Raw genomic sequence first — 230,686 nt, 5'->3', positions numbered from 1 at the left:
AATCGAATGAAGTTTTCGCTGATCAGTTCTGGGATCAAATTTTTGCTCTCAATATATCGAAACATCGCCCAGAGTTGCTCCCGGGAGTCGGATTGGAACGCGAAAAACATCTCTTCTGGCGAATCATAACCGATTCGATCGAAGTTCGCGCCCATGATTTGCGGGCTGCCCATGCTGATGGATTGGAACGCTGCGAGGCGATCCAATTGTTTGGCAAATTCAAAGGCATCCCATTCGCTGCGCTGATCATCAGTATGGACGTCAAGCCATTTGGCTGATTGAGAGCGTCGATACTGATGTCCCTGCCAAGGGTGTACAGAGTGGAATCGGAAATGGCGATGAAACAGCTCTTCGTTAGCCTTGCCCCAGAATTGGTAAAAATAATGATTTTCAAATCGGATCAACAAACGGCCGTCGAGACCAAAACCTTTTCCTCGAGATTCCACGCTCAATACCGCCAGCACGACCACAGGATCGATCGAAAATTTGCTACTGATTTGCTGAATTAGCCCGCCATAATCATTCCAATTGGCTGCCATGATCTGCTGCTCTGTTGAGAAGGCGTCTTGTATCGGAATAATTAAATGATTTGGTGGTTTGAGCGGGTCTCCATGGCCTGTGGGAATTGATAGAATTTCAGCAGCGACAGGGGCTAAATAGGTTTGAGCCACAAAGGCTTGTCCCATGATTGGTCGAACGCGAACCCAGTCATTGGCAAGGTCCATCAGTTCGAGCAGATTTCCCGCTGGCAAATAAGCAAGGGTCGCGAATGGTTCGCCCGGGCCTTTTCGCAACCGAAGCCAATCTGCCTTGACCGTGACAAGCGGGTTCGAAGTTGGCGTGCGCAATGCGGCGTATTCTAGGGCACCGACTCTAATCAGATCGGCGCGGAGATAGCCAGCAATGGGGATGGTTTCAATTTCTGCCCAGCCATTTGTGCTGCGCTTCACAATAATTTCCGTATCCTTCGCAAGCTGGCCAATGATTGCAAATTGCTCTCCTGGACCGGAACGAAGGTTAACCACTATTTCCTTGATCGCCGCACGATATGGCCCTTCAGTTATAGCCTCGGCCGGGGTCGCTGGCACAAGGAGCTGGCTCATCACAAATCCATTGATCGGCCGAGTGCGAACCTGATGCCAATCACTCCCCGAAACCTCAATCACAACCATGTCCCCTTTATTGAGCATTGCCACTGGTTCGAAGGACGTGCCAGGACCAGAGCGAATATTAACCTTATCCGCATCGATAACACCAACTTGCTCGATTTGGGTGGCGACAGAGCTGGAATCATGAAATGCGATATTTGCTCTCGCGACATATCCCTCCAACAGGCTTAAATCCAATTCAGCCCAATCCCCTTGTATTCGTCTCACGTGCACCACCAGCCCTTTCGCGAGCTGCCCCACAATCGGGAACTCCATCCCAGGACCAGCGCGGATATTCAGTTTCTCAACATTGACGATGGCCTTTTGGACTGCCATATCGTTGACCCTAATTTTATTAGAAGAGGCAAAAAGATGCCTATCACAGTTGATAAATCGGAGTGGTGATCAAGCTGGTGAAATGTAGCAATTATGCGATACAAAGTCAAGCGATTTGTTCAGTGAATCGCCAGCCCGACGATCTGAAAAGTGGTTCAGTTCTTATCAACCATGCAAATGCCATTGGATTTGATTCTGCTCTTATTCCAATTTTCCACTATTCATCAAGTTCGATTGCTAAGGCCGTTTTATTGAATAAACTGATATCCAAATTCAACGCCGTCCCTTCAGTTTCAATCCGATCATCTTATAGATCATTTTTGCAGCCCAAAAATCAGAGTGGACATTGATTCCATCAGGCTTCAATTCCACCACGTCAAACCCGACCACATTTTTATAAGCGAAAACAGCTTCGAACAGATCGGCCACCTGATACCAGTTTAAGCCGCCAGGTTCTGGGGTGCCAACTGACGGCAGTTCCGCGGGACTGATGGCATCGAGATCAAACGTGATGAACACATTCTCGCTCAATGCCGAGAGAATTTGTTCGATCGGCAACGGAGCTGTTCGGATTTGGTGGTCATAAAAGATGATCGGTCGTTCCTGTTTGATGTAATCGACCTCTTCTGGTGAGACACTTCGAATCCCAATGGAAACGATATTTTTTGTATACTCTCGGATTCGTCGCATAACGCAAGCATGGCTGAACGGATCATCCAGATACTGATCGCGCAGGTCGGTGTGAGCGTCCAAATGCAACACGCTCAAATTGGGATGGTATTTATTCAATGCGCAAAAGACAGAATATGACAGGGTATGTTCTCCTCCCAAAACTACTGGAAATTTATTATCCTGTAATATCGCTGTTGTGGCCTGTTCAATTTGGTTGATTGCACCATCTATCGGAAGGTCATCAGAGAACTGTAAAGACGGAAGCGTGTGGATGCCATAGCGATAAGGGGCATCATCCAATTGCAAATCGTAAAGCTCAACATTATACGATGCTGCGATAATTGCTGCAGGACCTGCTGCCGTGCCTCGCATATAAGAAGTCGATCGCTCAAAAGGAACTGGCAATACAACAACTTTAGCGCTCCCATAATCGCAAAATTCGCCCATGAAATATTTGTAATCGTAGGCCATAGCCCGCTCCAGAATAATTTTGAAATGCTCTGCAATTCACTCAATAGCGTGATGCATCAGTTTTCTGCTTCTTCATCCATTTTAAAAATGCGAGGCGATCCCCTTCATCTTCACCAAATATTTATTCATCAACATCATTTTTAACAAAAATTGATTAGCTCACCATTCACGAATTGAGGACAGACCAAGTCAAAGCAGATCACCTCGTATGAAGCAGCGGTTGTTTCAAAAATCAACCTCATCTGCTTGAAAATGGGGCAAAAATACCTCGTGGATTTCTAATCCTTTGCTAATGTGATCCCAGCAAAAATGCGAATCGCCACTGGCTCGAGCCAAATAGCTGCTCTCAACTGAATTGACCGTTCAAACTGCTGAATAGCCGTTTGCCACTAAATCGGTCTCGATCATTAGCCGATTAGAATAGCCGCTGCCAGGCAGGTAGTCCAATAATTATTCTGCTTGCCCGTGGTAGCCACTGCAATATTCTGTGTCTTGACTAACTTGTCATTCATTTTCCAGATATCTTTGGTGCTATCCCAATCGATCACTTCTTTGGATCCTGCTAAAATTGTGGCTAACATATAGGCAGCGATGTCCTCGGCATATTCACCTGCTTCTTTCTCGGGCTTGCCAAAATCATGGTATTCGCTTAAATAGCCATGAAGCGAGCTATCCATGGGAATGGCAGCACCAATTGCAGCAGCAATTAATCGACCGTATTCATTTGTGGAGATGTCCGATAGAACCGTAAACAGAATTTGGCCGTCCTTTAATTTTTTCAATCCTTCTTCTTTTGAAATGATTTTGCAATGAGGAGGGAAAATTGAAGAGACCCGTACAATGTTAAACTGTGCGATACCCGCATCACGCAGCGCTAATTCGAAAGAAGTCAATTTGTCTTTGTGATGCCCGATACCGGTAGTAAAAAACATTTCTTTGGGTAGGTACATTCTTTTACTCCTTATAAATGACGGTTTAAAATTATGTCAGACCATAAAAGGTAACCTCTCTGTTTTTTTATTGGCTTGTTTTTTTAAAAAAACGTGGCAAATATATAAAACTATTTTAAAAAATGCAAGCAAAATAATCTTGCCCAACATACCATGCGGCTCAATTTTGTCGTTGCTCAGACTATGGCATTTTTTATTCTTCTTACCCCAGCCCATTCAGATATTCTTGAAAAAAATATTTTTTTGCTGGATGACAGAAATTTTTTTGTGTATATTTAGGTGAAAATCATCGATTGCGAGCGAAGGTTGGGAAGAACTATCATTGATGAAAATTCTTCAAGGTCTTATTTTCAATTAAGAACACAATCAATCAGTTTTTCACACCGATGGTGGAAATTATTTCAAAGAGAAATAGGAGGAAACATCAAAGATGTCAGGCTTGAATTTGAGTATAGTATTGCTACTGAACTCTCTATTTTTTTTCCCAGGCCAAACTCAGGATGACCCGATGATACGGAAAGCAGCTCAGATTCATGCTCGGGTGGTCACAATAGATTCGCATGTCGATACGCCTTTGCGGCTGCTTCGTTCTGACTTTGATCTCAGCCAAGATCACGAACCCAACCGGCGGTCTGGTAAACTGGATTTACCCCGGATGAAGCGGGGAGGGCTAGATGCCGTCTTTTTCGCTGTCTTCGTTGGCCAGGGTGAACGCAATGAATCTGGCAACACGCGCGCTCAAGCGGCCGCTCTGAAAGTTTTCGATGTGATTCATGACAATCTCAAAAAACATCACGAACTGGCAGAACTTGCGCTCACTCCGAAGGATGTCTATCGACTCGAAAAACGCGGGAAACGTGCCATTCTTATCGGGATGGAAAATGGCTATCCTATCGGCAATGATCTATCTCTGATCAGAAAATATTATGATCTTGGTGCCCGCTACATCACTCTGTGCCACACCAAGAACAACGATATCTGTGATTCTTCAACCGATACCACTGAACATCACGGTCTCAGCCAATTTGGAAAACAGGTGATCGCTGAAATGAATCGCATTGGCATGATGATCGATATCTCACACGTGTCAGATGAAACCTTTTACGATGTCATCGCCTTATCCAAGGCGCCGATCATCGCTTCGCATTCTTGTGCTCGAGCTTTGTGCGATCATCCCCGCAATCTGAGTGATGACATGCTGAAACGTCTGGCAGAAAATGGCGGAGTCATCCAAATGTGTCTCATGAGCGATTATGTCAAAAAAGCGGAGCCCAATCCAGAACGAGAAGCAGCCTTTCGAATGCTGGAAGAAAAATATCGAAACTTCGATCAACTCTCCGAAGAGGAACAACGTAAAGCGCGCCAGGAATGGTACGAGCTCAATGAAAAATATCCTCGCGAGTTGGCAACCGTATCAGACCTCGTTGACCACATCGATCACATCGTGAAGGTTGCTGGTATTGATCATGTCGGTATTGGGACCGATTTCGATGGTGGGGGCGGCGTCGAGGGCTGCAACGATGTGAGTGAGATGGGTAACATCACGTTAGAACTGGTGAAACGCGGTTATAATAAAGAACAGATTCGAAAAATTTGGGGCGGAAATCTCCTGCGGGTGATGACCGAAGTGGAGCGCATTGCTCGGCAACTTCAACGCACCAAATAACTGGGCAGTTTGAAAACGAAGAGAGAATTCTTGGCATCGCAATAATTTTGGAAAGCGATGTCCTCATAATTCATTAGATCACTTCGAAAATGGCCTTGGATTCTGTCGCCATCGAATTGATTTTCGGGGCAGTTCAGAAGGGTGTTAGCGATTTAATTCATAATAGGACAACGAAAATGAGAGAAACTCGAGTAATCTTTCTGTTAGTAATTTTCATCGCGTTATCAAAAATTCATTTTTGCTTGGGACAACCGCAGGTTCAATTTGCTGATTTGGTTTTATTGAACGGCAAAATCATCACGCTTGAAGAAGCCATGCCAGAGGCGCAAGCCCTTGCGGCGCGGGGAGACATCATTGTGGCGGTTGGCAGCAATGAGCAAATGAAACGATTCGTTTCATCTGAAACCCGAGTAATTGACCTGCGTGGCCAATTAGCCATTCCGGGCTTGATCGAGAGTCACGGGCATTTCATGAGCATGGGCCAAGCGAAAATGCGGCTCGATCTAACAATGGCGAAAAACTGGGATGAAATCGTTGCAATGGTGGCAGAGGCGGTCAAGAATGCAACCCCCGGGGAATGGATTTTGGGTCGTGGCTGGCATCAGGAAAAGTGGGATAAAATTCCGCAGCCAAATGTCGAAGGTCTTCCGTATCATTTTGATCTGAGTAAAGTATCACCAGACAATCCAGTATTTCTCACCCATGCCAGTGGTCATGCAGGCTATGCCAACGCAAAAGCGATGGAATTAGCTGGGATTACCAAATCGACACCTGATCCAGACGGCGGCGAAATTGTGCGGGATGAATATGGCAATCCAATAGGTGCGTTCCGCGAGGAGGCGCAAGGGCTTATCGCTATGGCCATGCGGGATTACCAGCACGCTCGAACAGCAGAACAACGCTTCGCCGATCAAGTGAAGACATTCGATCTGGCAGTACAGGAGTGCCTCTCGCATGGTATTACCAGCTTTCATGACGCTGGTTCTTCTTTCGAGACAATCGATTTTTTCAAGCAAATGGTCGATCAGGGCAGAATGGGGGTACGGCTCTACGTGATGATTAGCGAGAACAATCAGCGATTGGCACAAAAGTTGACCCAATATCGCCTGATCAATTATGGGGATAAGCGACTCACGGTGCGTGCAATTAAACGATTAATCGATGGGGCATTAGGTGCTCATGGCGCATGGCTGTTGGAGCCGTACAATAGCCTTCCAACCAGTGTCGGATTGAATACAGAGCCACTCGACCAGATGGAACAAACCGCCCGAATTGCAATTGAGAATGAGTTTCAGCTTTGTACCCATGCCATCGGCGATAGAGGAAACCGCGAGACATTAAACATATATGAGGCAGCCTTTCGATCCCATCCAGACAAAAAGGATCTGCGTTGGCGTATCGAGCACGCCCAACATTTACATCCTGATGACATCCCGAGATTTGGCCAACTGGGAATTATCGCTGCTATGCAGGGGATTCACTGCACCTCGGATGGCCCGTGGGTAATCAAGCGATTGGGCGAACAACGCGCCAGGGAAGGCGCCTACGTCTGGCAGACGCTAATTCAATCCGGCGCCATCATCGCTAACGGGACCGATGTCCCCGTTGAGCCGATTGATCCAATTGCCAACTTCTATGCCCTGGTCACTCGAAAAATGAAAAATGGCGAGGCATTTTTTCCAGAACAAAAAATGACGCGCCTTCAGGCACTGCGCAGCTATACGATCAACGGCGCCTATGCCGCTTTCGAAGAAAACATCAAAGGCACGTTAGCCCCAGGGAAATTAGCCGATATCACCGTGCTATCAAAAGACATCCTGACCATCCCTGAAGATGAAATCTTACAGACCGAAGTCACTTATACAATCGTCGGTGGCAAAGTAAGGTATCAAAAATAGCATACTCAAATAGTCTTTTTGGATGAAAGATGCATAGTGACCCTCCACTTGCCAGCAATTCTTGCTGTTCAGCGCGACGTAAGGTGATTTGCCTAAGGTCCACTGATCGACCCAATAAAGAAAAAGCGCTTGATATTTTGCTTAAAAATTGATATAATAAAAATAGAAGATTTGATGATAAGTTCATGATGGGATGGTTGATAACAATTTTGCTTTATGCCGGCTTAATGATTGTTTAAGGTAGCTTTCATGAAACGCATGTTTATTCACTTGATCATCCTTGCAGCTTTTTTGCTTCCTCAGCTTTCCACAGGACAGATCCCATCCCCAAAAGACCACCTCGGTTTTGAAGTTGGTGATGCCAAGAAGCTGGCAAATATGCATCAAATTCTCGATTATTTTCATCGGCTCGATGCAGCAAGCGATCGAATCGTTGTAGAACGTTTGGGCGAAACCACAGAGGGCAACCCTTTTATTGTAGCCTGTATTACGGCAATCAACAACCATGAAAATTTGAAAACTTATCAGACCTATCAACAACGTCTGGCGGATCCCCGGAGCATCGATGATGATGAAGCCGAAAAAATAATAGCCAAAGGCAAAACCGTGGTCATGATCAATTGCTCGATCCATGCCACTGAAATCGGTGCTTCGCAGATGGCGCTGAAATTGGCTTATGACCTTGCAGCAAAGGATGATCCGAACACACAGGAAATTCTGGATAACGTGATCTTGCTGTTCATCCCCATGCATAATCCCGATGGGATCCAGAAAGTGGTCGATTGGTATTATCGCCATCTCGGCACGAAATATGAAGGCTGTGGCTTGCCCTGGCTTTATCATAAATACGCTGGACATGACATCAATCGCGATTGGTACATGTTCACTCAGATCGAATCGCAATTAACACTGAAAATATTCCACGCTTGGCATCCCCAAATCGTGGTCGATTTGCATCAGATGGAAAGTCACGGGGCTCGGATGTTTGTTCCGCCGTACACCGATCCATTTGAGCCGAATGTGGATCCGATCATTCAGCAGCAGGTGGCGATGCTCGGCAGCTTTATTGCCTCTGAACTGACGGCCGAGGGCAAACCGGGTGTGATTCACAGCCAATATTTCGATGCCTGGACTCCGGGCCGTGCCTATCCACATTATCATGGCGGCGTCAGGATCCTCACCGAAACAGCCAGCGCCCGTATCGCCTCTCCAATTTCGATAAAATTTGAACAGCTTTCAAGCGTCGTGAGAACATCCTCAGTGAACATGCCATTTCCCTGGCATGGTGGGGACTGGACTTTGAAAGATATTGTCGAATACGATTATTCTGCTGCCAAAGCGGTACTGATCAATGCCGCGAGATTGCGGGAAAATTGGCTGAGAAATTTTTATCGCATTCATAAAAAAGCCGTAAACAGAACCGATCCGCCATTTGCGTTCATCGTCCCTTTATCCCAGCGCGACTTAGCAGCGACCATCAAAATGTTGCAAACGCTTCGCCTAGGCCAAGTGGAGATTCATCAGGCCAGTGCTGAATTTATTGCCGATGGCCAAAAGTTCCCGGCTGGCAGCTTTATCATCTATCTAGCTCAACCTTATGGCGGGTATGCGAAGGCCTTGCTTGAGCAACAATTTTACCCTGAAATCAAATACCCAACAACCGGCCAAATGGAATTCCCTTATGATGTGGTCGCTCATAATTTACCGCTTCTGATGGGCGTTGATGTCGTGCCTATCCTTAAGCCATTTCAAGTCATCTGTAAAAAACTTGATCCCATCCCAAAACCAAACGGATTGATTGATCTGCCAGAGGACCTGTTCGGTTATATATGGAGCTACCAGAGCAACGACGACGTCATCTTGGTGAACCGATTGATGAAACAGGATTATCAGGTCTATTGGACTGCGGTGCCGCTAACAACCGTTGATGGCGAATATCCACCAGGCACGTTGGTTGTAACTGGCACTAAAGCGCAGCTTGCAGCGATCCCGCGGTTTATCGGGGATCTTGCGGTTCACTTGACGGCATTAGAAAAAAGGCCAAGGATCCAGCTTTACCGGTTAAAGCCGGCTCGGCTCGGAATTTATCAGAGCTGGACTGCCAACATCGATGAGGGGTGGACTCGCTGGGTACTAGAGCAATTTGAATTCTCTTTCCAGCAAGTCAAAGATCAGAATGTGCGAAATGGCCATTTAAATCGTTGGTTGGATGTCATCATTATTCCCAGCTTATCGGACCGGTCGATTGTCCAAGGCAACTCGGTGGAAACCATGCCCATCGAGTTTTGCGGCGGGATCGGTGAACAGGGCGTGAACCATCTGCGCGCTTTTGTGCAACAAGGTGGAACACTCATCGCTATGAATCGAGCGGCGGATTTTGCCATCAGGCAATTCAACCTTGCGATAAGAAACTCGGTTCAGGACCTCGATCGCAGCGATTTTTTCGTTCCTGGATCCATTTTAAGGGTACAGGTTAACAATCACCATCCCATCGGATATGGATTTGAGCGGCAATCTGCCATTTTCTTCTGGAATAGCCCAGTATTCGAGGGAAAACAAGGGATCAGTGTGATCAATTACGCCTCTGATAAACTGTTGCTTAGCGGCTGGCTCACTGGGATGCAGTATCTCGCTAATCGCAGCGCGCTGATTGATGTTCCAATTGGCCGAGGAAAGATTGTACTTATCGGTTTTCCGGCTCTGTTTCGGGGTCAGGCCTATCGCACTTTTCGATTTTTATTCAATGCAATTTTTTATGCAACTGCTGAACCATCAGATTTTGCTCAAAAGGAGGATTTAACTGAATAAGCCAAATTCAATGTAAGATCTGCCGATAGAAAATTGGGCGCAAAATGAACTGCAAAGTAAGCAAATAACGATGGATCAAATGCTGTTCATTGAGTGATCGAGCCCTCGAGGGGTAGTTACTCGTTAGCAGAGGAAATAGGATTCTATTTTCGAGAGAAATAAGTTTGGATCATAAAAAATCGAATGGGTCTCAATAAGTAATATGGCGTTTCATGTGGACTGAACAACTAACAGCAAAAGCGGGAGGAGCAAAATGAAGGACGTTACAGCGGTCATACTCGGCGGTGGGCGCGGCAGTCGACTTTTTCCACTTACTTTGGAACGCGCCAAGCCGGCTGTTGGTTTTGCTGGTAAATATCGATTGATCGATATACCGATTTCCAATTGCATTAATTCAGGCATCAAACGGATGTTTGTTCTGACGCAGTTTCTATCTGCCAGTTTGCATCGCCATATCATGCAGACCTATCAGTTTGATGTTTTTTCAAATGGCTTTATCGATATTTTAGCGGCGGAGCAGACGCCAAAGGCTGAGAAATGGTTTCAGGGCACGGCGGATGCGGTCCGCGCTACCTGGCGCCACATCATGTACTATGACACCTCATTTATCCTCATCCTTTCGGGCGATCATCTCTATCGGATGAATTATTCAGATTTGCTGAAATATCATCAGGAAAAGGAGGCAGATATTACGGTGTGTGTCTATCCTGTCCCCCGCGCTGAAGCTCCAGAATTAGGGTTGCTCAAGGTCGACCGCGACGGGTTCATCAAAGATTTTCATGAGAAGCCCAAGGATCCTAAAATTATTGACAGGTTTAAAGCCCCTCCAGCATTGTTCAAGGCAATGAACCTCAAAGTTGATCCTGATCGTTATCTGGCCTCAATGGGAATTTATGTTTTTGACCCCAATATTCTAAGCAAGCTTTTAGCAGACTATTCACGGACCGATTTTGGGAGGGATATTATCCCATATGCCATTACTAAATACAAGGTTCTGGCCTATCCTTTTGCCGATTATTGGAAGGACATTGGAACAATCAGGACGTTTTTCGAAGCAAACATTTCGCTCGCCCAGCCAGATCCACCGTTCAAATTATATTATCCTGGCTGGCCGTTTTACACGCGTGCCCGATCGTTGCCCCCCAGCCGCATCATTCAATCAGAGATTCGTGACAGTATCGTAGGGGATGGCTCGGATATTACAGGAGCAAAAATCATCAATTCTGTCATCGGCGTTCGCAGCAACATTCATGAGGGCACTGTACTCAAAGAAGTGGTGATGATGGGCGCCGATTTCTTCGAAGGGGAGGATATTCTAACCAATTGGGAAGCCCCTAAAAATCACCGTCCTCCTCTGGGTATTGGCCGCAATTGCTACATCGAGCGCACCATCATCGATAAAAATGCCCGAATCGGCGACGGGGTCATTATTCGCCCCAAACCCAATGTCGATTACGAGGAGGGGGAAAATTTTTGGATCAAAGACGGGATCGTCGTGATTCCGAAAGGGGCAGTTTGGATGCCCGGCTCAAAATTAGGAGCGATGCCTGACAAGGATTAATCGCATCCGTTTTTTTCACAATTGAATTGCATTCGTAACTGAAAAACGAGGCCATGAAGACACTCAAGATATCACCCTTCAGGTCAGGAGGGATGATTTTATCTTACAAATGCAGCAGTTCCTGTCGGCATTGCATTTACGCCAGTTGTCCCCGATGGCGCGATTGGATGACCGAGGCAGACCTGGCACATTATTACGACCAAATGCGACACTACACCCCGAATCAGGTGGGCATCCATTTGGGCGGTGGGGAGCCGTTTCTCAATTTGGAACTGACGCTGCGCGCGGTGGAGCTTGCGATCGAACATGATGTGCCCCTTCAATATGTTGAAACCAATGCGTTTTGGTGCGAGGACGATGATCTCACCGCCTACCAATTCACGCTCCTGCGCGATTCTGGGCTACCAGCAGTGCTGATTAGCGTCTCACCGTTTCATAATGAGTTCATCCCTTTCGAGCGAACCCATCGCGCCATCACCATCGCCCGAGAAATCTACGGACCTTATAATGTGCTTGTCTATACGAGCTTTTTCTATAATCAACTTCAGGATTACAATCCGCAGATTCAGATCCCGTTCAATCGCTACCTCAACACGGTTGGATATGAACAAGCCGCCCGCTCTTTCATTGAAAATTTCGGCTTAATCCCGATCGGCCGTGCCGCATCCCGATTGAATTTTCTCTATCAAAAACGACCTGCCGAGGTGTTTTTTCATCAAAACTGCCTCGCTGAGCTGACCAACCCAGAACATATTCATATCGATCCTTATGGCAATTACATCGCCAGCTTCTGCGCCGGGATATCCCTCGGCGACGCACACCAACTCGGCAAATTATTTGAAGGGATCAATCTCGATGAGCGCCCAATTATCGATATTCTGGTTCACTCTGGGGTGGAAGGCCTGCTCAAATTGGCTGAAGATCAGTTCAATTTTCAGCCCGATCCCCAAGGCTACATCGCAAAATGCCATCTCTGTCAGGAGATCAGATCTCATATCGTCCGTTGCACCGATCAATTCATTGAATTGAAACCAGTGGAATACTATCAATACCTCTAATTCTGACACCCCGGATAAAATGCTATAATTTTAATTGAAGCCCTCTATTCGTTTATGCAAACAGGCTATCATTGGCAAAGTGGATGTCAAGCATGTCAAGTCAGCCAATCCTCAACAGGTTATTTCATGAGATAAAAGAGATTCCTGCATCCGCAGGAAAGATATTTTCATATTCACAGTTCGCACATTATGTAGAGCTAGAATTTATAAGCAAAGTTGATAGCTAATTTCCTCTAATAAAAAAAAGGGCAGTGGCCCCACCGTCATTACCACTGCCCATTGAGGAATTTTCCTCCTGCTGGTACCCCCGACAACTTTGTAGGTAGCTTATTTGATCCTCACCATTTCGATCCGTCGGTTCTGGGCTCGACCTTCAGGTGTATCATTCGAGGCCACTGGATCTTTTTCACCATATCCGACAGCTCGCAGTCGCGAAGCATCGATGCCATGATCGATCAAATATTGCATCACCGCTTTGGCTCGGCGTTCCGATAATTTCTGATTTGCTGAAACTGAACCTTGACTATCAGTATAACCCCGAATTTCGACCATCACCTCAGGGTTATCTTTCAGTCCTTGGATCACCTCATCCAAGATCGCAATCGATTCTGGTGTCAATTCCGCACTGCCGATTTCAAAATTCACTCCTTTGAGCACCAATTTGGCGCCTTTTTTCTCCATTACTGGCATCGGCTTGGTATCTGGACAACCATCCTCATCTTGATAGCCATTAATGGTTTCTTTTGTGTTCTCACCGCGGGCAACAGTGGCGTCGCTCCCTGGGCACTGGTCAGCGCTATCGAGGATGCCGTCCCCATCATTATCAGGATCAGGTATACCGTCCTCATCTTGGAATTTGTCAAAATCTTCTGGTTCATTGGGCGCTTTATCCCGAACATCTGGAATCCCATCTCCATCATTATCAGGATCAGGGGCACCATCCTCATCTTGAAATCCGTCCTTATCTTCAGCCTGATTGGGCGCCATGTCCCGTTCATCTGGGATCCCATCGCCATCATTATCCAAATCTGGCGCTCCGTCTTCGTCCTGAAAGCCGTCAAAATCTTCTGGCCGCTTCGGATCCGCATCCCGCTTATCTTCGATGCCATCTTTATCCGTGTCTTTGGAATATCCGAAATAGAGCGATAACGTTGCACGGCCATACGGTGCATAACCATTTTCGTCGGCATAGCCAACGTTATCCTTCCGATCAGTGTAGGCTAACGCCACAATGCCGGCTTGTAAATCTAACGCCAGACCAGACATGATAAACGTTTCAATGCCCGCCCCGATATTGAACAATGGATTTATTTGCGTCTCTCCATATACGCTTTGGCCCCATACTAAAGCCTGGTCTTTGAACACGTTTTTCTTTTCGCCGCTTTCATCACGCAAATCCCACACATATACCCCAGCGCCAAAGAAGCCGTAGGGCTTAATGGCAGCATTAGGTGCTGGCGTGACCTTCAATTCAAGAGCTGCAGGAAAGGTGAACGTTCGATAGGGTGCATTCTCATCAGCGGCAAAGCGCTTTCCAAGTTGTGTAGGTTTGAAACTCCCGTAATTCAGATTAAAATCGAACATGAGATTTGGCGATAAACCGTACCGCAGCGATAAACCGCCACCCGTTCCCAGTGCAGCGCGATCAACTTGACCGCCGACAAATTTAAAAAGATTGCCGGTCACTCCAATTCCTTTGCTGTGATCCCAGCTCTGAGCCCCCACTGTGGTTGTTGCTAAAGTTAGCCAAATCAGGACAATCATTGCCCGTTTCAAGCCCATTTTTGCTCTCCTTATTTTGAATTTTTGAGATGGTGATGGCGTGACTGGAATATTTTTTTAGCCTGCTCTAAAATTATATTTCGTTCAAGTCTTAATCTGTTACATAAAAAATAGGTGCAGGCAATCAAGCTTCGCGAGTTGCGAAGCAAAGCGGGGATGAAGCCTGACCGCCTGCATGCTTTTCCCCAGGGTTGCTATTATTAAATCATCGAAATACTCTGATTTCCTTCAAAAACAAAAGAGCCCCGCAGGTTTAGCTGATCCTGCCCCGTTGTGAGTAGCCAGGTTGAAATTTCCGTAAGTCGCCCCTCTTAAACCTGCGGGATGCTATCCCATGGAAACAGGCGCACGGCAATGGATCTCGAGTGGATACAACTTTAGCGCCTGCATCAGCAATCGATCTCTGAATTTACAAGACGCGTGCCAAAAATTTAACAATGCTAATTTGCTTGAAATAATAGTGGGTTACTCAAATTTTTGAGGCCATCTGCGATTTTTAGAAATAGAATATTTTGGTCAAATGACCAGATCATTTGGCCTTTTCCCCATTTTTTTAGCGAAAAATTTACCAGAACCTTTGGTTCACTCATCCGTCTATATTGTTGAAAGATGAATGGACGTGGAGAAGATAAATGGCGGCCACTGACGACCAATTAATTCAGCGTATTTACAACCAGGATGTCAGCGCCTTTGACGAGCTATATGAAAAATATCAGACCGCAGTCTATCGTTTTGCCTGTTACCTGACGCAGAATCGAATGGAGGCTGACGATCTATTTCAGGAGACGTGGCTACGGGCCGTGCGCTTTCTGCCAAATAATCCATCGGTTCGCGATTTTAAAGCTTGGATTTTAACTATTGCCATTAATCTGCACCGCGATCAACTGCGGAAGAAGAGAATCAGGCGGTTTTTTGGGTTCGAGCGATCTATCACCATAGAAAAAATCCAAGGGATACAATTTAAGCTTGAACTATGAGCAATTTTCGAACATCACCAATAGATAGGAGGTCATACATGGCTACTACAGATCGAAAAAATTTTTCAAAAATTCTGCTGATCATTTTTATCTGTATCATTTTAATGTTAATCTTGATTGGCATCCTTTCAAAATTAGGGTGGATCCCCTGGTTTCATCGTGTAGCTTTACTCGAAGGCCTCGCGGCGATCCCGTTCATGCTCATACTTCTGATTCCCATTTTCGGCTTAATCATTGTAGTTTGGGTTTATTACGATGCGAAACGTCACGGGATGAATGGTATCTTATGGGCGCTATTGGTCTTAGTAGGCCATCTTGCAGCGTTTATTATTTATTTAATCGTCCGAAATGGACAGTTCCCTGTGATTGCAGCCGGAAGTGCAACACAGCCATGTCCAAGTTGCGGCAATATGGTGGCCCAAACCCATAGCTATTGCCCTCAGTGCGGTGCTCAAGTTCGTCCATTCTGCCCCAATTGTCAGAAAACTATTGCCAATAACTGGTCGGTTTGCCCGTATTGTGGACAGAAATTGAAAAATTCACAAGAACCAGCACAGTGAGCGTGTTTATGCAATCCAAACTTCTTTCAGAACATATTCCATAAAACATTCTTTCTGAGATCACTTTCTCATTATCCAGTTTTATAGTTCGCACATCAAAATCTGGAGAATTGAATATAGCAATCCCTAAATCCAAGTGATATTTTCTCCTTGATTTCCAACCGATTTCTCGCTATATTTTCTGGCAGCGGTAATGAGCATTATTTGGATCTCCATTGACTAAATAAGCAATCGCCCAAAAAATTTCCCAGAAATGAAAACTCATTGGATCATCCAACTGGTCATTTGGCTGCTGGCACCACTTTCGACGCTTTCCTTGGCGCAAATGATCGATCTAAAGCCTCCCGCAATGGGCTACCTATCTTTGGTTCTCGATAGCGAGACCACTGGCCTCAACCTCTACGATTTCGGGTCGAATCCAGCATGGCTGATCAATGATCAATCCAGAGGCTGGTTCTCAGTTTCAAGTCTTGCCAAATCGGAAGCAGGTAAGTTTAGACGCCGCTATGATCCAGAAAAATTTTTTGACTTTTCTGCCGGTTTCGAAGGCGTAAAAATATTGGATCAGAATCAGGCCTTTTGGGGAGCGGCCAACTATCACGCGTTCAGTTTGACGCGAGTGAGTCATGCGATCAACCGCACTCCGTACGATGAACACCCGTTTCGGGCGACCGATGAAACCGAGGGCAATTTCGATTATTGGGGGCCATCCGTAATTGCTCAGTATAGCCGACAATTGGTAATGGGCAAACTTTATTGGGGCGCTTCATTGGGCTATCGCATCGAAACTGGCCTGAAGGACCAATTTCCCCAACCGCGCATCATCGATCGAGAAGTAATAACCAGCACTGGGTTTGCTTGGCGCATCTTTGACCCGCTGATCGTTGGCATTTTACTCCAATATGATGACGCTCAGGAATTTATCGAAGCGCAAAGCAGCAGCCAGCTTGAGCAAAGGACCATCGTCATCACGCTGTTTCGAGGAGAGACGATCGGTGTCAAACGGCTTGGGATGTTCGAGCAATTCACCAATCGACGTAACTTCGGTTCTCAACTACAGCTCCACTTTCGGCGTACTGAACTGGGGGAGTCAATAATGTCACTCGGTTGTCGGCTGCAGCGATTGGAGATTTTCGAAAGCAGCGTGAGACCAGTCCTTAATGCAAAATGGAATAATCATAGTCTTGAGCTCCACTGGAAAAATCGCATGAATTTGTTCACCATGCCGCTGCAATTGGGTTGGTCATTTGATTACGATTATAGCAATGATTGGGCAGTTCACCCCGATTTTGATCTGCTCTGGGGCGATGATTACTCGAATCAGTATCAAGTAGGGGTCGGTCTTGCGTTTTCTTCTCCCTCGTCCCCCCTGTTTTTCGGCATCGAATATCAGATTGACCAGATCCATCATGAAAAAAATGATTATATCAGTCGACTATTCGCTGCTGGCAAAATCAAATCTCGGGAACTCCGCTGCGGTACTGAATTCACCTTCTTTAACCGTTGGAAAATTCGAGCTGGCTATACTTATCAACTAAACCTCATGCCTGGATCGCTTCTATCGTTCAGCGAATTTCTGCCAGAACACCACCGTTATCGCATGACCTTTGGGTTGGCCAACCATTTTAAACAAGTGGCGATCGAATTGGCCGCCTTTTACGGCTGTCTCCAAGCCGAGCACCAGAACCGTCACTCATTTTTCACTCTCATCAATGCGAAGATCTATCGAGGTCAATAATTCTATCAATCGATTTCGTGAGTAAGCTCAAAATAAATGAGAAACTTTGGATCGTTGATAGGAATTCGATCAACTGATTGATCGTCTCTGACATCTTATACTGCAACGAGAGATTTTCTGCTTGATTTTTAAAATGAAAATATCTAATTTAGCCAACGGCCAAATCAGATTTAAGCTAAAGAATAAAGAACTCATTTCGCATGAGCTATAAGATCCCTGAAGAAAAAATTGCCCAGGTCCGCGATGCGACCGATATTGTGGCCCTTATTTCTAATTATCTCACCCTAAAAAAATCGGGTAAAGGCTATCAGGGATTATGCCCGTTTCATGCCGACAATTCCCCCTCGTTCTATGTGAACCCGAATACGCAGCTTTATTATTGCTTCGGTTGCCAAAAGGGTGGCAATGTGTTCAATTTCTTGATGGAAATGGAGAAGATGTCGTTCATCGAAGCGGTGGAATTTTTAGCGGAAAAGGCTGGAATAACGTTGCCGCGCTCCCAGGTTGATGAGCGTCGCGAGAAGGAACGCGAGGCGCTCTGTTTCGTCAATCGCTGGGCTGCTAATCTTTTCTATAAAAATTTATTCTCGCCAAATGGGAAGGCCGCGCTGGACTATCTGCAGGGCAGGGGCATCAGCCATGAAATGATCAAAACCTTTGGTTTAGGATATTCGCTTCCAGAATGGGATGGCTTAATCCGGCAAGCTCAGAAAGACTCCGTTTCCACGGAAATTTTGCTCAAAGCTGGGCTCATTATCAAACGAGATGCTGGGGGCTATTACGATCGCTTTCGTGGCAGAATCATGGTGCCAATTATCGACCTTTATAAGAAGGTCCTGGGATTCGGAGCCAGAAGGCTCATCGAAGACGACTCGCCGAAATATATCAATTCCCCAGAGACGCCGATCTACCAAAAAGGCCAGATCCTGTTTGGGCTCTATCAGAGCCGCGATGCGATCAAGCAACAGGACCAGGCGATTCTGGTTGAGGGCTATTTCGATCTGATCAGCCTCTATCAGGCTGGCATCCGAAACGTGGTCGCCACTTCGGGCACGGCACTAACATCGGCACAAGCGCGGTTGATCAAACGTTTTACTGAAAATGTGATCTTGCTCTATGATGCCGATACAGCCGGCTCGTTAGCAGCCATGCGTGGAGCTGATATCTTTCTCGATGAAGGTTTGGAAGTGAAAATTGTAACCCTTCCCGCTGGGCACGATCCCGACAGCTATGTCCGCCAGCGCGGGGTCGATTATTTCAAACAAGTGCTCTCGTTCGCAAAGCCAATTATCAAATTTAAAATAGAAACCATGTCGCGGACGCTGGACCTTTCCACCAGCCAGGGCAAATCGAAATTGATCGATTCGCTATTGGAAACGATCATCCGCATCAAAGATAGCATCAAGCAGAATTTGGCTCTCAAGGAAGTGGCCGAGCACTTTGGGCTGGACGAGCGCTCGCTAATGGACCGACTGCTCTACAAAAAGCGCAATAACCTCTATCGGCCGGAAATCGCGGTCCCTGATCAGACCATTGGACAGAGGTCAAAACCGCGACCCAAATCGAAATACGAGCTAGCCGAGGAAGATCTGGTCCGCCTTGCGCTCCAAGATGGCCAGCTCTTAAAATTTATCGCAAAACATCTCTCCGATGAGGAGCTATCCGATCCAGAAATCAAATCCATCTTCGCGATCATTCGGCAATTAAATCAGGAGAAGGATCGAGTGACGCCCCAGCAAGTCATCGAATCATCGACAGATCCAAAAATCGCCGCGCGCTTGGCCAATATCATTAGCACGAGTTATAACGATGATATCGATCTTCAAAAATTGGCTGAGGATTGCTTGGTGCTCTTAAAACGGCGTCGCCTCGAAAATATCTTGGTTAACTTAGAAAAAGAAATCAAAATCGGCCAGGAAAAAGGTTTAGATGTCACCCATTATGCGAAGCAATATCTGGAATACCGAGAACAGATCAAAAGGATCACTGCTAAGACGCTTCTGAATTCACCAATATAATAAAATGCCTCTCTTATTCATCTTTAGTGCATCAAAAAGATTTCACATTAACCAAAACGGTGAAGAATTTCCCTTCGCGGATCCTTAACATCGGGCTGTTCAATTAAGTAGATCTTCTCTTTGTTTCAATCAAATCCTCAAACGGATTAATTTACCCTATATTGTCTTTTCATTTCCGTTTGGGCAATGGCATAATGTTTGCAATTTTACGGCGAATGAAATTCTTTAAGCTGGGGATATTCTACTTACATCAAGTGGACATTCGGTTTTCAAATCCAGCAACAGTTGCAACGAATCGGGTTAGGGCTTTCCTCAATAATGCTGTTGTTGGAAGGTTCGATTGCCCAAAATACTCACGGTGTCTCAGCTCAAGTCAATTCCGCACCATGATTTTGCACCTTTGCGAAACGATTGACCACGCCTGAGCCACAAAAACGGTCAGGGATTCCAGTATGAACATCATTATTGAGACGATAATTCTGGTGGTCTGTTTTGTCGTGATGTGCCAGGGGGCTGGTTGGTTGGTGGATTCTTCTGCCAGGATCGCTCGGAAGCTCGGGGTCTCCAATTTGGTCATCGGTCTGACGATTGTTGCATTTGGGACTTCAGCGCCTGAGTTGTGCGTTTCAATTTCAGCCGCGATTCGGGGAGCGGGCGACATTTCGATCGGAAACATTATCGGTTCCAATATCTTCAATATTGGAATTATTCTGGGGGGAGTAGCGATCATTCGCAATCTCAAAACGGATGACCAGATGATCCACCGCGACGGCTTTTTCCTGATGGTCGTCACCCTGGTAGCAGTTGCCATGCTGTGGGACCTTCGATTGAGTCGATTCGAAGGAATGGTGTTATTCCTTCTGTTGCTGTTCTACTTGGGCAATTTATATAGCAGCAGAGCTGTCAGCCCAGAGATAGACCTCGAGGCTGATAATTTTCGCTTCCGCGATATTTTTTTGCTAACCTTGAGCACAGCAATGCTCATCGGAAGCTCTCATTTTTTGGTGAATTCCGCCTGCAATTTGGCCAGAACGTTCGGCTGCTCGGAATGGCTCATCGGAGCTACCATTGTCGCGGCTGGGACGTCATTGCCAGAAATGGTGACTTCTATTGTCGCCGCAATTCGTGGTAACTCAGGCATCTCCATCGGGAATCTCATTGGTAGCGATATTTTCAACGTGCTGGGCGTTTTGGGATTGGCCGGCATCATCCGCGAAATGCCCATTGAAACCTCGGCTCGCATTAGTCTTTTGATCTATCCCTTCATGGTCGGTATCGCTTTGGTTTTCCTCCGAACCGAATGGAAGCTTACGCGCCGCGAAGGCATTGTACTGGTTCTCTTCGGTATCGCTCGCTGGGTCTATAGCATTATCGCTCAATAATCTCCTGGGAACTTTCCTCTCTCTGATTCAGTAGCCAATTCAAATGCCAATTATCTCTCGCTCAGGAGCTGATCATGATCAAGCAAAATATTTTCTCTCAGATCCCCAATCGAATTGACGATGAAATTTTCGAGACCATTGTTCATACCGGTGATCTGACCATTGAGCGGATCATATCGAAAGGCCAAGCATCACCTCCAGAATTCTGGTACGACCAAGATCGCAACGAATGGGTGATAGTCGTTCAAGGCCAAGCGCGTTTGCGGTTTGAAAACGGGAGCGAAATCTTGGAACTGAGATCAGGGGATTATATCAATATTCCCGCCCATTGCAAACATCGGGTGGAATGGACCGATCCAGATCAGGTGACCATTTGGCTGGCGGTTCATTATTGATCCGAAGCGATTGGACGATCCCGTTCTCTATTTTTCTCGATCTTTGGCTCTTAGACTTTCGCTTTTGGCTTCCAGCTTTCCGCTATCTGATTCCATTAGCCAGACAATTGAATTCGACCAGCAGATCCTTTACTGCCATCTCGATAAGAAAACCTTAATAGGCTCACAAATTGATTGATTTGGATCAGTTTATTTTGTATATTTTAAAACGCTGAATGGTTGAAACGTGCCCTGAATCGATGGTCGCCCGATCTATTTTTCCTATGACCCATATTCATCTCTACACGAGCAATCGATTGGAAATGCTGGCCGAAAAATTGGCCGAAGTCTTACGGGTTCCGCTTGCCTCACCGCTGACGCCAGAAATCGTCGTGGTACAAAGCAAGGGCATGGAACGTTGGCTGGCGATGCAATTGGCGCAACGCTTTGGGATTTGCGCCAATGTGAAGTTCCCGTTCCCCAATGCTTTCGTCCACGAGATGCTCAGCAAAATCATTCCAAATATTCCAGATCCAACACCGTTTGATCCACAATTGCTGATCTGGAAAATCATGAAACTTTTGCCCGACTTCATCGATCGGCCAGAATTCCTCAGCATTAAAAATTACCTTGGTGGTTCTCAATTCGACCTCAAGGCATTTCAGTTGGCGGAGCGTATCGCCGATCGATTTGATCAATATCTGCTTTATCGGCCCGACTGGATCTTTCGATGGGAGCGCGGCGAGGATCATCATTGGCAAGCAATGCTCTGGCGAAGGCTGGTTCAGGAAAACGGTCCCCTTCACCGCGCGACGCTGGGAAAGCAGTTTCTCGAGCAGGTGCAATCATTGACCGCCCCGCCAAAAAGCTTCCCAGAACGGGTCAGCGTGTTTGGAATCTCAGCATTACCCCCGTTTCATCTTCATATCCTTAAGGCAATCTCTAAATTCACACCAGTCCATCTGTTCGTAATGAATCCCTGCCGCGAATTCTGGTTCGATATTCCATCACTGGGTGGGGACGAACGGTATAGCATCAACCATCCCGATCGAACAGGTGAGGCCGAAGATTTTGATCTTGAAAGCGGAAATTCGTTGCTGGCCTCGATGGGAGCTCTGGGCAGGGAATTTTTGGGGATGATCTACGATTTCGACTTTCAAGAGCACGCTGAATTTATCGAACCAGGCGAAAAGACTTTGCTTTCCCATATTCAGTCCGATATTTTAAACCTTAAGCAACGAGGTATCGACCAGCCCAAAGTCCAACTTGCAGCGAATGATGATTCCATCCAGATTCATTCTTGCCACAGCCCAATGCGTGAGGTCGAAGTGCTCCAGGACCAATTGTTGCGGATGTTCGAGCAAGATGCGGAGCTTTTGCCGAAAGATATATTGGTGATGACTCCAGAGATTGAGAGCTACGCACCCTATATTCACGCTGTGTTTGATCTCCCGATGGATGATCCCCGGCGCATTCCATTTAGCATTAGCGACCGAACCGTTCGACAGGAGAGTGAGTTGATCAATACGTTCCTGTCTTTGCTCGATCTCTCCCACAGCCGCTGTACCTCTAATGAAGTAATGACGGTGCTCGAATCTCCTGCTGTCCAGCGCAGATTCAACTTATCAGAAACCGAGCTGGATCGGATTCGCCACTGGATCAGCGAGACGCACATCCGCTGGGGAATTGACGCGGAGCATCGCCAAGAATTAGGCTTGCCGAACACCTTGGAACACACCTGGCGAGCTGGGCTGGATCGGCTTTTATTAGGATATGCGCTCCCGGGACAGGGAAAGCGCATGTTCGCCAACATTTTGCCCTATGATGCCATAGAAGGCGATGACGCCGAATTGCTGGGAAATTTCCTTGACTTCCTCGAACAACTCTTTTTAACGATCAAAAGCTTGCATCATCCCCGCAGTTTGAAAGAATGGAGCGAACAGTTGCAACGCATATTAGAAAATCTCTTTGCACCCGATCCTGAAACCGAAAACGATTATTTGCTGATCTGGCGCAGTGCAACTGAATTAGGAAAATTACAACAGCAAACCGACTTCAGATATCCAATTCATGTGGAAGTGATCAAAAATTACTTAAAAGGACAATTTGAGCGGACCAGCTATGGGTTTGGCTTTATGACGGGTGGGGTCACTTTTTGTGCGATGTTGCCTATGCGGAGCATTCCCTTTAAAATTATTTGCCTCCTCGGCATGAACGACGACGTTTATCCTCGTCAGGAACAAAAGTTGGGATTCGACCTTATGGCCCATCAGCCGCGCCCAGGCGACCGTTCACGTCGAAAAGATGATCGCTACCTCTTTCTTGAGGCGATTCTCTCCGCACGCAAAAAATTATACATCAGTTTTGTCGGGCAAAGTCTTCAAGACAATAGCCCCATTCCGCCATCGGTGCTGGTAAATGAATTGCTTGACTATATCGATGCCAATTATGAAATTCCTGAGAAAAACATTTCTGACCATCTGATAACAAAACATCGTTTGCAAGCATTCAGCCCTGCGTATTTCCAAAATGATCAAAAGCTGTTTAGTTTTTCAGCCCAACATTTTCAGACAGCAAAAAAAATGCTTGAGCCGCGGAGCGCCCCAAGCCCCTTTATCACCCAAGGACTTTCTATTCCTGATGAAAGTTGGAGAATCATCAACTTGATCGATCTGGTCCGTTTTTTTGAGAACCCAGCAAAATTTTTTGTGACCCGTCGATTGGGCATGATTCTTGAAGAGGTCAGTCCCATTTTTGAGGAAGATGAGCCGTTCCAATTGGAAAAGTTGGATCAATACCATTGGGCACAGCAACTACTAACAGAATTTTTGGCGGGGAAAGATCTCAGCGATTCGTTTGAACTCCTTCGCGCCCAGGGTGCACTGCCCCATGGATCAGTTGGCCAGATTGAGTTCGACCGATTGCGTCGCACAGTTCATGCATTTGCTCATAAACTACAACCCTATTTGTTCACTGGACCATTGCCGGCTCTGACGGTGGATTTAAACTTGGGTCAATTTAAACTCGTCGGCAAGATAGAGGGGGTTTTTCCAGAGCGCTTGTTGACCTATCGATTGGCCAAAATCCGGGCTAGGGATCGCCTGCGCGCCTGGATCTACCATCTGGTGCTCAATCTGGTTCAACCCAAAGACTATCCGCGAATCAGTTGGCTGATCGGTTGGGAGGCTGAAAACGGAACGGAAAATTGGGAAGCTTGGCAATTTAACCAAATTGAGAACAGCCATCAGCTCTTAGCTGATTTGCTTGACATCTATTGGCAGGGCCTGAGCAAACCGATCCATTTCTTCCCAGAGACAAGCTGGGAATTCGCAACGCGATTGATTGAAAAAAACAAACCTGAACCAGCAGCCTTAAAATCTGCACGAAGGAAATGGCGCTCCGATGACATGAGTCGCGGTTGGTTCGAGTCACAAGACCCGTATTATCAGCTATGCTTCGAAAAATTCGAGCCTGACCCGCTCGATGTCGACTTTCAAAATTTGGCCATCGATATTTTTCGTCCAGTAATTGAATATCAAACGGAGCTGAAGGATCGTTAGGCACTGCATAAAAAGAATGCTTTTAATTGAATGATTAGACTCCAGATGAACGAGCTGAAGAGCCATTTCTTATGCCGCTGCATCATCAAACCTGGGACAATTATCATAAATTTGCTGAACAGCGAGCCGAGCTGGTGGTCGACCTTTTGCGACAGTTCATCCCTCTGGCTGGAATTCGGGCATTGGATTACGGCTGCGGGCAGGGTAGCCTGGCTCGGCTGCTGGCCCAACTCGGTGCTCTTGTCACTGCAGTGGATATCGATCCAAATCTTCAACCGTTGTTCAAACAGACTGAGATCCAATTTTGTCTTGCAAACGATGATAAATGGCTTAAGGCCACCTATGACCTGATCGTGCTGCAGGATGTTCTGGAACATGTGCCTGATGCAGATTCGCTTTTTGCAAAGCTGAGCCAAATTCTTTCTCGCAAAGGATTGCTCTATGTTTCAACGCCGAATCGATGTTCGCCATTGAATTTTTTCTTAGACCCTCATTGGTCGTTGCCTGGAGTGGCGCTATTGTCTCGACCTCTGGTGGCGTTTTTCGTTCAACGTGTATTTCACAGGGACCTAAGACCGCGAAACGATTGGCCAGCTTTGCTTTCCATTGGGCAGCTAAAAAATCTTTTTGAACAGCACGGGTTCGAATTGAGTTTCGTTAACACATTTGTTGCTCAACGACTCTTTCAATCGCCAGATTCGGTGGTGTCTCATCCACTCCACTTGGCCATCATTGGCTGGTTGAAACAGCACCATTTGGAGTTATGGATTTTCCGCATGGTGAATGATCGATACGGGTTGTTCAATCGGCTGATAAATCCCACGTGGTATATCATTGGAAGGAAAAAATGAATGAGATTTGGTGGGGACAAGTTTTTCGGAGCGCATCTCCACCCCGGATCGCGAATTTTTTGAAGCTTTTGATGGGCCTTGGTATTTCCTCGATCATGCGGAAAAGCCGCGTCTGGGGGATCCCTGCGGTGCTGGTGGTCGAACCTACCGCGCTGTGCAATTTGCGTTGCCCCCAGTGCCTGGTTGGCTTGAGCAGAATCACTCGCCAGCGCAAGGTGTTGGACATCAATCTGTATAAAAAAGTGCTGGATCAGATTGGCGATCGGCTGTGGTATCTGTTGCTATATAATCAGGGCGAGCCGTTTTTTCATCCCCAGTTCCTGGAGCTGATTCGACTCGCTAAGCAGCGCGGCATCTATGTATCCACCAGCACCAACGGCCACTTTCTATCCGATGAGGCGACGCTGATAGAACTGGTTCAGAGCGGTTTGGATGTCATCATCGTCTCAGTGGATGGCAGTGATCCCGCTTCTTATTCCGCTTATCGTCAAAACGGCGATTTTCAGCGGGTCATCGCCGGGATCACCCAACTGATTCATGTCAGGACCCAGCTTCATCGCAAGGCGCCCAAGGTGCTACTACAATGTCTGGTGACAAAGCACAATGAGCATCAAATGCCAGCGATGCGCCGATTGGCCGCTAAATTGAAAGTGGATCGCTTGCTGTTCAAGACGCTTCAGATCGAAGAGCACGAGTCCGCAGAACAATTTTTGCCAGAAGAGCCAGCCTTTCGCCGGTATCAGGGGCAAGCGGGAACAAATGGTGCGAAAAAATCATTGAATGGGAAATGTTTTCGGCTATGGTATAGCGCCGTCCTGTTGTCTGATGGTCGGCTGGTCCCTTGCTGTTTCGATAAAAATGCTCACCATGATTACGGACAGGTTCGTTTGGACAATGAATTCGAATCAATCTGGAAATCCAATGCATCACACCAATTCCGAGCCGCCATTCTTCAGCGACAGTCCTCTCTCGATATCTGCGAGAACTGCACCGCGCATCAAAAAATCTATCTCTAAACGGGTCGTTATTTACCTGGCTAAAATTAGCATTGCAGTGCTGGTCATGATCATGCTGCTGAAACGGGTATCGGTGCAGGATATATCAACAGCTTTTCGATCAGCCCGGTTGTTCTGCATCTTTGCGGCGCTAATTTTGCTGTTGCCCAACATCTATTTTCAATTTCTCAAATGGCGTTACCTTGTCCGGTTGCTGAAACCGCCGGTCTCCAATCGCGAGATATTCCAATCATTGTTGGCAGGGTTTACATTCGGTTTTGTCACTCCGGGACGTGTGGGCGAGTTCGGTCGCGCTTTCTTTATCAAAGATTGCTCCTGGGTTAGCCTGCTCGGCATCACTTTCATCGATAAAATGTTCTCATTGGGCGTGGTATTCTTTTGGGGCGCGCTGGGATTATTGCTTTTCGTGAGCCATCAACTTTATTTGTATACATTAGCACCAATTGTTGTGTTCACTCTCATCACATTGATCGTCATCTATTATGTCATGTTCCATCCAGAAGTCATTCGGGGTTTTCTTTATAGTCTCAACATCATTCTCCCTTTTCGGGACAAAATGAAACTACTTATGGGCAGTCTGGATAATTTCCACCGACGCCAGGCTTTTCATTTACTATTGATGACCGTTGCATTCTACTTCATCTTTTTCTTACAATTCTATATTCTCGTTTGCTCTTTTGAACGCGCCCCGTTGTTGCCAACATTTTGGGCCATTGCAGCAACAATGCTCGTCAAATCGCTGCTCCCCATTTCATTGGGCGATCTTGGCATCCGGGAAAGCGCCGCCATCTTTTTCTTGGGCAAAGTGGGTGTCCACGATTTTGCCGCTTTCAATGCTTCAATCCTTTTATTCATGATCAATTTGCTCATCCCCAGCTTGTTGGGCTTGATCCTAGTGCTGAAATACCGTTTGATGTTTCGGAACAATAATCACAACCCAGTTCCCACGTCCAATTAGATTTTTGAGATGATTGAAATGATCCTAAAACAGAATGATGGAATGATGGAGTGATGTTGTCTTTTTTCGCCTTTTTATTTTTGATCTTTTTGCTACTGATTTATTCCAGCAAAATCCTCAGTTGTTATTGGGGATTATCTCAGTTGGCGTCACGGAGGAATCCCAAACGTTATTCTGTCAGCATCATTATTCCAGCACGAAATGAGGAACGAACCATTGGGGTGTGTTTAGCGTCATTGCTCGCTCAGGACTATCCACAAGACCTCATAGAGATCATCGTGATCGATGATGATTCATCGGATCGAACTGACCAAGTAGTCGAATCCTTCAGCAATTTGTACCCGTCTATTCGAATGATCAAAATGGGGCCTTCTCCAGTGGGCATATCGCCGAAGAAACGGGCTTTACAAGTGGGGATTGAGGCTTCAACTGGCGAGCTAATTCTTACTACAGATGCCGATTGCTGGGCAGAGCCGCAATGGGTCTCCCAAATGATTAGCCATTTTAACGAAGATGTCGGTATGGTCATCGGCTATGTGGGCATTGCGAAACGCTCGGAGCAAAATCTGTTTCATAAGCTTCAGTCGCTCGAATTGGTCGGATTAACCATGGCAGGGCTTGGCAGCCTCGGCGCAGGCGATCCCATCATCGCCAATGGTGCCAGCTTAGCGATGCGTCGCGTCACATTTGAGCAGGTCGGGGGCTATGATGGGCAAATCCACATCCTCAGCGGCGATGACGATCTATTGCTTCAAAAAATTGACCGAATGACCCATTGGACCATCAGGGCTTGTCTATCTTATGGCTCGTTCGTTTTTACATGGCCAATAAACTCTCTCAGCGAGTTTATTCAACAGCGCACCCGATGGGCGTCCAAAAGCCTTGTCTATCAGAAACCCTCGCTGATCCTATTCCTCATTGCCACCTATTTGCTATATCTGTGGCTTTTTATCTCAATTCCCGTGGCATTCGCCATTTCGTCCTTCTTCCCGATCGTCCCCTTGATCGTAAAACTGGGAGTCGATCTGATTTTGATCATGAAAAGCACAGAATTTGTGGGAAGAAAGGACCTGAGAAAATATTTTCTCTTAGCTGAAGTGGCTCAGATCCCTTACATCCTTTATGTTGGGGTGGCTGGCTTGTTTAACAAATTCGAATGGAAGGGCCGATGAGGTTTTTTAGACAACCAATGCTGTTTTTCAAATTGTTTCCTCAGATCATCTGGAGAGGGGCTGAACTGCAACATCAGGTTTACCTCAGTTTCGATGATGGACCGCATCCGATTCACACGCCTGCTATTTTGGATATTCTGAATCAGGAGCAAGTACCTGCCATATTTTTTGTTCTGGGATATAAAACCATTCAACATCCCGATTTGGTGAAGCAGATCCATCAGCAAGGCCATCAAATTGGGATCCATGGTTTTCAGCACGAGCGGTTATTTCATCAATCGATCGACTATTTGTCTCAACAATTAGGACGCAGCAAATCAGCAGTCGAGGCAGTGATCGGTGAACAAGTCCAATTTTTCCGACCTCCTTTCGGCATATTTTCTCCCCGATTGCTGAATATGTGCACTAAGCTGAGACTCAAGATGGTACTCTGGAGTTTGATGCTCTATGATTTTGATATCAAATTATCAGATCGCTTTATAATTAGCCTCGCGCATCAAAAAGTGACCGAAGGTGATATTATCCTGCTTCATGATGGTCACCTAAATAGTTATCGTACCGTTCGGATATTGAGTTCAATGATCCAACATGTCAAAAAGAAGGGCCTAAAATTTGGCTTGATTACTAAATAAAATTACTAAATAAAGCTGTTGACATTTATCTTTTTTTTGCATATTTTAATCATCAGAAGATGAATAGCGGGCGCTGGGATCTTCAGAACATAAGAAGTAAAGATACGGCAGCGAATGGGCGGCTCACATTCGCGCTGCAGAAGCAAGATATATCCGTAACGGAATTTATAGAGAAACCTGGTGGACCCAAGAGCTCTTTCTTCGATTAAAACGATTGTCGATGCTAAAATAGCGCATTAAAAATACTCGATTGATACCCCTCTCATCACAGACTCGCAGCTAAGATCATCCATGCTAATCGCTTTATCTACTTTAACAATTTTACTGACATTGGGGTACTGTTTCTTGTTATGGCAGCTCTCTCGGGGGTTGTTCTTTCTCAAAACTGGGCAAAATGAACAAAAATTTCAGGTATCGGTCGTCGTGGCTGCTCGAAATGAACAAGCCACGATTGGTGCCTGTCTCTCCAGCTTGGTGAATCAATCTTATTCATCGGATTGTTACGAGATCATTGTCATCAATGATCGATCGAATGACCGGACGGCGGAGATTGTGAGAGAATTTATGCAAGAGAACAGCCAGATAAAATTGATCGAGGTGAGGGAACTGCCGACGGGCATTTCACCTAAAAAACATGCCTTGGAATTGGGAATTCGCGCCGCACGAGGGGAAATCATCCTGACGACTGACGCCGACTGCGCCCCTCATTCTGGCTGGATCGAGGGGATGGTCCGCTATTTTGAGCCAGAGGTCGGCTTGGTGGCTGGCTTTTCGCCCATCGAGCCTCGCGATCGCAATACGCTCTTTTCGCAGTTGCTCAAATTGGATTCATTATCGCTGGCTGCAGTCGCTGCGGGGAGCTTTGGCCTCAACAAACCGCTCACCTGCAATGGGCGCAACCTGGGATATCGAAAAGAAACCTTCAATTCCGTTGCGGGGTTTAAGCAAATTCAACATTTGGTCTCGGGGGACGACGACCTGTTTTTGCATCTGGTGACGCGGCAGACCAACTGGTCCGTACGATACTCCATCGACAGGACGACCACCGTGATCACGCGACCACCCCAGGGATGGCGTCAGTTCGCCAATCAACGCATTCGCCATGCATCAAAAGGCCGTCATTACTCGCTGCAATTGAAAGCGCTGCTCATTTCGATTTATCTATTGAATCTCTGCCTGCTTGCGTGGCTGCCGGTGAGCTGCTTCTATTCCAACTTTCTCTGGCTGCCGTTCGTCTGCTGGTTAGCCAAAAGCCTGGCAGAATTCCAATTAATATATCGATTCGCTGCCATTTTGGATGATCGACGGGCATTGACTATTTTCCCCCTGGCGATGATACTTCACATCCCTTATGTGGTCATTTTCGGGCTTTGGGGACAGCTCGGCAAATTTAGCTGGAAAGAGGAGCGTTTCAAGGCCACAACTGACCGATCTTTCAATTGTTCAGGATCAGATGATAAAGATCAATGAAAAGAAAATATCTCTGGCCTGGTCTCAATTCTGAAGTCGTAGGCAAATTAAGACATCTGTTGCGATCATCAGATCAATTCGAGGAAAAAGGTTGTCTGATTTTTAACATCCTTGAATAGCTCCGCTGCGTTGAGAAACAATTTTTATGATCTACGTCACATTGTAAGGAGAGCGTGTTGTTTAATTTTTTGTTCATTCTAATAACCATCGCTTATGTTTTCATCCTCTCAGTGTTTTTGATTGGATTATTTTTTCCAAATCGGCAACGGACTTCTCATCAGCCTTCTGTATCTGTTGTCGTTGCCGCTCGCAACGAGGAGAAAAATATTGGAAACTTGCTATCGGAGCTGGTTCAACAAACATATCCAAAGGAATTATTGGAGATCATCATCGTCAATGATGGGTCGGAAGATCGAACTGGGGAAATTATTGATCAATTTGCTCGAACGCATTGCCATATTAAACACGTTAAAGCAACACTTGATAGTAAGACTGGACTTATCGCAAAAAAAAATGCGCTCAATCAAGGGATTCGCCAGAGCAGTGGTGAGATCATTCTGTCGACCGATGCCGATTGTCACGTTCAATCGACGTGGGTGGAGACCATGGTCTCATATTTTGTGGCGCCGGTGGGAATGGTTGTGGGATTTTCTCAGTTGGGGACAGCCGACCATGGCTATTCGTTGTTTGAGAAGCTGCAGGCATTGGATTTTCTATCGCTCATGGCCGCAGCTCAGGGATCGTTAAATCTGGGCTGCCCTTTGGCGGCTTCGGGACAGAATATCGCCTATCGCAAAGCCGCGTTTGACGCAGTTGGTGGCTTTGAGAAGATCAAAAATCGCATTTCTGGGGATGATGTGTTATTGCTTCAATTGATCAGAAAATACACAAATTGGGAGATACGGTTTGCACCCGATCCCAAAGCATTTAACTGGACTGAAGCGGAAAGGACGCTCCGATCGTTTCTGAATCAGCGCAAACGCTGGGCGTCCAATGGATCGTATCAATTGAAATTGAACCCAGTTTTTTTCTCATTTATTCTGACGGTCTTTCTCATGAACGCGATCTTGATGATGGGCACACCGATTTATGCCTTAACTTATCATTCGATTGTCGTTCCCTCGATCTGCCTGGTAGCTAAATTTGCGATCGAATTTTTGATTAGTTTAAGAGGAGCGAAGGTCTTTCACCGATTGGATCTGGTGAAATATTTCCCAATTTGGGTGATCTTGCAGATGCCATACATTATTTTCACTGGCATTTTCGGGACTCTGGGACATTTTATCTGGAAAGATCGAAGATACTTTCAAGAAGTGACCACGTTTAGGGTGGCACCATGAATTGGATTGATTCAATCATGAAAGGAATGCGCAGCGCCCTATATCGCCGGCCGCTCAATTCCAGCACCGAGATTCGCTTAACACGTCTCTGCACCCAGCGCTGTCGCCAATGCAGTGTTTATGAGCGAATGACAACGCCGCCGAGCATGACTTTGGAGCAATTTCAAATCATTGCGCAGCGGCTGCGAGATTACGGCGCTTATATTGGCTTTATTTCCGGAGGAGAGGCCACCCTGGTTCCCCATTTGGCTGAGATTTTGTTGATCGCCAAGAAGACCTTCTCGATCGCGACCACCTTGGTGACCGGACTTTACAATAAGAGCGAGATCATTTATAAAATTGGTCGCTTAGCCTTGGACCATCGCATCAATATCCAGACTTCATTGGATGGACTTGGGGCCTTAGGGGATTCGTTACGGGGTGTGAAAGACCACGCGGCGACGGTATTGAAGCACATGAAATGGCTGGCTGAGCATCGCAATGGATCGGGTCCGCTGCTTTATGCCAATATCGTGCTCAATAATTTAAATCTGGAACAGGTGCCTGAGCTAATTTGCCGCATTCGCGAATTGGATTGGAAGGTCACCATTGGCCTCTATCATACCCTGACGGCCACCACCCGAAAGGATGACGCATTACAGCTTCAGCCAGGAAAACGGTTGGAAAAGCTGCTGAAATTCTTAGAAGGCAATCCAGATATCATGAATTTGGACGCATTCATCCGAGGGATCGGTCCGTTTGTGGAGGGACGGCACCGGAAGCTTTGCGCTTTTGTGGATTCGCCCATCCTTTCCACGCGCACCACTATCATGGAAAATGGCGATGTGCATCTTTGCCATGGCGCGCCAATTGGAAATATCTTTGTGTCAAGCTTACAGAAAATTTTTTCGGAACGACCTTATCGAAAGCGACTGCAGGAATATCGACATTGCTCGGGCTGTTGGACCACTTGTTATACGCAGCGGTATCTTTTGGTTCATCCGCGTTCTTGGCGGGAAGTGAAAGATCATTGGAAAAAGGTCAATGCGACAAGAGGAGGAAAATCGTAGCCGTGGAATTAACCACAAGCTGGACAGAACGCCGCAAGCATGCGAGATATTACCCAGATCGCGAAAGCACCCCAAAGGTCAATTTTGCCATCAACGGAGATGAAAAATTCGCAGTCGATGTGATTAATATCAGTCGCGGAGGCTTGCTGGGCTACACGATCGATTATGACCTGACCAATAATAACCATCACCAGCGTATCAGGGAAATCGAAATTGCCTTTCCCGGACGAGCACCTTTTTATTGCTCAGGCAAATTGCTCCGTGTATCGCCCAGTCGAATGTCACTAAAATGCTTCTGCGCAGTTCAATTTGACCCCATTGGCTTTGACCAACATCACAATCAACTTGATGTGGGCGATCAAATCGAAGCTTCGTTACGTCCCAGTAAAATCATCGTCATCCCAGATCAAATGCTGATCAATCGCTTACAACAATGTCCGAATTACATGAAGATCTCAGACCATAGCTTAGCTGATTCCGTTCGGAAGGCCGTTTATGATTCTTTCGACGACATTATCAGCTATCTTTCGCTGGAAGAAAAATGGTATTTCCTCCAAATGATCGATGAATTGAAACGGCATGAGCCAGATTATCCAGAAGATTTAAAAAAAGCTTTCATCACAATATGTCGAATCGGATTAGAATTGGCCCAAAAAAAAGGCAATTCTATTGAGCCGATCGTTATGAAATGAAAGCCTTACGGCTTAACTCCAACTATCGGACCGATCACTATCTGAATTTAGCTTTTTTTCTCTTTTTTCATGCCCTGTTTTTCTTCAATGACTTTCTGCTGAATAAGCACCGCTCAAATGAGCAACCCGCTGAATATCTACGAGCTTTCAAGATGATTAGATAGCAAGAGGGGGTTGCCTTCGCCGCTATGTTTTTTTCCTTCGCAATTTGCAAATCATGGTTTCTTAATATACAATCGAAACGTTTCGCCGCATACTGAACCGAACACCCCGACCCCTCCTTCCACTCCGCTTTGCAATTCAGGATATTCTTTTCGATTGAGAAATTGATAGTAATTCTCATCGATAGCCAACACCTGAAGGATATAAGAACCATAAAATCCGATCATGGAGCTATACCAATCGATCACATATAGGCCAGGAAAATTGGGAGAGGAAAGATCGCGGTATTTTGCCGATGCCAGGATGTGGCGAGGCTCACTATTACCATCCTGCCCCCCATACTCTGCGGCATCGCTTGGTTTGCTTTTGCCCCAAAATGGGTTGATATATTCAGCGTTCTGCCATGGTTCGAGGCAATAGACATCGATAATGATGATCTGACGCTCATTTTCGCAGCTCACAAAAATCGGCTTTTCCACCGAAAGACCCTCATGATAAACAGAATCGATTCCTCCCCTTTTCAAATCGGTCTGAATATCGAGCTCGAATGGCACGGTTGTCTCGGCAGCCACCACTCGATCATCCACTTCAACTTTCAATCGATATGCTCTTCTGGGAATGGCAATAAGACTTTCGTTAAAGTAGTAGCCAGGTCGATCGCCTTCTTGCAACACATAGCTTTTGCCTGAGCTTACCTCGGTAATGCTCACATGAGCATTCCGAATAGCCGCACGATCGGCATCGTACTCCTGGTCAATCGGTTGGGTGTAGCTGATCATGATGGCATGGTCAGCAGTCATGGCCTTGTTTCCCCAGAGAAAGCCGAATACAACAATTTCTTTTTGATACTGGGGGCTGGAAGGATACTGGTCACATGACCAAAGAATTAGCGGCATCAATAGCCAGAATCGCAAACGGATTGAACATTTCATATCTTTCTCATGGTTTAGAACATCACCGAAATTCCCAGCGTAGGGATCCTGGGCAACATGTAGAACTCTTTTCGAGTAGCTGGATTCGTTTTGAAATCATAATAACGAAACCAGACGTTTTTAAAATTGAATATATTGACTGCCTGGAGATCGAGCTCGGTTTTCAAGCCGAATATGGTCCTGAGATGGGTGAGCCCGATGTCGATACGCAAATAGGGTGGCAAACGCGAATTGTTTTTTTCCGCTTCAAGTGTACGATCGTAAACGGTACCGTTGGGATTTAGCGCTTGATAGCGGCCAGAAGCTTCGGTATAAGGCTGTCCTGTGCCAAACTTCAATGCGAAATTGATCCGCCACTTCTGACCAAAATGATATTGCTCGGTAGCTGTGATCGTATGGCGTCGGTCATACGGAGGGAAATAGGGTTGATCAAAGTTATAACTTTGGACTTGCTTCTTTACCCAATTGAACGAGTAGCCGAGCCATCCAGAAAATCCCCAAATCTGATTGCGGAGGTAAATATCAATCCCGTATGCTGAAGCATTGCCAGCGAGAAAAATATCTGATATGGTCAAACGATCGTAATCGCGATCGATCCCCTGGGACTCAGCCGCTCGGAACCGATATTCTGATATGTTCTTGTACCACTTGTAATAGCCCTCGACATTGATGGAGAGTGTGCGGTAATTATCATAATTGAATCCCAAAATGAAATGATCAGCACGTCCAGGCGGAAAGGTCTCATCAACAGGAAACCACATGTCAGCGAAACTTAATCCCTCTTGATAGACCAGATTGAGAAATTGAGCATAGCGACCGTAGCTAAGGGTCACACCAACTTGATCATTGAACCGATGCTGATATGAAACCTGGGGCGAGAGCAAGGAATAATTCCCATCGCTGTAGAAATCGAGCCTGATCCCCGATTGAATGATATTCGCCTGGGTCACTTTGTAATTGTGCTGGGCATAAAATGCGAGCGCAGTTCCAGCAAATGATTTTTTATACGCCAGGTCCGCGATCTTATTGTTCAGTTCGAAATGGAGTCTCTTTGTTTGGAGGCCGAAATCGATGGTATGAAAAATGGAAGGGGAGTAGGTCACCCACGATTTGATCGCCAGATCAGCTATTCGATTTGAAATGCCAAAGGAGATATCGTCGAATTGTACCTCAGAATCACTATCGAAGCGGCTGCCCGCGAAGACGAAATGAAAGAACAATTTACTAGATATCAGGCGCATCCATTGGGCGCTGAAAGTCCGATTCCCCCAGTCCAGTAATATATCGGTCTCGTTTTGAGAGAGATCTAATTTATCATTTCCGGCATAAAAGCTAAGGCTAGCTTGATTTTTTCGATCGATATCAAAATTGATCTTGGCATGGCCGTCGTAAAAATAATAGGGCAGGTTAAAATCAACTAATTTGGCCGCCAGGTCGAGATAAGTCCGCCGGCCGGAGACCATCCACGAGCCGTATTTCCATGGACCCTCCAGCGTTGCATTCGTGCTCAACAAGCTCAGCCGCGCCACGCCCTGAAATTTTTCACGATTGCCCTCCTTGTTGATGACATTAAGGACCGATGATAACCGGCCGCCATACATCACGGGGAAGCCACCCTTGAGCAGCTCGACCGATTTAATTGCATCGGTGTTAAAACTGGAGAAAAATCCGAATAAATGGTTGGGATTATAAACATCGATATGGTCCAACAAGATTAGATTTTGGTCTGGGCTGCCGCCGCGAACATATAACCCGGCTGAAAAGTCGGACAATGTCGCCACTCCCGGCAACATCTGGATGGTTCGAAAAAGATCTGGCTCTGCGAGCTGGGGCGCTGCGCGCAGTTGTTGCGCTGGAACGACAATTTGGCTCGGCTTAATATCCAACTCGTTCCGATCCCGATCCGCCACTACTGTGGCTCCAGGCAATGAGATTGGCTCCGGCTCAAGATATACATCCAGCTCAAGGTCTGTTTCATGAGCAATAATGATCTTTTCGACATGCGTTTTATAACCGATGTAGCGGAAAAGAATCTCATAATTTCCTGCGGGCAGAGATCCCAATACATAATAGCCCTTTGTATTGGTTGTCGTGCCGTAGTGGCTATCTTTGATCCAAACATTGCCCAATACAATTGGCTCTCGCGTGGCCTTCTCCCGAACAAAGCCGTGAATCGTTGCTGCCAAGCTCAGACTTGAGCATAAATCAATAGCAACAACTAAAAGCAAGCTCAGCAAGCTGACACAGGCTCCTCGATCCATTCTCAACTTTTCTCTCCATTTATTCAAAACCAATTAAGACGGACTCAATTCTTCATTGTTGTTACTTCTCGAAATTTGTTTGGTTTCTATTTTTCTTGATTCGAAATTGGTCCCAACAGCCTCTGATGGTTTTATCATGAAAATCCGAGCAATCAATTTGAAAAAATATGAATCAAAGCGGGAGTTATTAATCAGTTCAACCAGAAAAGATTGGATTATGAATTTATCAATTCTATTTTGAGGTGCGATGAATAGATAAAAAAACCCTTGCCACAAGATAGCCATGGCAAGGGTTATAATCGTCTATTGATTGAATTGAGGGTCGCTCTAGTTCTATCGGATTTTTACCATCTTTCGATAGGCGCGAAACTCCCCAGCTTCTATTTTAATCAAATAGATTCCCGAGGGCATCTCCTGGCCGCTATCGTTTTTGCCGTCCCAGGAAATCTGATGATAGCCAGCTTGCTTCTTTTCATTCAGCAGAGTCCGAATTTCATCACCCAATAGGTTGAATACTTTTAGGGTCACGGTTCTAGCTTCAGGCAATTGGAATGAGATTAGAGTCGCTGGATTAAATGGGTTCGGATAATTTTGATTCAGCACAAATTGCTCAGGAAGCGAAGTTGAAGCCGCAGAGGCGGCGATCGATGCGCGATCCAGCCGCAGTACACCAGCGTTGTCAGATCCAGCGTCGCTCAACACCACGAAAGTGGTCCCCACATAACTGCCGCTTTTCTCACGAATGGCAATTTGCAGCGTATCACCCACTGCCCAAGCTGGGGAGATGCTGCTCACACTCACCCACCAAAATTCACCATCGCAACCGCTGCCTGCAGGATTTGCTGCTTCGACCTCACCCTCATGTCCCGCCAACCAGGCACACAGCTCCAGATCCTCGGACCGGATCGTTTTATCCTGAGGATAAATTAAGCGGCCATAAACTGTGTGAGGAACTGCTCGTCCAGATTTGCTGACCTCTTTTGCAACCGCCTTGCTCGACTTGCCAGAGGCAGATAGGAGGAGAGATGTTGCAGCAGTTTTTTCAGGTGCTGGCCAAACTGTATCAGCAGTTACGTTCACATAATAACTATGTCCGACTGATACATCAAAATTGGCAAATGGTAATCCGACCACGTGACCGATCAGGCCCTGATTCACTGCATCCCATGCGTAAACATCTGTACAATTGGGGATGTCCTGACCCAGCTGTTCTGCATTCGTTAAATAGTTTTTGCTCAGCGGTACTGCGATATGATTAATATCGGTCTTGCTGGTGGTAATTAAATGAAAACTGGTATCGGCATAACTCCCGGCAACTGTCCAAACCGTGTCTTTCGTTACGTTGATCATATAGGGATAGCCAGGGACAACATTAAAGTTGTTAAATGGCAAACCTTTCACATGCCCGACAATGCCCTGAACCGCTGCGTCCCAGTAATAGACGTCAGTGCAATATGGGATTGCTTGGGCAAGCTCCTCAGCATTTCGAATTGGCTGGCGTCCTTTTAGGGTGTTCATAATGACTGCAATTTCATTGATATCTGTCCTGGCCGTAGTGACCAACTGATAATCAAACTCGCTGGCAAGATTGGATGGCTCGGATTCAACACTGGATACTGCGGTGACCCGATAAAAATAATTCCGATTCACATCGCCGACGATCTGCGCGCCATGCCCGGTGTCGGTCCATTGAACTCCTTCAGTACCAGGGTCTTCATCGGTTATCCCAGTTGCAATCCGATTGCTGCCATGGTCACGATCTGGAATAAAATTATAACTCGTATCGCGATAGACATGGTAACTCGTGGCCCCATCGACAGAAGACCATTCCAACAAAATGTGACTGCCTTGGACCGAGGCCCGCAGATCGGCGATAGCAGCAGGTACAGCGGCAAAATGAGCAGTGACTATCTTATCAGCATTCATGGTCACTGTGGTTGTATCATTATTCGGATCTGCGACATCGCCTGTCCAATTGAGAAAAACATAACCAGATGCCGGGAACGCGATCACGCGAACGATTGAGCCATCACTGAAGCTATGATCGCCAACGGCTGGTTCGGTCGCGCCACCTTCAGGGGGATCGGCAACCATTTTCAACTGAAAGGATTGCGGCGAAATGGAGAAAACTGCATTGCTGACATCGACTGGATCGCCATCCACATCGCTCACTCGCACCAAACATTTGCTCGAAATGCTGTTCGGAATCGTCCATGAAAAGATCCCATCATCCTCAGTCGTATCGGCCACCAAAATCCAAGTGACTGCACTATCAGCGCTGAACTCGATTGTCACCTTGCCGCTTGTCTTATTGGAGCTCCAGCTAATATCATGCACACTCCCGACCTTCCAATCCTCACCACCATTGGGGGATACCAGCGAAATAAATGGCACCTGCGAAATGGTAAATACTGCATCGGAGACATCATTAGGATCGCCGTCGCTGTCCGTCACCCGAACCAGGCATCGAGCTGACGGCGTACTCGGAATCGTCCACTCAAAGAGACCATCATCCTCAGTGCTGGCTACGATGTCAATCCAGGTAGCCGCGCTATCGGAACTGAATTCAATCTTGACAGTACCGCTGGTCTTATTGGAACTCCAAGTGATCTGCTGTACACTTCCGACCTCCCAATCCTCGCCGCCATTCGGACTTTGCACCGTAATGAACGGCGGCATCGAAATGGTAAATAGCGTATCGCTGATGTCCGTGGGATGCCCATCTACATCACTCACTCGCACCAGACATTTATTGGAGAGGCTGTTCGGGATCGTCCATGAAAATAGGCCATCATCTTCCGTGGTATCGGCGACAACGGTCCAGGTGGCAGCGCTGTCGGCGCTGAACTCAATTGTCACCTTGCCGCTCGTCTTATTGGAGCTCCAGGTGATATCATGCAGGCTACTAACCTCCCAATCCTCTCCACCATTAGGAGTCGCTATGATCAAATATGTCGTCGAATCTTTAAAATTGGCGGTCACCATTTTATCGCCATCGATCAAAACAGATGTCGTATCATTATTCGGATCGGCGACATCTCCAGACCAGTTGACAAACTCATAACCTTCAGCCGAAGTAGCGATCAGCGTGACAACGGTGCCTAACGCATAACTATGTTCTCCAATTGATGGATCGGTCGTACCCGTTTCTGCGGGATTCACAGAAATAGTGAGCACATGCATAATCGGAAGAATAGTGAAAGGATTATCGCTAACATCGAACGGGCTACCATCGCTGTCGGTGATTCGAATGCGGCAATTTTCTGAAGGCGCATGCGGCACTTGCCAGCTATAACTGCCGTCATCTGGTTCTCCATCGGCGATTAAGTTCCACGTCGCCCCACCATCGGTAGAAAATTCAATTTTCACCGTGCCGCTGATATTGTGGGACTGCCAGGTAATTTCATGAGCATTTCCTGCCTGAAACTGCTCGCCCCCATTCGGAGCTGTGATTTTGATCATTTCGCTCTGATCTGATTCAATAATAGTCAGGAATTGGTCCACGGCCACTGAAGTGAGCGTCTGAACGAGCCCAGAGGGCCATTCGATGATCAGTTCATCGATCAGGGTGGCATCTCCGAGGCCGAAATGGGCTCGCAAATCATCATGGCTACCATAACCATTCTGGGCGCTAATTTCGCGCATTTGCCAACGCACCTGACCATCGATCGTTGCTTTGACCCTTACTTTCGCGCCGATGCCTGCTCGATTTGAATTCGTCCCGGTGCATTGCAGATTGATCCAATGATTCGTATTGCCGTTGTTTGGACCGTTATTCTGATAAAGGATATTCTTCGCTTCGCGACAAATGAACAAATCGATAAAGCCATCTTTGTTGAAATCGGCAAAGGCAGCCCCATAGGTAAAACTAGAATCGGTCACAACGCTGGTTGTATCCTTCGTGAACGTTCCGTCTCCATTGTTAATGAACAAACTGTTTTTGAAAAAAATATCATTTCCAACAAATAAATCGAGATCACCATCATTATCAATATCTCCCCATGCGCAACCCAAAGAGCATTTTTCCTCGTTGACGATGTCGCCATCGACAATTTTGGTGAAGACATCATTTCCATCGTTTCGGTAAAGGAAATTTTTTGCTGGTCCATTTTTTCCATAATTGGACATAAACAGATCCAGATCACCATCATTATCATAATCGCCCCAGCAAGGCGCCGAGGAGTAGCTCCCTTGGATAATGGACATCCCGTTTTGATTCACCAGCTTGGTGAAGGTATTGTTGCCGTCATTGCGCCAGATAGCGTTGTTTTCCCCATCACCGCCGGCAATAGCAAGGTCAGGATCTCCATCATTATCATAATCCCCCCAAGCAAACCGCGAGACCAAAGTGGCGTTTTCATTACCCACTAATGGGATTCCAACGATTTCGGTAAATGTCCCATCTCCATTGCTCCGGTATAGGGAATTCGGTTGCTTTGGATAGGTCCCATTTTTGATGAATAAATCTAGAAATCCATCGTTATCATAATCGCCCCAACCAACCGCGCAGGTTGATTCTCGTTCATTCACTGGAGGCCCCGCCGTGGTATTTTTCGTAAATGTACCATCCCCGTTATTGACATAAAGACAATTGTTGATCACAGGATCATCGTACGTTCCAGTAGTGACGGCGACATATAAATCCAGATCGCCATCGTTATCATAATCTCCCCAACTGCTTCCATAAGTAACGTATTGGTCTTCGACTGGCGGGCCCGTCATGACTCGAGTGAATGTTCCATCTCCATTATTATGATAGAGGAAATTCACTTGTTTATAGCCAGTAACCCCGTTGGAGACATAGAAATCGGGATAACCATCGTTATCGTAATCTGCCCAGGATACACCTCGGGAGGCCATCACCTTCTCCCAGCTGAAAGTGATCTGAACGAAAGGATCCTGTGCCTGAAGCAATGAAGTCAGCAAAATCACTAAAAGTGATGTTGCAATTCCCACCCTTGCCCAGTTTGGTTGCCAGTTCATGGTGCAGCTCCTTTCCACGTTAAGTTTAAAGCTCTGAACCTTAGATTATTTTTTTCATGATTAAAACATCTTGAATAATCATCGCAAAGACGCGCTGGTTTTATCTTGTTAATAGCAATTTGATGGTCCCAAAATAATCGCCAGTTTCCATTCGGCAAAAGTAGATACCAGAGCTGACGAATTCACCTTTGTGATCTCGGCCGTCCCAGACCACTCGATGATACCCAGCAGCTAATTCGCCATCGACCAGGGTCGTTACCAAACGCCCAGCGACATCATAGATTTTTATTTTGACAGGAGCGGGCGAACTGCATTCAAAATTAATCGCCGTTTCAGGGTTGAATGGATTGGGTGAATTTTGCCAAAGATGGAATCGATATGGCATAGCAGACTGAGCAATCGATCCATTATCCGTGTCGTTATTTTTGTTGAGGTGCACTGTCCCCGCATCGTCTGAACCTGCATCGCTTAAAATTACTTGGGTGACCCCTCGATATCGCTCGTCTGACTGAAAAATTTCAATGATAAGCGTATCGCCTGGTTGCCAAGTTGGCAGAAAATTTGGCACCATCACCCACCAATACTTTCCATCGTTTCCAGAGCCGAGGGGATCAGAGACGAATTTTTGATCTCCATTTCGTCTCCATACGACATTGATCCGCAGATCAGCCGAGGATATGTGCACATCTGAAGGATAGATTAGTCGTCCGTAAATCGTATGCGGTACCCCATTGCCTGATTGCGCTGATCCTTTTTGAAATGTTGGTAATGATTGAATTGGATCGATGCTGGATGCGGAGATTCCGCTACCTTGGCAAGAAGCAGGCCAGGTGGTTTCACTCGTCACATTGACAAAATAGGCATGCCCTGCCTGGACTGAGAAGTCATTGAACGGCAGCCCCACGACATGTCCAATCAACGCCTGAGTGGTGACATCCCAAACATAGACATCGCTGCAATTCGGAATATCCTGACCTAATTGATCGGCAGTGGTCAGATTGCTTTTACTCAGTGGTACTCCAATCAAGTTGATGTCAGTCCCATTCGTATTGATCAACTGAAAGCAGGTGTCAGAATAACTCCCCGCTATCGTCCAAATGGTATCCTTGCTCACATTGATCATGTAGGGATAGCCTGGCGCTATAGGAAAATTGTTGAAGGGCAAGCCCTTCACATGTCCAGTCAGCCCTTGAGTTGCTGCATCCCAACAGTATACATCTGTGCAATAAGGGATTGCCTGAGCCAGATCCTCCGCAGTCGCAATAGGCTTTCGGGTCCCTTGGGTGTGCATGATAACCACCAGATGATTGATGTCTGTTGTTGAGGTGGTACTGAGTTTGTAATCGAATTCCCCTGCCAGGTTAGAGGGATCGGATTCGCTGCCCACCAGGGCGGTGACGCGATAAAAATAATTGATATTCACATCCCCAACTAACCTCACCCCAGCTCCATTATCGAGCCACTGAATTCCGTTGGTATTGGGATCTTGATCCGAAACATTCGTTGCGATTCTATTGCTCCCATTCGTTTTATCAGGCAGGAAGTCATAGGACGTTCCGCGGTATACATTGTAACCAGTTGCACCAGCGACCGGGCTCCACTCCAATAAAATTCTGGTCCACTGTTGGGACGCCCGGAGATCGGTGATCGGAGGGATTAATTTGGGAACAAAATGGGCAGTGATTGTCTTATTCGCATTCATCATCACTGTTGTAGTATCATTGTGGGAATCGGCGACATCACCCGACCAATGATCAAAATTATAGCCAGTTGCGGGAATGGCGATAATTGTCACCACGCTTCCAGATCCATAGCTGTGGTTCCCAGGCGGGGGATCTGTGGTTCCAGCGTCAATCGGCTCAACTGCCATAGTGAGCGTGTAATTGGTCGGTGTAATTGAGAAGGTCGCATCGCTGACATCCGATGGGTCACCATCAGTATCTGTGATTCTTACCAAACAGGAAGTTGTCGGATCATCCGGTATGGTCCAGAGGAAATCCCCATCATCGGGGGTAGAGCCCACAATAGTTTTCCAAGTGCCCCCGTTGTTGGGAGAATATTCCAATTTTACACTGCCACTGGTGTGGCTGGAGCTCCACGTGATATGATAATTATTCCCGATGGTCCAGGTCTCTCCCCCATTGGGTGCAGTGACTGTTATTTTGGTATTATTGCTGGCGAACAAATAGATGATACCGCCCCAATAATAGGCCTCACTGTAATATGTAGCAGATGTTATGATATCTGGCAGGCCATCGCCATTGACATCCCCGGCAGTTGCGCAGGAAAATCCAGCGTAATCTCCAGCATGTTCTCCCACGAAATAGTCTTGAATTGTCGCCAGTGGCACATTGGGTTGCCAACCAGAGGGTTTGCCCCTGATCAGATACAGCTTTCCAGCATCGGTGCCATTGGCATCATTGTACCAAGCACCAATTAAAAAATCATCGTAACCATCCCCATCGACATCGCCAGCACCTTGAGTATCCCAGCCGGCTTCGTCGTCCAGTCCCTCCCCATAATAAGATGCATCGGCCTCAGCGAGCTGGGTTTTCCAGCCGCTGGTTCTGCCTAAAATCAGATAAACCTTTCCATTTTCCCGATCATTCTCATCATGATATGGCGCACCGATCAAAAAATCGTCATATCCATCGCCATTGACATCGCCAGCACCGGACACCCTCCAACCAGTATAGTTACCGTATTGCTCCGACGTAAAAATCACATCCGCAGTTCCGACGTCGCAATTTTTTCCCCAATTAACGCTGCGACGACCAAAGAATAAATAGACCTTGCCCTCACCACGCGCCCCAATGGCAAAATCAGGGATGCCATCTTTATTGACATCACCAACTCCATCCACGCAATAGCCGACCAGACCGCTATTCTTTGTACCGTAAAAGGAGGCATTTGCCTGACTTAAATTGACGCCGCGCTGCCAGCCAGAGGCTTTTCCCAGAATGATATAAGCTTTGCCAGTATCATCCCCATCGTAGTCATGAAATGGCGCACCGCAGATAAAATCGTCATACCCATCGCCGTTCAAATCGCCAATAATCGCCACGGACATACCGGCCCCGTCCTCGTCTTGTTCTGCATCATAGCGGGCATCGGCATAATCGTATAACACGAAATCGCGTCCCCAGTTCGCACTCTGGCGACCTAAAACGACGTAAATAAAACCATCCTCTGCTCCAATTAAGATATCGCCAAGCCCATCACCATTCACATCGCCTTGTCCGCCGACGAAATAGCCCGCGGCCTCGTACGCTTTGGCACCCAGAAATCGTGCATCCGCATTCAGTAGCGAGACATTATAGCCCCAATTGGCCTCCGCCCTACCCAAAATGAGATAAACCGCCCCAGCATTGTACCCATTGGTCTTGTTATGAAATGTCCCGATCAGAAAATCAGCATAACCATCTCCATTCACATCACCAGCCGAGTGAATATGGTAACCGACTCGCTCGTAGTCATGGGTGCCCAAAAAGGAAGCGGTTGGATGAAACTGATACTGCGAAGCCACCGTTCCGGTGGTGATCAAAAACAGTCCTGCCCAAACGATTTGCCAAAACCGAATGTACATTTGTTCCCCCAAAAATAAATCCTTTGCCTAATCGGCTTCAGTAAAGCGTCATCTGGATGCCAAATAACTAAAATGGAAAGTGGCTGCCTGGAAATCTCACAATCAAAAGATTTCAGACAGCCAATGCATGTGAAATCGGCTGAGTCAAACTCACCAATCAACTAAATCTGCTGACAGCCTTATTTCATATAGATCATTTTGATGCTGGAAATCTGATTGGAAGCGACGAGGCGACCAATATAAATCCCCGACGTTACCAAATTACCGGCATTGTCTCGGCCATCCCAGATCACATCATAGCTGCCAGCGGGTTGGCGCTCGCTCACCAGCGTTCGGACCAATTCACCATTGGCGTTATAAATGCACAATTTCACATCGGCAATGCTGTGAGTAAAGGCGATCTGATATCGGATCAAGGTTTCTGCATTGAACGGATTGGGATGATTCTGCTTCAAAACGAACATTGCGGGCAAGCCCAATTCGATTGATTTAATCTCAGAGAACTCAAAAGCCCCATTGAAATCCATCTGCTTTAACCGATAATAGTAACATCCCGATGTGGCTTTCTCATCGACAAAAGAATATCGATGCACGTTAGTCGTCGTCCCATGCCCAGGCACAAATCCGATAGTTGCAAATTCACTGTCGCCATTTTTCCGCTGGATTTCAAATCCGAAATTGTTGGATTCGGTTTGGGTCACCCATTCCAGAACGACCTTGCCATCTCGGATCAATACCGAAAACGAGGAGAGTTCAACTGGAACCACTGGCTCGAGATACAGATCTGGTGCAGCATCACTGCCAGCATTGGTCATGACCACCTCAACCGCACCAGTCTCATTATTGGTCACATTCGTCACCTCGGTGCGCAGCACGTCGCCAGCCTGCCAATTGGTCGGGAAATTGCCAACCTGCACCTGCCAATATCCAGAGGAATAGCCACAACCTGGAGAAGACTGGGTCAAAATTTCAGATGGCCTTGAGGTGATATAAGAAATAAATGTGATATCGCCACTGGCTGGCACAGTCCCATTGGAATTGAACACCTTACCATAAGCGGTATGGGGCGTTCCTGCCATTCCCTGATTCATCATTCCCCCCAACATCACCGCAACCGCCGTTACCAAAAGTGCTAAAGCTTTGTTCATGATTGCCTCCTGCTCATTTATTTGTTCTACCATAGCGAATTTACAATTTCATTTTCTTATACCTTTGCGGAAGTTATTAGCTGACCCAAACAACCTGGGCTCAGCGCCCGAATTCGTTTTAATCAACATGAATAGCTCATTTCATTCTGTTTGTCGCCAGAAGTTCCAGACCGATGCTGGAAATTATTACTTAGCCAGAATCAATTTCATGGAGCGCTGATATTCTGCTGCTTCCAAACGACATAAATATATCCCTGTGCTGACCAATTTGCCAGCTTCATCCCGACCATCCCATCGCAGTTGGTGTCGACCAGCATTCATTGAACCATTCGCTAATATTCGAACCAGTCGTCCTGAAATATCATAGATCTGAACTTTAACCTGACTAACCTGGGGCAATTCGAAGATGATCTGCGTTTCAGGATTAAATGGGTTCGGATAATTTTGATATAGGACGAACTGCTGAGGAATTGCTGACTGCGACTCATGCGTTTGGATGTTAGCATTAGATAATACCACGGTACCGCCAAAATCTGAGCCAGCTTTGGATAATCGAACCGTGGTGGATCCCATTAACCTGCCGGATTTTTCGCGAATGATCACCTGCAAGCTATCTCCCACCTGCCAGGTTGGGATTAATTGGCTCGCGGCAATCCACCAATACTGTCCATCGCAGCCGCTGCCAACCACTTCAGACACAACGATTTCTTCGCCCCGTCCTTTTAACCTGGCACGCAGCTCCAAATCCGATGACACTACACCAGCATCGCTGGGCACGATTAGTTGACCATAAACCGTGTGCGGTGTCCCAACGCCCTGAAATGGCTTGCCTTTGCTCAATGAAAGATTTGCACTATGAGCTGAAGGATTGACTGAACTCGTTCCCATCAATCCTGATGGTTGAGGCCAAACTGTGTTAGCCGTGACGTTCACATAATAGGCATGCCCGGCTTTCACCTCGAAATTCGCGAACGGCAGACCAACCACATGTCCCACTAATCCTTGATCGGTTGAATTCCAATAATAGACATCTGTGCAATTGGGAATATCCTTGCCCAATTCTTCTGCGGTAGTCAAACTATCTTTGCCCAACGGCACTGCAATATGATTGATATCGGTAGTATTGGTCGTAATCAATTGGAAACTGGTATCCGAGTAACTGCCCGCCACAGTCCAGACCGTGTCTTTCGTCACATTGATCATATAAGGATAGCCTGGCACGATCTCAAAGTTATTGAATGGTAAACCCTTCACATGGCCAACAATACCCTGGCCGGAAGCATCCCAGCGATAGACATCGGTGCAGTACGGAATGGCGTTAGCCAGGTCTTCAGCAGTTAGAATCGGTTTACGGGTTCGCTGGGTGTGCATGATCACAGCGATTTCATTGATATCGGTCGTTGCAGTGGTTTTTAATTGATAATCGAACTCTCCAGCGACGTTGGAGGGATCGATCTCTCCCCCGGCAATCGCCGTGACGCGATAAAAATAATTGGTATTCACATCACCGACGATCTGTGCGCCATTGCCAGTATCGGTCCATTGCACCCCTTCTGTCATCGGATCTTCATCGTTGATATTCTCAGCGATCCGATTGCTCCCGCCAACCTGATCGGGGATAAAGTCGTGCCGGGTGTCTCGATAGACATTATAACCAGTTGCGCCAGAGACCGCGGACCATTCCAAAAGAAGATGAGTTCCCTGAACTGAGGCACGTAAATCAGTAATTGGAACTGGGAGTGCATTGAAATTAGCAGTTACGGTTTTATCATTATTCATCGTCACCGTCGTCGTATCGTTGTTCGGATCAGCAACATCCCCAGTCCAATTAGCAAAAGTATAGCCATTAGCTGGAATAGCGATAATTGTCACAACAGCGCCTTTGACATAGATATGGTTGCCAGGTGATGGGTTGGTGGTACCGCCCTGTTCTGGGTTAGCAACCATGGTAAGCACGCATGTTTTCTGAGAGAAATGGGCTGTGACGGTTTTGTCGCCATTCATCGTCACAGTCGTGGTATCATTATTGGGATCTGCTACATCGCCAGTCCAATGGCTAAATTCCCAGGCAGTGCCGGGCTTGGCAATCACAGTAACTACCGTCCCTTGAGGATAACTATGAACCCCCTCAGTTGGTTCGGTTGTGCCGCTTCCTGCGGGATCGACTGCCATGGTCAAATTATAAGCGCTCTGAACAATGCTGAAAGGCTGATCACTCGTATCAAACGGATCGCCATCCGAATCACTGATGCGAATCAGACAATTTGTTGACGGCTGATTTGGTACTGTCCAGGAATAACTGCCATCATCTGGCTCGTTGGTGGCGATTGTGCTCCATGAGCCCCCCCCATTAGTGGACAATTCGATATCCACCTCGCCACTGGTGTTGCTGGAGGTCCAGGTGATCGAATAGACATTACCCACTTGCCAGGTTTCGCCGCCGTTTGGAGAGGTCACTCGAATGCTTGCGGCAGTTCCAGACTCGTTGATCGTTAGGAATTGATTTGTGGGTACATTTGTAAAGGTCTGGACATTTCCGGATGGCCATTCTACTCGCAATTCATCGATGATCGTAGCGTTTCCCAGGCCGAAATGAGCCGCCAGCTCGTCATGACCGCCGTATCCATTTTGTGCACAAATCTCGCGCATTTGCCATTTCACTTGAGAATTAATGGTGGCTTTGACACGGACCTTTGCTCCGATCCCAGCACGGTTAGAAGTCGTTCCCACGCATTTCACATGGATCCAATGATTGGTATTGCCATTATTCGGCCCATTATTTTTGAACAAAATGTTCTTGCCCTCTCGAGCGGTGAACAGATCAACAAAGCCATCACGGTTATAATCGGCAAACGCAACTCCATACGTAAATGTGGAATCAAGCGCAACGCTGGTTGTATTTTTTGTGAACGTGCCATCCCCATTATTCATGTACAGAAAATTTTTCAATCCTGGAGTGCCGTCATTATCATTGCCAACAAATAAATCCAGGTCACCATCATTGTCAATGTCCCCCCAGGCGCTGCCATAGGAATAGGCTACGTCATTAACGACATCCCCATCCGTGATTTTCGTGAATGTATTATTACCATCGTTCCGATAGAGGAAGTTTTTCTCTGGACCGGCATCGCCGAAATTGGTTATGAAAAGATCCAGATCCCCATCGTTATCATAATCCGCCCAGCTCGGTCCAGATGAATCACTGCCTTCGATGATCGATTCGTTATTGGCATTCAGCAGTTTGACAAAAGTATTATTGCCATCGTTTCGCCAAATGGCATTATTTGGGCCTGCGCCGCCCGCAACTGCCAAATCGAGATCGCCATCGTTATCATAATCGCCCCAGGCAAAGGTTGAAATGAAAGTCGCGTTGCTTGAGCTCACCAAGGGAATCCCAGTGATATCTGTAAAAGTCCCATCTCCATTGTTCGCGTACAATGAATTCGCCTGTTTTTGTGCCCATCCGTTTTTGACAAATATGTCAATAAAGCCATCGTTATTATAATCTCCCCAACCAACCGTAGCAGTATATTCTTTATCATTGACGGGCGGTCCAGCGGTCGTATTTTTCGTAAAAGTCCCGTCCCCATTGTTCTCATAGAGGCAATTATTTTTCAATGGATCGTTGGCGTTATCCGTATTCGTGGCGACATATAGATCCAGATCGCCATCGTTGTCGAAATCTCCCCAGCTACACCCTCCTGAGATTAATTGGTCTTCTACAGGAGGACCACTCGTAATTTTAGTGAATGTCCCATCACCGTTATTACGATATAGAAAATTGAGCTGCTTATAGCCCTGTGCCCCATTGGTTACATACAAATCAGGATACCCATCATTGTTGTAATCTCCCCAGGCAACGCCTTTTGATGCCCCCTTTTCATTCTCAAAGATGATTCGGATGAATGGATCTTGGGCTAACAGCGGCATAATTCCCACTACCGTAACAATTACGATGCTCGCTAAGATTACCCACCTTAATCGCTTCATGTCTGTTCCCTTTCTTCTGGTTGGATTAATTATGATGATGGCAGAATGATTTCTTTCGATATTTTGCCAAAAAGAGGACGATGGTAATTTTAAAGCTTGTCCCGATATCATCGAGCAATTTTGCTCCTGGGCTTGCAGTCCGCTGACTCTAAATCATGGATGCATCATGCAGATAGCACGAGCCGAATTAAGATCAATAAAACGGAAATTGAGGAAACAGCACGATTGTTCCCATCTTCATTTTCATTTTTAATCGCTTGCTCAAGCGAAAAGAAATGACCATCCAAGTCAGAAATTTGCCAGGATTTCAAATTATCTCATCAATCAAACGATGTATTTTCTACTGGTAATTTGTTACTGGCAACTCCATTGAAATGCAGAAATAAATTTGTTGGAATTTTGAGGTTTCACATAGGTAGGAAATTGACGTGGGTTCCATCCGTCTGATGATTTTAGATAGTTGAAACCCTTCTGAAATTCTTATTAGCGGGGGTAAATCAGCCAGCATTGTATTGATGCGCCATTTTGAACTGATTTTCGCGAGAGAGTTCCTCTAAAGCTATTCCGTTTGAACAAACAAATTAATTTATCGTTAGCGATCTTTTCAATTCAAATAGAGCAAATCATAACCGCCCCAAGATGAGGTGCAGCTCGAGAGCCAGGTTTAATGCAATAAGGATGTACAAAGCATCTCGATCCGGCATGCCCTATTTGTGAAATTTTCACTGCGACTCACTGGAAGAGCTGGAGGGAGATTCATGGTGAAATTAGCTACGTCGCGCTAGCATCTCGGCTTTGGATGGGATCAACAATTCCTTGATCCGATAAAAGAGCAATCGAATCGGGAAAAGAAATTGCATGACTGGGCTATCCTTCCTGAACTTTACCAGCCTCAGTATGTTCGCTGTACCGGAGGTAAAATAATGGATTTCGTCGAGGAATTTTTTCATGATGAAGATTCCTAGTCCTCCTTTCTTGCCATTTTGGATGTATTGGGCTAAATTGGGATCGCTGACCTGATTGGGGTCGAAACTGATGCCATAATCGATCAATTCCACTATCAGGCGATCATTTCGAACATTGACTGTCACAGTGATCGAGCCGGAGGGGAGATCGCGATAGCCGTGCTTGATGATATTCGTACATGCCTCATCGACAGAGATCACCAGCGCATTGATTTCGCTTTTTGAGAAGTGGTAACGAGCGGCGATGCGAGAAATGAAATTGCGCAGCACTGGCAGATAAGAGATTTGAGCGGGAATTACAATTTGCTCACTGGATAGCATTTGTTTCACGGGCGGCCTTCCTCGATCTGGTTACATATTTCACCTTCGTCTCACCGATCCCTCAGCTCTGATCTCTAAATCCAGACCTTGCTCGCTCTGTGGTGAGCCAACAGCCGCATATGATTTCCTCAATCAGTAGTAACTGATTGATCGAAGCGCTTTCCGCAATACTGGTTCAATTATAATAAAAAAAATTAAAAAAGTCAAGTGAATATTTTTAAAGCGATGTTACAATTTTCATAAGAATTAACATTCGGTGACGGCCAGCACTTGTCGCAGAAACTGACCAGTGTAGGAGTCAGGGTTTTGCGCTACCTGCTCGGGGGTTCCAGTAGCAACGATTCGGCCGCCATCATCTCCGCCCTCTGGTCCGAGATCAATAATGTAATCGGCCGTTTTGATGACATCCAGGTTGTGCTCGATGACGATCACTGTGTTGCCTTTTTCCACCAGGCGATTTAACACCTTGAGCAGCATATTGATATCCTCAAAGTGAAGACCCGTGGTGGGCTCATCGAGGATATAGATGGTTCGGCCGGTGCTCATCCGCGATAATTCTGTAGCCAACTTGACGCGCTGAGCTTCTCCGCCCGAAAGCGTGGTCGCCTGCTGACCAAGCCTGATATAACCCAGGCCGACATCCTCCAGTGTCTTGAGTTTCCGCTGAATGACCGGGATTTTATCGAAAAATTGCAAAGCTTGAGAGACTGACATATCCAGAACATCCGCGATGGACTTGCCGCGATATTTAATTTCTAAAGTTTCTCGATTATATCTTTTTCCTTTGCATACCTCGCACGTCACATAAATATCCGGCAGAAAATGCATCTCAATTTTGATAATGCCATCGCCCTGACACGCTTCGCAGCGCCCCCCTTTAACATTGAAGCTGAAGCGACCCGGCCGATAGCCTCGAATTTTCGCCTCGGGCAATTGCGCAAATAGGTCACGGATCGGCGTAAACAAGCCAGTGTAAGTGGCTGGATTCGAGCGCGGCGTGCGGCCAATCGGCGATTGATCGATGTCTATAACCTTATCGACATACTCCAACCCTAATATTTTATCGTAGGGCAGAGGCGTCTTCTTTGCCTGATAAATATGGCGCACTAAAATTGGATACAACGTCTCATTGATTAACGTGCTCTTGCCCGAACCAGAAACGCCAGTGACACAGACGAATAATCCCAATGGGATTTTTACATTAATGGACTTTAAATTATTGCCTCTGGCTCCGATCAATTCAAGATATTGACCATTGCCGTTCTTCCGCTGCTTTGGAATGGGAATGTATCGTTTGCAGGACAAATATTGTCCAGTAATGGAATTCTCAGTCTGCGCAATTTGCTTGGGCGTCCCCGTGGCGACTACGTACCCGCCATTTTCACCAGCGCCAGGGCCTAAGTCCACCACAAAATCCGCCTTCTCAATGGTCTCACGATCATGCTCGACCACGATGACAGTATTCCCCAGATTGCGCAGTTCCAGCAATGTATCAATTAGCTTACGATTATCTCGCTGGTGCAAACCGATCGAGGGTTCGTCCAAAATATAGAGTACACCCATCAATTGGGAGCCGATCTGGGTGGCTAACCGAATCCGCTGAGCTTCACCTCCCGAAAGACTTCCAGCCGAACGATCCAGCGTGAGATAATCCAAGCCCACATTGATTAAAAATCTGAGTCGTGCATTGATCTCTTTCAAAATTTGTGCTGAAATTGCCTGCTCTCGCTCAGTCAATTTTAATTGCTGAAAAAAATCGATCGCTTGTTTGATCGAAAGTTGGGTGACTTGATAGATATTTTTATCTTCTATTCGAACCGAAAGCGTCTCTTTTCGCAGCCGAGATCCCTGGCAGGAGGGACAAGGTTTCATATTCATAAAGCTCTCGATCCAGGTTCGAATGTACTGGGAGGTGGTCTGCCGATAGCGACGCTCCAGATTGTTAATTATTCCCTCAAAGTGTGTGTTGAACTCAGCATGGGTATCCCGATCCTCCCGCTCGTAGACCATTCTCACCTTGTCCCCGCCCGAGCCATAATAGATGATCCGTTGATGTTCTGGCTTTAGCATTTTAAATGGGACGTCCATGCTGAAACCATATTTCTGCGCTACAGATTTCAACTGGCTGAAATACCAGCCTTCGCGGACTTCTCCCCATGGCCTCAGCGCACCCTGGTTAAGCGACAAGTTTTTATCTGGCACAACTAAATCTGGATCGACCTCCATGATGTTCCCCAACCCATTGCAGGTAGGACAAGCACCATAAGGGCTATTGAAAGAGAACATGCGCGGAGCCAATTCCTCATAAGAGATTCCGCACTCGATACAGGCAAAGTGTTCGCTGAAAAACAGCTCTTCTCCATCAATAATCTGAACCAAAACCATCCCACTGGCCAATTGCAGCGCTGTTTCCACCGAATCTGTCAGCCGACTGCCGATCTTCGGATCGATGATCAGGCGATCGACCACGATTTCAATATTATGCTTTTTATATTTATCCAGCTTAATTTCATTCTCCAGCTCATAGACCTGACCATCCACGCGAACGCGGACATAACCATCAGCGCGCGCCTCTTCAAAAATTTCACGATATTCTCCCTTCCGTCCCCTCACTACCGGCGCCATAACTTGCAGCTTCGTCCCCATTGGCAGCGACATCACCTGGTCGACAATTTGCTGGACGGTTTGGCGTTGAATCGGTCTGCCACAATTATAACAATAAGGCTTGCCAATCCTGGCAAATAACAATCTCAGATAATCATAGATCTCCGTCACCGTCCCAACAGTAGACCTCGGATTCCGGCTGGCCGAGCGCTGCTCGATGGAAATAGCTGGCGATAATCCTTCAATATAATCGACATCCGGCTTTTCCATAAGGCCGAGAAACTGGCGCGCGTAAGCCGAGAGCGACTCCACATAGCGCCGTTGTCCCTCGGCATATAATGTATCGAACGCCAAGGAGGATTTTCCTGAGCCGGATAGTCCTGTAATCACTACCAGCTTATCTCGTGGGATTTCTAGATCGATATTTTTAAGATTATGTTCCCGCGCACCCTTAATGAAAATTGCTCGCCGTTCCGACATATTCGCTACTTATCCCTTGCTTAATTGTGACTTCATTTTCACATCACGTACTATAACGATGGCGCATATAAGATGTTCCTTTGGAAAATTTAACCCTTGATGAACCGATTGGCTCATCCGCCGATCAGGCCACTTTTTTCTAAATGCATAGCATCATTCATTGCCCAATTTCATACCGCCAAAAAAAAGGCGAATGGATCCCACTACTTGCCATTCGCCGTGTCTTTTGTTCCGTACTATCCTATTCGCGATCAATCGCTCATCATTAAAAACTCTCGTTCCGATAATGTTTGATTGATTCCGTCCAGAAGATCATAAAGATGATTCAACATTTCTTCGATTTCGAACTCGCCATTCAGATCATCAAGGCTTTGAACCTCGTCGCTCAAAATATTGACTTGCTCGACCAATTGCCGGTCCTGTTGCTCCAATTGCGCTGCTTGGGCTTCATCGATTCCAGTTGTCGCAATAGCATTATTATCCGACGCATCTTCCTGAAGGGTTTGAATGAGCATTTTAAGACTGAGCGAGATACGGTTAAAAGAATTTAGATTGGATGTTTTCCGTTGCTGGTAACATCGGTGCTCGAACTCGGATAGCCCAGTTTCCACCTGCCTCAGTCGCTCAGCAAGATAATTTTTCAGTCGCCGTTCAGTCTGCCGGAATTTCTCCCTGTTTCGGTAGCCTTCATACCCTTGAATCGTCTGAACCAGGTCAGAGATGGTCGGCTCAACATTTTGAGCGATACTTCTCATGATTCACTCCTATCATGGTTGGAATAAAATATTGAATAGATATTTCGCTCTCATCAATGCATGCTCTATTGTCGCGCTCAAGCAGCGAATCCCTTCGCTGATCAAATTGATCACTAATCCCAAACAACCAACGACGAGACATCTCGATTCATTGGTCGTTAGGAAAATTTAGTTTCTCAAAGCGCATCATTTCGTTCATAGTAAAATGCAGTTCTGATTATACCGAACAATCGAACGCGGCATCGTTCTAAGGATATATGGTGGATCAATACTTCCTAATACAAATCATTTGCGAAACGAAAAATGACTATCCAAAACCATGATATTGGTGAACAAATTTGTTATGCCATTGACTATCTCTCTGAATGACAATCAAGGGAGGACGGCAATACCAAATCCTTTCATCTTTATCTAATTCTCTGGCCGAGTATATTGACCAAAATTATAGCAATCATAAAAACCATCCTAACAAGCTTAGCCCTAGATTGAATTTCGAGAAGCTTCCGAGCAAACCTGTTCTGGGCAAAAGTTAGGCTCGATTTATACTCGTCATCAAATTATATCTAAAAGAACTTGATATATTAAGCTTCATCTGGTACAAAGGGGGCAATCATATATGCTTTTGAATTTGCGGTTTCATTGAAACGAGGCTAAAATTAAATATTCTAGATCAAAAAAGCAAGCATTTTTTTGTGTTTGATCAATAAAATTATGCAACGATTGAATCGCAGCTAACGACCACCAATAACCAATGCCTTTGAACGCATTCAAATTCCTCTGAAGAGATCACCAAAATTTAATGAATTATTTCGATGGATTATTGCTAATTTGGTCAAAATTAATCTTGATTTTATGATCAAGATTGCTTAAAATCATATCAGCGCCATCAGCGATGCTATTAGCTGACGAAGGATTTTTGAAGCTGCTGGATAATCAGTTCAGTGCACAATTATTTGGCACAACTATATTCGACATTTCAACATTGCTATTAAAAAACGATCAACCGTTGACACGCAACGAAAATTCATCCTCGCGCAAAAGCATTTTTGCTTGCTTTGATAAATTTTATGAGTGCTCGACTTAATTATAAATCAGATTTTGAAAGGAACGCACCATATGAGCTTCATCTCTATTTTTTCATTTGCTTTGATGTTGCTTGTCGTTCGCGGAAGTGAGAACCAATTGGATAAATGGAAGGCTTTGGAACAAAAAATTAGGCAGATGGCCGCAGCCTCCGGAGGAACGGTAGCAGTGGCATTCGAAGATCTCGTCACCGGAGAGCAATTGTTGATCAACGAGACGGTCGCCATGCATGCTGCAAGCACTATGAAAACCCCGGTTATGATCGAAGTGTTCAAACAGGCTGAACTGGGCGGATTGAACCTTTCCGATTCCATACTGGTGAAGAACGAGTTCAGAAGCATTGTTGATGGAAGCCGCTTTACGTTGAGCCGAATCAGCGATAGCGACAGTTCCGTATATCGCCATATTGGTAGCAAACTTCCAATTCGGGATTTGGTTGTGCAGATGATCACTCGGAGCAGCAATCTGGCCACCAATCTCCTCGTGGAATTGGTGGGAGTAGAAAATATTATGGCAACTATGAAATCGATCGGTGCCAATCGGATTCAGATTTTACGCGGGGTGGAAGATCCAAAGGCGTTTGAAAGGGGACTCAACAATACCACTGACGCTTACGACATGCTTTTGATCATGAAAGCTATCGCCAAAAAACAGATCCTTTCTGAAAATGCTTGTAACGAGATGTTGTCCATTCTTTTGGACCAGAAATTGAATCGCAAAATCCCAGCATTGTTGCCCCCTGGTACGAAAGTCGCCCACAAAACTGGTTCGATCACTGGGATTGATCACGATGCGGCCATTGTATACAAATCCGACGATCACCCTTATGTATTAGTCATATTGACTAAAGATATCTCTAGCCACATCAGAGCGGAAAAATTGATTGCGCAAATTTCGAAACTGATTTATGACGCAGTTGAATGATGCCTCTTGATTATTCTCAGCGCTATTGCGCACTGAAAAATAACCCGCTGGTTTGACATGAAAATAGTTTGGAAATAGCGATCTGAGCGGATCAAACATCCTTGATGATTATTTTAGTTTTTTGGTTGCCCAGTATTATCTTATGTCCTAGACATCCATTGTTTGTTGATAAGGAGTAGCTAATGCCAATAGCGCCAGCCGATCACTTACGCTGTGAAAATTTAATAAATCCTTTAGGAATTGACACTCCGTTCCCTCTCTTTTCTTGGCAACTTCATCATGCTCATCGGAACGAACGGCAAACCGCCTATCAAATACAGCTTGGATTAAACGTTGATGACTTCGCTCGAGGAAAGGCAATTTTATGGGACAGTCATAAAGTCCAATGCGACCGAAATTATCAAATCCCTTATGCTGGCGCACCATTGAGCTCATTCACTCGATATTTCTGGCGAGTGCGCTGGTGGGATAGCCACGATCAGGTCAGCCCATTCAGTGAAGTGGCCTGGTTCGAGACCAGCGCACTGAGTGAGGCCGATTGGCAGGCCAAATGGATCAGCATGGTGCAACCAGAGCAATTTCGCTCCAATGCTATTATCATCCTCGGCCAGAATATGGGCGAATATTATCAGGTCAAAGCCATCTATCTGCGAAAAGAATTTCAAACATCGGGTCCAATTAAATCGGCGCGGGCGTATGTTTGTGGTTTGGGCTATTATGAGCTGCGGATCAATGGCCAAAAGGTGGGCGATCACGTGCTCGATCCAGCTCAAACAGATTATCAGCGCGCGGCGCTTTACGCGTGCTATGACATCACTGCTTATCTGGAATCCCAAAATGCTATTGGAGTGATTTTAGGCAACGGACGCCATATTAAGCTCTATGGCTATGACCTTCCCAAATTATTTCTCCAAATTCATATCGAATATCAATCCGGAGAAAAACAGGTAATTATCAGCGATGGCACCTGGAAGGTTTCCCATGGGCCAGTGATGGAAAACGGCATTTATTTTGGCGAGAGATATGATGCTCGTTTCGAAATGCCTGGCTGGGATCGCCCTGATTTCGATGACAGTCACTGGCAAAATGCCATCGTAGTTCAGGGCACAAAACTGGCGGCACAACTCCTGCCCCCAATTCGCAAGACAAAAACGCTTCGGCCTCAAAAAATCAGCAGTCCCGACTCAGGTTGCTACGTTGTCGACTTCGGACAGAATTTCACCGGCTGGGTCAAACTGACGGTGCAAGGGCCAGCCGGAACCGAGATTCGATTGCGCTATGCCGAACTGCTGCATGAGGACGGCCGATTGAACACCGCGCCCAATCAAAAAGCGGAAGCTACTGATACATTCATCTTAAGCGGAGCTGGTCAGGAAACCTTTGAACCCAAATTCACCTATCACGGCTTTCGATATGTGGAAATCAGCGGCTTTCCGGGCGTTCCGACGCCAGACAATATCGAGGGCTGCTTTGTCCACACCGAGGTCGAACCGAGCGGCCAGTTCTCCTGCTCCAATGAGTTGATCAATCGCATCCATCAAAATGTGCTGTGGGGGCAACTGTCCAATCTCCATAGCTTGCCGACCGATTGCTGCCAACGGGATGAGCGCTACGGTTGGCTGGGCGATGCGCATCTCGCCGCGGAACAGGCCATTTTCAACTTCGATATGGCTAACGTTTACATCAAATTTTTGGATGACATCCAGCATTCCCAGAAAGAAAATGGCAGCCTGCCCGATATCGCGCCGAATTATTTGGGACCCGATGGTACGCATCCAGCGGATCCAGCCTGGGGCTCGGCGTATCTCATCATCGCATGGTACCTCTACTGGTATTATGGCGATGCACACGTGCTGGAGCGCCACTATCCTTCCATGAAAAAATATGTCGAATTTCTGTGCAGCCAGGCCGAGGGACATTTGATCAAAAAGCTGGGCAAATACGGCGATTGGTGCCCGCCGGGCAGTATCGAACCGAAACGCACCAAGCTGGAACTCACCTCTACCTGGTTTTATTATTATGACACCTTGCTATTGTCCCAAATGGCCGAGGTAATTGAAAAAGTCAGCGATGCCCAATTTTATCGCAGCTTGGCTGAACAAATCAAAACCGCTTTCAATGCGGCTTACCTGGAGAACGATCAGTACGCTGGCCATTGGATGAGCCCGGTGGCGCGCAGCGTGGATCAGACGTCCAATGTACTCCCGCTGTATCTCGATATGGTCCCAGCCGATAAAAAAGAAGCTGTGTTGAACAAACTTTTGCACAGCATCATCAACGATCATGATTATCACCTGGACACTGGGATCATCGGCACGCGCTATCTGCTGGACGTGCTCACCGATAACGGCCATGCCGACATCGCTTATCGAATCGCGACGCAGCGATCTTATCCCAGTTGGGGCTACATGATTGGCGAAGGGGCCACCACGCTGTGGGAGCGCTGGGAAAAGATCACCAGCGGTGGGATGAATTCGCACAATCACATCATGCTGGGCAGCGTGGATGCCTGGTTCTATCGCGCCATAGCCGGGATCAATTGCATTGAGCCAGGCTGGAAGAAAATTCGGATCAAGCCTGAAGTTTTTGGAGATCTGAAATATGCCACTGCGAAAGTGAAAACGGTTCGTGGGGAGATTTTTGTCTCCTGGCAAAAATCAGAGCAACACTTTGAATTGATCTGTAGGATTCCAGTTGGTGCGACGGCGGAGGTGCATTTGCCACTATTATGGGAAGCGCCCGTGATTATAGAAAACAGCCGAATTCTCTGGGAACCGGGCCAATCGAAAGAGCGCATTTCGGATATTAAATTAGCCGGCCGAAAAGGGGAATTTCTTGTCTTTCAAATTGGAAGTGGATACTATCGGTTGCAAATGCAGGGAGGATTGCCCAATAAGATCGCTTGAAAGATGCTTTCAAAAAATTTTTGCTTGAATGTAAATCGAGATGTTCTCAGCTTACAAATCGTCTTTTATATTCTAGCTGAATCGGCTTTCAGACTCGAGATGTATAATCTTTGCGAAAGTTTTGAATCTTTGCAAGGCTTTCAATCCGAATAGCATCTCATTAATAATGAATTTTGTTATCAAAAGGGTATTATCCAGTGAGGGAACAGACCCATGCTAACTAAACTGATTATCCGCAACTTCAAGCGCTTTGACCAGGTTGAAATTGATCTTGCCAATCCAGTCCTTTTTATCGGCCCAAATAATTCAGGTAAAACCTCTGCCCTCCAGGGCCTGGCGCTTTGGGAAATAGGCATTAGGAAATGGTTTGAAAAGCGCGGTGCACAAAAAAGCCCGGAGAAAAGGCCTGGTGTTGCCATCAACCGACGGGATTTGGTTGCAATCCCGGTGCCGAGCGCCAACCTTCTCTGGCGGAATCTTCATACCCGTGACGTCAAACGAGTTGGCGACAAGCCACAAACCCGAAATGTTCGCATTGACATCATCGTGGAAGGTGTCATCAATAATCAGTCATGGCGATGCGGTCTTGAGTTTGATTACGCAAATGAAGAATCATTTTACTGCCGGCCGCTTCGAATTTCTGAAAGTAATGAATCAGAGAGGCTTCCGGTACCAGAGCAAGCTGCGCAGGTTCGCATTGCTTTTCTTCCTCCCATGTCAGGTTTGGCTGCTAATGAAGTACGGCTCGATCAAGGCGCTATCAATGTACGCGTAGGGGAGGGACGCACTGCCGAAGTGCTTCGCAATCTTTGCTATAAAATTGCTCAGGAAAACAAACAACACTGGAAGAAGCTAAGAGATCAAATCAAATGGCTGTTCGGTGCTGAATTGGACGAACCGCAATATATTCCAGAGCGTGGTGAAATAACGATGACTTATTCTGAACGGAGTGTAGCTTTGGACTTGTCGTCAAGCGGTCGCGGTTTGCAACAAACGTTACTGCTTCTCGCCTATATGTATGCCAATCCAGGAGCCGTGCTACTTCTCGATGAGCCAGATGCTCACCTCGAAATACTCCGTCAACGACAGATTTATCAGATTTTGGTTGAAGTGGCCAGAGAAAACAATAACCAAGTCATCGCGGCAAGCCATTCCGAAGTGCTGTTGAATGAGGCGGCTGATAAAGATTTGGTTATTGCCTTTGTAGGCAAACCTCATGCGCTCAGTGATCGCGGCAGTCAGGTGCTAAAATCGCTTCGCGACATCGGGTTTGAACAATATTATTTGGCTGAACAGACTGGTTGGGTATTGTATCTGGAAGGATCAACCGATTTAGCGATTTTAAGGGCATTTGCTGAACGTTTGCAGCATGAACAAGCAATTCAAGCTTTGCAGCGGCCGTTTGTCCATTATGTCGGAAACCAGCCAGGCGAGGTTCGAAAGCACTTTCAGGGCTTGCGGGAAGCTGTGCCCCATTTAAAAGCCATAGCAATATTCGATCGACTCGATATGTCTTTGCCATCGGATCTTGGCGCCCAAGGTTATATGTGGCGCAAACGTGAGATTGAAAATTATTTCTGCTTTCCAGAAGTATTAGAGGCTTATGCACGATATGGAGCGGAAACGAGCGTTGCAGGTCCTCTTTTTAGCGAAGCTGAAGCAAAGGCTCGGGTACAGGCGATGCGCGAAGCTATTCATGAGACTGAAGCAGCTTTAGCGACGCTGGGAAAAGGCTCTCCCTGGGATCAAAACACCAAAGTAAGCGATGATTTTCTTGGTCCGCTTTTTAAAAATTACTTCAAAAAATTGCAGCTACCAAACTTAATGGAAAAGAAAAATTTTCATGAGCTCGCTCGATTTGTAGCTCCCGACCAAATTGACCCTGAAATCAAAGAGAAGCTCGATGCAATTGTTCAGGTGGCACGCTCTGCTCAGCCTCTCGATGATAATGCAATATGAATGAAAGCATAAAATTTTTTGATTCAGCCACTACAAAAACTAAGGACATCATTATGTTCATGCAGAGAATGATTCACACTTTGTCTTTCTTATTGCTTTTTATATTTTCGGCCTTTACTCAAGAAAAATTTGACCAAAACAAAGCTCTTAATTATATTCAAATCCTCTGCCAGCCCCAATTCCAAGCCCGCAAGACCGGCCTGCCCGGCGCTCGAAAGGCTGCCGAATGGATCGCCTCCCAATTTCAGAATTGGGGATTGCAGCCCGGCGGCGATCAGGGCACGTTTATTCAGCACTATCCGATGATCACCACCCATCAGCGCAAGCCAGCGAAGCTGCAACTGAAAACCGGCCCGTTCGCCCCAATCACGTATCAGGATGAAAACGATTTTCATCTCTATTTCAATTCAGGATCGGGCAAAGTTACGGCCGAAGTCATATTTGTCGGGTTCGGCATTTCCGAGCCACAGAAGGGCTGGGACGATTACGCGGGTATCGATGTGGCTGGCAAAATCGTGTTAATCTATCGGGGCACGCCGAGTGATGGTCAGGACTGGTCGGCGGAAAACGAGCGGGACTACAAGATGCAGCAGGCCGCCAAACACGAAGCAGCCGCGCTATTGATGTTCGAGCGCGACTGGGCGATCCGTGGGGGAACGATTCATGAAGACGGCTATTTTCCTCAGCTCCCAGCACTGAGCGTTTCAAAGAAGGTGGCGCTGGACATCTTTCGCGGCACCTATCGTCAACTCGATCATGTGATCCGCGATCTGGCGAAAAAGCCTGGCTCTTTCGCCACGGGGAAAATCATGTCCATCGAGGCACAGGTCGATAAAATCGAACCAGGCGTCGGCGAAAATGTCATCGGTATTCTGCCTGGCAATGATCCAATATTAAAAGATGAATTCATCGTCATCGGCGCCCACATGGATCACAATGGGCTCGGGACATCGGGATTTGGCTATTTCGGTGCCGACGATAACGCCTCGGGCACAGCCACGGTGATGGAACTGGCTCGCGTCTTTGCCAGTCGCAAATCGGATTTGAGGCGTTCCCTGGTATTTATCGCCTTCGGAGGCGAGGAACAGGGGCTGCGCGGTTCAAAATTTTTCGCGACCAATCCCACAGTTCCAGTGGAAAAAATTTGTCTCATGATCAATTTCGACATGGTTGGCCAGGGTAATGGCGGTGCTGGCTTCGGTGGCAGAAATTATTTTCCGGGAATCGTATCTGAAATGATCGGCGCGCTCTCAGATTCGATCCAGAAAAAATTTTCAGCCGGCCGCGCCGGCGGCATGTGGGGCTCGGATCACGCCCATTTCATCGAGCAGGGCATCCCAGATTTCACTTTCTATTCCACCGGCGATCATCCATTTTATCATCAGTTCGAGGATGACCCCAGTCAGATCAATCCGCAGTCGCTGCAATTCGTCGGCGATCGTGTCACAGAGCTGTTGCTTCGATTTGGCAATCATCCATCCAGTTTGCTATTTGACGGCAATCGCCAGGGTCGCACCTTTCTCATGTTTGGCGATCAATTGGATTTCGCGCTCACGCGCGACCAACAATTCCGAGAGGAACATGAATTGAAACAGTGGCTAAAAGAGCAGATCGACGCTGGCTTCAGCGGTGTAGTGTTGCCGCTCGATGGCCCGCTTTTTTCCCAACCCGAGAACTGTTATCGCAGCATCGATGAAATGAACCAGTGGGTCAAAAACAACAGTCATCTGGCGCTTCGCTACCAAAATGGAAACTCGCTGCATCAAGCCAGGAGTGAGGGCAAAATTGCCATTGCCACCGGGGTAGTGGGGAGCCAGATATTTCAACGGGACCTGGGCGCATTGCGCAATCTACCGAAGCTGGGCTTGACTTTTTTAGTGTTGAATGACCGATCGGACATGATGTTCGAAGGGAGCAAACTGAGTGCGTTCGGTGAAGAAGTGCTCAGGATCTGTCAGGCGGAAAATATCGCCATTTTCTGGCAAATTGAGCATCACGAGTTGCTTCAGAAGCTGCTCCGCAATTTCAGCGGCAAAGTGATCGTTCAAAAAAGGCCACCGTTGAGCCCCCTCATGATCGAGGAAGTGAAAGCGCTGGCGCAACAGAAAAACGCCTTGCTGTGGATCGAATGCCAATCCGATGTGCAGCCTCACCAGCTTTCTGAATTGATGGATGTCATTGCGTCGGAAAAGTTACACTTTTCGATCCAGGTAAATAGCCAAAATGCGGATACAGACTGGCCCATGCGGCTGGTTCAGGCGCTTTACGAGAACCGAATGCAGCGCCACAGTCGCAATGCGGTGTACAAAGAAATGGTAAAAGTACTAGGGGAAAACTTGAGGAATTTCTTGAAGTGATATTTCTGCATAGATCTGATTGAATTCGTGACAGCAAATTTCACCAATCGATCTAATTTCGCTAATTCATCTTTTATTGTTTTTTTTATCGAGTGGCAAATTAAAGAGAATCGATCTGAATTTTAAAAGATTTCTAGATATCAGCAAGGAATAAAATTGGAGACGAATATGGAAATTTATCGCGATCCCTCTCAATCCGTTGAGAGACGCACGGAAGATCTACTATCACGCATGACGCTTGACGAAAAAATCGCGCAATTGCAATCGGTCTGGGGCTATTCCTTGATGAAAAATCGGCAGACCTTTTCAATCGATAAAGCGCGGAAGCTGCTAAAACATGGCATTGGGCAGATCACTCGCCCGGCTGGGGGAACGGATCTGGAATATGGTCAAGTGGCTGAATTCGTGAATTTAGTCCAGCGTTTTCTCATCGAAGAAACTCGCCTGGGCATTCCCGCGATACTGCATGAGGAGTGCTTGACTGGTTGGCAGGCGAAAGGCGCCACGATTTTTCCACAAGCGATCGGCCTGGCCAGCACCTGGGAGCCAGAGCTAATCGAAACCATGACCAAGACCATCCGCATTCAGCTCAAAGCCATCAACGTGCACCAAGGATTGGCGCCAGTGCTAGATGTGGCACGAGACCCTCGCTGGGGCCGAACCGAGGAGACGTACGGCGAAGATCCGTACCTGGTCGCAGCGATGGGGAAAGCCTATATCAGAGGTCTGCAGGGCGATGATTTGAGACATGCGGTGGCAGCCACAGTGAAACATTTTGCTGGATATAGCGCCTCACAGGCCGGTCTCAATTGGGCGCCAGCTCATATCCCCAGCCGTGAATTCCGCGAGGTATTCTTGTTTCCTTTTGAGGTAGCGGTGCGCGAAGCTGGTGGGCTCAGCGTGATGAACGCCTATCACGAGCTAGATGGCATCCCCTGCGGTGCCAACCGCCAGCTATTGACCGATATCCTCCGCGGCGAGTGGGGCTTTACCGGGATTGTGGTTTCGGACTACGAGGCCATCCCCATGCTCTACGAATATCATCATATCGCTAAGGATAAAATGGAGGCTGGCTGTTTGGCATTAGAAGCCGGGATCGATATTGAGTTGCCAGAGCTGGACTGCTATGGCGATCAACTCAAGGCTGCCGTGCAAAAGGGGCTGATCTCTGAAAATTTGATCGACCGGGCGGTAGCTCGAGTACTCCGTTTGAAGTTCGCATTGGGCATCTTCGAAAATCCATTCGCTGAACGCGCCAACAGTGGACCATTGGAACAACCGATGCACCGGAAATTTGCCTTGGAACTGGCGCGAAAATCCATTGTGCTACTTAAAAACGAGGGCGGTCTTTTGCCCTTGAATAAAAATCTGGATAAAATCGCTGTGATAGGCCCAAATGCGGATAGCTGGCGCAATTTATTGGGTGATTACAGCTATCCCACCATCGTGGAATTTCGAGAAATTCTCAAAGCCAAGGAGAAAAATAAAACCATCGATCTGACAAGCCTCCCCAATCCAACGGTTCAGGTCGTCACTGTTTTGGAGGGGATCAAATCGAAGGTGCCAGAAAGCGCTGAGGTACTGTTTGCTCTTGGTTGTACGGTGACGGGTGGTTCAACAGAAGGTTTTGAGGCAGCGATCGCAGCTGCTCGCCAAGCAGAAGTGGCCGTAGTGGTCGTCGGTGGCAAATCTGGGTTTGTGCCAGACTGCACCTCTGGGGAGGAGCGCGATCGGGCTGAATTGAATTTGCCTGGCGTCCAATCGGAATTGGTCAAAGCGATTCATGCCACCGGGACGCCTGTGGTGCTGGTGCTCGTCAACGGACGACCGTATACACTGGAATGGGAAGCACAGCATATCCCCGCGATCATTGAAGCCTGGCTCCCTGGTGAGGAGGGCGGCAATGCGATCGCAGATGTCCTATTCGGTGACTTCAATCCCGGCGGCAAGCTGCCCATCACGTTCCCGGCAAAGGTGGGACAAGTACCGATCTTCTATCGCCACAAGCCCTCGGCACGTCGCTCCCATTTGTGGATCGACTACGTGGACGCCAGTTCCCAGCCGCTCTTTCCCTTTGGTCATGGCCTGAGCTATACCAAATTCAAGTATAGCCAGCTCAAAATCGCACCGAAACAAGTTCCCATTGCTGGAAAAGTGACAATTTCGCTGGAGGTGCAAAACACCGGCTCTGTGAAAGGGGATGAGGTGGTGCAACTTTATCTCCATGACCTCGTCGCTTCGGTCACCAGGCCAGTGAAAGAACTAAAAGGGTTCAAACGAATCGAATTGGAGCCAGGGCAGAAGCAGAAGGTCCAATTCGAACTTTCGACCGATCTCTTGGCATTTTATGACGCTGATCTAAAACTGGTGGTCGAGCCAGGCGAGTTTGAAGTGATGATTGGCAGTTCTTCGGAAGATATTCGGCTGAAAGGATCGTTCGAGGTGGTTGGCGAAAAACGGTTCATTCATGGTAAACGGGAGTATCTTTCAAAAGCAAAATTTGCCAATTGAAAATGAACCCTGTAACGGATGCTAACCTTTGCAAGGATTATGGGGACTCCCCCCCTTGCGAAGTTCCCAGCCTTCGCAAGGGTGCACCAGCATCTTACTCGAAAGGAAATTTATGTCAATTAAAGCGAAGCTTACGGTATTCGACACAACGATGATTGTAGTGAGTCTGGTGATTGGAATTGGGATTTTTCGGACCCCGGCCATGGTTGCGGCTGCGACCCGAACACCTCTATTGTTCTTCATGGCTTGGATCCTCGGCGGGCTCATCAGTTTGTGTGGTGCGCTCACCTTCGCAGAGATCGGCTCGCGTTTCACTCGGCCAGGGGCCTATTATGAGGTAGTTGCCGATTGCTATCATTCTTCGCTGGCCTTTATGCTTAATTGGGCCAATCTGCTGATCATCGGTGGGGCTGGAGCAGCCGCTGTGTCGATGATAGGCGCTGAATACCTGGTGCCCATCATTTTCCCAAAAGAATTGCAAACGCAATCCACCGTGCAATTCACCGCTGCGGGGGCAATTATGGTTCTGTTTGCGATCAACTTTTTGGGGATCAAAATGGGCGCCAGGACCCAGAATGTGCTCACCGTAATCAAAATCGCCATGATCCTAGCCATTATCCTTGCAGCTTTCTCATTTAAACATAGTGGATTGACTCCTCAAATTCCACCAGCCGATCCCCAAAGCCCAAGTCAACCGTTCTATTGGGCATTAGCTGTTGGCTTAATCTCGGTTTTCTACACGTATGGCGGGTATCAGGGCACGATCAATTTCGGCGGCGACGTCCAAAAACCAAAACGGAATATCCCGCTGGCCATCTTTTTCGGTATCGCCATTATCATTTCGCTCTATCTACTGGTCAATTTCGCCTACTATCGGGTGCTCGGGGTTGAGGGGATGATCACTGCCAAATTGGTTGCGGCAGAAGTGGCGCGCTATTGCTTTGGTAATGGAGGCTATTTTCTCATCTCGCTGGCCATCTTTCTCTCCGCCTTTGGATTTTTAAACGTCAATATGATGCAGACGCCTCGAGCCTACTATGCCATGGCCCAAGATCGCGTATTACCAGCCATCTTCAAACGTGTTAATCCCAGAACTCAAACCCAGGAATTCAGCTTGATCTTTTATTGCGCTACGATCCTCCTTTCAATTTTCCTACTGGGCACCTTCGAGAAATTGGTCAATTATGTGATGTTTCTTGATAGCCTGAACCTGGCCATTGTCGCAGCGACGATTTTTGTGTTGCGTCATCGCGCTAAAAAGGAGCCAGATCAATCAGAGTATCAGGTGCCCTTATATCCAATTGTCCCAGCCATCTTTGTAATTTTCTTGCTTAGCGTTTCGCTAAATGTGCTATTAACTGAACCAAAACCGGCCTTATTCGGCTCAATCATCTTTGTGCTGGGCTTGCCGATCTTCTGGATCATGCGAAAAATTTATCCCCAACAGAAAAATCCAACATCTTAAAACGCACAAGAATCATTATGATGCTTGGACATAATAAGACGCCCCGGCTTAATTGGACTGAGACCGGGGCGTATTTTTGAAGCTGAGCCAACAGGATGTCTTATTGTCAATACCCGCTGAAACTAATCTTTCAGCACGAATGTCACCTTCATGGTGACGCGGTACTCGGTGATTTTGTTGTCCTGGACGATGACTTTCTGCTCTTTGATCCAGGCACCCTGAACATTTTCGAGGGTTTTGGCAGCTCGCTCAATCCCCACCCGAATGGCATCCTCAAAACTTTTCGGTGAAGACGCCGTGATCTCTGTGACTCTGGCGACAGACATTTTTTCCTCCTTGGTTATTTGGTTGTTTTCGATTTGATCTTGAATAAATCTCGCGATCCATTCGATAGAATTTTATCGGACTCAACTACCTTTAGCTTCAGAAAAATGAAGATTCATTGCTGTTGGCTCTCATTTCAGTAAAAGCCAGTAACAAGCCTCATGGCCAGTGTGATCCACAATTGAAAGAAACAAACAAAGACGATAACAAAGTCTGACATTATTGAAAATCAGCGATGGCGATTACTGGAAAATGATCGCTTGGAAACTTGCCATCAAATTGATCATGAATAATCCGAATATCTTTGAATGTGATCTGCGATGTAGCTAAAATCCAATCGATCCGCTCGCCGCTCCGATCGCCTCGGAAACCGTTAAAAGTCCCAGCGTTTTGGTCAGATTTGCCCAATGCGACCCAAGGATCAAAAAAATTTCCCTGAATGATATCCATGTCTAACTCGCCACAAAAAAATTGATGCGTCCATGACCTCGGCGGCAGATTGAAATCGCCCATCAAGATAGTAGGTAGACTACCAGACAAAGCCCGGTAGCGTTTCAAGATGAGGCGAGACGCATTGGTCACATACGGCTCATCCCAATGGAAATGGGTGTTCATTACAAACAACTTGCGATTCGTATTTTTTATTAGCATTATCCCCCAGGTGGTGATGCGCGGCAGTGTGTTGCCCCAGCTCATGCTGCCGGGGATTTCGGGCGTATCGCTGTGCCAGAACGTGCCATGATCGATGAGCTGAAATTTGGTTGTGTCATAAAAGATGTTGCAAGATTCGCCAAAAAGGCTTTCATGGGGTCGATCGGGTAGTTCGATACCATAATAACGTCCGATACCAAAGGACCGCCAATGTGGAAAAGCAGAGGCAATCGCTCCTATCTGGAACTCGAGCGCCTCCTGCACCCCTAAGACATCAGGACGATATTTGTTGAGCAATTCAATTATTCTGGCCTGCCGATATGTCCAGGAGTTTTCGCCGTCATCGGCCGTGCCATAACGGATATTGAAGGTCATGATCCGAAACGTGTCCGTGGTTCGGTGTTGGCAAGAAAAAAATTTAAACACCATCCAGCCAAGGATGAGAAGGCAGAGCATCAACTTCAAATGTAGTGGCAGGCTAATTTTCATGACTTTCCCATTTTTTATGTGGCTTATCTGGGGATCTGATATTTTTTTATTCGATAGCGAAGGGTATCCAGGCTGATGCCGAGCAATTTGGCAGCGCGGGTTTGATTGCCATGAGTTCTCATCAACGCCTCGGTCAACATTTGTTTTTCGATTTGTTCTAATGATAGTCCGCTATCGGTCAAGCGGAATGGATCGATCGATGGCTGCTTCTGCTGATCCTCAGACAAAATGATTTCATTGGCATCGATCCGATCATGCTCGGCGAAGATGACCGCCCGCTCAATCACGTTCCTTAACTCGCGAACATTCCCAGGCCAGTGATATTTGAGCAGTCGCTGTTGCGCCGCAGGAGTAAGACCAGAAACCTTCTTTTTAAAATCAAAAGCAAAGAGCCGAATGAAATGATCGGCGATAATGATGATGTCATTGCCTAATTCGCGCAAAGGCGGAAGCGTGAGATTGATGACATTGATCCGAAAGAACAGATCTTGTCGAAATTCATTCTTGGCCACGGCCTCTTTCAAGTCCTTATTGGTGGCAGCAATCACCCGAATATCGACCCGTCGCTCTTGGGTGCTGCCCAGCCGACGAAAGGTATGGCTCTCCAAAAACGACAGAAATTTCGCTTGTAAAGGAAAGGGGAGTTCTCCGATTTCGTCCAGAAAAAACGTCCCTCCATCGGCTTCCTCCAGCAAACCTTTTTTGGCGACGATCGCATTCGTGAAAGCCCCCTTTTCATGGCCGAAGATCTCGGATTCTAACAGGGTAGCAGGGATCGAAGCGCAATTAACCTCGACGAACGGTGCACTTGATGAGAGGGAATGACGATGGATGGCCCGTGCGACCAAGTTCTTCCCTGTGCCACTTTCGCCGTAGAGCAAAATAGTCGTATTGCGGATCGGGGCGATCTTCTGAACAAAGGCCCTCACCCGCTTAATCTGATCTGATTCCCCCAATATCTCCGCAGCGAGACTTCCTCCGTACCCAGCCAGGCTGGCCTGAAGCATCTCGATCTCGAACTTCTGTTGTCGAATGTGCTGCTGTAATGATGCCTCTTTGGTGCTATCGGCAACGAGGGTCAGCAGGTGATTCGGCGGTTCATTCAGAGGAAGTATTGTCAGGTCGTAATAATGGAGTTGGCCGTGGGGTGAATATTTATTGATCTTTTCAAGCTGAAAGCGCCGCTGTTTTTGCCTCTGCACCGCTTCAATCTGATCCTCGCTGCCGAACAACTCAGGGAAAATGTCCCAGATCGAACAAGAATCAGCCAATGAAGCTTGCTGAATAATGGTGGGAAAATTTCGGCTATATTGTTTGAGCATCAAATCCCGATCGAAAATCGCATAGCCGATCCGCTGTTCTCGGAGGATGGTATCGATGAAATCTGTCACGGCTTAGTCCACTTTGATAAATTGTTCTCCCAATCGGGTGAAAACCGTTTCGATATTTAGATTTTGCTTGGCACTGGTCTGGACATAGGGCTTTTTGTATATTTTACTGATCTGCAACAACTGTTCCATGATATGATCCGATGGTTCAATCAGGTCAATTTTGTTGGCAACGAAAACCAGCTTGCTTTGCGGATTAGTCGTCAGAAACGGTTTCAGGTAACTATCGACCTGATCAAATGTCTGGGCACGGGTGACATCGAATACCACCACCGCACCATGAGCGCCGTGGAAATAGCTCTTGATCACGCTATCGAATTTTTCAATATGCGCGATATCCCATAAAATGAAATGGAACTGGTATCTTGGGTTCTGGCCGATCTGGATGCTTTGCTTGTGGATTTGAACGCCCAAAGTGGATTGGTAGCTTTCTTGGAACTCGTTGTAGACAAATCGTCTCACCAAACTGGTTTTTCCCACCCCAAATGAGCCCAGCATACAGATTTTCTTGCTCAATGTAATGATCTGATTCACCAGTCACCTCTCCGAAAGGACATCAAAAACCACCCGTCGGTTCTTGGCGCGGCCGAATTCGGTATCATTATTAGCAATTGGGTCGGCCTCCCCATAAAATTGTACCACGATGCGCTCCCGATTGAGACCCCGCTGCATCAAATAATCTGCCACTTGTTGCGCCCGCTGCTTGGATAACATCAAATTATAATCGTGGCTGGCTGAGTTATCCGAATAACCCTTCACGATCAATCGCAAGTCTGGCACTTCTCTCATGATCGCCACCACGCTATCCAATCGGCTCTGATAATGATCGGCGATGATGGCTTGATTGGGCGCGAAAAAGATGTAGCATTGACCAAGATAGCTTCTTGCTCGGGTATCGGCATCATTTCTGGAACCAGTGACTTCCAGATTATTGAGGATGACCTTGGCTTCGCTCATCTCACTGACCAAAAATCCCAGCTCCCGCTTGATCTTCTGGCTTGGAACGATACCTTCTATGATGATCTGTTCTCCATCCACCAGCAATTTGAACTGGGCATCGCCGAACTCGGCGCGTTGAGCGATCTGTTGCTCAATTTGGTGAATAATTTCCCTCTGACGATGGGAAATATCGGCTGAAATCGGTGTCGAGGTTTTAATCGGTCTTTGCTGCTTGACCAGCATTCGTGGCGCCAATGCAAGCATCAGGGCGATGAGAAACACTGCAAAAGCGATCCATGCCCACTTGAGATGTCGCGGTGAGGGGCGTTGTTTGGCTGGCTGCAGAGAACGCGTCCCATACTTTCGGATAAAATTGGTTAATAATTGAGGGATATCACCAAATTTGGTGATATCACCATCGAAATACCGAAGCAATTTATAGAAACGATTATGGATTTTCCGATTGAGGTTTTGTACATCCTCCTTGAATTGCGCAGGTTCAATCCCAGAGGTCACGCATGCCAGATAGAAATAGCTGGCAGGTTCGACGATGATATTGAGATCGCCATATTGAATCGCATTGAGATCTTGCTTGCTCTCCCCGGCAAAGGCTTCTACCACGAAATTTTGAATTGCGGTCAACATGCCGCCGATGAGCTCTTCATCCACTTTTTCTTCGGCGTTCGGTACAGAGACGTGGGATAACAGTAGGCCGCTTTCTTTATGAATAAGAAAGATCTGCTGGATCTGGAATGGGAGCGATTCTTTGAGTACTAACTCGGACTCCGACACGCCAGTGAGCTTCGCTTCCAAGCGTTTTTTAAACAGACTGCGGCGCAACGCCTGGTCGATCCTCTGGTTAATGGTCTCCACCAGCTTTTTCATCGCCTCGGCTACCGATTTGCGGATTGTCTTGCCAATGATGGGATAGAGCGCATCCACTACATCATCCTTCGCTTCAGCGATCTGATGCCGGATCGCATCACCCATCACTGGCGCCAGCGCCGCGGCCATTTCCTCTTTAGAACTGGCGATTTTTCGTTCTAACAGATCAGCAATGATTGGATCGAGCGATTCAATTAATGCTTCCTTATCAGCGATTTGTTTTTTGAGGCGCACCAACTCTTGTTCCAACTGTTTGAGCTTCAGCTCATCCTCTTGAAGCAAAATTTTTCGCAGCGCCTCAAGCGATCTATCAGTTGGTGATGGCATAGCATATTGGCCCTAATTCAGCCCAGTTTGTTTGACTTTCATCCCCCATTCGATGAACGCCTGTCCGATTTGGCTTTTATCGACTTTTGCCTGATCCAACGCCACCAGTTTTCTCTCAAATTCATCCCTGAGCTGCTCGATCACCGCTTTGGTTTGCTCCTGGTCTATCTTCGTGGCGCGCTGTTGCTCACTGCTTTCAGCTAATCGCTGGTCAAGCTCGGCTTGATTCTTCTGTAATAGCTCAATTTTATGTTGCAATGCCTGGCACTGCTGGTTCAGCACCTCGAATTGTCGATCATATTGTTCGATTAGATCACCGAAAATGATCTCCCGGATCTGCTCAATACCGCTGGAAGATCGCTCCTGTCGGGCCATTTTTCCCTCCGAACCAAATTCGTTCAAGGACATTCCGCGCGAAATTGACCATTAGCTTCTTTAGCGGCTAATATGACAAATTTATCGCTAAAAGTCAAGCAAAATATCCGCTTCAGCTATTTTGCCTATGGCAATCTCATTAAAATCGGACTTAGATGATTCCCATGATTCGTTCAAATTCATTAGAATTGATATCGAAAATGGAGCTTCGAGGCATAAGAAAATGTCACAATCGAAAGCTCTATTTCTCCTTCCATGCCACCACCATTTTGATCCACTTTTAATTTGGCCAATGGCGCTTGCAAGCCGCTCTGATCTGAATCCAGAATAGAGGACTTCAAAAATCCGAATTTGAGTCATAGCGTGGAACGAAGCGAAGCAGCAATCTATTATCTGATTGAAGCATGAGATTCCTCGATTCGCTCGGAATGACGAATGGCCTTGTTTCCAGAAGTTTCAATCAGATGGTTTGAAGATATTCGCGCATTCTATGGACCATCTCTTTGCTGTGTGTGGCCTTATTCGTCTCCATATCGATATACGTTGCGGTAGGCAACATCGAGACCATGCGCTTCAGATTTTCTGGTTCATGAAGCGAATCTTTTGATGCGCCGAAGATCAGCACGGGATAGTGGATATCTGCCAAAAGCGGCCATGCTTGCCAGTGCCAAAGTTTCATTACTGCCTTTTTCAATTTCCAAGGATCGGCTGAGTCGATATTACTGCAATATTTTTGATACTGTTCATAATCGCTTTTCACGTCGAGCCGAAATGTTTTCAAATACCATTTCACAACCGGCTTAATGAGCAGGTAAAGCCGCGGCGGGAAGAAGTAAATGATCACTTTGCCGAATCGCGGCACCCGAAACAAGGCATTGGGGCCGACCAGGACCAGGCATAATGGATCGCGATCCAATAGATGACAGCATTCCAGAATGGCCGAACCGCCCAGCGAACTGCCGAACAAAATGTATCGATTCGGCTGAAAATCGAAATGTCGTACCAATTGCACAATATCGCGAGCGATATCCTCCACACCATATTCCACCTTACCGCGAACCCGGGATGAAATTTTCTCCCGCGTTTCGATATAATAAACAGTGAAATCTTTGGTCATTTCTTGCAGCACTGGCTTCCAGGCCGAGATGAGCGTGATCCAGCCGGCGACCAACAGGATGGGAGGATGTCCCTGGTCCTTAGCCGGAGCGAACGAGACAACTCGTAGGGTCACATTGTCGGTAACTGGCACCCATTGCAGTTGATAGCTGGCGCCAGGAGCGCAATATTGAGACAAGTCTTCCATTTGAACCCTCTCTTCTGTTGAATTGAGATACAGCGCACCACTTGTTATCCGGTGAACCACCTCCTACCGAATGCCTTCTCCCGCATTCATCCGCTTGTACCATCTTTTGTTCTGCTTATAGATGTTTTTGAATTCTCGGAACAGCCGATCGTACAAACTTCGATTGGCTGGATCGGGCGTAAAAACGCGGTCGATTTTGATGTATTTCTTGATGTCCTGATAGGATGGGATATATCCCAGGGTCATGCTTGCTAACAGTGCCATTCCCTTTGCACCGGCTTGTTGCGGATCTTTGACGCGATTGATTTTGCGATTTGTGATGTCAGCCATGATCTGACACCAGATATTGCTTTTTGCTCCGCCGCCGATCATATTTAACTGATCCACTGGATGGTATAGGTTTTCCAGGGTTTCCATGGCCCAGCGCGTATTGAAGGCAATGCCCTCGAACACCGCGCGAATGATATGCTCGCGCGCGTGATTGAGGCCAATGTTAAACAGCCCAGCCCGAACGTAATCGTCGTCTAATGGGCAGCGTTCGCCGAACATCCAAGGCGTGAACAGCAAACCATTAGCCCCAGGGCCAGCTTGCTCGGCCAATTGGTCTAGAACCTGATAGATTTCCGCGACCTTGCGTTCCTCAGTCAATTGTTCTTTATGATAAAGCACGTTATTTTTCAGCCATTCTAAACAAACCCCAGCGGTCTCCTGGTGCGCCATTCCCAAATAGTATTTCTCTGGATAGGTGCTTCCAATGCAGCCCGTATAATGGGCGAGATCGATCTTTCGTTTCGTGAAATGGCCAGCCACCCAACCGCTGGTGCCGAGACTAATGTGCAATTCCCCGTCTTCGATTGCACCAGAACCGAGGGCAGCAGCGCTTAAATCCCCCGCCCCATTGATCACTGGTGTGCCAGGCAACAGACCAGTCGCTTCAGCGGCGGCTGACGTAATTTGACCAACCACCGCGGCGCTGGGCTTCACCTCTGGAAGTTGGTCCAACCGAACCCCAGCCAACCGGCATAACTTCGGATGCCATCGATTGCGATTCTTTCGGGTATCCAAAAGCCACCAAATCACTGCCACATCGACCGAGGTGACCATATTCCCAGTAAGTTGATAGATGATGAAATCCTTTGCATCGAGAAATTTGTAGGTCTTCGCAAATAGCTCAGATTGATTTGCCTGCAACCAGAGCATCTTGCCGATTTGGTCTTTGCCAGTATGCCCAGGACTACCGCCAGTGATGATCAAAAATCGCAACAGATGAAAGATATTGTACCCCAAAATTCTAGGGGGAGTCCATAATCTTTCCCGAATGATATCGGCTGATCGGCTATCTAACCAGGTCATGGACCGCATCAACGGCACGCCCAACCGATCTACCGGGATTAAATTTTGCATCTGGGATGAAAATGTGATCCCGACAATGTCTTCGGGTCGCACCCGAGAGCGTTCGATGACCGTTCGCGTGGTATAACAAACCGCGCGCCACCAATCCATGGGGTCCTGTTCAGCATAACCATGCTGGGGATGGTAGATGGGATAATCCTGTTTGGCAAGATCAACAATATCGCCGTAGATAGAAATGAGAATCGCTTTGTCGCTGCTCGTCCCCATATCATGGGAAACGATGTACTTGTCTGGCATAATTTTTTCCTCTCTCCTTCTCAAATTCACCTCATTGTCTCCCAATCAAAAATTCCAGTCCACTGAGGTTCATTGGTCACCCTCCACAACGAAAATTTCCAATTCCTATGGGTGTAAGTGATCAGTCGCCACTTTTTTATTGTGATGCGCTTTTAATTTCTCACTGAACCAATGCCACAATTTCTGATGGAACTCCAGGCTTGGCGGATTGCCTTCCAATATCTCTAATAGGCTGACCTTGTTGACTTCCTCGGGACGAAACCGATAAGCACGCGACCGATCGTACAAAATGGAGAACTCAGGATGAAATTGGACGCCCAACACATTGGGATATTTCTGATGCTCCAAAGACTCGATCACCCTCCCGTCCAGCGAAGTCGCAATGACTTTCATCCCTTTTCCGAGCCTGCCAGCCATCTGATGATGCGAACTGATTACCATCGGCTGATCGCTCGCCTGAAAGCCAAGCGCTGTAACCAATTTGCCCTCCCGATGCAATTTAATTGGATGCATATTGTATCCGATTAAATTTTGCTCTGGAAAAAGCCGACGGTAAGGATTGGTATGCCATCGATCTCGCCCCAACCGCAGCACTTCCTCCACCGTCCCCTTCCCATATATTTCTGACCAGATATCCTGAACCAATGTCCCGCCAGTCCCAACATTCAAACTTTGACAGCCTAAACAGATCCCGAGAATCGGAAATGATGGATCTGATTCAAGCAATGGGATAAAATTCCTATTTTGATGCCCGCCCAGAAGATGAAAAATGAATGATGTCTCTAAAAAACTTCGATAGGGGGTTTCGATCTCGGTGAACAAACTGGTCTGCTTTCGATAAATATAAGGCGGAATATCAGCGCCCCCGAAAAAGATGATGCCATCCGATTTTTCGAAAATGGTCTTGAACTCATCGGTCAGCGCATTGGTTTGAAACAGGACATCTTTATTGAGCTCACCAGCAAGCCGATGAAATTTCAGCCATTGGATTTGATTTTGCTCTGCCCATTCAATACTGGCTTGATAATTGGTCCGCTCTTTCGCGTGAAAAACACCGATGACCACCAGGTTTTCGATTTGGATCAAGCCATTGTTCCTCAGCGCTATTAAATCATTGATGCTACCCAGAGTCGGATAAAAAATGGTCAGACGAACTTGATCGGATTTTGCTTCAGCCGTATCAAAAAAACGCGGCTGGGCAAAACTCGAAGCGACAAGCGCACTTCCAATGAGCAGCGTGATAAATGCGATACGCCAAACCTGATCCTTGAGCCTCATGACTTTGTCCCTTTCATAAGTTCTCTCTTTATATTCCTTCGACCTGAACGATCTTTTTGATTGCCTCGCTGAATTCGATCAAACGATCGATCTAGAAAATTTACCGTCCGAACAGAAACCAATCCGCCAATTGATCCGCCGTTTGATTTAACATCGGCTCATTGCGATTGGTCAAAATGATGATCGAGAAATTTTGTTCGGGATAGCGTTGGATAATGGTCGCAAATCCGCAGCTCTGACCAGTATGATGTTGGCGCATCACACCTCGATAGGAGTCGATTCTCCAGCCGAACCCATAATCGAGCTTCGTCCCGTCATTTAATACGCCTGGGGTAAATGCCTGGTGGAGCGTCTCAGTCCGCACCAGCCGCTCGGTGTACAACGCTTGATCCCATTTAAATAAATCTTCGATCGATGAATAAATTCCACCGTCTCCTAATACGGCGCTTGTCAGACTCTGATCCTTGGGAATCAACTGGCCATCTTCATTGGCATATCCGTAAGCCCGATGACTTACCTCTGAAACGCCCTGCTCGAAAGCCACAGTCGTGTTCATGCCGAGCGGCTCAAAGATATTTTCTTTCAAAAATTGAGCGAACCGTTGGCCGCTGACCTGCTCCACGATGATCGCCAACACTGCATAACCTGAGTTGCTGTAGCGATATTGACTTCCTGGAGGGAAATAGGTCGAGTCCTGGGACATCATCATTTGAAGCACATCTTTATCGAGGACCTGGCTCGTCGCCGTATCCGGAATGAGTGACTCGTAATCGATTAACCCTGAGGTGTGGTTTAACAGGTGTCTGATGGTGATCTTTCGACCGTATTCAGGGAAATTTGGGAAGATATCCGTTAAAGGCTGGTCATAGGAAAGTTTGCCCCGTTCTTCAAGCATCATGATACACATCGCAGTGAACTGCTTGGTCACCGAGGCAAGCCGAAAATTGGTTTGTTCCGTAACTGGGATCTGCCGTTCTACATCTGCCATGCCGTAGCATTTTTTCAGTAAGGGTTTTCCATCTTTGATGATGAGCAAGGCGGCGCCGGGCACATTTTTGCCCGCGTAAATCGAGAAAAGGGAGTCGACTTGTTTTTTGAGAGGGGAAGAACAATAGATCAGTAGCAATGAACCAAAGGAGAAAGCAAAGAAGCATCGCTTTGCGAAAGACATCCTTGTTTTTCCTCCGTGGGAATTTTAAGCCTCATGTGATGCATCAAAAAGTGAACGATTGCACTTCTGGATCTTGTAAAAGTTTCTGACGAGCTTGTTCATGATTGCGAGGCGAACCGACAACCACCACCGTGCAGGTCATTTTATCCCCGGATTTCTCCTGCTTGAAGCTGCGAACGGTTAGCTTGTTGCGCTGAAATAGTTGTTGCAGGTCGGTGGCTTTTTCAGATCTCAAAGCACAAACGATCTCATATGAGCGTGTTTCGCGGGCCAAATCGATCATGCGTTCGAACCGTGGAAACACCAAAAGAATGATAAGCACAAAAATGACAGTCAAACCGGAAAGCAAGAAATATCCGCTGCCAATGCCCATTCCGACGGCGGCTGTAAGCCAGATCATCGCTGCTGTTGTCAGACCAAGGACGCGACCTTTCTCTCGCAGGATCACGCCAGCTCCCAAAAATCCGATGCCACTCACGATGTTGGCAGCGATCCGAGGATCATTTTCCCCACCAATTTTCAAAGAGAACATGGTGAATAGCGTAGCACCGACGCAAATGAAAATCAGCGTTCGAAACCCAGCGGTTTTATCGCGATACTCCCGCTCCGCCCCGATGAGCGCGCCAGATAGAATGGCTAATAGCAATTTGACTGCATCCATGAATTCGATGCTCATCGCTGCTTCCTCCGTTATTGGGCTGAATGGAGCACTTGGCTCGGATAACCATGTTCTGATCGATGATCATTTTTAGACAGAAATGGCCGCAAAGCCAAAGCTCACCAGTTCAGGAGCTTATTGGCAAAGCTCAATTGAATTGGATCAATTTCGGCTCATGTATTGAGCGCAATTCGATATTTCTATGGCAAATGGCATCAGAGGTTTATATGTTTCTTTTTAGCCCTGATCCTTATGGCTTGAATTCAATAAATCTCGAATGCTCAATTTACCTTTTTTCAGTTGGCGATTGGCCTGAGCGAGTTTTTCGCGGCTCGAGACAACACATACTGCGGACCGCTGCCAGTTTTCCAATAGAAAATCGAGAGTCGCGCGAGTGACCTGCTTAGCAGCAGCAGAAAGAATACGATCAAACTGCGCTTCGCGAAACTGCGGCGTTTGCCCAGTGAGATGGCGATGCAAAGCTTTGCGCGTAGCCGTTTTTGGCCGGAGGGGCTTGTGATAATGCTTAGCCGCTCCGATGATCGCTCGATCGACATCTCCCTGGGTCCAATCAGCCTGCTGAACATACTGCATCAGGTTTTCAAACACCTGAAGCGTGCGCGCTATATGGGGATCCCGATATGACGACAATTCGAATTCCTGATCCAGCCCGTCATAGCTGGCCCAAGCGCCGTAGGCATTCCCCTTGAATCGAATTTCATTTAGCATATACTCTGACGAGATGATCCGCGTGCCCAATTTTAGCAGGACCGAATCGGGATGGGAGATGTGCCAGCCAGGAACCACTTGAGAGCAATATGCTACCTGCATGGGACTTGCCAGTCCCTCGCGCGGCGGCTGTTGATACGGCACAAATTCCAGCGCAGCCGGAGTTATCGGTTGATCGTTCATCTGCTGGATCCAGGACGTCAGATGCTGGCGCACTCGTTCCGCTGCGTAGTCGGAACCTGTAAAACTTGCCGTCAATCGCCGCGGATTCAGGATGAAATCCCGAACGGCTTCAATATGTCCGATGAGCTCTGAAAACCGTTGATCGAAGTCATCCACCAGTTGCTCGGTCAACGCCAATTGAGGCAAACCATGGATGATCTCAGCCAAATATGCCTCAGCAGAGAGGCCGCGCGCAGCATGCCGACTGGCAGTCCCAGATCCATCCTGAACCAGCTCGGTCCGATAATGCGCCCGCGCTTGAACCACCACATCGCGCAACCGTTCTTTATCCCGCGGATCGACCGCAAAAATGAGATCGCGCAATAATTCCATCGCTGGATCGATCTGCTCATCCAATGATTTGAGACTAAATCGCAATCCCCAGACCGACCGCTGCGGCTCGGTTGCATGGGTGGTGAAATAGGTCCAGCAATCAATGCCGCCAGTATGGGCAGCTACACGACTCGCAATCTGCTCGTAATTCATTCCAGCCGCGCCAAGTTTATTTATGGCATCGACGTATCGGGGCATGTACTCCCATAAATTCTTGGGCAGTCCAGTGAGATTGAAATCTAGATAAAGATAATTCACCCCGTTGGCGAATACATCATTGATCAACAATTCTACCCCTTTGGCAAGGCGTTCGATTGTTGTAGGGATATGTTTGGGCTGCCTAGGGATTTCGCTCACTTTCAATTGCGGCAGGGTGGCCAACGCCTCCGGCGAATTGGGCGTTCCGGATTCCCGCTCCAGCCGCTTTGCCTCCCGCGCGATCCTCTTCAACTGCTCCTCGTTGAACTGGCTGCGCACTTGCTTCATCCGCTGGGCGAACGCTGCCTCCTCCCGAGCCTCAAGATCTTTGTCGGGCAGCATCAGATAAGTCAACCGATGAGGGTTGTCCAGCAGCCTCTCCTTAATCAATTGGTTGAACAGAGCTGGATTTTCCTGATATTTTTGCTGACATGTTTTTAAATGTTCGTTCATCCGAACGAAGGTTAAAGGATCTCCCCCTTGGATCCAGACGTTCACCACGCGATCCATGAGATGCAGAGGATAAGAAGGCAGAATTTCGCGATAGTGATAAGCCGCCTGTTGAAATGCCGCCGCCACCCGCTCTCGATCAAACTCCTCTTGTGCCAACTGGTTTAGCGTATCGAACACCAGTCGCTCGAATCGGTCTGCCCGATCTGGTTCAGTGCCTTTCAATCCCACAGTAAAAACTGATTCCAATCCCACCGAGCGAAATCCGGAATAGATCAGGTCCTGGCCCAACTTGGAATCGATGATCGCCTTTTTCAGCGGCGCAGCCTCATTGCCCAATAAAATATTGCTCAAAATGTAGAGCTGGGCCACGTCCAATGCATCGATGCCGCTGCCGACCAACCAGTTGATCACCACATAGGTCTTTTCCTCCGGCGACTCCGATGAGCCAATCGGATAAAAATCTTGCATCCTTCGGGGCGAGTCCCAGCGCGGTTGCTGGGAGATCTTCACTCGAACTTCCCGACGTTCGAATGCATCGAGTTTATCTTTCAAAAAAATTAGGTACTCCTCGGTGGGGATATCGCCATAAATAAAAAAATACGCGTTGCTGGGATGATAATGATCTTCAAAGAATTTTTTGAAAGCTTGATAAGTCAGGTCCGGGATGCTCTCGGGATCGCCACCGGACTCGCGGCCATAGATCGAGTCTGGAAATAAGGCGCGGCTCATACCACGATACAGCCGCGATTCTGGATCAGAAAACGTGCCCTTCATTTCATTATAAACCACACCGTTCAAAGTCAGTTCTCCAGTCGGCTGGCGAGGATTTTTCGGCATGAGATGATGCGCTTCACGCCGAAAGGTTTGTTCGGTCAACAGCGGATGAAATACCGCATCGAAATAGACCTCAGCCAGGTTAAATAAATCTTGCTTCACATTGCTCGCCACCGGATAATAGGTGCAATCCCAGCCGGTCATGGCATTGATGAACGTCGCCATGCTCATCTTTACCATCTCGAAAAATGGATCACGAACTGGATATTTTTGAGATCCGCTCAATACCGAGTGTTCCATGATATGCGGCACCCCGGTATCATCAGGCGGTGGCGTCGGAAAATTGATGGAGAACAAATTCTCTGAATCATCGGCGTAAAAATGCATGATCCGAGCCCCGGTCTTGATATGCTCAAGCTGAATGGCTGTGAAATTTAATTCGAACAGTGGCGTGATATTAACAACGCGAAACCCATGGATTACATCATTCATGTTAAAGTTGATCTTCAAATTGATCATTGGAGCGGCTCCTGTTGTAAATGTATGCCATATTTCATTAAAATCTCCCTGATCGGAATACCATTTTCGTCGTATCCTCGGAGCTGATAATATCTATCCAGCATTTTGTCGAGCGGCACAATGTGTTGCGCTGGATCGTTTCGTCTGGGCTGCTTGAGAAATCGATCGGGCAGTGTATCGTCCTTGCGCGAAATACCCTCGCGCGTGTTCATATAGCGCTCCAACAGATGAATCCGATGCCCAATAGTCAGAAATTTTTTCGGATTCATTTTGATCCCGGTGACAGATTCATAGTATTGGCAGAACACGCGCAGATCCATAAATTTTTTGGCCAGCCAAGGGAACGTCTGCATCACGAAGCGCAAAATGGGGGTTGGGGTATATTTGATGATCGCTGGCTCCATCAAAAACGCCCACGTGGTGAACAAGCAGATGTGGAGCGAATTGACCCCGTTGTAAATCGCTTCAAACAAGGTCACATAATCAGCTCTCGCCCGCGTGGAATTAGGATTCAAGTAGTTCAAAAACACTTCCAGCGCGAAAGTAGTGGCGGAGAGATGACAGGGACCGCGATTGGCAACGGCATACGAAAGTCCCTGCCCCCAAGAGCCTCGGGGATCATAGGCTGGGAATTCCATGCCCTTCACCTGCATGGCGAATTCCTTGCCGCCATATTTTTCGGACAACCAGCGGGTACCATTCGCCAGCTCCGCGCCAAATCCGCGACGATAGGCGATTTCCTCGATCGTTTCCGCAATTCCATTTGGTGAGCCAAATTTCAAATTCGTTTTGATCAAACCCAGCTCACCAGCTTCCATGGCAAATGCGAGGGTGACCCCAGTTGAAATAGTATCTAGGCCCAACCGACCGCATTGATCATTCCAGACACTGATCAAATCGGTATCAAAAATACCCAGGTTCGGCCCGAGCATAGCTGTCGTCTCATATTCAGGTATTTTACGGATGTTACCATCAGGATAGCTCCCTTTATGGCCACATAAAATGGAGCAAGGGATACAGGTATACGGCTGGGTCCTGTACTGGTCCGCCATGGCTTCGCCGGTGACCTTGTCCACAAGATCGCGATTACCAAAGCGAAAATTTTCCACTGGTACGATATTGCCCCGTTGACAGAATTTGAAATTAGCAGCTGTGCCGTATTTGCGGTACAAAGTGCCGGTGATCAAGTTCTCGTTAATTTGCTTTACTGCTTTTTTATGGACCTTCTGAAATAGCTTGACATTTTTGGGAACGATTTTAAATTTCCCGCCGCGCGCCACGATCGCTTTTACACGTTTCGCACCAAATACAGCGCCGATCCCGCCACGGCCGAGATAGCGACTTCCCGAGCGCACATTGGCAAACCAAACCTGATTTTCTCCAGCGGGGCCAATGACCAATGCACCATCGGTTTTGTTCAACCCCAAAGCCTGCTGGGTCTCCTCGGTATCCTTGCCCCAGAGTCCCTGCCCATCATGAAACTGTACACCATCGGCTGTGATCTCCAGATAGCATGGCCGATCAGCCATTCCCTTGATCAATAACCCATCGTAACCTGCTGTCTTGACCGCCATTCCAAATGGCCCCCCGCAGGAAGAAGAGACCAAAATCCCAGTCAGCGGCGATTTGGTGATTGCGACAAAGCGACCACTGCATGTGGCGCCAGTGCCCATAATCACCCCCATCATCAAGGCAATGATGTTCTCTTCCCCCAGCGGATTAACGCCTGGTTTTAATCTTTCATAAAGAAACTTTAAACCAAGACCTTTTCCACCCATATAAAGCTGTCGATCCTGGTCAGTAATTTTTAACTCAACGACCTGTTGAGTCGATAGATCGATTTCAAGAACTCGGTTACTTGTGCCGATGATCTCTGCCACAAAACTACCCCTGTTTAAATCCAAATAGCCGTTTCAAGAGTCGGAATTATCAACTATATTCGCAAGTCATTTGACGATAGTTTTGAATAAGCCGAGATTGATTGTTTCAACTCATAACATCCCTTAGTCAGATTATTAAAATTCGTCAGCCAATTCAGGGCCTTTTCCAGCGAAGCGAAAAATCTGTCAATGAAACCAACCAATCTAGAAATAATAAATTTCTCACTTCACCGCTGGCTGAAAGATTCATTCGGAATGACATGACTCAGCTTCGTCTGACTCAGGAGCACTAATTAATGGAGAGAAATATAGCACAAAATTTTGAAATTAGCAACATTCAATTTGATTTATCCATTCTATTTTCATCTGCAAACATCGATTTCTTGATGGCGGTTTAAAGCAGCGCCTGTTCCAATCGGATGCGCGCACGGGTCGGTAATTGTCGATAGTCCCGAACCTGATAGCGGCAGCCTTCAGTATCAATAATCATAATCAACCCATCATCGCGGATCGTGACATTTTCCTTCGCATCCTGAACCAGAAACCGCTTTTTTCCGCAATCGGTCGTCACATCCCATTGATCCACTCCATATTTGGAACTGATGGCATGGATATCGAGAATTCGAGGGCAGAAATAGCGCAATTGGATCTCCCGTTCCACCAATGGCCGTTGTGCTGGGGACAGATCATTAAGCTGGTGAATCACCCCGACCTCCTCAGTTGTTCCATTTCTTTTGACTACCAGCGCGATGTAGCTGGTTGGATTGGACAGAGGAAACAATGGCACACAGCTGATCGGCTCATGGATCGTTCCATTTGCCAATTTCAATCGCAGAAATCCGCCATCCTTTTGTTCAAAGTTCAGTTCATCAGGTTGCAAAATTTTGATCATTTATCCGCTCACCGCCACAATTTTAGATAGTTCACGTTGAATTGCAACAAGGTTGTAGAAAATTCCTTTCTTCTCCATCAGTTCCCGATGCGTTCCCACCTCAACGAGCCGGCCATCATCGATAACAAATAACCGATCACAATTGCGCAGGGTCGATAATCGGTGGGCGATGGCAATGGTGGTACGACCTCGGGTCAATCGCTTTAACGCGTCTTGGATTTTCTTCTCAGTCTCTGTGTCCAATGATGAGGTGGCTTCATCGAGGATGAGAATCCGAGGATCGCGTAGTAGGGCGCGCGCGATGGCGATGCGCTGCTTCTCACCACCAGATAAACGATTACCGCGTTCACCCACCTCGGTATCATACCCGTCCGGCTTGTCAATGATAAACTCATGGGCATAGGCCGCCTTAGCGGCTTCGATGACTTCCTCGATGCTCGCATCCGGTTTCGCGTAAGCGATATTTTCGAAGATCGTCCCATTGAACAAAAAAGTATCCTGCAATACCACGCCGATCTGCTGGCGAAGGTCATGGGACTTGATCTTTCGGATATCCTGACCATCTATCAAAATCGCTCCCAGATCCACATCGTATAAGCGACACACCAGATTGATGATCGTGCTTTTGCCCGCCCCGCTTTTTCCAACCAGGCCCACTATCTCATTGGCATGGATGGTAAAGCTCATGTTCTTAATCACTGGCTTATAAGGATCATATCCAAAAGTGACATTCTGGAACTCAATGGTCCCTTCGATCGATGGCGTTGAAATGGCGTTGGGGAGCTCCTTGACTTGAACTGGAGTATCAATTACATCGAACACCCGCTCCGCAGCGCTCAAAGAACTAGTAATGAGCTGCACCATGCGAAGCAAGTAAATCACTGGACGGTAAAACATGGCCAAATAGCCAGAATATGCCACCACATCGCCGAGGCTCATTTGTCCAGCGACGATATATTGCCCCCCAACGAACCAAATGATAATCGAACCGAGCATGATCAGGAATTGAAAGATCGGAGAATAGAGGCTCCATTTGACCTCAAGATCGATGCCAGCATTCCTGAGATCAATGCTTTTTCGGTCGAATTTCTTAATTTCCTCCCTTTCCTCTCCAAAAGCCTTGATCACCCGAATACCGGAGAGCGAATCATTAATCAGCGCGCTCAATCGCGAGCGACGATGATAGAACCTTCGAAAGTACAAAAAGATCTTAAAGTAGATTTTCTTCAAAAACAGAACAGTGGCAGCGATGGGAATGATGACAAAGAGAGTAAGCTTCCAGCTTAGAATAAAAAGAAAAATGCCCACGCCGATGAGAATCAACAAACTTTCCAGGGTCAGGGGGATAAAATCGACCAGGAAGTGCTGCAGCTCGCGAGTATCTTGATTGACCCGCGCCATGAGCGCGCCAGTCTGGTATTTGTCAAAGAAAGAGAGGGACAGGTGTTGAAGCTTTTCATAGAGAGCGGCTCGAACATCATAAACAGTATTATGCCCAACTACGCCGGTCAGCCTCAGATGCAAGCTGTTCAATAACGTTTGTGCACCGTAAGCGAATAACAGCGCCAATGCCGCAAGCGGAATCCAATGGGCATATTCGAACACCCCGGTCTGAGGATTCGGCTTGAGGATGAAATCGATAAACAACTTGCTCATGTAAGGCGTAATCAGGCCAAAACAGGTACCAGCGACCAATAAGAGGAATAAATAGACCAGCCGTGCTCGATATGGCCGCGCAAAGGCAAAAATCCGACGCAGCGTTTTCCATCGCTCCGTGCAACGTGGACATTTTTTTAGCTCATCCGGAATGGGTAACCCGCAGCGATCGCATTTGGTTTGACTGCCTTCAAGATGCTGAGCTGGCTCGAACGCTTTGCCATCCCGCAACGCTTTGATCTGTTCCACTGCTTTAGAAAAATCAGCCTTCCGGGCAGCGGTAAAATGGATCAAACGCAGCCGCTCACCGTCCGTAACGATCTCGATCAATCCGCTCCCAGTCAATGAGACCGAGACAATCTCACTTATTGACGCTAATGGATATCGAACCAATAATTTCGAGCTGCCATTTTCCATCGCAAACGTCATCAAATGTCGGCCGGTTACAACGAGCCATTCTTCTCCATAAATCAATTCCTGAGTCAAATCCGACATGACAGCGAGCTGAATGGGATCATCGGGGAAATCGCTCTTGAGGTGATCGAGAATAACAGCGGGCAAATCTGTCGTTTTCATGTTCTGCTTTTAAATGGACCGTTTGGAACTCACACCTATTCGAATGCGATGCCATTTATAGCTGCTCGCATTCGCTTTTATAATAAAGGCCAAAATTACGAGAATTATATCGCAATGTCAAGCAAATTTATTCTACTTTGAGTTCTATTTTAATCCAATTTGCTGGCCTGAACAATCAGATCGCAGGTAGTGCAATGAGAGCGCAGTCAATAAAAAATATTTTTAAAATTCAAAAAAAGTGTTTGCTATTCTGCTTTTTATGTCGTATATTGTTTTCGTCAATTAGCTGTGCACTATTGATCTGCATTTATTTCGAATTAAATCTGGCGGCTCCAAGTCGAACAGAAAGCAAGTTAACGAAGATCGTGGAGAATAGTGAACAATAGGCTATTCGAAACGATTTTTTTTTGCCCGAAAAATCAGCCCGGTGCACGCAACAGAAACATTTTTTGAGGAATACTTCAATGGAAACAGGAACAGTCAAATGGTTCAACAGTTCTAAAGGTTTTGGCTTCATCAGTCGCGAACACGGCGATGACGTATTTGTGCATTACAAATCAATTGCTGGCCAGGGCTACCGATCTCTCGAAGAGGGCGATCGGGTTCAATTCGAAATCGGGCAGGGCCCGAAGGGATTGCAAGCCAATAACGTCAAAAAAATATAGTTAACTGAATGAGTCCCAAAAAAACCCCAGCCACTATGTGGTTGGGGTTTTTTATTTGCGGCGTTTTATGAAGCAAAAAACCGACCCCGCACTACTACTTCTCAGAAGAGATTATCCGATGAACTTTTTTCAACCTCAAAGTTCCGCGGATCCAAAAATACAAATCCAACAATGTTACTCGAGCGGATGCAAGAGTCTCTTTTGCCTCATTTATCAAAAAATTCAGAAATACCCGACTTCACAGGCATGACAACCATCCATTTTTTATTGAGTCGAAAAGTATTAACCTCACAAGAGAAGTTCAAATAGTATACTAACCCTGATTGTCACCGAAAAGCGGGGCGATCTCAGATGGCTTCGGCGGTTTGGTGAGCAGACTCACCCCTACCAACGTCACGATCGAAACCAGAAATGCTGGGTAAATGAGCGGGATACCGAATGGATCACCATTGGGATCGCCGTACGGCACCATAATCGACGGCCAGAGGAATCCAGCTACATATAAGCCTAAGGCTACCAATGAGCCACTGACAATGGAGGCCAATCCTCCTGCGCGTGTGGCACGCCGCCACGCAAGGGCGGCCAACAATGCTGGGGTAATTGCCACCCCATAGATCGTGTATGCGAAATAGCTCATCTCCAGGACAGATTTCAATTTGGTGCAAAGCAAATAGGCGACCACCCCAATGGCGACGATGATGAGTTTTTGCAACACGACCATTCGTCGCTGATCCGCGGTTGGATTGATGAATTGCTGATAGATATCGCGCATGATATTGGTGGTCGGCGAAAGCAAGTAGTTCATGCCCGTGGAGATTACAACGGCGCAGGCTGCTGCGATCAAAAGGATCCCCACGTAAGGCGGCACCAGGTTTTTCGCCGCCTGAATCACAATCGAAGCGGGGTCCATGCCATTGGCTCGATCTCCGTCTAAAAAAGCCTTGATCTGGGGCCAGAACTTGGCCGCAGCAAACACAGCAATTATTACGACCACCGTCTCGACGAAGATCGTGCCGATCACCCAGAGCGAGACAGCAGTGCGAGCGTCCTTTGGCGTCTTGGCACTATAAAATTTCTGGTACATGCTCTGCACCCCCATCAGCAGCAACATCGTCGCCAAAAAATAGCTCACCGCCTTCAGCACCGGAAATTGGCCAAATTGCTGGTTGATGACCTTCAAATGATCAGCGGGGAGGCTTTGCATGGCAGCAGCGCCCCCAGCATTATAGACCACAATTGGCGTGGCGATCAGGCAGGCCAGTAGGATGATGATGCCATTGGGAAGATCAGTATAGGCGACAGCGATCATGCCAGCCGTGGCAGTGAATAGGATCACAAACAGTGCAGCCAAAAATTGGCCAGTCTCTACCGAAATTTGGTGATCGGAGACGACGTTCAAAATATAGCCGCCCGCTTTGAATTGATAGCTCACGATGGCGGTGAAACTGATGATCAACGCGATCGCTCCGAATAATCGTGCAAAGCGGCCGTAGCGGACTTCGAGAATATCTCCAATCGTGTATTTCCCGAAGGTTCGGATTTTGGCCGCCAGAAAATAGATCACAATAATGCCGACCCACGCGCCGGCTGGCAGCCACAACGCGCTCCAGCCAGCTTTGGCCGCAAATTCTGCCCCAGCGATAAAAGTCCCAGAGCCGATCCAAGTACAAATGAGGGTGAAAACCATCACCCGGAGGCTGAGCGAGCGGCCGGCCACCATCATATCATCCTGATCCTTCACTTTTTTGGACCGAATAAAATTAAAACCCATGAGGATGATGAGATAGGCGAGGATGATGAATAACCAGCGAAGCGTTCGGTTGAATGCAATCCCATTGAGCACCCATACGACCAAACCAGCACCAGCGGCCGCAATTAAAAAAGCCTCCAGCCATTCATACATGGCATGGGGCCTCAGCTTTTGAAAATATTTGACCGAGATAAAAGAAGCCACCCAGATGAGAACAAAGCTGATGAGTTGCTGAGATGTAAATTCCATCTTTTCCTCCCAGGTTTGCTGCGGTGATATACCTGTTATGATTAACTTTCTGAAAATCACACAAAATATTTATGCTTTGCCAGCAATGCAAGCATGCCATCATCTATTGAAAGGGAGAAGAAAAGAAGCTTCCACATCCGCGTGAGTAACAGCGCATAATTAAAATGCTCGATTTGATGGACCCGTCTTTAGTTGGAAGCTGTTTGAAATATGACTAAATGAAATGATATAATTTTGCTCGCCAAAAATTTGTATCTGCATCACCACACCCCATCCCTAAGGTACTTATCGATCGCCACGGCCGCCTTCTTGCCAGCGCCCATGGCCAGGATCACCGTAGCTGCTCCAGTGACAATATCGCCGCCAGCAAACACGCCGCGCTTGCTGGTTTTGCCTGTCTCGGGATCGGCCACAATATTGCCCCATTTGGTCAATTCAAGCCCTGTGGTGCTCTTGGTCAACAACGGATTGGGCCCTTGACCGATGGCGGCAATCACCACTTCCACCGGGAGGACAAATTCTGAACCTTTGATGGGAATCGGTCGCCTTCTGCCTGAAGCATCGGGTTCGCCCAATTCCATTCGAATGCACTCGATACCCTTCACCCAACCTTTTTCATCACCGATAATGCGAACTGGATTGGTGAGCAACTGAAATTCGATGCCTTCTTCTTCGGCGTTGACGATCTCCTCCTCTCGTGCTGGCATTTCGGTCCGGGAACGACGATAGACGAGATAAACATGGTCGGCGCCCAGCCGTTTGGCCACCCGAGCCGCATCCATGGCGACATTCCCCCCACCGACGACAGCGACATTGCTGGCGACCCGAACCGGGGTGTCATACTCGGGGAACAGATATGCTTTCATCAAGTTGTTTCGGGTGAGAAATTCGTTTGCCGAGTAAACGCCGTTTAAATTCTCGCCTGGGATGCCGAGAAAATAGGGCAAACCGGCACCGGTGCCGATGAATACCGCATCGTAACCATTGTTGAGCAGCTCATCTACGGTAATCGCCTGGCCCACCACCATGTTGGTCTTGATCTCGACGCCCAATTTGCGGACATAATCGACCTCTACTTGAACGATCCGTTTTGGGAGGCGGAATTCTGGGATCCCATAGACCAAAACGCCTCCAGCTTTGTGCAACGCTTCGAATATGGTCACGTCGTGTCCCATTTTGGCCAGGTCGCCAGCCACGGTGAGGCCAGCAGGTCCAGCGCCGATGACCGCCACGCGTTTGCCAGTTTTTGGTGGCGCCGGTGGAACCCTGATATCGCCCTGTGAAAATTCATAATCTGCTGCAAAGCGTTCCAGCCGACCGATGGCAATGGGCTGGCCTTTTTTCGCCAATACACAGACCTTTTCGCATTGCTCCTCCTGGGGACAGACCCGGCCGCATACGGCGGGCAGATTGTTTTTCTCTTTGATCTTGTGGATGGCACCCATGAAATCGCCCTCTTTGATTTTGGCGATAAATGCTGGGATATCGATCTCCACTGGGCAGCCAGCCACACATGGGGGTTTTTTGCACTGGAGACAACGGGCCGCCTCGCGACGCGCCTGCTCGCGACTATATCCCAACGCCACCTCATCAAAATTTTGGATCCGCAGCTTGGGATCTTGCATCGGCATCGGCTCGCGCACCTTCACCTTGCGAAGCGCCTCCTCCTCTTCCCATAACTTGCATTGATGATGCCACAACGCCCGTCGCTCTTCCCTTTGGTACATCCCCTGTCGCAAAATTAATTCATCAAATTTCACCTGATGCCCATCAAATTCCGGACCGTCCACACAGACAAATTTAACTTCATCACCAATGGTGGCGCGGCAGCCTCCGCACATGCCAGTGCCATCCACCATGATCGAATTGAGGCTCACCACAGTTTTGATCTGGTAGCGCCGCGTGACATCGGACACGGCTTTCATCATGATCACTGGCCCAATGGCAATCACTTCGTCGATCGGCGTCTTTGCCTCGATCAACCGTTTCAATTCGTCCGTGACAAAACCGTGTCGGCCATAACTGCCGTCGTCGGTGGTCACAAACAACTGATCGCTAACCGCTCGCATCTCATCTTCCAAGATCAACATCTCTTTGGTGCGCGCGCCAATAATCGAAATCACGGTGTTTCCAGCTTCGTGCAACGCTTTGGCAATGGGGTAAACTGGCGCAATGCCGACCCCACCACCGATGCAGACAACGGTCCCGAATTTTTCGATATGACTGGGCCGACCTAATGGCCCCACCACATCCAAAATGGCCTCGCCCTGCTGAAATCGATCGAGCTTGCGGGTCGATGTGCCGACAACTTGAAAGATCACCGTAATGGTCCCTTGCTCGGCGTCATGATCCGCAACGGTCAGTGGAATTCGTTCGGCGTAATCATCGGCGCGCAACACCACGAACTGACCAGCTTTGACGCGCGTTGCGATCTCTGGGGAGTATAATTTAAAAAGCGTTAAAGATGGCGCTAATTGTCTTCGCTCTACTATTTCATTCTGTCGATATGTGCTCACTTTCATCCCTCGTTTCAAAATGGATTTTTGACCAATCGAATTCTGCTCTTTCCGCGCTGCCTTCCCAACTTCTGCCGCTGAAATGGGCAAGTTTATTCATTTTTACGAAAATGGAAGATCATTTTGGATTGATATGCAGCCGGAACATCTTTTATGAATCAATGCTTGTTTTCATATTTCAAAATCGGCCACACCAGGCTGGCTTCAGACAAGCAGTTCAATTAACTCGATCAATAAGAATCAAGCGTCTCGTCAATCATTCATCACTGACACTGCCGATTTTCTTTCAATGGAAATTTGATCGTAAAGGTGGTCCCCTCATTCAGCTTGCTTTTGACCTCGATTCTGCCGAAATGGGCTTCGACAATCTTTTTGACGATCGCCAGCCCCAATCCAGTCCCGGTAATATAGCGCGTTTCGGGCCGATTGACGCGATAGAAATCATCGAAAATTTGCGGCAAATCTTCTGCACTGATTCCGATCCCCGTATCGCCGATGTCGATCTTCAGGCATCCATCGCTCGGCTGCACATCAATTGTGATTTTCCCCTGATCTTTGTTATATTTGATTGCATTGGAAAGTAAATTCGAGAACAATTGCTCCATTTCGTTTTGATCGGCTTCGATGAGGGGACAGGAGTCGGGCAGTCGCATCAATATTTCAATAGATCTGGCTTTGGCTTGATTATCAAACAATGCCACAGTATTGGCAATTACCTTGGTGATATCCAAACGTTCTTTTTTTCTCGAGACGCGTTGAGATTCGATGCGGGCGATTTGCAATAGATCGTTTACCAATTCTAACAAAGAGTGAGCGCGCTGTCTGGCCCGCTCCAGCATCTGTCGATTAAATTCGGGATTATTGCCGGCCGCTCCAGTGAGATATGCGGTCAAATATCCTTCAATCGCCGAGAGCGGAGCGCGGAGCTCGTGAGCGACCATTGAGACAAATTGAGATTTGAGCCGATCGATCTCTTTGAGCCGCGTAATATCGCGTAATATGGCCACCACGCCCAGCATTTCACCCGCTTCGTCACGAACCACAGAAATATTAGCCATCAACGTATGCGGTGATGGCTCGGCCAACTCGATCTCTTCGGAGATCGTAGTATATTTGGCCGCATCATGATCCATGGCTTGACGAATAAACTGAAGCAACGGATGATCTGGGATGATCTGCGCGATGTCTCTGCCATGCTCTGGATTGCCAGAAAGGCCGAGCATCTTGATCGCCATCGGGTTCCACAATACCAGTTGTTGGTCGCGATTGATTACCACCACGCCATCGGCCATAGAATTGACTATGGTAAGCAACTTGGACTTTTCATTGACGATTTCCAACAGACGACGGTCGCGCTCTTGCATCAGAAGCTGGGCTTGCCGTCGCAGTTGTTGCCGCTCCACCCCCCGATTGACCACGGCGAGCAATTGTTCTGGTGAAAATGGCTTAGGGATATAGTCATAAGCGCCGTGCTGCATCGCTTTCACAGCCGTCTCGATGGTCGCGTACCCAGTGATCACGATGATGATCACGTCCAGTTGCAGCGCTTTGACATGATCCATCAGCTCCAGCCCGCCCATCACCGGCATCATGAGATCGACGAGCATGAGATCATATTGCTTTTGTTGCAATAGCTCCAATCCCTGCTGACCATGTTCGGCCAGATCTACTTCGTAGCCCTCCGGTTCCAGGATCCGTCGGCATCCTTCGCGCAGACCACGCTCGTCATCCACGACCAATATTTTAGGTTTATCGTGATCCATAAATAATTTTTATCAGGCAAAAGATAAGCGAACTCAAGATCAGCGCTCATCCTAGAATAATCGTCTCAATTTATTTGATCACTCGATAGATGATTGGTTCGCTCCTCTCATCTCGAACGATTCAATTGACGCGCCTCGCTGGGAAAATTAACCTTTGATCACCCCCAGCGGTCTAAGTTTTGCCACCTTCTTGGAGATACCGGCACCGACCACAGCGTCAACCACTTCAGAGACATCTTTATAGGCCTCTGGCATTTCTTCGGCCATGGTTCCGCGGCTGGCTGCGCGAGCGATAATGCCTCGATCCTCAAGCTCCCGATGGATCGCCCGACCCTTTGCCGCCTTGATCGCCTGATTGCGGCTCAACAATCTACCAGCGCCATGGCAAGTCGACCCAAAGGTCTGATCCATCGCCGTATTGGTGCCGATCAATACGTAGGAGCAACGCCCCATGTCGCCAGGGATAAGCACCGGCTGCCCAATATCCCGATAGATTTCTGGGAGCTCGACACGACCAGGTCCAAAGGCCCGCGTAGCGCCCTTGCGATGCACGCAGAATTGTCGCGGCTTGCCATCCACAATATGGGTCTCGATTTTGGCGATATTATGGGCAACTTCATACACGGTATCGAATTGCACCTGCTTTGGCCCCAGATTGAGGGCGCGCATGAACGCCTCTCTCACCCAATATGAAATCACCTGACGGTTGGCAAAAGCATAATTCACCGCACAGACCATGGCAGCAAAATATTTCTGACCTTCTGGCGAATTGATCGGCGCACAGCAAAGCTGCCGATCGGGCAATTCAATCCCATATTTCTGCGAAGCCTGGATCATGGTGTGAATATAATCGTCACAAATTTGATACCCAAATCCTCGGGATCCGGTATGAATGGAGACCGTGATTTGACCAGGGAACAAACCGAGCCTTTGCGCCAGGTAATCATCATAAACTTCCTCGACGTATTGAATTTCCACAAAATGGTTTCCCGAACCTAACGTGCCCAGTTGCGGCAACCCTCGCTTTATGGCTTTGTCCGATACGGTGCTGGGATCGGCCCCCTCCATCTGCCCATGCTCCTCGATCTTTTCCAGATCAGATTCATCCCCATAGCCTTGTTCAACGATCCATCTCGCCCCTTTCACCATCACCTGCTTCAGATCCTTTTCACTCACCTTAAAATCGCCCTTTGAGCCAACGCCAGAAGGAATGTAATGAAACAGATTATCCACCAACTCTGGGATTTTATCTTGAATATCCGAGCTGGAGATGGCGGTTCGCAGCAACCGAACCCCACAATTGATATCATACCCCACACCTCCTGGCGAAATGACGCCATTGCTCAAATCGAACGCTGCTACACCTCCGATCGGAAAGCCATAACCCCAGTGAATATCTGGCATGGCCATAGAATAATTCACGATCCCGGGCAATTGCGACACATTTTGCACCTGAAGGGGAGAATTATCCTCCATAATTCTATCGATCATCGGCTTCGAAGCATAGATTCGGCCTGGGACATTCATCTTATTTTCTTTAGGGATCTCCCAAAGATAATCATGAATTTTCTTAAATTTGATATCAGTCATAGTGGCACCTCCCATCCATTTTTTCTTCGAATCGACTTCTTGCACAAAAAATTATGCTTATTTCGCCCCATTTGTCGGCTGGCATCTGGATGCTTTCGGAATCATCGCAAAATTTTGATTGTGCAAAAGTCTCATTTTCTTTTAAATATCAAACACGACATTAGTTTCCCAGTGGTCGCCGACTTTTTGAATCATCAGATCATGAAAAGTGACAGCCTTGACCTCGGCCCGCAATGGATGCTTATGCGAATTAAACTTTTCACCGATTGCCATGCCATGTAGTTCAGTATCTTTAAACCGGTCAATCTCAAAACGATTGAATACTTTTCCTTCGGTCACAAACAGATAATTCAATTCCGACAGCCAATTGACCAAAAGTTCTTCCCGATCGATCCCGGAAACGATTATCTCATCAGAGAGTTGAGCATCGATCCGATTCGCTTCTGTAATCGTATCGAATAGCGCATAAGCAGCATTGACGAATAAATCCGGCAATGATTTGCCGAAAATTTTTAACCGAATATCCCCGGTATGATCAAGAGAAATATATCTTTGATCGGATGGTGAGCTATTCATATCCTCCTCGTATAGAAATATGCCACTAAATTCCTCGGATACTATCAGCGACCAACGTCAACCAATGATATAATTGCATCTCAGTTGCGGAAAGTTTAAAGAGATGCAAAACTAAAGATAAATAATTTTGGCTAAAATTGCAATATTTATCATGCCAATAATGAAAAATGTTATAGTGGGTTTAGATGCAATTTGGTCTAAGATGCCTTGGGATGTCCTGATCGCGAGCAATACATTTTTCTTAACAAACCACTTGATTTTTAAAATTAGATTCGTTATCTTTTGCCAATTCAACGAAATGATTCTGGTCAAAATCAAATAGTTTTGAATCCTTTGAGGCGAGGCGGCGAGCATCGATCGAGCAGTTTATGCAATGGATGAGGGATGTGGGTATATGCTATGGTGGGTTTTTCTTAAATTAGACGAATGAATTCCATTGTGGAGGATCGATTATGTATGCGGTGATCATGGCTGGGGGGATAGGGACCAGATTTTGGCCGCGAAGCCGAACCCGGCGCCCAAAGCAATTATTGAAGATATTAGACGACAGAACCATGATCCAGGCAACCGTTGCCCGACTCAGCGGGCTCGTCGCCCAGGATCAGATATACGTGGTGACGACAGAGCCCCAATTAGAGGAGATTCGAGAGCAGCTTCCATTTTTAAAACCTGAGAATTTGATCATCGAACCAAAGGGGAAGAATACGGCGCCGTGCATTGGCCTGAGTGCTGTCATATTAAGGCATCGCGATCCCGATGCAGTTATGGCGGTGCTTCCAGCCGATCATCGAATTAACAACGAACCGCTGTTTCGGAAAGTCTTAGCTGCGGCTGAGCAGGTCGCTGCCACAGAACATCGTCTGGTGACCATCGGCATCAATCCCACTTATCCAGCCACGGGCTACGGGTATATTCAGATCAATAGCCAGGCAGATGAAATCGACGGGATCAAGGTCTTCAAAGTTAAGACTTTTGCGGAGAAACCCGATGCGCTCACTGCCAATCGATTTTTGGCGAGCGGTGACTTTTTATGGAATAGCGGAATATTCATTTGGTCAGTGAACGCCATTTTAAAAGAAATTGAAGAAGCCCTTCCAGAACTTTACGATGGATTGATGGAAATTGAAAAATATTTGGGAACAAAGTTGCAAGATGAGGTGATTAAGAGAGTATATTGTACGATCAAAAGTATTTCCATCGATTATGGCGTCATGGAGCATTCGGCCAGCGTATTTGTCCTCAAAGGCGAATTCGATTGGAACGATGTAGGAAGCTGGGAGGAAATTTATAAAATTTCAAATCACGATGAAAATGGCAATGTGATCATTGGTAACCATTTAATACGGGACACGCGGGGATGTCTCATAGATTCGCCGCGACGAATGATTGCGACTTTGGGGCTTGAAAATCTCATCATTATCGATACTGACGACGCATTATTGATCTGCCGTCGCGATATGGCCCAACAGGTCAAAGACCTGGTGGATGCAATGAAACGAAAAAACTTGGAACAATATTTATAGAATTGGACGCGATGAAACCGCATCATATCTTGCAGGGGCTGGAGAACCTCATTCAAAGTCTTTCAATTGATCTCCGCTATGAAAAAGGTGATTTTGCGGGTGGCCTTTGTCGTCTCCCCGATAAATCCGTCTTCATCATCAATCCCAAATTGCCTGTCGAAACCAAGATCAAATTGATCGCATCAGAATTGCGATTGCTGGAATTAAATCACATTTATATTCGTCCAGCACTCCGGCAGGTGATTTACGATGAATTCGAGGTTTGACTGGCCGGCTGATGTCACCCATCTTTTGACTGAGCGGTCTATTAATGAATCAAATGCAAGCGACGCCTATTGTTTACCCTGCGGATTTATGATGGGCGATGTGAAATCTATCGCTATTGAAAACCACTGTTCTATTGGTGAACAACATCATTTTGGTCGAAGGGAAAAAGTTATGGAGAATGATGATTTATTGTTATATTTTGATGAGCAACTTTTTCTTCCTGATCTCAAGGCAAGGACCAAAGACGAACTATTAAAGGAATTGGTTGATCAATTCGTCAAGGTCAAATATCTTAAGAATAGTGAAATCGTTTTGGAAATGCTGAGGCAGCGCGAGCACCTCGGGAGCACTGGAATCGGCAAAGGAGTGGCCATTCCGCATGGCCGAACCACCTCAGCCCCAGACATCATGATTGCTTTTGGCAAGTCAAAGCAAGGTATCGAGTATGATGCGATCGATGGGAAGCCAGTGCAACTGGTGTTTATGATCATCGCGCCGCCCCAGGATGAAAATAATATGTATCTTCCAATTTTAGGGAAAATGGTGGAGATTTTGAGCAAGGCCAAAAATCGAAGCCGCTTGCTCGAGGCAGAAACGTTTGAGGAATTTACCGAAATCATCTCGAAGGGATAAGCGTCTTGCAGAAAAAAAACGAATTGGACATGCTGGTAGCACTCCAAGATCTCGATATGATGATCGAGGAAGTGTCTGAAGTGAAGCGTCTGGGGTTTAGTGCGGAGCGGGAAGATGAGCTGAAAAATGCGAGGGAAGAGTTGGCGGCGAAGATCAGTAAGCCGTTGTTGTACAGCTACGAGAAACTCAAAAAACGCTATAAGCGTGCCATCGTCCCAGTGAAAGAGGATAACACTTGCTTGGGATGTTTCATCAAGCTGCCGACATCGTTGTCAGCCATTGGTCGCACAGACACTTCAGTGATCTATTGTGAAGGCTGCGGGAGAATCCTCTACTGGCTATAAAAATTCATTGTAGCCATCAAGGTGCTGAATGCATGCCAATGTCCGATGCGCTTCAGTGCCAGTGGCAAAGCACGCCCCAATGAGCACTACCAGCTTATTCACCCCAATATCGATCGCTGCGGGGCTCATCTGTTTATGCTGCTGTTGAGGCGCATAGTGAGCGCCGATTTCGTGAATGAGTTTATTATGCTAACTATCCGAAAATTGTTGTGCGTTGCTTTTTTCATTTGGACCAATCTGTTATCTGCTCAATCGCCCAACGAACAAAAGCTGCTCCACGTTCGCTTTCCTATTGATGGGGATACAGTAACCTACACCAAAATCCGAATTGCAGGCAGTACACTGCCCGCTGCCAGGGTAACAATTAATGGTCAAGCCACGCGAGTTTATCCGTCTGGTGCTTTTGTCGGTCGTGTGGATCTCAAACCTTTGGACAATGAGATCACGATTATTGCCAGCGATAGCAGCAACGAGGAGCGTGCCGTATTGCATATCTATCGCACGCCGCCGCTCCCTGTAAGCCCTGAGCGTCCTACCCAACTGGATCCACGCGTTGCATGGCCAGAAGAGGACATTGTTCTGGTGTCAGGCGATCTATTGGAAGTGAGAATCAAAGGAAGCCCGGGTGGGAAAGCTTGGTTTTCGATCCCGGGGTTGTGCAAGAATATTGCGATGACAGAATTGCCGCCAGACGACGCGCAAGGGATGCGCGGCATTTATGCCGGGGCAATCCGGCTTCACACCAAAAAAAGTTTTAGCCCACGGCCTGTTAAATTTGAATTGAGAGGGATCGATGGTAAAAAAGCCCAAGCTCTATCCAAGGGTCTGGTCAGCGTTGTCTCGGATGCGATCCCGATCGTTGGTGAAACCAAAAATACGACGCATCTGAAAACGGCGCCATCGGGCTGGGGAGTGATGTCCATACTTCCGCCTGGGGTGCGGCTTCATCTCATCGGCCAGCGGGGTACCCATTTCAAAGTCCATTTGACCGAATCCGATTACGCGTATGTGGCGAGCAGCGATGTCACGTTACTGCCGCAAGGCACCCCAGTCCCCAAAACGACCATCAGCCTGCCGTCTATCGGATTTGATGGAGATTGGATTCAACTTAGCATGAACGTCCAAACGAACTGCCCTTACCAAATTCAACAGAGTATCGATCCCCCGCTTTTGGAGCTGATAGTCTATGGCGCACATCTCACCTCTCAATGGATCACTTATCCATCGCGAGACACCACAATTAAACTGATCCGCTGGCAACAGCCCAGCGCTGATGTGTTCAAGCTGATCGTGGAGCTGAACCAGCCGCAGCAGTGGGGGCACAGAGTGCGATTTGGGGACGGCAAGATGATCCTGGAGATCCGTCGTACGCCAAAGATCGCTGCACCGCCGAAGAGTCCAGTGGCAGGGCTTATTTTCACCCTCGATGCTGGACATGGGGGCAAAGAATTTGGCGCGGTTGGAGCAACAGGTTTAATGGAGAAAGACGTCAACTTAGCTTACACCAAAAAATTGGCTGCACTTTTGGATTCGGCCGGGGCAAAAGTGGTATTGACGCGCCAAACCGATACCACGCTGAGTCTTGCGGAGCGCATCAATATCGCCCGACGGGCCAACACCCATATTTTCTGCTGGCTCCATAATAATTCTATCGGGGCCAGCTCAGATCCACTGGCAGTTCGAGGCACGAGCACCTATTTCACTATTCCACAAAATTGCGAGCTCGCTCGGGCGATCTATCCTTATCTGCTCGAGTTGGGATTGACGCCGTTCGGATTTATCCAGTCTGATTATTATGTAACTCGGCAGACCGATATGCTCATCGTCTTAGTTGAGGGGGCCTTCATGTCCCATCCAGAGGACGAAATGCTGCTGATGGACGATCGATTCTTAGATCGATTAGCCAGAGCAGTGTTCCGCGGACTCGAAGAGTTTTGTCGGAAACAAAATCCGATCTACCAATAAACCAAGGCGTAAGTATGGATCATAAACCGATCGCCGCTGGGGGAAGTAGCTTTGACAAAATCGATTCAGTTCGGTTTTTTAATGCCATAAAATTGCGTCCAGGTATGGTATTTTTGGATGTTGCCTGCGGCTATGGGTATTATGCTCTGGCGGCATTCGATTATGTCGGTAGTCAAGGCCGAGTTTATGCTGTTGATCTTTGGCAAGAAGGCCTCATCGAATTGGCCTCACAAATCAAGCACCGAAAGATCGCCACCGTGCTCCCAGTGCTGGCTAATGCGACCCAATGCATCCCATTGAAAACCTCTTGTGCTGATATCTGCTTATTAGCAACCGTGCTCCACGACTTCGTTGCGGAAAAGACCGATGACAGAGTATTAAAAGAAATCGAACGAATATTAAAGCAGGGAGGTCGGTTTGCTGTGATCGAATTCGAAAAAGTTGAAAGCCATCCCGGTCCTCCGCTTTCGATCCGATTAGCGCCCAATACTGTTACAGAGATCGTATCTCGTTACGGTTTTCAATGGCAAATGACCGAGCCAATCGGCCTAGTTCATTATCTCTCCATTTTCATCAATACGAAAGCTGACCGATGATCATCGACGGACATGCCCATTCCAGCGGCGAATTTTTTCGGGCTGAAAATCTCGTTGAAACATTGGATCGCGCGCATGCTGCGAAGGTCGTTCTGTGTCCTGGGCTGCCAAGCAATGAGCGAAAACAGAATTCACCGCGTTTGGCGCATTGGTTCCCCCGCTCGGATCTGATGTTTCCCATTAACCGAATCATTCGACTGTTGACATATCCAACCATCCGACGCCACCTGGCTCCCGATAATCAATACGTATATGAACTGACCCAACACTGCCCAGAGCGGGTTATCCAATGCTACTGGCTCAATCCAAAAATTCCAAACGCATTGTCCGAACTGGTCCAATGCTATCGGGACTGGCATTTCAAAATGATCAAATTGCACCAACCATCGGATTATTTTCAATTGGACGATCCGCTATTCGCTGAGGTGGTTCGTTTTGCCATTGAGCATAGGCTTCCAATTTTTCTGCATCTTTACAGTAGAAGGGATGTGATCGAATGTATTGGTTTAGCTGGCAAATTTCCGGAGGCGAATTTCATCATCGCCCATCTCATCGGGCTTGAAATTTTCGCGCGCCATGCCCATCTATTACCGAATCTCTATTTCGATATTTCCCCTACGCCGCTGATTTCAGATCATCGGATTTTAGCAACGATCTCCACTTTTGGTGCTGATCATGTCTTGTTGGGCTCTGATACGCCCTTTGGAAGAGAGAATTTGATTAGAAATATTGAACGCGTTCAGCGACTCCCAATATCAGATCCACACAAAGCGTTGATTTTAGGAGAGAATTTGCAGCGGCTGCTCTGCATACTATAGCCATTTCATCGATCAAAACAACAGGGTTATATCAAATCCAAATAATTCGGCACTTCATTTTCTTCAGCCATTGGATCGGAATTGCCCTTGTTGATTGCAATTTTCTTCAGCCGTAATGCTGTAAGTTTTTGTTCAAAAATGCAACCTCAGCTCGCCAGTGGTGTTTAAAGGATAAAAGATATAGACGATCGTCTCTGGGAGAAGACTTCATGGGCAACCATCGTAATCGTCAATTTGCAATCATCTTTTTAGCGATCCTTTTGATTTCAGGCCTGGACAGCAAGCTGATGCTCGCACAGGGCAGATCGGAGAACAAATGGAGCTTTCTTTCGACAACAGCTATCGGCGCTCAGCAGTTCCTCCAAATGTACCCCAAATATGATGGCCGAGGGGTTGTTATTTTCATTCTCGACAGCGGTGTGGACATGAGCGTGGCTGGTCTGCTCAAAACCTCCACTGGTCAGGTGAAAGTGATTGACGCACGGGACTTCTCGGGTCAGGGGGATGTTCTGCTCTCCGTCGGGCTGATCAAATCTGAAGGTCGAGAACAGTTCATCGAGCATCCAGATGGCTTCCGGCTCTATAACCATCATCTCCTCCACCATCAGCCTGCCGATAGCGAGTATTTCATCGGTCATTTTGATGAACAACATCTCAAAAATTCCGATGTGCCAGACATCAACAATAACGGTCGGCAGGACGACCAATTCGGTGTGCTTGCATTTCCCATAGCGGCAGCGGATAGCAGCTATTGGATCGCTTACGTCGATACCGATGGCGATGGACATATCGATGATGAACAGCCGCTGCGTGATTATCGGGTGAACTATGATACATTTCATTTTCGGGGTGGCGACCCCAAGTTCGATCGCCGACCGATGACCATAGCGTTAAACATTCATCCGTTTGACAAAGTCTCTCTTCATTTTGATGATAGTGGCCATGGGACACACGTGGCTGGCATAGCTGCCGGGTTTGAGCTTTATGATCAACCAGGTTTCAATGGCATTGCACCTGGCGCTCAGATTATCAGCCTCAAAATTGGCAGCGGCAACTATGAAGGGAGTTGTACCGTAACTGGCAGCATGCGGAATGCGCTCAACTTTGTTGAAGATTTTGCCAGACGAACCCACAAGCCAGTGGTGGTCAATCTGAGCTATGGTATCGGTTCTATTCGTGAAGGCCAGAGCGATATCGATCACATCGTTTCCAATATTCTTTCCAATAATCAAAATATTTTTATGGCTGTCAGCAATGGAAATGAAGGTCCAGGCATATCGACGATTGGGAGTCCAGCGGCAGCTGGTCTGGCGTTTTCCGTGGGGGCAATGCTCCCTGTGGATGTGGCGCGGGATTGCTACGGGGCAAAAATAGGTAACGATAAAATATTTTACTTCAGCAGCCGCGGTGGTGAGCTCGGTAAGCCCGATGCGTTGGCCCCAGGAGCAGCGGCTGCCACGGTCCCCAGATTTACTGATCAAAGCTTGATGCGAGGTACGAGCATGGCTGCCCCTCAGGTGGCTGGTGCGGCGGCGCTGTTGTGGAGCGCTTGCCAGCAAAATGCTCCTGCACTTATCATCAACAATCTGCTATTGCACCGAGCATTGAAATTCACCGCTCAGCCTCTGGCTGGATATAATTATCTGGACCAAGGCAATGGCGTAATCAATGTGCCAGCCGCCTTTCAATTTTTAAAAGATTATTCCAGCCATTCGCGCCGCGTTGCTATTTTCGATTATCAAATCACCACTGAATCCCCAGGCCAACCGGACGATGTTGCCTCAGCGGCTTACTGGCGCACGGGCAGCTATTATCCAGCTGATGCTGAAGCTCAAACCTTCACCATTCGCCCGATTTTCCCCGATTCCCTGACCGCGGATGAACGCGCCAATTTTTATCGGGCCTACGACCTCCAAGCATCTCATCCCTGGCTCTCACCTCGACAAAAATCGATTTACATTCAGGGAGAATCACCAGCTAGGGTGATGGTGGATTATCAAACAGATTTGTTGAAAAGCCCGGGGCTTTACGTCGGCAAGATCTTAGCCTACCGTAAGATCCCAGGAAAGCCACGTTATATACCCGCTGCTCGGGAATTCGAACTGATGACAACCATTGTCATCCCTTATCAATTTGACCATAGCAATCAATATCAGCAGAACTTCCTCAGCCGACGTCTCAGCCCAGGAGATGTCGATCGCTATTTTTTCCTTGTGCCACCTGGTGCTACCACATGCCAAATCACGCTTGCGCCGACCAGCAATCGCTATTGTGAGGTGTCCGGTTTCATCTTCACACCAGCCGGGATCAATTATGCTTCGACACCAAAGGTAACCAGTAGAGGAGAGAACCAGGAGCTGGTTACAATTCCCGGGGAACTATTGCAGCCAGGCATCTGGGAGATCGATGTCTATGCCGATCTGCTGAATCTCAGGACATCCGATTACGATCTTTCCATTCGTTTCGGAAGTTTCAAGATCGAGCCGCTGCCGATTTCAGATATTCGCTATCCATCTGGGAGCGCACCAAGCGCTGCTTTGACGGTAATGAATCAGTTTAGCATCCCATTCTATGGCTTTGGTCGCGGTAAATTGCAAGGCTTCCAGCGCAAAGTTCATCATCAGATCCGTGACGACGATATATTTAGCTATGATTTCACCGTTGAATCGTCCGTAGAACGGGTGGAGTTCGAGCTGGATGTGGATGACGAATCGTTTCTAAAATTTACTGATCTTGCTGTAAGTGTTTATGATGCCTCAGGTGCCGCTGTTTATCAAGACGCATTCACTACCGATCGGCTCACGGTAGTGCTGGATCAGGTCGCAACCGGCCGCTATACGCTTGAACTGGCCGCAGCCTTCGCATACTCCAGTTATAATAGCGATTGGGGTTTTAACATGACCGAAAAATTTTACATTCGAGACCCGATCAATATCAAAATTTATCACGATACGGATCGAATATTTAAGTTGTACCCATTCGTCAGCAATCGTTTAGAGCTTACTTTATCTAACAGCCCAAGAATTCCTCCTGATGGTTATCGGATCTTTGGGACTATCGAGTTCATCGAGCGCGATCATTTACAGCGAGTTTTTACTGTGCCAGTGGAACTGACTCGCTGATCAAAAGCTGAAATCCATAGGCGGCCAAGCAGATCAATCTGAAGTGCTTGCACAGGAAGGTCAGAATAAAAGAACGATGGAAAATCACCATCGTCGTTCAGATGTGCAAAAATTCTTGGACAGTTGAGAGCTAAATTGCTACGCGTGAGCAATCACGCTGCAAAATGAAAATTGCTTGTGCATAATATAGAAATTCTTTCTTTTTCCTGCAAGGATTGCAAATGATCATTTCTAAAAATAATGTTGAACAATAGGCTTCAATACTAACTTGATGCTGGAGGTGCCGTGCCAAGGTTTTTAAAAATTACGATCGGTATTTTGGGGATTCTGATCTTTATGGCTGTTGCGATCATTATTTTGGGAGTGCGGATCGTCAAACGATCGATGCCGCAGACAACAGGGACCATCACGCTGCAAGGGCTTCAATCCCCCGTAAAAATTTATCGCGACCATTTTGGTGTACCTCATATCTTTGCACAGAACGATGCCGATCTCTATTTTGCCATGGGATATGTAACCGCACAAGATCGCCTTTGGCAGATGGAGTTGAATCGACGACTGGCGACTGGGACATTGTCCGAAATATTCGGGCCAACGACACTTGCCTTTGATCAGCGCATCCGAACCATCGGCATTCCTCGCATCGCCGAGGCATTGACCCAGCATATATCATCGAAATCACGTCACATTCTTGAAGCATATGCGGATGGGGTCAATGCGTATATCAGTCAGAACAGCGGCAAGCTGCCAATTGAGTTCAGCCTGCTTCAATATGCGACCCAGCCAGCGCCTTGGAAGATCGAGCATAGCTTAGCCTATCAACGGTTAATCGCCTGGGTTTTGGAACTGGCCTGGGAAGTCGATCCAGTGATGGCGGCTATCGCATATCGTGTCGACCCAGTCAAATTCAAAGAGATCCTGCCAGATTATGCCGTCGATGCGCCAGCAATCGTCAAGAATATCGATCATTTGTTTCCAGCCATCAAGCCGCAACGGTTGCGCTTCAGCGCTAGTACCATCGGATTGCCCTTTTGCCCGATGCCAGGTTTGGGCAGCAATAGCTGGGTATTGGCAGGGCAACGAACCCGGTCGGGCAAACCGCTGTTGGCCAACGACCCTCACCTGATGCACCAGGCTCCATCCATCTGGTATGAAGTCCATCTTAAAGCGCCAGGTATTGATTGCTATGGGGTTTCGTTCCCTGGGGTTCCGGGCATTGTCATCGGGCATAATGCGTCCATTGCTTGGGGTTTGACCAATGCGATGGCCGACGGTTGTGATTTCTTTGAGGAAAAATTGAATCCAGCGAACCCCACCCAATACTGGTCTGGCAACGCTTGGATCGAGATGAAGGTCACTCGCGAAATGATCGCCATTAAGGATCAGCCTGCCGATAGTTTTCTAATCTATTCGACACAGCACGGCCCGATCATTTCTGCCCTACACCCAGCCATTGCAAAGCTGGGTACAGCAATTTCGATGAAATGGACGGGGCAAATGCCCAGTGATGAGGTGATGGCTTTTTATCATATCAATCGCGCACATAATTGGGATGAGTTTTCGACTGGATTGAAACTTTTTACCGCTCCGGCGCAGAATTTCATTTATGCGGACACTTCGGGTAATATTGGCTACTATTGCGCTGGCTATATTCCGCTTCGGCAGAGTGGAAGCGGGGTGATCCCGCAACCAGCTTGGACCGGGAAGGGCGAATGGTTGGGCGCTATCCCATTCGATAAATTGCCGCACCTATTCAATCCAGCCGATGGTGTGATTGTGACAGCAAATAACAAAGTGGTCCCGGATGATTATCCCTATTACATCAGCAGCTATTGGGAGCCTCCTTATCGTGCCCAGCGAATTGCCCAATTGTTGGCAGCCAAAGATCGCTTGTCTCCCGAGGATCTTAAACGGATTCAATCGGATCAATTTTCTTTGCACGCTCAATTCCTGATGCCACTGATCCGAAATGAGTTGCCCAAGGTCACAAAAAACGATCCATTCGACCAATATGCCATCCAGGCGCTGCAAGATTGGGATCTGAATTCGGATCCGTCCTCCTCGGCCGCCGCGATCTTCGAAGTTTTTCTCACCCGATTTTTCAGAAATATCTTTGCCGACGAACTGGGCGACACCCTCTATCACGAACTCGCACAATTCCCGGGATTGCTCATTCGCATGACCGATCACCTCATCACCAAGTCCAGTTCCAATTGGTTCGATAACGTAAATACTGGATCCGTGAAAGAGACGCTTCAGGACATAGTCCAAATTTCTTTAGCCGAAGCTTTCGGCTATATGAAGATCACCGCTGGAGGTATTGTCGATCATTGGCGCTGGGGAAATCTTCACACCATTACCTTCCAACATGCTCTGGGCAAGCGTTCCCCTTTGGATCGCTGGCTTAATATCGGTCCTTTCCCGATCGGAGGGGCGTACAATTCTGTCAATAATGCGACCTACTCCATTAGCCAACCTGATTTTCGAGTCCTCGCTGGTCCGTCGATGCGGCAGATCGTCGATTTGGCCGACCGGCGTCGTTCGTTAATAGTGATCCCAACAGGTCAATCGGGTCATCCGCTCAGCCCGCATTATAAAGATCAAACCCAATTATGGTTGAACCATAACTATCACCTCGCTATTACGGATAGTGCCGAAATCGGCTCGTCTGATTTCGATTTGTTGGTCCTCAAACCCTATTAGCCGAATACTCAGGAGGAAGCCACATGGAACAGAAGCAAATTAGCGATCTGGTGCCTGGGGATGTGGTGCTTGGGTATTTCGTCATTAGAAAAAAAGAGCTAAAAGATAAAAAGTCAACCAATGAAACTTATCTGTCGTTTGAATTAGGCGATCGGAGCGGTCGAATCCGCGGCTCGTTATGGAACGATATCGAAACAGCCAACAAATCCCTTCACGTTGGCGATATTGTCAAAGTGAGAGGCAAGGTAATCACCTTCCTGGATCAAAACCATTTATCCATCGAGCAGATTCGCAAGGCCACGGATCGCGATCTAGTTAGACCAGAACAATTTCTTCCAATCAGCCCCAGAAGCATCCCAGAAATGTATGATAAACTAAAATCGACCCTTAAAGCAGTGAATCATCCAGAGCTGCGACGGCTCATCGATCTATTTCTGACCGACCCCGACTTCGAATATCGCTTCTGTCACTCGCCTGGGGGCAAGCTATGGCATCATACCTATATTGGTGGGCTATTAGAGCACACGCTCTCTGTGGTTCAGGTCTGCCGGTTTTTCGTCGACTATTATGGCAATCTGGTCGATGGCGACCTATTGCTCACCGCAGCCTTTCTTCATGATGTCGGAAAAATTGAAGAGTTCAGCCTCCGCGGCTTTGTCGATTACTCCACCCCAGGTCGATTATTAGGTCACATCGTACTGGGGAGCAATATGGTCATTCGAAAAATCGAACAGATTCAGGACTTCCCTGCATCACTGCAGCAGCGACTCGTGCATTGTATTCTGAGCCATCATGGTGAAAAGGAACGCGGCTCGCCTGTTGTCCCTATGACGATCGAAGCACTGATTCTGAATTTCATCGATAATCTTGACTCATCGGTCGCTGCTTTCCAACGAATTATGGCCAAAGAAAAAGAACCAGGACGGGCCTGGAGCAATTATGTCAATTTGATCGATCGCTTTATCTATTTTGGTGAAGATGAGAAATAGATTTATCAGATCAAGATTCCAACTTTCTGCCGAAAAGGAGGACATTCCAAGAGCTGCTGCGCATTGTTCCCTTTCTGGCCGGAAAAATTGCCTTTTTCGTCCCCAACAAATCGCTTGACTTTCTGGAAAAACCGTGTATATTATCATTGGTGCTTTTGCCAGTCTTATCCTTGAAAGAACCTGGACTGGAGGTGGTTGCGACTCAAAATCATTAAGGTCGATCATCATAAAGCAAACATTCCAACATCGATTCAACAACTAGCGTGATTTTTGTGCTTTTTGCGGCGATCATCTCTTTGGTAGCTGGACCTCGGAATGTTTCATCTGAGCCTGGTTTCTGGTTTCTGGTTTCTAAGCTGTTTTCCCAACCCTCATCTGCAAGCCGAATTGGCTTCCATCGCGTTTTAAAATACGCTTGTTGAATCACCTTTTTTGCTTCAGTTTTCTATTCAGAGTTATTCCCGTAGAGATAATGAGAAATATTAACAATGGCGCAGCTCACCAATCGAGGAGGGACAACTATGTTGTTCGAAATTCTCTTCGGAATCGTCACCAGTCTCGTGAGTTACTATGTGATTCGAATCTTTTTCGAGGAGTACGATCAATCCAATTTCTACTTGTATTATGCTTATGGGGCGCTCCTATTGCTGCTGAGCTTATTGATTCTGATCGGGCGCATTCTATTCAGCCGTGAAATGTTCGCGAGCCCATTTTGGAACACATTCATGGTTTCCAATCTGGTAATCGTGGCCGGGATTGGAATCCATATCTATCTCAAAATATTTCGATCATCAAAAAAGTAAAACCAATCTCGCATCATCGTTGTCCTCATCCTCCCTTCGTTCAGGAGAAGCCAATCTGAGGGGAGTTTGTAAAAACAAAGCAACCTGCATCAAACAAACGAATCTAGCTCCGTTCTTTCAAAATAGCAAATGGCCAACAGAGTTTAAAGCTATTATCTCATCTTCAACAATCGAGAAATATTTCTGTGATCGCTATCCAATTGATAAGGGGTCTCTCGTGTAAGCGCGATTCATTAATAATTTTGTTCTAACGTGTACTTTCGATCTTGATTCAGCCCTGCCATTGTTCCAAATTACACCAACTTTCATCCAATCAGCCGTCTCTTCTGGTGCGGTACAATCTGTGAAATTAGTTCAAATTTATGGCATAAGCTTAACGATTAAATCATTGACTTTTATTTTGGAATTTTGTACATTTTGCCCTTTAAAATTAGATGGGTCGTCTTATTCAAACAACTCATGAGTTTTGTATTTGGGCAACGGCATTTAATATTTGATCTGTTTTTCAGTAACCATTTTCGCAATCCTGACTTTCGTAGCGGCCTTGGGGAAGATGATCGATCGGGAAGGACGATTCGCTGTTTCCCTCGAATGATCAATTCATTCTGTCCTGTTTAAAAATTCTATGAGAAATGACCGAAGCGGCCATATCGGTTGGTAGCATGATTCATCACGCCAGAACTAATCAAAAGGGGACTGCAACATGGCAAGATATCTCATCACCGGTGGTGCTGGATTTATTGGCAGCAATTTCATTCATTATTTGTTTGAAAAAGGGGGATCAGATGAAGTCATTAATCTCGATAAATTAACTTATGCAGGCAATCTGGAAAATTTGAGGGACATCGAATCGCACCCGAATTATCGATTTGTGAAGGGGGATATTTGTGACGCCCAACTGGTCGAACAGTTGATGCCTGGATGCGATTTTGTGATTAACTTCGCAGCCGAAAGCCATGTCGATCGCTCCATTGGTCATCCCGATGATTTTATTCGGACCGATATTTTTGGCGCATTTGTGTTGTTGGAGGCGGCGCGAAAGAACAAAATTAAAAAATTTGTTCAAATCAGCACCGATGAAGTTTACGGCAGCATCCTTGCTGGCTCTTTTAAAGAGACCGATCCGCTGATGCCATCGAGCCCCTATTCTGCCTCCAAAGCTGGTGCCGATCGGCTGGCTTATTCGTATTTTGTCACTTATGGGCTACCCGTCATTATCACGCGCTGCTCCAATAACTTCGGACCGTACCAATATCCTGAAAAATTGATCCCGTTGTTCGTCACTAATGCGATCGAGGACAAGAAACTGCCACTCTACGGCGATGGGAAGAACGTGCGCGATTGGATTTTTGTCCGGGATCACTGCGATGCGATCGACTTTTTATTAAAATATGGCCGCAATGGAGAGACATACAACATCGGAGCTGGCAACGAACGTGACAATTTGGAGATTACCAGGCTGATCCTTAACAAATTGGGCAAATCCGAAGCGCTGATCCAATTTGTGCCCGATCGGCCGGGCCATGATCGTCGCTATTCTGTGGATTGTAGCAAATTGAGATCGCTCGGCTGGGAGCCGAAAACCTCATTTGACGAAGCGATGTCGCTCACCATCGATTGGTACAGCCATAATCGGTCGTGGTGGCAGAAGATCAAAAGCGGTGAATATTTGGATTATTATAAACGACATTATAAACTCTAGATGATTGATCGAAAGTAAAATGATGACTCTATTCGACAGAGAGCTATTGAAAGCGATAATCATCCTATCCTGTCGAAAGGAACGCCAATTTATGTTATTGATGAATTAACTATTGGAGATACTATGGGATTAACAGAAAAAATTCAAAACAAAACCGCTACGATTGGAGTAGTGGGATTGGGTTATGTTGGGTTACCTTTGGCGGTGGAATATGCCGACAAAGGATTTAGAGTGCTTGGCGTAGATTTGGATCAGGGAAAAATAGACAAAATTCATCGGGTCGAAAATTACATTGACGATGTTCCAAAAGAAAAATTTGTCAAAGCAGTGGAGCAAGGTAAGCTCACAGCAGCGACCAATTACGATCGAGTAGCGGAGATGGACGTGATTTATATTTGCGTGCCAACCCCGTTTACCGTTCATAAGGATCCAGACAATAGCTATATTTGGGATGCAGCGCGTCAGATCGCGAAAGGGCTGCGGCGCGAGCAACTCATAATTTTAAAAAGCACCACTTATCCAGAGACGACCGAGAAGGAGGTTTTGCCGATTCTCGAACAAACTGGCCTAAAGGTTGGACAAGATTTTTACCTCGCCTTTTCCCCAGAACGAATTGATCCCGGTAACAAAAAATATAATACCGAAAATACGCCGATCGTTGTCGGCGGCGTTACTCCTCAATGCACTGAAGTCGCACGATTGGCAATTTCTCAAGTTGTGAAACAGGTGCATACCGTTTCCAGCCCTCGCGTGGCCGAGATGGAAAAATTACTGGAAAATATTTTCCGCAGTGTCAATATCGCTCTGGTCAACGAAATGGCACAATTGTGCGACCGCATGGGCGGTATCGATATCTGGGAGGTGATCGATGCAGCAGCGACCAAACCGTTTGGCTTCATGCCATTTTATCCTGGTCCAGGAATCGGGGGACATTGCATCCTGATCGATCCCTATTATCTGGCTTGGAAGGCCCGGGAATATGATTTTCACACCAAATTTATCGAACTAGCTGCCGAAACAAACGAAGAAATGCCATTCTATGTGATCGGCAACATCCGTCGCGCCCTGGCGAACGTGGACTCGTCGATCCGCAAAGGAAAAATTTTGATATTGGGAATTGCTTTCAAGAAAAACGTGGACGACACGCGCAACTCGCCAGCGATTAAAATTATGGAGCTTCTGTTACAGCGCGGGGTGAAACAGCTTTGCTACAACGATCCCTACGTCCCCCAGATCAAAATCGCTGGCAAATTATATGAATCGCAACCATTGACCAAAGAGCTGCTTGAGGCTCAGGACGTTGTAGTCGTTACCGCCGATCATGATGTCTATGACGCCGAATTCATCTTGAAGCACTCGAAGGCTTTGGTCGATACCAGAAATCTCACTAAAAATATTAAAGATGGTCTCGATAAAATCGTCAAATTGGGTTCAGGTCGCGGATTCTACACCGATATCTACTGTAAAGAAGAGTCACCATCCCAATAATAAACTGACTCGAAGATTCTCACAGCATTTTTTATCAAGCTACACCGATTGCCTGAAAGAATGGACCTTCGGCAGGGAAATTTCCAGAATTTTTCAGGCAATCGGGCCAGTTCAATTCGCCCCTGTTCATATCGAATTATCGACTGGGATTGAGCGCCGATACAATACGATTTGAAAGTAATGGCGCGATTGATCAGCTAAAAAATCATTTCGGATTTTCAATGAGAACAGCCTGAGCGAAGCTTGTTGATCGCTTCTTCAGGCAAAAAGAACGGCTAAGACATCATGGATCAGCAGCAGAATAGGGTTCGCATCTTGAATATCGTAGGGGCGCGCCCAAATTTTATGAAGATCGCCCCAATCCATCGGCTCATGCAAGTCTCCAATCGCTTGTGCGCTACACTGGTACACACTGGTCAGCATTATGACGAGAAGATGTCGCAGATCTTCTTTCATGATCTAAATCTCCCTGAACCTGACATTTATTTGGGGTGTGGATCTGGGAGCCATGCCCAACAGACCGGAGCGATCATGATCGCATTAGAACGGATTATCCAAGAGCTTCGGCCGCATTTGGTGTTGGTGGTTGGAGATGTCAATTCCACGTTGGCTGCGGCGCTGGTAGCGTCCAAGTTGCAAGTCCGAATCGCCCATGTAGAGGCAGGACTGCGAAGTTTTGATCGCTCGATGCCTGAAGAGATCAACCGCATCGTGACCGATTCCTTGGCGGATTTTTTATTTGTCACAGAGGAGAGCGGCCGGCGCAATTTGATCCATGAAGGGATCGATCCGAATAAAATTTTCTTCGTAGGCAATGTGATGATCGATTCTTTGATGAGCCACCTCCAGCGCGCTCAACAGTCGACTATACTTAACCATTTGGGACTTAATCACCAGCCGTATGCATTACTTACTCTGCATCGGCCCAGCAATGTCGATGATCGGCAAACTTTCGATCGAATCCTCTCCGCACTGGAACAGATCGCCTCACGAGTCCCGATCATCTTCCCAATTCATCCGCGCTCTCGGAAAATGCTGACGCAATTCCAATTCGACTGGCGCATCGAGCGAGCCAAGAATCTCCGCTTGATCGAACCCCTGGGCTATTTGGATTTTCTGCAACTAATGAGAAACGCCAGTTTGGTGCTGACAGATTCTGGTGGGATTCAAGAGGAAACCACCGTGCTGGGTATTCCATGTGTCACCTTGCGGCGTAATACCGAACGGCCGATCACAGTGGAGCTCGGCACAAATGTGTTAGTAGGCATGAACACAGATCGCATCGTCCATGAGAGTTACAAAATTCTTGATGGCCAATCCCGTCAAGGTCAAATCCCACCATTGTGGGATGGTCAGGCAGCGCGTCGCATCGTCGCAATTTTAGAGGAGAACTTATGACGCATCGTACATGGGAACGATCTTCTCTTGCACAAAGTTGAATAAACAGTATTTGATATCTGGAGGTAAAACCATTTTCTTTAGATTCCAACCAATAATACCGCCAGCGCTTGCTTCATCGGTCTGACGGGTCGGCCTTAATCAATCAGATCAGACTTTATGTTAGCAGCCATCTTTTATTTCTTTATCGCGATCATCTTTTATGTTTACGTCGGCTATCCGCTGCTCATTACACTCATAGCGGCGATAAAACCGCACCGTGTCAAGAAAAACGATGATCATGAGCCTTCTGTAACGCTTATCATTTCGGCTTATAACGAGGCTGCCGTGATCCAGCAAAAGTTAGAAAATTGCCTTGCGCTGGACTATCCAAAGGAAAAGCTGGAAATCATGGTTATTTCCGATGCATCGACCGATGAGACCGATGCGATTGTGCAACGCTTTGCCTCCCAGGGGGTCATTTTGCTCCGATTACCAGAACGAAAGGGCAAGACCGCAGGTCAAAATTTGGCGGTAAGCCATGCACACGGCGAGATCATCGTGTTTTCTGATGCCAATGCTTTTTATCGCTCGGATGCGATTCGCAAAATTGTCCGCAATTTTTTCGATCCATCGGTAGGCTGTGTCTGTGGCGAGCTGGTCTACGTTACTGATAGCAAAAATCCCATTGGCGAGGCCGAAAATGTTTATTGGGATTATGAAAAGTTTCTCAAACGCCAGGAGAGTCGCGCGGCTTCCATTCTGGGTGCCAATGGATCGATTTATGCGGTTCGAAAGCAGTTGTATGTCCCTTTAGCTGACGACATCATTAGCGACCTAATCGAACCGTTGACCATCATTGAGCAAGGTTACCGTGTCGTCTACGAACCTGCTGCCCTCTGCTTTGAAAGGACCATGAGCAGCTTCCAGGAGGAATATCAGCGAAAGAAACGCATCATTAACCGCAGCTTCTATTCGCTGCTGCAACATCGATCTTTTTTAAACCCGATCAAATATCCTATGCTAAGCTTTCAATTATTCTCTCATAAAATCCTTCGCTGGTTGGTTGCATTTTATTTACCGATTCTATTTGTGATCAATTTATTTCTGTTGCATATCAGGCTTTTTCAAATCACCTTTGTGCTGCAATGTCTATTCTATGCAGCCGCTTTGTTCGGATATGGAATGGAGCGAAAGCGCTATCATAATTTTCTATTTTATGCCCCGTTTTATTATTGTCTGGTGAACTTGGCCTCGTTCCAGGCGATCGTTAGTTTTTTGATCAAACGCAAAACCGTAGTGACCTGGAATCCGATCCGAGGTTGAAATTCGATCCATGCCAAAAGCCATAGAGAAAATATTTTTGTTGGTTGGCGACTTTATCGCCATCAATTTAACCTATCTGTGCTGGGTTTTGCTGCGCCATTCGTTGAATTACTATATCGAACCAGGGCTTGCCAGTAATTTGCTACTGTCGTTCATTTTGTTCCTGTACTGGTTTTTTCTGTTCTTCTTCTTTGGTCTTTATAAATCCTGGTATGCGCAATCGCGCTTCGATGAATTTGTCACTGTCCTTAAGACTGTGTCTATCGGTGTGTTGCTGCTGTTTCTTCTGACCTTTGACACTCGAACCGATCTCCAATCACCCCCCTCGGTGAGTCGCATCATTATCATCTCCTACTGGTTCATGCTGGTCTTTTTTACCAGCAGCGAGCGGATTTTGCTGCGAACGATCCAGCGGAAGCTATTGGAAATGGGATTTGGCCGGCGCAAGACCCTGATCATTGGATGGAATGAGAAAGCTCAGGAATTATATGATAAGATCAATCAATATCGTGCCCTCGGCTATGATGTCGTCGGATTTATCTCCCCGTCGAAAAAGGATGTGAATGCCAATTATAAGGGCGTCCCTGTGCTGGGACATTATAAAGATATTGCACGGATCGTGGAGCAACAACGAATTGAAGAGATCATTATCGCAGCGAAGAAAAGCTCGCCCAAAGAGGTAATCAATATCATCTCCTATTGCGATTCGTTATTGGTCAATTTGAAGATTGTACCAGATCTTTATGACATTGTGATGGGCTACGGCCGCACCAATCAAATTTACGCTTTTCCGTTAATCGAGATCTTGCCCCAAATGATGCCGCAGTGGGAGCAACGCATTAAACGAATTATCGATGTCGCCGTGTCAATTATCGTTTTGGTCGGTTTTATGCCAGTCTGGTTATTAGTGGCGATTTTGATCAAGCTGGATTCTCGTGGGCCAGTATTGTTTCGTCAGAAGCGCGTCGGAAAGGATGGTAAGCATTTCACGATCTATAAATTTCGATCTATGGTGGTCGATGCTGAGAAGGAAACCGGGCCAGTCTGGGCAGGTCAGCGCGATCCTCGGGTGACTTTTGTCGGCCGCATTATTCGCAAACTGAGGATCGATGAGATTCCCCAATTTTACAATGTTCTGATCGGTCAAATGAGCTTGGTCGGTCCTCGTCCAGAACGACCTTTTTTTGTCGAAAAACTTAAAAGAGAGATCCCACTTTATGCGCGACGACTTCGCATGAAGCCAGGGATCACTGGTTGGGCGCAGATCAAAGGCGGGTACGACACCAGCATCGAGAGCGTCAAGAAAAAACTCGAATACGATCTGTTTTATATCGAAAACGTCTCGTTGCGGATGGATTTGAAGATCATTCTAAGCACCATTTATGTCATGTTGCGCGGCAAAGGACAATAGCGAATTTGACAGCATACTGATTCATCGATAGCTTGATTTTTTAAATGATCGGTTTTTTGGTTTGTTTTATCCTGGTAGCGCATTGGAAAAGTGAACTTTTGCATCATTCCGGTGTTAAAAGCATAAATCAAAATAATGGAATACTGGATCGCTTCTTAGTTGATTGATCGGTTCTACGATCTCTGAGACTGATAACGAATCGATGAAAGAATAATAGCGGGATGCGAGCTAAAGACCCAAAATATAATAGGTGAGGACTCAACATGTTAGACATCAAGTTTATTCGCAACAATGTCGATCGCGTCAAACAAGCCATTCAGCTAAAAAATGATCATGCAGATATCGATCGCCTGTTGCAATTGGATGGGGAGCGACGGCAGATTCTGACTGAAGTCGAAGCGCTAAAACATGAACGAAATCAGGTCTCTGAGGAGATCGGTCGTTTGAAACAGCAACGACAGGATGCCAGTCATCTGATTAGTCAAATGAAATCCGTGGCAGATCGGATCAAACAAATGGACGATCGGGTGAAAACCCTCGACCAGCAGATCTATGACATCCTAATCCGCATCCCTAACATTCCCCATGAATCGGTCCCGATTGGTCAGGATGCTTCAGCAAATTTAGAGGTCAAACGCTGGGGCGAACTGCCTCCTAAGGATTTCAAAGCAAAACCGCATTGGGAGATCGGCGAGAAGCTGGGGATCATCGATTTTGCAGGAGGGTCTCGCGTCGCCGGCTCGTTTTTCATTAACTATAAAGGTCTGGGGGCCCGGTTGCAGCGCGCGCTGATCCATTTTATGCTTGATCTTCATATCAAAAAACATGGTTATACCGAAGTATATCCACCGTTTTTGGTGAATCGCGAAAGCATGTTCGGCACCGGGCAGCTTCCCAAGCTCGAAGATGACATGTACGTCACCTCGCAAGACGATTTGTTTCTTATCCCCACGGCTGAAGTGCCAGTGACGAATTTGTTGCGCGATCAAATCCTTCGAGGCGAGGACCTGCCAATATATTATACCGCCTATACCCCTTGCTTTCGTCGCGAAGCAGGGACCTATGGCAAAGATACTCGTGGACTGGTGCGGGTGCATCAATTTGATAAGGTCGAAATGGTGAAATTTGTCACGCCAGAAAGTTCTTACGATGAATTGGAAAAGTTGCTTCAAAATGCTGAGGAAGTCTTGCAACTCTTGGAGTTGCCATATCGTGTCATGGCTCTTTCGACTGGAGATCTGAGCTTTGCGGCTGCTAAATGCTATGACATCGAAGTCTGGGCTGATGGTCTCGGCAAGTGGCTGGAAGTGTCATCTTGCAGCAATTTTGAGGATTTCCAAGCTCGACGCGCCAATATCCGATTCAAGCGCGATGCCAATGCCAAGCCCGAATATGTCCATACGCTCAATGGATCTGGACTTGCATTGCCGAGAACGGTGATCGCCATCTTAGAAAATTATCAAACCGACGAGGGTACAGTCATCGTTCCTCGGGTGCTGAGAGAGTTCATGGGCACGGATATCATTAAGTGACCGGACCTCGCCTTTTTCCATCGATACTTCGGAAAAACTCTGTTGTATTTCGGTTTTATTAGAATTATTCAGGAGGCAATTTCAGCATGAATAAAAAATTGCTTATTGGTGGACTCATCATATTGATCGTTGTTGTTTATTTGTTCTGGTCGGGCATGAAGGATTCATCCGTTTATTTCTTGACCGTTGATGAATTTTTTGCCCAAGCGCATCAGCTTGAGGGAAAAGGGACGCGCATCAACGGCGAGGTGGTTCCAGGCTCGATTCAGTGGGATGCTCCGCGCCTTTTGCTCAGCTTTCAACTGACGGACGGCAATAAAGTGCTGAACGTTCAACATAAGGGCGTCGCCCCAGATACCTTTCAAGAAGGTCTATCGGTGGTTGTGGAAGGCAAATATGAAAATGGTACCTTCAATGCCACACAGATCATGACCAAATGCCCATCCAAATATGAGGCAAAGCGGGAGTAATTCCTCGGATAAATAGCATTTTATATCTGCGGAGGCTCCTTTCTGAGAAGCAATTGCGCGACTGCCTGATTTTTCTTTCATGCTTCACAACCTAAAATCCAAATTGTTCCATTCCGTGTTCGGCATTACTCTAAGATCATGTGAGGAGAATTACATTGTCATTGGGACATTACCTATTATTGCTTGCATTTATTGCCTCGGCCTATTCGATTTGGGCAGGTGTTTCGGGAATAAAATTACAGCGAAAATCATGGCTCCAAAATGCGAACCTGGCAGTTTACGGTCAATTTATATTGATCACCCTGAGTATCTTTGTCCTTGCTCATGCCTTTGTCAGCCGCGACTTCTCGTTTCGATACGTCGCTGATTATTCGGATCGACACCTGCCATTGTTATACACGTTATCAGCAGTTTATGCTGGTCAGTCAGGATCGTTGCTGTTCTGGACCTGGCTGCTAACGATTTTTAACGCACTCTATATTTTTCTGAATCGGACCAAAGATGATCCTTTTAAACATCATGTGGTGGCAACTGTCAATCTTGTCACCCTTTTCTTTCTCGTTCTGGTCAACTACGCCACCAATCCATTCGAGCGATTGTCCCCAGTTCCGCCAGATGGCATGGGGTTGAATCCGTTGCTTCAGAACCCGGAGATGATTTTTCACCCACCATCGCTTTTTCTGGGTTTCGTCGGTTTCACAATTCCTTTTGCCTATGCAATAGCGGCTTTAGCCAAGGGTGATGTTTCCGATCTATGGCTGGATCGTAGCCGAAATTGGACCTTATTTGCCTGGATCGCATTGACCGTGGGCAATCTCTTGGGCGCGCAATGGGCCTATGTGGAATTGGGATGGGGCGGTTATTGGGCTTGGGACCCAGTGGAAAACGCTTCTCTATTGCCCTGGCTCACTGGTACGGCGCTGGTCCATTCCATCATGGCGCAAAAGACACGGGATCTGATGCGCGGTTGGAACGTTTCGCTGGCAATCCTCACCTTTTTGCTGACCATCCTGGGCACTTTCATCACGCGCAGCGGGATCATCTCCTCGGTGCATGCCTTTGGCCAATCCAATCTTGGCACATTATTCCTCGTATTCATGCTAATCATCTTGGTGGTAGCAATCGGTTTGATGGTGTTCCGCATTAACAAGATGCGCTCCAAATCTTTCTATGAATCGCTTTTGAGCCGCGAGACCAGTTTTCTGCTCCTCAACATCATCTTCATTGTGCTATTGGTTATGGTCTTGATCGGCACGTTAGCCCCAGCTATTACCGAGTTGTTCATCGGAAAGCAAGTTGCCTTGGGCGAATCTTATTTCAATCGAATTGCCAAACCTATTGGACTCGTGCTGTTGTTTTTGCTGGCGATTTGCCCCATCTTATCGTGGCGTGAGACCTCAAATCAAGTCCTATTGAATCGAGGCCTTTATCCTTTCACTACATCGGTGTTATTTGGAATCATTCTCTATGTTTCTGGGATCAATCATGTTTGGGCGTTGGTCACCCTAGTGATCGCATTTCTTGCTCTGGCGATCATCGCCGCGGAAATCATCGGTGCAGCAAGTCATCGCGTCAAATCAGAAAAAATGCGCTATATTCCTGCGTTATTCCGAACCTTAAAACATAATACGCGACGCTATGCTGGTTATTTGATCCATGTTGGAGTTATTTTGATCTATTTGGCGATTGTTGGCACAACCGCTTTCAAACAGGAAAAGCAGATCACCCTTCAACAAGGCCAAGCGACAGGCATTGGCAGCTACCGCCTGGTTTATACCGGGATGGGAGAACGCCATCGGACCAACCAGGATATACTTATTGCAGAATTAGAAGTCTTCAAAGATAGCAAAAAAATTGGGATTTTGAAGCCGCAGCGAAATTTCTATCATTCCGCCATGGGTAAAACCCAGTATACTACGGAGGTAGCGGTTCGCTCGACATTCAAAGAGGACCTCTATGCCATTCTATCCAGCTACCAGGATGATGGATCTGCCACGTTCACATTTTTGGTGAATCCGCTCCAGATTTGGATGTGGATTGGAGGCTTTGTTATGGTCATAGGCGTTTCCATTATCCTGATCCAGGCAGCGCGAAAAAAGGATTCGGCAGCTCCATCATCGGAGCGACCAAAAAATGCCAGGTCATCCAAGAGTAAAAAAGGACGGTGACAAGTTGAGTCTTAAGTTCTGGACCAGAGGTTTCGCTTTCAAGCATATGTGTCATGATAAAAAACGGTACTAAAGCCCATTGTTGCTAAAAAGCGATGCTGCTCAATCGATCGAGTATTCAATCAAGGCATTTTTTAATCTTAAAGTGAATAGATCGTTAATTACGGAAGGGAAAAATGAGATATTTCGTTTTGATTTTCTTAGCAATGAGTTTCTTTTCAATGCCGATATTGGCCCAGACTGGCAAAATTTCTGGTTTCGTTTATAACGGCTCAGCCGATAGTACGATTGTGGCTGGGGCGGAAGTGAATCTACTTGTCAATCGTGGTCATACCGTCGTTGATGACTCGTCGTATATGCAAAAAACCGATGCAAAAGGTCATTTTGAATTTCAAGGTTTGAAGCTCGATAGCACCCTACTTTATTATCCTCGTTCCACATTTGTCGATATTGTTTACTACGGCCAGGCGGTGCGTTTAACAACCGACACGCCCGTGGCGCAAAGCAATGTGATCGTATATGACACGACCTCGAGTCCCGAAAAGATCGTTTTACAATTAGAGCATCTGTTCATCGACGCTGAGCCAGGCAAGCTGCTGTTCCGCGAAATTTTCGTCATGAACAATGTGGGGAATAAGACGTTTATTGGCGAACATTTCGATCAGCCCGAGCAACATTTCGTGCTGCAATTTCCCTTGCCGGATGGGTTCGAAGATCTGGAAATCCTGACACCAGAGGCTCAAAATGTGGTTCGAATCGAGGGGGATCAGCTCTATCACACTGAGCTGATGTCGCCGGGCTCGCGCCAATTTTCGTTCCGTTTTTCAGTGCCGACCAGAAAATCGGAATGGAATTTTTCGCGCCCCGTCATTTATCCAAGCGGGGGAATCAATATTTTTGTCTCGAACCCGGAGCTTGTATTGCAAGGTCCGGGGATCATGAAACAGGGAGAATTCTCGATTCGCGGCATCAACTATCAGCGGTATTCAGCATTCCACCTCATGCCAGGGATGGAACTCAATTTTACTCTTACGAATATTCCTATCAAGCATTTTTCGTTCTCCATTCAATGGTTGGTGCTGATCGCTGTCGTTGCCTTGCTGCTGGTCGGTTTTGTGTATACCATGAGAAAAGCCAAGTCATGATCACACTCCACGAAGTCTCGAAATCGTTCGGCTCGTTCGTTGCCCTAAAAGATATTACGCTTGAGATTACGCCAGGGCAATATTGGATGATAATTGGACCTAATGGTGCTGGCAAGACCACCCTGCTTAAACTCATCGCAACCCTGGCGAAACCCTCCCAAGGGGAGATAATCATCCAAACAACCTCTCGATCAGCGGCTCAGTTAAATGGTCCCGCGGCAAGAAATCAGAACCAGACCACTGGGGCGCAACAGTCGGCTAAAACCCAACCGCTCGCTATTCGACAGCAGATCGGATTTATTGGACATCAAAGCTTTTTATACAACAATCTGACTGCTGAGGAAAATTTGAGGTTCTACGCTAGGATGTATCACCTCCCCAATGCCCAACGACAGATCGAAAGGACGCTCCAGCTTATTGGTCTCTCGGCCCGCCGACACGACCTGGTTCGCACCTTTTCCCGCGGCATGCAGCAGCGTCTCTCCATCGGTCGCGCCCTCCTTGCCGATCCCAAAATTATTTTATTGGATGAGCCTTTTACTGGACTGGACCAAAGTGCCATCGAAAATTTCGTCGATTTATTCACTTCATTAATCTCACCCGATCGCACGATCGTCATGACCACTCATGATCTCGATTTGGGATTAAAACTGGCCAGCCATTTCGTCATCCTATCAAAAGGAAGGCTTGTGTGGCAAGGACTTACCCGTGAATATGATCCATTGGCGTTTAAATCCCTTTATCGCCGATTGACAGAGGAGCCATCCTAATATGCAGCAAACGGTCCAAATGACTCTTTACCTGTTGCGCATGTTCTTGCAATAGATTGAAGGGAGCAAAAAGCATGACGATGCCACCCATGATCACAATCGCCTGGAAGGACATTCTCTCAGAGCTTCGAAGTCGCGAAACCATCTCATCAATGCTGATCTTTTGCTTGATCGTGGTGGTCATTTTCAATTTCATGTTCGAACCAGGAAGTACCGTGGTCAAACAAATGGTACCTGGAATTCTCTGGGTCGCCATCACTTTCGCGGGCTTGTTGGGCCTGAATCGCTCGTTCATCTACGAAGTCGACCAGGGCTGCTTGATGGGGCTGCTGCTTTGTCCCGTAGACCACTATCTGCTTTATTTGGGCAAGATGATCGGAAATTTCTTGTTCATGGTATTGATGGAAGTGATCATGCTTCCTTTGATGATTGTGCTTTTCAATCTTGATATTTTCGCCATTCTGCTCCCTCTCCTATCCATTATTCTTTTGGGCACTCTGGGGTTCGCTACCGTTGGAACCTTGCTCTCTGCCATTTCGGTCAATACTCGCGCCAGGGAGATCCTGCTGCCCATTCTGCTATTTCCGATTGCAATCCCCGTGCTGCTGGCCGCTGTGAAAGCGACCAGTTCGCTAATCAATCAGGAGAGCTTAGCTGGCGCGGCATCCTGGCTCAGAATTCTGATCGGTTTCGATATCATTTTTCTGGTAATGGCAAGCTTATTGTTCGAGTACGTGGTGGAAGAGTAATGAACGCTTGGGAGCTGGTTCCTTATAAAATTTATCGAATTAATGCTCCATCAAGAGTTGCTTTGCGCGATCGCTATTCAACTCCTTCTAAATTTTTTCACAGATGAAGCGTCCCTGAACGTTCTCAGAGGATTATTCATCGAATTCGATTGTAACTATCATTGCTATCGCCCAAAAATGAAATCTAATGAGAAATAGCCAGACAGATTGAACTGCGTTTCGGCCAATAGTGCTTTGAAGCAACCAAAATTTCAGGCAGCCAAATTTGAGCTTGACAAATCGATCTAAATTTAGTATCTTGCCGCATAAAATATTGAACTCGAACCCACCGTACGAAATTATGTTTTTGTGAAAGCGATATATTCTGTTCATTCCAAGTGGATCTGTCCGTCATTCGACAGATCGAAGAAGGCGTCTTTTTCGGAATCGCTGATTAACCAAATTTCCCTCCAACAACTGGCGTGGTTCGGAATGATGGAGGGTTCACATTTTGCCGATGCTTTGTAACGTTAGGAGAAGGCACAATTGATCCCGGGTAGGAGCAGTAATGCAGCTTTTTTGTACCTGATCATCGGATCTATTGCGCTAGTTGTGGTCATCAAGCAGCCAGATTTTAATTCTGATGCTCATTTTTGCCAAGAGGAGAGGCGTCAATGAAAACATGGAAGAAAATATTCATCGGTGGGCTGGGTGCGCTGACACCGATTATCATGAATTTACTGGTGGTGGATTTGGAGGTGTTGTTGGTAAAACTCACCGTTTTTGCCGTGCTGGGCTATGCTATTCGCGTGCTCATTTTGTTCTATCTCGGCGGGATCACAGCGTTCCTCCATAAAGATGAGAACAACCCAGTCAAAATCTTTGAACTGGGCATTGTTGCACCGGCATTAATCACCGCGCTCATCAATGCCGGACAAATCGATGTCCCACAAAGGCACTCGGCGACCGCGAATCATCCCATCGGCTTGCCATTGTTCAGCTCGGTGGTCTATGCTCAATCCCAGGATACCACCCAAGTTCAGGATACCACTCGTATCGAGCTCCGGCTGAGAACTTTTGCATTGCCCCAAGAAACACCAATCCAGCAATTCTGGCGCGGCTTGTTGGGCATTAACCCGCGACGAACCTTTTTTGTGATTGTCGGCTCACACGACAAGCTCTCTGATGCGATGAATGAGGCGAAAAGATTGACGAAAAAGACCGATCAATTCAAATTCGAGGTCTACGAACCGTTCGGTAGTCGAACGCAGTATTCGATCGTCATCGGTGGACCGATGACTCGCGCGGAAGCCATTCAACTGCAGCGTCAGGCAAGAGAATCGAAATTATTCGACTCGGTGATCATTTGGAACATGTCCCAATGACCACAATCAAGGCGCTTCTGCGATCAATAAATCCTAAGAGCTCATAATTTCGATCATCGGAATATCCATCGATCAATATCATTGTTCAACCATATTTTCATTTGGCTGAATCTGAGGTCAAAATCCATTTTCCGAATCATCAATTTATTCGCGATGGAAAAAAGTATCACCGACTTGAAGCTGTGGAGTTATAAAACGAATGAAAGAAAAGCCCCATATCGATTGGTCCAAGGACTGGACTTTGATGCCTTATTTTTTTGATAATGCTGAAATCAATTTGATAGTCGATCGGCTGAAACACCTGCAGATCGAAACTGTTGCCTATTGTACCTATGAAAATCGTTTCGCCAAAAGTGGGGGACTGGGTGCTGTGGCTACCCTCTTACCCCTACATTTAAAAGCCGCTGATCCCAATGTGGACGTCATCGTCCTAACGCCGTTTCATTCTGGAATCATCGATGAACGACGAGTGTCCCCGACCCATCAGCATGTGTCAATCGAAGTGGGTCAGCACCAATACGATGTCGAAATTTTGGAACATTCGATTCCTTGTGGTGAGCATGGTGCGGTTAAAGAATATTATTTGAAGATCGATGGCTTTTTCAATGCGCAAAATAGGCTCAATGATCCATACATCTTTCATGAATCGGACCAAGATGAGAATGATCGGCTGCTTTTGCAGAATGCGCTCATATTTTGTCATGCAGTGCCATTCGCGTTAAAGGCTTTAGGTCGCGACAATAATATTGTATTTCACCTCCAGGATTGGCAATCTGCTCTGATCGCGTTGACCAGTAAGCTCGCGATGCGAAATGGGGTATTGCGTTCTTGCGGCTCGGTGATAACCCTTCATAATGTGTTCGATTGCTTTGTTCCATGGGAATCGCTGGTACCAATCCTCGGTGCTGGCACGATCGAACGGATCGAACGACAATTCCGACAGGGATTGACGGCCCTGCAGCTCGCTCTGCCCCTGGTCGATGCACCGATCACGACAGTGAGTCAATCCTTTGCTCGAGAATTAACTACTGACATCCTCCAAGCCGAGTATTTTGCTCCGCACCTCCAGCCATTGCTTCAGCGGTCTAAACTCGTCGGCATTCCAAACGGCCCTTTTGTACCGTTCCCAGAGGAATTCAGGCCAGAAAAACAACTGACAATCCAAAAAATCAAAGAAATCAAATCGCGAAATCGAAAAGCATTGTTGCAGGTTTTGGAGCAATATCACCCAGCCGAACAAATTGGAGCATTGACCTACCAGGGAGGACCGATTAGCCATCTGCCCGACTCAGTTCCAATTATTGCAATGACTGGCCGAATGGACGTAAATCAGAAAGGGTACGATATTGCGCTGCAATGTTTTGAGCGGTTTGCGCCGGACGAGATCAAGGTCGTTTTAACGCCTCTGGTATCCAAATTTAGCCATTTGGATTTCCTCCGTGAAGCCGTTTCACGGTGTCAAGGCAATGTCACAATGTTCCCCATGCGGTTGGAACAAGGATACCAGGAATTGCTTCTGGGCAGCAGTTTCGGGCTGATGCCCTCCATTTACGAACCGTTCGGTGCCGCCTTGGAATATCTGGTCAATGGAACGGTGGTCCTCGCGCGAAAAACGGGTGGTCTGGCTGACCAGATTCAGGACCAACGCTGTGGTTTATTGTATCGTGAAACAAACGATTTTTATCAAATCGCTTTTATCCGAGATTACTTTGCCCATAGCAATGATTTAAACGCTCGACGTGCCAATCCCTGGTCCCAAAGCATGGTCGCCGCGTTGCATGAAAAATTAATCGAGGCCATTCATCTCTACCAACATCATCCCGAGGAATACTACCGATTGATCATTATGGGCTTCAAGCAGGCTCGAAGTTTCGATTGGTCCAATGCAGCTCAGAGCTACCTTGAGGTTTATCATCAAGTGGCTCAAGGTCTTTAGCCAATTTCGCACCAGACTTCTGATGATCCAAACTTTTGCCGATCTTCATTTCTTTGGTGCCCAAATTCTAATAAGAGCGTCCTGCAAAAGAAAATCTTCCTCTTTCTGGAGCGCCGCTCTCATGACATCTTCAAGCGAAATTAAATTTCATCTGGATGTCGAATGGGTGTGTTTTAGCCCATTTAGTGATGAAATTTCATCCTGCCAATTGGCAGACAGAACCTTTCGTTAATTTTGAATAATGAATTTGAGCGGAGGAAAAATGTCTGAAAAGAAATGGCTTTTTATCATTAATCCAATTGCTGGTAATGGCTTGGCGGCGAGCTATAAAAATACCGTCAAGGCGATGATCGAAAAATATCAACTTTCTGCTGAGATCTTATTTACCGAACGCCGCGGTCATGCCACACAGCTTGCCGATCAATTTGCCCGGGAGGGATTTACCCATATCATCGGAGTAGGTGGTGATGGGACCTTCAACGAAATCGTCCAAGCTTTGGTCGACCAACCGCACATCACCTTTGGAGCGGTCTCTGCCGGAACCGGCAATGATTTTATCACTATCCTTGGCTTCTCCGAGCATTTTGCTGATCATGACTGGGAAATATTTTTTGAAGAGCACACCGTGCAAATGGACGTCGGCAAATGTAATGATCGCTATTTTATCAACGGAATGGGTCTGGGTTTCGATGCGCAGGTAGCGTTCGAAAATTATGAGGCAGAAAATAGTCGTGCGGTCAAAGGTGGCAGCAAGGTTAAATACTGGAAACATATTTTAAAAACGCTGGTCACCTACAAGGAACACGACATGCAAGTCAACTATTTCGACCAAATGCGCCATACTAAATCGTTTTTAAACACCATAGCGAATGGTCGCAGATTAGCGGGTGGCTTTTATCTGACACCAAACGCAATTGCAAACGACGGCTTGCTTGATGTCTGCATGATTAACGAGCTCTCATTGCCGGGGCGAATCAAGGAGCTACTGCGGGTGATCAAAAAAGTGCATACCGAGGATGCTGTGGTCAATTACTTTTCCACGAATCGAATTGTATTCGAATTTGATCACGAAGTGCCAGCTCACTTAGATGGCGAAATGTACTTTGGGTCCCGTTTTGAAGTGAGTGTCTTACCGCAACATTTGAAGGCAATTTATAATCCTTATGGGAACCATTACTTCGACAAAAAATGATTCGAATCTGACCATGCCTGGGTACTTCCTCTATGTTTTGGAATGCGATAATGGCAGCTATTATACTGGCTATACTAAAAATTTGGCCCGGCGATATGCCGAACATCGCAATGGGACTGCCAAATCCAGCTATACGCGAAGTTTTAGACCGATACGAATCGCTCAATGTTGGCATTTGGACGATTCAATTGGGGTTGTCCTGCGAATCGAACGATGGATCAAACAGCAATCTAAAGCGACCAAAATTTTGCTGATCCAGAGACCAGATCAACTGAAAGCAATGGTTGAGAAGAAACTCAAGATTGAGGTTAACATAATGCCGTTTAATTGGTCTGATATCGATCAGAAATGAAGGATCATGCAGAGCGCGAGGGACGAGACCAATTTTCCCGAACGTGGATTTGCCTTTTTGGCTAAATTTCAATCATTTTCGATCTCACTCGATCCACGCCTAACATCCCCTACAGAAAACAAAACAGCCGCAGATCCACTCATCCGCGGCTGTCCTATCATCCGCTGGAGTAATAAATCGATCAATACGTTTTCAGCTCGCCGATCTCAGCTTCGACAGCTTCGAGAATTTTTCGCTGTTTCACAGCTTGCATCATATTATTGTGATCAGGATACAGGGGCCGGTCCTCGTCGAGATGGTCGACAATTTTTCGGACCGCAGCGTGAGCCGCCCGCGTCCCCTTGCCTGGTTGAAAATCCCTGAAATCCAGCGCCTGCGCCGCGGCAATGAACTCAATACCCAAAATGCCATAGGCATTTTCGATAATCTGTTTGGTCTTTAGCGCCGTATTCATCCCCATGCTGACGAAATCCTCCTGATCTGCAGCCGCCGGAATTGATTGGATCGAGGCGGGCATGGAGAGGATGCGCTGCTCGACGATCAGCATATCTGCAGTATACTGGCTCAGCATGTGTCCCGAAAACATCCCTGCGCCTTTAGTGAGGAACGCGGGCAATCCAACGCTAAGCGCTGGGTGGAGTAACCGGTTCAGCCGACGTTCGGAAATGACACAGACCATGGTAATACAAGCCCCGAGCATATCCAGCGGCACACTTATCGGCGAGCCCTGAAAATTGGCTCCAGTTAACACGATTCCATCATTGGGCAGGAAGATCGGATTATCGGCTACGCCATTGAGTTCGATTTCAAACTGCTGGCGAGTCCAGCGCAACTGATCCCGCGCTGCACCGATCACCTGGGGCGTCGACCTCATGCTATACGCATCCTGCACTTTCACTTTCATTTTTCCCGTTAAGAGATCAGATCCAGCGATGATCTTCTGAAGATTTTCGGCGGATGTAATTGCGCCAGGAAATCCTCGGAGCCGATGCAAGCGCGGATCGTACGGCTTCATATTCGCCAAAAGGGCTTCCAGCGTCATGGCTGCGGCGATTTCTGCTTGCTTCAAGAGCCGCTCCGCCTCGTAAATCTGCAAACAGCCCATGCCAGTGATCAAATTGCTCCCATTAATTGCTGCTAAACCATCTCGGGCCTTTAAACCGGGGATTGGAATTCCGGCGCGCTCCATCGCAACACCCCCTGGCAAGCGCTCCCCTTGATAGAAAGCCTCCCCTTCTCCCATGAGCAGCAACGCCATCTGGCTCATCGGCGAAAGATCTCCGCATGCCCCAACACTCCCTTTTTGACAAACCACTGGGGTCACTCCTTTATTCAACATTTCAACGTAAGTCAAAGTGATCTCAGGACGACAACCGGAAAATCCTTTTGCATGGACATTGATGCGGCTCAGCATCGCTGCACGCACCTCAGGGATCGGAACCGGCTCCCCAATTCCAGCCGAATGATTGTAGATCAAATATTTTTGAAATTGCTGAATCTGTTCCTCATTCAAAATGACATTGCACAGCTCGCCAATCCCAGTATTCACTCCATACATGATCTCCCCATCCGTAATTTTTTTTTCAATAAAGCCCCGGCAGCGCTGAATCCGCTCCAGTGCGCCCGGATGGAGCTTCACTTGTTCCTGCTGATAAGCCACGCGATAAACATCCTCAATCGTCAGATCTTTTCCTGTGACCTCAATCGCCATTGCTCCTCCAATATTAAAATTTTAGCTGTTCCATCTCTTATTTTTATCGCTCAATTTACTTATTTCGCCCGCAAGAGTCAATCATTTTTTTGGGAAAAAAGCCAAGTCTTTCGGTAAGATTCTGCATCATTAAGCTTATCTGAATCGGGTGCATACCGTTCCCTAAAATTCAGTTGGATCGAACACAAGCATGATTATAGGTTTTAACAAAAAAATTGCTTGCCTTCTTTTGCAATAATACTTATATTTCGGCCAATTTGAAATTGGAAGTCTGCTGACGATCGACATGCGTATCTTTGTCTAAAGCATCGATCAATACCAACTTTTGGAATTTATTAGGTGGTAGATTCTGGAATGCTTTGGCCCTATTAACAGGGCTATTTTGATTTTCATTTTTCTGAAGTTTCAATTATCCGTGAATCTCCGTGAAAGAATCAGCAAAGCTTTTGGACTGAATAGGCGCAATGCAATCGTCATCGGATGAATCTTATTTTCTTAGATGTGGAGCGACGAGTAATGGAGATTATTAAACCCAGCCTACCAAAAGGGACTCGGGATTTTCTGCCAGAACAGATGCTACGGCGTCAGTTAGTCATGAATACCATTCGATCCATCTTCGAAAAATATGGTTATGAGCCGCTTGAAACGCCTTCAATTGAAACGCTGGAGGTCCTTTCAGGAAAATATGGTGAAGAGGGTGAACAATTGATCTTTAAGGTGCTCAAACGTGGCACAGGAATAGAGAAAGTGGGTCGATCGATCACTCAATTTACCATTTCACGGCTTTCTGATATTGTTGAAGAGGCGTTGCGCTACGACCTAACTGTGCCGCTATGTCGCGTGGTGGCTATGTATCAGAACGAAATTACCCTTCCGTTCAAACGGTATCAGATGCAGCCGGTTTGGCGGGGCGATAAGCCGCAAAAGGGACGATATCGCGAGTTCTATCAATGCGATGCCGATACCGTCGGCAGCTCCTCGATGTTGGCTGATGCCGAAACCATCGCATTGATCCATGAGATCCTAACAACTTTGGGTTTCAACAAATTCAAAATTAGGATCAATAATCGCAAGATATTATCCGGGATTGTGGAATATGCTGGCGTAGAAGCGGTGCGCGGTAATGAAGTTTGCATCGCCATTGATAAGTTGGAAAAAATCGGGATTGATGGAGTCCGGCAAGAGTTGCAGGAGCGCGATATTTCCCTATCGGCCATCAATAAGATTCTGCCCATTTTAGAAATCACAGGACCAGCCAAAAATGTATTGAGCGATATAACCACATTTTTGAAAGATTCCGCTATTGGCCTGGAGGGGATCAATGAGCTTAATGAACTGATCGGATATATAGCAGATTTAGGCATCCCATCAGAAAATTATGCCATCGATCTGTATTTGGCGCGGGGACTGACTTATTACACTGGTCCGATCTATGAATCTGTGGTAGAACAACCGAGCATTGGCTCTCTGACGGGCGGCGGTCGCTATGATCAGTTGGTTGGGATGTTTCTCGGGACCGATATCCCAGCAACAGGAACCACCATTGGCATCGAGCGCATCATCGATGTCATGACCGAGCTGAATATGTTCCCCGAGTCACGCACCAGAACTCAGGTCCTGGTAACGATATTCGATGAGAACACAAAAAAGGCCAGTCTGGCTATTGCCCGGCAGTTACGAGCTGCCGGCATCAACACTGAAATATTTTTCGAAGCTGGCGGTTTAAAAAAGCAATTCAAGTATGCCAATCGGAAGGGTATTCCGTTCGTGGTGGTCCTAGGGCCGGAGGAGATCCAGAACAATCTGATTTCACTCAAAAATATGAACTCGGGCGAACAAACCAACGTCACCCTGGAACAAATGATAAATTTGTTAAAGCAGTTTTAGCGGAGTCTGATAGTCAATCAACGGATTTTTCAAGTGAAAAAGCTTGTTCAGTCTCAACCATTCTGAGAAAATTCAGTTGAGCTGAGTGTCATATTGCCCGAGCTCCGAAATGCTTTGACGGAGCTTGGGTTTTCTCATTTTTTCCCAAATGAAGTTGATCGTTTCATTTAAATGAGGCAGCCGAAGAAAAACTGATTATATGGCATGAATTCAGACCCTCTAATCGCTCTCAATCGAAAAGGGACAATGCAAGGGGAGCATTTAGCGAATCGCCTTTAAAATCCGCGCTACCAATTCCGCCTGGTTCCAAACGTTATTTTGCTCAGTATATCCCAGCCGCACAATGACCAACTGTTTCGACGGGATGATGGTAACATACTGATCGTTATGCCCTCTGGCTGAGAAAAGATCCTGAGGAAGAGAGGCGGCTAAAGTGGGGTCGTAAATGGGCAGACAATGATGTCCCACCCACCAATGCGCGCCGTACTTTCCATTCGGAGCCAATTCCAGCGGCTTCACCGAGTATTGCACCCAGCCCTCCGGTAAGATGCGCTGCCCCTCCCAAATTCCATCTTGCAGATAGAGCAAACCGAATCGTGCCCAATCCCGAGCCGTCGCATACATGTAGGAAGACCCAACAAGATTTCCAGCGGCATCTGGCTCGATCAGGGCACTGTACATCCCGATTCGATGAAAAAGCATTTTTGCTGGAAATTCCAGGTAAGCCCGATCATCTCCAGCGAAGGTCTGACGAATGATGCGGGAAAGGATATTGGTCGTTCCGCTGGAATAGTCCCAATAGCTCCCTGGTGCATGAATGACTGGCTTATTGATGGCAAATTTCGACACATCCTTTTCGCGATATAACATCATCACCACGTCGGAGAAGAGGCTGCTATATCGTTCGTCAAACTCCAAACCACTGGTCATGTGAAGCAGATGATCTAATTGAATAGCGCGCCGGGGATCGTCAGCAGATTGCCATTCCGGCACCAGAGCGAACTGCTCAATGGACAGCTTCCCCTGGCCGACCAATATTCCGATCAATGCGTTCATCACGCTTTTGGTCATGGACCAGCCCAGCATTCGGGTCCTTGGGGTGAATCCCTCTGCATACCGCTCGGCGATAATTTGCCCCTGATATACAACTATCAATGCCCGAGTCCGACGCAAGTGCTGGGAATCAGGTTCCGCGAACGCATCACTGATCGCCTGATCCATTAGTGCTCGATCAATTTCCTTTGGTAGATGGCTCAAATCTACCAAATCTCCCTGAGGCCAATGCGTGGACCAATAGGCCTCTGGCGGTTGCGCCTCAGGCAAAGTCAAACTCAAATCCTTTGGGGATAAGTCCAAAGTTGCGCCCAGACCTGGTCGATAATACGCGGTTCGTTTCACCAGACCCAGTGGCGCTGTGGCTATCACTCGCTTGGTCTCAAAATCAATCTGATGCTGAATGATTTTTAATCTCGGATCTGAAAGCTCTTCGCGCAACACATCAACTGGATCACGATCGGCGACAAACACGCTGGAACAGAGTAGCTTTGCTTTATATCCTGCCCCAATGTAAGCGATATGAAGAAAATTCCTGCCAAAGTACCAAACAGCAAGCAGAAGGATGACCAGGAAGACTGAAATAAATATTTTGAACGTTTTTTTCATTTTCATTTCTCTGAATTGAGGACCTAAATTCCCTTCAAAATACCCCTATTCCTCAGTTTTTCAGCGCGAGCGAGCCGAGCGATTTATCTGTTCGTTCATTAATTAAAAGCTTAATATCAAGCAAGAGTTTTGTTTGAATCAAAATTAAAAGAAAATATTTGAAAATGTCAACAGATATTTTTATATTGAAGCCGTTCAACAAGGTGCTCCGTCGATCATAAAATGATTGAATATTTTCGAAGCCATTCATATAGATTTCTATATGAAAGTCTATTTTATTCTCTTGATGCTGTGCTGGTCAAGCGTCTTGCTGGTCAGCGAATTGGAAGCGCAGCATTCTTGGCAACTAGCGATTGCGCTAGGCGATGCCTACTGTGTTCCAGCGCCCTTATGCTTGCGGCAAAAAGGCTTTTCTGATATCAAAGTCACTGCCAGATTTGCGACCCATTCGTTTCAGCCTCCCATCTATTATGCCATGAAAGCGAGCCGCTATGCTGGTGCCGATGGCTGGGAGTTCGAGTTCATCCATCTGAAAATCGACTTAAAAAATAAAAACGAAGACATCCAACGGTTTGAAGTGTCCCATGGATTTAATCTTTTTACATTGCTTCGAAGTTGGAAACGGCGGAATTTTGACTGGCAAATCGGAGGGGGGCTAGTGCTTGCCCACCCTGAAAATACGGTGAGAAACCTGAAAATATCTGAGACCAATGGTTTATTCCATAGCGGCTACTACATCGCTGGCCCAAATATTCAACTGGCACTTGCAAGGACATTGATCCGAAGGCGTGATTTTTCAATTTTTATCTCTGGCAAATTCACTGGAGCTCATTGCTGGATTCCGATCGCTGCGGGCCAGTCCCAATTGCTTCTATTCAATTTCCACGGCCTCTTTGGCATCGTATATGCCTTTTAATGCAGCCGACTGGCTCAATTTGCAATCATTCAAAAATGAGCTCGAATCGCATTCTAAAGAGGTACACCATGAAAAAAGTTTTAGCAATTTAAACAATGAGTACAATACTGAACATCAACAACAGATAAAAAAGATGCGGTGCTGTCACAAACGAATTTCAATTCAATCCCGTTGAGCCGCACAACAGAATTGCGGTTTGAAGTGAACCAATATAAAGGCAAAAGCTACATTAATATCCGACAGTACGTCACTTCGGATAAATATGCAGGTTATACGCGAAAGGGTGTGACGCTCAGCAATGAGTTGGCCGAGCAATTGCTCGTTGCGATCCGATCTGCAGGATCGATCCAACAATCATCGGCGGAACAAGAACTCTGTCGACTACCGAAAAACAACTCCACTGAGTTGATCGCTCGGATCATACCACCAAGTGAGAAAAACCAAATTGGTTCGTTGGATGTGAGGGAATGTATCCGAAGCGAAAAGTATACTGGTTGGACCCAAAAAGGCTTTCGCCTTTTGTTAAATAATTTGCCTCTGGTAATTGCATACCTGGAGGGATGCCTGAGCCAACTCATCCAAACGAAATCGAATATTGATTCAATGCGAGCTGATTAGGCAATTAGCAGCGATTCATAAGACAATGGCGCTCTCCAATCTTACGAAATTCAAAGCACTGGAAAGCGCAGAATAGCTCTTCTTTAAAGAGCAATAAGTTTTCTTATTACTAAATTCGATTGATCCAGAATGATGGCTTTGCGTATTTTGCTGATGTCTTGAATTCAAAATCGCTTCAGGAGGGATGATAATTGCAAGAATTGGAGTTACCGTTTGAAATCGACAAGCCCACTTTTTTGATCAGCGACTTGCACCTTGGCGATGGCGCTCGAGCCGATAATTTTCGTCAGAGCAGAGCTGAGCAGCCACTGCTTCGCTTTCTCGATATGGCAGCCCAACGAGGAAAACGGCTGATTATCAACGGTGACTTGTTCGAGCTATGGAAATTTGATCTGCCGATCTGCCTCCGAGTGTATCGCCGAATACTAGCCAAGCTCAAGGAAATCTCTGACCAAGGTCTGGAGATCATCTATATTTTTGGTAATCATGATTTCGATCTCAGCTATTTGCAACACCTGTTTCGCTTCATCGTCGAGAGCTGGGATTTTGGGCAATATCTTCATATTGAACATGGCCATCGATTTGATCGGGATTCGGGGACAATTTGGAAGATCCGTCAAGCAGCAGTATGGCTGGTTGCCTGGGCCGAACGGTGGTTCGACCGTAATATAGATCTCAGGTTGGATCGAGCATTGCAGCGCTATCATATTTTCCAGCCAAAAACACCCGCATCACGGCGCTATCGAGGAACCTTAATCGAATACGAAAGAGAAGTCGAAAAATTGTTGGGAAGGTATCAAATGATCATTCTTGGGCATACTCATAAACCGATGCTCAAATATTTGCATCCAACTGGCATTTATGCCAATAGCGGCACTTGGATCGCTGGAAGAAGGGATTACATCTTCATTGAAGGGAATAGGATTTTCTTAGGTGAATTCAAATCTTAACTCGCTCTGACATGGATAAAAACGGTGAAATTGAAGCACGTTGAAATGAGCAAATTGGATAAACAAACTCGAATCCCAAAGCTCAACTTTGCAAATCGTCATTAATTTTTTCTTCCGCAATTGTGGCGTCAGAGCGATTTAACGCTTTATCATTTAAAACTGAAAAGGATATTATGTTGGATTACCACATTCACACCAAACGGTGCGGTCATGCTACTGGAGAGATGCACGAATATGTTGAACAGGCGCAAGCGATTGGATTATCCGAGATGGGCTTCAGCGACCATTTTCCATTCCAAGATCGAGAGCGGCCTGAACTGGCCATGTCGCTTGCTGAGCTGCCCGATTATGTGCGTGATGTCGAACAAATTCGTCACCGCTACCCCAAAATCCCCATTCGACTGGGGACCGAGGTTGATTATTTTCCTCAGCAGGAGCAGCAAATTGGCAAATTGCTCGCCCAATATCCTTTCGATTACGTCATCGTCGGGGTCCATTTCATCGGCGAATGGAATTTTGACAATCGGGCTGAGATCGCCGAATGGGAAAAGCGGGATGTCAACGAGGTTTATGAACAATATATCCTATTGCTCAAACATGCAGCTTGCTCAGGATTATTCAATATCGTTGCCCATTGCGATCTGGTGAAAATTTTTGGGTATCGACCAACCAGAAGTTTTCATGATCAGTGGGAAGAGTTGGTACAATGTTTTGCCCAAAACGGATTAGCTGTCGAAATTAGCACAGCAGGATTATATAAGCCCGTAGGCGAAATTTACCCTTCAGAGGAAATCATCGCATTGCTGAAAAAATACAATGTTCCAATTGTGATTAGCTCCGACGCCCATCGACCTGAACATGTGGGCCGAGATTTCGATCGGGCGATCCGTTTGGCGCTGAAATACGGCATCGATTCGGTGTGTTTGTTCGAAAACCGAAAGTTGGTCCAGCAAATACCCATTGCACAGCATTTGGCATCTTTATCGGAATAAAACTGTTGAGTCATCGCCATATGCGATGCAACTGGAGAAAAACATTTCTTGATAAAGATTTCAATTGATATTCGGCTCATTTTTATTCAATGAGATTTGCTCGGTTTCATCATGAAGATTGAGCAACGGTTCGAGATCTTGAATTCATGATTCTATCTCGCGTCCGGTTTTGAACAATTGAATGATCAAACCAGCTTTGTCACTGGTGAACTACTTGCCCTCAATGGAGACAATTGTTCTCTATTTCGGGGCATGGATCGTTGCTTTCACTTAGTGCTCGCTAAGCTGATCCTGGGTTTTCAGAACCAGCTTGGGGTGAATGAAATCTCAGTTCAGGAAAATCGTCATTTGATTGGATTGAAGGATTTGTCCAGATCCCGGTTGCTATTGCCATGGGACAATCCAGTTCAAAACAACCTTTATACTTTTTGAAACGTCCAATCGGATTGCCAAATTGTTTCTTTAATGATTTGAAAAATAAATCGGGTCAGTTGCAATTGAGTGAAAAGTTTTTGAGCAGAAATCTTCATCGAGAATTATTCTTTTTTAAGGCTGCTTTTTCCCCGAATTGAAAAGTTGATTATTTTATCAATTTGGTTATGCTTAATGGAGAAAATTCTTTGGGGCTTTTTCATCCGATCATCCAGCTATGGTTTAATGAGCGATTTAGAGAACCAACCCCTCCTCAAATGCAGGGTTGGCCACCAATTTCCCGCGGCGAAAATACGCTCATTTTAGCTCCAACCGGCTCGGGCAAAACACTGGCGGCTTTTCTGGTGTGCATCGATGACTTATTAAAAAAGCTGCTTTCCAACGAACCGCCGATGGGTGTGCATACCCTGTATATCTCTCCTTTGAAAGCGCTCAATTATGATATCGAGAGAAACTTGGTATCGCCTTTGGCTGGAATTCAGGAAAAGTCCAGGGAATTGAAAACAACCATTCCAGAGATTCGAGTAGCAGTTCGAACTGGAGACACTCCTCAGCAGGAGCGCGAGTTGGCCTTGCGTTTCCCGCCGCACATATTAATTACCACCCCAGAATCGTTGCATCTACTTTTGACCTCGCATCGCGCCCAGCGAATCCTTCGATCTGTGAAATATGTGATCGTCGATGAGATTCATGCGATCTCGGACAATAAGCGGGGCACTTTTCTCGCTTTGCTATTAGAGCGACTGCAGCATATCGTAATGCAGCCTTTTGTTCGGATTGGCCTCTCTGCAACCCAGCAGCCTTTGGATGAGATCGGCCGCTTTTTGGTCGGGAATGATCTCGAGTATCAGAACGGGGTGGCAATTTTGAAGCCTCGGCAAGTCACGATTGTGGATGCTGGAATGCGAAAGAACTTGGATTTAAAAATCATCAGCCCGGTAGAAGATTTTCGAGAACTTCCAGAGAATACCATCTGGCCTGAAATTTATCAAAAGCTTCTGGAATTGATCCAAAAGCATCGATCGACTTTGATCTTTGTCAATAATCGAGCGGCCGCAGAACGGGTGACGGCAGCGCTAAATGAGCGGGCGGGGTTTGAATTGGTGAAAGCCCATCATGGCAGCGTGTCAAAGGAGATGCGCCGAGAAATTGAAGAGCAACTCAAACAGGGCAAGCTGACCGCACTGGTAGCAACTGCCACCCTGGAGCTAGGGATCGATATGGGCGCCATCGATCTGGTCTGTCAGGTGGAGTCGCCAAAAGATGTGGCTCGAGCTCTCCAGCGAGTAGGACGCGCCGGCCATCTATATCAGATGGCAAGCAAAGGTCGGTTGATTCCCAAGATGCGCTCAGATCTGCTCGAAATGACCGTGATCGCCGGCGCTATGCTGCGAGCCGATGTGTCACCAATCAAAATTCCCAAAAACTGCCTGGATATTTTAGCACAGCAAATTATCGCCATGGTCGCCATGAAGCCCTGGTCAGTAGATCAACTTTACGATCTGGTTCGACAGGCTTATCCTTTTCAAGCATTGCCGAAATCGCATTTTCTGAGCGTGGTGGAGATGGTCTCCGGCCGCTATCCATCGGAGGTATTTCGCGACTTAAAGCCACGCGTTTCATGGGATCGGGTGAATCGAATGCTTTACGCTTTGCCGGGAACACAGCGGGCAGCGATTTTGGGCGGCGGTGCAATTCCCGATACAGGCCAATACGGCTGTTATCTGGAAGATGGCGTGACTCGGCTCGGAGAATTGGAGGAGGAATTCGTGTTCGAGCGAAGAGTCGGCGAGGTCATTGCGCTGGGAAGCAGTCAATGGCGGATCAAAGAGATCACCCATGACCGAGTTCTCGTTGCCCCTGCTCGCGATGCTATGGCCCGAATGCCGTTTTGGAGAGGCGAATTCATGAATCGCTCGGCTCATTTGTCCCGAAGGTATGGTCAATTTTGTCGCGAAATGGCAGATCGGCTCGAAGATCCTCATTGCCTAAAATGGCTGATGGAGAATTTCCCTCTGGATGAACTGGCAGCCAGTAACCTTTATCAGTATTTTAAGGATCAAAAACAGATAGCAGGGGTGATTCCAGATGATCGAACCATTTTGATCGAGAGTTTTCAGGACGAATTGGGGGATCCGAGGATCGTCATCCTCTCGCCTTATGGCGGCCGGGTTCATCTGCCTTGGAAATTGGCTATAATCGCCCAGTTTAAAAAGCGATTGAATATCGCACCCGAATCGCTCCACTCCGACGGAGGAATTGTGATTCGCTATCCCATCGAACACGTCCAACGCGCAATTGAGATCATCAAAAGCGTTACCCCCCAGAACATCTCCGATTTAGTGATTGCCGAGTTGGCCGATTCCGCCTTTTTTGGTATTCGATTTCGACATAATGCCAATCGGGCGATGCTCATCCCCCGGCCCAAACCGGGAAAGCGCTCTCCGCTGTGGTTACAGCGCATGCGCTCTCGGGACCTGTTAGAGGTCGCTCATCAATTTCCCAATTTTCCAATTGTTGTGGAAACCTATCGGGAATCGCTCCAGGACTTTCTGGCAATGGATGAGCTGAAGGAACTCCTCACTCGCATCGAGTCGGGTGAAGTCAAATTTGTGATCCGTGCAGCTACGACGCCGTCCCCATTTGCCGCAACACTCTTATTGGACTTCATGGCCAGCTACATGTATGAATACGATGAGCCGAAACCAAGCGATACCAGCGACATCGCGGTTGAGAAGGACTTTATTGAAGAATTGACATCATCTGAAGCGGTGCATCTGCTACTGCATCAAGACGCCATCAATGAGATCGAGCAGCGAATGCAAGGTCGAGCCGATGGCTATCGCGCCAGGACTGCAAGTGAACTGGTCGATCTGCTCCATCGGATTGGTGATTTAACTGAAGAAGAGATCGAACAACGAGTTGCTGGGGATGCGAAATCGCTAATGCAAACCTTAGTGGCAGAGCGACGAGCGTTCTGCGTCTTCATCGACGGAGTTCATCAAAATTGGCGGTGGATCGCCCCAGAGGATTTCCCTTTATATCGGTCAGCCTTCGCAGATCCAAATGCCCCTGTGACTTCCCCCAGGAGCTTCCAAAAAATTTATTTCAAATTGGGCGATGATGAACTTGAATCCTTGCCATCCGATGAGATCTTACCAGCAGAAATCGCGTCTCAAAGCCGGCCTCAAGCTGAGGCCCAAAAGTTGATCCTTGAGCGCTACGTTGCCAATCATGCTGGAGTCCCGCTCGCCGATATGGTTGCCCGTTACCCAATCGATCGGCCGATGGTGGAACAGTGGCTCGAGGAACAAAAAGCAGCTGGAAAATATGTTGCGCTGAAGATCGGTGAATCTGAGGATCAGCTTCAATGGGCGACAAGCGAAACCGTTGCACAAGCACGACGCCTGACGTTGCGCCAGCAACGTCACCAGGTTCAACCCTGCGACGTGACCCAATATGTGCAATGGCTATTGCGCTGGCAACATCGAACGCCAGAAACAAAATGCTTTGGTTTGCAAGGGCTGTTGCAATTGATCGAACAATTCCAAGGTTTACGCTTGCCAGCAGAGCTCTGGGAGACAGAAATATTCGCCAAAAGAATGGAAGTTTATCAGCCCGCATGGCTGGATGAATTGTGTCGGCAAGGCGAGATCACCTGGTATGGCTCATCTTCTTCGACAAGCAATAAGGGAGATATCGCATTTGCGTTTCGAAGCGATCTCTCGTATTTTCGATACCGATTTAAGGATGCAATTCCCCAGGCAAAGGACAATAGTGCAGAAGAATTGATTGAGAAACTTCGAAGCGCGCTCCAGACCCAAGGCGCATGCTTTGTGAATGATCTATCGTTAGCAACCGGGTTACCGCCGTCTGCTTGTGCGGCGGGTCTCTGGGAATTGATCTGGCGGGGTGAAGTCAGCAATGATAGCTTCGCCGTTATCCGTGCCGATAAACCAACTTACTCACTTGAACAAGTGATCGAAACGACTGGAATAAGACTTAGTTATCGTCATTATCGGCGCCATGAGCGCTATCGACCGCTGCCTGGTGCTGGCCGATGGTGGCAATTGCCAGCAATGATGAGCCCCGAGAACGTGACCGGGGATCAAATTGAGGCTTTGATCAATCAGATCCTCCGACGTTATGGTCTCATCTGCCGGGAGATTTATGATCTAGAGCGCTGGCCAATTCCTTGGCGGTCAATTTATGAGGCATTGGTGCGATTAGAATGGCGCGGCGAAATCCGACGTGGCTACTTCGTCAAAAGTTTTTCTGGCTTGCAGTTCGCGTTGCCGAAAGCTGCCGATGCACTCATATACTTAACTCACAGGCCATCTGCCGAGATAGAAGGCGACGAGCGCCCGATCTTAATCAATAGCTGTGATCCAGCCAATCTCTATGGAGCAGCATCACCCCTTCCCGTCATCCATCCTCGGCAACCAGATTGGCGATTGCTCCGTCATCCAAACAATTATTTGATCATCAAAGCTGGTCTGCCAATAATGGCGATTGAATCTAAAGGTGCACAATTGACCCCATTGCGGGAGCTGTCTTCAAATGATTTGGAGACTATTATTGCATTACTCCCTCAATTATTGGATGATCCAGCAGGGTGGCGCAGGATCCGCGCCATAAAAGTCGAATTCTATGACCGGCAACCAGTGAGGACATCAGAGATCGCTGGCCTGTTGAAACGGCTGGGGTTTCGGGATGAATATAAGATGATGATATTGGAAAAAAACTATTAGGGCATTCCCAAATAAGAAATATTTTGTCAACGATTTCTTCACAAAAAATTTTTCATCTCGTCAGGATAAATATCCTTTCCGTCATTCATTTTCAAATTTATTCGGATTCAGATTACCAAAACTCCGAAAAATTTTACTTGCTTCGTTCTTTGATCCCAGAAACTGTCCGCAATCAATAATGGGCCTTTCATCGGCTTGAGAGCTATTTCCAATATTTGCTGATGAACTCCTCGACCTCAGGGATTCCGCCTTGATAAATCAAATAGCCGTTATGCGGTTCGCGCTCCGTAATTTCTCCTGCAATGGGGGTCAGCATAATCTCCTTGACTTTTTCCAGATCGGTCGTTTGTCCCAATGTCCAGCCCAATTTCACATAGGCGACCTCGGGCAACATATTAGCTGCGGGAATCACCCCCAACTCCATGATGTCGCGGCCGGTGTCATAGACATACATTTGGACGTAGCCCCAAAGAGTTTGAACTGTCATAAACATGGCTATACCCTTTTGGTGGGCTTTTTTAAGAGCGGGATAGAGCGGCTTATTCACATGCCCCAAGCCAGTCCCAGCTATAATGATGCCCTTGTAATTGTTGTCGATCAACGATTCAATGATATCGGGCCGCATATTGGGATAATAATAGACGATAGAGACCATTTCTTCGAAAGCAGTATTGATAACCACGTTTCTATCGTTTCGACGGCGTTTGTAATCGTTTCGCAATGGGATGATCCAATCACGGCTGACCATGGCCAGCGGAATATCTCCGATGGTGCGAAAAGTGGATCTATAACTGGAATGCATCTTACGCACTCGCGTCCCTCGATGCAATAAATCATATTGATCACTGGTTGGCCCGAACATGCAAACCATCACTTCAGCAATATCGCTTTCGGCCGCGGTTTTCGTCGCATTAATTAGATTGATCGCCGCATCCGAAGAAGGCCGATCGCTGGAGCGCTGCGAACCCACCATAACGATTGGCACCGGCGAGTTTTGCACCATAAATGAAAGGATCGCTGCAGTGTGATGCATCGTATCAGTCCCATGACCAATCACTATGCCGCTCACCCCTTTTTCAATTTCCCGTCCAATGGCCGTCGCAGTCCCAATCCATTGCTCAGGCCCCATGTTTTCACTGAATACCCCATAAAGTTTTTCGGTCTCGAGGTTACAAATATCCGCTAACTCAGGCACCGAACCGTACAGTTCACCAGGTGAAAACGCCGGGATTACCGCGCCAGTGCGATAATCCAGCCGACTGGCAATGGTCCCCCCAGTGCCAAACAATTTTACCCGCGGTTTTTTGGGATCGTACGGAAATTGTTTTTCAGGAATTTTATAGTTCGCCTTTTTATACCCGGTTTGTCGCATTCCAGTGATTGTATCAACCGCTAAACCAACATTATAACCATTGCGCAATTTCAATACGATATGCCGATCATCAGCGGTCTCGGACCGTGGCAAAATAATTCCTTTAAACTCCCCACGTGTTGTTTCTACCTCCACATCACTCCATACCTGAACCGAAAAATTCTTCAAAGTACTCAGCGCTGGTCCCCGATAGCCCTTGTATTGCTCATTGTCCATCACTCATCACATCCCTTATAGGTTTTACTACGGTTCGAATATCTACCCATTTCTGATATGAAACCAAGAGCAAAAAAACAATGCCACTGCTGCGAATGCAAAAATTTCCTACTAAATCAATTTTAAAGTCAATCAACCGACGAGAAGCTTATCCGCCCACTCCAACATATTTTTTAGAATTCAGCATCACAATCAGATTCAATAAAAATGATCTGAAATGCTGATCGACTCTTTTGTGCTGGCTGATAATGAATCTTTTTAGGCGCAATTCGATATGAATTGCGCAGATTGATTTTTTGTGGCTCGATTTTTAGTCCAAAATAAATAAATAGAGTCTAAAAATCAAGGCAAATTTCTTGAGGAAAAAAATTAATGCTTGTTATTGAGTGCGGAATTGCATAACTTTATAGAGATCGCTTCGATCATAAACAGGAGAAATCAATCATGAGAATTGCCGTAGCTCAGATCAAATGTTCGCTCGGAGATCCGCTGTCCAATTTAGAGCAGATCGCCGCTCTTACCCAAAATGCTGCCGAAAAAGGATGTCACGTTATCGTCTTCCCCGAAATGGTTGATACAGGGTATGAAATGTCAGTGGTTCGGGAAAAGGCATCCTCCTGGAATGATGCGCCATTTCAAACCATCCAAAACATTGCCGAACAGCACAAAATTCATGTCATCGCTGGGATATCGGAAAAAGAAGGCGAACGAATTTACAATTCCATCGCCGCTTTTGGTCCTCGAGGAGAATTTATTGGCAAATATCGTAAAGCCCATTTGGCTGCTTATCCGCCGCTGGATGAAGATAGCTGTATCTCACCAGGCGATTCGCTATCGCTTTTTACTATCGGCAGTATGACGTGGGGATTCATGATCTGTTACGATCTTCGATTTCCAGAGCTCAGCCGATCATTGGTGCTGAAAGGGGCAGAGGTTCTGGTGCTATGCTCTGCCTGGCCGTTTCCTCGGGTTGGCCACTGGGATATCTTGACCCGGGCTCGGGCGATAGAAAATCAAGTTTATCTCATTGCCGCCAATCGGGTTGGAAACGACGGGATGGTAACATTTTGTGGTTCCAGCCGCATCATCGATCCCTATGGCGTGATTGTCGCATCAGCCGCCGAGGATCGCGAAGCCCTTTTGATCGGCGAAATCAACCGCGATAATCTGATGGCAGTGCGCAACAAGATGCCAATCTTTCAACATCGTCGCCCCGAGCTCTATCAAGTAAACTAAGTATCGCGTCCGATTATTGAATTTTCATGCTCCTGCTCTTCTCGCGACATTGAATTCAGGTTGTCCGTTTCCCTTCTTTGGCCCGCATTGGGCAACCTGAATTTTAAGCGGGAAATCATCAAATATGACTCAATAATTTGCCGCGCTCATTCAACAACCGCAGAATCCTCTCTGTCTCATTTGCAGCTTTTATTCGCCTCCAATCGCAGATTGATCCTTTTCCTTCTTAAAATCATTGATAGATCCAATCTGCTACCCAATTGGTTGATTAGCTCGGTACTACTTCCTATATGTTCACAAGATACAATATCCATTCCTTAGCCTTCCTAAGCATTCTGGTGGATTGGGAACTTTCATCGTATCTGATCGTTTTCCCATCTTTAATTCTGAAAAGGAGAACTATGCGACGATTTTTAGAACAGCCATTCGAATCCAGTATCATTGAATTGCGAGAATTGACCAAAATCTATCGCGAGGTCGATTGCGAGCGAACGGTGCTCAATGACGTCAATTGCACGATTCGAGCTGGGGAATTGATCATCTTGCTCGGCAAAAGCGGATCTGGCAAATCCACACTGCTCAATTTGATCAGCGGGATCGATCTGCCCACATCAGGGGAAGTAATTTTGAGGAATCAAAGCCTTAATCGACTTCCCGAGCAACAGCGTACGCTATTTCGACGCGCACATATTGGGTTCATTTTTCAATTTTTCAACTTGATCCCCACGCTGACCGTGGAAGAAAATTTGCTATTGCCATTGGAATTGAACGGGCAAAATGGACGATTGGCCAGGGAACGGGTAATTGCAATGCTGGAAGATGTCGGTTTGCCAGCTCGCGCAAAAAGCTATCCAGATCGCCTTTCCGGGGGCGAGCAACAACGCGTCGCCATTGCCCGAGCGCTCATTCATGATCCTGACATCATTTTAGCTGATGAACCCACAGGCAATCTCGATTATGAAACAGGCGCACAGGTGATCGCCCTTTTAGATAAATTGGTGCGCCGGCAACAAAAAACTCTGATTATGGCAACCCATAGTCGCGAATTGATCGGTATGGCCGATCGAATTTTTTCGATCCGAGAAGGCAAGCTGGTGGAGAGTCCTTCTTTGTCGTTCGCTTAGTCTTGGCAAATGGATCTGTGCGCAGGATCATTATAGCGATATAATGTTTTTTCTTTAAAATCATCTTGGTTCATTTTAATAGTTATGCATCCGCTTAATAACAACATTTTATTGCGCTCCAGCCTGCGATATTATGTTCGTCATCCCTGGCAGGTAGCTTTATCGGTGGTGGGTATTATCCTCGGTGTTGCCGTGGTGGTTTCGGTCGATGTGGCGAACCGCAGCGCCAAACGTGCCTTCGAAATCTCGATGCAAACAATTACCGGCAACGCAACCCATCAAATCGTCGCCGCCGGCATAGGACTGCCTGATACACTTTACACTCGGCTGAGAATCGATCTGAGAATTCGACCAATTGCTCCCATTATTGAACAATTTGTTGTCATCGGCAATAATCCTCCCCGGCCAATGCGATTCCTTGGCATTGATCCCTTTGCCGAGCCCCCTTTTCGACCCCACTTTATCTTAGGCACCAATCCATTGCAAACCCAATTGATCTCATTGCTAACGACTTCTGGAGCAGTGTTGATTTCCGATCAGTTAGCAAAGGAATTCAAAGTGAAAAGAGGGGATACGCTGCAGATCCGCGTTGGCAGCGCAAAAAAATCGGCTGTGATCTCTGGCGTCGTCACCCCAGCAGATCAACACCAGCAAGAAAGTTGGGAAAACTTAATTTTATCTGATATCGCTACTGCTCAGGAATTATTGGGCATGACTGGAATGCTCAGCCGCATTGAGCTTATTGTTGATCAGGATTCAGTATTGAAAAAGATCAGCAGGGCTCTTCCGCTGGGTGCCCAGATTCTGCCATCAGAAACTCGGACACAAACGGCAACCCAAATGGTCAGCGCCTTCAACCTGAATCTCACCGCGCTAAGTCTGTTAGCCCTCATTGTCGGAACGTTTCTGATCTACAATACCATGACCTTTTCGGTCGTGCAGCGAAGAACCTACCTTGGGTTAATTCGTTCCATCGGCGTCACACGTAAAGAGATCTTCCATCTGATCTTGGCCGAGGCATTTCTGGTTGGAGTGATTGGGACAGTGTTGGGCTTGATCGTTGGAGTCGTGCTGGGCCGCAGCATGGTTCGATTGGTCACCCAGAGCATCAATGACTTGTATTTTGTGCTCTCAGTCACTTCAGTGGATCTGCCGATCTCGAGCCTCATCAAAGGTCTAATCTTAGGGATCATCGCAACGCTTGGTGCAGCGCTTCAGCCCGCCCGCGAGGCAACTTTAGCCCCAGTGAATGTGGTCATGCGCCGGTCGGCTTTAGAATCCCAATTGCAAAAAAAGACCCCGACCCTCACCAGGCTGGCCATCTTATTCATCACCATCGGATCGGCGATCCTATTTATCCCCAGCCGACATGTTTTGCTGAGCTACGCCGGCATAGTCCCTCTGGTGTTAGGGATGGCGTTGCTCACCCCTGCAATTATGATCCTGTTGGTGCGCGGTTTTACGCCAATTTTTGGTAGGCTGCTGGGATTTTTCGGCCGCATATCTCTCAGAGCAATCATTTCCCAGATGAGCCGAACTGCCGTCGCCCTCGCCGCGCTCAGCATCGCAGTCGCCACTACCATCGGGGTAGGAACGATGATCCAGAATTTCAGATCGACTGTGATCAATTGGCTAGAACATATCTTATCAGCAGATATCTATATCGCCGCGCCGCGCCTCATCGCCACCCAGGCATATGGCGATCTTGACCCAATCCTCTGCGACAAGATTGCCCAGTTACCCCAGGTCCAATATGTCAATTATTACCGCGAGAGGCATATTAATACATCACATGGAAATATCGTACTTTTCACCGCTAAAATAGGAGCCCATCGATATCGAAATTTCAGCTTCAAAGCTGGCGATCCAATGCAGGTATGGAATGCTTATCAAAATGAGGAGGCAGCCATTATTTCTGAACCGTTTGCTTACCGACACCATCTTCAAGTGGGTGACTGGTTTGCTTTGCCCACCGATCGGGGCGAACACAAATTTCAGATCGCTGGGATATATTATGATTACGGCACAGATCAGGGGCTCTTTTCAATTGCCCATCACACTTATCGCAAATATTGGGAGGACGACCAGCTGTCTGGGATTCTGGTCTATGCATTTCCTGGCACAGATATCGACCGACTGATCGCTCAGATTCGCTCTTTGCTTCAGCCTGAGGATGAGGTTATCATCCAATCCAATCGTTCGCTCTTGAATATCTCGGTCGAGGTGTTCGATCGGACATTTTTGATCACCAACGTCCTGCAAGGATTAGCGATTATCGTCGCATTCATCGGTGTGCTCAGTGCCCTCATGGCCATTCATTTGGAACGAGCCCGAGAATTCGGTGTATTGCGTGCCATTGGGCTCACCCCCAGACAACTCTGGCTCATGGTGATTTTGCAGACCAGCATGATGGGATTCATGGCCGGTTTCATCGCCATGCCCATTGGAAACATTCTCGCCATGGTGCTCATTAAAGTTGTAAATGAGCGATCTTTTGGTTGGAGCATCCAATTCGAAATTTTGCCGCAACTATTGCTTCAGGCCATGCTTCTGGCCATCTTTGCGGCGTTGCTTGCGGGCATCTACCCCGCTCTCAAAATGGCACGCACCTCGCCAGCACAGGCGCTAAGAGAGGAGTGAGACAATAATCAAAGTACTTCGTGAGAGCGATTGGTTAATGAATTCACATTGATGAAAGCACTTGAATCAGAGAACTCGTTCTTTTTGCAAAATGTCAAAAATAGGAGATCTTTTCGTGCCGTTTGCCAGCTCGCCATAATCGCTATTAAGAGCGCCATGTCATTCTGATCGATCCGCCAACTGGCTATTTGGCATCTGCATAGGATATTTTTTCAAACACTGCTGAAGCGATCAGCAACTATAGTTAATTTGTCATAAACGCCCAAATGATTTCGATCATTAATAACAAACTTGTATCGCTAAATCCGTTTTAACGGTTTTAACATTTTTTGAGCTGAAGTTGATTCTAATGACCAGCGGGCTGATGCTAGCCAGGATAATCTTTCCCGATTCCTTCCCTTCAGTTGACGCGAAAGTCAGGCTGGTGGACAGGAATCTTCGGCTTTATTTGATTTAGGGCTCCTGCATTCGGAAGAATGAGACAATTTGGGTGAATTTCGCATTTTGTAGCATTAGCTAATACTACTCAGTCAGATTAGAAAACGATGTCTCATTTTGAATGGAGCGAAGCGAACTGAGGAATCTCCATGGGTAAATAGATTCGGAATAAACAAATTTCTCGCTCTGCTCGAAATGACACGTAAGGTGAATGAAGATAATTTGACGAAATGGTATAAATTAAAATGCGTTTGAAAAAAATATGCATCTGACAAATTAGGCTTGATCCAAACTGTTTTTGCACTTTGTTAGATTTTTAGATGATTTTCTCTGCTCAAATCGCTTTGGGAATAGCTCAAATAGGACAAAATCGAAGTGATTTTTTTCATCCGAATTTGATATGATGATAAGCTTGAACCTGGAACGGGTGGTAATTCAAGTGGTAAAATAGGCTATCCTCATCTGCAGAAACTGAACGAAGCATATTTTGTTGACAAGCATCTATTGATACGATTTATGATAAGGCTGATCTCGATTTTCGTTGGAACCGTTGCAGTAGCAATCGTTAGTTTCTTAATCTTCCAGAAGCAGGCGAAATTGCAGCACGGCCAATCTGGGCTGTTGGTTACTGATCTCATGTCTCGTCCGAATTCCGATGGCTATGCGCAAGCGTTTGCACCACGGCCGTTCATTTTTCCCCAAGACCATGGACCGCATCCTGAATTTCAAACTGAATGGTGGTACTATACTGGAAATTTGACAGCGATCAATGGTCGACATTTTGGCTTTCAATTCACCATATTCCGTTTCGCTATTGCGCCGAAGTCCCCATCGCGCCCTTCTGCCTGGGCAACCAATCAGATCTACATGGCCCATTTTGCCATTACCGATGTGGCAGAGAAAAAATTCTATGCCTTTGAACGGTTCAGTCGCGGTGCAAATCGCTTGGCCGGTGCTCAGGGAATACCCTTTAAGGTTTGGGTCGAAGATTGGTACGTGAGTGCGATTGAAGTGGATAGCCTGATCGCTTTTCCAACCATGAAGATTCAGGCGGCTGAAGCGGTTGTTGCCCTCGAGTTAGAGCTCAGCATCCTTAAGCCAGTCGCGTTACATGGGGATCGAGGCTTGAGCCCCAAGGGAATTGAACCAGGAAATGCCTCTTACTATTATTCGCTCCCGCGGATGTCGGCCGACGGGCAAATTCGGGTCAAAGGCCAGCTTTTTGAGGTGACGGGCGAGGCATGGCTCGATCGGGAGTGGAGCACTAGCGCCTTGGGGCCAGATCAAGTAGGATGGGATTGGTTCGCCCTCCAATTATCCGACGGACGCGAGGTGATGTATTACCAGATTAGAAATCGAGACGAATCTATTAGACCCTTCAGCCGTGGCAGTTGGATCGATAAAAACGGAATATGTCAAGAGCTAAATCCATCAGATGTCCAATTGAATGTGCTCGAGCATTGGACCAGTCCTCACGGCAGTCGCTATCCATCGCGCTGGCGGCTTCAAATCCCGAAGCATCAATTAGGTCTGGTGATCACGCCTTTTATCGCAGATCAGGAATTGAAACTTTCAATCCGCTATTGGGAGGGTGCAGTGAAAATCGAAGGCTTCGCCTCGGGAGATCAGATCAATGGCCATGGTTATGTGGAATTGACTGGTTACGACTCATCTAGTATTGCCTTGACTGTGAAAAATGCGAATAGATAATAAAACCATTATTCGTTTTTGAAAATGAGTTCGGAATTGGATTGGAATGAATTAGGAGGAGATTCGATGATGAAACGAAGGTTGATTTATTCGTTCTGCTTGATGCTGATTGTGACACTTCTGCCCCTGATCGCAAGGGCAAAGAATCAACGAGTGTTCGGTATTGGTGTCATCTTGGGAGAGCCCACGGGCTTGTCGGCGAAACTTTGGACGGGTCGGACAACAGCGCTGGATGGGGCATTGGCATGGTCATTTGGCCGAGAAGATGCTTTTCACCTCCACGGTGATTTTCTGTTCCATGATTATCATTTGATCAAAGTCAGCGAAGGGAAACTCCCTGTCTATTATGGCATCGGCGGGAGACTTAAATTGGAGCTCGAAAGCCTGCTGGGCGTCCGCTTTCCGTTGGGCTTGAATTACCAGTTCGCCAAGGCCCCGCTCGACCTTTTCATCGAAATTGTCCCGATACTCGAATTGATTCCAGCCACGGATTTCAATATGAATGCGGCCATCGGCATGCGCTTTTACTTTGATTGAAGCGAGGAAAATAGGTTTGGCCCGAGGACCATCATGCGAAAATGTGGAAATGTAGCTCCATCATGATGAATTATAGCCGTTTCAAAACCGAGGTTGCATCTTTTCCGACCAAGCGAATGTTTCAACGCACCACAACCTCAAAATCAATTTTAATTTTTAACGATTAATTTAGACAGAACAAAAGCAGGCACACGCTCAAACTAAATGGATGAGAAATTCAGCCAAGTGTTGGCTGGAAAAAATATCTTCGCACGGCTGGATTGATGTCCAATTTATTTGAAATAGATTTCGAGCCAGCCTTTTCACTGAGAAAAATAAGCCCCATCAGGTCAGGCGATGGGGCTTGAGACCTCTGATCATGGAAGCAAAATCATTCGTCTCGATCGCTGAAAATCTCCAGCACTTAGCAGATAAATGTATGTTCCAGCAGCGGCGCGATGACCATTCTGATTTTGGCCGTCCCAATATGCGCTTTTCGTCCCGGCTTTCTGGTAGCCATCAACCAGGGTTCTCACCTTTTGTCCCAGTACGTTGAATATTTCCAGAGTCGCGCGACAATCTTTTGGCAGATCATATTTGATCATCGTCTGGGCATTAAATGGATTGGGATAATTTTGATACAGAGCGAATTGCTTCGGCACAGATTGTTCGCTGAGCATTTGAATATTCGTCGCTTTGGCCAAATCGCGCCGGGAGCGCGGCATAATTTGATATCCTCCCCAGTAGGGAGATTGCGGATCGTATTGCGTGATCACGCCCACCACACTGAACGAGTCTGCCCGAACCTCAGCCCCAGGAATATCGGTGTCTTTATCGATCCTCATGACAGCGAATCCGGTCCGATCGCTAATGGTGACATTCTGGTTGCTGGGAAAAACCGTCACATTAGTATGGACCTGTTCGATAATGACCAATTGCGATTGAAACCGCTCGCCAACCCGTTCAGCTAAATCGGCGCAAGTGATTTTTCGTGGTACGATGGTATGCCCAGACGATAGGATGCGAAAATCTTTGACAGGATCGATTTCGGTGAGCCCATTGTAGAAACCAACTTTACCTACCACCATGATTTCATCGCCTATTTTCACAGAATCTGGCAGAATTGATCGTGCATCGTAGATAGCGACGCCAGCACTGTCGGCTGCGTCTTGAAGGTACGACGGCCCAGAGGGCCCGAATTCCCCAGCCACGGTCACGATGCCGCGAACCTTGACGTTTTTGTTCGATAAAGATGGAAATCCATTATCATCCACCTCAGCCACTTGTCGAATGGTATGAAATATTGGGGGGAGCTCGGTGCCAGGGATCGCCCAGCGCTGGATGAACGGATTTTTGGCCTCAAAATCCACAATATAGATCAGCGAATCTCCTAAATTATGATCGAATCCCACCCCGCGCGGCCGATCCCAGGGATGATCATCGGAATATGTAAAGCTCTCGCGAAATTTGAGATCTGGGCTGTAAATGTGAATGAAATCGCGCTGAGGGTAGGTTGTATGTTCTTCGGTCACCCAAAGACGACCATGCATATCGAATCCGATATCGCTCGTCACCCCTGGCCCATCGGCAGTTGTAAATGGTCCAGGAAGATCTTCGATGCGGTGATAGCCAGTCGTCGGGCTGCCCTGAAATCGTCTTACGGTGCCATCGAACTGCCCCACATAGATGACGCTCCCATCGGGAGCGACCTCCACCTCCCGGCCGATATATTCCACATAAACCCGATTGATCAAATGAAAATCTTTATCATAAATCCATACGGTATCGCCGACTACGGTCCCTACATAAAGGTAACCGTTATGGTCGACTCCCATTGTGGGACTCCCTTTGGACAATCGAATCCCGCCCAGAGGCGCACCAGTCTGATAGTCGAACTTCAGCACAACATGCTCGGTGGCATTGCTGTAATAGACATTCCCTTCTTTGTCGATGGCTAAACCATAGCAATTACCCATGGTGCTCACCACATCATTCCCGACGCGGCCAGATTTGACTGGCGCCCATTCGGGAACAGTTCCATCTGAATTCCAGACCCGGACATAAGAGCTGGGGCTTGTATAATATGAGCCGGACCATATTTTGCCTTCAGGATCCACAACAACACCCTGCGCCCCCAAGAGCTGCGCGAAGTTATCCACAAATCGATAGCCCAATGGCGCTGGCGCTTCGATCGTTACAGAGACAACGACACTATCTGGCGCGCTCTCCTCACGACCATCACTTACCTTTAAATGAAATTTGTATTCACCGATCTCCAGGGGACGGAAACCAGCGACTGGATTTTCTGGCGAGGTGTCAATAATGACGTCAGGATTGGCGCTGCTCCAATAATAGCGCAGAGAATCGCCATCTGGATCAGATGATTTTGAACCATCCAATTTCACGTAACTGGCAGCCTGAACCCCAAGAATATCAGCCCCGGCATCGGCCTTCGGCGGACGGTTTTTCACGGCTCTCACTTCGAATGAACCGTTGCGAAGTGTTGCCTGAGGAAATCCTTCATTAAACACGAAATCCGTCAGAACCAGATTGGTCCTGCTCCCAGGGGCACCAACAACCTCGAATTGAATATAGGCCAGCACGCCGCTGCCAACCGCTACGTTCGTTCCTGCGGCCGCCAACCGAGCTTTCCCTAAACTATCGGCAAAAAACGCGGCCCAGCCGTCAGAAAGTGTACCAGCAATGATATATCCTCTCGCATCTAATACTCGCTGGTCAAATGTCAGGGCACACATATAAGAAAGCACGCCCAACCCAGTCACATCGTTCACCATAATTGGCACCTTGACCACAGCACCAGCGCTGTCCGACAGGTCGGGGATTGATACCTCTACCGTCTGAGCCATTGCACGAACGCATACAAATATCATTAACCCGAGTCCAATTAGCTTGTGTTTGATAGTTTTCATGGATTGGCCCTCCCAGTTAAAATTGAATGGCAGCGTTGGGGTGATTAATAAAGCTGCCATATTTCGTTTTGGGATTCATGGGATTATTTTTATCCCCAGTTACTGGATGATACAGCAGTTGGTCCAAACAATTTCAAGAAGGATACAATTTCTCGGAGCAGTAACATCGATAGTGATTTCATTTAGAAAATAGCATTTTTTCATTAAAAGGCAAGCAGAAAATTGCCATATTTGATATTTTTATGAGGTACAGCAGCCACTAATGAATCGGCGGTTCAATCCCTTTTATATTTGGTGAATAGAAACAAAGAAGCCGCTCATATCTTACATAGAGCGGCTCTTTGCCGATTCACTCGAATCGATGCAGTTGCGCTATAGGAATCAAAAGTTGCAATTCAATTGCTCAGCAAAAATTAAGGGCATCTCTCAGCGTAATAATACCATTCTGCGCATCACAACCTGTTCCCCAGCTTGGATCTGATAGAAATAAATACCCGATGACAGCTCATGACCAAATTGATCTCTCCCATTCCAATCAATTTGATGATACCCAGCATCAAAATTTCGATCGACTATGGTAGCAACCATTTGACCCTTCGTGTTAAAAATTTTGATCTGAACCTGAGCTGCAACAGGCAGTTGGAAGCGAATTTGAGTTGCATTGTTGAATGGATTGGGATAATTTTGGTGTACCGCAAAGGTTGTGGGTATCACAAGGCTCCCGTCATCATTCACTGCCGATTTAGGCGTGATGGTAAACATCCCATCGCTGAGGTCTTCTGCCTCATTCGTGTCAAAATCTTTTACCGTGATGCGAAGGAGACAACGATCGCTGGAAAGATTCGGAATGGTCCAGGCATAGCTTGAAAATTTTGAGCTATCGAATTTGATGATATTCAACCAGGATTGCCCATGATCGCTGCTTAAATCTATGCGGATCGAATCGATCCCAAAATTGTCGGCTGCCAGCCATTTGATGGTATCAGTCGAGGCTGCCACCAGCCGTTCCCCTCCATTGGGATAAATGAGCTGGACCTGGGGTTTTAAGGTATCGATAGCAATAAAATTTTGTTCGAAGAGGCTTTCGGATAAAGGCAGATAGGATCGCGCAGGTGGTTCGAAACAAAAACCAGCAGATTGCGGCGCAATCTGATAAACTCCCACAGAAAGCATTTCGAACGCATATTCACCATCTGCAACGATCACCGTATCGTCTGCAGCCCCAGAAAGTATTACTTTGATGTTTGGCACTATTTGACCGCGGCGATTCAAAATTTTTCCTTTAACTGATAGGAGCTCTTTGTAAGCTGCAATGGCTGAATGGGGTCGATCCATTAAAATTTGACGGAGCTCCCCGCCGATCCAATGTCGATCCAGGTACCATCCTTTAAAATTCAACTTCTCCTGACCGATATCGAACTGCAAAGGAACCGCCGGGATGTTGACCGAACTCCCCTGATCATACCAGCCATTTTCGGCAAATTGAATGAGCCCTGGAGGATGAGTATCAATCCGGAGCAAGTGCTGACTAGCCAGAGCAGCAATTAATTGAAACCCCGTATCTGCGACTACAGTATGATTTCGCGCCCCTCGATCACTCCATGATTTGAATACGTATCGCGTTTTCTGATTCGCTGCCAGTTGAATGGAATCGATGTCGATATGATGCCTCGACTGAAATTGCCACCAATCCCAATATGGCACTGGATGTCGATTGCCATCCACGGTAATGAAACTGCCCGTGCCAATGGAGGTGGTGATATTCACCAAAACGCTATCAATTTGGTAGACTGCTTCCGCTATGTGCGACGTATCCATGGTGACTTGAATTGGATTCCCAGGTAGCTCTTTCTGATCCAGTTTCCATTGCTTGAAACGATAAATTATTCCTGGAGAACTTACACTTTCTAACGCTTTATCGGTCGATACCAGACTGTTCTTCGCATACCAGCCAGATTGTTTGAACTGAACGATCTGTTCTGGTGAGGATTTGATTTTCAAGTAATGCTCGGTTTGCCAATTGGCTTTTTGAACGATTGGTGCGAGCATGGTCACCGATACTTTCCGCTGAGCACCGGTGTAACTGCCAGATCCGATTCCTGTCCAGGAACTGAAAATATAGCGGGTGCCAGCAATGGGCGTAACCAAAGAATCGATGGATATCGTAACCGCGTCGCCCTGGTTATGCCATCCTTGGCCAATCGGAGTTCCAATATTCGATCGAATGGCTAAATAATACTGTTGAGTCCATTGGGCGCTCTCTATTACCGGGCTGTTCATGATAATCGTGACTGTGCGTTGCGTTCCGCTATAGCTGCTCGCTCCGACCCCTGACCATTGAGCAAAGACGTAGCGGGTGCTATCGGTTTGTTGCGCCACCGAATCGACAGAAAAGGTCGCGTTTTTGCCGCGGAGGTACCAGCCTCCCCCGGTCGGAGTCCCATATCTCGATTGGAGCGTTAGCAAGAATTCCTCATCCATGAACAGCGTAAAAGTGGTGTCCGAAATTGGGCTAACGGTATGAGACATTGTTTTTCCATCGCTCCAGCTTTGAAAGCTATAACGCGTATCAGAAGAGAAGTACTGCGGAGAAATTGTCCCGATCGTATGACTTGAGCCATATGCCCAGCTCGTATCGAAGGGCAGCTTCTTTTCATGGCTGTCGAGCAGAATTTTGATGGTCACTGCCACATTGGACCGAAATCGAACGCTGATAGGAGGATGCAGGATTTTCACCGACCCATTTTTGAGTTCGACTGTTGGTTGACCCGCATTAAAGGTAAAATCCTGGGCGACAAATTGGCTCGAATCATCAATTTTGCCCAACATCTTAAAACCAAGATAAATCAGCACTCCAGCATTTTGGAGGGGCGTCACGTTGTAATTTCCCACCCTGATTTCCCCGACCGATTCGGTATTGAGCCAGGTTTTGCCCCACGTCTCAGTCAGGGTTTTGGTCGAGTCTACGCGGATGAATTGAACAACTTTGGGATCAAATTTCATCCGAAACTCATAGGAATAGACTTCCAGACCAGTCACGTCGGATAATTTGATTGGAACAAATAAAGTATCTTCTGGATACGCCGTTGTGTCAGGAATAGTCACTGTTACTTCAGCCAATAGCGGCGCTGCTATGGTAGCCCAAAATAACAGTATCATAAGAATTCTGCTGCCATACATGATGCGATCCTCAAGTTAAGTTACGAACCAAAATTTTTCCAGATATCATACTTTTAAGTGTTTTCCCATAGAATTCAGGAAATATCTTCTTTTGCCCGGCGACATCTGGCTATTTAATCATTATGAGTTTCACCGTCTGTAGTTCTTGTCCTGCAATTGCCCGGCATAGATAGACTCCAGAAGCAAGTGGAATCTGATTTTGATCCCTTCCATTCCAGACAAACTGGTAATTGCCTGGCGCTAGGGACTTATCTTCCAGTAGCCGCACCAAATCGCCCCGCAAATTATAGATGGCCAAATGAATCTTACAATTCCGAGAGACAGATAGTCGAATCGCTGTTTCAGAATTGAATGGATTAGGGTAGTTCTGGTGCAGAGCGAAATTTTTTGGTGACATGGGCTCAATCGGGGATCTAAGCTCAATCATGCCTCGAACCGAAGGGAAGTCATTGATTTGATACTTTATCAATTCAACATGATCGAAATCAGGGCTATCGTTGTCCGGTTCAAGTACCAAACTGACCAGCTCACCGATTGCTGTGGTTTGATGAGCAGAATATAGCACTAATTTGATTTGGCTTTTTTGTTGATTGCAAATCCATTGAAAACGACTTAACATAGAACCAAGCTGAACATCTACTACGGAAAACCGATCGGATGGCAAGGCTAATTGAATTTCTAGCGAAGACAACTCCATCGGCTGTTCAATCTCGAACGGGATGATTACCCGTTTGCCCTGGCGCTGTGCTTGGGGCAATGGGAGGCTCGCCAAAGTTCGCGGCAGGGAGTCCCCCATGAATGGCTGCCAACCGCCATGCACATTGCCAACCACAATGGCGGAAAAATCTAATCGATGGTGTTCCTGGGCAAGATCGTGAATGGTGCGTTGTGTCGGGGAAAAGACCCATTTTCCAACCGCCGAGTTCGAATCTCGATAGCCAACGACGTATCGCGCGATCAATGCTGCATCATACGCGGTGATGAAGCTGTCTTGATCGGCATTGGCAGCCAGCCATTGCAAACTATCCAAAGGCAATTTTTCGACAGCAACTTGCAGCGTCAATGCAGCATCATAGGCGATAATGGTCTCACTATTCAAATCGCTGTAAGATGCTTTGCATGGGACGAAATAATAATCTATGTGGTGGGGCAATATCTGGCTAAACAGTCCATTGGTATCACTTACGAGCCAGCTTCGGGTGCCTCCCAAAATATTGATTTGTACCCCTGGTACTGGTTCACCGTTGCTATAATAACGGATTTGCCCACTGATGTCGTAACGATCGCGTTCGCTTAAAAACAAATACACCTTTCCCGCATGCTCCTGGCTATCGCTATTATAGGCTGCAGAAATCCAGATGTCTCCCAGCCCATCGCCATTGGCATCGTTGCCAGTCACACAATAGCCAGCGTAATCGCCATCATATTCACCAACAAAATAATCTGTCACTCCAGCCAAACTTTGATCCGTTTGCCAACCGCTCGGCTTACCATAGATCAAATAAGCTTTGCCGCAGTTGTCTCCGATTTGATCATTATGCCACGCGCCGATCAATATTTCATCGCATCCATCATAATTTAGATCTGGGACGCTTGCCGCACTCCAGCCAGCTTGATCATCTATTCTTTCCCCATACCAGGAGGCCTCTGCCTCGTTCAGTTGAACGATCCGCTGCCAATTCGATTTTCGGCCCAGAATCAAATAAACCTTTCCGGCTTGGGCTGCTTGGTGATCATTTCCGTAGGCTCCAATCAGGATATCGCTCAGGCCATCCCCATTGACGTCCCCAGCGGAAGCCAAGCTCCAGCCAGCTTTATCGCCGTAGTTTTCACCTTGGAAAATTACATCCGCTTGGTCAAGATCGAAATTGGCACCCCAATCGGCCTTTTTTCGGCCAAAAAACAGGTAAACTCGGCCTCCCCATCGATCGAGAAACGGCGCACCAATTAAAAAATCAGCCATTCCATCCCCATTCATGTCCCCAGCGGAAGAAACTGTATAGCCAGCCCACGCTTTATAATATTGACAGATGAAACTGGCATTTGCAGCAGCTTCAATATCAGCGCCGCGTCGCCAACCAGAGGCCTTGCCTAAAAATAAATAGGCCTTCCCGCTCTCTTCCGAACCGTCATCGTTCAATGGCGCGCCGATGAGAAAATCATCAAAACCATCACCATTGATGTCACCGAGCATGGCAACAGCCTGGCCCACATGATCGTAAGCATGGCTTCCCATCCAGTAGGCATCAGCGGCATCCCGCGCCACGCAATCGAAACCCCAATCCGCTGTCGCTTTTCCCAAAAACAGAAACGCATACCCGGGGTTGGGCCCTCCCAATTCATTACCAGCCGGCGCGCCAATCAAAAAATCATCATAGCCATCGCCATTCGCATCGCCATTGCCTGAAACATAATATCCGAACGCATCATACTCATGTTTCCCCAAAAAACGAGCGTCTGCGGTCCTCAATCGCTGCTTCATCCCCCAGATATTATTTCTATTACCCAGGATCAGGTAAGCCGCTCCTGCATCATATCCATTTTCCCGATTATGAAACGTACCGATCAGGAAGTCCTCGCACCCATCTCCGTTGACATCCCCGGCATTTTCCATGTAATATCCCACCCGTTCATAATAAAATTCACCCAAAAATGCCGCAGAAGGCGTCAACTTGGTCATTGGACTTGCAATTTCAGTTTGGCCATATCCATTTGTGATTCCTAATACCAACTGCATCCCGAAAATGGTGATTGCAAATCTTCTGCTAACATCGCAGTGCCACATGGATGAGCTCCCCCATCTCACACCGATTTATTTATTCTCCCTGGTGAAACCAAAGAGAATTTGAACAGCTTTTTTTAACTCAATTTCATCATAGTAGAATAATAGAAGGCAGCAACAATGAACGCTACAATTTTAATACAAATCAAAATCCCCTAAATCTCAGCCGCTGCTCCCGTAGATCATGTTCAAAACTTGCGGAAGGAAAATTGAGCATCCCCTCATTTAAAAATTCTTGCCTCATCATGATCTATAACATGGAGCAATCCAAATATCATTCACGAGCGCTTCCACGGAATGAAGATCAGGCCCAATATCAACCGCCTGTGGTTTCGAGCTTTCAGCTAAAGCACGATCATTTTTCGAATCTGGACAAAATTGGGGGCTTCGATGCGATAGAAATACATGCCCGGCGGCACGCGTGCCCCATGATTGTCGGTTCGATTCCACTGCACCCGATAGCGCCCAGCAGGCTGACGATTTGCCACAAGTTGGGCGATCTCCTGACCCAGGATGTTATAAACTGCGACTCGAATCGGAACATATCCTTTTACAGCATATTCGATCACGGTTTCATCTGCCACTGGATTAGGATAATTTTGATACAATTCAAAGCGATCTGGAGACTGAGTTGGCCCTTCTGGCGATGAAATCGCAGTTATATAAAAGGCAAAATAGTATTCATTTTCAAAATTGCGATTGACTTTATAAGACCGCTGGCTCGGTTCAATGTTGAAGGCAGGGTGACGAGGGCGAATTGTATAATCCCCATTGACCAGTCCAGCGATCACATAATACCCATTGCTATCCGATCGCACTGAGAAGTTTTCTGCGCCAATAACCTCCAAGGTCAATGGCTTGGGATTGCTGCCCACAAAAGTGATATTACCTGAGATAAAAAAGCCTTTCTGATAAACTGCCACCGCCTGACGCGGCTGACTCATCATTAGCCGCACAGATTTTTTTAGGCTATCAGCTCCATCAATTTGCCATTTAATAAAACGATAACTGGTTTGGCCCGCAATTTTATTTTGAATCAAACTGTCCAAGATGACCAACTGCCCAGCCAAGTACCAACCAGTGCCTTTTGGATTCGCGATCCCAGATGGTTCATCTGTCACTTCAAGATAATATTGGGTCGCCAATTCAGCTATATAAGTGGTGTTCATCGTTGGGACAACTTCCTGGGTCTGATTTCCGCCATGACTCCAGCGGACGTAACTATATCGGACTCCTGGCGCACCATTTTGAACGTTGACGACACCAATGCCATGTCGCGTCCCTGCGATCCATTGGGCTGTATATGGAGCATTTTTTTCTTCGCCATCAACAATCACCTTTGTGCCTGATCCGACATTGGTGGTTACCACCACGGTAATATCGTTGCTGTAATCAGCGATGACTGTTTTGGGTCCGTCCATCACCACCGTCACTGGATTGCCTGGGACGATCGCCCCATTGACTTTCCATCCCTTGAATCGATAACTGACCTGATTCACAATCAATGGATCTGGGGCTTTAATAGTCGTAAAAGATTGTCCTTTCGCGTACCAGCCAGCGCCAGGCACTTGAAGCACCCCCTCTGGAAGCGAACCAGTGACCAATAAAAATTCGCTATCCCAAATTGCTTGTTCGACTACTGGGCCAGCCACAGTGATTGTGGCGCTAAGGTTCGTCCCGGAGTAGCTATTGGGCCCAGTTCCAGACCAGGATTGGAATCGATAATGAGCATCCGATCGAATAATGGTTGAGGAATCGAGGCCAAATGCCACTAGCGCTCCTGGAGAATACCATCCGCTTCCATAAGATTTGCCAACATCAGTGCGAATATCCACGTAATATTGAGTTGACCAATTCGCTGTTTGGACAATTGGGTTATTCATGACCACGGATGCCTTGCGCAACGGCCCAATATAACAACCTGAGCCACTGCCAGTCCAAGAAACAAACAAATATTTTGTATCCCCATTTTCAATAAGAGATGAATCGATGGAAAAACTGGCCACAGCACCTGCATTATACCAACCGCTCCCCTGCGGCGTGCCGTGGGCTGTCTGGATCGTCAGCAGATACTGGGTGCTATAATTTGCGGTAAATGTAGTTGGTTGGGTTACTGAGACGGTATGAGTTTGCGCCCCCTGATCACTCCATGACTGATAATTATATCGCCTATCTCCAATGGTCTGCAGATCCGGCGCAGAGATCTGATGGCTGCTGCCTTTCTCCCAATAGGTATTATAGGGCGCAGCATGCGAGCTCCCGTCCACCACGACCTCGGTGCCAGATAGTACGTTGGTTGTTATCGTTACCGGTACTAAATTGGTGATGACTTTCACCCGACCATTGGACAATGTTGGCGTTGGCCTACCATCATTGAAGGCAAAATAGCTAAATGTCAAATCACTCACCTGATCGGGTTGACCGATCACCTGAAATGTCATATTGACCAATCGGCCATTACCCACTAACTTATTCGCTCCATAGCCACCAATAACCAAAACACCTTTGGTTGAATCATTCACCTCTGGTTTTTGCCAATTCGAAGCAAGCGTATTATTATGATCGACCGCCGTAGGCTTTAAGACAAGAGCATTATAATTTAAAATGAACTCATATGAATAAATGCCATAAGCAGTGACATCGCTAACGCGGATGGAGATGGTCACCGAGCTATTCCAATTTGCCGTGGTGTCTGGCAAGGTGACTTGCACCTGAGCCTGCGTCATCGCTGCCATCATGGACAAAATAAAACCAAATATCAGAAATCGTAATTGCACCATAATCTCCTCAATCACTTGATGAATATCATCCGATCAACCGCCAGAATCCGATTGAATTGTCTCACCATACAGAAATAGATGCCAGCCGGCACTGGTCCACCTTGCTGGTCGGTCGCGTCCCAGTCGATCTCCAACAAGGATCGATTTGAATCAAAGTTTCCTAATCGTTTGATCCGCTGTCCAAGTACATTGTAGATCTCAATATCGATTGCTCCTGGAGAAGGCTGAATCATTTGAATCGTGGTGCGGTCGCAAAATGGCTCTGGCGAGTTAGAGAGATAGATTGCTTTTCGCGGTACGATCGGCGAAGGCTGGGCCACACCGCTGGGCGATAGAACTTTTAGTCGCCCGTTTTTCGATAGGGCCATGGGATTGCCATTGTTGAACTGAAAATCCTTTAGGATGATCGTACTCGTATCGCCCGGTAATCCGACGACCGCAAAGATGAGTTTAAGCAGTGTATCGCCTGGCGAAAGCGGCCGCGTCCCGAAATTGCCAACGAGCATTCTGCCAGCGCTATCCAGATTGACCGCGGGGCTGCCCCATGGCGCGGTTATCGTGCCTTCAACTGCCACCCCTTTCGCCCGAGCAACCAGCGAATCATACAAAATTTCAAATTGATAGGAAATGATCTCATAATTAGATAAATCGCTCACCAACATTGCCACGCTGGCCGTGCTTTTAGGCGTCGCTGCAACATCGGCGATTGTAACTTTGACTTGCGCGAATCCATCATTGATCCCCCATGCAATGATGATGGCGCTGAGCACGAAAATACGCCCAAGCTTCCACCTTTGCATGATTGCTCCTCGTTATTTTAGCTTGATCAATTTAATTATGCTCTCCTTGGCATCGCACTGAAATCTGGCGAAATAAACGCCACTGGATAGCTCGTTGCCACTGTCGTCCGCCCCGTCCCAGAACACTTGATGTACGCCCGGCAGCAAAAATCCCAGATCAAAACAGCGCACCGCTTTTCCCAATACATCATAGATCATCAGCTTCCCCTTACCAGCCATATTATTTTTAAAGATGAGAGTGGTGCTTGGATTAAATGGATTGGGCTGACTGATCAATGTTGCTTCTGTTGCGATGTTTAGGCCATTCTTGTCAACCATGAAAATTAATGTCTCCTCAGGCGGGAATCGGACATCATTGACGCGAATTACAGTCATTTTCAGGCGGGCTAAATTAGTGTTATTCAAATTCACAAGCTTAAATTGCAATCGAGCGATCTCTCCCTGAAAGTGCACGGGAGTCGCACTAAAGAGAGCGATTTTTATCAAGCCTGGCACATTAGCGTTCAGTACCAATGAGAAATTTTTTGTGACCTCAGTTCGGTGAAGCTCAAGAAATTGCAGTTGCGTTGGATCAAACTCGAACTGGATATCGACAGATCTGGCATTGGCGAAATCATTGATCGTCAATGGGATCGAAGGTCGCGAATTGAATAACGTGACAATGCTACTTGGCAATATCGAATTCCCAGTATTTTTGGCTGCAATAGTGGTATGAGTTTGCCAATTGCCATCTACATCGCCCAATAGCAGCCCAATAAAATTTTCTTGCAGAAAGGATTGTCCCAAATTGGAGTACCATCGGCTCTCTGGATCGAAACGGAATTCGCCCACATGAGAAGATTCCAGTGCAGGAAGGTCGACAGCATAGCGGGCGATCTGCGCCGCATCGAACATCTGAATTACGCCATTTTGATCGACATCGGCTGCTTTTCGGGACCAATTTGAAAGCGTATCTATTCCGATGGCATGGCTGGCTACCCTTGCCGCGTCATAGGCTGAAATCGCATAGTCTTGATTCCCAATCGGACCCGCTTTTGTAGCGGCGATTCGATAATTCCCATTCGGCTTGAGCCAAAGAGAATAACGGCCCATTCGGTCGCTCAAAGTGCTATCAGCCACATTGCCAGTGACCGTCAATTTCGCATCAGAGATTGGCTGGAAATGGGAGTAATAAACAATTGTTCCAGAGATATGATAAGCGATATCTTTGCCATAAAAGAAAAATATTTTTCCGCCCCAATGAGCACCAGTGCTGTTAAATGGTCCTGAGGCGATAAAATCATGACCATGATCGCCATTCACATCGCCCACATCCGCCACCTGCCAGCCAGCACACGTAATGGAATCTGGCCCCCAGAAGTAATAATCGCTATTTTCCAGATCGGCGTCATGCTGCCAACCACCAGGTCGACCTTTGATCACATAGACTTTGCCGGCATGTGGAATATCAATGCTATTAAGGTAGCGAGCACCGATTAATAGGTCGTCATAGCCATCACCATCATAATCTTTCAATCCTGAGGTACAGAAGCCGGTATGCGTCTCCACGTCCTCTCCTCGGAACGAAGCGTCGGCAGTCTTCAAAGAGATATCGCTCTCAGTCCAGCGTTTTCTACCTAAGACCACATAAATTTTGCCCCCATTGAAATAGGCCTGAATAGCTGAAATCATGAAATCTGGATAGCCATCATGGTTAACATCATTCGCTGCGCTGATCCATGAGCCGGCGTAATCGCCATCAACCTCGCCCCAGAATTTAGAGTCAGCATTCCGCAGATCAAAATCGAGCCCCCAATCGACGGCTGGTCTACCCAATATTAAACAGGCGACATTAGCTCCAGGCACGCCAATCACAAAATCTGGTGTGCCATCCTGATTCACATCGCCCACTCCAGCGACCGAATAGCCGGTCAACGCTTGTTCGGCTGGAAACACGAAAGATGCCACGGCTTTTTTCGCCACCAGATGATTGCCATCCCAACCCTGGGCAGCACCCAAAATTAAATACGCCTTGCCATCCCATTTTTGATATTGATTGCGATAAGGTGCGCCACAGATGATGTCGTCATACCCATCATGATTGATGTCACCGACGAAAGAGACCGCATAGCCAAATTGATCCAGGGGCTTTTCGCCCACGATTTTCACATCGGCGGAGGCCTCCAATTGATAATCTTTGCCCCAATCCATTTCCTTTTTCCCAAACACCAGATAAGCCCATCCTGGAGTTTCGGGCATTCGATCCCAGGTGCCTGGCGCACCGATAATCATATCGCTCAGTCCATCGCCATTGAAATCGCCTTTGCCCGCCACACAATAACCGACCATATCGTAATCTTGGCTGCCTCGAAATACTGCTGTTGCTGCGGCTTCGATATCGACATTCATTCCCCATCGCTGATTCAATGCGCCGGTGATCAAATACACCCCACCAGAATTCCAACCGTGAAGATAGTTGTGATATGCGGCTACCATAAAATCGCTGAACCCGTCGCCATTGACATCCCCAGCCCCGGCCATAGAATAGCCGCACCGCTCGTTGGCGTTCTTGCAAATGAAGGTTGCGTCTGGATAAATCTGGCCCAAAACCGCTTGATCTCCATTTTGTCCCGCAACGCCTTTGATCAGCATCAAGTTCATCAAAAGTATCAAAACATACTTCTCAAACCAAATTCTTCCAGTCATGAATTACTCCCCCTATTGCATATAGATGAGCTTAATCTGCTCCGATCCTGATGGATGGTCCATTCTCGCAATGTAAATTCCTGAGGCAACAGCGGCTCCATTTCTATTTTTTCCATCCCAATTCACATGATATTTGCCTGGCGCTACCGTCTCATCGATCAGTGTATTCACTTCTTCTCCAAGCAAATTATAAATGGTCAATCGAATCTTACCAGTATGCGGAACCGCAAATCGTATGAGAGTTGTGCCATTGAAGGGATTGGGATAATTTTGAAGGAGCTCGAACCGTTGCGGCAAATTAGATAAGGGTTCAGCACCCGCCAACTTTACCCTCGCAGCGAAACATTGCTGATTCACTGCAAAATGATCGATCTGAAGCTGGCAAGCGTTATCGATCGGCTTGATCGTTTCAAAAACGAAAACCAAAATAGGCCCATGGGCAACAATAGATTGTAGGCCAAAGCCAGCCGCCTTCACCTGTCCGCTGAGTTCAGAATTGACAGCTAATTGAAAATTAGCGATCTTTGTTGAAGGTTCAACCGCCTTCAATTTTAAGAATGCTTGGGGATAGCTGATGTGGAGATCGAAAGAGATCATGGAGAAATCGAAATTTAATTCTATGGGCAACCGAAGCTCATCGCCATTGACAACAGCCTGAAATTGCAGCCCCGTGCTACCATCTTCGCTTTTTGCCAACCCAGAGCCAGGCGCCCGCCAGTTGCCGTCCACATCACCTCTAACAAAACCAACGTAGTTCTGGTTTGAATAATGGTGGGTAACGGAATCATAAGTCATGCTGGAAGGGGTAAAAACCCATTGGCCAGCATAAGTGTTCGGCAATGCTGGTAATTGCACGGCGCAGCGGAGTGTGTTTGCGGCATCGTACATACTGACCTTGCCATCGTTATTCACATCACCAGCTTCGCGATGGATGGTATCGGGCACAGACAATTTCACTGCCATTTGAGCGATCAACGCCGCATCATAAGCGCTGACGGCTGATCCCAGATCGCTTCTGATCAGTTTTTCCATGGCAACGGTGTGATCGTGCTTGCCGCGCACTAAAATTTGATAGCGACCCAGTCCATCGGTGGTATCAGCGGCAACAGCAAGCGTATCCAATTTCACCATCACTTGAGGAATGGGTTGGCCAGTTCGATGATAGGTCACCTGTCCTGAAATTTCATAGGGCACCTCCTGGCTGGTGAACAGATATACCTTGCCGTTCCATTTTTGTATGTCGCTGTTGAACGGCGCGCTAATCACATAATCGGCGAGGCCATCCGCGTCAAAATCGCCGGCCGAAGCGACCGCATACCCAATGCCCTCAGGACTTCGCTCACAAAAATCTGGCACAGTAGTCAAGGAAACATCTCTTTGCCAGCCAGAGGCTTTTCCTTTGATGAGATAGGCTTTACCATTAACTGGGCCATTTTCATCTTTATAAGTCCCAACCAGGATATCGCCGAAACCATCACCATTGACATCCCCGGCCATCGCCAATCCCCATCCGGCTTGGTCGCCTGGTTGCTCACCATAATATGAGGCATCGGCGTTATTGAGAGAGATCTCCGAGACGCCCCAGCCGCCTCTCTTGCCGAACAACACATAGACCATTCCAGAGCGAGTTCCGTGATCGCTATTTTGCGTGGCCGAGATCAACAGATCGGAGATGCCATCGCCATTGACATCACTGCCCCCCGCTACCCGCCAACCCACACCTTCCTTCGACCATCGGTTCTCGCCATAGATTATCACATCTGCATTTTCCAGATCAAAATTTTTCCCCCAATTGACTTTGGGTCGTCCATACAGGACAAACACGTGACTGGCTCCATAAGCGCCTATTGCGAAATCTGGGATCCCATCGACATTCACATCTCCAATTCCCGCCACTGAGTAACCAGTTTTAGCACTGCTTACCTCGTAAATAAATGTCGCATCTGCGTAGGCTAAATAATCCGTCTTAAGCCATGGCGTGGCTCGCCCTAAAATGAGGTACACCTGGCCCTGATCCACATACTTCCCATTACGAAATGGTGCACCAACCAAAAAATCATCATATCCATCACCATTCAAATCGCCAATATAGGCTACTGATAAACCAGCGAGGTCTTGATTGCCTTCGCCCTCATAAATCGCATCGCAATTGTCATACAAGCGGAAATAATAGCCCCAATTGGCTTTTTTGCGGCCGAACAAAATATAAACCCGTCCAGGCATATAAGGCACCTTATCATTGCCAGCCGGAGCGCCGATGATCATATCGTCCAGACCATCGCCGTTCAGGTCGCCGTTACAAGCCACCGAATACCCAGCCGCATCATATGCTTGCTGGCCCAACAGCCGAGCATCTGCATGATTGACGGTATCGTTCATTGTCCAGCGGAGATAGCGGTGACCCAAAAATAGATAAACGGCCCCTGCGTCGGCTCCCATCACAGCGTTGTGAAAGGTGCCAATCAAAAAGTCGTCAAATCCATCCCCATTAACATCTCCAGCTCCGGCCACCGCGTAGCCGATCCGCTCAATGTATTCCCGACCATAAAATGATGCTACTGGGATCATGCTCCCAGAATTTGAATCAATTGGTTCCGTTTGACCGAATATCATCATCGACCAACTGAGCAACCAGCTCAAAGCAATGCCAATTACTCTGCAGCGTTTCATAATGCTCCCCACAAAATTTAACTATCACTGATTCATCTCATTCTTGTAGCAAAGGGCGATTCTACTTTTCCAACCGCTCTCCGTTCGGCCGTATTGATTTGGTTGCTGGTTTTTATCCTAACATCCGAAAGTTTTCGGACAGCCTGTTAAAATTGACGCAGCATCCCCCGCAAGCGTGTCTCGCTTCCTGACCGAATTTACTCTGCATGATCCGCTACTCCGCGGCGGCGAAACCAGCAAACTTCAATGATTGTTGTTTCGATCGAATACGACTCCCACCTCTCGGTAGATCAAGACCGATCCGATCATGAGAGCGGATCACCCAGCGGTGAATATGGTTTCTGCCGGTTGGCTTAACTGCCTAACATACGATCAAATAGTCGAGGCTGCGGAGGGAGAAGCCAGTTATTTTTTGATGGTATGCACCAGAAATTCGGCGGCTGCCCCCATAAGCTCGAAGAATTGACGTGGCGATCTGATTTTTGGCAGATTGAAATCGATATTCTCACGTTTGAGGATACGCCAGATCTGCTTTGGTCGCAGATAAAATTTGGCATGGGCCATCTTCTGCAGTTTGGCCAGTTCGGCCATGGTGCGGCCTTTGGGGATATAGAACGCTTGCGTATCGCTCAGCCCAGCCGCGGTATTGATTTTCGACCAATCGCCGGTTACCTGAAGCCCCTCTGCAATGGCCATGTTCAACAATTCGGTGCCCGGATATGGCACTGCAAGATTGAATTTAGCAATATCGAGCGGCAGCCGAAGTGCAAAGTCAATGGTCGCCAGCGATTCCTCACGCGTCTCTGTGGGCAACCCGAGCATAAACGATCCCCGCGTCTTGATACCCACTTGATGCGCCAGATTCACTGCTTTTTCGATTGTTTCGATCTTTAAGCTTTTCCCGATCAAATCCAATAGCCGCTGTGTGCCTGTCTCGATGCCAAAGCTGATATATTCACAGCCGGCCTCCCGCATTAGCTCCAGCAGGGGCTGATCCACCGCATCTGCGCGGGTCTGGCACAACCATTTGGTATATTTATGATAGCCGCGCTCGATCAGCAGGTTGCAAATTTGGCGGGCTCGATCTTTTTTCACCACAAAGTTATCATCAGCGAAGCTGAAGAATCTTGCCCCATAATTATTGACCACATTATCCACTTCGTGGATCACCCGCTGCGGACTATTAAAGCGATATTTGTACCCGGAGATGCTGCGCGCTGAGCAAAAAACGCACTTGTACGGACAGCCTCGTGACGTGAGAATCCATTCGATCACATAACTGCTGTGAAAATCCGTCAACAGCTTCCAATTGACTGGTGGAAATACATCCAGATCTTTCTCATAGGCGCGTTGTCCAGTATGATAATACCCTCCATTGAGTCGATACGAGATGCCATCTATTTTGCTGATGTCCCCCTTATGCTCCAATGCTTGCAAATATTCCAGCATGGTAAACTCGCCCTCACCGCGCACCACTAAATCCACATTGACATCCCGAAGCGTCTCCTCGGGCAGGACAGTCGGATGAATGTTTCCCATCACGACTTTGATTTCTGGATTGACCTTTTTAATATCGGCTGCGATCTCATGGGCGCGCGCCATCCCCGGGGTGGTACAAGTGAAACCGATCACGCCAGGGTGAAACTCATTCACCAGCGCCTGAATGCGTTGCTCATCCAGCCATTCGATCTGCTCATCAAATAGCCTGACTTCGTATCCCTGGCTTTCTAAAAAAGTACCCAAAAAAACGATGCTCAATGGCACCGATGGAGTCAACATCATGCTGACCAATTTGCCATATTTCTTCTCTTTGTCGATCGCTGGATTGACCAGCAAGATCCTTTTGTAATTCGTCATTTCTCCTTGCATTACTTCTGCCTTTCTCAATTTTCCCCTAAGGAACTTGCTCAAAATAAACTTCCTCCGGCTGGGCAAGAATAGTCTCATATCCGACCGGAGGAAATAAATCATTTCAGATCGTATTCAAAATCGCCCCGACACTTGCTTTAGGCATGTCGTTCCAATAAGCTTCTGTTCCGATGGCGCAAAAGGAGATCATGGCCGAGGCGATTTAATATCAATTATCTTACAAGCACCATCTTCTTCACTTCATTAAAAGACGGTGTGGTCATGCGATAATAATATACGCCCGAAGTCACCATGCCACCCGAATTATCCAGACCATTCCAAATCACTGAATGATAGCCGGCGGGCTTTATTTCATCCACCAATGACCTCACCTCCTGCCCCAGCATGTTATAAATCACGATCGTTACATGAGTCTGCTCTGGTAGTTGGTATTCGATCATTGTGCTGGGATTGAATGGATTAGGATAATTTTGGGCCAATTTGAATGATTTCGGCCGTTCAACCATCACGGTAATGGGATCATGTTGCGTTTTTTCTCCACTAATGGAGACGTCTTCCAGTTTATAAGAGTAGGTTTCACCCACCTCGATGGACCGATCCACATAACGATATTTCTTGGTCCCATCAGATTTGATCAACTGCAAATTGATCTGTTGATAGTCCCGATCCGAGGCCGACTTTCGTAACAAGTTGAATCCGGCATGGGCCACTTCAACCGTAGTTTCCCACTCCAATTCCACGACATGCCGATCCGTCACGCGACCCGAGAAACTTGCCAATTGAACCGGTGTTTTCACATACAGCGCCCAACTGCGCTCCACCGTGTCGTAACCATCTGACACAACAACTTTAATTTGATGGCTGCCAACGATATTATCCGCGACATAGAAATCGTAGTTACTCTTCGCGCTGACGAACACGTTATTATCGTACCAGGAATAGCTGATCGGATCGTAATCAGGATCGCTCACCTGGACCAGGAATCGGAACGTCTCTCCGATATTTTTGTGGCCGACTAAATTGATGCTGATGGGCTCATAATAAGTGATTTGCGGGGGACGATTGACGTTTTCCACGATGATCGTCACCGGTTCGTCGTCGAAACCGCCTTTGTTATCCCAGGCCATGAAATGAATCACATGTTTACCAGCCTGGAAATAGTTGGGTGTCCAGTTAAACTGCCGACTTCCTAACGAATCAAACATGGCACCCTGCGGCAGGTTTCGGATCCCATACCGAATCGCATCGTTATCGCCATCGGTGGCATTGACCTTAAAATTGATATTTTGATTTTCCCGGATTGTTGCGGTTGGAATCGGATCGAACAACGGGAATTTGTTGGTGACACCAGTGGCTTTGAACTCGATTGGTGATCCCTTCAGACCATTGTTGATCGCCCATACCTTATAGCTGGTACCAGTCATATTCCCCAATTGAAATCGCGCAGAAGCAACGCCATTCTCATTGCTATAAACTGTGCGATCCAGCACCACACCATTCCCTTCGATCATCACAAACGAGATGGGAATATTTTGGCCGCCAGCAGGATTGCCATATTGATCCAGCACCACCACTGAGAGCGGATAGACCAATTCTCGCTCAATCGTCCCTTGCTGGTTGTTGCCAGCATACTCCTTCATCTCAACAGCGGCAGCGGCGACCGCATAGACCTTGATGATCAGCCCGTCTCCGATCAAACCTGGAGCCGCAGCGATGATTTCGATCTCGCCCATGGTCGTGCCCACGTTGATCGTCAACGAGGCAATCCCATCTGGGCCGCTGGCGATCGCACTGGGACCGCTAATCGTGGCATCCCCTTTATTGATTGCGAAATTCACCGTGTATCCAGCTACTGCATTATCGAAAATATCGGTGACTTTCACTTGAATCCCGCTGATACGACCACCCACGGGACCGGTCTTGCCTTCACCAGCCCATTTGACGATCTTGGCCGCTTTTCCAGCAACTCCTTGGGCAGTAAATCCCTGGGGTGAGCCTGTCAATCCTGGCGCGCTGGCCGAGGCGACGTTTGACCCTGCCTGTTTGCCAAGCGTAAATACGGCAATTGCCTCACCAAATGGGTTAGAACGAACGATCAGCGATGGTTCTCCGCTGAAATTGCCTCCACCAAATTCCACATTGAATTTCACTGGATGATCAAAAATGGGGTCATTATTCTTGTCCACCACCTTCACCACCAGCGGTTTGTCCAATGGCAGACCAGCCGTCCCAGTCTGCAAATCACCGCTCACCTTTTTCAAAGCTGAGGCAGTATTGCTGCGTCCAGTCGCGATATAACGGACGTTCCCTGAACCAGCTAATCCCTCTGCCACCGCCTTGGCGCGGTTCACCTCGATCGATGGACCCAATACCCAATTGGCAGCAGCAATGCCATTCTGATCCGTATAGATAAAGGGCTGCTTCAACTGTTGATGCTCCCAAATATAACCACCGCCCTCATAAACCTCAAACTTCACCGGATGACCCTGGATGGGATTGCCATTCACATCCAGAACCACCGCTTTGATGGGATCTTTTACCGCGGTTCCGAAATTAGCGATTTGGTCCGTGCCAGAAACGTAACCGATACTATGTGCGGCCAATGGCGTAAATCTCACTGACGCTGTATCCTCCAGATTGATGCCATCAGTAATGTCACGGATTCTGACGACTTTGACCTCAGCCTTCTTCGAAGCCAGATAGCCCAACGCCTTCCCAGTGGCATCAGTGGGATCAAAGAACCCGGATTGGACATTGTTGCTTCCAGTGACGCTCAGAAATCCTACCACTTTATTGGAGATCTTGTTGCCCCAATCGTCCTGCAGGATCACCGTAATGGTCGATTTCGTTTCACCATCGGCTGGAACCGGGCTGGTGGCACTGACCACCGAATTTTTGGCGCTCACCGCACCTTCCTTGGTTTCGACCACAAAGGTTCGCGGTGAACCATTGAGCTCCACCTGATTCCACGATCGTGCCCTGACTACATTTTGCAGCCCAGCGACCGGACCCGGATAGTAATACACCTGCGATAGTCCATTGGCATTGGTATTCACGGTCTTCACCGAATCTGTTAGGCCATCGAAGGTACCACCGCCTTGGACAACCTCCCATTGCACAGGATGATCCGAGACAGGGTTGCCATTGCGATCTTTCACTTTAACAACGAATGGCTGGGCTAACGCTTGTCGTACCGGGCTCCGTGGTTGGTTAGCACCGGAAACCGTCTCCAGCGTATGGGCAGCACTATGGGTGCCTGAAGCATAAAACGTCATCGGCGAATTGGTCAAATGCGTCTGAGTCCCAGGCTTATAAGCAACCACCTCTACCGTGTTGTTGTTTTGACCAGAAACGCGACCTACCGTTAATACGACCTGGGCTTTCCCGTCTTTGTCCGTGTTCTTGGTCACGGTCTTCTTCGTGGAATCACCGTCCAGAAAACCCCCGCCACTCTTGACCGTGAAAGTCACAGGATGGCCAGAGATTGGGTTCCGGTACACATCTCCCACCATTACCACCAGCGGGTTCTCCAGCGGGCTTCCGACCACAGTCCGTTGATAATTACCGCTGACTTCCACCAACTCATTGGCTCCGCCAATCGTTGCTGACGCTGTGAATCGAACTGGCGACCCAGTTAACGCTTTGCCTTTGTAACTGGCACTGGCTTCGACAACATGGTTATTGGTGCCAGGCGTCGGCCCCAAGGTGAAAATCACTTGCGCTTGATAAGTACTGGTATCCGTTTTTACAACCACAACAGAGTCGCTATTCACCTTGCCCTTGCCTTGAACAACTTTGAAAGTGACGTCGACATAAGGGATCGCCTTGCCGCGCTGATCCACCACTTTAACAATCAGCGGTTTGGGCAGTGCCGTGCCTACTGTGCCAGTTTGATTATTGCCATCTACATATTTTAATTCTGTCAGTTCGGCCACTTGAACCGTGTAGGTAATCGGCGAGCCAGTCAGGCCAGTGGCGATCGCTTTGGCAATCGATGCTACCCCAGGTTTATTCCCTGGATAAAAGATCGCTTGTGCAATCCCTCTGCTATCCGTGTTCGCGACAACCTCCTTGAACGTGTGACCATTGAACGTGCCAGGATTATCGCCGCTGGTCGATGAGAAGGTCACTGGGTACCCACCCACTGGGTTGCCGTAATTGTCCTTAACGTAAACCGCCAAGGTATCATCCAACGGAACGCCAGCCGAGCCATTGAGGTTGATGGGCGTCTTTGATTGCAGCGAGGTGACTACGCCCGCTGTCGCATTGAAATTGACTGGCGAACCAGGCAATGCCTTGGCAGTTGTGCCAGTCGCTTTCAGACTTAGTGACACATCATCAATGCGAACGCTGTGAGCGGTCTGACCAGCATACGTTTCGAATATCACCCGATATTCATCGCCGGCATTCAGCGTGGTAAATGTCAAAGAATAGAGCTTATAATCAGCGGTCAATGCAAATTTGTTCGAGAAAGCGGTCGTTTCCCATTGGTTCTTTTCACCATTCCACCAGTGACCGGTCGACTGATTCTTGATCGCCACGCCAAAATTAGTGGCGCCGCTGATCTTGCCCCAGAACGATACCGTGTATTCCTGACCAGGATATAGTTTCACAGTCTGCCGAATGCGGACGTCGTTATCGTTTTTTTGCAACAAACATGCATGAGATCCACCGTGGACCGAAGCGGTCTCATCTTTGATACTGGAAGTACCAGATATCTCTTCGTCCCAATTGGCGAAGACATCAGCGCCGCCAGCACCGAGGGTTTCAAATCCACTATTCAACAACACCTGCCCGCCGTAATAGGACTCTACCTTAACCGTATTCACCACCCCAGCGGTCTGGCCTAATGTCAAATAGACCTGCGCCGTGCCTTGGGGATCTGTCCGCTTGGTCACCGTACGATTGGTCGTGCCGTCGAGATAGCCGTTGCCAGCAGTTACCGAGAACTTCACCTCATGGTCGCCAATGGGATTGTTATAATTATCGGTCACTTTGACGACGAAGGGATTGCTCAATTGCATTCCAGCCGCGCCAGTCTGATTGTTGCCACTCACTTGGATTAAAGTATCTGGCATGTCTGGAATGGCCGTAGCATTGAAATCTATTGGCGTCATCGCAGCTCCACCAGTACTCGAAGTCGCCTGGACCGTGTTAGTTCCTGCAATAAACCCAAGGATCAGTTTGACCGCGGCAGTCCCATCGCTGCCAGTCAGTACATCTAACGATGGTGCCCCAGCGGCAGCTTCTATCGCCGCAACCGAGCCTGCCGATTCACCTAATTGTTCACCATTAAGCCCCACGGGGACGAGGCTACCGCCGCCCCCAGTGACTTGAAACTTGACGTTGTGGTTCACCACTGGATTACCGGCATTGTCGAGGATTTTCACCTTCAATGGGTTCAGCAGGGTGGTCCCCACTTTGCCAGATTGAGAATTGCCGCTATGATATTGCATGGTCTTGGCGATCCCTGACGTCGCTGTCGCAGTAAACGTAATGGGTGGCAGCGTCCCAAAACTGGCCACGACTTTATTGGTAGCGGACTCGGTGCCAAGCGTCAAATAAGTGGATGCTTTCCCATTGGCATCCGATTTCACCTTATGAACCGTTTGTCCATTGGTTAAGAATCCATCGCCTTCGGTGATGGTGAAAGTGATTTCATAATTCGCGGCAGCGTTATTATATTTGTCTTTGAGCGCCACCTCGAACGGCTGTGCCAATTTCTGTCCGCCGACACCATTCACGTTGGTCGCTGTTGTGGCGACCATACTCGTGGGGATATCGGCATTGCCGTTGATCACAAAAACCACTGGAGCACCGTTCAGCGTATAAGCTGGTGCGATCGCCTCCACCCGATTTTCCCCAGCCACGGTGCCGAGCGTGTACTGCGCCCGTGCTTGACCATAGGAATCGGTGATGTACTGTTGAACTTGTTCCAATCCAGAGGGAACATAGCTGTAATTATTGGACAACAAAATCTTATCGATCCAAGTCCCCGTCCCTGAACGTTGCGTTATCGTCAGTTTATGGTTGCCTTTGGTCAGTGTGAACGTGGCGATGTCGCCATTTTTAGCACGATCGGTCACCACGCGCCACACCCAGGGACCTGGCTCATATTCTTGATAATCCCAGACACCATCAGGCGGAGGCGGATCGCCGGTCGCTGAAATCGTTGGCTTCCCATCTACCTGAACGAACAACGAATGGCGCTGATTATCTTGCAATGCAATTCGGCACCAGATTACATAAGTTCCAGCCTCTTTGACATAGAAGGTGTGTTCGATCTTTCCCTCTAAGGGGACTCCACCATTGGGCGTTACATATTGGCTATTGGACGCGCCAGGATCCACCCCGATCTCCATTGGGCTCTGAATCACCGATGCCTTTTCGGCCTCAAGCCGCACATAATTGTCCGTGCTCTGGAGATCGACTTTGCCACCGCCCTGTGTCACTGTGAAATCTACATTGACGCCTGATATGGGATTACCACTTTTATCTGTGATTCGAACAATCAATGAATCGGCCAAGGGTTTTCCAACGATCCCGGTCGGGGTATCAATCGGCTTGACCTTTTTCATTTCTGAAGGCGCGCCAACTGTGTTCACGGTAACAAATTTATCGACATTGTTCTCCAGGTTACCATGGAGCTCAATGCCCATGTAATAATCGGTGCCATTGCTATAAGTTTTATTGGGATCATTAATACGACCATAAAATTTCTCATTCACATAATAGTCGAAATGATGACCACTGGCATCGCTGCTGACAGCCACCTTAAACACGTCTCCAGGGCCAGGTTTCTTTAGGCCTGTTGCGGTATAAGTGCCCAAAAAGGTCTCTGGTGTCCCTGCCTTATGGGTGAACAAATAGAGCACAGGATTATCCCCCACCTGCGTTCTAATCCAGGCCATATAGCCATTGGCCGTGGTATAATTATCGCTATCCAGCATTAAGGCCAGGGCACCTTTATCGATCCCTTCGGAAGTCGCGTTAGCCGACCAGGTAATTGATGCTTCGATGGGATTCACGTTGGCCTTAAATACCGCCAATTGCCCCCAATTATTGACCGTCGAAGTGTTATCCAATTCTCCATTTTTGATCACATATGAGGGATTAGCGCTCCACAAGGTATTGAGCGTATTGGGATCGCTAAAATCATCACTCTTTTGCAGCGCAGCGCCGCCGACGGTCGTCGCATCGACTACATTGGACAATAGCGACCAATTGTATTCCTCATCCGCAGTTTTGATTCCGAAGTAATAGCGCTTGTTGCTTTCCAGCCCCATCACCACAAAGCTCTCGGTTGAACCAGGGGCTTTGGGCATGTCGATATTGGTCGCCTTTTTCGCGCTGTTCCAATTCGCATCAGTCAACGCGGAGGTGGAATAACGAATATCATAGAAAGACGCCCGATCGCTGAGGCTGTCATCCCCAGGTGCTGTCCAGGTTAGCGTCACAGATGTACCCGAAGTCGATGATACTGCTAAGTTCTTGATCTTTGCTGGCGGCGTGATATCACCAACAATCACCAGATTGAAATTGTCGACATTATTTTGCAAAGAAACACCGTTCATGCTACCTCGGATCATCACCCCAGCATACAACTCGGCTTCATTTCCGCGTTTCTTATCATAATCGGAAACCGTTCCAATATAATTGCCATCAAGATAGCAATGGAAATGATGGGCAACGGCATCAGAAGATAGCTTAACAGTAAAGACTTGACCTGCTTTTGGTTGTTTACCTGGGACCTCAACATGAAGGTCTTCGCTTGGAGCGCCGTTCACAATCGTCCATAAATCCAGCGTGCCATCCTGTTCAACGCGCAACAGATAACCATTGGCGGTTGTAGAGGGTTTATTCAATTTCAGCGCCAATCCGCCATTTTCGATCCCCAGTGCATCGGCGTTTTGGCCCCATCGGATCGAAACCTGGCCAGGGTTGGTCACAGCTTTATATATGGCCATCATGTTCCAGCCGCCATCGTTGCTGGTGTTCTCCAGTTCCCGCTGTCCCGGGGCAACTGTCACCAGTGAAAATGCTGGGTCGTATTCCCATGCGATGCCGATCTCGGAGCGATTGAAATTATCAATGACCAACGTACCATCATTTTTGATGACGTTCATAATGGCGCTCCAAAACAGCTCGGCCATCAGGGTGTAACCTGTATCGTTGGGATGCAAGCCATCAAATAGGTACTCTGTTGCCCAATTGGGGTTGGCGCGGAACAACTCGTTGTTGCCAACATAATAGATGCTATATCCAGCTTCTAATTTCTGCGTCACGATCCGCTTGATCCGTTTATTCACTTGGCTAGCCAAACTATCCCGGGTGGCATTGTCGCCGCGCGGCAGGATGCTGGATAGGAAAATCGTGATTCCACTGTTGACACTGTAAATTTTATCGCAAATGCTATTGATCTTATCTGCGATCGTCTCCACTGGGGTAAAACCAAGGTCATTCGTGCCAATATTCAATAGCACAAAATTAGGTGAGGCATTGGTCACCCAGGAGACAACATTATTGTTCACATATTCGACATTGGCGCCATCGTGACCCTCATGCTGTGGATCAGAAAATGAGCCATCGGATAAGCTACCGACAAAATCGGTATTGACATACTCGTCACTCAACTTCTGTTTCAGATCATCCCGATAACCGCCAGGGGTTGAGGAACCAACCACCCCCCGGGTGATCGAATCTCCTAAAGGCATCACTTTATAGGTCTGTCCCCAACCAAATTGCCATGTTGCCATCAAAATGACACTAACCATAACCACCATAACCGCAGTGCTGAAGTCATACGGTTTTTTCATTACAAACCTCCTCGTTAAAAGGTGCAGCGCCCCTGCGATTGATTTAAAATGAACTGTAGGGACATGAATAAATTTCTTGTTTAGAATTCTCCCATCAGCCTTCTGAGTGCTGCTCGTTATGCTTGGGTAAATTAGCCAATATTTTCGTTCCATGAGTCATTGCAGCCGCACAAGCCATTGTGCGTATTCTAAAATTCCGCAGCACTCGAATAGGACAAAGATGGGAGAACAATGCGAAAAAAGTTAATTCGCACATTCTTATCCATGAAAACAAGCAAATCTTATACCACTGGTCCAATAAAAATCGAGACCAATAAATCGTGCTCATTTTCAATGGCTTATCGCACGAAAATAACAGCCCAAAAATACAAAATTGTATTAGAACGAAACAATGTATTGCATCCAATCATGATCCTCATTCAAATTTTGGCACGATTTAATGGATCGTCAAATTAGGACCATCCGAAATGGCAAGTTTTCAGCCGCTGACCAAACCCTCTCGGAAAAAATATCAATTTTGAATGCCTAAATTGTAATTGGGGAGGAAAGTCTCGATAATGGAAATCGAACAACAGAAAAATTTAATCACCAAAAATTATTGTCATCCATCAATTGAAAGGGATAATCAGTTGATTCCCTGGGCAAGGGTCTAACGAAGATAACAATCGGAAAGACTGAAATTGGATGATGAACGATGATAAAACACGAGGAACAAATGTCCAGCTCACATCAGAACTTATCTTCGACGCTTAAAATCGCGTACACCATCTTATCTGAAAGTTTCGACTATTTCGGTAGAGCGAGCTATCACTTATAGAGGTTCCTTAAGAGCAATCACCCGATAGACTCCAGCCTCGGTATTATGATTTTTAAACTCGCGAATCGGTTCAAGCTGAAATTTTTGCATGGCAATTCGCTTTTCCAGCTTATTATGCACGATAAACACGCAATTCTCTGGAATTCCCAGCGTCAAACCCTCGGCGTGTTTGAATTCGATATCCCACCGTCCTAACACTTTGATCATGACATTGGAGTCCAAAATATTGATGACTTTCACATTCTCAGCGCGCTCGCGCAACGGCAGGAATCGGCGTTGGTTCATGGTAAGCCCAAGATATTCTTCCGAAAGCTGAAATACTTTCGCATTGGGTGGTAATTCCGAGGCGAGATATTCGAACATGCGCTTAAAATTTTGGTTGGTCTCGATGAGAATTTTGACCGCCTCCACCTTGGCGCTGATGATCGGCAAGCCAGGAACTCTCCAGGCAATTGTTCCAAATGAAATAATCCCCACAGCGGCCAACGTCAAAATCCCTCGCTCAAGCCGCGGCGAAATCAGCACATCGAATGCACTCTGAATTTTCACTGCAGATCGATAGAGCAGATATCCCAACACAATCGCCAAGGCAAACGCCGCCTCCAAGAAATAGGCATCATGATAAAAGTTAATGATGCTGAATAATGTCAATGAAACAGCGAACCAAACGATCACCGATTGCAGCGATCGATCGGCAATAAATAAATATGCAAGAGTCCCATAGAGCACGACCACAGCAATTGGCTGGATTTTTAATGCCATGAATGATATCATGAGGCTCAGCGGGATCGCCAATAGAGTGACCCACCGGGAGTTTATTTTGGGCCAGAGCCTTTGAACCGGGAGATTCGTTAGCCAGAATAGGAAAAGTGTAGAGATGATAATCACTCCCGGCAAATGACTGGTCATTAAATTAGTATAGAAGCTGAGCCGTTCCAGAATATATTGCCAGTACCCCGCCACGCTGAACGGCTGGCTCAAGATGGTGGCATGGCTAGAATTTTTAGTGAATGGGATCAGCAAATTGGGCACGCTGGCCATCAGAAAAATGGCGATCCGTTCCCAAAGGTTAAATTTGGATTCGCGCCAGCGCATGATAAAAAATACTATCACGATCGCTGTAAGGATCAACGCGGTGGTCTGCCGGTTCGTTGCTGGGATCAAAAACAGGAAGCCGAGTGCGATGGTCCGGAATTTACTCTGATTCAGGCCTTTGATGAACAAATAGAAAGTGATGAGCTCGAAGAAAAATCCAAACGGGACGACCACGTGAAAAGTGCCATAGAGGATAGATTGGAATGCAAGATGAAACACCGCCGCGCTCATCAAGCCAGCCAGCCGACTTCCACTGAGCAGCACTGCGATGCGATACATGAACACGATGGTTGTGATAACGAGGATTCCATTGATCAGATGGAAATAAAACGGTTCTGGACCAAAAATCTTCACCAGCAGCATAATATAAAGGGATTCAAATGGCCGATAATACCCACCCACGCCATTGTAGAAATTGTATTCGTCGAACCAAGGAGCTGGATCGAACGCATGAATAATGCCTTTCTTGAAATCCAACGCCCAGAGCAGGGTTCCTGCATCATCATATCGGAAATAGAGGTTCACACCAATCAATGGAATATACAATGACAACAAAATCACCAATAGCAAATAAGGATCAATCATCGCCATGAATTGGCTCAAAAGTTTGTTCGATGGTTTCGATCCCTGTATTTTTAAATCAGCAAACATAAGATTCTGAATCCTGGCAATAAATTTCTTTCATAAAATGGATTTGTTCATTAGCGAAATCGTCTAATCTCGAAACCTTTGAACGGTTTGAATCGCAAGCGAATGCGGGAAAGCGGTCAGCGATAAAATCGATTGATTGCATCAGCCACGATGCTCACCTGTTCATCGGTTAGTTCGGGAAACATGGGCAATGAAAGGATTTCGGCAGCGTATTGCTCCGTGATGGGCAAAGACCCTGGAGGTAAATTCAAGTCCTGATATGCCTGCTGCAAGTGGACCGGCACGGGATAATGGATCAGCGTCTGGATACCATGATCTAACAAATACCGCTGCAATTGTTCCCGACACTGGCAGCGGATGACGTAAAGGTGATAAATATGGTAGGCGTAACTTGCTTCAACTGGTTTCACCACGTGATCATCGAGCAACTTTTCATATTGATTGGCGAGGTGGCGCCGGCGAGCGTTCCACTGGTCGAGATAACGCAATTTCTTTCGCAAAAAAGCTGCTTGTAGTTCATCCAACCGGCTATTGAACCCCTTGATGTCGTGATAATAACGTTTGCGTTGCCCGTAATTTCGCAGCAACTTCAAATGATCAGCCAATTCTGGATCATTGGTTACCACCATTCCTCCATCGCCGTAGGCGCCGAGGTTCTTCGATGGATAAAAACTAAAGCAGCCCAGATCGCCGATTGCGCCGACCCTATGACCGCGATAGGCAGCGCCGTGAGCCTGACAAGCATCTTCGATCACTTTAAGACCGTAGCGATGAGCGATCTCCATAATCGGATCCATATCGGCTGCCTGACCATAGAGATGAACCGGTAGAATGACGCGTGTCCTGGGAGTAATTTTGGCTTCGATCGCACCTGGATCCATGGTATAACTCAATGGGTCAATATCGACAAAAACTGGCTTTGCCTGGGCGAACGAAATCGCCGAGACGGTTGGCACTGCAGTATTAGAAACCGTGATCACTTCATCGCCAGGTTGGACTCCACATGCCAACAACGCCAGATGAAGCGCCTCAGTCCCAGAACCAACCCCAATGCCATACCGCGCTCCACAGTACTCTGCAAATTCCTGCTCGAACAACTCTACCTGCTTGCCTAAAATAAACCAGCTCGATTCGAACACTTCATCAAACGCAAGTTTGATTTCGGCTTTGATATTCTCGTATTGAATTTTCAATTCAGAACACGGGATTCTTATTTCCATGGTCTGTCATGCCTATTTTGAAAAATTAATCATCCGCATCACATTATTCGAACTTTCATGCTCCTTATGAACCGTCATGCTGAAATCGCGAATGTACAGATCATGCTGCGCCAAATCTTACATCAAGCCAGCCGATCCATTGTGATGCACCACTTCAGTTATTTACGCTGCTTGATTGGTCACAATATTGCTTTGTCGATCTGGCTCAGCGATTGATGGTGCTGGCTTTGCAGCGGCGCTTTGAATTTTTTTTGCAGGGCGAGCATATTGTTTCTTGACCTGGATCTTCCACCACAATTTCATCATATCCACGCCAACGCGAAAAATCCGTTTGAAATTGAAAAATTCCGACTTTCCGCTGGGTCGAAAATGATGCGTCACCCCCACCTCGTCAAATACATAACCAGCATCGGTCATCTTTTTGATCATCTCGACGCAGATTAAGCCGCTATCCGATTCCAATTCAATATTATCGAAGATCTCGCGCTTCATCAACCGAAAATCACAGTCCACATCTCGAATCTTAAACCCGAACAGCCATTTGGTGAAATAATGATAGAACTTCCCGATAATCACCCGATAAAACGGGTCTGAACGTTTGATCTTCCATCCGTTGACAATATCGACCTTACCGTTCATTCGCTCAAATAGCTTTGTCAGCTCTGTGACATCATATTGCGCATCCCCATCGGTGTAAAAAATTAGGTCCTTTTTGCATTCCTTAAATCCAGTCCGCAGTGCACCACCATATCCACGGTTCTTCTCATGATGAACCACTCGGACCTTATCGTAGGTCTTTTCCAAGTGGTTCAACACATCCACCGTCATCTGCCGGCTGCCATCATTCACCAATATGATTTCATAATCATCTGTCAACTTCTCAGCCGTTGTGATCGCTTGGGCGACTAAACTTCCAATCGTCGCCCAATCATTATAGACTGGGAAAAATATCGATAGACTTTTTTTCATTTGCCCCCACCTTTTATTTATCTCAGTTGTCGTTGCGGTGATGCCGTGAGTTTCATCCACCCATCATCTTAAACACTGAAATCATGCCTATTCTCAAAAGACCTTCTGAAGCAGATACCGCTTTAATCAGCAAGGTTTGCTTTCTACATCATATCAACAAAATAAGTTCATGCACAATGCTTTGGAAAAATCGTGGCCGAACGCCGGCAATTGCTCTGCGCCGACGCTCAGCGTTCAACTTATCTCTTTCAACTTGGCCGATCAGAATAGGGCATAAATAAATGGTGCCAATGCCGATCCTTCTGTAAAAATAATTAAGAACCCAAGCAACAATAAAAATACAACAATTGGAGTCAGCCACCATTTCTTTCGTGCTTTCAAAAACAGCCAAAGCTCATTCACAATGGAAATCTTACTCATGCTGTCTCTCCTCATCGTTATCAAATGGAATTAATTTTTGTTCGACTAAGAATTGATAAATCGCTTCTCCGGCAATTCGATGGCCGTTGATGTCAGGATGAATCCCCTCGGCATCCCATTGGATCTGTCCCTGATGTTGCTGATAGGCTTCGAACAGATCCAAACAAGGGATTTGATGGGCCTGGCAAAACTGGACCAAATCGTTCTGGATAATATTGTCCTGAGCGGTCAATTTCAATTGATGGGCATAAGGGAAAATAGCCACGACCAGAGGAATGTTTCGCTCGCTCAATTCCTGGTGCATTTCCAAAATCGTATTTTTCAAACTGGCCCATCCATCTCCCTTGACTAACATATTATGCCAGAGCATGGAGCTGGGGAACAAACGCGGGTAACGGCGTTGCATTGATTTGACTGCTTCTTTGAACATTACATAGAGTTTGAAGCGATTAAAAAACTTGCGAGAAAACAGTTCTCGAGCCGACTCAATTTCGCCCGACACATTGACCACCGCTCCTTTGATGTCTTCACTCACGTACATTTTGGGACTGCTGTCATTGAGGCATAATCCCAGCAGCACCATATCGTATTTGAGCTGACCATCCAGCTCGCGAAGCATGGCGCGCTCCTGCCAGATGTTATAGCCACCAACTCCGGCATTATACACAATGATCTTCTGCTCTGGGAAATTTTGGCGTGCCAATGATTGCACAACTTTCCCATAGACTTGATTAAGGTCTTTGATATTAGCGCCGAAAGTAATCGAATCACCAATGTTTAAGATCACTTTGCTTTCATCTAATTCGGCTGGCGACCAATCCAGTTCATGAAAGCCGAGAGCATTGGTCACTGTGTCGCCGTCTGCATTAACATAATGAGGCTTGAACACAAATTCCAAGTCCTTGTTCGGCGAATTCATGACAATATTATCGGCCTCTCCCATTATTTGTTGGCGTTGGCCCTTCCCCAATTTGACCAGCAAGTTTGCTCCCAACTCTCCCAGCGCAAGCAAAACGATGAAAACAAACAGCATCAATGAAAAATTAATCGCCAGCCTTTTCAACTTTGCTCCCATCTGTCATCCTAATTTAATCAATTTTTCTGAAAACATCGCTCACATAAATTCTTAACTGCATCATGACCAAAACAAAATATCTGTCGCTTGAAACTGTCAATTAAAATTTTCAATAGCACATAAAATGGCTTCTGAAAAACTCAGCACGGCGATCTCGATTGAGTCAATTTGAACTGCTTGGGCTCAGAACTGCCGCAGATATTGCTCTTTCGGTATCGCGGTCCTGGGTGAAATATTCCAATAAGAGGTTGCCTGCTTATCGAATTTACGATGCAGGGGATCTTTTCCTGAAATCCTCATGATCAGCCCAATCGGAGTGAAAATCAGGTAATAGATCAGTCCCAGTATCAATCGGGTATTGATCCAGCCCAGGATATGGCCCAGGAACAGCGCAATGGAGTAGAGCGGTTTGATCAGCTTCGGGATCGCTTGGCTGACCACCAATATCAAGCCGCCAGTTGCCCAAAACCAGTAATTGCCAGGGATATGCCCTTTTAAAAATTGCACAAGACCAATACCGCCAAGAAATAGCGCCAAGACCAGTCCAAAAGTTCGAAGCTGCTTGTTGGTGATTGCTTTTTTTTGCATCTTAATTTCCTCTGAATTTATTTCATGTTGCACGGAACGGTGCAATCATATTCTCCAATTAGATGAAGAGAAAGGATCAATCCAACTCGAATTCCTTTTTCCAATCGATATCGTCCTTGAGCTTCGGCTGTTGCTTCTTATCCAGCAAAAAGCTCCCCATGACCAGATAATCCATCTCAGTCCTCATGAAGCAGGTATAAGCGTGCTGGGGCGAACAGACGATTGGCTCGCCTCGGACATTGAAGGAAGTGTTAATGATCACTGGACAACCAGTGAGCTCATAGAATGCTTTGATCATATCGTAATATCGGCCGTTATTTTTTTTGTCAACGGTTTGAATACGGGCAGAGTAATCGACATGCGTAATTGCAGGGACCACGGATCGCGGCACCTTTAATTTTTCAATGCCGAAAAGGTTTTTATGCTCGGGCCGAGAATTGGTCCTCTTGTCCAATCGCACTGGGGCAACCAGCAACATATAGGGGCTTTCCCGATCGAGTTCGAAGTACTCAGATACATGTTCCACCAATACGGTTGGCGCGAAAGGTCGGAACGACTCTCTGAATTTGATCTTGAGGTTCATGACCGATTGCATATCTTTGGATCGGGCATCTCCGATGATGCTGCGGCTGCCGAGTGCCCGTGGCCCAAACTCCATGCGGCCCTGGAACCAGCCAATGACCTTTTCCGCTGCGATCAACTCGGCGGTACGTCGCGCAATTTCCGCTGGCTCAAGCCGCTGATACGGAATGTTATTCTGTTTGAGAAAGGCCTCGATCTCTTCATCTGAGTATTCAGGTCCCAAATAGGAGGCTTTTTGAAAGTCATTCACGCCGTCGGCATGGCGCTCATGGCCGAGATATTGATACCAAGCAAACAATGCCGCGCCAACCGCGCCTCCGGCATCGCCGGCCGCCGGTTGAATCCAAATGTTCTGATATGGCCCTTCGCGCAAAATCCGACCGTTCGCCACGCAATTCAACGCACACCCCCCAGCCAAGACCAAATTTTTCTGACCAGTTTGGCGATGGACAAACCGCGCCATCCGCAGCATGATCTCTTCGGTCACATCCTGAATCGAGCGAGCGAGATCCATCTCTCGCTGAGTGAGTTGCGACTCTGGCTTACGCGGTGGCCCACCGAACAATTTATCAAAATGGCGATTGGTCATAGTGAGCCCAACACAATAGTTAAAATACTTCATATTCATTCGGAACGAACCGTCCTCTTTGAGATCGATCAGTTCGTTCATAATGAGATCGACATATTTGGGCTCGCCATAAGGCGCTAGACCCATCACCTTATATTCCCCAGAATTGACTTTGAATCCAGTGTAATAGGTAAACGCTGAATATAGCAGTCCGAGGGAATGCGGGAAATCCATATTGCCCCAAATTTCAATATGATTATCCTTGCCCACACCGAAGGTGGTGGTGTTCCATTCACCCACACCATCGATGGTCAAAAACGCTGCTTCTTGATATGGCGATGGGAAAAATGCCGAAGCCGCATGGGATTCATGATGCGCTGGGAAAATCACGTCACCTTCATAGCCGATATCCTTTTTCAGCAGCTCTTTGATCCATAGTTTCTGTTTGAGCCACACTGGCATCGCTTTGATGAATGAAGTGATCCCCTTGGGTGCGTAGGCTAAATAGGTCTCCAATAAGCGCTCAAATTTGATAAATGGCTTATCATAAAATGCCACATAATCCAATTCTCGGCCTGAGATGCCAGCCGCGTCCAGACAATAGCGGATCGCATGATATGGAAAATTGAAATCATGCTTCTTTCGGGTGAATCGCTCTTCCTGAGCCGCTGCAAACAGCTCCCCATCCTTCACCAAGCATGCCGCACTATCATGATAATATGCTGATATTCCCAGAATGTACATGGCTTCCTTCCTGTTGACTACTCCATAATTCTTTCGTCGATTTAAAAGATTTTCACTCCCCAATCACAATCAGTCATTGGAAAGCTGGGTAAACGAGCAATGATGATTTCCATTATTTCAAAAAGTCAATTCTTATAACAGATCAATGTCTCTGGCAGCAAAGTGACCCGCTGCTTGATCACCGTAGTTCCAGGGAACAACTTTTTCAGTTGTCGAAACGATAGGAGGTTAATATCTTCCCATTTATCCTCGTACCACAAACCGATCCGAAATTTTTTATATAACCAGCGCTGGATCGATTTTGGGACGAATTGATATAGCGGTAATCGATAATGAAATTCAAATGGGAAATATTTATTGGGACAAGTGACAAAAAATTTCTGACAGACCCGTTGGATTTCATTGGCGAACTGCTGCTGATAACTATTGGCGCCTACATGTTCGATTACTGCATTCGAAAAGGCGATCTTGACTGATTGATCTTTGAAAGGGAGCGCCCGAGCATCAGCAACGAGGCACTGTACCCCGGGATATTTGCGCTTCAAATCGTGAAGCATGGTCAAGCTGATATCCAAGGCAATAATTTTATCGCGCTGTTTGTAACACGACTCCAGAAACAACCCATTACCTGCGCCAATATTTAATATGACGTCATCAGGCTGTGGATCCAATTGCTCAAGAAAAAGATTAAATTTCTGCTCTCTGGATCGCTCTCGAAATTTCTCCATCAAATGCCACACATCTTGCCTCATTTATGCACTTCGGATGAACTTTGCGTCCGCAGGCCTCGATAAAGTTGTATTTGGACCAAAACTATCTTTGAGATCATCATCGTGAGCTCATCGACTCTCATATAAAATGTTGTCAAAATGGGCGTCCTGCTGCCAGAGCTGAATCTCAAACCATTGGACCTTTATCGGCTCATTATTGTTCTGCAGGATCACCTCATCATTGAACCCCGTAATGATGACTCGCTCTGGGGAGAAGGCAACCAGGCAATGATAGCTCTGTCCCTGTCGATACTCTTTCTGGCAGGATACGCTATCAACAGTGACCCCTGCGACTACTTTTTTGAGATAACCAGGTCCGTAGCCCTGGGTCCTCTCGACCTGATAGTAGCTATCCTGATCCTGCTTTAACTTGAGGATCAATTTGCCCCCAGAGGGATAGCTCTTGACTGGCGAAAAGTCGACTTGAAAAGTCCCCCGCTCCGACTGAGGCAACGCACGTCCGAATGCCTCCCCTACATCATCGCCGGTGGTCATCCATAACCGTTTTCCAGTGGCGTCATATTGATAGCTTCCAATACCACCTTCATCCCAGAGCCGCTGCCAAATATAGGCATTTAAATTGTCAAAATCAAATTGATCTTCAAATTTCAGCACGAATTGATATCGAATTTCAAAATTATTGCCCTGATTGGGTCGGCGCGCACGATCGCTCAGCGTCTGACAAGTCATCGTGTACCAATGTCCGAGCTGATGAGGGCTGGTCATCATGGTCAATTTCCTGCCGCTTGGATCGAAAACAATCGATTGAATGACCACATTGGGGACTATTTGATAATTCTCTGGCCGTCGCGCGCTGCTCGTATCTACTGGTTCATCGAATTCGATCGTAACACTGGTTGGAGTATTAAATGTGATTGACGCAAGCGCTGGGGGCCGAGTATCGGCCGCGGTAGTCACCCACCAATCCAAGGGTTCATCGCTCCGATTGCCCGCATCGTCCAGCGCATAAATCTGAAAATGATACCGGGTATCGTCCTGCAATCCTTCGCTCGAAAATTCCGGTTTGAATGTTCGAGCGATAAGTTTTTTGTCCAAATAGATCTCGTACCCAGCCGCGGTATCCCCGTCCTTCGCTGGCGCTGGAGCCTGCCATTGGAACGATACGGAATGGGTATTCACCTTGGTGCTCCCCAAACGTCCTGGCGAATTTGGACCAAGCTGATCCTGTTGCCTCGAGAAAACCAATAATAGCGCTTCATTGCTGCCCAGCTCAAACTGTCCACTGAAATTCCCAGCCACAATTGCCGGACGATAAACTGGCTCGATCAGACTGAGATCGTCGCTCTGGTCCAATCTAGCTAACTGTTCGGATTTCGGATTCAATGGGCTGTCCATATCGCGCCAAACCTGGGAACAATTGGCGTGGTCTTGGCCCAGCCGAAAAGTTTTCACAGCAACATTCTGGTCTGGAATATGTTGAATCGTTAACGTCACCTGATATTTTCGCGCCTGACGATTGAACGGATCATTTTCTGTGAATTGATAAATGAGCACTTCGAACGACGAATCGCTTTTTGTGGCGATGGCATTGAGCAAATTGCTGAATTCATTGCCCAAATTTTTTCGATAATCGGGGAATGGGACACTATTATTTACTGCCACTCGCTCATCAGATAAATATCCGAGCATCTCAAACGCGTTGAAGATCGGCAGCTTGAAAACTGTGCCCCCCAAAGTCGTTGCCAGACCATCGGTCTCTTTGTCCACCCCGTTCTGCCCAAAATCTCTGATAACGGGCGATGTCCAATAAATCATCATCTCGGGCAGAGCATCAGGCTGCTGGCACTGATCCGCGTAATTAAAGATCGCATCCACCGTAGCCACCAGCCACAGCGCTGGGTATTGGTTGACGTACCAGGGTGGATCGTATGGGCTGGGGCTGAATTCCGAAACGATATATGGCAAATTTTGATAATCCTTTTTGATCCGGCCGGCCGTCCGATGAATCTCATCGATCTTATTGATCACTTTTTCGAACACGCTCCCATAGGAATGAAATGAGAGAAAATCCACTGGGGTCCCTTTTGCCCCGGTAGCGTAGTTGGTCCGATCAACATGCTTCAGAAATGGCTCGATGTATGAGCCAGCCACGGCTGGACCTCCCACGCGAAGCTGACCATCGACGCGTTTAACTGCAGCGGCCGTGTAGTCGTAAAGCTCATTATATGCTTCCATATCGCCCCACTCTCGAAGCCGAGGGTCGGGGTTGTTGCTATCTGGGATCCAAAACAACCAAGCCAGGTCTGGTTCATTCCACACTTCAAAATACCAGCGGGACACGCGGTCGCGACCATAGCGCTCCATCAGATGTTTCGTGGTCTCATAAACAAGATTCGCCCATTTCTCATGACTGAGGGGCGGTGACATGTTGCCACCGAACCATGGTTGAATCCGGTTTTTATTGGATGCCAGCTCAATTGGCATCAAAGTAAAATCCACTATCACATCAAATCCAAGGGAGACAACGGCATCGAACGCGCGGTCGCAGAGCTCCCAATTGTATTTCGGGTTACCCATCGCATCCTCGCTGTAAATTTCGCACCCTTGTCCAGAAGGGGTCACTGCCGAACCATTGGTGAAAATATTAAATGCCCGAACGTAATTGAACGTCCCCGGATTGTTTCGATTGGCCGCAGCCATCATTCGAAACAGCTTCTGATTATTGGCGTCCAATGATCCGGCTCGGAACGAATTGTAACCAAAGCCACCCCAAAATTGCCGATATCTGCCTTTGCTTTTTACCAGATCAACTGTGATTGTGACTTGTTCTGGCAATGGTGCTGTTTCAGCCTGTGTCGCATTTGCGTTACGATAAGACCAGCCCAACCGAGCTAACAATGCACGGCCTTTCAATGCATACGCAAAGGCGGTTGGATTTTTTGCCACCAACCGAACGACCAAAGATCGATTGATGATTAATAAAATCCCAGCACCCAGAATAAACATAACCAAAATCGCGATTGGCCTGACGAGCCCAGTCCTGGCTCGCCGTGAGGCCTTTGCTCGATAATGATGCATTAACTCCACCGATAATGTTGCAAGTTCATGATGTCGTGCGTTCCATCGGTAATATGTTGCCACTTGTGGCAAATCACATAAGGAATATACAATTGTCGCACCGATTTTTCGCGACCTCGGCACGGTTAAGTGCGAGATCAATTGTTGCCCTTCATTACTTTTACGCCTTGTGGCGGATCAGGAGGCGTGATATCTGCATTTGGATTGTCGCCACGGTATTCAAATTTAACCGCGTCTGCGATCACCACCCCATCGGCCTTGTTGGTGAATTCCAGATAGCCAGACGTGCCAGCCTCAAAATAATACAATCCCAAAGAATTCCAACGACCATGATCTTTTTTCTGATTGATCATCCCGCTCTTTTGGCCATTGTGATATTTGATGGTATACGGGACGTTCGTAGCCTCATCATCAATGGCAGATTCATGCCAGCAGTGCCACTCGAACACTTGATAATATCCTGGCACCCCTATGGTGGGCCGATATATCACCTTGGATTCGCCATTTCCTGGGGAGGTGTAAGCGTAAGCGAACATACCGAACCAATCCGCGACACGCATCGTGTAGTAAGGATTGCCTGGAATTGGGTCGGGATATTGTTCCCAGCGGCCGATGAATTCTGGTGCTGGTGTTCCCGGGGATGTCCCCATATCCACGTTATCGATGATGATGCTATAAACAATGGTTTTCGGTGTCTTCAACAATAAATAGCCATCACCGATAGTACCAGAATTGTCCTTTCCTCCCCACAATTGAATATTGTCGAACAATTGTCCGTTGTTGTGAGCTGGATCTTGTCCACCGCGGAACCGATAGTAAGGTCCCTCATAACCTGCGACTGTTTTCAAGTCTGCATCCCGCACCAATTGCGGCGCTCCACTCACATTGACAATCGCAGCGCCATGATCAAAAAACCGAACCCATACGCCAGTGCTACCAATCTGCTGCATCGGCCCTTTGGGATAACCCAGGTCGACCAAAAATTCGTCGTAAAACTTATTGTAATAATGCTCGTGAGAGCCAGGGTCGGAATAACTGAAATAGCCATTGCCATACAGCGTTGTGGCCAATTGAAATCGCATATCGCGAAACTCGTTTTTGCTATCCCCGTCATAATCCAGAAAAATAGTGTTGGGTTTGCGCAGTGACTGCATGAATCGATCATAAATGTAGGTGAACCAACTCCAGGTTACTCCACCATAGGAATGCTCCAGAAAAACCCCATTGGTCTCCGCATGATGATGATAATGCCACGAGCCAGAATTGACCATCAGCAATTTATTAGCAGGCATCAATTGACGGAGCTTTTGAAACAGGATATCAACCCCAGCGTTCCAATGGCCGACCACCCATTCTTCGCCATGTTCGTTAAAATCATTGACGCCATTCTGGTCCAGATCGGTGTCCCAACCCAGATTATCGCTCACCACGTGATAATTCCAAAGCTCTTTATCCTGATAATAAAGCCCATCCGTGGCAATGCCATCGAACACCGTCAAATCGACCCGTTTCATAAGCAATTCAGGCAAATAATCGCACACTCGTTTCCCGCCATACAGTGGCGACTTTGGGCACAGATCCGATAAATTGGCATAAAAAGTATTCGGCCCTCCATACTCAATTCGCGACCCATCAGCGCGCCGAATGTACCATTCATCAGGAAACGGTTCAATATACGTTCCGTTGTTCCAATCGCTGGTGGGCAAAATGAGCACATCGGGATTGAGCCGTTTGATGCGCTTGGCCCACTCCACATCGATCAGTGCCGTACTAATGAGATCAAACTGAGCATACCATTCATCCACAGCACCACCCCACTGATGGATGCCTAATCGGGGATACCGATGATCCACCTGAGCATAGCTGAATGCAAAGTTCAGCACAATGCTGGCGATCAATACTGTCGTTTTTCGCATGGTCTCTCTCCTTCATTGGTTCACATCATCATCTCCTTCCCCCAGATAGATCGCTCGATATCCCTCACAAAATTCAGTTCGTTCGAATAAAGCGCCAATCGTCGAGATTGGCTGTTTTCACTGAATCAAAATTTTCCTTGCAAAAATATGGCCAATTAATAGCTTTTCATTTAAATTTCAATTACCAACATAACGACCACCTTCATGCGCCCATGCTAAGCTATTTTTCCAATCGAAATGCCCTCAGATGGCTTTTTTTTAAGAAGGCTTTTGATGAAATTCAGATCCTCAGCCGCAAAAGCTTTAAACAGGTACAATAAGGCGAAATAAATGAGCACGGCCAGAACGGCCAGACTTATAAAAAACACGCGATCGAGCAACAGGATGACCAGCAACATGGCGCCGGCGCTCAGGACCATCTTCCCTGCAATCGCTGCCATTTTCGCATAATCAAATTTGATAACGCGCCTGAAAACGAACGGAATTTGCAATCCCACATAAATGAAAATTGCAATCAGCGCTGCAATAGCAGTCCCAATATAACCGAATCGCTGGCTCAAAACAATCGTCAAGATCACATTGCTTGCTAATGCCGCACCATTCACACGGAGATCGATCTTCTGATTATTACTAGCCAAAAGTGCATAAGCAAAAACTTGAGACATGGAATAGGGAATAATGATCCAAATTAAGATTTTCAGAACGCTGGCCGATTGCTCGAACCCTGCACCAAAGGTGAAATAGAAAATTTTGCTCGCCATCAGAGTCATAATCACAGCGATCGGTACAGTGACAACCATTAAATACTGCAACGTTTTTTTACAAGCGTATTGAAAGTTTTCGCTTTGCGATTCATATAGCCCCGAGATCACTGGGAAAAACGCAGTGAAAAAGCTCTGGATCAGGGTGATCAGAAATAATACAAATCTTTTAGCTCCAGAATAGATCCCCGCAGCATCGTTGCCGGCAATGTGATTTAAAAACACGACATCGATATTCCAATACATGGTGACCAATACCATGATCAGGGCGAAGATGTGCGCTGTTTTCAAGAATTGTTTGATGAATCCCCAATCTGGTTTCAGGTCCGCAATATGCCCCAGCTTCATAATGGTCGGCAAATAAAAAGACACGGCCATGTAACGGGTGACAATATGCACCAAAATCACTGCCAGCAACTGATATCCTAACAAGATCAATCCGACACAGACGCCCACTTTGATGATATTTTCAGCCAGATAGATATAGGAGATCGTCTTGATCTTTTCAACGCCGGCCAGAACTCCTTCGAAGCACTCCAGCACTGCTGTTGCCGGAAGGGAAAGCGCCAGCAAGCTGGTCATTCGAGCAGCTTCCGCGTCCAATTGCAGCACGAAATTGACCACAATTACCATGAGGCCAGCAGCGATCAATGAGAGCGGAATCGCAATGTAAAGGCTATTGACGATATACATTGGCACCTGATCGCGATGTTTCGCTACCTCTCGGGTGATCAAGGTGCGCAAGCCGAAAGAGGCAATAATTTGAAAGATCAGCACCAATGAAATCGCAGTCGAGAAGATGCCGAACGCTGTCACACCCAATTTTCTGCCAATTGCCAGAACCATGGCAAAGGAGATGATGGGCTGCAGCCCTTTCGCGATCATGATAAAAATCGCATTGATTGTCAATCGTTTTGCTGTTTCCATTAATCCCCGCAATGTCGCTGATCACGGCCAAAGAACTTGCAATTGTGAAGTCTGGATGATCTCAGCAATTTGTTTAAATTTTAAAGATCACTTATCGGCGCTGCATAGCGCTAGTAACCACTTTTTCGCACAGCTCCGAAAGCTGCTGTCCCCGTTTTTTCCAAGTATAATGATTCAGCACATCTTGACGCGCTTGAACACCAACCCGTTGCATCAGCTCTGGTCTTTCGATCAACGCGCTGATCTTCTGGGTCATTTCGGAAATATCATCGGGTTCACACAAGAAACCGTTCTCTCCATCCCGAATTACCTCACCGATCTGTCCCATCCGACTGGAAACCACGGCTCGCCCGCTGGACAAATACTCATAGAGCTTAACTGGCGAATAATAGCCGAACTTCAATCGCGGGTACGGCGCTAGTACGATATCCATGGCCGCGATATAACGCGGGATGTCATGATGTTTAACTAAGCCAGTCAAATGGACGCGGCTCGATAGTCCACTTGATTTAATAAAAGCCTCTAAAGATTGTTTCAAGGGCCCACCATCGCCAACCATTAAAAACTTGACCTTCGGGTACTTCTGCACCGTAGCCTCAATAATCCGTATAAGATTTTCAACCCCATGCCAATAATGAAACGAGCCGACAAAGCCGATGACCAGATGACCCCATAATTGATATTGTTTTTTTACGTCATCACACGGCAGATCGGGCCGAAACCGTTCTGGATCGGCCCCATTGGGGATCACATGAATTGTGTCGCCAGGGACCCCCTTCTCCATGAAATATTGTTTCAACTGATGGGACACAGTAAAGCTCAGGGCACAATTTCTCATAGCCGCCACTTCGAAGTAGTCCACAATCCGTTGATGGGTCCAAAATTGGTCCTGGAAGTTCATTTTCTCATAGGCCACCGGTCCATCCGCTTCAACAATCACCGGGATCCCCATCTGATTGGCTAAATAGATGGATGAAATCGTATAAGCCTCCAAACGGGAAATTAATAGGTCGGGTTGCTCCCGCCTCAAAATTTCCTTTTCTTCCCAGTAAAACTTCACGTTGTTCAAAATCTGATTCGGTTCATGCAGGAATTTTGCCAAAACCTGTTTCAACTTGGTCGGCGGCCGATGGGGTACGTGATTACCATTATTGAAATTTTCCTGCTCCCGACGCCACATGATGTTTACTTCATGGCCGCAATCCCTCAGTGCTTTCATCAATTCAATGGCCTTGATCGTTGAACCCAACGACACGCCCCAGAGATCATACATATAATTAAAATACAGAATTCTCATGCCGAAATACCTTTGTTCACCTTTTGCTCGTAAAGCGACTGATAGAGCATCTCGAATTTGCTGATCTGTTGTTCGACTGAAAAAAACTTAGCCACCCGTTCCCGTCCATTCCGTCCCATTTGTTTCAAACGCTCTGGAGAGCTGAGCAATTCGATCACTGCTGTTGCCAACCTTTCAGGATCGGCGGGAGGGATCAGCAATCCAGTTTTTTCATGCTCGACAACTTCTACTACTCCGTTGACAGCGGTTGCCACAACTGGGTTCGAGCACGCCATAGCCTCCAGTACCGCGTTGGGCAATCCCTCTGATAACGACGGTAGAATAAAAAGATCGAAAAGACCCAACAATTGCGTGATATCCCGACGAAAACCCAGCAAAACAAAGTGATCCCGCACTCCCAATGCTTCGATCTGTTGCTCCACTTGCTGGCGCAGCGGTCCATCCCCAACCAATACAAACCGAGCGTTGGGAAATCGTTGGACAATAGCGGGCGCAGCGGCGATCAAATACTTATGCCCTTTTGGGTGATCGAACCGCGCCACCGTGCCCAGCACCAGATGACCATCAGACACTCCGATCGCCGTGCGCTGGAGACGAGGCTCTTGCGGAGCAAAACGGCTCAGATCAACCCCGTAATGAATGGTCACGACTTTGTCAGGTGAAAGCCTCCGCTCACGGATGACGCGTTGCCGGATATCCTCAGATACTGCCACCACCCGATCGATCTTCTGCATCGCCAATTGATAGGCCCAGGAATGATACCAACGAAATGGACCAGTGACAGCCTCCCAGGAAATCACCACCGGGACCTTGGCCAAGGCTGCGGCATAGGCACCAATCACATCGGCATAAAATAGCGTGCTCTGCAATAGGTCGATCTGCTGTTCCCTCATTAGCTGAGCAACCTTCTTCACTAGGCTAATATCAAAGCTGAATTTCTTTTCAAAAATTTCCACACGCGGAACGGCTTTTCGAAATTCTGCTTCCAAAGGACCACCTTGACCGACACTGCAGACAGTAATATTGTAACGATCTTTGTCCAGTCGCTGCACCAGCTCCAGCACTTTCATCTCGCCGCCGCCAATGGCAAAGCCATTGACCAATTGCAACATATTTATCTTGCCGTTTTTCATGTGTCACATTTTCTCTCAAACATCAATCCCATCATTGCACTTCAGCGATTCTCATTTGCGCTTGCAATTGCATGGAATTAGGCACAACTCAATTTATTCGATTGGAGTCATGTTGAGTGCGAAATTGGAATCTTGTTTTGGGCTAAACAAATGAAACACCGCTATTGGGCTATTACCATTTCTTCACCAGGTACATGCTTTTCGCCCGCTTCATGCTTGACCAAAAATGGCCCGATAGCCAGATATTCCAGATGCCCCTGCAAGAACGACCGAATCGCATCATTAGGAGTGCAAACAATCGGTTCCTCGTGCATATTGAAGCTGGTGTTGATCAATGTTGGGATCCCAGTCAGCCGATGATATTCTTTCAAGATGCGATAGTAGCTGGGATTCTCTCGCTCTTCGATCAATTGCGGCCGCGCCGTACCATCCACATGGACCGTGGCCGGTGAGACCTTCTTCATATAATCTGTGCAGTCGAACGTAATGGTCATGAATCGCGCTGGATATTCCGCCCCTTTGAGATTGATATAACAATCTTCAGCATATTCTTTCAGCGTCACTGGTGCGAACGGCATAAACTCAGTGCGGCGCAATTTTTTGTTCAGCCAGTCGTTCACTGTCGGATCGGTTGCTTGATACAAGATGGAACGATTGCCCAATGCCCGTGGTCCATATTCCATTTTGCCATTGAAACGGGCAACCACATGTCCATTGGCCAGCAACTCAGCGACCTTGAGCTCGATATTATCGTAGCGCTGATATTTTAAATTGAACTTCTTCAGTTCTGCTTCAATCTCTTCGTCACTGAAGCCCGGTCCAAAATAAACATCATCGAGTACCGAACCGTAGCTGCCGTTCTGATTGATGTCATAAAATAGGGCAGCGCCTGAAGCGATCCCACCATCAGTCATGTTGGGGAAGATAAAAATGCGTTTGATTCCCTCAACTTCAAAGATGCGCTGATTGAGTTTCACATTGGAGAAACTTCCGCCTGCCAGGACAATGTTTTCAATATGAAATTTGTTTACGGCATTCCGCACCAGCTCGGTCACTACTTCCTCGAACCGGCGCTGAAACACCGCTGCGATATCCTCGCGCGGGAACTGCTCCACCATCTTTTGCATCATGCAATTCTTTTTCAAGATCGGCGCCTTGTGATGCCAGAGCCGGCCGATCATGAACGGCGCTTTGATAGTGAGCCCATCGCATTCTAAAATATCTTTCATCATGTCGTAGGCAGGTGAATTGGGATTGCCATAAGCGGCAAGACCCAGAATTTTCCCTTCATGCCGATTGGCTTTGAATCCCAGCCATTTGGTCACACTAGCGTAGTAATGTCCCAGCGATGCTGGATAATAGGTTTTCGCCACAGGCGTTATTTTCTTGCCCTCGCCAATTGACAACATGGTGGTGACGAAATCGCCCCAGTAATCTGATGTAAGGATCAATGACTTTTCGAAGCCGCTGGTGAAAAACGCCGAGGCTGCATGCGTGATATGATGTTCCACCCGATGAAACTTGGCTTTGGGAAACATTTTTTTTAGGCGTTTCTCATCGCGCCGGTGAGTGACCAAAGATCTCGCGTATCCTTTGATCAGGATAAAATTGGTCATTAAAATATGCCGCAGAATATCGACAAATCCGGGCAATTTTCCTTTCCCTTTATAAAAAAGCTGCCCAGGGAAATGGCGTAAAACGTTCGTGAAAAAATCTTTCACTTTACTGATCTCTGGAATGACAACATCGGTAATATCATCCGGGGTAAGATTGGCCAGCCGGAGGACCTCCCGAATGGATTTTTCAGGAAAACCATCCTGATTTTTTACGCGGGTGAGTCGTTCTTCGTTAATTGCCGCTACAATTTTGCCATTAATGACAATCGAGGCACCCGCTTCATGCTCGTTGCTAAAAGATAATACTGCCATGGAATGTCCCTCTTCGATGCTTTATGTTAACTCCTGTTCGGTTGAACAATTGTTTGCTTTTCTGTGGTGATTTGATTTTTCATTGCTTTTAGTCTCTGTTGTTTCATCATGGCATTCAACTGCCGATCCAATCGATTCAAAACGACCGCGATGCCGGCCAGCGCCCAAATGTTAATGCCGACCGCATGTTCAGTAAAATAATCTGGCCCAGGATAGGATGCTAAAAGAAATCCCATGAGAGAAGCGAACAGACCGCTGCTGATATTGGCGATAAAAACAAATTTCGATCTCATCCCCTTTATCGTCTCCCGCAAATACATTGCCAGAAACCAGAGAAAGAACAGCAGGCCTATGATTCCATTTTCGGCAGTGATCAGCAAATAGAGATTGTGGACAAAGATCACGGTCGTCATGTGAAATTGGTAGTTCCAGGGCGCTACCCCGAATATTGGATTGGCCTTGATGATATCATACGACGCTTGCTGCAATTCAAATCGGCCTTCTTTGATGCCTTCCACATCGCTTTTAAACAGCCGCTCGGTCAACGTGTCGCCGTATCTTGCAAAGAAAATGATAAATCCTACTGCACCAACGGCTGACATCCCGAGCAACACCCGCTTCAGTTTTTTGCTTTTGGTTCGAACCAGGTTATAAGCAAACATTACGGCAATGCCAAACGCCAAGCCCAGCCATGAACCGCGGTTAAAAGTTGAAAAAATCCCGACGATTCCAATAGCGAAGATAAAACTGAAAAACGCCAATTTTTTCCAATTTCTTTGGACTGCGGCGCCCATCGCCATTCGCAATGCCAAAGGCATCATGATCATGTGATACATGCCGCATTGGTTGGGATGAATGAACGTCCCCCCTTTGCGCCAATACATCTCGCCAGCTCTTTCCTCCCCGAGGATGGGTACTTTGAAAATAACATTGGTAAATTGAAGCGTGGCAACCGTGCTCTGAAATAACAACCCTACCAAATACCATTTCAGAATAAATTCCATGTCCTCTGGTGTACGGATCGTGTTCACCACACAATAGAACATCACCAGATTCATGACGAAAAAGAATACGCCTTTCAGGCCGTAGTTGATGTTATAAGCAACCGTAATCGTAGAGATCAGCGCCCAAACGATGATCGCTACGCCGGGATATGCGATAGGGGCATAAAAACGATCCGACTTTCTTAATTTCGGCCCCTTCATATGAATATGAATCAAAACAATGATCAGCAGAATATAGACCAACCTCAGGTCGACCATCAAAAAGGAAATCCACAGGCCGCCCTGCCAAGGGATTGCGATTAACGCGAAGGCAAGCAGAAAATGCCTTGGTCGCTTAGAAACCGCCAATCCGATGGCGATCACAACGCCGACCAATATGAAAAATATCAAATCCGATCGCATGGTTCAATTATTCATCGCATATAGTGAGAAATTTAACAATCACCGATTCTCGCCGTCCCCCTCAGCCCAACTAAAATACATGATAATTACTGGCAACTCCACTGGTTAGCAGAATTTTAAAAGTGACAAAATGACCCAAATTGCCAGCCAACTCGCTGGATTTCCAGCATCATGTTTCGTTACGCAGTTAATATCCGTTCATAAACGCGGCTGAGCCATTGGTAATGCTCCTCGGGAGCAAAGAACCGCTCTGCTTTGTCCCTTGCGTGTCGGCCCAGCTCCGCAACTTTTTTAGGTTGATCCAGCAGAGATTGAATGCATTCAGCTAAAACTCTGTCATCGCCTGCCGGGAAATGCAGCCCATCCTTGTTCGGTTCGATGAATTCGGTGATGCCACCAATGGTTGCTCCGATGACAGGCTTACCCATAGCGAAGGCCTCATAAATCACCAATGGGGAATTTTCATACCATTCCGAGGGCACCACCGTAAACGCTGCATGACTCAGCAGTTCTTTGACCTCGTTTTTGTTTTTATATCCAGCGAATTGCACGTTGCTGATGCCATGATCCCTGGCAAATCTTTCAAGTTCTGGCCGCTGAGCGCCATCCCCTATGATCATCAATTTAGATTTTTTGATCCGAGTCATCGCCTTCAATAAGGTCATCACTCCCTTCTCTGGCGAGAGACGGCCAAGATAAACGAAATAGTCTTCATAATGAGGACTGAACGGAAATTGATCCAGCCAGGTCACCAAAAAATGGTGCTCTATTTTTTGAGCGTCAATTCCACCAGCCACCAACATTCGCTTCATGAACGCTGATGGGGTATGAAACAGCCGCACATGCTTCCGATAGGTACCAAGCCAGTGATGACAATAAGCTTCTAACGAGATCAATAAACTCGCAGCCAAAGAATTTTTATGGCACCTCGTTAATATCGGTTGATAAAATTTCTTTGGCAAACAGCGCTCGCAGATCTGATTTTTGTGTTCAATATAAAAGCGATAATTGGGGCAAACCAATTTATATTGGTGCACGGTTTGGACCACCGGGATGCCGTAACGATGCAGCGAATGGAGAATCGCCGGCGAGATCTGGTGATCGATCATGTGCAAATGAGCGACATCTGGCTGCGTCGCCTCAATCAGTGCCTCGATTTTCTCACGGGCATGCAACGAATAGATAAGTCGAGCCGCTTCTTTGAGCTTTTTCAAGCTGAACGGAGCGTCATAATCAACATGGTCAACAAAATAATTCTGGTACTCCGATGGGAAATTTTGCTCATCTTTCATTGCAAATGGGATGACTTCATGCCCATGCTGCTCAAGCAATGCCTTTATGTCAAACAGATATCGTTCCGAACCGCCTTTGACGTAATAGTATTTGTTGACCATTAAAATCTTCATTGGATCGATCCAATTCTATGAATTAAAGCTGTCAGTTAGGCCGTGAAAGAATTATTCCACAATCTCGTAGATGATCGTTTTGAGCCCTTTAATCGAGTCATCTTTATAGATCAGCTTGAGCGCTTCTGGCGCCTGGCTCTCATCTAATAGATAGTTGATCGTGGGAAAATCATGCTGGTTCTTCTCGTTCAGAGCCAAATACTTAGCCCCACGATTCTTGGCATAAGCCAAAACCCGATCGAGTTGGTTCTGGGGGATCGAGACCGTCTGCCGAATATTGTAATTGCCAGCATAAAAACTGATGGCATGGCTCCAAGCCATAATGACTGGTGTTTCCCGACAATGATTTTTCATCCAAAGCCCTGCCTTCTTCATCTCAATCGGCTCAGCCCATTTTTCGGTAGAATAGGGATCTTTTAGCGCCATTCGAACCAGTGCGGGCCCAATAAAGCTGCCGATCATCATCATTATCACAAGAGCTGGAATCAGAGCCATCAGTTTCCGATTCCAAGCATGAGTGATTGAGATCATCACTGATCTCAGCCACTCGCTCAGCCGCTCAATCCCTCTCCCGCTCCAGATTAGAACGATCGGCACCATGGGCAACAAATAGCGCTCAGTGACATGGAAAATCGGGATGACAATGATCCAGAAAAAGATCACATAGCTTAACAAATAAAGGTCCTGCCAGAGCCGTTCACCAGATTCTGAACTGCCGAACAAACCTAATATCGCCAACAACAACAACGGCAGCCCAAGAACCGAACTGATCGCAGCGGTGTTGACCTGATAAAAATCTTTCATATACTTTTTGAGAATGCGAAATGAGTTTGTTAGGAACCCACTGGAATGTTCCGCTCCAAAACTTCTCGGCAAACTGCTGGGCTGACAATTTTTCAAAAAATCACCTGTGTGATAAATATCATCATCTGGGAGACGGGTATTGTCATCATTCAATAACAGCCAGGGATTCAATGCCTGGCCTTTATGCTCCATGGCGGTCAGGGCGCCGTACAAATTGGCCGTACCTTTGGAGCTGAGCGTCCATTTTCCGGTCTCTCGATGCAAATAATACCAATAGGGTGTACTCATGACCGCAAAACAACCGATGGCGCAGATCGCGCTCCAATGAACTTTACTCGATCGTTGCCGAATTCTCCGATAGATCATCACAATCAAAGCCACGGCAACAAAAACGATCAGCGATCCAATACCCTCTGGCCGAGTGAGATAACTCATGCTGAACATAATGCCGGTGACCATAGCCAGAGGCATAGAGCCTCTTTTCAAGGCACGAAGCCCAATTAATATCCCAATGACCGTGAGGAAAATATAGAGCGATTCAGTAAGTGCCGAAACGCTGCTCTCGATCAGCATTGGAAAAAGGGCGATGATCAAACTGCTGTACCAGGCAATTTTTGTCGAAAAAAGCTTTTCAACAAGGAAATAATAAAAACCAATTAGCAGCACGCCGAACAGCAGCGATACGAGTCGCCCTGCCAATTCAAAATCGGGGAAGATTTTCCCTAGCATCGCAATAGAGAACGGATACAATGGCGACCAATACGAGTGGAGCACATGGTTCCAGCCGTGGATTGCCCCACTGGCGCCCAATTTCAAATAGTTGATCTCATCCCAGCCTGCTGCATATTCAAATTGGAGGAAAAAAATCCGAATTCCAGCGGCCAGAATCGTTAATAGGGCTATTGCAAAAAATTTGTTGGCGATAATTTTTTTCAATGTGGTTTCAATTCCTCTTGATCAAGTCGTTTTATCGCAGTTCCGCTGACCACTCATTTTTTTGAACAGCATTTCATATTGATCGGTGATTCGATCCCAAGTATAAGCTTCTTGGATGCGTGCTACCGCTTTGGTGCGATATTGTGCGACCACCTCAGGATGATCCACCAAATACTGCATCTTATCGCGCAAATCCTGCCAATCGCTGGTTTTGAAATATGGTCCGGCATCTTGAATCACCTCACGATGCTCAGGAACATCATTGGCCAGGACGCAATTGCCAAACCCCATTCCTTCCAATAAGGCGGGATGGGTGCCGCCCACCTCGGTCGCCTGAACATACAAATACGCATGGGATTGAAACTCCCGATAGCCCTTGCCAAATACATAACCTGTAAAAATGATCCGAGGGTCGTTAGTCGATCGCAACTTCCGAATATAATCAGTACTATATGGGGCGTCACCCACCATCACCAAATTCATATCAGTCTTCACTTGCTCGAACGCTTTGACCACCAAATGCGCATTGTTCTCTGGCTCCATCCGGCTGACATAGAGAATATATCGGTACGGTTTTACATTGAACTTGTCTAACACCTCTGTGGTCAACTCTTTCTGCGTTGGCGCACCGTATGGAATATAGGTGGAAAATTTTTTGAATCGTTTTAGATAGTACTCTCGAATAAAAATTGAATCCGTAACAACTTGATCCGAGAGGATCGTTGCCAAAAATTCGGATACCCGATAAAATAATTTACCAGCCATGTTCCATTTATCGCGCTGCCACTCCAAACCATCCACATTGATCGCCACCCGAGGACGACCGAGTCTGGGGATGAACGAAAAGATCGCGTTAGCGCTGTTGCAAATCAAAACTACATCGTATTTCCGTGTCAAAGAATGAATGACGCATAAAAAAGTGTGAGCCACGGTGTCGAAATATTTATGGCTGATCGTCGGTAGCAGAACAATTTCAACCCCTTTATAATATTTCTGCCGATAATCGATAATGTTGGTACGGCCATAGACCGTCACCTCATGTCCCTTCTGCACTAGCCGAGTGCTCAAATTCTCTGCAAAAGTCTCGAACCCCCCATAGTTGGCAGGGATGCCACGGATCCCCATGATTGCAATCTTCATAATGTGTAATTCACTTTACTTAATTTTTTAATTATGCGATGAATGATTTCAACACGACCTCAGCCGCAAAAACGAATTCCAATAGCTCGGTTATTATGGTCTTGAGCTGACCAAAGATGGTGTCGCATCCAAATTCAGCATTGAACAGTTTCTCGATCTTCATGATAAATGGCAGCCAAATTCCAAGCATCTGGCATTTCGCTTCGCTAAAGCAACCTTCGCCCCGAACCCAAAATCTCGGCAAAGCAAGCGGATTTTCTTCTTTGGTTACCATGCGATTCTCTGTAGTGGCCGCTATCTCAAAGCCATATCTTTGAATCAATTCCCGCACATGATAATTATAATCGCCCTCGGGATATGCAAAATATCTCACTGGACGGTTAATCCATCGCTCGAGTTTCTCCTTAGAAGTTCGAATTTCATCCTCCAACTGTTGATCGGTGCATTGCGACATCATGACATGATGGACAGTATGACATCCAATTTCCACCTGGGGCAATTGTGCGATGGATCTCACTTCATTAATAGTCATAGCTTCACGAGGCAACTGCTCAGCAAACCGAGTCTCCAATTGCTTGACGATCGCCTCGCGCTGATTTTCTTTAAGGTGTCGCATTCTCTGAATCGTATTATCTGATGCCAGCAATTTTCCGAATTTTCTGACATAGCTCCACCAAAAAACCCCACCGTTCTCCACAGGATCGGTGCTGATGAAAAAGGTCACTGGAATATCGTATTTGATGATGATAGGAATGACATTTTCTATATTATCTTCCCAGCCATCGTCAAAGGTGATCCACACCGCCCGTTCGGGAATGCTCCCAACGCCGCGGATGTAATTCAACACTTGTTCAGTTGAAATGAAATGATACCCGTTCTCTTTTAACCATAGAACACATTTTGAAAACAACCGCTTGCTGATGCGATGGAAAAATAATGGGGTGATGGAACTTCTGGTGGCTGCATTTCTTTTCGCCCGATCATAGTTTTTGCTCATTAACAATCCGATTGCAATAATCCCCCCAATTACATTTCTAAATATTTTTTTCAAATATAGCATCATACAATTTAGTTATCCCTCCAGGCTAAAACTCGAAATAGAAATCAAGATCAGAATCCGCCATTGTCGCCAAAACTGACGTTCGCTGCTGCACCGATCCCCAATTGAATTCCACTTTCGCATTTGTCAGGATCACGATCGGCCTACCGACTCTCCAGAAATGGTTTTGCTTCAAGACTTCATCGAAAAATCGATGGGAACTCATGGTCAGGATACCATCGAAATGACCAAGCCTTGCCAATTGCTTCGCAAGTTTGATCATCGTGGCAAAACGAGCAGGTTCTTTTCCTGTGATCCGATAATCAACTAATGCCAACAAGCGCAATCCTTTGGCCACGATCTTTCTAACGACGATATAATTCGTTGAATCGGACTCATTCAGGAGATAAAAGAAATATCGATTGTCATGCTTCAAAAATCGCCAGCGCATAAATTCATGAGATCTGGCAAACTCAAGCGTCTCATCGTCCCAATATCGATAATGCCAATGATCCAACGAATCGATTAATGTGAATTGAAATTTGCCAACGCTGATCCGTTTCGGAAATTGGTCTCTATTAATTTTTTGAGTGTTAAAGAATCGTTCTTCCAATCCAATTCGATTCATTACAAATTTCATTGGACTGAAACAATTACAGATCCAGATAAATTGATGCAAACTTCCGATGATGCGATTGCCCAAAGCGAATAAAATTCGTTGCGAAACCTTAGCGACGCCGACGCCAAAATGGGGATAAAACTGTTCATTTGCAGCCTTTGCTAAGGCAGTTCCGATCCCTTGACCCCGGAGTCCCTGCTTAACATAGAAATCGAATCCAAAAAAAGCGTTGAATTGCTGTCCGCCAAAGAAATACTGGCATGGCTGATGCAAATGCTGTCCAATAATCTGTCCTGATGCGTCCAAAGCAATCACTACTGGCAACTCGGTTTCACCAGCTAAAAGCGGGTGGTTCAGCACCTGCAATGCAAACCGATCATAGAAATCGTGACGAGTTGGATCAATGGTATTATTGAATTGGATGAACGCATCGAGTCGCGATTGTGTAAGTTGTTCAATTCGCATCAGTTCTTCCAATAAATCGCTCAAACAATTCCTTATAGCGATTGGCGATCGCTCGCCAATCGAAGTTTTCGATTACAAATTGTCTTCCATCACGCTGCAACCGCGCTCTCAATGCATCGTCTTCCAAAATCCGGATGATCGCCTGGCTTATTTGCCGAGAGTTCTTTTGCTCCACCAATAGCCCACTTTTTTCATGGACCACACTCATTGGAATGCCTCCGATATTGGTTCCAATGGTGCAGCAGCCAGACGCCATTGCTTCCAGAAAGACAACCCCCTGGCCTTCCAGATCACCGCTCTCAGGGATGATCGAAGGCCCGATGAAAATATCAGCGGAAGCGTAATATTGCGGCAATTTTTTATTATCAAGATCACCTTCAAAGTAAACGCTATCTGATAATTGTAATTGTTGAGCCAAACGCTTTAATTCATTGGCCAGCAATCCATTGCCAATAATCAATAGCTTCGCTTGTTGGAATTTCTTCAGCACATCTGGCATTGCATTGATCAAATACGCCACCCCTTTCTTCTCAACCAACCGCCCTACGAATAGCAGCAAAGGAGCGCCGTTCACCACGTATTTCTGCCTGATCGTTTCGGATCGGTGATCGGGGCTAAATAGGTCTGTATTAACCCCTAATGGCATGATTGAGATGTCGTGCGTACCAAGATTAAGTTGCTCAATTGCCTCGCGCAATGCAGGGGTTAGCGCCACAATATGATCCACACGCTTTAGGCTATACCTCACCAAATAGCGCAACATCGGATTCGATATCCCGATATCCCCCCCTAAGACATTGACGATCACTGGAATTTTGATCCATCGTTTGACCAGTACACCGACCAACCCTTGGGGAACGGCAAAATTTGCGTAGAGCAAATCGATGCGCTCTTTCTTTACCAGCCGAATGACTGCAATCGCTTCGAACAGAAAAAGGAATGGGATCAAAAGATAATTCAATTTGCTTTTCAGCAAATTGGCAAAAATTCCTCCGCCATAGCAGAGCCTTTGCCAGCGATGTGGGATCATATAAGTGAAACGTCGTATCTCTACCGAGCCCCAGGTTTCCTGTTTGCTGGCGCCATTCGCATGAGGCGCTAAAACGAACACCTTGAAATAATGGGACAATGCTTGTGCCATGTCTGATATAAATGCTGGTTCAGTATCGCCCTGCCATCGCGGAAATGTACTGGTTGTGATCAATATCTTTTTCACAAAAACCTCTTCATTGCGCTTTTGAGATGGGATGAGCAGCAGAGACTTTTTCTGCTTCAACTTAATGATCTCCGCCATTCATCAGCGAAACGCTAATTATCATCGCCTCGCTCTGCTGTTTCTGCCTCGTCTCCCATAATAATCAATTGGGTATCATTAATCCGTATTTGCTCAGATCAGGAAATGGGCCCAAAATAATCATTGAGTTTCTAAATCTGGTCAAAGACATCGAAGCTAACTATTTATTTGTGACTGTTATTCATCCTTGGCCAGTTTCAATTTTAATACAGCGTCTTTTAATGAAACAGATGCGCTCTGCGCGATAAAAGCCAGCTATTGAACAGAGTGCTGCAATTGTGATGGCTGGCTTTTGCTTTGATAATATTTGATCTAACGCGCAAAATTATTGGGCACAATCTTCCACTCGATGTTATGTCACTTTTTTAATTTTTATCCTATACATCTCAGTGGAAGCCCAAAATTGCAATTATAATGCCATCCAGTAATTAATTTTATCTTATCCCATGACAAATTTTTTGATCACATCGGTGATGTATTGAATTTGTTCAAAACTGAGATGGGGGTACAAGGGAAGGGTAACCTCTCTTTGGGCGATATCCTCTGTCTTTGGCAAGGGATGATTGGCCTGATAGTACCTTTGATGATAGCTGAAACGATGGACTGGAGGATAATGGATACTGGTCTGAATGCCATGCTGTTTTAAAAACTCCATGAACCGGGTTCGATCCAAATCAGAAGCAAGTAAAATTGGGAAAATATGATAACTGGACGAGCCAGGATGATGAAGAAAAGGAATTTTGATCCCAGGAATATCCGCGAGTTGTTGCTGATAATATTGCCAGAGTTCCTTTCGCCGCTCATTTTTTGCTTTCAGTTTGGCTAATTGAATCAGGCCCAGGGCGGAGGTGATCTCAGTGGGCCGATAATTGTAGCCTAGAGCCACCACATCATACGAGTAGGAGTGACCTTTATACCGATCCAGCGTCAAAGAGGTCATCCCATGCGATCGAGCGAGCTTGATCTTCTCAGCCAGGTCATCGCGATTGGTAACGATCATGCCGCCTTCACCAGTGGCTAAGTTTTTATTCGAAAAAAAGCTGAAACAACCGCAATCACCAAACGCACCGCACGCTCTACCATTCAACCAGGCTCCTGGTGCATGGGCAGCGTCTTCGATCACCGCAACATGATACTGCTGTGCCAGGGTCATTATTTCATCCATGTGGCACGGGTAACCGGCATAGTGAACGACCAAAATCGCTTTGGTTCTGGGCGAGATCTTTCGCTCAATATCATCCGGAGCGATAGTCCAATCGTCCTCACTGACCACATCCGCGAAAATGGGCGTCGCGCCAGCATAAAGGATCGAATTGACCGAAGCAACGAAAGTCAATGATGGGACAATCACCTCATCGCCAGGTCCAATATCTAATACCAAATTAGCAAGATGCAGCGCGGTTGTGCAGTTTGACACCGCGAATCCATGTTTCACTCTGATCTCATTACAAAATTGTGTTTCAAATTGGTGTGTCATCTCTCCCATCGTCAACCAGCGAGATCGAAGCACCGATACTACAGCATCAATCTCATTCTGATCATAATCACTATCAAAAAGCGGAATCTTCCATTGGGACATCTATTGCTCCTTAGGTATCTCCACGTTCAACTCAAACAATTTGACAAACGGCAATGATTCGAATTGGTCAACAGCCTCGTCAGCAAAGGCAGCAGAAATTTGATATAATCCGGATTGGGCCATTTCGGGCAATTCCCAGAAGATTTCATCCTTGACGATCTCCCCCGGCTGCCAATAGGTAGTGGGAAAGACGCCAAAAACTGGGGCATGAGTCAGGTAATAGGTCTGGTTTCCCGATTGGAATCGAAATATAATGGGCAGATCTTGATTCAAACGCTGCGAGATTGACCAAAAGGCCGTGAAGTGGATCGCATAGCTCCAGCGGATTGCCTCGCTGCCTTCGATGGGATGATAAGCTTTGAGTAATGGAAATTGATTATATCCCATAAACTCAATTGGAGGGGTGATCTCTTTCTTGGAAAACGTTTCGATCGCTGCACCAACATCGATAGCTAACTCCCTTATACCAGTGTTATAATCTGCACCCCGTCGCCACAAACAGACGCCGTCCTCGTATCGAACGATGCCATAATTGGGATTGCGAATCACTGCGCGAATGGAATCGTTATCTGGCCAATAATATGGCACATGGAAACTTGAACGGGTCACCAATCGGACTGATGGGGAATAGAAATCATACAGAATATAATCCACCTTGCCGATATTATCGTTAAAGACGTAAATTTCATGTCGCATGGCGACTTGTGGTACGAGGCCATGTTCGGCTGTGACCGATGCCTCCTGAGGGATCGTAGCGATGATTTGATCGATCACTCGATGATGCGGTGTGATGTTCCATTGACGATAATCCATCGCATTGGATTTCACAAAGAACAATACAATCGCGATCACCAAAACCAAAGTCGCTGCAATAGAAAGAACATTCTCTCGGATACTTCGTTCCTTAAACCGATGACCCAACTTATCAACAAACCAGTCACTCAGTTTCTGTAAGCCGAAAATGGCAGAAATAAACACAAACGGGGCCACGGTTACACTATAATAATGCTCGACATCATGTGTGTAATAATAGCTGCTGATCAGATTGATCAAAAATATCGGTGTTGCGATCAGTAGCACTCGCCAGCCCAAAAAACTGAGAAAAACTACGGGTGCAAAAATGTAAATGAAATAGAGAATGTTGTATTTTTTGGCCCAGAATTTAAATAAGTACAATGGATCATGAGTCAACTGTTTCAAATGGCTCCAGTGTGTATCAGCCCCGGCCATAATGTCAAAGGCTGGCAATCCCAAGATGGCGTGGATTTTCAGGCGCTGGAACCAAATCAAAAACCAGACCACACTGACTGTTGCAACTATCAAGCCATGTTTCTTTTCCTTCATAACAAAAATCATGTAGATCGCCAGAGCGATTAGCAGCAGCGCTAAATCCTCACGACACATCAATGACAATGCGGCAAAGAGATAAAATCGCTTGAGATCTCGCTTCATCAAATAATAAAAAGCAAAAAGCAAAAACGTCGCAGCGAAAGTAACTCCGTGCACATCGGCCAAATTTGCGTTTTGTATGGCTGGATACATTAGGTAGGCAAACGAAAACGTCGCTGCGGTGGATTTGTCATGCGTGATAAGCTTGCCGATCCAATATAATGGCAATGCGCCAAGGGCGACCACAATGGTCTGGAGGATTAAAATGGTGTAGACATGAGGAAAAACCTTAAAGATTGCTGCCACGAGGATGAAGATAAACTCCCAATGAGCCATCCAAAATCGACTCATGGGATAGCCCATATTAATGCTATCTTGTAAGAACCAGCCCTTGCTGGTATTCCAAATCACCTGAATCATAGTGCCCAGATCGTAGGCGCTGGTCTGGTAACTCCGATATCTATAAATGCTCAGATAACTGAAAACGATGACATAGATGATGATCATCCCCCAGACGAAAAAGAATTGGATTGATCGATCGGTTTTGCGAGGCGTCCCCTTTGTTTTCCGCTTCAGAGGTTCTCGTTTTCTTCTTGTCACCATTTGACCCTTTCTGTTTAGGTTTTGCCTATTGCTGGGATTACAAGTTATCATTTCACCAGCATTTCATCAAAATTATTTCCGAACGATTTGCCGATAAACATCAATGGTTTGTTCCGCAATAATGGGAATCGTATAATGCTGTTCGACTTTTGCTCGATTGATCTGGCCGAACTGCCTGGCCAACTGAGGATCATCTAGCAATTGGTTGACACAAGTTGCCAGGGCCTCTGCATTGCGGACTGGAAATATGAGCCCGTTAACGCCAGGTTCGATATACCCGCCACCGCCCTCAGTGGTGCAGACCACTGGCAGACCAGAAGCCATGGCCTCCAGCGTGGAGAGAGGACTGCCCTCTGAAAGCGAAGGCATCACAAACACCATCGCGCTTCGATAGAGCTCGCCCAGCTCCGCATCGGAAATGCCACTGACCACTTTGAAATTCTGGAGCTGCTGGATTCGCTTGTGCAGCAATTTAGGAATACGCGATGCCACAGCAACGATTTGCCCATTAATATGTTCAGCCGCTTTTACAAGCGTATCAAACCCTTTGCCGATCGATCCCCTCCCGACATAGATCACCATCCGTCGTTTCTGAGACCAGTCCCACTGCGGATGATATTGCTTTGGATCAAGTCCATATTTGATGATCATGACTTTCTCGGGATCTACGTTGTATCGGGATACCAGGTATTGCTTGAATTCCTCTTTACAGACTATGATCCGATCGGCACGAGGATAGGCCCTTCGCTCCAATGTCCTCAACCAAAAGTCGATGATTGGATTAAATACCAACCGATAACGAATTGGCAACACTCTCTTGTACTTTTCGTTCTGCAATGTCTGCAGATAATGTACCGAAATCACAGTCGGCACCTCTGGTTGATAGCAAGCCAGGGATGCTGCTGCTGTAAAATGGATCACATCGAAACGCTTCTCGATCTCCGCGAGATAGCGCCATCCCAGATAGGGATAGACGATCATCTCTCTCAGATTGGGAAACAGTTTCAACTTGCGCGGAAGACGCGTCTTTAGGCCATTCTGATATGAAAAAATTTCGTAATCTAATTTAACACTTGAATAGTAAGAAGTCAAGCGATTTGTCCACAAAGATATGCCACCAAACCCAGCCGATTGATAACATTCATCAATGATCGCTACCTTCATATTCATCTCTTAAATCCATCAAATCGTAAAAACCATCCATCATTTTGTCCAATATTTGTTCTGAAAGGAACAGCGCTCCATCTCTTGTTTGCTGTGCTCAATTCAGTGTTTCTTACTAGTTCGCTCCCATCGGATTTCAAAGTTTCGTAAGATAAAGGATATTCACTCTTATTTGGTTGCAATGATAATGACAGAACATGTTAAGTACCACCAGCCACGGCATAGAGGGGTGAATTTGAGTTTTGAATTCGAAATCATCTTTAGCAATGAAACCAAAATTGAGGACGAAATATTTGGAACATACTTGGCATTATTTTCCTCTGAATTTGGCCCTTCACGTCTAAGATATCAATTTTCAGTGGTATTGAGTTCTCATTTATGGGTGACCACTGGGACATCGGAGATTGGCTCGGGTTGGGCATTCATCTTAAAAATCATCCGCATGATGCCATCAAAGCCATACAAAATAAGCAAACTCAACAGAGAAAATAAACGGCTCAACAGAACCATAATCACCGCAATTTCTCCGAGATTATAAAAAAGTTTGAACAGATACGCTCCAGAAATTTCTCGGACACCCAAACCGCCAGGCAATGGCGCTATCAAAACAATGATGTTGGTAAAAGCACCAACAAAAATTAAAAAATTCAACGGTAACCGGTACCCCAAACTCAGTAAGAGCAAATAGTCGCAAACAAACCAAATGAATAGTGCCACAATTGTGAGGGTGATGCTTTTGGCAATAATATCCGTTCTCTGCCGGGTTGATCGAAAAGCGATGGCCATATTTTTAAAGATGCTTGACGACGCCAGCTTGCTTTTTAATATCAAATAAATGAGAAGAGCTACAAGAATGCAAATAGGGATCAGCCAAATGTGCCTCCAATCCAAATTTTGTTGCAACAGTTGAATCAAAGATTTTAGATATCCTCCCAGAAAAACGGCAATCATGAGAAATATGCCGGTAATTGAGTAATCCAAGAAAACTTCTCCTACCAGAGATGGGATAGCACGAGAGATCGGAATGCCCTCAGCCTGTTTTAAGAAATAAGCTTTGGTAGGATAGCCAACTTTGCCTGGGGCAATTTGATTCAAGATGATCGCATTGACGGCAATTCGGAATACGGATCTTAATTGGATGTCAGATTTAATGGGGATTAGCAACAGATACCAGCGAATAATCATTAGCAATTGGCTAATGGTAAATAATGCCAATACTGCAACCAACCCCCAAATGCTGATGTTGTTTTTAATATCGACGACCTTGCTCCAATCGCTTTTTCGGAATAAAAAATAAAATCCAACGCCAATTAAGATCATCGTAAACAGATTGATCAACCTATTTAATCTTCTTGAGGTCATATCGTTTCCGCTTTGTCATCGTGATCATTAAATTCTCCCTCGATCATACTACTTTTAATTTCCCAATTTGCGATAAAGCTATTTGAGTCAATTGTGATGTTCGAGAGATTCCAACAAGAGATCTGGCCTCTATTCTCCGATGCATCGGCTCGACCAATTCGAAGAGCCATCAGGATGAACGAAGCTACGGGATGAATGTATTCTTGAGCTTTTCAAACTCTTCAACAGCGAGTTCGTAGTCCTCGCGGCGCCCGATGTCACGCCAATAGCCTTTGAAATGATAGCCGACGATCTTTTCGTTCGCTCGAATTAGGGCGAGGATCAAATCTGGCAAATCAAAATATTTCCTGAACGGAATATAGTTCATCACTTTTCGGTCGAACACATAAATCCCCATGCTCACCTGATAGGTGAGGGTCGGCTTTTCGATATAGTCAATAATTTGATGCTGATCATTGGTTTTAATGATACCCAGGTCGATCTTCACCTCTTTATCGTACATGGCAATCGTAGTAATCGCACGGTGTTGGCGATGAAATTGGATCAACTTGGTATAATCCAAATCCGAAAGGACATCGCCATTCATGACCAAAAACGTCTCATCGAGATCATTCACCAATGCCAAAGGACCGGCTGTTCCCAGCGGCAGATCTTCTCTGGAATATGAGATTTGCATGCCCCATTTGGAACCATTGCCAAAATAAGCCTCGATCAGTTCAGCCAAGTGTCCAACTGCCATGGTGATTTTCTTGAATCCAGCTTTCTTTAATTGGCGAATCACAACCTCAAGTATCGGCATGTCATTAATGGGCATCAACGGTTTCGGGAATATCGTCGTATAGGGCCGTAAGCGTGTTCCTTTACCTCCTGCTAAGATAATTGCCTGCATTCCATACTCCTTTTCAAAAATTTCAAATGGTTTTTTGAGAAATCCATCGCGCCTTCATCGTGCGGTCAATCAATTCATTGGTAAATTCGATGAATATCCAGAATTAGGCCGGCGTGTTGTAATGGCATTTCAGCGATCCGATTAAATGTTATAGATTTCTGGCTTGTAATGAGAGAGATTAGCGCGAATAAATTCGATCGTTTCTTTCAAACCTTCATCAAGAGTATAATTTGGTTTCCAATTCATAAAGGCCTCAGCTTTGGAGTAGTCGCAAATCAGCTTCATCACTTCGCTTTTTTCAGGTCTCAGCCGCTGCCGATTGGTCCTGACCTCGATGTCTTTACCGATGAGTGCAACGATCCGTTTCGCGAGCTCACCAATCGCGATCCCCTTGCCGTTTCCAATATTGATCACTTCTCCGATAGTTTTTTCCGATTCAGCGATCTTAATGAAGCCCATCACAGTATCCTTGACATAAGTGAGATCGCGAACTGGGTCAAGCGCCCCCAATTCGACAATTCGAGAGGTCAAGGCTTGGGCAATGATAGTGGGGATCACAGCTCGAGCGGACTGTCGAGGACCAAACGTGTTGAACGGTCGGAGGGTTGAGACCGGAAGATCAAACGAGCGATAGTAACTTTCGACAATTTTATCAGCGCCGATTTTGCTGGCGGAATAAGGGGATTGGCCTTGCAGCGGATGCCTCTCGTCAATCGGTGTATACATCGCCGTGCCGTAAGTTTCGCTGGTGGAAGTATGCACCACCCGATTGACATCCGCCCGTAAACATGCCTCCATGACATTGAGCGACCCTTTGATATTGGTTTCGACATAGGAGGCTGGTGCCACGTACGAGTATGGAATGGCAATGAGCGATGCCAAGTGAAAAACCACCGAGCAGCCAGCCACCGCTTTCTGCACCGAATAGGGGTCCTGAACATCCCCAAGGAAAATCTCAACCTGATCCAGGACATTCTTGGGTAGATATTCTAAATTTCCCCAATGATTGCGCGAGTTATAATGGACCAATACCCTGACTTTAGCGCCAAGCTCAACTAATTTTTCTGTGAGATGGCTTCCAATAAAGCCTGCGCCACCTGTAACCAGAACATATTCGTTTTGCCAATTCATCAATTGCTCCTATCAATTTGCATCTTGGGCGAAAAGCGATCGAACCATTCAGACAAAATTTTTCTTGCAGCGTACAACAATCATTGTCGCACTGAATTGAGATTGGTCATACTGACAAGAGAATCGCTGCCAGAGAGATAGAGGGGAATCAGGTTATACGGTAAGATGAATTGAATCCATAATTCATAAGCAGCAAATCCGCCATAACTCTCAAATTCAGCTTTTGGATTGATCAAACCCGAGGGATCTTCATTCTGCTAAGGTCATCTATCCATCCATCATCCATTTTTTCTCAGCCCGCAGAAAAGTTGCCCCTGCTTCCTGATATCTAATTTTTGCCGATCTTATCGCTTGCGTTCAGTTCCAATTTCTTGACTCGATAGAGCGTGTCCTCCAACAATCGGCGATTATCAGCAATAAGATCGGACAGCAAGCCAATAACCATCACCTGAAATCCAACAATGAACAATACTGCGGCGAGAATCAAAGATTGAATATGCCCCTGACCGCCATAAGGGGTGAATAGATAATAATAAAGGAATCGCAGCGACAGGATCAATCCGCCTGAGAATATTGTACCACCGATCAGGAAAAAAGTTTTGATCGGCTCATACATCATATAAATTCTAACGATGGTCGAAAGCGAGCGTCTAATATAACTGAACATGCTTTTGAACAACCGCGATTCGCGCAGCTTTTGGTTTGTCCCAACTGGCACATGACCGATGGCGATGTTCTTTTTCCCCGCTTGAATAATCGTTTCCAAAGTATATGAAAATTTCGAAACCACATTGATCTTCAATGCGGCCTCGCGACTGAATGCCCGAAAACCGCTTGTGGCATCGGGAACGTCGGTTCCTGAAACTTGTCGGACCACCCAGCTTCCCAGATGCTGAAGCCTTTTCTTAAGTGGACTAAAATGGGGTATCGTATCCACCTGACGATCGCCCACCACAATGTCCGCTCGACCACTCAAAATCGGTTCGATCAGTTTTTCAATATCTGACCCGTTGTACTGATTATCCCCATCGGTATTGACGATGATATCGGCCCCGAGGCGCAGGCTAGCATCCAATCCCGCTAAAAATCCTTCCGCCAGGCCTCTATTATTAATAAATCTCACAATATGATTAACACCATGGGATTTTGCCACTTCAACCGTTTGATCCGTACTACCATCATCAATCACTAAAATCTCGACCTCATCAACGCCTTTAATGTTTCTGGGAAGATTCTTAAGCGTAATGGGGAGCGTTTTTTCCTCATTGTAACACGGTATTTGAATAATAAGTTTTTTCATATACGATGAATAGATTTTAAAATTGCTAGGTTAATTGATCTATTCTAATCACTCAAATTCGCCTGAATCAATGTATGTTTTATTCTTGGCTATTCAATGATTGTCTCAATGTTATATTCTTTAATATCTGCCGCATGGGTAAAGATAATCATTTCCCCGATCAAACCCATAGCTATCATTTGAATACCGATGACCAACGATAAGGCCCCTAAGAGCAATAGCGGTCGTCCGGCAATCGAGCCATAGCCCAAAATTCGATAGAAAAACAGATAAGTATCTATAATTCCACCCAACAACGTCAAAACACCACCAACAAATCCCAAAAAGTGGATCGGCTTTTTTGAATATCTGGTAAGAAAAATAACCGTTAGAATATCCAAGCTTCGCTGCAAATATTCGCTAAGCGACTTAGAGATTCGAAATTTTCCAGGCAATTGGGCGATCTTTTCTTCTGTAATTTTATATCCCTGCTTTTTTGCAAGAATGGGAATAAATTGATTCAGCCCACCATAAATCTGGATATTTTCCAGCACGCCACGATCCATGACCAAGATACCGCTATTGATATCTTTCAAATTCAAACCAGAGATCATGTTGGTAATAAAATTGAAGCTCCGGGAAATGAATTTATTCAGTGCACCATCATGTCGTGGCGAACGCCAGCCGATAACCAGATCGTAGCCCTGTTCCAATTTTTTCAGGAGCTTTGGTAAATCCTTGGCATCTGGGCGAACTCGTGTGGTATAAAAGATGATCTTCCGTCCCGATGACAATTTATAGCCCGCCTCAAACGCCGATGCTTCACCAAATCGAGAACGCATCTTGATTAATTTGACATTCTCATATTTTTGGGCAATCTCGAATAACTGGGCATAAGTCCCATCTTCGCTATTATCATCGATTAAAATGATCTCGTATCTTTTGCCAAGGCTATCCAGCGTGGCTTTGGCTGCCTGGAAATATTCCTTGACATCATCTTCAAGATTATAAAATGTAATAATCGCGGAAAAAGCGATTTCCTGTTTATAAATCGTTTGGGTTTTGTGTTCTGGTTTCTTCTTAATTTCCACCAAATCTGTCGATGTTAACATGCCGTCGTTCCTAATTGAATAACTTTTTCAATGAAATTTAAAATTAATTTCACCATCCATAGCCTAAACAATCTCAGGATTTTTCTCTTCAGTCAATTGAAACAACATCATAGCCTAATTGCCCTAATTGTCTTTTGCGAGGTAATTTCATTACCGCTGTTAAAATACCTCCTAAAGAACAATTCAATTTGACCGAAAGGTCTCAGTTATCATTTAAAATTTCATTATAAATTTCAAGATATTTACGAGATACACTTTGCCATGAAAAATGTTCTCGAGCCCAAGAAATCGCAGCCTGGCTCATCTTTTTATGGGTTTCTATATCCGATAAGATCATTACTATTTTTTTGGCTAAGTCATGAGAATTTTTCGGTTCAGCTAACAATCCAACCTCAGGAGTGATCACATCTGGAATTCCTCCTACATTTGAGCCAACGACTGGGCACCCACACACCATTGCTTCCGCCAACACCACACCTTGCGTCTCAGTTTTTCCTTTGGAATCGACTATCGAGGGCAATACAAACACATCTGCATCAAGATAATAATCAGGAAGATCACTATTTTTCACCCAGCCCATAAATGTAACATGGTCCTCGATCTCCAGATCTTTCGTCTGTTGTTTCAATTGTTCCAACTCAGTACCAGCGCCGACGAGCACCAATTGAGCATCTGGCAGCTCAGCGATGATTTTCGGCATTGCAGTTAATAAATATCTGATTTCCTTCTTTTCAATTAAATAGCCTACAAATAAAATGATTTGTGTATCATCGGACCAACCGAATTGCTTCCTCAATTTGCCTCGGGGCCTAGAGTAAATTTTTCAATGTCAATCGTGCAAGGCAGCACACAATATCGTTTCGGCTGAATGACCTTCAGCAATGCATCCCGAGTGTAGGAGCTGTTGAAAATCATGTAGTCAGCTCTTTTAACGATGAGCTTGGTTAAAAACTTCATCAGCTTTCCAGAGGCTACCACGCGATACACATTGATCACTATCGGTTTCCGAAAAATTTTTCCCAGCGGAACTCCATGAATTCCATTTAAAATCCAATGAATATGAACAATATTAGCATCTTTAGCCCGACGAAAAGCTCGCAAAAAAAATTGAGAATAAAAAGAGGCAATTGAACCCTAGCCAAAGTGGATTGCCGCAAATTTGTTGGTATTCCCGCACCATACGCAAGCTTCTGCAATTTTCGAGGATAGAAATAGGAAAAACGATAAACTTTTATGCTATCCCAAACCTCATATTTAGGAATCCGATCATAATTGGGAGCTATCACACTGATATCCAATCCATGCTGTAATGCCAGCTTGCTCGCCATTTCAAAAATTGCGTTTCCAGCACCGCAGTAATCCCCTTTGAATCGGTGAAAAATCGAAGTCAACATGCAAATCTTCATTCATCATCCTGCAAAACAAGTATCATTCACCATTAGCTTAGATTCGATCTCGACTCCGCCCCAAATGAGGGTGATTGTGTCAAATAGATGCTTTTCCGCTTTCCAGTTTTGACAATCAAATCGGCAAGTAAACCCCAGACAAAAAATTGGGCACCAGTTGCTATGAATAAAAAGACCGATGTCAGCAAAATATTCACATCAACCAATGGCTTATTGAAAAGATACACGCGATATAAAATCCAAATGATTGATACGAATCCCCCCACTAAAAACCACGTACCTATTTTGCCGAAAAATCTCAATGGCATCTTCAAATATTTAATGAACAAATTCATCGCCATGAGATCGACGATGACTCGGAATGTGCGAGTGATATTGTACTTCGACTTACCAAATTTCCGTGCATGATGCGCGACGACCATTTCGGTAATTCTGGCTCCTTCGATCTTTGCCAATGCAGGGATAAAGCGATGCAATTCGCCGTACAATCGAATTCGTTTGATGATTTCAGAACGAAAAGCCTTTAATGAACACCCTGTATCGTGGAGTCGCACCCCAGTAACAATACAGATCAACTTATTGGCAATTCGCGATGGGATCTTTCGAATGACCAGCTTATCCTTGCGATTCTTCCGCCATCCGCTCACCACATCATAGCCTTCTTGCAATTTTTCCAACAATCGCGGAATATCCTTGGGATCATTCTGAAGGTCTCCATCCATGGCGAAGACAAACTCTCCCTTAGCTGCCTCAAACCCAGCGGCCATGGCTGCGGATTGCCCAAAATTGCCCCGAAACTTGATGATCTTTGCCCGTGGATTCTCGTCGTGGATGCCCTTTAAATGTTCAAAGGTCTTATCTCGACTCCCATCATCCACGAAAATGATCTCATAATTTTTGCCCAGCCCATCTAGTACTTCTCGGATTTTCTCATGCAACAGCCGGACATTTTCCTCTTCGTTATAAAGGGGAACGACTAATGATATTTCAATCTTATGCTCCATAAACAAATCGTATAGGCTGTATCTTAAAATTGATCGTGAAAATTTAACCCTCTTTGCGGCATTCTCTGACGATTGTCAAATTTGGCCCCTTCAGTGTTCACCTTCGTTGTGATCACAAACCAACATCGTGGCATGATTGGGCTAGGTTAAAGAAGGTGTCAGCAGCCGATCTCTATTTCTCTGAGCAAAATCGTCAATCTCGAGCGCGAGACAATAGACAATTCATCCCTATCGTGTTGACTTATTGGCGAAATCCAGCGTTTCAATTGCCCGCTTTTACATTCACGCCGCTCGGAGGATTCGGCGGATCATTATCCATTGCATTTGAATCCTCAAAGTAACGCCAATTGTTAAAGTCATATACCACCGTCTGGCCATGTTTGCGGATGGTCATCACGCGATTATTCCATTGCACAATCTTGTTGTTATGATGGTCGGTAGCCTCGAGCCTGGCAAAAGGATAGCTTCCATCAACATGATCGGGCGTAATAACAATCCCTTTGCTGGTGGTGAAGCGATTCAATTCTAACCGCGCATTTTTTTTAATTGCTGACCTGAACTCCGCAAACGAGCCATAATCCACTCCCAGAATGGCGACCTCAAGGCCAGCACAGGTGTTATTCATTTGAATCGCTATAGCCACCTTCCCTTCTCTGAAAAATCGCCAACCTTCTTCCTGCAACTGTTCATCGAAGCTGTTGTTACCGATTGCTATATGCAAATACGGTTTGCCATTTGGCACGATTAGCATGGCATTCCGATGCTGGTATCCTCCATCGCCGCCATCATAATATTCCGAAGATTCTGGGGGGCGCGAAAAAGGATCGTTCGGATCCGAATAGGGTTTGGCATTGATCCAAAGCATAAAGGGCTTTCCCTGAAGCGTTCCAGTACCATCTTCCGAATAGATATTCAATTGCCAATTGAACCCAGTGCCCATGTTGTAATATTTGGTCACATAACAATATGAGCCATGGTCTTTCAAATTGAAAGCCAAATTTGAAAATCGAGTGATATGGTAATAATCATCATTCTCATCACTTAAAATACCGATATCTTCAATCACTCGCGGTGGACGATAGCGGGTGACAAATACATCTGTTAAAGTTCGGTTATCACCTGCGGGTCGCCTGAGGCCCCAAAAGAACTGCCAATAGAATGAATCATAGCCATCCCAATAGGTTTGGATGTACATTCGTTTGTGCGGCCCACCCCAATGGTTGGCGCTGTAATTCAACACCGCGTCCAACAATAAGAAATCCAAAGTCATCTTCGCCTTGCGCTTCATGGTTGGATTAAGCGTAAAATCATATAATAGCGCCAGTGCATCAATGAAAGTCCGGGTATAATTCACCGACGCAAATTCCTGGTTCTTGCAGTTTTGACTCGTCCAATCATCAAAAGTCCACTGCAACCAATCGCCGCACAGATCGAGCACCCGATATTTGTTTCCGTTTCGATAAGTTTTACCCTCATAGGTGAACACTGGATAAATGTTATTTTCATCCCAATTATTCGGATAAGTCACTTCAATATCAGGCTCATAATGTTCGGCAAAAAGGTACATGGCCACATTGCCGCGCACTTGGCCATTGGGATTCGCTTGAAAAAAATCTTGCTCTTTAATCTTCTTTGAATAAAAATCTTTGATTTTTATTGCAAGTTGAGGATCAATTCCATCAAGCACATCCTTATACCCCAACAGAATCCGCAATAAAATTACCTTAGCGGGATGGGACTGAACGATCCAGCCGTTCTCCCAACGATCATCAGGATCGCCAGGGCTCATCAATAAATTGATTTCCTCAACGATCTTATCATCGTTTTTATGATTATTGTTTTCCAACCAGGCGAAGATACACTGCCGATAGCATCCCTTTTCTGATCCGTAACGGGCCAACCAATAGCGACCATCATCTTCGATGTAAGCGCGCTGGCGCGCATCAATGGTTGGCCCATCGAACTGAGCCATCAGGCCAGTCCAAAATCCCCCGAGGAAAATGATCATCATCAAATGTTTCAATTGTATCATTTTTGAACTCCTGTTCCATTTTGTTCAGCTTTTTTCTGCTTTGATGCCCATTTCCCTCGATTTGCATTTTTGAAATAGACAAGAATCAATATGGGAATTCCTATAAAAAGCTCGATTGCAATCGCTCTGAGATTATGATAATTAAATAAACTGATAAAAAAATCTCCGCTCTCTGAGGAGCGATAAACATCTAAAAATAAGGAGACTGGAGAGAGCAAATAACCCTTCCAAAATGGCCATAACAATTGCTCTCCATAAGGGAATCGAGTATCCACACCGAAAAAATCGGCCACCAAGTGGCTGAAATAAACCGCAGTAAACAAAATCGCATAGCGCCACCAACTGTACCTTTTTATCCAACCAATAAATAGCCCTGCTGATGTTCCAATAATTATGCCAAAAAACAAGCTGTGGGTAAAGCCATGATGGAATCGGGAAGGACTGCCCAGGATCAATCCAGGGATAAAATCGAGATCAGGGAAGATGCCGATGAAAAGACAAATCAAATAATCAAACCAATTGCGCTTTAATTTTTGTTGATTGACTCCTGAATAAATAGCCGTTGTTAATAACGAATGACCAATTGGAGTTGGCATAGTTTATTTTCTTGCTCATCATACATTATTCAATTTAAAAAGCAATCTCAAAAGATGAAATGGGATGCTTGGAATTTGATTCTTGGATATAGGAATTTATTTGGAAACAAAATTTTGGGTTTTGGGATTTTTAAAATCGCCTTTTAAAATTTGGTCCACTTTCTTATCATTGTTCCAGATCCCATCCCAGATGCCTCGGGCTTTGCCACGAGCGCCACCTAAATTGTTACCAGATAGGATATCTCGTAGATACATATATGGTAATCCGCCGATCGAGAACAGCAGGTATTTGGCCCATTGCAGCGGGGTGGCATGTTTTTTCATAAACCGAATTGCATTTCGAGCCGCTAGATATTTCTTTCGATAGGAAAATTGCTCGGCCGTGGCATGAGGCTTATGCCATACTTTCGCAAATGGATTGAACAGCACTTTATAGCCCGCTTTGGCCACCCGCACGCTCAAATCCGTATCTTCAAACCAATAGCCGATATAATCCTCATCGAACAATCCCACCTTTTCCAGCACACTTCTCCGAGCCAACAGCGCTCCGCCCCAGAGATAATCCACCGGCTCGATCTTATTGAATTGCCCCACATCTTTCTGATTATCGCCCCGACCACGAGACACATTCTGGGTCCAATCGATGATGCCGCCCGCCGAAAGGATGATGTCGGGCTTGCTGTAATCATACATCATGGCGCCAACCAGACCGACCATGGGATCACTTTCTGCCACCTCAACCAGCTTTGTCAGCGCATCCTTGGCCGCTACAATATCATTATCCTGCATATAAATATAGTCAGCGTCCGATTGCAGCGCCCGTCGCAGACCGATATTCTTGCCGCCGATTGCCCCATAATTTTTGTCATTTTCGATCAGCACCACATCAGGGTATGCCTCCCGAACTGCCTGTGCAGAGCCATCGGTCGAGGCATTATCTACCACGATAATTTCATAAGTCGGATACTCCAATTCCTTGATCGACCGCAGGCAATCCAGCAGCATTTCTTTTCTGTTCCAATTCAGGATGACGACTGAGACTTTTGGTTTCATTACCATTTAGTTATCCAAAAATTTAGCATTACAATTTCACATCCCCCTTGCCCCCCTTCAAAGGGGGGAATTTCCAACGTAGAAGTCCTCCTTTGAAGGGGGATTTAGGGGGATGTCCAGCTTATTCTAAATTAATATGTTGCTCCCTTTATCATCCGCCTCATTATCTTCGACAAAATCACCTTCCAAAATGCTTTCCTTCCATCACCAGGCAAACACCGCACAAAATCCCCGCTGATCCGATTCACCGTCAGAAAATCCTCGGGCAGATCATCGAGCTGGGGCACTTTTTTGATTCCGACGAACGAGGTTTTGTAGCCGACCTCTGCCAGCAGCTTCTGCGTCAATTTCGAAGTGATGTTCCAGGGACAAGCAAAATGCTGCACCGTTTTCCCTGGCATTTTTTTTTCGATGATCTGTTTTGATGCTTCCAGTTCTGCCCGAATTGCCGCTGCTTGCTCTTCAGAACTTTCAAATCTACCAGCGATAGCATCATTTTGCTGATAATCGTTAAGCCGATTGAACAATTTTTCCCGCCATGATTTGTCAGCAAAAAATTCTGTCTCGCCATTCTCCTGCACCAATTGTTGGCAAGCTCGCTGCACTTTTTCATCAGGCAGAAAGCGGCGATGATCGGAAAACCTCGAATCAAACTCAAAAATGGGGCTGCCCAGCGGCGGCATCTCTCCAAAACGGTCAACTCCATCGATCCGATAAACTGGCATATTCCATTTTTGCCTCCCCTTCATGCCAGGATGATAAAAATCGATTACCTTCGCCGATACAAAAATCGCTGGATGATGCATGGAATGGGATTGAATATCGACCAGCCCGCTCTGGTGCATCTCCCGAATCTGCTCCCAAGTGAGCATTCCCTCTTTGCCAACCCAACCAGGGATGATGAAATTGACCGCTTTCATCCTGTATTTTTTCAACAACGGGAAAACGACATCATAAAAACCTTTGTCCCCATCGTCAAAAGTCAATACAGCAGACCGAATCGGTTCGCCCACTCCATTTCTTTTGGCATGATAAAATTCATCGGCCGTCAGCGTGGCATAGCCATTCCTTTGGAGATGTTGCAGATGGGCTTCGAACTCCGCTGCTGAAATAAAGTGATAGCAGAACACAGGAATGTCTCTCAGGCTTTTATTTTTATAGAGAAATTCTGGATATTCTTTGTTTTTCAAGCCTGCGAAAAAGAGAAATAGATCTTTGATTGGGTTGTTGCCGTTTGATTGGATCATAATTTAATATAACAATTTTTTTGTTGCTATGCCATACATTAGCCGTTTAAAACCTGCCAAATTTTCCTCCCACAGAAATGCTATCCCACAGAATTTTTTTCATTTCTGTGGGACTTCAATTCTGTGGGAGAATATCTTTCAAAAATCCACCTGGCCGTCATCTGACGGACGGTCTCAGATATGCAAGAACGATCGAGAGAAACAAATAAAACAACCTTATCTTTTCATCGAGAACCTTAGTAACTCTTGGATTCGCCTTTTGTTTTACCTTATTGGTTTATTGCTTGCCCGGTTGGAATTTTTGATGCTGGCCTTGAATAAGGTAATAAGGTTTTGGGATTGGTTGCTATTCTCTGCTACTAAGTTTGGTATTGCAATAAAAAAATGGACAGTTAGTTAAGTTAGGCTGCTTTTTTTAAAACGGTATATTCGGCTGGTGTTTGATACCCCAACGCCGAATGCAGCCGTTGCCGATTATAAAATACTTCAAGAT

General features: G+C 46.7%; 147 protein-coding genes (1 of these 147 cut by a window edge). 65 read left to right on the top strand and 82 right to left on the bottom strand.

The window, feature by feature from the left end:
• From ONB37_02235 to ONB37_02225, 3 genes are all read right to left on the bottom strand, one after another.
• Positions 1–1,484, bottom strand: partial view of an N-acetylmuramidase domain-containing protein gene (locus tag ONB37_02235; GenBank protein MDZ7398962.1) — the 5' portion only. It extends 100 nt beyond the left edge of the window; the window shows 1,484 of its 1,584 coding nt (coding positions 1–1,484); it begins with the start codon at positions 1,482–1,484; the stop codon falls past the left edge of the window.
• 273 nt (positions 1,485–1,757) lie between these two features.
• Entirely contained in the window at positions 1,758–2,627 is an 870-nt protein-coding gene (gene speB, locus ONB37_02230; GenBank protein MDZ7398961.1) for an agmatinase, read from the bottom strand.
• 407 nt (positions 2,628–3,034) lie between these two features.
• Positions 3,035–3,577 carry an arginine decarboxylase, pyruvoyl-dependent gene (locus ONB37_02225; protein MDZ7398960.1) on the bottom strand — a complete coding sequence of 181 codons (543 nt, stop codon included), beginning with the start codon at positions 3,575–3,577 and terminating at the stop codon, positions 3,035–3,037.
• A 508-nt stretch (positions 3,578–4,085) separates the two neighbouring features.
• Here ONB37_02225 and ONB37_02220 point away from each other — a divergent pair.
• The 5 genes from ONB37_02220 to ONB37_02200 all read left to right on the top strand — a co-directional run bounded on the left by ONB37_02220 (position 4,086) and on the right by ONB37_02200 (position 12,568).
• Complete coding sequence (locus ONB37_02220; GenBank protein ID MDZ7398959.1) at positions 4,086–5,243, top strand: dipeptidase; 1,158 nt, start codon at positions 4,086–4,088, stop codon at positions 5,241–5,243.
• 176 nt (positions 5,244–5,419) lie between these two features.
• A complete protein-coding gene (locus ONB37_02215) occupies positions 5,420–7,141 on the top strand; it encodes an amidohydrolase (GenBank protein MDZ7398958.1) in 1,722 nt (573 codons plus the stop codon).
• A 249-nt stretch (positions 7,142–7,390) separates the two neighbouring features.
• Positions 7,391–9,949, top strand: coding sequence for a M14 family metallopeptidase (locus ONB37_02210; protein MDZ7398957.1), 2,559 nt, complete (start codon positions 7,391–7,393; stop codon positions 9,947–9,949).
• Positions 9,950–10,202: 253 nt separating this feature from the next.
• Positions 10,203–11,510, top strand: a complete 1,308-nt coding sequence (locus tag ONB37_02205) for a glucose-1-phosphate adenylyltransferase (protein ID MDZ7398956.1) — start codon at positions 10,203–10,205, stop codon at positions 11,508–11,510.
• 92 nt (positions 11,511–11,602) lie between these two features.
• Positions 11,603–12,568, top strand: coding sequence for a radical SAM protein (locus ONB37_02200; GenBank protein MDZ7398955.1), 966 nt, complete (start codon positions 11,603–11,605; stop codon positions 12,566–12,568).
• Between the two features lie 327 nt (positions 12,569–12,895).
• Here the strand turns inward: ONB37_02200 and ONB37_02195 are convergent, their stop codons facing one another.
• On the bottom strand, positions 12,896–14,350 hold the full coding sequence (locus ONB37_02195; protein MDZ7398954.1) for an OmpA family protein: 1,455 nt from the start codon (positions 14,348–14,350) through the stop codon (positions 12,896–12,898).
• 632 nt (positions 14,351–14,982) lie between these two features.
• Here ONB37_02195 and ONB37_02190 point away from each other — a divergent pair.
• The 16 genes from ONB37_02190 to ONB37_02115 all read left to right on the top strand — a co-directional run bounded on the left by ONB37_02190 (position 14,983) and on the right by ONB37_02115 (position 34,139).
• Positions 14,983–15,327, top strand: a complete 345-nt coding sequence (locus ONB37_02190; protein ID MDZ7398953.1) for an RNA polymerase sigma factor — start codon at positions 14,983–14,985, stop codon at positions 15,325–15,327.
• A gap of 38 nt (positions 15,328–15,365) precedes the next feature.
• Positions 15,366–15,887 (top strand): zinc ribbon domain-containing protein, encoded by a 522-nt coding sequence (locus ONB37_02185; GenBank protein ID MDZ7398952.1) that lies wholly within the window; start codon positions 15,366–15,368, stop codon positions 15,885–15,887.
• Positions 15,888–16,140: 253 nt separating this feature from the next.
• Positions 16,141–17,625 carry a hypothetical protein gene (locus tag ONB37_02180; GenBank protein MDZ7398951.1) on the top strand — a complete coding sequence of 495 codons (1,485 nt, stop codon included), beginning with the start codon at positions 16,141–16,143 and terminating at the stop codon, positions 17,623–17,625.
• Positions 17,626–17,825: 200 nt separating this feature from the next.
• Positions 17,826–19,643, top strand: coding sequence for a DNA primase (gene dnaG / locus ONB37_02175; protein MDZ7398950.1), 1,818 nt, complete (start codon positions 17,826–17,828; stop codon positions 19,641–19,643).
• A gap of 452 nt (positions 19,644–20,095) precedes the next feature.
• A complete protein-coding gene (locus ONB37_02170; GenBank protein MDZ7398949.1) occupies positions 20,096–21,025 on the top strand; it encodes a calcium/sodium antiporter in 930 nt (309 codons plus the stop codon).
• Positions 21,026–21,099: 74 nt separating this feature from the next.
• A complete protein-coding gene (locus ONB37_02165) occupies positions 21,100–21,420 on the top strand; it encodes a cupin domain-containing protein (GenBank protein ID MDZ7398948.1) in 321 nt (106 codons plus the stop codon).
• Positions 21,421–21,683: 263 nt separating this feature from the next.
• Entirely contained in the window at positions 21,684–24,959 is a 3,276-nt protein-coding gene (gene recC / locus ONB37_02160) for an exodeoxyribonuclease V subunit gamma (protein MDZ7398947.1), read from the top strand.
• A gap of 71 nt (positions 24,960–25,030) precedes the next feature.
• Positions 25,031–25,810 carry a class I SAM-dependent methyltransferase gene (locus ONB37_02155; protein MDZ7398946.1) on the top strand — a complete coding sequence of 260 codons (780 nt, stop codon included), beginning with the start codon at positions 25,031–25,033 and terminating at the stop codon, positions 25,808–25,810.
• Positions 25,807–26,826 (top strand): radical SAM protein, encoded by a 1,020-nt coding sequence (locus tag ONB37_02150; GenBank protein ID MDZ7398945.1) that lies wholly within the window; start codon positions 25,807–25,809, stop codon positions 26,824–26,826. The genes ONB37_02155 and ONB37_02150 overlap by 4 nt, the downstream gene beginning before the upstream one ends.
• On the top strand, positions 26,732–27,784 hold the full coding sequence (locus tag ONB37_02145; GenBank protein MDZ7398944.1) for a flippase-like domain-containing protein: 1,053 nt from the start codon (positions 26,732–26,734) through the stop codon (positions 27,782–27,784). Before ONB37_02150 ends, ONB37_02145 begins: the two co-directional genes overlap by 95 nt.
• Positions 27,785–27,927: 143 nt before the next feature.
• Entirely contained in the window at positions 27,928–28,956 is a 1,029-nt protein-coding gene (locus tag ONB37_02140) for a glycosyltransferase (GenBank protein ID MDZ7398943.1), read from the top strand.
• Positions 28,953–29,588 carry a polysaccharide deacetylase family protein gene (locus ONB37_02135; GenBank protein ID MDZ7398942.1) on the top strand — a complete coding sequence of 212 codons (636 nt, stop codon included), beginning with the start codon at positions 28,953–28,955 and terminating at the stop codon, positions 29,586–29,588. The genes ONB37_02140 and ONB37_02135 overlap by 4 nt, the downstream gene beginning before the upstream one ends.
• 291 nt (positions 29,589–29,879) lie before the next feature.
• Positions 29,880–31,058 carry a glycosyltransferase gene (locus ONB37_02130; GenBank protein MDZ7398941.1) on the top strand — a complete coding sequence of 393 codons (1,179 nt, stop codon included), beginning with the start codon at positions 29,880–29,882 and terminating at the stop codon, positions 31,056–31,058.
• A gap of 176 nt (positions 31,059–31,234) precedes the next feature.
• Complete coding sequence (locus tag ONB37_02125; protein MDZ7398940.1) at positions 31,235–32,398, top strand: glycosyltransferase; 1,164 nt, start codon at positions 31,235–31,237, stop codon at positions 32,396–32,398.
• A gap of 17 nt (positions 32,399–32,415) precedes the next feature.
• Positions 32,416–33,447, top strand: a complete 1,032-nt coding sequence (locus ONB37_02120; GenBank protein ID MDZ7398939.1) for a radical SAM protein — start codon at positions 32,416–32,418, stop codon at positions 33,445–33,447.
• A 2-nt stretch (positions 33,448–33,449) separates the two neighbouring features.
• Positions 33,450–34,139, top strand: a complete 690-nt coding sequence (locus ONB37_02115) for a PilZ domain-containing protein (GenBank protein MDZ7398938.1) — start codon at positions 33,450–33,452, stop codon at positions 34,137–34,139.
• A gap of 215 nt (positions 34,140–34,354) precedes the next feature.
• Here ONB37_02115 and ONB37_02110 read toward each other — a convergent pair whose 3' ends face one another.
• The 9 genes from ONB37_02110 to ONB37_02070 all read right to left on the bottom strand — a co-directional run bounded on the left by ONB37_02110 (position 34,355) and on the right by ONB37_02070 (position 56,326).
• Positions 34,355–35,233: a DUF4249 family protein gene (locus ONB37_02110; protein ID MDZ7398937.1), complete on the bottom strand. Its 879-nt coding sequence runs from the start codon at positions 35,231–35,233 to the stop codon at positions 34,355–34,357.
• A 14-nt stretch (positions 35,234–35,247) separates the two neighbouring features.
• Positions 35,248–37,494, bottom strand: a complete 2,247-nt coding sequence (locus tag ONB37_02105) for a TonB-dependent receptor (protein ID MDZ7398936.1) — start codon at positions 37,492–37,494, stop codon at positions 35,248–35,250.
• Between the two features lie 333 nt (positions 37,495–37,827).
• A complete protein-coding gene (locus tag ONB37_02100; GenBank protein ID MDZ7398935.1) occupies positions 37,828–42,477 on the bottom strand; it encodes an FG-GAP-like repeat-containing protein in 4,650 nt (1,549 codons plus the stop codon).
• A 100-nt stretch (positions 42,478–42,577) separates the two neighbouring features.
• On the bottom strand, positions 42,578–46,063 hold the full coding sequence (locus tag ONB37_02095; protein ID MDZ7398934.1) for a T9SS type A sorting domain-containing protein: 3,486 nt from the start codon (positions 46,061–46,063) through the stop codon (positions 42,578–42,580).
• A 179-nt stretch (positions 46,064–46,242) separates the two neighbouring features.
• Positions 46,243–47,211 carry a hypothetical protein gene (locus ONB37_02090; protein ID MDZ7398933.1) on the bottom strand — a complete coding sequence of 323 codons (969 nt, stop codon included), beginning with the start codon at positions 47,209–47,211 and terminating at the stop codon, positions 46,243–46,245.
• 186 nt (positions 47,212–47,397) lie between these two features.
• On the bottom strand, positions 47,398–51,201 hold the full coding sequence (locus tag ONB37_02085; protein ID MDZ7398932.1) for an FG-GAP-like repeat-containing protein: 3,804 nt from the start codon (positions 51,199–51,201) through the stop codon (positions 47,398–47,400).
• 767 nt (positions 51,202–51,968) lie between these two features.
• On the bottom strand, positions 51,969–52,487 hold the full coding sequence (locus ONB37_02080) for an ATP-binding protein (GenBank protein ID MDZ7398931.1): 519 nt from the start codon (positions 52,485–52,487) through the stop codon (positions 51,969–51,971).
• A 246-nt stretch (positions 52,488–52,733) separates the two neighbouring features.
• Entirely contained in the window at positions 52,734–55,571 is a 2,838-nt protein-coding gene (gene uvrA / locus ONB37_02075; protein MDZ7398930.1) for an excinuclease ABC subunit UvrA, read from the bottom strand.
• Positions 55,572–55,822: 251 nt separating this feature from the next.
• A complete protein-coding gene (locus ONB37_02070; protein MDZ7398929.1) occupies positions 55,823–56,326 on the bottom strand; it encodes a hypothetical protein in 504 nt (167 codons plus the stop codon).
• Positions 56,327–57,442: 1,116 nt separating this feature from the next.
• On the opposite strand from ONB37_02070, the gene ONB37_02065 reads away from it, so the two are divergent.
• The 6 genes from ONB37_02065 to ONB37_02040 all read left to right on the top strand — a co-directional run bounded on the left by ONB37_02065 (position 57,443) and on the right by ONB37_02040 (position 69,531).
• Positions 57,443–58,333 (top strand): class A beta-lactamase-related serine hydrolase, encoded by an 891-nt coding sequence (locus tag ONB37_02065; protein ID MDZ7398928.1) that lies wholly within the window; start codon positions 57,443–57,445, stop codon positions 58,331–58,333.
• A 182-nt stretch (positions 58,334–58,515) separates the two neighbouring features.
• The gene (locus tag ONB37_02060) at positions 58,516–61,239 is read left to right on the top strand and encodes a glycoside hydrolase family 78 protein (GenBank protein ID MDZ7398927.1); all 2,724 of its coding nucleotides are present in this window, start codon (positions 58,516–58,518) and stop codon (positions 61,237–61,239) included.
• A gap of 213 nt (positions 61,240–61,452) precedes the next feature.
• Complete coding sequence (locus tag ONB37_02055; GenBank protein MDZ7398926.1) at positions 61,453–63,198, top strand: AAA family ATPase; 1,746 nt, start codon at positions 61,453–61,455, stop codon at positions 63,196–63,198.
• Between the two features lie 53 nt (positions 63,199–63,251).
• Complete coding sequence (locus tag ONB37_02050) at positions 63,252–65,555, top strand: M28 family peptidase (GenBank protein ID MDZ7398925.1); 2,304 nt, start codon at positions 63,252–63,254, stop codon at positions 65,553–65,555.
• Positions 65,556–65,723: 168 nt separating this feature from the next.
• Positions 65,724–68,066, top strand: coding sequence for a glycoside hydrolase family 3 C-terminal domain-containing protein (locus ONB37_02045; protein ID MDZ7398924.1), 2,343 nt, complete (start codon positions 65,724–65,726; stop codon positions 68,064–68,066).
• Between the two features lie 112 nt (positions 68,067–68,178).
• Complete coding sequence (locus ONB37_02040) at positions 68,179–69,531, top strand: amino acid permease (protein ID MDZ7398923.1); 1,353 nt, start codon at positions 68,179–68,181, stop codon at positions 69,529–69,531.
• A 122-nt stretch (positions 69,532–69,653) separates the two neighbouring features.
• On the opposite strand, the gene ONB37_02035 is transcribed toward ONB37_02040, so the two are convergent.
• From ONB37_02035 to ONB37_01965, 15 genes are all read right to left on the bottom strand, one after another.
• Complete coding sequence (locus ONB37_02035; GenBank protein MDZ7398922.1) at positions 69,654–69,857, bottom strand: dodecin family protein; 204 nt, start codon at positions 69,855–69,857, stop codon at positions 69,654–69,656.
• 217 nt (positions 69,858–70,074) lie between these two features.
• Complete coding sequence (locus tag ONB37_02030; protein MDZ7398921.1) at positions 70,075–70,995, bottom strand: endonuclease/exonuclease/phosphatase family protein; 921 nt, start codon at positions 70,993–70,995, stop codon at positions 70,075–70,077.
• A gap of 23 nt (positions 70,996–71,018) precedes the next feature.
• Entirely contained in the window at positions 71,019–72,386 is a 1,368-nt protein-coding gene (locus ONB37_02025; protein MDZ7398920.1) for a sigma 54-interacting transcriptional regulator, read from the bottom strand.
• Positions 72,387–72,389: 3 nt separating this feature from the next.
• Positions 72,390–72,917 carry a GTP-binding protein gene (locus ONB37_02020; GenBank protein MDZ7398919.1) on the bottom strand — a complete coding sequence of 176 codons (528 nt, stop codon included), beginning with the start codon at positions 72,915–72,917 and terminating at the stop codon, positions 72,390–72,392.
• Positions 72,918–72,920: 3 nt separating this feature from the next.
• A complete protein-coding gene (locus tag ONB37_02015; GenBank protein MDZ7398918.1) occupies positions 72,921–74,534 on the bottom strand; it encodes an OmpA family protein in 1,614 nt (537 codons plus the stop codon).
• A 12-nt stretch (positions 74,535–74,546) separates the two neighbouring features.
• Positions 74,547–74,909 carry a hypothetical protein gene (locus tag ONB37_02010; protein MDZ7398917.1) on the bottom strand — a complete coding sequence of 121 codons (363 nt, stop codon included), beginning with the start codon at positions 74,907–74,909 and terminating at the stop codon, positions 74,547–74,549.
• A gap of 460 nt (positions 74,910–75,369) precedes the next feature.
• The gene (locus ONB37_02005) at positions 75,370–76,212 is read right to left on the bottom strand and encodes an alpha/beta hydrolase (GenBank protein MDZ7398916.1); all 843 of its coding nucleotides are present in this window, start codon (positions 76,210–76,212) and stop codon (positions 75,370–75,372) included.
• 63 nt (positions 76,213–76,275) lie between these two features.
• Positions 76,276–77,862 carry an FGGY-family carbohydrate kinase gene (locus ONB37_02000; GenBank protein ID MDZ7398915.1) on the bottom strand — a complete coding sequence of 529 codons (1,587 nt, stop codon included), beginning with the start codon at positions 77,860–77,862 and terminating at the stop codon, positions 76,276–76,278.
• Positions 77,863–77,967: 105 nt separating this feature from the next.
• Positions 77,968–79,140, bottom strand: a complete 1,173-nt coding sequence (locus ONB37_01995) for a gamma-glutamyl-gamma-aminobutyrate hydrolase family protein (protein MDZ7398914.1) — start codon at positions 79,138–79,140, stop codon at positions 77,968–77,970.
• A gap of 100 nt (positions 79,141–79,240) precedes the next feature.
• The gene (locus ONB37_01990) at positions 79,241–80,311 is read right to left on the bottom strand and encodes a beta-lactamase family protein (protein MDZ7398913.1); all 1,071 of its coding nucleotides are present in this window, start codon (positions 80,309–80,311) and stop codon (positions 79,241–79,243) included.
• A gap of 43 nt (positions 80,312–80,354) precedes the next feature.
• The gene (locus ONB37_01985; protein MDZ7398912.1) at positions 80,355–80,987 is read right to left on the bottom strand and encodes an MgtC/SapB family protein; all 633 of its coding nucleotides are present in this window, start codon (positions 80,985–80,987) and stop codon (positions 80,355–80,357) included.
• A gap of 219 nt (positions 80,988–81,206) precedes the next feature.
• Positions 81,207–84,197 (bottom strand): insulinase family protein, encoded by a 2,991-nt coding sequence (locus ONB37_01980; GenBank protein ID MDZ7398911.1) that lies wholly within the window; start codon positions 84,195–84,197, stop codon positions 81,207–81,209.
• Positions 84,194–86,077, bottom strand: coding sequence for an aldehyde ferredoxin oxidoreductase family protein (locus ONB37_01975; protein MDZ7398910.1), 1,884 nt, complete (start codon positions 86,075–86,077; stop codon positions 84,194–84,196). Before ONB37_01975 ends, ONB37_01980 begins: the two co-directional genes overlap by 4 nt.
• A 394-nt stretch (positions 86,078–86,471) precedes the next feature.
• Positions 86,472–86,969, bottom strand: a complete 498-nt coding sequence (locus ONB37_01970; GenBank protein MDZ7398909.1) for a DUF1854 domain-containing protein — start codon at positions 86,967–86,969, stop codon at positions 86,472–86,474.
• The gene (locus ONB37_01965; GenBank protein MDZ7398908.1) at positions 86,970–89,201 is read right to left on the bottom strand and encodes an ABC transporter ATP-binding protein/permease; all 2,232 of its coding nucleotides are present in this window, start codon (positions 89,199–89,201) and stop codon (positions 86,970–86,972) included.
• 464 nt (positions 89,202–89,665) lie between these two features.
• On the opposite strand from ONB37_01965, the gene ONB37_01960 reads away from it, so the two are divergent.
• Positions 89,666–89,866, top strand: a complete 201-nt coding sequence (locus ONB37_01960) for a cold-shock protein (GenBank protein ID MDZ7398907.1) — start codon at positions 89,666–89,668, stop codon at positions 89,864–89,866.
• A gap of 313 nt (positions 89,867–90,179) precedes the next feature.
• Here the strand turns inward: ONB37_01960 and ONB37_01955 are convergent, their stop codons facing one another.
• The 5 genes from ONB37_01955 to ONB37_01935 all read right to left on the bottom strand — a co-directional run bounded on the left by ONB37_01955 (position 90,180) and on the right by ONB37_01935 (position 98,310).
• The gene (locus ONB37_01955) at positions 90,180–91,865 is read right to left on the bottom strand and encodes a sodium:solute symporter family protein (GenBank protein MDZ7398906.1); all 1,686 of its coding nucleotides are present in this window, start codon (positions 91,863–91,865) and stop codon (positions 90,180–90,182) included.
• A 260-nt stretch (positions 91,866–92,125) separates the two neighbouring features.
• Positions 92,126–94,387 (bottom strand): bifunctional dihydroorotate dehydrogenase B NAD binding subunit/NADPH-dependent glutamate synthase, encoded by a 2,262-nt coding sequence (locus ONB37_01950; protein MDZ7398905.1) that lies wholly within the window; start codon positions 94,385–94,387, stop codon positions 92,126–92,128.
• A gap of 257 nt (positions 94,388–94,644) precedes the next feature.
• Positions 94,645–96,144 carry a response regulator gene (locus ONB37_01945; protein ID MDZ7398904.1) on the bottom strand — a complete coding sequence of 500 codons (1,500 nt, stop codon included), beginning with the start codon at positions 96,142–96,144 and terminating at the stop codon, positions 94,645–94,647.
• A gap of 147 nt (positions 96,145–96,291) precedes the next feature.
• Positions 96,292–97,725: an RtcB family protein gene (locus ONB37_01940; protein MDZ7398903.1), complete on the bottom strand. Its 1,434-nt coding sequence runs from the start codon at positions 97,723–97,725 to the stop codon at positions 96,292–96,294.
• A gap of 150 nt (positions 97,726–97,875) precedes the next feature.
• Positions 97,876–98,310 carry an archease gene (locus ONB37_01935; GenBank protein ID MDZ7398902.1) on the bottom strand — a complete coding sequence of 145 codons (435 nt, stop codon included), beginning with the start codon at positions 98,308–98,310 and terminating at the stop codon, positions 97,876–97,878.
• A gap of 452 nt (positions 98,311–98,762) precedes the next feature.
• Between ONB37_01935 and ONB37_01930 the strand changes: the two genes are divergently transcribed.
• The 4 genes from ONB37_01930 to ONB37_01915 are packed head-to-tail and all read left to right on the top strand — an operon-like array spanning position 98,763 to position 101,077.
• A complete protein-coding gene (locus ONB37_01930) occupies positions 98,763–99,833 on the top strand; it encodes a sugar phosphate nucleotidyltransferase (protein ID MDZ7398901.1) in 1,071 nt (356 codons plus the stop codon).
• A gap of 11 nt (positions 99,834–99,844) precedes the next feature.
• The gene (locus ONB37_01925; protein ID MDZ7398900.1) at positions 99,845–100,099 is read left to right on the top strand and encodes a hypothetical protein; all 255 of its coding nucleotides are present in this window, start codon (positions 99,845–99,847) and stop codon (positions 100,097–100,099) included.
• Entirely contained in the window at positions 100,083–100,733 is a 651-nt protein-coding gene (locus ONB37_01920) for a PTS sugar transporter subunit IIA (protein ID MDZ7398899.1), read from the top strand. The genes ONB37_01925 and ONB37_01920 overlap by 17 nt, the downstream gene beginning before the upstream one ends.
• A 5-nt stretch (positions 100,734–100,738) precedes the next feature.
• On the top strand, positions 100,739–101,077 hold the full coding sequence (locus ONB37_01915) for a C4-type zinc ribbon domain-containing protein (protein MDZ7398898.1): 339 nt from the start codon (positions 100,739–100,741) through the stop codon (positions 101,075–101,077).
• Here ONB37_01915 and ONB37_01910 read toward each other — a convergent pair.
• Complete coding sequence (locus ONB37_01910) at positions 101,072–101,206, bottom strand: hypothetical protein (GenBank protein ID MDZ7398897.1); 135 nt, start codon at positions 101,204–101,206, stop codon at positions 101,072–101,074. The two genes, ONB37_01915 and ONB37_01910, sit on opposite strands and share 6 nt — an antisense overlap.
• A 57-nt stretch (positions 101,207–101,263) precedes the next feature.
• Between ONB37_01910 and ONB37_01905 the strand changes: the two genes are divergently transcribed.
• From ONB37_01905 to ONB37_01800, 22 genes are all read left to right on the top strand, one after another.
• Entirely contained in the window at positions 101,264–103,042 is a 1,779-nt protein-coding gene (locus tag ONB37_01905) for an N-acetylmuramoyl-L-alanine amidase (protein ID MDZ7398896.1), read from the top strand.
• Between the two features lie 14 nt (positions 103,043–103,056).
• Complete coding sequence (locus tag ONB37_01900; GenBank protein MDZ7398895.1) at positions 103,057–103,638, top strand: class I SAM-dependent methyltransferase; 582 nt, start codon at positions 103,057–103,059, stop codon at positions 103,636–103,638.
• The gene (locus ONB37_01895) at positions 103,635–104,456 is read left to right on the top strand and encodes an amidohydrolase family protein (GenBank protein MDZ7398894.1); all 822 of its coding nucleotides are present in this window, start codon (positions 103,635–103,637) and stop codon (positions 104,454–104,456) included. The genes ONB37_01900 and ONB37_01895 overlap by 4 nt, the downstream gene beginning before the upstream one ends.
• A 209-nt stretch (positions 104,457–104,665) precedes the next feature.
• Positions 104,666–107,578, top strand: coding sequence for a S8 family serine peptidase (locus ONB37_01890; GenBank protein ID MDZ7398893.1), 2,913 nt, complete (start codon positions 104,666–104,668; stop codon positions 107,576–107,578).
• Between the two features lie 285 nt (positions 107,579–107,863).
• On the top strand, positions 107,864–110,281 hold the full coding sequence (locus tag ONB37_01885; GenBank protein MDZ7398892.1) for a penicillin acylase family protein: 2,418 nt from the start codon (positions 107,864–107,866) through the stop codon (positions 110,279–110,281).
• A gap of 23 nt (positions 110,282–110,304) precedes the next feature.
• Positions 110,305–111,270, top strand: coding sequence for an HD domain-containing protein (locus tag ONB37_01880; GenBank protein MDZ7398891.1), 966 nt, complete (start codon positions 110,305–110,307; stop codon positions 111,268–111,270).
• Positions 111,271–111,791: 521 nt separating this feature from the next.
• Positions 111,792–112,073: a hypothetical protein gene (locus tag ONB37_01875; protein ID MDZ7398890.1), complete on the top strand. Its 282-nt coding sequence runs from the start codon at positions 111,792–111,794 to the stop codon at positions 112,071–112,073.
• 703 nt (positions 112,074–112,776) lie between these two features.
• Entirely contained in the window at positions 112,777–113,775 is a 999-nt protein-coding gene (gene rfbB / locus ONB37_01870) for a dTDP-glucose 4,6-dehydratase (protein MDZ7398889.1), read from the top strand.
• A gap of 123 nt (positions 113,776–113,898) precedes the next feature.
• Positions 113,899–115,263 carry a nucleotide sugar dehydrogenase gene (locus ONB37_01865; protein ID MDZ7398888.1) on the top strand — a complete coding sequence of 455 codons (1,365 nt, stop codon included), beginning with the start codon at positions 113,899–113,901 and terminating at the stop codon, positions 115,261–115,263.
• A 285-nt stretch (positions 115,264–115,548) separates the two neighbouring features.
• Positions 115,549–116,661: a UDP-N-acetylglucosamine 2-epimerase (non-hydrolyzing) gene (gene wecB, locus ONB37_01860; GenBank protein ID MDZ7398887.1), complete on the top strand. Its 1,113-nt coding sequence runs from the start codon at positions 115,549–115,551 to the stop codon at positions 116,659–116,661.
• A gap of 159 nt (positions 116,662–116,820) precedes the next feature.
• The gene (locus ONB37_01855; protein MDZ7398886.1) at positions 116,821–117,966 is read left to right on the top strand and encodes a glycosyltransferase family 2 protein; all 1,146 of its coding nucleotides are present in this window, start codon (positions 116,821–116,823) and stop codon (positions 117,964–117,966) included.
• Positions 117,967–117,976: 10 nt separating this feature from the next.
• Positions 117,977–119,377 (top strand): undecaprenyl-phosphate glucose phosphotransferase, encoded by a 1,401-nt coding sequence (locus ONB37_01850; protein ID MDZ7398885.1) that lies wholly within the window; start codon positions 117,977–117,979, stop codon positions 119,375–119,377.
• 263 nt (positions 119,378–119,640) lie between these two features.
• Positions 119,641–120,909, top strand: coding sequence for a serine--tRNA ligase (gene serS / locus ONB37_01845; GenBank protein ID MDZ7398884.1), 1,269 nt, complete (start codon positions 119,641–119,643; stop codon positions 120,907–120,909).
• Positions 120,910–120,995: 86 nt separating this feature from the next.
• Positions 120,996–121,379, top strand: coding sequence for a cytochrome c maturation protein CcmE (locus tag ONB37_01840; GenBank protein ID MDZ7398883.1), 384 nt, complete (start codon positions 120,996–120,998; stop codon positions 121,377–121,379).
• Positions 121,380–121,534: 155 nt separating this feature from the next.
• Entirely contained in the window at positions 121,535–123,547 is a 2,013-nt protein-coding gene (locus ONB37_01835; GenBank protein MDZ7398882.1) for a heme lyase CcmF/NrfE family subunit, read from the top strand.
• 176 nt (positions 123,548–123,723) lie between these two features.
• Entirely contained in the window at positions 123,724–124,692 is a 969-nt protein-coding gene (locus tag ONB37_01830; GenBank protein MDZ7398881.1) for a hypothetical protein, read from the top strand.
• Positions 124,689–125,462, top strand: coding sequence for an ABC transporter ATP-binding protein (locus ONB37_01825; GenBank protein ID MDZ7398880.1), 774 nt, complete (start codon positions 124,689–124,691; stop codon positions 125,460–125,462). The genes ONB37_01830 and ONB37_01825 overlap by 4 nt, the downstream gene beginning before the upstream one ends.
• A 74-nt stretch (positions 125,463–125,536) precedes the next feature.
• Positions 125,537–126,211: a heme exporter protein CcmB gene (locus ONB37_01820; protein MDZ7398879.1), complete on the top strand. Its 675-nt coding sequence runs from the start codon at positions 125,537–125,539 to the stop codon at positions 126,209–126,211.
• A gap of 653 nt (positions 126,212–126,864) precedes the next feature.
• Entirely contained in the window at positions 126,865–127,575 is a 711-nt protein-coding gene (locus tag ONB37_01815) for an SPOR domain-containing protein (protein MDZ7398878.1), read from the top strand.
• A 199-nt stretch (positions 127,576–127,774) separates the two neighbouring features.
• Positions 127,775–129,511, top strand: coding sequence for a glycogen/starch synthase (locus ONB37_01810; protein ID MDZ7398877.1), 1,737 nt, complete (start codon positions 127,775–127,777; stop codon positions 129,509–129,511).
• Between the two features lie 262 nt (positions 129,512–129,773).
• Positions 129,774–130,703 (top strand): diacylglycerol kinase family lipid kinase, encoded by a 930-nt coding sequence (locus ONB37_01805; protein ID MDZ7398876.1) that lies wholly within the window; start codon positions 129,774–129,776, stop codon positions 130,701–130,703.
• A 13-nt stretch (positions 130,704–130,716) separates the two neighbouring features.
• Positions 130,717–131,055, top strand: a complete 339-nt coding sequence (locus ONB37_01800) for a GIY-YIG nuclease family protein (protein ID MDZ7398875.1) — start codon at positions 130,717–130,719, stop codon at positions 131,053–131,055.
• Positions 131,056–131,236: 181 nt separating this feature from the next.
• On the opposite strand, the gene ONB37_01795 is transcribed toward ONB37_01800, so the two are convergent.
• Positions 131,237–132,766 (bottom strand): aromatic amino acid ammonia-lyase, encoded by a 1,530-nt coding sequence (locus ONB37_01795; GenBank protein ID MDZ7398874.1) that lies wholly within the window; start codon positions 132,764–132,766, stop codon positions 131,237–131,239.
• A 516-nt stretch (positions 132,767–133,282) separates the two neighbouring features.
• On the opposite strand from ONB37_01795, the gene hisS reads away from it, so the two are divergent.
• Positions 133,283–134,653, top strand: coding sequence for a histidine--tRNA ligase (gene hisS / locus ONB37_01790; protein MDZ7398873.1), 1,371 nt, complete (start codon positions 133,283–133,285; stop codon positions 134,651–134,653).
• Between the two features lie 261 nt (positions 134,654–134,914).
• Here hisS and ONB37_01785 read toward each other — a convergent pair whose 3' ends face one another.
• On the bottom strand, positions 134,915–136,315 hold the full coding sequence (locus ONB37_01785; protein ID MDZ7398872.1) for a beta-lactamase family protein: 1,401 nt from the start codon (positions 136,313–136,315) through the stop codon (positions 134,915–134,917).
• A 262-nt stretch (positions 136,316–136,577) separates the two neighbouring features.
• On the opposite strand from ONB37_01785, the gene ONB37_01780 reads away from it, so the two are divergent.
• The 5 genes from ONB37_01780 to ONB37_01760 all read left to right on the top strand — a co-directional run bounded on the left by ONB37_01780 (position 136,578) and on the right by ONB37_01760 (position 144,974).
• Entirely contained in the window at positions 136,578–137,231 is a 654-nt protein-coding gene (locus ONB37_01780) for a hypothetical protein (GenBank protein ID MDZ7398871.1), read from the top strand.
• A 138-nt stretch (positions 137,232–137,369) separates the two neighbouring features.
• Positions 137,370–137,849, top strand: a complete 480-nt coding sequence (locus ONB37_01775) for a transcriptional coactivator p15/PC4 family protein (protein MDZ7398870.1) — start codon at positions 137,370–137,372, stop codon at positions 137,847–137,849.
• A gap of 191 nt (positions 137,850–138,040) precedes the next feature.
• Positions 138,041–138,799, top strand: coding sequence for a UDP-2,3-diacylglucosamine diphosphatase (locus tag ONB37_01770; GenBank protein MDZ7398869.1), 759 nt, complete (start codon positions 138,041–138,043; stop codon positions 138,797–138,799).
• Between the two features lie 173 nt (positions 138,800–138,972).
• Positions 138,973–139,791 carry a histidinol-phosphatase HisJ family protein gene (locus ONB37_01765; GenBank protein ID MDZ7398868.1) on the top strand — a complete coding sequence of 273 codons (819 nt, stop codon included), beginning with the start codon at positions 138,973–138,975 and terminating at the stop codon, positions 139,789–139,791.
• A gap of 620 nt (positions 139,792–140,411) precedes the next feature.
• Positions 140,412–144,974: a DEAD/DEAH box helicase gene (locus ONB37_01760; protein ID MDZ7398867.1), complete on the top strand. Its 4,563-nt coding sequence runs from the start codon at positions 140,412–140,414 to the stop codon at positions 144,972–144,974.
• A gap of 202 nt (positions 144,975–145,176) precedes the next feature.
• Here the strand turns inward: ONB37_01760 and gatD are convergent, their stop codons facing one another.
• On the bottom strand, positions 145,177–146,562 hold the full coding sequence (gatD, locus tag ONB37_01755; protein ID MDZ7398866.1) for a Glu-tRNA(Gln) amidotransferase subunit GatD: 1,386 nt from the start codon (positions 146,560–146,562) through the stop codon (positions 145,177–145,179).
• Between the two features lie 444 nt (positions 146,563–147,006).
• On the opposite strand from gatD, the gene ONB37_01750 reads away from it, so the two are divergent.
• The 5 genes from ONB37_01750 to ONB37_01730 all read left to right on the top strand — a co-directional run bounded on the left by ONB37_01750 (position 147,007) and on the right by ONB37_01730 (position 154,247).
• On the top strand, positions 147,007–147,798 hold the full coding sequence (locus ONB37_01750; GenBank protein ID MDZ7398865.1) for a carbon-nitrogen family hydrolase: 792 nt from the start codon (positions 147,007–147,009) through the stop codon (positions 147,796–147,798).
• Positions 147,799–148,199: 401 nt separating this feature from the next.
• Positions 148,200–148,922: an ABC transporter ATP-binding protein gene (locus ONB37_01745; protein ID MDZ7398864.1), complete on the top strand. Its 723-nt coding sequence runs from the start codon at positions 148,200–148,202 to the stop codon at positions 148,920–148,922.
• A gap of 84 nt (positions 148,923–149,006) precedes the next feature.
• Positions 149,007–151,562 (top strand): ABC transporter permease, encoded by a 2,556-nt coding sequence (locus tag ONB37_01740; protein MDZ7398863.1) that lies wholly within the window; start codon positions 149,007–149,009, stop codon positions 151,560–151,562.
• A 954-nt stretch (positions 151,563–152,516) separates the two neighbouring features.
• Positions 152,517–153,710 (top strand): carotenoid 1,2-hydratase, encoded by a 1,194-nt coding sequence (locus ONB37_01735; protein MDZ7398862.1) that lies wholly within the window; start codon positions 152,517–152,519, stop codon positions 153,708–153,710.
• A gap of 66 nt (positions 153,711–153,776) precedes the next feature.
• On the top strand, positions 153,777–154,247 hold the full coding sequence (locus tag ONB37_01730; protein MDZ7398861.1) for a hypothetical protein: 471 nt from the start codon (positions 153,777–153,779) through the stop codon (positions 154,245–154,247).
• Between the two features lie 356 nt (positions 154,248–154,603).
• Here ONB37_01730 and ONB37_01725 read toward each other — a convergent pair whose 3' ends face one another.
• The 45 genes from ONB37_01725 to ONB37_01505 all read right to left on the bottom strand — a co-directional run bounded on the left by ONB37_01725 (position 154,604) and on the right by ONB37_01505 (position 230,136).
• Positions 154,604–157,156: a T9SS type A sorting domain-containing protein gene (locus ONB37_01725; GenBank protein MDZ7398860.1), complete on the bottom strand. Its 2,553-nt coding sequence runs from the start codon at positions 157,154–157,156 to the stop codon at positions 154,604–154,606.
• Positions 157,157–157,582: 426 nt separating this feature from the next.
• Positions 157,583–160,315 (bottom strand): cohesin domain-containing protein, encoded by a 2,733-nt coding sequence (locus tag ONB37_01720; protein ID MDZ7398859.1) that lies wholly within the window; start codon positions 160,313–160,315, stop codon positions 157,583–157,585.
• Positions 160,316–160,445: 130 nt separating this feature from the next.
• Positions 160,446–163,016, bottom strand: coding sequence for an FG-GAP-like repeat-containing protein (locus tag ONB37_01715; protein MDZ7398858.1), 2,571 nt, complete (start codon positions 163,014–163,016; stop codon positions 160,446–160,448).
• A gap of 446 nt (positions 163,017–163,462) precedes the next feature.
• Entirely contained in the window at positions 163,463–165,898 is a 2,436-nt protein-coding gene (locus ONB37_01710; protein MDZ7398857.1) for a cohesin domain-containing protein, read from the bottom strand.
• An 11-nt stretch (positions 165,899–165,909) separates the two neighbouring features.
• Complete coding sequence (locus ONB37_01705) at positions 165,910–166,698, bottom strand: T9SS type A sorting domain-containing protein (protein ID MDZ7398856.1); 789 nt, start codon at positions 166,696–166,698, stop codon at positions 165,910–165,912.
• 12 nt (positions 166,699–166,710) lie between these two features.
• Complete coding sequence (locus ONB37_01700; protein ID MDZ7398855.1) at positions 166,711–169,383, bottom strand: dockerin type I domain-containing protein; 2,673 nt, start codon at positions 169,381–169,383, stop codon at positions 166,711–166,713.
• Between the two features lie 12 nt (positions 169,384–169,395).
• Positions 169,396–172,053, bottom strand: a complete 2,658-nt coding sequence (locus tag ONB37_01695; GenBank protein ID MDZ7398854.1) for an FG-GAP-like repeat-containing protein — start codon at positions 172,051–172,053, stop codon at positions 169,396–169,398.
• A 405-nt stretch (positions 172,054–172,458) separates the two neighbouring features.
• Positions 172,459–173,910, bottom strand: coding sequence for a B12-binding domain-containing radical SAM protein (locus tag ONB37_01690; protein MDZ7398853.1), 1,452 nt, complete (start codon positions 173,908–173,910; stop codon positions 172,459–172,461).
• A gap of 224 nt (positions 173,911–174,134) precedes the next feature.
• Entirely contained in the window at positions 174,135–182,738 is an 8,604-nt protein-coding gene (locus ONB37_01685) for a GDSL-type esterase/lipase family protein (protein ID MDZ7398852.1), read from the bottom strand.
• An 811-nt stretch (positions 182,739–183,549) separates the two neighbouring features.
• Positions 183,550–185,241, bottom strand: a complete 1,692-nt coding sequence (locus tag ONB37_01680; protein ID MDZ7398851.1) for a hypothetical protein — start codon at positions 185,239–185,241, stop codon at positions 183,550–183,552.
• Between the two features lie 176 nt (positions 185,242–185,417).
• Positions 185,418–186,521, bottom strand: coding sequence for a DegT/DnrJ/EryC1/StrS family aminotransferase (locus ONB37_01675; GenBank protein MDZ7398850.1), 1,104 nt, complete (start codon positions 186,519–186,521; stop codon positions 185,418–185,420).
• Positions 186,522–186,683: 162 nt separating this feature from the next.
• Positions 186,684–187,490 (bottom strand): glycosyltransferase family 2 protein, encoded by an 807-nt coding sequence (locus ONB37_01670; protein MDZ7398849.1) that lies wholly within the window; start codon positions 187,488–187,490, stop codon positions 186,684–186,686.
• Positions 187,491–187,751: 261 nt separating this feature from the next.
• Positions 187,752–187,910: a DUF5989 family protein gene (locus ONB37_01665; GenBank protein MDZ7398848.1), complete on the bottom strand. Its 159-nt coding sequence runs from the start codon at positions 187,908–187,910 to the stop codon at positions 187,752–187,754.
• A complete protein-coding gene (locus tag ONB37_01660; protein ID MDZ7398847.1) occupies positions 187,903–188,985 on the bottom strand; it encodes an SGNH/GDSL hydrolase family protein in 1,083 nt (360 codons plus the stop codon). The genes ONB37_01665 and ONB37_01660 overlap by 8 nt, the downstream gene beginning before the upstream one ends.
• Before the next feature lie 183 nt (positions 188,986–189,168).
• Positions 189,169–189,573 carry an SxtJ family membrane protein gene (locus ONB37_01655; GenBank protein MDZ7398846.1) on the bottom strand — a complete coding sequence of 135 codons (405 nt, stop codon included), beginning with the start codon at positions 189,571–189,573 and terminating at the stop codon, positions 189,169–189,171.
• A 76-nt stretch (positions 189,574–189,649) separates the two neighbouring features.
• Entirely contained in the window at positions 189,650–191,467 is a 1,818-nt protein-coding gene (locus ONB37_01650) for a carbamoyltransferase (GenBank protein MDZ7398845.1), read from the bottom strand.
• Positions 191,468–191,592: 125 nt separating this feature from the next.
• Positions 191,593–192,219: a class I SAM-dependent methyltransferase gene (locus ONB37_01645; GenBank protein MDZ7398844.1), complete on the bottom strand. Its 627-nt coding sequence runs from the start codon at positions 192,217–192,219 to the stop codon at positions 191,593–191,595.
• A gap of 87 nt (positions 192,220–192,306) precedes the next feature.
• On the bottom strand, positions 192,307–195,417 hold the full coding sequence (locus tag ONB37_01640; GenBank protein MDZ7398843.1) for a glycosyl hydrolase: 3,111 nt from the start codon (positions 195,415–195,417) through the stop codon (positions 192,307–192,309).
• The gene (locus tag ONB37_01635; protein ID MDZ7398842.1) at positions 195,414–197,192 is read right to left on the bottom strand and encodes a putative glycoside hydrolase; all 1,779 of its coding nucleotides are present in this window, start codon (positions 197,190–197,192) and stop codon (positions 195,414–195,416) included. The genes ONB37_01640 and ONB37_01635 overlap by 4 nt, the downstream gene beginning before the upstream one ends.
• Positions 197,193–197,407: 215 nt before the next feature.
• Positions 197,408–198,880 (bottom strand): oligosaccharide flippase family protein, encoded by a 1,473-nt coding sequence (locus ONB37_01630; GenBank protein ID MDZ7398841.1) that lies wholly within the window; start codon positions 198,878–198,880, stop codon positions 197,408–197,410.
• Positions 198,881–198,971: 91 nt separating this feature from the next.
• Positions 198,972–200,177 carry a glycosyltransferase family 4 protein gene (locus ONB37_01625; protein MDZ7398840.1) on the bottom strand — a complete coding sequence of 402 codons (1,206 nt, stop codon included), beginning with the start codon at positions 200,175–200,177 and terminating at the stop codon, positions 198,972–198,974.
• Positions 200,174–201,310 (bottom strand): glycosyltransferase, encoded by a 1,137-nt coding sequence (locus tag ONB37_01620; protein ID MDZ7398839.1) that lies wholly within the window; start codon positions 201,308–201,310, stop codon positions 200,174–200,176. Before ONB37_01620 ends, ONB37_01625 begins: the two co-directional genes overlap by 4 nt.
• 161 nt (positions 201,311–201,471) lie before the next feature.
• On the bottom strand, positions 201,472–203,238 hold the full coding sequence (locus ONB37_01615) for a carbamoyltransferase (protein ID MDZ7398838.1): 1,767 nt from the start codon (positions 203,236–203,238) through the stop codon (positions 201,472–201,474).
• 26 nt (positions 203,239–203,264) lie between these two features.
• Positions 203,265–204,644, bottom strand: a complete 1,380-nt coding sequence (locus tag ONB37_01610) for an O-antigen ligase family protein (protein MDZ7398837.1) — start codon at positions 204,642–204,644, stop codon at positions 203,265–203,267.
• A gap of 179 nt (positions 204,645–204,823) precedes the next feature.
• A complete protein-coding gene (locus tag ONB37_01605) occupies positions 204,824–206,050 on the bottom strand; it encodes a glycosyltransferase (protein MDZ7398836.1) in 1,227 nt (408 codons plus the stop codon).
• A gap of 51 nt (positions 206,051–206,101) precedes the next feature.
• On the bottom strand, positions 206,102–207,790 hold the full coding sequence (locus ONB37_01600) for a glycosyltransferase family 39 protein (protein MDZ7398835.1): 1,689 nt from the start codon (positions 207,788–207,790) through the stop codon (positions 206,102–206,104).
• Positions 207,791–207,811: 21 nt separating this feature from the next.
• The gene (locus ONB37_01595; GenBank protein MDZ7398834.1) at positions 207,812–208,930 is read right to left on the bottom strand and encodes a glycosyltransferase; all 1,119 of its coding nucleotides are present in this window, start codon (positions 208,928–208,930) and stop codon (positions 207,812–207,814) included.
• A 31-nt stretch (positions 208,931–208,961) separates the two neighbouring features.
• The gene (locus tag ONB37_01590; GenBank protein ID MDZ7398833.1) at positions 208,962–209,927 is read right to left on the bottom strand and encodes a polysaccharide deacetylase family protein; all 966 of its coding nucleotides are present in this window, start codon (positions 209,925–209,927) and stop codon (positions 208,962–208,964) included.
• Positions 209,928–210,015: 88 nt separating this feature from the next.
• Positions 210,016–211,053, bottom strand: a complete 1,038-nt coding sequence (locus ONB37_01585) for a hypothetical protein (protein ID MDZ7398832.1) — start codon at positions 211,051–211,053, stop codon at positions 210,016–210,018.
• Positions 211,043–212,269, bottom strand: a complete 1,227-nt coding sequence (locus ONB37_01580) for a glycosyltransferase (GenBank protein ID MDZ7398831.1) — start codon at positions 212,267–212,269, stop codon at positions 211,043–211,045. The genes ONB37_01585 and ONB37_01580 overlap by 11 nt, the downstream gene beginning before the upstream one ends.
• 517 nt (positions 212,270–212,786) lie before the next feature.
• Positions 212,787–213,926 (bottom strand): DegT/DnrJ/EryC1/StrS family aminotransferase, encoded by a 1,140-nt coding sequence (locus ONB37_01575; GenBank protein MDZ7398830.1) that lies wholly within the window; start codon positions 213,924–213,926, stop codon positions 212,787–212,789.
• The gene (locus ONB37_01570) at positions 213,927–215,918 is read right to left on the bottom strand and encodes a DUF2079 domain-containing protein (GenBank protein MDZ7398829.1); all 1,992 of its coding nucleotides are present in this window, start codon (positions 215,916–215,918) and stop codon (positions 213,927–213,929) included. It abuts the gene before it with no gap.
• A gap of 72 nt (positions 215,919–215,990) precedes the next feature.
• The gene (locus tag ONB37_01565) at positions 215,991–217,082 is read right to left on the bottom strand and encodes a glycosyltransferase family 4 protein (GenBank protein ID MDZ7398828.1); all 1,092 of its coding nucleotides are present in this window, start codon (positions 217,080–217,082) and stop codon (positions 215,991–215,993) included.
• A gap of 372 nt (positions 217,083–217,454) precedes the next feature.
• Positions 217,455–218,444 carry a flippase-like domain-containing protein gene (locus ONB37_01560; protein MDZ7398827.1) on the bottom strand — a complete coding sequence of 330 codons (990 nt, stop codon included), beginning with the start codon at positions 218,442–218,444 and terminating at the stop codon, positions 217,455–217,457.
• Positions 218,445–218,628: 184 nt separating this feature from the next.
• Entirely contained in the window at positions 218,629–219,333 is a 705-nt protein-coding gene (locus ONB37_01555) for a sugar phosphate nucleotidyltransferase (GenBank protein ID MDZ7398826.1), read from the bottom strand.
• A gap of 141 nt (positions 219,334–219,474) precedes the next feature.
• Positions 219,475–220,464 (bottom strand): GDP-mannose 4,6-dehydratase, encoded by a 990-nt coding sequence (locus ONB37_01550; GenBank protein ID MDZ7398825.1) that lies wholly within the window; start codon positions 220,462–220,464, stop codon positions 219,475–219,477.
• Positions 220,465–220,792: 328 nt separating this feature from the next.
• Positions 220,793–221,764: a glycosyltransferase family 2 protein gene (locus ONB37_01545; protein ID MDZ7398824.1), complete on the bottom strand. Its 972-nt coding sequence runs from the start codon at positions 221,762–221,764 to the stop codon at positions 220,793–220,795.
• A gap of 89 nt (positions 221,765–221,853) precedes the next feature.
• Positions 221,854–222,855, bottom strand: a complete 1,002-nt coding sequence (locus ONB37_01540; GenBank protein ID MDZ7398823.1) for a glycosyltransferase — start codon at positions 222,853–222,855, stop codon at positions 221,854–221,856.
• A 202-nt stretch (positions 222,856–223,057) separates the two neighbouring features.
• The gene (locus ONB37_01535) at positions 223,058–223,651 is read right to left on the bottom strand and encodes a glycosyltransferase family 4 protein (GenBank protein ID MDZ7398822.1); all 594 of its coding nucleotides are present in this window, start codon (positions 223,649–223,651) and stop codon (positions 223,058–223,060) included.
• Complete coding sequence (locus tag ONB37_01530) at positions 223,648–223,956, bottom strand: glycosyltransferase family 4 protein (GenBank protein ID MDZ7398821.1); 309 nt, start codon at positions 223,954–223,956, stop codon at positions 223,648–223,650. Before ONB37_01530 ends, ONB37_01535 begins: the two co-directional genes overlap by 4 nt.
• A gap of 337 nt (positions 223,957–224,293) precedes the next feature.
• Complete coding sequence (locus ONB37_01525; protein MDZ7398820.1) at positions 224,294–225,265, bottom strand: glycosyltransferase family 2 protein; 972 nt, start codon at positions 225,263–225,265, stop codon at positions 224,294–224,296.
• A 262-nt stretch (positions 225,266–225,527) separates the two neighbouring features.
• Positions 225,528–227,297 carry a hypothetical protein gene (locus ONB37_01520; GenBank protein ID MDZ7398819.1) on the bottom strand — a complete coding sequence of 590 codons (1,770 nt, stop codon included), beginning with the start codon at positions 227,295–227,297 and terminating at the stop codon, positions 225,528–225,530.
• Entirely contained in the window at positions 227,294–227,893 is a 600-nt protein-coding gene (locus ONB37_01515; GenBank protein MDZ7398818.1) for a metal-dependent hydrolase, read from the bottom strand. The genes ONB37_01520 and ONB37_01515 overlap by 4 nt, the downstream gene beginning before the upstream one ends.
• Before the next feature lie 96 nt (positions 227,894–227,989).
• A complete protein-coding gene (locus tag ONB37_01510; GenBank protein MDZ7398817.1) occupies positions 227,990–228,952 on the bottom strand; it encodes a glycosyltransferase family 2 protein in 963 nt (320 codons plus the stop codon).
• Positions 228,953–229,077: 125 nt separating this feature from the next.
• Complete coding sequence (locus tag ONB37_01505; GenBank protein MDZ7398816.1) at positions 229,078–230,136, bottom strand: polysaccharide deacetylase family protein; 1,059 nt, start codon at positions 230,134–230,136, stop codon at positions 229,078–229,080.
• Positions 230,137–230,686 lie beyond the last annotated feature (550 nt).

The sequence above is a fragment of the candidate division KSB1 bacterium genome, assembly GCA_034506395.1.
Classification (GTDB): Bacteria; Zhuqueibacterota; Zhuqueibacteria; order Thermofontimicrobiales; family Thermofontimicrobiaceae; genus Thermofontimicrobium.
Note: the sequence above shows the minus strand (reverse complement) of the source record. Positions and strands in the feature narration are given on the sequence as shown.

Excerpts from the sequence above, each read along its gene's own strand:
- speB (MDZ7398961.1), bottom strand. The coding sequence starts at position 2,627 with ATGGCCTACGATTACAAATATTTCATGGGCGAATTTTGCGATTATGGG.
- ONB37_02225 (MDZ7398960.1), bottom strand. The coding sequence starts at position 3,577 with ATGTACCTACCCAAAGAAATGTTTTTTACTACCGGTATCGGGCATCAC.
- ONB37_02220 (MDZ7398959.1), top strand. The coding sequence starts at position 4,086 with ATGATACGGAAAGCAGCTCAGATTCATGCTCGGGTGGTCACAATAGAT.
- ONB37_02215 (MDZ7398958.1), top strand. The coding sequence starts at position 5,420 with ATGAGAGAAACTCGAGTAATCTTTCTGTTAGTAATTTTCATCGCGTTA.
- ONB37_02210 (MDZ7398957.1), top strand. The coding sequence starts at position 7,391 with ATGAAACGCATGTTTATTCACTTGATCATCCTTGCAGCTTTTTTGCTT.
- ONB37_02205 (MDZ7398956.1), top strand. The coding sequence starts at position 10,203 with ATGAAGGACGTTACAGCGGTCATACTCGGCGGTGGGCGCGGCAGTCGA.
- ONB37_02200 (MDZ7398955.1), top strand. The coding sequence starts at position 11,603 with ATGATTTTATCTTACAAATGCAGCAGTTCCTGTCGGCATTGCATTTAC.
- ONB37_02195 (MDZ7398954.1), bottom strand. The coding sequence starts at position 14,350 with ATGGGCTTGAAACGGGCAATGATTGTCCTGATTTGGCTAACTTTAGCA.
- ONB37_02190 (MDZ7398953.1), top strand. The coding sequence starts at position 14,983 with ATGGCGGCCACTGACGACCAATTAATTCAGCGTATTTACAACCAGGAT.
- ONB37_02185 (MDZ7398952.1), top strand. The coding sequence starts at position 15,366 with ATGGCTACTACAGATCGAAAAAATTTTTCAAAAATTCTGCTGATCATT.
- ONB37_02180 (MDZ7398951.1), top strand. The coding sequence starts at position 16,141 with ATGAAAACTCATTGGATCATCCAACTGGTCATTTGGCTGCTGGCACCA.
- dnaG (MDZ7398950.1), top strand. The coding sequence starts at position 17,826 with ATGAGCTATAAGATCCCTGAAGAAAAAATTGCCCAGGTCCGCGATGCG.
- ONB37_02170 (MDZ7398949.1), top strand. The coding sequence starts at position 20,096 with ATGAACATCATTATTGAGACGATAATTCTGGTGGTCTGTTTTGTCGTG.
- ONB37_02165 (MDZ7398948.1), top strand. The coding sequence starts at position 21,100 with ATGATCAAGCAAAATATTTTCTCTCAGATCCCCAATCGAATTGACGAT.
- recC (MDZ7398947.1), top strand. The coding sequence starts at position 21,684 with ATGACCCATATTCATCTCTACACGAGCAATCGATTGGAAATGCTGGCC.
- ONB37_02155 (MDZ7398946.1), top strand. The coding sequence starts at position 25,031 with ATGCCGCTGCATCATCAAACCTGGGACAATTATCATAAATTTGCTGAA.
- ONB37_02150 (MDZ7398945.1), top strand. The coding sequence starts at position 25,807 with ATGAATGAGATTTGGTGGGGACAAGTTTTTCGGAGCGCATCTCCACCC.
- ONB37_02145 (MDZ7398944.1), top strand. The coding sequence starts at position 26,732 with ATGCATCACACCAATTCCGAGCCGCCATTCTTCAGCGACAGTCCTCTC.
- ONB37_02135 (MDZ7398942.1), top strand. The coding sequence starts at position 28,953 with ATGAGGTTTTTTAGACAACCAATGCTGTTTTTCAAATTGTTTCCTCAG.
- ONB37_02130 (MDZ7398941.1), top strand. The coding sequence starts at position 29,880 with ATGCTAATCGCTTTATCTACTTTAACAATTTTACTGACATTGGGGTAC.
- ONB37_02120 (MDZ7398939.1), top strand. The coding sequence starts at position 32,416 with ATGAAAGGAATGCGCAGCGCCCTATATCGCCGGCCGCTCAATTCCAGC.
- ONB37_02110 (MDZ7398937.1), bottom strand. The coding sequence starts at position 35,233 with ATGAAATGTTCAATCCGTTTGCGATTCTGGCTATTGATGCCGCTAATT.
- ONB37_02105 (MDZ7398936.1), bottom strand. The coding sequence starts at position 37,494 with ATGGATCGAGGAGCCTGTGTCAGCTTGCTGAGCTTGCTTTTAGTTGTT.
- ONB37_02100 (MDZ7398935.1), bottom strand. The coding sequence starts at position 42,477 with ATGAACTGGCAACCAAACTGGGCAAGGGTGGGAATTGCAACATCACTT.
- ONB37_02095 (MDZ7398934.1), bottom strand. The coding sequence starts at position 46,063 with ATGTACATTCGGTTTTGGCAAATCGTTTGGGCAGGACTGTTTTTGATC.
- ONB37_02090 (MDZ7398933.1), bottom strand. The coding sequence starts at position 47,211 with ATGAACAAAGCTTTAGCACTTTTGGTAACGGCGGTTGCGGTGATGTTG.
- ONB37_02085 (MDZ7398932.1), bottom strand. The coding sequence starts at position 51,201 with ATGAAGCGATTAAGGTGGGTAATCTTAGCGAGCATCGTAATTGTTACG.
- ONB37_02080 (MDZ7398931.1), bottom strand. The coding sequence starts at position 52,487 with ATGCTATCCAGTGAGCAAATTGTAATTCCCGCTCAAATCTCTTATCTG.
- uvrA (MDZ7398930.1), bottom strand. The coding sequence starts at position 55,571 with ATGTCGGAACGGCGAGCAATTTTCATTAAGGGTGCGCGGGAACATAAT.
- ONB37_02070 (MDZ7398929.1), bottom strand. The coding sequence starts at position 56,326 with ATGAGAAGTATCGCTCAAAATGTTGAGCCGACCATCTCTGACCTGGTT.
- ONB37_02065 (MDZ7398928.1), top strand. The coding sequence starts at position 57,443 with ATGAGCTTCATCTCTATTTTTTCATTTGCTTTGATGTTGCTTGTCGTT.
- ONB37_02060 (MDZ7398927.1), top strand. The coding sequence starts at position 58,516 with ATGCCAATAGCGCCAGCCGATCACTTACGCTGTGAAAATTTAATAAAT.
- ONB37_02055 (MDZ7398926.1), top strand. The coding sequence starts at position 61,453 with ATGCTAACTAAACTGATTATCCGCAACTTCAAGCGCTTTGACCAGGTT.
- ONB37_02050 (MDZ7398925.1), top strand. The coding sequence starts at position 63,252 with ATGTTCATGCAGAGAATGATTCACACTTTGTCTTTCTTATTGCTTTTT.
- ONB37_02045 (MDZ7398924.1), top strand. The coding sequence starts at position 65,724 with ATGGAAATTTATCGCGATCCCTCTCAATCCGTTGAGAGACGCACGGAA.
- ONB37_02040 (MDZ7398923.1), top strand. The coding sequence starts at position 68,179 with ATGTCAATTAAAGCGAAGCTTACGGTATTCGACACAACGATGATTGTA.
- ONB37_02035 (MDZ7398922.1), bottom strand. The coding sequence starts at position 69,857 with ATGTCTGTCGCCAGAGTCACAGAGATCACGGCGTCTTCACCGAAAAGT.
- ONB37_02030 (MDZ7398921.1), bottom strand. The coding sequence starts at position 70,995 with ATGAAAATTAGCCTGCCACTACATTTGAAGTTGATGCTCTGCCTTCTC.
- ONB37_02015 (MDZ7398918.1), bottom strand. The coding sequence starts at position 74,534 with ATGCCATCACCAACTGATAGATCGCTTGAGGCGCTGCGAAAAATTTTG.
- ONB37_02010 (MDZ7398917.1), bottom strand. The coding sequence starts at position 74,909 with ATGGCCCGACAGGAGCGATCTTCCAGCGGTATTGAGCAGATCCGGGAG.
- ONB37_02005 (MDZ7398916.1), bottom strand. The coding sequence starts at position 76,212 with ATGGAAGACTTGTCTCAATATTGCGCTCCTGGCGCCAGCTATCAACTG.
- ONB37_02000 (MDZ7398915.1), bottom strand. The coding sequence starts at position 77,862 with ATGCCAGACAAGTACATCGTTTCCCATGATATGGGGACGAGCAGCGAC.
- ONB37_01995 (MDZ7398914.1), bottom strand. The coding sequence starts at position 79,140 with ATGAGGCTCAAGGATCAGGTTTGGCGTATCGCATTTATCACGCTGCTC.
- ONB37_01990 (MDZ7398913.1), bottom strand. The coding sequence starts at position 80,311 with ATGTCTTTCGCAAAGCGATGCTTCTTTGCTTTCTCCTTTGGTTCATTG.
- ONB37_01985 (MDZ7398912.1), bottom strand. The coding sequence starts at position 80,987 with ATGAGCATCGAATTCATGGATGCAGTCAAATTGCTATTAGCCATTCTA.
- ONB37_01980 (MDZ7398911.1), bottom strand. The coding sequence starts at position 84,197 with ATGATCAATTTGAAGATCAACTTTAACATGAATGATGTAATCCATGGG.
- ONB37_01970 (MDZ7398909.1), bottom strand. The coding sequence starts at position 86,969 with ATGATCAAAATTTTGCAACCTGATGAACTGAACTTTGAACAAAAGGAT.
- ONB37_01965 (MDZ7398908.1), bottom strand. The coding sequence starts at position 89,201 with ATGAAAACGACAGATTTGCCCGCTGTTATTCTCGATCACCTCAAGAGC.
- ONB37_01960 (MDZ7398907.1), top strand. The coding sequence starts at position 89,666 with ATGGAAACAGGAACAGTCAAATGGTTCAACAGTTCTAAAGGTTTTGGC.
- ONB37_01955 (MDZ7398906.1), bottom strand. The coding sequence starts at position 91,865 with ATGGAATTTACATCTCAGCAACTCATCAGCTTTGTTCTCATCTGGGTG.
- ONB37_01950 (MDZ7398905.1), bottom strand. The coding sequence starts at position 94,387 with ATGAAAGTGAGCACATATCGACAGAATGAAATAGTAGAGCGAAGACAA.
- ONB37_01945 (MDZ7398904.1), bottom strand. The coding sequence starts at position 96,144 with ATGGATCACGATAAACCTAAAATATTGGTCGTGGATGACGAGCGTGGT.
- ONB37_01935 (MDZ7398902.1), bottom strand. The coding sequence starts at position 98,310 with ATGAATAGCTCACCATCCGATCAAAGATATATTTCTCTTGATCATACC.
- ONB37_01930 (MDZ7398901.1), top strand. The coding sequence starts at position 98,763 with ATGTATGCGGTGATCATGGCTGGGGGGATAGGGACCAGATTTTGGCCG.
- ONB37_01925 (MDZ7398900.1), top strand. The coding sequence starts at position 99,845 with ATGAAACCGCATCATATCTTGCAGGGGCTGGAGAACCTCATTCAAAGT.
- ONB37_01920 (MDZ7398899.1), top strand. The coding sequence starts at position 100,083 with ATGAATTCGAGGTTTGACTGGCCGGCTGATGTCACCCATCTTTTGACT.
- ONB37_01910 (MDZ7398897.1), bottom strand. The coding sequence starts at position 101,206 with ATGAGCCCCGCAGCGATCGATATTGGGGTGAATAAGCTGGTAGTGCTC.
- ONB37_01905 (MDZ7398896.1), top strand. The coding sequence starts at position 101,264 with ATGCTAACTATCCGAAAATTGTTGTGCGTTGCTTTTTTCATTTGGACC.
- ONB37_01900 (MDZ7398895.1), top strand. The coding sequence starts at position 103,057 with ATGGATCATAAACCGATCGCCGCTGGGGGAAGTAGCTTTGACAAAATC.
- ONB37_01895 (MDZ7398894.1), top strand. The coding sequence starts at position 103,635 with ATGATCATCGACGGACATGCCCATTCCAGCGGCGAATTTTTTCGGGCT.
- ONB37_01890 (MDZ7398893.1), top strand. The coding sequence starts at position 104,666 with ATGGGCAACCATCGTAATCGTCAATTTGCAATCATCTTTTTAGCGATC.
- ONB37_01880 (MDZ7398891.1), top strand. The coding sequence starts at position 110,305 with ATGGAACAGAAGCAAATTAGCGATCTGGTGCCTGGGGATGTGGTGCTT.
- ONB37_01875 (MDZ7398890.1), top strand. The coding sequence starts at position 111,792 with ATGTTGTTCGAAATTCTCTTCGGAATCGTCACCAGTCTCGTGAGTTAC.
- rfbB (MDZ7398889.1), top strand. The coding sequence starts at position 112,777 with ATGGCAAGATATCTCATCACCGGTGGTGCTGGATTTATTGGCAGCAAT.
- ONB37_01865 (MDZ7398888.1), top strand. The coding sequence starts at position 113,899 with ATGGGATTAACAGAAAAAATTCAAAACAAAACCGCTACGATTGGAGTA.
- wecB (MDZ7398887.1), top strand. The coding sequence starts at position 115,549 with ATGGATCAGCAGCAGAATAGGGTTCGCATCTTGAATATCGTAGGGGCG.
- ONB37_01855 (MDZ7398886.1), top strand. The coding sequence starts at position 116,821 with ATGTTAGCAGCCATCTTTTATTTCTTTATCGCGATCATCTTTTATGTT.
- ONB37_01850 (MDZ7398885.1), top strand. The coding sequence starts at position 117,977 with ATGCCAAAAGCCATAGAGAAAATATTTTTGTTGGTTGGCGACTTTATC.
- serS (MDZ7398884.1), top strand. The coding sequence starts at position 119,641 with ATGTTAGACATCAAGTTTATTCGCAACAATGTCGATCGCGTCAAACAA.
- ONB37_01840 (MDZ7398883.1), top strand. The coding sequence starts at position 120,996 with ATGAATAAAAAATTGCTTATTGGTGGACTCATCATATTGATCGTTGTT.
- ONB37_01830 (MDZ7398881.1), top strand. The coding sequence starts at position 123,724 with ATGAGATATTTCGTTTTGATTTTCTTAGCAATGAGTTTCTTTTCAATG.
- ONB37_01825 (MDZ7398880.1), top strand. The coding sequence starts at position 124,689 with ATGATCACACTCCACGAAGTCTCGAAATCGTTCGGCTCGTTCGTTGCC.
- ONB37_01820 (MDZ7398879.1), top strand. The coding sequence starts at position 125,537 with ATGACGATGCCACCCATGATCACAATCGCCTGGAAGGACATTCTCTCA.
- ONB37_01815 (MDZ7398878.1), top strand. The coding sequence starts at position 126,865 with ATGAAAACATGGAAGAAAATATTCATCGGTGGGCTGGGTGCGCTGACA.
- ONB37_01810 (MDZ7398877.1), top strand. The coding sequence starts at position 127,775 with ATGAAAGAAAAGCCCCATATCGATTGGTCCAAGGACTGGACTTTGATG.
- ONB37_01805 (MDZ7398876.1), top strand. The coding sequence starts at position 129,774 with ATGTCTGAAAAGAAATGGCTTTTTATCATTAATCCAATTGCTGGTAAT.
- ONB37_01800 (MDZ7398875.1), top strand. The coding sequence starts at position 130,717 with ATGCCTGGGTACTTCCTCTATGTTTTGGAATGCGATAATGGCAGCTAT.
- ONB37_01795 (MDZ7398874.1), bottom strand. The coding sequence starts at position 132,766 with ATGGCGATTGAGGTCACAGGAAAAGATCTGACGATTGAGGATGTTTAT.
- hisS (MDZ7398873.1), top strand. The coding sequence starts at position 133,283 with ATGGAGATTATTAAACCCAGCCTACCAAAAGGGACTCGGGATTTTCTG.
- ONB37_01785 (MDZ7398872.1), bottom strand. The coding sequence starts at position 136,315 with ATGAAAAAAACGTTCAAAATATTTATTTCAGTCTTCCTGGTCATCCTT.
- ONB37_01780 (MDZ7398871.1), top strand. The coding sequence starts at position 136,578 with ATGAAAGTCTATTTTATTCTCTTGATGCTGTGCTGGTCAAGCGTCTTG.
- ONB37_01765 (MDZ7398868.1), top strand. The coding sequence starts at position 138,973 with ATGTTGGATTACCACATTCACACCAAACGGTGCGGTCATGCTACTGGA.
- gatD (MDZ7398866.1), bottom strand. The coding sequence starts at position 146,562 with ATGGACAATGAGCAATACAAGGGCTATCGGGGACCAGCGCTGAGTACT.
- ONB37_01750 (MDZ7398865.1), top strand. The coding sequence starts at position 147,007 with ATGAGAATTGCCGTAGCTCAGATCAAATGTTCGCTCGGAGATCCGCTG.
- ONB37_01745 (MDZ7398864.1), top strand. The coding sequence starts at position 148,200 with ATGCGACGATTTTTAGAACAGCCATTCGAATCCAGTATCATTGAATTG.
- ONB37_01740 (MDZ7398863.1), top strand. The coding sequence starts at position 149,007 with ATGCATCCGCTTAATAACAACATTTTATTGCGCTCCAGCCTGCGATAT.
- ONB37_01735 (MDZ7398862.1), top strand. The coding sequence starts at position 152,517 with ATGATAAGGCTGATCTCGATTTTCGTTGGAACCGTTGCAGTAGCAATC.
- ONB37_01730 (MDZ7398861.1), top strand. The coding sequence starts at position 153,777 with ATGATGAAACGAAGGTTGATTTATTCGTTCTGCTTGATGCTGATTGTG.
- ONB37_01725 (MDZ7398860.1), bottom strand. The coding sequence starts at position 157,156 with ATGAAAACTATCAAACACAAGCTAATTGGACTCGGGTTAATGATATTT.
- ONB37_01720 (MDZ7398859.1), bottom strand. The coding sequence starts at position 160,315 with ATGATACTGTTATTTTGGGCTACCATAGCAGCGCCGCTATTGGCTGAA.
- ONB37_01715 (MDZ7398858.1), bottom strand. The coding sequence starts at position 163,016 with ATGACCAAGTTGACGCCTTCTGCGGCATTTTTGGGTGAATTTTATTAT.
- ONB37_01710 (MDZ7398857.1), bottom strand. The coding sequence starts at position 165,898 with ATGGTGCAATTACGATTTCTGATATTTGGTTTTATTTTGTCCATGATG.
- ONB37_01705 (MDZ7398856.1), bottom strand. The coding sequence starts at position 166,698 with ATGCAAAGGTGGAAGCTTGGGCGTATTTTCGTGCTCAGCGCCATCATC.
- ONB37_01700 (MDZ7398855.1), bottom strand. The coding sequence starts at position 169,383 with ATGACTGGAAGAATTTGGTTTGAGAAGTATGTTTTGATACTTTTGATG.
- ONB37_01695 (MDZ7398854.1), bottom strand. The coding sequence starts at position 172,053 with ATGAAACGCTGCAGAGTAATTGGCATTGCTTTGAGCTGGTTGCTCAGT.
- ONB37_01690 (MDZ7398853.1), bottom strand. The coding sequence starts at position 173,910 with ATGACGAATTACAAAAGGATCTTGCTGGTCAATCCAGCGATCGACAAA.
- ONB37_01685 (MDZ7398852.1), bottom strand. The coding sequence starts at position 182,738 with ATGAAAAAACCGTATGACTTCAGCACTGCGGTTATGGTGGTTATGGTT.
- ONB37_01680 (MDZ7398851.1), bottom strand. The coding sequence starts at position 185,241 with ATGGCGATGATTGATCCTTATTTGCTATTGGTGATTTTGTTGTCATTG.
- ONB37_01675 (MDZ7398850.1), bottom strand. The coding sequence starts at position 186,521 with ATGGAAATAAGAATCCCGTGTTCTGAATTGAAAATTCAATACGAGAAT.
- ONB37_01670 (MDZ7398849.1), bottom strand. The coding sequence starts at position 187,490 with ATGAAAAAAAGTCTATCGATATTTTTCCCAGTCTATAATGATTGGGCG.
- ONB37_01665 (MDZ7398848.1), bottom strand. The coding sequence starts at position 187,910 with ATGAGTAAGATTTCCATTGTGAATGAGCTTTGGCTGTTTTTGAAAGCA.
- ONB37_01660 (MDZ7398847.1), bottom strand. The coding sequence starts at position 188,985 with ATGGGAGCAAAGTTGAAAAGGCTGGCGATTAATTTTTCATTGATGCTG.
- ONB37_01655 (MDZ7398846.1), bottom strand. The coding sequence starts at position 189,573 with ATGCAAAAAAAAGCAATCACCAACAAGCAGCTTCGAACTTTTGGACTG.
- ONB37_01650 (MDZ7398845.1), bottom strand. The coding sequence starts at position 191,467 with ATGTACATTCTGGGAATATCAGCATATTATCATGATAGTGCGGCATGC.
- ONB37_01645 (MDZ7398844.1), bottom strand. The coding sequence starts at position 192,219 with ATGAGGCAAGATGTGTGGCATTTGATGGAGAAATTTCGAGAGCGATCC.
- ONB37_01635 (MDZ7398842.1), bottom strand. The coding sequence starts at position 197,192 with ATGCGAAAAACGACAGTATTGATCGCCAGCATTGTGCTGAACTTTGCA.
- ONB37_01630 (MDZ7398841.1), bottom strand. The coding sequence starts at position 198,880 with ATGGAAACAGCAAAACGATTGACAATCAATGCGATTTTTATCATGATC.
- ONB37_01625 (MDZ7398840.1), bottom strand. The coding sequence starts at position 200,177 with ATGAGAATTCTGTATTTTAATTATATGTATGATCTCTGGGGCGTGTCG.
- ONB37_01620 (MDZ7398839.1), bottom strand. The coding sequence starts at position 201,310 with ATGAAAAACGGCAAGATAAATATGTTGCAATTGGTCAATGGCTTTGCC.
- ONB37_01615 (MDZ7398838.1), bottom strand. The coding sequence starts at position 203,238 with ATGGCAGTATTATCTTTTAGCAACGAGCATGAAGCGGGTGCCTCGATT.
- ONB37_01610 (MDZ7398837.1), bottom strand. The coding sequence starts at position 204,644 with ATGCGATCGGATTTGATATTTTTCATATTGGTCGGCGTTGTGATCGCC.
- ONB37_01605 (MDZ7398836.1), bottom strand. The coding sequence starts at position 206,050 with ATGAAGATTTTAATGGTCAACAAATACTATTACGTCAAAGGCGGTTCG.
- ONB37_01595 (MDZ7398834.1), bottom strand. The coding sequence starts at position 208,930 with ATGAAGATTGCAATCATGGGGATCCGTGGCATCCCTGCCAACTATGGG.
- ONB37_01590 (MDZ7398833.1), bottom strand. The coding sequence starts at position 209,927 with ATGAGCAAAAACTATGATCGGGCGAAAAGAAATGCAGCCACCAGAAGT.
- ONB37_01585 (MDZ7398832.1), bottom strand. The coding sequence starts at position 211,053 with ATGCGAATTGAACAACTTACACAATCGCGACTCGATGCGTTCATCCAA.
- ONB37_01575 (MDZ7398830.1), bottom strand. The coding sequence starts at position 213,926 with ATGTCCCAATGGAAGATTCCGCTTTTTGATAGTGATTATGATCAGAAT.
- ONB37_01570 (MDZ7398829.1), bottom strand. The coding sequence starts at position 215,918 with ATGGTGACAAGAAGAAAACGAGAACCTCTGAAGCGGAAAACAAAGGGG.
- ONB37_01565 (MDZ7398828.1), bottom strand. The coding sequence starts at position 217,082 with ATGAAGGTAGCGATCATTGATGAATGTTATCAATCGGCTGGGTTTGGT.
- ONB37_01560 (MDZ7398827.1), bottom strand. The coding sequence starts at position 218,444 with ATGACCTCAAGAAGATTAAATAGGTTGATCAATCTGTTTACGATGATC.
- ONB37_01555 (MDZ7398826.1), bottom strand. The coding sequence starts at position 219,333 with ATGCAGGCAATTATCTTAGCAGGAGGTAAAGGAACACGCTTACGGCCC.
- ONB37_01550 (MDZ7398825.1), bottom strand. The coding sequence starts at position 220,464 with ATGAATTGGCAAAACGAATATGTTCTGGTTACAGGTGGCGCAGGCTTT.
- ONB37_01545 (MDZ7398824.1), bottom strand. The coding sequence starts at position 221,764 with ATGAAAAAACTTATTATTCAAATACCGTGTTACAATGAGGAAAAAACG.
- ONB37_01540 (MDZ7398823.1), bottom strand. The coding sequence starts at position 222,855 with ATGTTAACATCGACAGATTTGGTGGAAATTAAGAAGAAACCAGAACAC.
- ONB37_01525 (MDZ7398820.1), bottom strand. The coding sequence starts at position 225,265 with ATGGAGCATAAGATTGAAATATCATTAGTCGTTCCCCTTTATAACGAA.
- ONB37_01520 (MDZ7398819.1), bottom strand. The coding sequence starts at position 227,297 with ATGATACAATTGAAACATTTGATGATGATCATTTTCCTCGGGGGATTT.
- ONB37_01515 (MDZ7398818.1), bottom strand. The coding sequence starts at position 227,893 with ATGCCAACTCCAATTGGTCATTCGTTATTAACAACGGCTATTTATTCA.
- ONB37_01510 (MDZ7398817.1), bottom strand. The coding sequence starts at position 228,952 with ATGGTAATGAAACCAAAAGTCTCAGTCGTCATCCTGAATTGGAACAGA.